Annotated in this window: 216 protein-coding genes, 20 pseudogenes and 1 riboswitch (1 of these 237 cut by a window edge); of the genes and pseudogenes, 115 read left to right on the top strand and 121 right to left on the bottom strand. The window is 53.2% G+C overall.

What is annotated here, in order from left to right:
* The first annotated feature begins 29 nt into the window (after positions 1-29).
* The 3 genes and pseudogenes from JMJ16_RS49005 to JMJ16_RS48995 all read left to right on the top strand — a co-directional run bounded on the left by JMJ16_RS49005 (position 30) and on the right by JMJ16_RS48995 (position 2,625).
* Positions 30-746: pseudogene (locus JMJ16_RS49005) on the top strand (IS6 family transposase).
* Positions 747-920: 174 nt separating this feature from the next.
* Positions 921-1,166: a transposase gene (locus JMJ16_RS55400; protein ID WP_307813443.1), complete on the top strand. Its 246-nt coding sequence runs from the start codon at positions 921-923 to the stop codon at positions 1,164-1,166.
* A gap of 118 nt (positions 1,167-1,284) precedes the next feature.
* Positions 1,285-2,625 carry an ISKra4 family transposase gene (locus tag JMJ16_RS48995; RefSeq protein ID WP_201381530.1) on the top strand — a complete coding sequence of 447 codons (1,341 nt, stop codon included), beginning with the start codon at positions 1,285-1,287 and terminating at the stop codon, positions 2,623-2,625.
* Positions 2,626-2,853: 228 nt separating this feature from the next.
* On the opposite strand, the pseudogene JMJ16_RS55395 reads toward JMJ16_RS48995, so the two are convergent.
* A pseudogene (locus JMJ16_RS55395) lies at positions 2,854-3,418 on the bottom strand (transposase); the annotation flags it as partial.
* Positions 3,419-3,550: 132 nt separating this feature from the next.
* On the opposite strand from JMJ16_RS55395, the gene JMJ16_RS48980 reads away from it, so the two are divergent.
* From JMJ16_RS48980 to JMJ16_RS48965, 4 genes and pseudogenes are all read left to right on the top strand, one after another.
* The gene (locus JMJ16_RS48980) at positions 3,551-4,291 is read left to right on the top strand and encodes a 2OG-Fe(II) oxygenase (protein ID WP_236602066.1); all 741 of its coding nucleotides are present in this window, start codon (positions 3,551-3,553) and stop codon (positions 4,289-4,291) included.
* 868 nt (positions 4,292-5,159) lie between these two features.
* Positions 5,160-5,549, top strand: coding sequence for a methionine-R-sulfoxide reductase (locus JMJ16_RS48975; protein ID WP_007913519.1), 390 nt, complete (start codon positions 5,160-5,162; stop codon positions 5,547-5,549).
* A 441-nt stretch (positions 5,550-5,990) separates the two neighbouring features.
* On the top strand, positions 5,991-6,116 hold the full coding sequence (locus JMJ16_RS55390) for a helix-turn-helix domain-containing protein (protein ID WP_236602065.1): 126 nt from the start codon (positions 5,991-5,993) through the stop codon (positions 6,114-6,116).
* Between the two features lie 50 nt (positions 6,117-6,166).
* A pseudogene (locus tag JMJ16_RS48965) lies at positions 6,167-6,829 on the top strand (IS6 family transposase).
* 56 nt (positions 6,830-6,885) lie between these two features.
* Here the strand turns inward: JMJ16_RS48965 and JMJ16_RS48960 are convergent.
* Both JMJ16_RS48960 and msrA read right to left on the bottom strand, forming a co-directional pair.
* The gene (locus tag JMJ16_RS48960) at positions 6,886-7,110 is read right to left on the bottom strand and encodes a DUF4277 domain-containing protein (RefSeq protein WP_201393503.1); all 225 of its coding nucleotides are present in this window, start codon (positions 7,108-7,110) and stop codon (positions 6,886-6,888) included.
* A 180-nt stretch (positions 7,111-7,290) separates the two neighbouring features.
* Positions 7,291-7,773 (bottom strand): peptide-methionine (S)-S-oxide reductase MsrA, encoded by a 483-nt coding sequence (msrA, locus tag JMJ16_RS48955; RefSeq protein ID WP_201390280.1) that lies wholly within the window; start codon positions 7,771-7,773, stop codon positions 7,291-7,293.
* Positions 7,774-8,352: 579 nt separating this feature from the next.
* Here msrA and JMJ16_RS55385 point away from each other — a divergent pair.
* From JMJ16_RS55385 to JMJ16_RS48945, 3 genes are all read left to right on the top strand, one after another.
* Positions 8,353-8,949, top strand: coding sequence for a transposase (locus JMJ16_RS55385; protein ID WP_236602064.1), 597 nt, complete (start codon positions 8,353-8,355; stop codon positions 8,947-8,949).
* Between the two features lie 2 nt (positions 8,950-8,951).
* Positions 8,952-9,713: a hypothetical protein gene (locus JMJ16_RS55380; protein WP_236602063.1), complete on the top strand. Its 762-nt coding sequence runs from the start codon at positions 8,952-8,954 to the stop codon at positions 9,711-9,713.
* Between the two features lie 229 nt (positions 9,714-9,942).
* The gene (locus JMJ16_RS48945) at positions 9,943-10,779 is read left to right on the top strand and encodes a cold shock domain-containing protein (RefSeq protein WP_201393500.1); all 837 of its coding nucleotides are present in this window, start codon (positions 9,943-9,945) and stop codon (positions 10,777-10,779) included.
* Positions 10,780-10,790: 11 nt separating this feature from the next.
* Here the strand turns inward: JMJ16_RS48945 and JMJ16_RS48940 are convergent, their stop codons facing one another.
* From JMJ16_RS48940 to JMJ16_RS55370, 3 genes are read right to left on the bottom strand one after another with little or no spacing between them, the layout of a single operon-like run.
* Positions 10,791-10,949, bottom strand: coding sequence for a hypothetical protein (locus JMJ16_RS48940; RefSeq protein WP_374229179.1), 159 nt, complete (start codon positions 10,947-10,949; stop codon positions 10,791-10,793).
* A gap of 21 nt (positions 10,950-10,970) precedes the next feature.
* Positions 10,971-11,339: a hypothetical protein gene (locus JMJ16_RS55375; RefSeq protein WP_236602062.1), complete on the bottom strand. Its 369-nt coding sequence runs from the start codon at positions 11,337-11,339 to the stop codon at positions 10,971-10,973.
* Positions 11,321-12,286, bottom strand: coding sequence for an integrase core domain-containing protein (locus JMJ16_RS55370; RefSeq protein WP_236602061.1), 966 nt, complete (start codon positions 12,284-12,286; stop codon positions 11,321-11,323). The genes JMJ16_RS55375 and JMJ16_RS55370 overlap by 19 nt, the downstream gene beginning before the upstream one ends.
* A gap of 149 nt (positions 12,287-12,435) precedes the next feature.
* On the opposite strand from JMJ16_RS55370, the gene JMJ16_RS48930 reads away from it, so the two are divergent.
* The gene (locus tag JMJ16_RS48930) at positions 12,436-13,254 is read left to right on the top strand and encodes an IS6 family transposase (RefSeq protein WP_201393498.1); all 819 of its coding nucleotides are present in this window, start codon (positions 12,436-12,438) and stop codon (positions 13,252-13,254) included.
* 51 nt (positions 13,255-13,305) lie between these two features.
* On the opposite strand, the gene JMJ16_RS48925 is transcribed toward JMJ16_RS48930, so the two are convergent.
* The 4 genes from JMJ16_RS48925 to JMJ16_RS48910 form a co-directional block, all read right to left on the bottom strand.
* Complete coding sequence (locus JMJ16_RS48925; RefSeq protein WP_236602060.1) at positions 13,306-13,560, bottom strand: hypothetical protein; 255 nt, start codon at positions 13,558-13,560, stop codon at positions 13,306-13,308.
* Positions 13,561-13,614: 54 nt separating this feature from the next.
* Positions 13,615-13,875, bottom strand: coding sequence for a phosphotransferase (locus JMJ16_RS48920; protein ID WP_201393496.1), 261 nt, complete (start codon positions 13,873-13,875; stop codon positions 13,615-13,617).
* A 352-nt stretch (positions 13,876-14,227) separates the two neighbouring features.
* Positions 14,228-14,608: a hypothetical protein gene (locus JMJ16_RS48915; RefSeq protein WP_201393494.1), complete on the bottom strand. Its 381-nt coding sequence runs from the start codon at positions 14,606-14,608 to the stop codon at positions 14,228-14,230.
* Between the two features lie 299 nt (positions 14,609-14,907).
* Positions 14,908-16,044 (bottom strand): ISAs1 family transposase, encoded by a 1,137-nt coding sequence (locus tag JMJ16_RS48910; RefSeq protein WP_201380589.1) that lies wholly within the window; start codon positions 16,042-16,044, stop codon positions 14,908-14,910.
* A 248-nt stretch (positions 16,045-16,292) separates the two neighbouring features.
* Between JMJ16_RS48910 and JMJ16_RS48905 the strand changes: the two genes are divergently transcribed.
* The 3 genes from JMJ16_RS48905 (at position 16,293) to JMJ16_RS48895 (ending at position 18,448) form a co-directional block, all read left to right on the top strand.
* Entirely contained in the window at positions 16,293-17,528 is a 1,236-nt protein-coding gene (locus JMJ16_RS48905; RefSeq protein ID WP_201393492.1) for an MraY family glycosyltransferase, read from the top strand.
* A 67-nt stretch (positions 17,529-17,595) separates the two neighbouring features.
* Complete coding sequence (locus JMJ16_RS48900) at positions 17,596-18,027, top strand: aminoglycoside 6-adenylyltransferase (RefSeq protein ID WP_201393490.1); 432 nt, start codon at positions 17,596-17,598, stop codon at positions 18,025-18,027.
* Positions 17,978-18,448 carry a hypothetical protein gene (locus tag JMJ16_RS48895; RefSeq protein ID WP_201393488.1) on the top strand — a complete coding sequence of 157 codons (471 nt, stop codon included), beginning with the start codon at positions 17,978-17,980 and terminating at the stop codon, positions 18,446-18,448. Before JMJ16_RS48900 ends, JMJ16_RS48895 begins: the two co-directional genes overlap by 50 nt.
* 322 nt (positions 18,449-18,770) lie before the next feature.
* Here JMJ16_RS48895 and JMJ16_RS48890 read toward each other — a convergent pair whose 3' ends face one another.
* Positions 18,771-19,709, bottom strand: coding sequence for an aminoglycoside phosphotransferase family protein (locus tag JMJ16_RS48890; RefSeq protein ID WP_201393486.1), 939 nt, complete (start codon positions 19,707-19,709; stop codon positions 18,771-18,773).
* Between the two features lie 209 nt (positions 19,710-19,918).
* On the opposite strand from JMJ16_RS48890, the gene JMJ16_RS57680 reads away from it, so the two are divergent.
* A complete protein-coding gene (locus tag JMJ16_RS57680; protein ID WP_374229178.1) occupies positions 19,919-20,587 on the top strand; it encodes a transposase family protein in 669 nt (222 codons plus the stop codon).
* A gap of 113 nt (positions 20,588-20,700) precedes the next feature.
* Here JMJ16_RS57680 and JMJ16_RS48880 read toward each other — a convergent pair.
* Both JMJ16_RS48880 and JMJ16_RS48875 read right to left on the bottom strand, forming a co-directional pair.
* Positions 20,701-20,913 (bottom strand): annotated as a pseudogene (locus JMJ16_RS48880) (IS3 family transposase); the annotation flags it as partial.
* 42 nt (positions 20,914-20,955) lie between these two features.
* Positions 20,956-22,621 (bottom strand): annotated as a pseudogene (locus JMJ16_RS48875) (IS1182 family transposase).
* Positions 22,622-22,762: 141 nt separating this feature from the next.
* Between JMJ16_RS48875 and JMJ16_RS48870 the strand changes: the two are divergent.
* Complete coding sequence (locus JMJ16_RS48870) at positions 22,763-23,953, top strand: hypothetical protein (protein WP_236602059.1); 1,191 nt, start codon at positions 22,763-22,765, stop codon at positions 23,951-23,953.
* 7 nt (positions 23,954-23,960) lie between these two features.
* On the opposite strand, the gene JMJ16_RS48865 is transcribed toward JMJ16_RS48870, so the two are convergent.
* Both JMJ16_RS48865 and JMJ16_RS48860 read right to left on the bottom strand, forming a co-directional pair.
* Positions 23,961-24,680 carry an IS3 family transposase gene (locus JMJ16_RS48865; RefSeq protein WP_236602088.1) on the bottom strand — a complete coding sequence of 240 codons (720 nt, stop codon included), beginning with the start codon at positions 24,678-24,680 and terminating at the stop codon, positions 23,961-23,963.
* Positions 24,638-24,934, bottom strand: a complete 297-nt coding sequence (locus JMJ16_RS48860; protein WP_201383004.1) for a transposase — start codon at positions 24,932-24,934, stop codon at positions 24,638-24,640. Before JMJ16_RS48860 ends, JMJ16_RS48865 begins: the two co-directional genes overlap by 43 nt.
* A 250-nt stretch (positions 24,935-25,184) precedes the next feature.
* Between JMJ16_RS48860 and JMJ16_RS48855 the strand changes: the two genes are divergently transcribed.
* From JMJ16_RS48855 to JMJ16_RS48845, 3 genes and pseudogenes are all read left to right on the top strand, one after another.
* Positions 25,185-25,613 (top strand): IS5 family transposase, encoded by a 429-nt coding sequence (locus tag JMJ16_RS48855; protein ID WP_201378915.1) that lies wholly within the window; start codon positions 25,185-25,187, stop codon positions 25,611-25,613.
* 554 nt (positions 25,614-26,167) lie between these two features.
* Positions 26,168-27,976 carry a group II intron reverse transcriptase/maturase gene (gene ltrA / locus JMJ16_RS48850; protein ID WP_201378913.1) on the top strand — a complete coding sequence of 603 codons (1,809 nt, stop codon included), beginning with the start codon at positions 26,168-26,170 and terminating at the stop codon, positions 27,974-27,976.
* 18 nt (positions 27,977-27,994) lie between these two features.
* A pseudogene (locus JMJ16_RS48845) lies at positions 27,995-28,285 on the top strand (transposase); the annotation flags it as partial.
* Between the two features lie 65 nt (positions 28,286-28,350).
* On the opposite strand, the gene JMJ16_RS55365 reads toward JMJ16_RS48845, so the two are convergent.
* The gene (locus JMJ16_RS55365; protein ID WP_236601198.1) at positions 28,351-28,527 is read right to left on the bottom strand and encodes a hypothetical protein; all 177 of its coding nucleotides are present in this window, start codon (positions 28,525-28,527) and stop codon (positions 28,351-28,353) included.
* Positions 28,528-28,579: 52 nt separating this feature from the next.
* Between JMJ16_RS55365 and JMJ16_RS48835 the strand changes: the two genes are divergently transcribed.
* From JMJ16_RS48835 to JMJ16_RS55355, 6 genes and pseudogenes are all read left to right on the top strand, one after another.
* Positions 28,580-28,939 (top strand): recombinase family protein, encoded by a 360-nt coding sequence (locus JMJ16_RS48835; protein ID WP_201378908.1) that lies wholly within the window; start codon positions 28,580-28,582, stop codon positions 28,937-28,939.
* On the top strand, positions 28,887-30,743 hold the full coding sequence (locus JMJ16_RS48830; RefSeq protein ID WP_201393478.1) for a recombinase family protein: 1,857 nt from the start codon (positions 28,887-28,889) through the stop codon (positions 30,741-30,743). Before JMJ16_RS48835 ends, JMJ16_RS48830 begins: the two co-directional genes overlap by 53 nt.
* 86 nt (positions 30,744-30,829) lie before the next feature.
* Positions 30,830-30,976, top strand: a pseudogene (locus tag JMJ16_RS48825) (IS5/IS1182 family transposase); the annotation flags it as partial.
* A gap of 159 nt (positions 30,977-31,135) precedes the next feature.
* Positions 31,136-32,128, top strand: coding sequence for a site-specific integrase (locus tag JMJ16_RS48820; RefSeq protein WP_201393476.1), 993 nt, complete (start codon positions 31,136-31,138; stop codon positions 32,126-32,128).
* A 32-nt stretch (positions 32,129-32,160) separates the two neighbouring features.
* Complete coding sequence (locus JMJ16_RS55360; RefSeq protein WP_236601227.1) at positions 32,161-32,661, top strand: winged helix-turn-helix domain-containing protein; 501 nt, start codon at positions 32,161-32,163, stop codon at positions 32,659-32,661.
* Complete coding sequence (locus tag JMJ16_RS55355) at positions 32,607-33,167, top strand: IS630 family transposase (RefSeq protein WP_236601089.1); 561 nt, start codon at positions 32,607-32,609, stop codon at positions 33,165-33,167. The genes JMJ16_RS55360 and JMJ16_RS55355 overlap by 55 nt, the downstream gene beginning before the upstream one ends.
* A gap of 4 nt (positions 33,168-33,171) precedes the next feature.
* On the opposite strand, the gene JMJ16_RS48810 is transcribed toward JMJ16_RS55355, so the two are convergent.
* Positions 33,172-33,414, bottom strand: a complete 243-nt coding sequence (locus JMJ16_RS48810; protein WP_236602058.1) for an alcohol dehydrogenase catalytic domain-containing protein — start codon at positions 33,412-33,414, stop codon at positions 33,172-33,174.
* A 730-nt stretch (positions 33,415-34,144) separates the two neighbouring features.
* On the opposite strand from JMJ16_RS48810, the gene JMJ16_RS48805 reads away from it, so the two are divergent.
* Complete coding sequence (locus tag JMJ16_RS48805; RefSeq protein ID WP_201393474.1) at positions 34,145-34,480, top strand: hypothetical protein; 336 nt, start codon at positions 34,145-34,147, stop codon at positions 34,478-34,480.
* A 187-nt stretch (positions 34,481-34,667) separates the two neighbouring features.
* Here the strand turns inward: JMJ16_RS48805 and JMJ16_RS48800 are convergent, their stop codons facing one another.
* Together JMJ16_RS48800 and JMJ16_RS48795 are read right to left on the bottom strand one after the other, a co-directional pair.
* On the bottom strand, positions 34,668-36,281 hold the full coding sequence (locus tag JMJ16_RS48800; RefSeq protein WP_201393472.1) for a multicopper oxidase family protein: 1,614 nt from the start codon (positions 36,279-36,281) through the stop codon (positions 34,668-34,670).
* Between the two features lie 13 nt (positions 36,282-36,294).
* Positions 36,295-36,942, bottom strand: a complete 648-nt coding sequence (locus JMJ16_RS48795; RefSeq protein WP_201393470.1) for a PadR family transcriptional regulator — start codon at positions 36,940-36,942, stop codon at positions 36,295-36,297.
* A 217-nt stretch (positions 36,943-37,159) separates the two neighbouring features.
* Between JMJ16_RS48795 and JMJ16_RS48790 the strand changes: the two genes are divergently transcribed.
* Positions 37,160-39,091 (top strand): hypothetical protein, encoded by a 1,932-nt coding sequence (locus tag JMJ16_RS48790; RefSeq protein WP_201393467.1) that lies wholly within the window; start codon positions 37,160-37,162, stop codon positions 39,089-39,091.
* Between the two features lie 211 nt (positions 39,092-39,302).
* On the top strand, positions 39,303-39,683 hold the full coding sequence (locus JMJ16_RS48785) for a cupin domain-containing protein (RefSeq protein ID WP_201393465.1): 381 nt from the start codon (positions 39,303-39,305) through the stop codon (positions 39,681-39,683).
* Positions 39,684-40,051: 368 nt separating this feature from the next.
* On the opposite strand, the gene JMJ16_RS48780 is transcribed toward JMJ16_RS48785, so the two are convergent.
* Together JMJ16_RS48780 and JMJ16_RS48775 are read right to left on the bottom strand one after the other, a co-directional pair.
* Positions 40,052-41,035, bottom strand: coding sequence for an SDR family NAD(P)-dependent oxidoreductase (locus JMJ16_RS48780; protein ID WP_201393463.1), 984 nt, complete (start codon positions 41,033-41,035; stop codon positions 40,052-40,054).
* A 322-nt stretch (positions 41,036-41,357) separates the two neighbouring features.
* Positions 41,358-41,930, bottom strand: coding sequence for a TetR/AcrR family transcriptional regulator (locus JMJ16_RS48775; RefSeq protein WP_201393461.1), 573 nt, complete (start codon positions 41,928-41,930; stop codon positions 41,358-41,360).
* A 450-nt stretch (positions 41,931-42,380) separates the two neighbouring features.
* Here JMJ16_RS48775 and JMJ16_RS55350 point away from each other — a divergent pair, with 450 nt between their 5' ends.
* Positions 42,381-42,821 (top strand): helix-turn-helix domain-containing protein, encoded by a 441-nt coding sequence (locus JMJ16_RS55350; RefSeq protein WP_236602057.1) that lies wholly within the window; start codon positions 42,381-42,383, stop codon positions 42,819-42,821.
* Between the two features lie 165 nt (positions 42,822-42,986).
* Complete coding sequence (locus tag JMJ16_RS55345) at positions 42,987-43,283, top strand: integrase core domain-containing protein (protein WP_307813397.1); 297 nt, start codon at positions 42,987-42,989, stop codon at positions 43,281-43,283.
* A gap of 595 nt (positions 43,284-43,878) precedes the next feature.
* On the opposite strand, the gene JMJ16_RS48765 is transcribed toward JMJ16_RS55345, so the two are convergent.
* Complete coding sequence (locus tag JMJ16_RS48765; RefSeq protein ID WP_201393661.1) at positions 43,879-44,757, bottom strand: haloalkane dehalogenase; 879 nt, start codon at positions 44,755-44,757, stop codon at positions 43,879-43,881.
* Positions 44,754-44,951, bottom strand: a complete 198-nt coding sequence (locus JMJ16_RS48760) for a hypothetical protein (RefSeq protein WP_201393459.1) — start codon at positions 44,949-44,951, stop codon at positions 44,754-44,756. The genes JMJ16_RS48765 and JMJ16_RS48760 overlap by 4 nt, the downstream gene beginning before the upstream one ends.
* A 489-nt stretch (positions 44,952-45,440) precedes the next feature.
* On the opposite strand from JMJ16_RS48760, the gene JMJ16_RS48755 reads away from it, so the two are divergent.
* On the top strand, positions 45,441-48,650 hold the full coding sequence (locus tag JMJ16_RS48755; protein ID WP_201393457.1) for a LuxR C-terminal-related transcriptional regulator: 3,210 nt from the start codon (positions 45,441-45,443) through the stop codon (positions 48,648-48,650).
* A 236-nt stretch (positions 48,651-48,886) separates the two neighbouring features.
* Here the strand turns inward: JMJ16_RS48755 and JMJ16_RS48750 are convergent, their stop codons facing one another.
* Positions 48,887-50,272 carry a cytochrome P450 gene (locus JMJ16_RS48750; protein ID WP_201393455.1) on the bottom strand — a complete coding sequence of 462 codons (1,386 nt, stop codon included), beginning with the start codon at positions 50,270-50,272 and terminating at the stop codon, positions 48,887-48,889.
* A gap of 744 nt (positions 50,273-51,016) precedes the next feature.
* Between JMJ16_RS48750 and JMJ16_RS48745 the strand changes: the two genes are divergently transcribed.
* From JMJ16_RS48745 to JMJ16_RS48735, 3 genes are all read left to right on the top strand, one after another.
* Positions 51,017-51,472, top strand: coding sequence for a PPOX class F420-dependent oxidoreductase (locus JMJ16_RS48745; RefSeq protein WP_201393453.1), 456 nt, complete (start codon positions 51,017-51,019; stop codon positions 51,470-51,472).
* A 54-nt stretch (positions 51,473-51,526) separates the two neighbouring features.
* The gene (locus JMJ16_RS48740) at positions 51,527-52,123 is read left to right on the top strand and encodes a hypothetical protein (RefSeq protein ID WP_201393451.1); all 597 of its coding nucleotides are present in this window, start codon (positions 51,527-51,529) and stop codon (positions 52,121-52,123) included.
* 172 nt (positions 52,124-52,295) lie between these two features.
* Positions 52,296-52,526, top strand: a complete 231-nt coding sequence (locus JMJ16_RS48735) for a hypothetical protein (protein ID WP_201393449.1) — start codon at positions 52,296-52,298, stop codon at positions 52,524-52,526.
* A gap of 204 nt (positions 52,527-52,730) precedes the next feature.
* Here the strand turns inward: JMJ16_RS48735 and JMJ16_RS48730 are convergent, their stop codons facing one another.
* Positions 52,731-52,886, bottom strand: a complete 156-nt coding sequence (locus JMJ16_RS48730; protein ID WP_201393447.1) for a hypothetical protein — start codon at positions 52,884-52,886, stop codon at positions 52,731-52,733.
* 201 nt (positions 52,887-53,087) lie between these two features.
* Here JMJ16_RS48730 and JMJ16_RS48725 point away from each other — a divergent pair, with 201 nt between their 5' ends.
* From JMJ16_RS48725 to JMJ16_RS48710, 4 genes are all read left to right on the top strand, one after another.
* Positions 53,088-53,498, top strand: a complete 411-nt coding sequence (locus JMJ16_RS48725; protein ID WP_201393445.1) for a hypothetical protein — start codon at positions 53,088-53,090, stop codon at positions 53,496-53,498.
* Position 53,499: 1 nt separating this feature from the next.
* Positions 53,500-53,961: a nitroreductase family deazaflavin-dependent oxidoreductase gene (locus JMJ16_RS48720; protein WP_201393443.1), complete on the top strand. Its 462-nt coding sequence runs from the start codon at positions 53,500-53,502 to the stop codon at positions 53,959-53,961.
* A 295-nt stretch (positions 53,962-54,256) separates the two neighbouring features.
* The gene (locus JMJ16_RS48715; protein WP_201393441.1) at positions 54,257-54,688 is read left to right on the top strand and encodes a DUF6640 family protein; all 432 of its coding nucleotides are present in this window, start codon (positions 54,257-54,259) and stop codon (positions 54,686-54,688) included.
* A gap of 510 nt (positions 54,689-55,198) precedes the next feature.
* Positions 55,199-55,834: a LysE family translocator gene (locus tag JMJ16_RS48710; RefSeq protein ID WP_201393439.1), complete on the top strand. Its 636-nt coding sequence runs from the start codon at positions 55,199-55,201 to the stop codon at positions 55,832-55,834.
* Between the two features lie 378 nt (positions 55,835-56,212).
* Here JMJ16_RS48710 and JMJ16_RS48705 read toward each other — a convergent pair whose 3' ends face one another.
* The gene (locus JMJ16_RS48705) at positions 56,213-56,452 is read right to left on the bottom strand and encodes a cupin domain-containing protein (RefSeq protein WP_201393437.1); all 240 of its coding nucleotides are present in this window, start codon (positions 56,450-56,452) and stop codon (positions 56,213-56,215) included.
* Between the two features lie 42 nt (positions 56,453-56,494).
* Positions 56,495-57,271, bottom strand: coding sequence for an SDR family oxidoreductase (locus tag JMJ16_RS48700; protein WP_201393435.1), 777 nt, complete (start codon positions 57,269-57,271; stop codon positions 56,495-56,497).
* Between the two features lie 86 nt (positions 57,272-57,357).
* On the opposite strand from JMJ16_RS48700, the gene JMJ16_RS48695 reads away from it, so the two are divergent.
* The 3 genes from JMJ16_RS48695 to JMJ16_RS48685 are packed head-to-tail and all read left to right on the top strand — an operon-like array spanning position 57,358 to position 59,331.
* Positions 57,358-58,332: a zinc-binding dehydrogenase gene (locus JMJ16_RS48695; RefSeq protein ID WP_201393433.1), complete on the top strand. Its 975-nt coding sequence runs from the start codon at positions 57,358-57,360 to the stop codon at positions 58,330-58,332.
* Between the two features lie 48 nt (positions 58,333-58,380).
* Positions 58,381-59,091 carry an SDR family NAD(P)-dependent oxidoreductase gene (locus JMJ16_RS48690; RefSeq protein WP_201393659.1) on the top strand — a complete coding sequence of 237 codons (711 nt, stop codon included), beginning with the start codon at positions 58,381-58,383 and terminating at the stop codon, positions 59,089-59,091.
* Between the two features lie 9 nt (positions 59,092-59,100).
* On the top strand, positions 59,101-59,331 hold the full coding sequence (locus JMJ16_RS48685) for a hypothetical protein (protein ID WP_201393431.1): 231 nt from the start codon (positions 59,101-59,103) through the stop codon (positions 59,329-59,331).
* Positions 59,332-59,878: 547 nt separating this feature from the next.
* On the opposite strand, the pseudogene JMJ16_RS48680 reads toward JMJ16_RS48685, so the two are convergent.
* Positions 59,879-60,435, bottom strand: a pseudogene (locus tag JMJ16_RS48680) (IS6 family transposase).
* A 91-nt stretch (positions 60,436-60,526) separates the two neighbouring features.
* On the opposite strand from JMJ16_RS48680, the gene JMJ16_RS48675 reads away from it, so the two are divergent.
* The gene (locus tag JMJ16_RS48675) at positions 60,527-60,691 is read left to right on the top strand and encodes an AraC family transcriptional regulator N-terminal domain-containing protein (RefSeq protein ID WP_201393429.1); all 165 of its coding nucleotides are present in this window, start codon (positions 60,527-60,529) and stop codon (positions 60,689-60,691) included.
* 91 nt (positions 60,692-60,782) lie between these two features.
* Here JMJ16_RS48675 and JMJ16_RS48670 read toward each other — a convergent pair whose 3' ends face one another.
* Positions 60,783-61,847: a LacI family DNA-binding transcriptional regulator gene (locus JMJ16_RS48670; RefSeq protein ID WP_201393427.1), complete on the bottom strand. Its 1,065-nt coding sequence runs from the start codon at positions 61,845-61,847 to the stop codon at positions 60,783-60,785.
* Positions 61,848-62,296: 449 nt separating this feature from the next.
* Here JMJ16_RS48670 and JMJ16_RS48665 point away from each other — a divergent pair, with 449 nt between their 5' ends.
* From JMJ16_RS48665 to JMJ16_RS48650, 4 genes are all read left to right on the top strand, one after another.
* Positions 62,297-62,620, top strand: a complete 324-nt coding sequence (locus tag JMJ16_RS48665) for an L-rhamnose mutarotase (protein ID WP_201393425.1) — start codon at positions 62,297-62,299, stop codon at positions 62,618-62,620.
* Between the two features lie 19 nt (positions 62,621-62,639).
* Positions 62,640-64,079, top strand: a complete 1,440-nt coding sequence (locus JMJ16_RS48660; protein ID WP_201393423.1) for an alpha-L-fucosidase — start codon at positions 62,640-62,642, stop codon at positions 64,077-64,079.
* 30 nt (positions 64,080-64,109) lie between these two features.
* Entirely contained in the window at positions 64,110-65,126 is a 1,017-nt protein-coding gene (locus JMJ16_RS48655) for a zinc-binding alcohol dehydrogenase family protein (RefSeq protein ID WP_201393421.1), read from the top strand.
* A 377-nt stretch (positions 65,127-65,503) separates the two neighbouring features.
* A complete protein-coding gene (locus JMJ16_RS48650) occupies positions 65,504-65,833 on the top strand; it encodes a transposase (protein WP_201393419.1) in 330 nt (109 codons plus the stop codon).
* A gap of 1,258 nt (positions 65,834-67,091) precedes the next feature.
* Here the strand turns inward: JMJ16_RS48650 and JMJ16_RS48645 are convergent.
* The 5 genes and pseudogenes from JMJ16_RS48645 to JMJ16_RS48625 form a co-directional block, all read right to left on the bottom strand.
* Positions 67,092-67,241, bottom strand: a pseudogene (locus tag JMJ16_RS48645) (transposase); the annotation flags it as partial.
* 7 nt (positions 67,242-67,248) lie between these two features.
* Positions 67,249-67,437 (bottom strand): hypothetical protein, encoded by a 189-nt coding sequence (locus tag JMJ16_RS57675; RefSeq protein WP_374229185.1) that lies wholly within the window; start codon positions 67,435-67,437, stop codon positions 67,249-67,251.
* 436 nt (positions 67,438-67,873) lie between these two features.
* A complete protein-coding gene (locus JMJ16_RS48635; protein WP_201393417.1) occupies positions 67,874-68,611 on the bottom strand; it encodes an SDR family NAD(P)-dependent oxidoreductase in 738 nt (245 codons plus the stop codon).
* A 169-nt stretch (positions 68,612-68,780) separates the two neighbouring features.
* The gene (locus JMJ16_RS48630; protein WP_201393415.1) at positions 68,781-69,527 is read right to left on the bottom strand and encodes an SDR family NAD(P)-dependent oxidoreductase; all 747 of its coding nucleotides are present in this window, start codon (positions 69,525-69,527) and stop codon (positions 68,781-68,783) included.
* Complete coding sequence (locus tag JMJ16_RS48625) at positions 69,524-69,973, bottom strand: MerR family transcriptional regulator (protein WP_236602054.1); 450 nt, start codon at positions 69,971-69,973, stop codon at positions 69,524-69,526. The genes JMJ16_RS48630 and JMJ16_RS48625 overlap by 4 nt, the downstream gene beginning before the upstream one ends.
* 276 nt (positions 69,974-70,249) lie before the next feature.
* On the opposite strand from JMJ16_RS48625, the pseudogene JMJ16_RS56560 reads away from it, so the two are divergent.
* Positions 70,250-70,468: pseudogene (locus JMJ16_RS56560) on the top strand (helix-turn-helix domain-containing protein); the annotation flags it as partial.
* A 267-nt stretch (positions 70,469-70,735) separates the two neighbouring features.
* Here the strand turns inward: JMJ16_RS56560 and JMJ16_RS57670 are convergent.
* Positions 70,736-71,727: pseudogene (locus JMJ16_RS57670) on the bottom strand (NADP-dependent oxidoreductase).
* Positions 71,728-71,907: 180 nt separating this feature from the next.
* Here JMJ16_RS57670 and JMJ16_RS48605 point away from each other — a divergent pair.
* The 4 genes from JMJ16_RS48605 to JMJ16_RS48590 all read left to right on the top strand — a co-directional run bounded on the left by JMJ16_RS48605 (position 71,908) and on the right by JMJ16_RS48590 (position 74,041).
* On the top strand, positions 71,908-72,309 hold the full coding sequence (locus JMJ16_RS48605) for a helix-turn-helix domain-containing protein (protein WP_201393411.1): 402 nt from the start codon (positions 71,908-71,910) through the stop codon (positions 72,307-72,309).
* A gap of 163 nt (positions 72,310-72,472) precedes the next feature.
* A complete protein-coding gene (locus JMJ16_RS48600) occupies positions 72,473-73,384 on the top strand; it encodes a DUF4158 domain-containing protein (protein ID WP_201393409.1) in 912 nt (303 codons plus the stop codon).
* 60 nt (positions 73,385-73,444) lie between these two features.
* Entirely contained in the window at positions 73,445-73,771 is a 327-nt protein-coding gene (locus JMJ16_RS48595) for a hypothetical protein (RefSeq protein WP_201393407.1), read from the top strand.
* 69 nt (positions 73,772-73,840) lie between these two features.
* The gene (locus JMJ16_RS48590) at positions 73,841-74,041 is read left to right on the top strand and encodes a hypothetical protein (protein WP_201393405.1); all 201 of its coding nucleotides are present in this window, start codon (positions 73,841-73,843) and stop codon (positions 74,039-74,041) included.
* 637 nt (positions 74,042-74,678) lie between these two features.
* On the opposite strand, the gene JMJ16_RS48585 is transcribed toward JMJ16_RS48590, so the two are convergent.
* The 3 genes from JMJ16_RS48585 to JMJ16_RS48575 all read right to left on the bottom strand — a co-directional run bounded on the left by JMJ16_RS48585 (position 74,679) and on the right by JMJ16_RS48575 (position 77,067).
* Positions 74,679-75,104 (bottom strand): nitroreductase family deazaflavin-dependent oxidoreductase, encoded by a 426-nt coding sequence (locus JMJ16_RS48585; protein WP_201393403.1) that lies wholly within the window; start codon positions 75,102-75,104, stop codon positions 74,679-74,681.
* Positions 75,105-75,211: 107 nt separating this feature from the next.
* Positions 75,212-76,108: an oxidoreductase gene (locus JMJ16_RS48580; RefSeq protein WP_201393401.1), complete on the bottom strand. Its 897-nt coding sequence runs from the start codon at positions 76,106-76,108 to the stop codon at positions 75,212-75,214.
* A 47-nt stretch (positions 76,109-76,155) separates the two neighbouring features.
* Positions 76,156-77,067: an SDR family oxidoreductase gene (locus tag JMJ16_RS48575; RefSeq protein ID WP_201393399.1), complete on the bottom strand. Its 912-nt coding sequence runs from the start codon at positions 77,065-77,067 to the stop codon at positions 76,156-76,158.
* A gap of 174 nt (positions 77,068-77,241) precedes the next feature.
* Between JMJ16_RS48575 and JMJ16_RS48570 the strand changes: the two genes are divergently transcribed.
* A complete protein-coding gene (locus tag JMJ16_RS48570; protein WP_201393397.1) occupies positions 77,242-77,883 on the top strand; it encodes a TetR/AcrR family transcriptional regulator in 642 nt (213 codons plus the stop codon).
* A gap of 494 nt (positions 77,884-78,377) precedes the next feature.
* Positions 78,378-78,821 (top strand): nitroreductase family deazaflavin-dependent oxidoreductase, encoded by a 444-nt coding sequence (locus JMJ16_RS48565; protein WP_201393395.1) that lies wholly within the window; start codon positions 78,378-78,380, stop codon positions 78,819-78,821.
* Between the two features lie 208 nt (positions 78,822-79,029).
* Here JMJ16_RS48565 and JMJ16_RS48560 read toward each other — a convergent pair whose 3' ends face one another.
* The 3 genes and pseudogenes from JMJ16_RS48560 to JMJ16_RS48550 all read right to left on the bottom strand — a co-directional run.
* Complete coding sequence (locus tag JMJ16_RS48560) at positions 79,030-79,422, bottom strand: hypothetical protein (RefSeq protein WP_201393393.1); 393 nt, start codon at positions 79,420-79,422, stop codon at positions 79,030-79,032.
* Positions 79,423-79,504: 82 nt separating this feature from the next.
* The gene (locus JMJ16_RS48555) at positions 79,505-79,687 is read right to left on the bottom strand and encodes a hypothetical protein (RefSeq protein ID WP_201393391.1); all 183 of its coding nucleotides are present in this window, start codon (positions 79,685-79,687) and stop codon (positions 79,505-79,507) included.
* A gap of 62 nt (positions 79,688-79,749) precedes the next feature.
* Positions 79,750-80,442, bottom strand: a pseudogene (locus JMJ16_RS48550) (IS6 family transposase); the annotation flags it as partial.
* A gap of 29 nt (positions 80,443-80,471) precedes the next feature.
* Here JMJ16_RS48550 and JMJ16_RS48545 point away from each other — a divergent pair.
* Both JMJ16_RS48545 and JMJ16_RS48540 read left to right on the top strand, forming a co-directional pair.
* Entirely contained in the window at positions 80,472-81,344 is an 873-nt protein-coding gene (locus JMJ16_RS48545; RefSeq protein WP_201393389.1) for a UvrD-helicase domain-containing protein, read from the top strand.
* Positions 81,298-81,885: a 3'-5' exonuclease gene (locus JMJ16_RS48540; protein ID WP_201393387.1), complete on the top strand. Its 588-nt coding sequence runs from the start codon at positions 81,298-81,300 to the stop codon at positions 81,883-81,885. Before JMJ16_RS48545 ends, JMJ16_RS48540 begins: the two co-directional genes overlap by 47 nt.
* Before the next feature lie 402 nt (positions 81,886-82,287).
* Here JMJ16_RS48540 and JMJ16_RS48535 read toward each other — a convergent pair whose 3' ends face one another.
* Together JMJ16_RS48535 and JMJ16_RS48530 are read right to left on the bottom strand one after the other, a co-directional pair.
* Positions 82,288-82,947 carry a nitroreductase family protein gene (locus tag JMJ16_RS48535; RefSeq protein WP_201393385.1) on the bottom strand — a complete coding sequence of 220 codons (660 nt, stop codon included), beginning with the start codon at positions 82,945-82,947 and terminating at the stop codon, positions 82,288-82,290.
* A 140-nt stretch (positions 82,948-83,087) separates the two neighbouring features.
* Positions 83,088-86,291, bottom strand: a complete 3,204-nt coding sequence (locus JMJ16_RS48530) for a LuxR C-terminal-related transcriptional regulator (protein WP_201393383.1) — start codon at positions 86,289-86,291, stop codon at positions 83,088-83,090.
* A 789-nt stretch (positions 86,292-87,080) separates the two neighbouring features.
* On the opposite strand from JMJ16_RS48530, the gene JMJ16_RS48525 reads away from it, so the two are divergent.
* Complete coding sequence (locus tag JMJ16_RS48525; RefSeq protein ID WP_201393651.1) at positions 87,081-87,479, top strand: transposase; 399 nt, start codon at positions 87,081-87,083, stop codon at positions 87,477-87,479.
* Between the two features lie 190 nt (positions 87,480-87,669).
* Here JMJ16_RS48525 and fxsT read toward each other — a convergent pair whose 3' ends face one another.
* Positions 87,670-90,186, bottom strand: a complete 2,517-nt coding sequence (gene fxsT / locus JMJ16_RS48520; RefSeq protein ID WP_201393381.1) for an FxSxx-COOH system tetratricopeptide repeat protein — start codon at positions 90,184-90,186, stop codon at positions 87,670-87,672.
* Positions 90,187-90,497: 311 nt separating this feature from the next.
* Between fxsT and JMJ16_RS55320 the strand changes: the two are divergent.
* Positions 90,498-90,677, top strand: a pseudogene (locus JMJ16_RS55320) (IS6 family transposase); the annotation flags it as partial.
* 10 nt (positions 90,678-90,687) lie between these two features.
* Complete coding sequence (locus JMJ16_RS48515; protein WP_201393379.1) at positions 90,688-91,158, top strand: hypothetical protein; 471 nt, start codon at positions 90,688-90,690, stop codon at positions 91,156-91,158.
* Between the two features lie 73 nt (positions 91,159-91,231).
* Here the strand turns inward: JMJ16_RS48515 and JMJ16_RS48510 are convergent, their stop codons facing one another.
* From JMJ16_RS48510 to JMJ16_RS48485, 6 genes are all read right to left on the bottom strand, one after another.
* Positions 91,232-91,375 carry a hypothetical protein gene (locus JMJ16_RS48510; RefSeq protein ID WP_201393377.1) on the bottom strand — a complete coding sequence of 48 codons (144 nt, stop codon included), beginning with the start codon at positions 91,373-91,375 and terminating at the stop codon, positions 91,232-91,234.
* A 224-nt stretch (positions 91,376-91,599) separates the two neighbouring features.
* Positions 91,600-92,370 (bottom strand): sugar isomerase domain-containing protein, encoded by a 771-nt coding sequence (locus tag JMJ16_RS48505; RefSeq protein ID WP_201393375.1) that lies wholly within the window; start codon positions 92,368-92,370, stop codon positions 91,600-91,602.
* A 28-nt stretch (positions 92,371-92,398) separates the two neighbouring features.
* Positions 92,399-93,289 (bottom strand): isoaspartyl peptidase/L-asparaginase family protein, encoded by an 891-nt coding sequence (locus JMJ16_RS48500; protein ID WP_201391596.1) that lies wholly within the window; start codon positions 93,287-93,289, stop codon positions 92,399-92,401.
* A 326-nt stretch (positions 93,290-93,615) separates the two neighbouring features.
* The gene (locus JMJ16_RS48495) at positions 93,616-94,374 is read right to left on the bottom strand and encodes a hypothetical protein (RefSeq protein ID WP_201393373.1); all 759 of its coding nucleotides are present in this window, start codon (positions 94,372-94,374) and stop codon (positions 93,616-93,618) included.
* Positions 94,344-94,853: a ClbS/DfsB family four-helix bundle protein gene (locus JMJ16_RS48490; protein WP_374229184.1), complete on the bottom strand. Its 510-nt coding sequence runs from the start codon at positions 94,851-94,853 to the stop codon at positions 94,344-94,346. Before JMJ16_RS48490 ends, JMJ16_RS48495 begins: the two co-directional genes overlap by 31 nt.
* Positions 94,854-95,229: 376 nt before the next feature.
* Positions 95,230-95,850, bottom strand: a complete 621-nt coding sequence (locus tag JMJ16_RS48485) for a TetR/AcrR family transcriptional regulator (RefSeq protein WP_201393369.1) — start codon at positions 95,848-95,850, stop codon at positions 95,230-95,232.
* Between the two features lie 295 nt (positions 95,851-96,145).
* Here JMJ16_RS48485 and JMJ16_RS48480 point away from each other — a divergent pair, with 295 nt between their 5' ends.
* The 5 genes from JMJ16_RS48480 to JMJ16_RS48465 all read left to right on the top strand — a co-directional run bounded on the left by JMJ16_RS48480 (position 96,146) and on the right by JMJ16_RS48465 (position 98,149).
* Positions 96,146-96,379, top strand: a complete 234-nt coding sequence (locus tag JMJ16_RS48480; RefSeq protein WP_201393367.1) for a hypothetical protein — start codon at positions 96,146-96,148, stop codon at positions 96,377-96,379.
* A 178-nt stretch (positions 96,380-96,557) separates the two neighbouring features.
* A complete protein-coding gene (locus JMJ16_RS48475; protein ID WP_201393365.1) occupies positions 96,558-96,695 on the top strand; it encodes a hypothetical protein in 138 nt (45 codons plus the stop codon).
* A 36-nt stretch (positions 96,696-96,731) separates the two neighbouring features.
* Positions 96,732-97,046 carry a hypothetical protein gene (locus tag JMJ16_RS48470; RefSeq protein WP_201393363.1) on the top strand — a complete coding sequence of 105 codons (315 nt, stop codon included), beginning with the start codon at positions 96,732-96,734 and terminating at the stop codon, positions 97,044-97,046.
* A gap of 443 nt (positions 97,047-97,489) precedes the next feature.
* Positions 97,490-97,621: a hypothetical protein gene (locus JMJ16_RS56315; protein WP_255553321.1), complete on the top strand. Its 132-nt coding sequence runs from the start codon at positions 97,490-97,492 to the stop codon at positions 97,619-97,621.
* 243 nt (positions 97,622-97,864) lie between these two features.
* Positions 97,865-98,149 carry a hypothetical protein gene (locus tag JMJ16_RS48465; protein ID WP_201393361.1) on the top strand — a complete coding sequence of 95 codons (285 nt, stop codon included), beginning with the start codon at positions 97,865-97,867 and terminating at the stop codon, positions 98,147-98,149.
* 129 nt (positions 98,150-98,278) lie between these two features.
* On the opposite strand, the gene JMJ16_RS48460 is transcribed toward JMJ16_RS48465, so the two are convergent.
* A complete protein-coding gene (locus JMJ16_RS48460; RefSeq protein ID WP_201393360.1) occupies positions 98,279-98,701 on the bottom strand; it encodes a TIGR03618 family F420-dependent PPOX class oxidoreductase in 423 nt (140 codons plus the stop codon).
* A 260-nt stretch (positions 98,702-98,961) separates the two neighbouring features.
* Between JMJ16_RS48460 and JMJ16_RS48455 the strand changes: the two genes are divergently transcribed.
* Entirely contained in the window at positions 98,962-99,558 is a 597-nt protein-coding gene (locus tag JMJ16_RS48455; protein WP_201393358.1) for a TetR/AcrR family transcriptional regulator, read from the top strand.
* 362 nt (positions 99,559-99,920) lie between these two features.
* Here JMJ16_RS48455 and JMJ16_RS48450 read toward each other — a convergent pair whose 3' ends face one another.
* The 3 genes from JMJ16_RS48450 to iscB all read right to left on the bottom strand — a co-directional run bounded on the left by JMJ16_RS48450 (position 99,921) and on the right by iscB (position 103,781).
* Positions 99,921-100,721, bottom strand: coding sequence for an HNH endonuclease (locus JMJ16_RS48450; protein WP_236602051.1), 801 nt, complete (start codon positions 100,719-100,721; stop codon positions 99,921-99,923).
* Between the two features lie 73 nt (positions 100,722-100,794).
* On the bottom strand, positions 100,795-102,414 hold the full coding sequence (ltrA, locus tag JMJ16_RS48445) for a group II intron reverse transcriptase/maturase (RefSeq protein ID WP_201393356.1): 1,620 nt from the start codon (positions 102,412-102,414) through the stop codon (positions 100,795-100,797).
* A gap of 701 nt (positions 102,415-103,115) precedes the next feature.
* Positions 103,116-103,781: an RNA-guided endonuclease IscB gene (gene iscB, locus JMJ16_RS48440; protein ID WP_236602050.1), complete on the bottom strand. Its 666-nt coding sequence runs from the start codon at positions 103,779-103,781 to the stop codon at positions 103,116-103,118.
* A 276-nt stretch (positions 103,782-104,057) separates the two neighbouring features.
* On the opposite strand from iscB, the gene JMJ16_RS48435 reads away from it, so the two are divergent.
* Both JMJ16_RS48435 and JMJ16_RS48430 read left to right on the top strand, forming a co-directional pair.
* A complete protein-coding gene (locus JMJ16_RS48435) occupies positions 104,058-104,447 on the top strand; it encodes a secondary thiamine-phosphate synthase enzyme YjbQ (RefSeq protein ID WP_201374815.1) in 390 nt (129 codons plus the stop codon).
* A 353-nt stretch (positions 104,448-104,800) separates the two neighbouring features.
* Positions 104,801-105,040, top strand: coding sequence for a hypothetical protein (locus JMJ16_RS48430; RefSeq protein ID WP_201393354.1), 240 nt, complete (start codon positions 104,801-104,803; stop codon positions 105,038-105,040).
* A 143-nt stretch (positions 105,041-105,183) separates the two neighbouring features.
* On the opposite strand, the pseudogene JMJ16_RS48425 reads toward JMJ16_RS48430, so the two are convergent.
* Positions 105,184-106,158, bottom strand: a pseudogene (locus tag JMJ16_RS48425) (AAA family ATPase); the annotation flags it as partial.
* Between the two features lie 159 nt (positions 106,159-106,317).
* On the bottom strand, positions 106,318-106,422 hold the full coding sequence (locus tag JMJ16_RS48420) for a helix-turn-helix domain-containing protein (protein WP_201393353.1): 105 nt from the start codon (positions 106,420-106,422) through the stop codon (positions 106,318-106,320).
* A gap of 432 nt (positions 106,423-106,854) precedes the next feature.
* On the opposite strand from JMJ16_RS48420, the gene JMJ16_RS48415 reads away from it, so the two are divergent.
* The 4 genes from JMJ16_RS48415 (at position 106,855) to JMJ16_RS48400 (ending at position 112,011) form a co-directional block, all read left to right on the top strand.
* The gene (locus tag JMJ16_RS48415; RefSeq protein WP_201393352.1) at positions 106,855-107,025 is read left to right on the top strand and encodes a hypothetical protein; all 171 of its coding nucleotides are present in this window, start codon (positions 106,855-106,857) and stop codon (positions 107,023-107,025) included.
* Between the two features lie 666 nt (positions 107,026-107,691).
* Entirely contained in the window at positions 107,692-108,222 is a 531-nt protein-coding gene (locus JMJ16_RS48410; RefSeq protein ID WP_201393351.1) for a hypothetical protein, read from the top strand.
* Between the two features lie 972 nt (positions 108,223-109,194).
* Entirely contained in the window at positions 109,195-110,916 is a 1,722-nt protein-coding gene (locus JMJ16_RS48405) for a M3 family oligoendopeptidase (RefSeq protein ID WP_201393350.1), read from the top strand.
* A 156-nt stretch (positions 110,917-111,072) separates the two neighbouring features.
* Complete coding sequence (locus tag JMJ16_RS48400; RefSeq protein WP_201393349.1) at positions 111,073-112,011, top strand: DMT family transporter; 939 nt, start codon at positions 111,073-111,075, stop codon at positions 112,009-112,011.
* Between the two features lie 140 nt (positions 112,012-112,151).
* On the opposite strand, the gene JMJ16_RS48395 is transcribed toward JMJ16_RS48400, so the two are convergent.
* Both JMJ16_RS48395 and JMJ16_RS48390 read right to left on the bottom strand, forming a co-directional pair.
* Positions 112,152-112,607, bottom strand: a complete 456-nt coding sequence (locus JMJ16_RS48395; RefSeq protein WP_201393348.1) for a DinB family protein — start codon at positions 112,605-112,607, stop codon at positions 112,152-112,154.
* 306 nt (positions 112,608-112,913) lie between these two features.
* On the bottom strand, positions 112,914-113,609 hold the full coding sequence (locus JMJ16_RS48390; protein WP_201393345.1) for an IclR family transcriptional regulator: 696 nt from the start codon (positions 113,607-113,609) through the stop codon (positions 112,914-112,916).
* 228 nt (positions 113,610-113,837) lie between these two features.
* Between JMJ16_RS48390 and hppD the strand changes: the two genes are divergently transcribed.
* Genes hppD through JMJ16_RS48375 form a run of 3 tightly spaced genes read left to right on the top strand, consistent with a single transcriptional unit; the run spans position 113,838 to position 117,040 of the window.
* Positions 113,838-114,941: a 4-hydroxyphenylpyruvate dioxygenase gene (gene hppD / locus JMJ16_RS48385; RefSeq protein WP_201393343.1), complete on the top strand. Its 1,104-nt coding sequence runs from the start codon at positions 113,838-113,840 to the stop codon at positions 114,939-114,941.
* 1 nt (position 114,942) lies between these two features.
* Positions 114,943-115,830 carry a fumarylacetoacetate hydrolase family protein gene (locus tag JMJ16_RS48380; protein WP_201393339.1) on the top strand — a complete coding sequence of 296 codons (888 nt, stop codon included), beginning with the start codon at positions 114,943-114,945 and terminating at the stop codon, positions 115,828-115,830.
* A gap of 52 nt (positions 115,831-115,882) precedes the next feature.
* Positions 115,883-117,040 (top strand): homogentisate 1,2-dioxygenase, encoded by a 1,158-nt coding sequence (locus JMJ16_RS48375; protein ID WP_201393337.1) that lies wholly within the window; start codon positions 115,883-115,885, stop codon positions 117,038-117,040.
* A 113-nt stretch (positions 117,041-117,153) separates the two neighbouring features.
* Here JMJ16_RS48375 and JMJ16_RS48370 read toward each other — a convergent pair whose 3' ends face one another.
* On the bottom strand, positions 117,154-117,534 hold the full coding sequence (locus tag JMJ16_RS48370; protein WP_201393336.1) for a hypothetical protein: 381 nt from the start codon (positions 117,532-117,534) through the stop codon (positions 117,154-117,156).
* A gap of 225 nt (positions 117,535-117,759) precedes the next feature.
* Here JMJ16_RS48370 and JMJ16_RS48365 point away from each other — a divergent pair, with 225 nt between their 5' ends.
* Entirely contained in the window at positions 117,760-119,382 is a 1,623-nt protein-coding gene (locus JMJ16_RS48365) for a trehalase family glycosidase (RefSeq protein WP_201393334.1), read from the top strand.
* On the opposite strand, the gene JMJ16_RS48360 is transcribed toward JMJ16_RS48365, so the two are convergent.
* The 4 genes from JMJ16_RS48360 to JMJ16_RS48345 all read right to left on the bottom strand — a co-directional run bounded on the left by JMJ16_RS48360 (position 119,367) and on the right by JMJ16_RS48345 (position 121,907).
* Positions 119,367-119,819 (bottom strand): hypothetical protein, encoded by a 453-nt coding sequence (locus JMJ16_RS48360; protein WP_201393333.1) that lies wholly within the window; start codon positions 119,817-119,819, stop codon positions 119,367-119,369. The genes JMJ16_RS48365 and JMJ16_RS48360 overlap by 16 nt on opposite strands.
* 183 nt (positions 119,820-120,002) lie before the next feature.
* Positions 120,003-120,392 carry a response regulator gene (locus tag JMJ16_RS48355; RefSeq protein WP_201393330.1) on the bottom strand — a complete coding sequence of 130 codons (390 nt, stop codon included), beginning with the start codon at positions 120,390-120,392 and terminating at the stop codon, positions 120,003-120,005.
* A gap of 144 nt (positions 120,393-120,536) precedes the next feature.
* Positions 120,537-121,184, bottom strand: coding sequence for a DUF4291 domain-containing protein (locus JMJ16_RS48350; RefSeq protein ID WP_201393328.1), 648 nt, complete (start codon positions 121,182-121,184; stop codon positions 120,537-120,539).
* Between the two features lie 150 nt (positions 121,185-121,334).
* On the bottom strand, positions 121,335-121,907 hold the full coding sequence (locus tag JMJ16_RS48345) for a hypothetical protein (protein ID WP_201393326.1): 573 nt from the start codon (positions 121,905-121,907) through the stop codon (positions 121,335-121,337).
* A gap of 310 nt (positions 121,908-122,217) precedes the next feature.
* Between JMJ16_RS48345 and JMJ16_RS48340 the strand changes: the two genes are divergently transcribed.
* Entirely contained in the window at positions 122,218-123,090 is an 873-nt protein-coding gene (locus tag JMJ16_RS48340; RefSeq protein ID WP_201393324.1) for a cytochrome c oxidase assembly protein, read from the top strand.
* Positions 123,091-123,162: 72 nt separating this feature from the next.
* On the opposite strand, the gene JMJ16_RS48335 is transcribed toward JMJ16_RS48340, so the two are convergent.
* From JMJ16_RS48335 to JMJ16_RS48325, 3 genes are all read right to left on the bottom strand, one after another.
* Positions 123,163-124,059, bottom strand: a complete 897-nt coding sequence (locus tag JMJ16_RS48335) for a carbohydrate ABC transporter permease (protein WP_201393322.1) — start codon at positions 124,057-124,059, stop codon at positions 123,163-123,165.
* A gap of 61 nt (positions 124,060-124,120) precedes the next feature.
* Positions 124,121-125,089: a carbohydrate ABC transporter permease gene (locus JMJ16_RS48330; RefSeq protein WP_201393320.1), complete on the bottom strand. Its 969-nt coding sequence runs from the start codon at positions 125,087-125,089 to the stop codon at positions 124,121-124,123.
* A gap of 273 nt (positions 125,090-125,362) precedes the next feature.
* The gene (locus JMJ16_RS48325) at positions 125,363-126,658 is read right to left on the bottom strand and encodes an ABC transporter substrate-binding protein (protein ID WP_201393318.1); all 1,296 of its coding nucleotides are present in this window, start codon (positions 126,656-126,658) and stop codon (positions 125,363-125,365) included.
* A gap of 602 nt (positions 126,659-127,260) precedes the next feature.
* Here JMJ16_RS48325 and JMJ16_RS48320 point away from each other — a divergent pair.
* Both JMJ16_RS48320 and JMJ16_RS48315 read left to right on the top strand, forming a co-directional pair.
* Complete coding sequence (locus tag JMJ16_RS48320) at positions 127,261-128,478, top strand: ROK family transcriptional regulator (RefSeq protein ID WP_201393316.1); 1,218 nt, start codon at positions 127,261-127,263, stop codon at positions 128,476-128,478.
* Positions 128,479-128,761: 283 nt separating this feature from the next.
* Positions 128,762-129,109, top strand: coding sequence for a hypothetical protein (locus tag JMJ16_RS48315; RefSeq protein ID WP_007920962.1), 348 nt, complete (start codon positions 128,762-128,764; stop codon positions 129,107-129,109).
* A 258-nt stretch (positions 129,110-129,367) separates the two neighbouring features.
* On the opposite strand, the gene JMJ16_RS48310 is transcribed toward JMJ16_RS48315, so the two are convergent.
* The 4 genes and pseudogenes from JMJ16_RS48310 to JMJ16_RS48295 all read right to left on the bottom strand — a co-directional run.
* On the bottom strand, positions 129,368-129,802 hold the full coding sequence (locus JMJ16_RS48310; protein ID WP_201393314.1) for a VOC family protein: 435 nt from the start codon (positions 129,800-129,802) through the stop codon (positions 129,368-129,370).
* 140 nt (positions 129,803-129,942) lie between these two features.
* Entirely contained in the window at positions 129,943-130,875 is a 933-nt protein-coding gene (locus JMJ16_RS48305; RefSeq protein WP_201393312.1) for an AraC family transcriptional regulator, read from the bottom strand.
* A 171-nt stretch (positions 130,876-131,046) separates the two neighbouring features.
* On the bottom strand, positions 131,047-131,271 hold the full coding sequence (locus JMJ16_RS55315) for a GH36 C-terminal domain-containing protein (protein ID WP_236601068.1): 225 nt from the start codon (positions 131,269-131,271) through the stop codon (positions 131,047-131,049).
* Between the two features lie 144 nt (positions 131,272-131,415).
* Positions 131,416-133,265, bottom strand: a pseudogene (locus tag JMJ16_RS48295) (alpha-galactosidase); the annotation flags it as partial.
* A gap of 283 nt (positions 133,266-133,548) precedes the next feature.
* Here JMJ16_RS48295 and JMJ16_RS48290 point away from each other — a divergent pair.
* The 3 genes from JMJ16_RS48290 (at position 133,549) to JMJ16_RS48280 (ending at position 136,698) form a co-directional block, all read left to right on the top strand.
* On the top strand, positions 133,549-134,442 hold the full coding sequence (locus tag JMJ16_RS48290; RefSeq protein ID WP_201393306.1) for an aldo/keto reductase: 894 nt from the start codon (positions 133,549-133,551) through the stop codon (positions 134,440-134,442).
* A 135-nt stretch (positions 134,443-134,577) separates the two neighbouring features.
* Positions 134,578-135,462 (top strand): nucleoside hydrolase, encoded by an 885-nt coding sequence (locus JMJ16_RS48285; RefSeq protein ID WP_201393304.1) that lies wholly within the window; start codon positions 134,578-134,580, stop codon positions 135,460-135,462.
* A gap of 255 nt (positions 135,463-135,717) precedes the next feature.
* Positions 135,718-136,698 carry a CHAP domain-containing protein gene (locus JMJ16_RS48280; protein ID WP_201393302.1) on the top strand — a complete coding sequence of 327 codons (981 nt, stop codon included), beginning with the start codon at positions 135,718-135,720 and terminating at the stop codon, positions 136,696-136,698.
* Positions 136,699-136,747: 49 nt separating this feature from the next.
* On the opposite strand, the gene JMJ16_RS48275 is transcribed toward JMJ16_RS48280, so the two are convergent.
* Entirely contained in the window at positions 136,748-137,368 is a 621-nt protein-coding gene (locus JMJ16_RS48275) for a TetR/AcrR family transcriptional regulator (RefSeq protein WP_201393300.1), read from the bottom strand.
* Between the two features lie 172 nt (positions 137,369-137,540).
* On the opposite strand from JMJ16_RS48275, the gene JMJ16_RS48270 reads away from it, so the two are divergent.
* Positions 137,541-138,905 carry a cytochrome P450 gene (locus JMJ16_RS48270; RefSeq protein ID WP_201393298.1) on the top strand — a complete coding sequence of 455 codons (1,365 nt, stop codon included), beginning with the start codon at positions 137,541-137,543 and terminating at the stop codon, positions 138,903-138,905.
* Here the strand turns inward: JMJ16_RS48270 and JMJ16_RS48265 are convergent.
* From JMJ16_RS48265 to JMJ16_RS48250, 4 genes are all read right to left on the bottom strand, one after another.
* Positions 138,893-139,222, bottom strand: a complete 330-nt coding sequence (locus JMJ16_RS48265; protein ID WP_201393296.1) for a DUF1622 domain-containing protein — start codon at positions 139,220-139,222, stop codon at positions 138,893-138,895. The two genes, JMJ16_RS48270 and JMJ16_RS48265, sit on opposite strands and share 13 nt — an antisense overlap.
* Complete coding sequence (locus JMJ16_RS48260; protein ID WP_201393294.1) at positions 139,219-139,650, bottom strand: DUF1622 domain-containing protein; 432 nt, start codon at positions 139,648-139,650, stop codon at positions 139,219-139,221. Before JMJ16_RS48260 ends, JMJ16_RS48265 begins: the two co-directional genes overlap by 4 nt.
* A gap of 340 nt (positions 139,651-139,990) precedes the next feature.
* Positions 139,991-141,307 (bottom strand): alpha-galactosidase, encoded by a 1,317-nt coding sequence (gene melA, locus JMJ16_RS48255; RefSeq protein ID WP_236602049.1) that lies wholly within the window; start codon positions 141,305-141,307, stop codon positions 139,991-139,993.
* Positions 141,308-141,429: 122 nt separating this feature from the next.
* Positions 141,430-142,467, bottom strand: a complete 1,038-nt coding sequence (locus tag JMJ16_RS48250; protein ID WP_201393291.1) for a LacI family DNA-binding transcriptional regulator — start codon at positions 142,465-142,467, stop codon at positions 141,430-141,432.
* A 223-nt stretch (positions 142,468-142,690) separates the two neighbouring features.
* On the opposite strand from JMJ16_RS48250, the gene JMJ16_RS48245 reads away from it, so the two are divergent.
* A complete protein-coding gene (locus JMJ16_RS48245) occupies positions 142,691-143,449 on the top strand; it encodes an SDR family NAD(P)-dependent oxidoreductase (protein WP_201393289.1) in 759 nt (252 codons plus the stop codon).
* Positions 143,450-143,568: 119 nt separating this feature from the next.
* Here JMJ16_RS48245 and JMJ16_RS48240 read toward each other — a convergent pair whose 3' ends face one another.
* The 3 genes and pseudogenes from JMJ16_RS48240 to JMJ16_RS55310 form a co-directional block, all read right to left on the bottom strand.
* Positions 143,569-144,477 (bottom strand): LLM class F420-dependent oxidoreductase, encoded by a 909-nt coding sequence (locus JMJ16_RS48240; protein WP_201393287.1) that lies wholly within the window; start codon positions 144,475-144,477, stop codon positions 143,569-143,571.
* A 349-nt stretch (positions 144,478-144,826) separates the two neighbouring features.
* Positions 144,827-146,116: pseudogene (locus JMJ16_RS48235) on the bottom strand (transposase).
* Positions 146,117-146,499: 383 nt separating this feature from the next.
* On the bottom strand, positions 146,500-146,859 hold the full coding sequence (locus JMJ16_RS55310; protein WP_236602048.1) for a hypothetical protein: 360 nt from the start codon (positions 146,857-146,859) through the stop codon (positions 146,500-146,502).
* Between the two features lie 250 nt (positions 146,860-147,109).
* Between JMJ16_RS55310 and JMJ16_RS48225 the strand changes: the two genes are divergently transcribed.
* The 7 genes from JMJ16_RS48225 to JMJ16_RS48195 all read left to right on the top strand — a co-directional run bounded on the left by JMJ16_RS48225 (position 147,110) and on the right by JMJ16_RS48195 (position 155,324).
* Entirely contained in the window at positions 147,110-148,099 is a 990-nt protein-coding gene (locus JMJ16_RS48225; RefSeq protein ID WP_201393285.1) for a phosphotransferase family protein, read from the top strand.
* A gap of 278 nt (positions 148,100-148,377) precedes the next feature.
* Positions 148,378-149,607, top strand: coding sequence for an NAD(P)/FAD-dependent oxidoreductase (locus JMJ16_RS48220; RefSeq protein WP_201393283.1), 1,230 nt, complete (start codon positions 148,378-148,380; stop codon positions 149,605-149,607).
* Positions 149,608-149,651: 44 nt separating this feature from the next.
* Positions 149,652-150,875 (top strand): macrolide family glycosyltransferase, encoded by a 1,224-nt coding sequence (locus tag JMJ16_RS48215; protein WP_201393281.1) that lies wholly within the window; start codon positions 149,652-149,654, stop codon positions 150,873-150,875.
* 135 nt (positions 150,876-151,010) lie between these two features.
* A complete protein-coding gene (locus JMJ16_RS48210) occupies positions 151,011-151,823 on the top strand; it encodes an ABC transporter ATP-binding protein (RefSeq protein WP_236602047.1) in 813 nt (270 codons plus the stop codon).
* Positions 151,824-151,844: 21 nt separating this feature from the next.
* Positions 151,845-153,107: an ABC transporter permease gene (locus tag JMJ16_RS48205; RefSeq protein WP_201393279.1), complete on the top strand. Its 1,263-nt coding sequence runs from the start codon at positions 151,845-151,847 to the stop codon at positions 153,105-153,107.
* A gap of 198 nt (positions 153,108-153,305) precedes the next feature.
* Positions 153,306-153,968 (top strand): response regulator transcription factor, encoded by a 663-nt coding sequence (locus tag JMJ16_RS48200; RefSeq protein WP_201393277.1) that lies wholly within the window; start codon positions 153,306-153,308, stop codon positions 153,966-153,968.
* 54 nt (positions 153,969-154,022) lie between these two features.
* On the top strand, positions 154,023-155,324 hold the full coding sequence (locus tag JMJ16_RS48195) for a sensor histidine kinase (RefSeq protein ID WP_201393275.1): 1,302 nt from the start codon (positions 154,023-154,025) through the stop codon (positions 155,322-155,324).
* 86 nt (positions 155,325-155,410) lie between these two features.
* Here the strand turns inward: JMJ16_RS48195 and JMJ16_RS48190 are convergent, their stop codons facing one another.
* Positions 155,411-157,165 (bottom strand): ABC transporter substrate-binding protein, encoded by a 1,755-nt coding sequence (locus JMJ16_RS48190; protein WP_201393273.1) that lies wholly within the window; start codon positions 157,163-157,165, stop codon positions 155,411-155,413.
* Between the two features lie 615 nt (positions 157,166-157,780).
* Here JMJ16_RS48190 and JMJ16_RS48185 point away from each other — a divergent pair.
* Entirely contained in the window at positions 157,781-158,944 is a 1,164-nt protein-coding gene (locus tag JMJ16_RS48185; protein WP_201393271.1) for an aminotransferase class V-fold PLP-dependent enzyme, read from the top strand.
* Between the two features lie 49 nt (positions 158,945-158,993).
* On the opposite strand, the gene JMJ16_RS48180 is transcribed toward JMJ16_RS48185, so the two are convergent.
* The 3 genes from JMJ16_RS48180 to JMJ16_RS48170 form a co-directional block, all read right to left on the bottom strand.
* The gene (locus JMJ16_RS48180) at positions 158,994-160,502 is read right to left on the bottom strand and encodes a glycine hydroxymethyltransferase (RefSeq protein ID WP_201393269.1); all 1,509 of its coding nucleotides are present in this window, start codon (positions 160,500-160,502) and stop codon (positions 158,994-158,996) included.
* Between the two features lie 41 nt (positions 160,503-160,543).
* A riboswitch (ZMP/ZTP riboswitch) is annotated at positions 160,544-160,632 on the bottom strand.
* A 76-nt stretch (positions 160,633-160,708) separates the two neighbouring features.
* On the bottom strand, positions 160,709-162,511 hold the full coding sequence (locus tag JMJ16_RS48175) for an ATP-binding protein (RefSeq protein ID WP_201393267.1): 1,803 nt from the start codon (positions 162,509-162,511) through the stop codon (positions 160,709-160,711).
* A 77-nt stretch (positions 162,512-162,588) separates the two neighbouring features.
* Positions 162,589-163,212 (bottom strand): TetR/AcrR family transcriptional regulator, encoded by a 624-nt coding sequence (locus JMJ16_RS48170; RefSeq protein ID WP_201393265.1) that lies wholly within the window; start codon positions 163,210-163,212, stop codon positions 162,589-162,591.
* A gap of 117 nt (positions 163,213-163,329) precedes the next feature.
* On the opposite strand from JMJ16_RS48170, the gene JMJ16_RS48165 reads away from it, so the two are divergent.
* Positions 163,330-164,217: a TIGR03621 family F420-dependent LLM class oxidoreductase gene (locus tag JMJ16_RS48165; protein ID WP_201393263.1), complete on the top strand. Its 888-nt coding sequence runs from the start codon at positions 163,330-163,332 to the stop codon at positions 164,215-164,217.
* 75 nt (positions 164,218-164,292) lie between these two features.
* On the opposite strand, the gene JMJ16_RS48160 is transcribed toward JMJ16_RS48165, so the two are convergent.
* From JMJ16_RS48160 to JMJ16_RS48115, 10 genes and pseudogenes are all read right to left on the bottom strand, one after another.
* Positions 164,293-164,874, bottom strand: a complete 582-nt coding sequence (locus tag JMJ16_RS48160) for a hypothetical protein (RefSeq protein WP_201393261.1) — start codon at positions 164,872-164,874, stop codon at positions 164,293-164,295.
* 141 nt (positions 164,875-165,015) lie between these two features.
* Positions 165,016-165,720 (bottom strand): HPP family protein, encoded by a 705-nt coding sequence (locus tag JMJ16_RS48155; RefSeq protein ID WP_201393259.1) that lies wholly within the window; start codon positions 165,718-165,720, stop codon positions 165,016-165,018.
* A 69-nt stretch (positions 165,721-165,789) separates the two neighbouring features.
* A complete protein-coding gene (locus JMJ16_RS48150; protein ID WP_201393257.1) occupies positions 165,790-166,116 on the bottom strand; it encodes a hypothetical protein in 327 nt (108 codons plus the stop codon).
* Entirely contained in the window at positions 166,113-166,712 is a 600-nt protein-coding gene (locus JMJ16_RS48145; RefSeq protein WP_201393256.1) for a ubiquinol-cytochrome c reductase iron-sulfur subunit, read from the bottom strand. Before JMJ16_RS48145 ends, JMJ16_RS48150 begins: the two co-directional genes overlap by 4 nt.
* Before the next feature lie 292 nt (positions 166,713-167,004).
* A pseudogene (locus tag JMJ16_RS57665) lies at positions 167,005-167,517 on the bottom strand (4Fe-4S dicluster domain-containing protein); the annotation flags it as partial.
* 22 nt (positions 167,518-167,539) lie between these two features.
* Entirely contained in the window at positions 167,540-169,834 is a 2,295-nt protein-coding gene (locus JMJ16_RS48135) for a molybdopterin oxidoreductase family protein (protein WP_201393254.1), read from the bottom strand.
* A 46-nt stretch (positions 169,835-169,880) separates the two neighbouring features.
* Positions 169,881-171,050, bottom strand: a complete 1,170-nt coding sequence (locus JMJ16_RS48130) for a hypothetical protein (RefSeq protein ID WP_201393252.1) — start codon at positions 171,048-171,050, stop codon at positions 169,881-169,883.
* Positions 171,051-171,318: 268 nt separating this feature from the next.
* Entirely contained in the window at positions 171,319-172,692 is a 1,374-nt protein-coding gene (locus tag JMJ16_RS48125; protein ID WP_201393250.1) for a cytochrome P450, read from the bottom strand.
* Between the two features lie 113 nt (positions 172,693-172,805).
* Positions 172,806-173,351, bottom strand: coding sequence for a histidine phosphatase family protein (locus JMJ16_RS48120; protein WP_201393248.1), 546 nt, complete (start codon positions 173,349-173,351; stop codon positions 172,806-172,808).
* A gap of 96 nt (positions 173,352-173,447) precedes the next feature.
* Positions 173,448-174,143, bottom strand: coding sequence for a hemolysin III family protein (locus JMJ16_RS48115; protein ID WP_201393247.1), 696 nt, complete (start codon positions 174,141-174,143; stop codon positions 173,448-173,450).
* Between the two features lie 277 nt (positions 174,144-174,420).
* On the opposite strand from JMJ16_RS48115, the gene JMJ16_RS48110 reads away from it, so the two are divergent.
* Positions 174,421-174,729 (top strand): alpha-amylase family glycosyl hydrolase, encoded by a 309-nt coding sequence (locus JMJ16_RS48110; RefSeq protein WP_201393245.1) that lies wholly within the window; start codon positions 174,421-174,423, stop codon positions 174,727-174,729.
* 220 nt (positions 174,730-174,949) lie between these two features.
* Here JMJ16_RS48110 and JMJ16_RS48105 read toward each other — a convergent pair whose 3' ends face one another.
* Positions 174,950-175,492, bottom strand: a complete 543-nt coding sequence (locus tag JMJ16_RS48105; RefSeq protein ID WP_201393243.1) for a hypothetical protein — start codon at positions 175,490-175,492, stop codon at positions 174,950-174,952.
* Between the two features lie 288 nt (positions 175,493-175,780).
* Between JMJ16_RS48105 and JMJ16_RS48100 the strand changes: the two genes are divergently transcribed.
* Complete coding sequence (locus JMJ16_RS48100) at positions 175,781-176,509, top strand: bacteriorhodopsin (RefSeq protein ID WP_201393241.1); 729 nt, start codon at positions 175,781-175,783, stop codon at positions 176,507-176,509.
* Between the two features lie 59 nt (positions 176,510-176,568).
* On the opposite strand, the gene JMJ16_RS48095 is transcribed toward JMJ16_RS48100, so the two are convergent.
* The gene (locus tag JMJ16_RS48095) at positions 176,569-177,297 is read right to left on the bottom strand and encodes an SDR family oxidoreductase (protein ID WP_201393239.1); all 729 of its coding nucleotides are present in this window, start codon (positions 177,295-177,297) and stop codon (positions 176,569-176,571) included.
* Between the two features lie 119 nt (positions 177,298-177,416).
* On the opposite strand from JMJ16_RS48095, the gene JMJ16_RS48090 reads away from it, so the two are divergent.
* A complete protein-coding gene (locus tag JMJ16_RS48090) occupies positions 177,417-178,316 on the top strand; it encodes a helix-turn-helix transcriptional regulator (RefSeq protein ID WP_201393237.1) in 900 nt (299 codons plus the stop codon).
* A 25-nt stretch (positions 178,317-178,341) separates the two neighbouring features.
* Here the strand turns inward: JMJ16_RS48090 and JMJ16_RS48085 are convergent, their stop codons facing one another.
* From JMJ16_RS48085 to JMJ16_RS48070, 4 genes are all read right to left on the bottom strand, one after another.
* Positions 178,342-179,184 carry a 1-acyl-sn-glycerol-3-phosphate acyltransferase gene (locus JMJ16_RS48085; protein ID WP_201393236.1) on the bottom strand — a complete coding sequence of 281 codons (843 nt, stop codon included), beginning with the start codon at positions 179,182-179,184 and terminating at the stop codon, positions 178,342-178,344.
* Positions 179,181-180,338, bottom strand: coding sequence for a glycosyltransferase family 2 protein (locus JMJ16_RS48080; protein ID WP_201393234.1), 1,158 nt, complete (start codon positions 180,336-180,338; stop codon positions 179,181-179,183). The genes JMJ16_RS48085 and JMJ16_RS48080 overlap by 4 nt, the downstream gene beginning before the upstream one ends.
* Positions 180,339-180,384: 46 nt before the next feature.
* The gene (locus JMJ16_RS48075) at positions 180,385-181,440 is read right to left on the bottom strand and encodes an NAD(P)/FAD-dependent oxidoreductase (RefSeq protein ID WP_201393232.1); all 1,056 of its coding nucleotides are present in this window, start codon (positions 181,438-181,440) and stop codon (positions 180,385-180,387) included.
* A 131-nt stretch (positions 181,441-181,571) separates the two neighbouring features.
* Positions 181,572-182,090, bottom strand: coding sequence for a DUF1269 domain-containing protein (locus JMJ16_RS48070; RefSeq protein ID WP_201393230.1), 519 nt, complete (start codon positions 182,088-182,090; stop codon positions 181,572-181,574).
* A gap of 239 nt (positions 182,091-182,329) precedes the next feature.
* Here JMJ16_RS48070 and JMJ16_RS48065 point away from each other — a divergent pair, with 239 nt between their 5' ends.
* On the top strand, positions 182,330-183,448 hold the full coding sequence (locus JMJ16_RS48065) for an AI-2E family transporter (protein WP_201393228.1): 1,119 nt from the start codon (positions 182,330-182,332) through the stop codon (positions 183,446-183,448).
* A gap of 8 nt (positions 183,449-183,456) precedes the next feature.
* Here JMJ16_RS48065 and JMJ16_RS48060 read toward each other — a convergent pair whose 3' ends face one another.
* Positions 183,457-183,666: a hypothetical protein gene (locus tag JMJ16_RS48060; protein WP_201393226.1), complete on the bottom strand. Its 210-nt coding sequence runs from the start codon at positions 183,664-183,666 to the stop codon at positions 183,457-183,459.
* Positions 183,667-184,214: 548 nt separating this feature from the next.
* On the opposite strand from JMJ16_RS48060, the gene JMJ16_RS48055 reads away from it, so the two are divergent.
* Positions 184,215-185,084, top strand: a complete 870-nt coding sequence (locus JMJ16_RS48055) for a GNAT family N-acetyltransferase (protein ID WP_201393224.1) — start codon at positions 184,215-184,217, stop codon at positions 185,082-185,084.
* A 125-nt stretch (positions 185,085-185,209) separates the two neighbouring features.
* On the top strand, positions 185,210-185,773 hold the full coding sequence (locus JMJ16_RS48050) for a GNAT family N-acetyltransferase (protein WP_201393222.1): 564 nt from the start codon (positions 185,210-185,212) through the stop codon (positions 185,771-185,773).
* Here the strand turns inward: JMJ16_RS48050 and JMJ16_RS48045 are convergent.
* Positions 185,770-186,279 (bottom strand): MaoC family dehydratase, encoded by a 510-nt coding sequence (locus JMJ16_RS48045; protein WP_201393220.1) that lies wholly within the window; start codon positions 186,277-186,279, stop codon positions 185,770-185,772. The genes JMJ16_RS48050 and JMJ16_RS48045 overlap by 4 nt on opposite strands.
* A 155-nt stretch (positions 186,280-186,434) precedes the next feature.
* A complete protein-coding gene (thrS, locus tag JMJ16_RS48040; RefSeq protein WP_201393218.1) occupies positions 186,435-188,309 on the bottom strand; it encodes a threonine--tRNA ligase in 1,875 nt (624 codons plus the stop codon).
* 666 nt (positions 188,310-188,975) lie between these two features.
* Here thrS and JMJ16_RS48035 point away from each other — a divergent pair.
* The 5 genes from JMJ16_RS48035 to JMJ16_RS48015 all read left to right on the top strand — a co-directional run bounded on the left by JMJ16_RS48035 (position 188,976) and on the right by JMJ16_RS48015 (position 192,942).
* Entirely contained in the window at positions 188,976-189,473 is a 498-nt protein-coding gene (locus JMJ16_RS48035; RefSeq protein ID WP_201393216.1) for a DUF4395 domain-containing protein, read from the top strand.
* Between the two features lie 6 nt (positions 189,474-189,479).
* Complete coding sequence (locus JMJ16_RS48030; RefSeq protein ID WP_201393214.1) at positions 189,480-189,932, top strand: thioredoxin family protein; 453 nt, start codon at positions 189,480-189,482, stop codon at positions 189,930-189,932.
* Between the two features lie 273 nt (positions 189,933-190,205).
* Positions 190,206-190,679 carry an FMN-binding protein gene (locus JMJ16_RS48025; RefSeq protein ID WP_201393212.1) on the top strand — a complete coding sequence of 158 codons (474 nt, stop codon included), beginning with the start codon at positions 190,206-190,208 and terminating at the stop codon, positions 190,677-190,679.
* A 2-nt stretch (positions 190,680-190,681) separates the two neighbouring features.
* Positions 190,682-191,425 (top strand): FAD:protein FMN transferase, encoded by a 744-nt coding sequence (locus JMJ16_RS48020; protein WP_201393210.1) that lies wholly within the window; start codon positions 190,682-190,684, stop codon positions 191,423-191,425.
* Entirely contained in the window at positions 191,422-192,942 is a 1,521-nt protein-coding gene (locus tag JMJ16_RS48015; RefSeq protein WP_201393208.1) for an FAD-dependent oxidoreductase, read from the top strand. Before JMJ16_RS48020 ends, JMJ16_RS48015 begins: the two co-directional genes overlap by 4 nt.
* Positions 192,943-193,026: 84 nt before the next feature.
* Here the strand turns inward: JMJ16_RS48015 and ilvA are convergent.
* Positions 193,027-194,375: pseudogene (ilvA, locus tag JMJ16_RS48010) on the bottom strand (threonine ammonia-lyase).
* 872 nt (positions 194,376-195,247) lie between these two features.
* On the opposite strand from ilvA, the gene JMJ16_RS48005 reads away from it, so the two are divergent.
* The 5 genes from JMJ16_RS48005 to JMJ16_RS47985 all read left to right on the top strand — a co-directional run bounded on the left by JMJ16_RS48005 (position 195,248) and on the right by JMJ16_RS47985 (position 201,096).
* The gene (locus tag JMJ16_RS48005) at positions 195,248-195,526 is read left to right on the top strand and encodes a MoaD/ThiS family protein (protein WP_201393206.1); all 279 of its coding nucleotides are present in this window, start codon (positions 195,248-195,250) and stop codon (positions 195,524-195,526) included.
* Positions 195,527-195,566: 40 nt separating this feature from the next.
* Positions 195,567-196,673, top strand: coding sequence for a sialidase family protein (locus tag JMJ16_RS48000; protein WP_201393204.1), 1,107 nt, complete (start codon positions 195,567-195,569; stop codon positions 196,671-196,673).
* Positions 196,674-196,985: 312 nt separating this feature from the next.
* Positions 196,986-197,489, top strand: a complete 504-nt coding sequence (locus JMJ16_RS47995; RefSeq protein ID WP_201393202.1) for a MarR family winged helix-turn-helix transcriptional regulator — start codon at positions 196,986-196,988, stop codon at positions 197,487-197,489.
* Positions 197,486-199,213 carry an ABC transporter ATP-binding protein gene (locus JMJ16_RS47990; RefSeq protein WP_201393200.1) on the top strand — a complete coding sequence of 576 codons (1,728 nt, stop codon included), beginning with the start codon at positions 197,486-197,488 and terminating at the stop codon, positions 199,211-199,213. Before JMJ16_RS47995 ends, JMJ16_RS47990 begins: the two co-directional genes overlap by 4 nt.
* Positions 199,210-201,096 carry an ABC transporter ATP-binding protein gene (locus JMJ16_RS47985; RefSeq protein ID WP_236602045.1) on the top strand — a complete coding sequence of 629 codons (1,887 nt, stop codon included), beginning with the start codon at positions 199,210-199,212 and terminating at the stop codon, positions 201,094-201,096. Before JMJ16_RS47990 ends, JMJ16_RS47985 begins: the two co-directional genes overlap by 4 nt.
* 121 nt (positions 201,097-201,217) lie before the next feature.
* Here the strand turns inward: JMJ16_RS47985 and JMJ16_RS56310 are convergent, their stop codons facing one another.
* The 4 genes and pseudogenes from JMJ16_RS56310 to JMJ16_RS47970 form a co-directional block, all read right to left on the bottom strand.
* Positions 201,218-201,691, bottom strand: a complete 474-nt coding sequence (locus JMJ16_RS56310) for a fatty acid desaturase (protein WP_255553320.1) — start codon at positions 201,689-201,691, stop codon at positions 201,218-201,220.
* Positions 201,692-201,858: 167 nt separating this feature from the next.
* Positions 201,859-202,038 (bottom strand): annotated as a pseudogene (locus tag JMJ16_RS56305) (fatty acid desaturase); the annotation flags it as partial.
* A 583-nt stretch (positions 202,039-202,621) separates the two neighbouring features.
* Complete coding sequence (locus JMJ16_RS47975; RefSeq protein ID WP_201393198.1) at positions 202,622-203,320, bottom strand: response regulator transcription factor; 699 nt, start codon at positions 203,318-203,320, stop codon at positions 202,622-202,624.
* Between the two features lie 19 nt (positions 203,321-203,339).
* Entirely contained in the window at positions 203,340-205,613 is a 2,274-nt protein-coding gene (locus JMJ16_RS47970; RefSeq protein WP_201393196.1) for an ATP-binding protein, read from the bottom strand.
* Between the two features lie 265 nt (positions 205,614-205,878).
* Here JMJ16_RS47970 and JMJ16_RS47965 point away from each other — a divergent pair, with 265 nt between their 5' ends.
* Positions 205,879-207,273: an MFS transporter gene (locus JMJ16_RS47965; protein ID WP_201393194.1), complete on the top strand. Its 1,395-nt coding sequence runs from the start codon at positions 205,879-205,881 to the stop codon at positions 207,271-207,273.
* A gap of 292 nt (positions 207,274-207,565) precedes the next feature.
* Positions 207,566-208,843 (top strand): MFS transporter, encoded by a 1,278-nt coding sequence (locus tag JMJ16_RS47960; RefSeq protein ID WP_307813442.1) that lies wholly within the window; start codon positions 207,566-207,568, stop codon positions 208,841-208,843.
* A gap of 32 nt (positions 208,844-208,875) precedes the next feature.
* On the opposite strand, the gene JMJ16_RS47955 is transcribed toward JMJ16_RS47960, so the two are convergent.
* The gene (locus tag JMJ16_RS47955) at positions 208,876-209,766 is read right to left on the bottom strand and encodes a LysR substrate-binding domain-containing protein (RefSeq protein ID WP_201393190.1); all 891 of its coding nucleotides are present in this window, start codon (positions 209,764-209,766) and stop codon (positions 208,876-208,878) included.
* 140 nt (positions 209,767-209,906) lie between these two features.
* Here JMJ16_RS47955 and JMJ16_RS47950 point away from each other — a divergent pair, with 140 nt between their 5' ends.
* Complete coding sequence (locus JMJ16_RS47950; RefSeq protein ID WP_236602044.1) at positions 209,907-211,457, top strand: MFS transporter; 1,551 nt, start codon at positions 209,907-209,909, stop codon at positions 211,455-211,457.
* 127 nt (positions 211,458-211,584) lie between these two features.
* On the opposite strand, the gene JMJ16_RS47945 is transcribed toward JMJ16_RS47950, so the two are convergent.
* The 4 genes from JMJ16_RS47945 to JMJ16_RS47930 all read right to left on the bottom strand — a co-directional run bounded on the left by JMJ16_RS47945 (position 211,585) and on the right by JMJ16_RS47930 (position 215,628).
* Positions 211,585-212,244: a nitroreductase family protein gene (locus tag JMJ16_RS47945; RefSeq protein ID WP_201393188.1), complete on the bottom strand. Its 660-nt coding sequence runs from the start codon at positions 212,242-212,244 to the stop codon at positions 211,585-211,587.
* Between the two features lie 20 nt (positions 212,245-212,264).
* A complete protein-coding gene (locus JMJ16_RS47940; RefSeq protein ID WP_201393186.1) occupies positions 212,265-213,713 on the bottom strand; it encodes an MFS transporter in 1,449 nt (482 codons plus the stop codon).
* 107 nt (positions 213,714-213,820) lie between these two features.
* A complete protein-coding gene (locus JMJ16_RS47935; RefSeq protein WP_201393184.1) occupies positions 213,821-214,402 on the bottom strand; it encodes a TetR/AcrR family transcriptional regulator in 582 nt (193 codons plus the stop codon).
* A 233-nt stretch (positions 214,403-214,635) separates the two neighbouring features.
* Positions 214,636-215,628, bottom strand: coding sequence for a TIGR03557 family F420-dependent LLM class oxidoreductase (locus JMJ16_RS47930; RefSeq protein ID WP_201393182.1), 993 nt, complete (start codon positions 215,626-215,628; stop codon positions 214,636-214,638).
* A gap of 295 nt (positions 215,629-215,923) precedes the next feature.
* On the opposite strand from JMJ16_RS47930, the gene JMJ16_RS47925 reads away from it, so the two are divergent.
* Together JMJ16_RS47925 and JMJ16_RS47920 are read left to right on the top strand one after the other, a co-directional pair.
* A complete protein-coding gene (locus tag JMJ16_RS47925; RefSeq protein ID WP_201393180.1) occupies positions 215,924-216,871 on the top strand; it encodes an LLM class F420-dependent oxidoreductase in 948 nt (315 codons plus the stop codon).
* A gap of 200 nt (positions 216,872-217,071) precedes the next feature.
* Complete coding sequence (locus JMJ16_RS47920) at positions 217,072-217,995, top strand: HAD family hydrolase (RefSeq protein ID WP_201393178.1); 924 nt, start codon at positions 217,072-217,074, stop codon at positions 217,993-217,995.
* 235 nt (positions 217,996-218,230) lie between these two features.
* Here JMJ16_RS47920 and JMJ16_RS47915 read toward each other — a convergent pair whose 3' ends face one another.
* The 9 genes and pseudogenes from JMJ16_RS47915 to JMJ16_RS47875 all read right to left on the bottom strand — a co-directional run bounded on the left by JMJ16_RS47915 (position 218,231) and on the right by JMJ16_RS47875 (position 225,568).
* Positions 218,231-218,782 carry a hypothetical protein gene (locus JMJ16_RS47915; protein WP_201393176.1) on the bottom strand — a complete coding sequence of 184 codons (552 nt, stop codon included), beginning with the start codon at positions 218,780-218,782 and terminating at the stop codon, positions 218,231-218,233.
* 89 nt (positions 218,783-218,871) lie between these two features.
* Positions 218,872-219,072, bottom strand: coding sequence for a hypothetical protein (locus JMJ16_RS57660; protein WP_201393174.1), 201 nt, complete (start codon positions 219,070-219,072; stop codon positions 218,872-218,874).
* Positions 219,073-219,479: 407 nt separating this feature from the next.
* Positions 219,480-220,208, bottom strand: a complete 729-nt coding sequence (locus JMJ16_RS47905; RefSeq protein WP_201393172.1) for an alpha/beta hydrolase — start codon at positions 220,206-220,208, stop codon at positions 219,480-219,482.
* A 68-nt stretch (positions 220,209-220,276) separates the two neighbouring features.
* Positions 220,277-220,441 (bottom strand): transposase, encoded by a 165-nt coding sequence (locus JMJ16_RS47900; RefSeq protein ID WP_201393170.1) that lies wholly within the window; start codon positions 220,439-220,441, stop codon positions 220,277-220,279.
* 34 nt (positions 220,442-220,475) lie between these two features.
* Positions 220,476-220,685, bottom strand: a pseudogene (locus JMJ16_RS47895) (transposase); the annotation flags it as partial.
* A 366-nt stretch (positions 220,686-221,051) separates the two neighbouring features.
* The gene (locus JMJ16_RS47890) at positions 221,052-222,326 is read right to left on the bottom strand and encodes an MFS transporter (RefSeq protein WP_201393169.1); all 1,275 of its coding nucleotides are present in this window, start codon (positions 222,324-222,326) and stop codon (positions 221,052-221,054) included.
* A 431-nt stretch (positions 222,327-222,757) separates the two neighbouring features.
* Positions 222,758-223,177, bottom strand: coding sequence for a nitroreductase family deazaflavin-dependent oxidoreductase (locus JMJ16_RS47885; RefSeq protein ID WP_201393167.1), 420 nt, complete (start codon positions 223,175-223,177; stop codon positions 222,758-222,760).
* Positions 223,178-223,372: 195 nt separating this feature from the next.
* Positions 223,373-223,894: a hypothetical protein gene (locus JMJ16_RS47880; protein ID WP_201393165.1), complete on the bottom strand. Its 522-nt coding sequence runs from the start codon at positions 223,892-223,894 to the stop codon at positions 223,373-223,375.
* Between the two features lie 210 nt (positions 223,895-224,104).
* Entirely contained in the window at positions 224,105-225,568 is a 1,464-nt protein-coding gene (locus JMJ16_RS47875) for a glucoamylase family protein (RefSeq protein ID WP_201393163.1), read from the bottom strand.
* Between the two features lie 241 nt (positions 225,569-225,809).
* Here JMJ16_RS47875 and JMJ16_RS47870 point away from each other — a divergent pair, with 241 nt between their 5' ends.
* The gene (locus JMJ16_RS47870) at positions 225,810-227,414 is read left to right on the top strand and encodes a hypothetical protein (protein WP_201393161.1); all 1,605 of its coding nucleotides are present in this window, start codon (positions 225,810-225,812) and stop codon (positions 227,412-227,414) included.
* Positions 227,415-227,424: 10 nt separating this feature from the next.
* Positions 227,425-227,853, top strand: a complete 429-nt coding sequence (locus JMJ16_RS47865; RefSeq protein ID WP_201393159.1) for a hypothetical protein — start codon at positions 227,425-227,427, stop codon at positions 227,851-227,853.
* Between the two features lie 421 nt (positions 227,854-228,274).
* Here the strand turns inward: JMJ16_RS47865 and JMJ16_RS47860 are convergent, their stop codons facing one another.
* Complete coding sequence (locus tag JMJ16_RS47860) at positions 228,275-229,222, bottom strand: AraC family transcriptional regulator (RefSeq protein WP_201393158.1); 948 nt, start codon at positions 229,220-229,222, stop codon at positions 228,275-228,277.
* Positions 229,223-229,441: 219 nt separating this feature from the next.
* Here JMJ16_RS47860 and JMJ16_RS47855 point away from each other — a divergent pair, with 219 nt between their 5' ends.
* Positions 229,442-229,466: the beginning of a carboxymuconolactone decarboxylase family protein gene (locus JMJ16_RS47855; protein ID WP_201393156.1), read on the top strand. Its footprint extends 302 nt past the window's final position; 25 of the gene's 327 nt are visible here — the first part of the coding sequence; it begins with the start codon at positions 229,442-229,444; its stop codon lies off the right edge, out of view.

Here is a 229,466-nt window from a genome sequence, read left to right as displayed (position 1 = left end):
GTAGCTGAACAATGTGCTAGAATAGCTTCATGAAAACACCTCCCACTGTTCCAAGCTACAAAGGCTTTCGATTCCCACCTGAAATTATCAGCCACGCAGTGTGGCTGTATTTCCGCTTCTCGCTCAGCTTTCGTGATGTAGAAGAGCTTCTGGCGCAGCGTGGAATCGTGGTGACGTAGGAAACAGTGCGTCAGTGGTGCCATCGATTTGGACACACGTATGCCAATGAACGGCGTCGTCTTCGCCCGAAGACGGGAGACACATGGCATATGGACGAGGTGTATATGAAAATCAATGGCAAAACCCATTATCTGTGGAGAGCTGTTGATCAGTATGGTAACGTCCTCGATATCCTGGTGCAGAGCCGACGCAACAAGAACGCGGCCAAAAGGTTCTTCCGCAAGCTCCTCAAAAGGTTGCGATATGTCCCACGAGTGATCATTACCGATACATTGAAGAGCTATAGTGCAGCGAAACACGAGCTCTTGCCTGGCGTGGAGCATCGGCAGCACAAAGGATTGAACAATCGAGCGGAAAATTCCCACCAACCGACACGGCTACGAGAGAAGAACATGCGGCGCTTCACATCGGCCAAGCAAGCCCAACGCTTTCTCTCAGCCTTCGGACCCATCGCTGGGCATTTCCAGCCACGCAGGCACCACCTGAGCTCCAGGGAATATCGTGCCATTTTACAGGGCAGATTCCTGGAGTGGAACGAGATAACCGCAGGGAAACGCATCGCATAACAGCCAAATCTTCCCTCTCTTTCACTGTCTTCGGTATCTCTCCTCTTTATAACTCAGCAATAATCTGCAATCCGACAAATAAGTTGACAATGTCGTCGCGACTGAACTGGGAGGGATCTGGAAGCAGGAGAAGAAAGAGGACGCGCTGCTCAATCTAACTGCTTTTAAAGCCAAATACCAGAAACGCTACCCAGAAGCCATACGAGCATCTGTGAATGCGAAGAGCATCTTCTGACATTTTACTCATTTCCGCCAGTGATGCATCGCTACATTCGCAGCACCAATGCGATTGAGAGCTTTTTCAGCAATGTTCGGCAACGCACTGACCAAATTGGCGCTTTTACAACAGAGACCAGTTGCCTCACGATTGTTTGGGCCACTATGCAGGACATTCATTTACCCCGCATTCCGGTTTCATAATAGCTAAGCACAAGAGAGGGGGGTTGTGCCCAAAACTGGGGGTTGAAGAAAAAATGAGGCCTTCTCCGTACTAGGAAACAGAACGATGAAATCCGGAAACCTAAAGGAGAAGACCCTCATGCATCTCCAAGTATCGCTCACGTTTGACCTTTCTGCAAGCAGCAGCCTTGCGGACCTGGAAGAAGCCATTGTGACTCAAGGACACGAAAGCATGTGTCAAGCCTTGCAACAAGCCATCAAAGAGTGGGAGCAGCATCAGCGACGGTGTCCCACATGTGGAAGAGACGAGGTGCGCGTGGAAGGAACGGTTGGTCGAACGCTGCTGCTCGTCTTTGGTCGGATCCGGCTGGCCTTACGGCGCTACCGCTGTCAACACTGTTTGCATCGCTGGTGCCCCGCTCGTCGTCTCTTGCGTGATCTGCGTGGGCAACAGGTGAGCCCTGGCTTGCGAGAAGCCGCCGTACTTGCAGGCTCCTCTTGGCCCTATCGACATGCCGCTCAGCTCATGGAGCGCTTGTGTGGGGCTCACATCAGCGCCGAAGAAGTACGTCAGCTCACCATGCAGCAAGGCAATCAGCAGGCTCACGCCCAACAGCAGCATGCTGAAGAGGTGGTAGCCTCGGCCCCCAAAGAAGAGAAGGGCGAAGCGGGCGTGGCTGGCATAGATGGGGGCTGGACGCACAGTTGCGAGCAAGCAGGAGGCATGGAAGGAAAAGTGGCTGTGCTCGCCTGCAACAAGCAGGTGCAAGAGCCCAAAGCGCAGCCCGATCCTTCCCAGTTGACCTGGTATGAGCTCGCCAAGCGCAGTGCGAAAGGCAAGCGACTGGGTCCTCCTCACAAGCGAGCTCGTTGGATGCAACGACGCTATGTGGCGACCTTTGCCCCTTCTCACGCCTTGGGCTCCTTGGCCGAGGCAGCGGCACGTGAGGTTGGATTGGATGAGGAGAGCAGCGTGGTGGTGGCTGATGGAGCCCAGTGGATCAAGCAGGAAGCGCAGCGGCATTTTGCCAGGGCCACGCATATTCTCGATTGGTTCCACCTCTGGCGCGTGGTACGCAAAGCCATCCGCGAGACACAACGTGAGCAGCAGCATCCCGAGACCTGGCTCACGCAAGAGAGGACACAGATCAAAGATTGGCTCTGGCATGGCGAGGTGGACCCAGCCATCAAGCGGCTGCAAAGTTGGCAAGAGAAGGGAGAAGGCAAAGCCTTGGAAGCAGCTCTGACCTATCTGGAACATCAACGCGATTGGATAGGGTCCTATGAGGCGTGGAGACAGGCAGGCTATCCGGTGGGCAGTGGTGTTATCGAGCGAGCGGTGTCTCTGGTCATCAATCGCCGCATGAAACGAGGAGGCATGAGATGGAAACGAACCAATGCCACGGCACTGGTGGCCTTGCGAACCACCTTTCTCAATACCGATTGGCCGCGCGAACCATCGCATCGAGCATTTGTGTAGCCAACAGCCCCCGGTTTTGGGCACTACCCAAGAGAGGGGTAAAGAAGCAAGCAGCTTGCTTATCTTGGCTGCTTGAGGGAGGTTTGTTGTGTTTTTCTGCTACTTTCCCTTCTTATTCCTTGAAAAATGCGTTTTCTCTCTTCTGAACGAGCCTTTTTCTCTCCTCGTCCTGGGCTTTTATTGCTGAGATTTCCCGCCTTTATCTTTACAAACAACCTGCATGGCCTCATAGATGGTCTCTAACTCCATCGTGCGCAAGAGCCGCCTCACCTGTTTACGCTCGACGGGATAGCCCTGAGTATGGAGCCAAGCTGTCATCTTTCGGGTTCCATAAAATGGCGTCCGCGTGTATTGCTCATCAAGCAGCCGCATGAGCAGCAGATTCTCCACGCTTTCTGGGAGGGGCTCGTAATAGTAGCTCGAACGAGCCAGATTCAAGAGTTCACACTGACGCACAATGCTGAGTGTCGGATGATCTGGTTCGATCAGTTGACGCTTCTGCTCAACGGAGCTGGCCTGATTTTTTTTTGAGAAAGTCAACCTCTACTTTAAGCTGACCGATTTGCTGATAGAGGTTGGCGATGAGTACTTCATCCTTCTTCTCTTGCCCAGAAGGTGGCTGTGCGAACAGGGAGGGGAGGTCATCGAGCACTTGCTTCTTCCACTGGGTAATTTGTGTCGGATGCACTCGATATTCTGAAGCAATCTCATTGGTGGTTTTCTGACCTCGAATAGCTTCCAATGCCACTTTCGCTTTGAAATCGGCGCTGTATCGTTTGCGTTGTCCAGTCATCTTATTTCCTCCTGAATCGCACTTCCTCGATACAGCTATTTTATCTTACTCCCTGTCCAGTTTTCTGGTACTAGTATACTGGTTCGTAAGAAATCTTATTTCGTCGTAAGCATATTTTTATTAGGAGGGTAGATGTCTATAGTTGCAGAGAAGCCTAAATTGCATACAAATTTTCTCAAACAGGGATACCTGATTCAAGAAAATTTTGTTTCTCCTGAACAATGCACTCATTTTCTTGATCTTGTCGCCCAGCTTCAGCAAAACCAGGATCTGGAGCTCATTCACCGTGCCGTGCGTGGTCATCCACTGCATTATAAAGTAATCAATGGGCAACAGATTGAAAGCGGTATCCCTGAGATTGACCAGTTTTACCGGCAACTGACTGACTTCGTGCGTAGAATCAGTAGCGACGACATGACACCATTGAAAGATAAGCTGGTGGGCGTCAACATCAACGTCACTCCCGCTGGTGGCACCTACCGCTGGCATTATGATCGCAATGCCGTAACGGTGCTGGTCTACCTCAATGAGGTAAGTGGGGGCGAGATCGAGGTCTATCCATTATTCAGGATCTATCTGAAAGGAAGAGGCCCGGCCTTTTTGCAACGCTGGCTGGACTGGTTCGTGCAATTGAATGTGGTACGCCAGCTTTTTGGCAAGAAGATCGTTGTGAAACCCGCTCAGGGGCGCATGGTGGCGCTTCGCGGCAATCGTTGCCTGCATAGTGTGCGACCAGTGCAGGGCGAACAGGAGCGTGTCAATATCGTTATGGCTTTTGACAATTATAAAGATCAGTATCTATCAAAGCAAGCGCTAGATCAGTATCTATACTCGCAAAAGCCTGTCTCATCAGACCCGAACTACACATCCTAGCTTGTAGTAATTGTCAGTTAATCAATGCGAGGGCTTTTTCTTCGGCGCTCTACAGTATCTTAAAATGATAACACATATGCCTATGAGTCATCCGTTCAGACGGCCAGCCGTCTGGGGAGAACTGCGGCTGCTGCTGCTCCTCCTCCTTGATTCGCTAGCGGTAGCAGACGCTTCGATCTGGCCGCGACAGGACCGCTGGACCGATGTTTTATTCTCACCCTCCAACCAACACGACACGCGGCCTCTCCTTGCCAGCAGAGAACACTCACGACCATCCCCTCTCGAAAACAGTGCGACACGCTCTCCACCACTACCATCAACATCTGGGGTATGACAATCAATACCATCTTTGGTTCTGTCTCCATACTCAACCAGTGTATAAGCAAACAATAATTAAATTCTTTATTAACGTGGGGCAAGCCATATATGGGTAGTGGTTGGGTCTGACTCAAGGTGTCTATCAAAACTTACAGAAGCCATCCTGGAATGGACACCCCGGCCATATGGCATCGATAATTATTCTGCCCCTTTCGCCTGACTCCCAATAATCACCCTGACACGTTCAGCCACATTCCGCCACGAATAATCACACCCGCGAGTATGATTTTGACTCTTTCTTGGCCTGCATGAAGACAAGCTGAGACAAGGCTCCAACCCCCTTCCTTCTGATGGGATGCTCAGAAGCATTGGCATATGTTCCCAGATGGAGTATGATGATTCGTGGCGGAACCAGAGGGTGGTTGGGAGGGCGCGTTCGCTAGAACCGCATTCACAAAAAGAGTGGTGTGGTCTGCATCTGTGGTATGCGCTGGTCTTGAGTGCTGACACCACGCTGTTCAGTTCGACACATCAATGAGAGGAATGAAATATGAATCCATTAACGCCTGAAGAGCAACGCGTGATTCTTGGCAAAGGGACAGAACCTCCCTTTAGCGGGGAGTATGATCATTTTTACGAAGAAGGAACCTTTGTGTGTCGCCAATGCAACGCGCCGCTTTTCTCCTCGAAAAGCAAATTTGATGCAGGCTGTGGATGGCCGAGCTTCGATGAGGATTACCCCCACACGGTCAAACGGGTTCCCGATCCCGATGGGAGAAGAACGGAAATCGAATGCGCCAACTGCGGTGCTCACCTGGGACATGTCTTTGTGGGAGAGCAGTTAACCTCAAAGAATACGCGCCATTGTGTCAATTCTCTGTCTATCCGTTTCTTTTCAAAAGATCATGCGTTGCCTGCAATGCTCTCGAAAGAGAAATAGGAGTATATTACCGGCGAATAACAGGCTCACGAAAAGGAAAGTGAGCCTGTTATTCAGTGCTTGCTCCCTCAAAAAAACAGGGACATTCACCCGGAAAAAGAACGGTTCTCATGTTTATTATTCTCCTTCTAGAAAGAGCACATTGAGTTGTTGCTCTCAGCCTTGACGCTCGTGCCACCTGATGATAGACCGTTCCTGTCGGAGCCGACCACAGGCCACTTGCCCACAAGCAAGTGGCGAGAGGCGAAGAAACAATTTGGATCTCCTTGGCGAACACATGAAAGCTACGCCTGTCCACGGAAAGAGAATGCAACTGTTCCCAAAAAAGTGGGAAAAAGGGACCAACCGTGGGCAAGACGCCACACTTTCGAGCTTCTTGACAGATGAGAACGTTCGTCCTATACTGAAGAAAATAGGAGGCAAGAGAAAGAGCAGAACCGCATGATTCGCGCCCATAAGGTCAGACTGCATCCCATCCCTGAGCAGGCCAACGCCCTTGCTCGTGCCGCAGGCGGGTATTGTCAACTTGGGAACGTAGCTGAGCAATGTGTTAGAATAGCTTTATGAAAACAACCCCCACTGTTCTAAGCTAGAAAGGCTTTCGATTCCCACCTGAAATTATCAGCCACGCAGTGTGGCTGTATTTCCGCTTCTCGCTCAGCTTTCGCGATGTAGAAGAGCTTCTGGCGCAGCGCGGAATCGTGGTGACGTAGGAAACAGTGCGTCAGTGGTGCCATCGATTTGGACACACGTATGCCAATGAACGGCGTCGTCTTCGGGCGAAGACGGGAGACACATGGCATATGGACGAGGTGTATATGAAAATCAATGGCAAAACCCATTATTTGTGGAGAGCTGTTGATCAGTACGGCAACGTGCTGGATATCCTTGTTCAGAGCCGACGCAACAAGCATGCGGTCAAAAAGTTCTTCCGCAAGCTCCTCAAAAGGCTGCACTACGTGCCACGCGTGATCATCACAGATAAACTGAAGAGTTATGGAGGAGCGAAACGTGAGATCCTGCCTGGCGTGGAGCATCGGCAGCACAAAGGATTGAACAATCGAGCGGAAAATTCGCATCAGCCCACACGGCTCCGTGAAAAGAAGATGCGGCGCTTCAAATCAGCCAAACACGCACAACGCTTTCTCTCGGCTTTCGGCCTCATCGCTGGCCATTTCCAACCACGAAGACACTGTCTGAGTGCTGAGGAATACCGTGCCATTTTACAGACCCGATTCCAGATCTGGAATGAGGTAACCGAAACAAAAACTACGGCATAACACTGCATCGTCCACTCCTCTTCTTCTCCCTCTTTTCTTTCCCTCATCCTTCTTTTTTACAAGCTCTTCCATTCTTTCAATAAGTTGACAATACCCTGACGATTGGCAAAGCCCAATCCATTGAGAAGCATGGCGACAGTGGAGGTCCCGTAACTGACCACGCGCTGTTGGTTGGGTTCCAAGGCATCCAACCACTGCGCCAGGCCCAATTCCTGGCACACGCCTGCCACAATGCCCAAATGGTCCAAACGTTCGTTCTGGTAATCCTCAGCTCTTTGCATGCTTTTTCTGCTCCTTTTCGTTCTGAGATTACCTTATCCAATTTCAGTTTTTCTGTCAATTACCCTGCGGAATGTGGGACACACGCATACGCATGAACATTAAGTGTCGGACGAGCTTAAATAACAGGCAAAAAAGGAGGTGGCGCGCATTTTTGCGCGCCACCTCCTTTTTTGCCTGTTTTATTCAATGTGGCAGTGTGAGAGGCCGCTCTTCGCCAGGTAGCGCTGGTGATACTCCTCCGCCCGGTAGAAGGTGGTGGCGGGAACGACCTGGGTCACAATAGGGCGCTTATAGCGGCCGGAGGCTTGCATATGCTCCTTAGATGCCTCTGCCTCCTTCTGTTGCTCGGGAGTGTGATAGAAGATGGCCGAGCGATACTGAGTGCCGACATCGGGACCCTGGCGGTTGAGTGTGGTCGGATTATGGTTCTCCCAGAAGACCTGCAAGAGCTGATCGTAGGAGACCTGTGCTGGATCGTACTCTACCTCTACAACCTCAGCGTGCCCCGTCTGGTCTGTACAGACATCGCGATAGGTTGGATTCGCGTAGGTGCCTCCCTCATAGCCAACGGCGGTATTGGTCACACCCTTAGTAGCACGGAAGGTCTCTTCAACTCCCCAGAAACAGCCCGCGCCAAAGGTGGCTTTCTCTAACTGTGTCATATTGTATGTGCTCCTTTCAGAGAAAACTGAAAATGCTATATGCTAATAAACTTCTACCTTTTAGAACAATCCCCATGGCCTTTAGTTCTCAGCAGGGGCTGTATATGCAACATTCTTGTTCATGCTTCTTATATACCTGCGGTGCTTCGTGTGGATTTATAGTGTGTGATGGCGGGCTGGTGCGCCAGCCCGCCATCACACACTATAAATCCGGCGAGCCACGTAGTGGCGAGTGGTCTCTTATAAGAACACGTTGCACGCAGCTTGTATTTGCAAGCAATGTTGGCTATTTCACAGACAAAAAGAGATTTTTCGTGTATAACTTATAGGGATCTCTTTTTCCAATGACCACTGGTCTACCACTATTATATCCCTGTGCTGGCTACTTAGCACATCTGTTCGTAAATTGGGTTATCGTGGATGATAGAGCCATTTTTCTTGTCAAAACGCATGAGATACGAGTACAATCAGCGACATATATTCTTCGTATACACTCAGGTAGACTTTATCCAATTACTAGACAAAAAACGAAAGGCAGAGTAAGCTTCTCTCAAAATTCTTACCAAGGAAAAAAGCGAGATGCAGACGCTGCCTAAAAGGATTATACACGTGTTGCGCCACTTTGAAACCGCTTTTAGCGAAAGGATTTGGGAATGGGCCAAAGTGCTGCTGATTGGGGCGATTTTGGCTCCTGGTGAGCGAACGGTTACCGCCATCTTGCGCGTGATGGGATGTGCCGAGGAAAAGCACTTCCAGAACTATCACCGTGTGCTTAGTCGTGCCATCTGGTCCTCGCGAGAACTCAGTCGCCGCCTGCTGGTGCTGCTGGTGTCTCTGTTTGTTGCCGCAACTGAGCCAGTGATCCTGGGGATCGACGAAACTATCGAGCGCCGACGAGGTCGCAAGATTGCGGCACGCGGGGTCTATCGTGATCCCGTTCGTTCGAGCAAAGAGTTCTTTGTGCGCAACAAATGGGTTGCGCTGGATCTCGATACTGCTGCTCACGCCAATTCCCTGGGCACAGCGGGTCTGGGCCTTGCCCTTTTTGACCGCGCTGGCTCCATCGGAGCGCTATCACGAAGAACGCAACATGCGACACAAAACCATTACGGATTGGGCCTGGCAGATGATCCTGCAAGTCACTCGCTGGCTGGCTGCCTGCACGACGCCTGGTGATCGTGGCTGATGGCACCTATGCTGTGCTCTCGTTGCTGCTGAACGTGAGTCGCTTGCCCAGCGCGAGCATCCTCACACGCTTGCGTCTGGATGCATGCTTGTACGAGCCCGCTGCCGCGCGTGAAGCCGGGAAACGAGGGAGGAATGCTCTCAAAGGCAAAGCCCAGCCCAAGCTTTCTGCTCGCCTCGCCGCTTCCACCACACAATGGAAGAAGCACACCCTTTGCTGGTATGGAGGAACCAAGCGAGAGATGGAGCTTGCCACGGGCACGGCTCTGTGGTATCAATCTCCCGTTCCTCCAGTTGCCATCCGCTGGGTGCTCATTCGCGATCCCCAAGGCCAATACGAGCCGATGGCTTTGCTGTGCACGGATCAAGAGGCACTGGCAGTCCAGATCGTCGAGTGGTTTGTCTTGCGTTGGACGCTGGAAGTGACGTTTCACGAGGTGCGTGCTCATTTGGGCGTGGAGACCCAACGCCAATGGTCGGATCTGGCGATTATGCGCACCACACCTGCTCTCCTGGGCCTCTTTTCGCTCGTGACCATTTTTGCGCAGCAGTTGTTGGGGAAGCCCCCCTTTCCCATTCGTCAGACGGCTTGGTACACCAAAGCCTTGCCCACCTTTTCCGATACGCTTGCCTTTGTCCGCCAGCATCTGTGGCCCTCCACCTTTTTTTCGGTGTCGTCAGATGAAGGCGACACCGTTCAAATTCCACGGGTGCTTTTTGATCACCTCGTGGACACACTCACTTTTGCAGCATAGCCAGATCTTGTTGTTTGAAAATTTGGATAAAGTCTACCTGAGCAGAGTCATTTTGACGCAATGCGTGTGTAACAGAAAAACACGCCGTCTTTTCAGATCGCTACAGGTTCAAACGCCCTGTCACCTTGCGTACGTCCGCAAGACCAGATAGGATGATAGGGAAGCTTTACGAGAGAGTGACCAAATCATCCCAACCGCTCCGGTATTGAGGGGAAAGGAGTAGACTGTTATGACCACCAATCTTCGGCTCGATGACCAGTTCCCCGATTTTGAACTGCCGAATCACCAGAACGAGCCCATGCGACTCTCCCACTTCACCAAGCCCAGTTTCCTCGACACCTACCTGGGGTTCCAGGACGGGTATCCGCTGATCCTGGTCTTCTTTCGCGGGTTCTTCTGCCCGCGTGACCAGCAGCAGATGCGGCAACTCGTGGAGTTCCAACGCGAACTGGCGGTGAATTATGGCAAGCTCGTGGCGGTAAGCGCGGATCCACCGCTCGTGCAGGCCGCGTTCCGAGCGGGCCTGGGGGCGCAGTGGACGTTCTTGTCGGATGAACAGCGGGTCGTCATCAAACAGATCAACATTCTCGACGAGACGGAAGGCGAGTATGCCTATCGTGCGCAGCCGTACACGTTTGTGCTGCGGCCAGACTTGCGCATCCACGCCATCTATAATGGCTGGTACTTCGTGGGCCGCCCCACGACTGAAGAGCTGCGACGGGATCTGCGCGCGATCATGGAAACCCGTTCCGATTATCGCTACGAGGCGTATGACACGCCAGAGGTGCGGCGGATTCGCATTCCCCAGCAGGAGTGGCTCAAGGGAAGTCCTGCATTGGGGGAGAACGGCTTGCCGATAGCCCAAGGAGTCGTCCGCTGGTTTGACCCCAACGCGGGGATCGGTATCATCGTGAGAGAAGAAGCAGGCGAGGAGATCTTCTTCCACTTCACGGCGCTTCCTGGACAGGGCTACCGCACGATCAGAGCCGGCGTTCCAGTGCAATTCGAAATTGTCGAGGGGAGGGCTGGCCTGGCCGCACGGAATATTCAGCAAATCAATCTATGAGGAGGTGCTTCTTAGGCTACCAGCAACATGTCTTTTAAGACATCCAAGCGTTGACAGAACAGACGGCGTTGGTCGGCAAGAGAAATGCATTGCTTCGTGGGAGCACGAAACCGGAAGAACTGGCGTCCCTCGTCGAACGCCCGGCAGAAGCGTGTATGAATTTGCGTCATCGAGACCCAGAAAGGGCTCCCTCATCGAGGCCAACTCAGCCAGAGCAAGGGAATGGTAGACGGCCCAGCCGAACCGTTTTTGGAGAGAGGAAGAGGCCTGCTCCTGCGGGCAGAGGGTGAGAGCGGGACCACGAGCAAGATGCGCGCCATCAGCAGTTCCCTGAGCAGGACGTAGGGAAGCCTCCTCACGCACTGACGATTGCTGATCCGCCAGGGGCTTGTACTCTCGTTCTCTCCCGTCCCCTCGCGACACCTAGGCCCATAACGTGTGCTGGACCAGCCGCTGCCGACGGAACGCAACTGCCGCTCTTCTGAGCGCGCTTGATCGAGCATCAGCTGGATGGAGCGCGAGAGGGGAAGTGGATGCCCGATCAGGCCTTTGAGCGGCAACTGCTTGATCGTCTGGTCTCCCAGCCAGACGTCCAGGGCCCGCTCGGGGCATTGAGCAACAGCGTCACCTGTTGCCCGCAGAGAGCCCGCGAGATGGAATAGGTCTCCCCATCCACCGTCACGCAGCCATCCGAACCGATCTTGCGTGCCAGGGCATGCCCATGCAATGCCTGGAGCCACGCGTCCGGATCGACCGGATCTGGCAAGGGTGGCAAGGTGGGGAGCGTCGGGAAGGCCACACGCGGAGGCTGATTGCGGCAGGAGAACCCCTGGTGTGGGCGCTTCTGGTTGTAATGGTGCTGATACTGCGCCGTGACCGTGCGCACCTCCTGCAGAGTGCCGGGATGATGGACCAGCAGACACTCCTCTTTGAGGCTGCGATGCAGCCGCTCTACAAACGCGTTCTTCTTCGGTTGATGGGGAGGACACAGATGTGGCTCAACTCCCACGCACCGCAAAAAGCGGCACAGCGCAGAGGGAAAATCGCGCCCGCTGCGGCTCCCCACCCATCTGGGATCATGGTCAAAGGTCATCATGGGAGGGCAGCCGTAGGTGAAGAGGAAGTTGATGACGGCCTGCAGTGCGGTTTCGGCGTGAAAGTCCGCATGGACCTGAGCATCGAGCCAGATCGAGGTGCCAGCATCCACGGCATTGCAGATCTCCACCACATGCTGCTGCTTGCTGCCGGGTTCGCTTGGATCGGGACGCACGGTGGAAGCGTCCTTGAAGTCGACCTGCACTTCCTGTAGTGGCCCGGGGCGTGGCAGGAGGTGATGCTCATGAGCTTCCTGCTCCACAAGCAGCCCCGTTTGATGCAAGAGGCGCCAAATAGTTCGTGGGGAACGGGGCAGGCGAGCCCCTTCTCGTCGCAGATCGGGATCACGGTGTAAGTAGTACAAGATCGTACGTGGTCCAGGGAGACGCTGCAAGCCCTCAGGGGGCTGCACACGAATCTCTATGATGCGCTGCACAACGCTGGGATCGTAGGCAGGAGGAGGTGTATGTCGGGATACGTCAGGACTGAGAACAAGGATTGTGGAAATCAGTCTTGTGATACACTGATAGTCCTAGAGGACATCATTATAAGGAGAGCATCATGAACTGCCCGCACTGCGCATCCCCAACCACGAAAGAACAGCGCAAGAAAACGACACTCGGCTATTCCACATTCTCCTGCATGAGATGTCACCGCACCTTCAACGAGCGAACTGGTACTCCCTTCAATTATCTCGAATATCCAACCGATATCGTGCTCCTCGTCGTCCTGTGGCGGCTTCGCTACAAGTTGAGCCTGCGTGATCTCGCTGAAATATTTTTGGAACGCGGTTTTGTGTTCACACATGAGACCGTTCGAGAATGGGAAGCTCGTTTTGCCCCTTTACTAGCGGAGAGACTGCGCACCAAGCGACGCGGACAAGCGGGTCGATCCTGGTATGTCGATGAAACGTACATCAACGTACGAGGAACGTGGTGTTATCTCTATCGCGCTCTCGATCGTGATGGGAATCTGGTCGATTCACGCCTGAGTGAGAAACGTGATATGGAGGCAGCAAAGCAGTTCTTCCGCCAAGCTATCGCAATGGTTGGTCACGCCCCGGAGCGGGTAACGACCGATGGACATGATTCCTATCCACGTGCGATTCGTGAGATTCTCGGCAGCGAGGTCATGCATCGCTGGAATGCCTATCTGAATAACCACCTGGAGCAAGATCATCGTGGGATCAAACAGCGCTATTATCCGATGCGTGGATTTGGGAACTTCACATCGGCCTCTCGCTTCTGCAGGGCATATGACGAGGGACGCCAGTTCTTTCGGTTTCGGACCACGAGAAAGCAATATGTTTCCCTCGCTGACCAACGTCATCTCTTCTGCCAACGATTGGATGCCTTGAAAACCATGTTGCTGGTTGCCTAAACAGATTCAGGTTGAAGGTGAAGCACGCCTTGTGATCTTCTGTGTTCTCAGTTATGACATATCCATCGAAAGCGCTGCCAGACCGTGCTCATTGAAGCGCTCGACCAGCTCGCGCACACTGCGTGCCTCTCTAAAGCCTGCCACCAATGCTGCCTGCGCAAAAGACTGCGGGGCCGCTACTGCCAGCAGCGCTTTGGCTCGCCGCGCCACGTCTATCCGTTCACTGCTGGCCTTGACGATACGCTGCAACTCTCGCTCTTCTTGTTTGCTGAAAGCACGCAGGGGATGTTTTTGGAAGTGAGCCATTGACTGTTCCTTCTTTCACCCCCTATTCTATCACCTCCGCTTCCCTCCTGGTGCTCAATTGCAAGTTGACCCACTAGTTGCTTTCAACGGAACAGGAAGGCGAAAGGGGAGATCTTCGTCTTCTAACGCTTGAAGAAGTTGGGCCTCATAGCGTATACGAGGAACACGGCCCAGATTGGTCGAGAGACGTAACACGTAGGATTGGCCATCGGCTGTATCTGCACGCCACATAGCATTGTTCATTCCACCGAGCAAAGGGGAGATATGCCAGGGACCAGAGACAGGCCAAGCTGCCCACAGGTTTGAGACATCCATTCTCTACCTCATCATCGTTCTTCGGAGTTTTTCTTGAGTATCGCATGAAACAACCTTCTGTGCAAGATGGATATCGCCCCAGGAAATGAGGGTGAAACCAATCAGATATTTCCTCTTCTCGGTTGCTCCACTGGTTGCATTCTTCCTTTGCACAGTACAGCCTGATGATTCTGACATCCTGTTCATGCGGTAAGTGGAAACAGACTTTGCTACTCAGATATTCTCCTCATCAACAACAGTGCGTTTGAAGCCCTATCTGGATCGCCCTCCTGCTCACCGGTTGTTGCTCAGTTTATTAGAATGGCAAGGCCCTGGCTGTGTTTCAGCTCCAGAGGATACCTCCTCTGAAACCTTATTCCGTACGCTCCTTGGACAAGGACTGGTCAACAGAGAGATGAATTTGAAGCGCGGAAGTATCGGCCTGTTCAAGCTCAACTTGCGCGTCAAGCATCAAATCTTCAAGTAAGCGCAGCCTGGTTTGAGCCTTTTCATACTCCTGACGGAGCCTCCTATGATACTTTGGATTGACCAGCAACGCTTCCCATCGGGGGATATTTGCGAGAATCGTTTCTACCTCTTCCGGTGTCAAAGGAGGAGTCAGAGCACAACAGTAAATGGCTTGATGCCCGCCGGGGAGAATCATCATTACACAGCCTGCCGGACCATGACAATGGAAACAGCATGGGTGCTTCAGCACACCAATTTCATGGAGATGACTGCAACGAATAATCATAGTGTGGTGCCTCGCGTTCGCGCTCTCTTTTTCTACGCAACCTTGTCGAGCTAAAACGAACGGGCGATTTATTATAGCACAGTTTCGTCAAACACACGCCCCTTCTCCATACAGCAGAGCTTTTCCATCTTCTAGAATTGGAAGTGTGATGGCTCTACGAGCCAGCCATGATAATGCAAGTCGCGCTCCATATTCTCTGCAATAGGAAACGACTTGTGTAGGAAAGCCCTGAAAACATGGGCAGGGCCTTGCAGTTTTCCACACAGACACTCCATGCTAGGTTTCCAGGGCAATCGCATCTAGTTAACCCCATCCAGAACGCGCAAAAGATACTGATTGTCCCATCCGGATTTGAGACGTTTGGCATGGATGCCAACACGGGAAGAGCGTTCCTGACGCAACAAATTCAAGCTGATATGGCGGAGTACCGCGAGATTTTCGTCGGCATGACCGAGCCTGACGCGCGATTCATCTTCCCGAAAGGCGATATCGAGGACCCAATGCAGGCTGTTTTCAATGCCCCAGTGGCTTCTGACCGCAGTGGCAAAGGTGTTGACTGACGAAAAACTGAGCAAGAAGTAGCGCGTTTCTTTTGTGGTCTTCTGTTCCATGCGCCGTTGCGCCCGAACGACCCCAATGCCTCGCAAGCCTTTCCACTGGTGTTGCGGGTCGAGATACGCCAGGATTTCCGGATCACTCAGGGTCCACTGTTCGCGAATTTCCAATCGACCGTGACCTTTCTCCACCTGTCGATCCAACTCCCAGTACGGGCTGGCAAAGCCGTCTTTTTCCGCGAGAGCAAACGTCGCTTTCACCTCGTCAAAGAGGTTCCCGTGATTGTCTTTGAGAGCCAGGGCGTAGTCGCCGTCTTGCTCAATAATCCGCTCGGCAATCTTCGTTTGCGTCCCCATCGCATCAATGGTCACAATGCAGCCTTTGAGCGCCAGTTGCTCTAAGAGCAGCGGGATGGCGGTAATCTCGTTGGACTTCCCTTCCGTCGCGAGTTGAGCCAACACCAGACGATTTTCGACCGCCCAGGCACTGACCAGATGCAGCGCTTTTTTGCCTCCTGCCTGATCATGCGAGCGGCGCAGCGTTTTGCCATCAATCGCGATCACTCCGTTGACTGTTTGGCTGATCCCTTGCACCCATCGGATGAAGCTGGCTTCAAACTGTTTGGGATCAATGAGCGCAAACACACGCCCGAACGTATCGTGAGACGGGATCCCATTGGGCAAGTCGAGCAAATCCGTAAAAAAGGCCTTTTTGGCGTTCCCAAATTCCTCGATCTCAACCCAGCCTTCTGCTCCACATAAGACTCCACAGATCGCCAGGATGATGATATCCCGTAATCGATGCAGTTTGGTTCGCTCCACCCGAGGGTCTTCTACTTGCGCAAACAGACGTTCAAGATCTCGTCGGCCATTCTCCTCCATCTCATAGCCTCCCGCTTTTTTGGCTTATTTTATCACCTCCTCTTCCTTTCCTTTATTGTTGCTGAGCTTATTTAGATGCGATTGCCCTGGCTAGGTTTCCCAGTTTCTTGACAGCTCCAGTTTTGCCTGTTAGACTAAATTCGATAGGCAATAAAGGAAAATATTGCTAGATCATTTTTTGTGCTGATCAGCATCTAAGTTCCTGTGTGCATCTGGAATTGAGAGAACCGGGGAGGCTCTAGACCGAAATGAGTTACGCTGCTCTACCTTCGCTTGATATCGCACATAGTGTCCAGCTGCTTCTCGCGGGCGCGCTGGCCTTTGCGCTCACGTATATTTTTACATTTGGGGTTATTGCCTGCTGCCGCAAAGTTAGCTGGCTCGATCGACCTGAAGCACGCAAAATCAAGACAAATGTGCGTCCCCGGCTGGGAGGTCTGGGAATATTCGCTGCCTTTGTACTGGTCTCGCTTGTGCTTTATCTCCCTACCCTGACGCGCGAACAGGGCCAGACGCAGGTTCTCTTTGGGCATATTTATCCTAAAGAAGTGGTCATCTATGGGCTTTTCCTGATTGCTTCGCTCTTAATCGTTATCATTCATGCTTATGATGATATCAGAGGACTGAAACCGCTGCCCAAATTGCTCGCTCAGACACTGGCGGCCTTGATTATGATGGGCCCTGGTCTACACTCTTTCCACGGCGTGCTCTTCTTTGGCGTCCACAACCCTTTCGCGAGTGGAGTCGCCTATGATCCAGCGTTGCCCTGGTATCAACAACCCGAACTGACATTATTTATTCGTGAACCACTTGTTTCATGGCTGGCTATTCCGGCGGTGATCTTTACCTGGTTCTGGTTTACAGGGATGATGAACGCAATCAATTTTATTGATGGGCTCGATGGCTTGGCAGCGGGAATTGTCGCTATTGCAGGGATATTTATTACGATCATTAGCTGGTCTCTCAGACAGTATAGTATTGCTCTGCTCGGGGCTATTTTTACCGGTGCAGTCGCTGGATTTCTTCCCCACAACTGGAATCCCGCTCGGATCATTATGGGTGATAGTGGCGCACACTTCATTGGTCTGGCCCTTGCAATGCTGGCAGTGATGGGGGGAGCAAAATTTGCCTTGATTTTGATGGTGCTGGGAATTCCCATTCTGGATATCGCCTGGGTAGCAATCAACCGCATTCGCCGCGGTCAGAATCCGATGAAGTTTGATATCCTCCATTTACACTATCGCCAGACCCATCTTCATTACCGGTTGCTCTTTGGCGGACTAGGGGCACGGCAGATCTGCATCATCCTCTATAGTGTCACATTTCTTTCAGGCCTTCTGGCCCTAACCCTTCCCAGCAGATATAAAATTCCCGGCTTCGTGCTCGTCGCTCTGACAATGGGTGTCCTGCTCTGGTGGAGTCGGCAGTTACAAGATAAACGTGAAACCCAACAGGGAGTAATAACTGGCGAGCAATCGAAATAGCTTGAAACTTCAACTCCGAAATAGTGATCTCCAGGATCATTGAAGGGAAGAGAATGGAGGCTCACACATGGCTGAAACATCAGTACGCAGGGAGATGGTACAACGTATTGTCAATAGAGGGCAGCATGATCATCGCATTGTCGGTCTCGTTGCCTATGGTTCTGCCGGTGGACATGAAGTTGATTCCTGGTCCGATATCGACGTCGCTGTCTTTCTCCATGATGAGCAATTTGAGACCTTTACATCGACACTCCCGGAGTGGCTTGATCAGTTGGGAGTACTTCTCCTCTTGATAAAGAATGAGACAATAGGGCATCCTCTCACACGTGCCGTCTATGATGTGGAGCCGCTCCCCTTGAGGGTAGATATGGTGTACTATCGTCTGGGAGAAATGAGGAATGCCTTGCGTTGGCCACAGATTCCAACAGCAGATACGGTAAGTGTCTGGTATGATGCAACGAATGGACAACCTGACTTCCTACATGCAGCAGCTAGCTAAACAGGATTTACACCCGTCGGATCTGCGAGAGGCTTTTGAGCAGACGGCACTGAGCTTTTGGTATTATCTCCTCGATAGCGTCTGCAAACTACAACGTGGCGATCAGTGGGGCACCCGCCAACTCTTCCATGTCACCGTTATTCCTCCACTCATCAGGCTCCTTAGACTGGAAGGAAACGCTATTTCCCGCTGGTATGGATATCCAACAGCCCAGGGAATAGAACGCGCACTCTCGCCTGAGCGTCTGGTCCAGCTCAACGCCTGCCTTCCTGATGCTGCTTCTCTGAAAGGCATGGCCGATGCACTCAAGAATACAACTCAGTTGGCCTCAGAGGTATGTAGCAACGTTACCACCCGGTATGGTTATGTCTGGCCTCAGGTACTGGCGAAGCGTGTAGAGATAGTGCTTACTCATTGTTAAATGGACTTCTCTACATACCCTCACGGTTACTCTCTTGAAGTGCCACTCAGGCCATGACCAAGTTCATGTGAGAAAAAACAGAGAAGCATGACACACCATCAATTGTTCATCCTAGCAAGCAGGCACACCGAAAGCGTCCTAGAACCTCGTTCTACTAACACTTATACGACCTCCAAATTGCTTTTTCGGGCGTTTTCTCCATTTGCCGCAATATGGTAAATGTCTTTTCATAACAAAATCGCCAAAAAACGCCGTTTTCGGCGTCTCATAGCCTGGCTTATATCTCCAATCGTACACAATCGCTTTTTCGCCCACTCAAATTTTAACTTTGACTATTTGTGTCTGCGTATTGAATACTTTCCTCTATCCAGCCGTCAATGTATTCTTCAATCTCCCGCACAGTGTCAGTTTGCGTGAATCCATCGAGGTATGCGGTGAGATAGAAAAAGAAAAAAAGATAGCAGTAATACGCCAGCCGTTCCAAACGCAGGGTGTGTCTAATGCCGTTCTGACACAGAGCATTATAAAAAGCGTCCCTTGCCCAATCCCGGCAGCACATGACCCATGCATCACGTTCCGGCGGCGCGAGGATGGGGGTGTCCCAATCCACGATGAAGTACCTGTCACCGTTCACAATCAGATTTCCTCCGGCATCGCCGTGGGTGATGAAGAAGTCCGCCGTGTCACCTCGGCACAGCTCGGCAAAGTATTTCAACCTCTTGGCTCTATGCTCCAGCTTGGCGCGATTTTTCTCAAGCAGTGAGTGAATCTGTATGTTATCCAGCGCGTTCCATTGCTCGAAGAACTTATCGGCGCTTTTGCCCGAAAAATCTTCACGGAGAATGGGAACGCCACAAGACGGAACTGCGTATACCTTCGCCAGCATTTGATATTCCGGGATTTTTGTAGCGTCTGTTTCTATGTTTTCACCGTCAATCCAGTCGAAAACGCCGAGTATTGCGCCGTCAAATCGTGTGGACAGGTCGTAGTCTTTTGTCTTTACGATTCGGCTGATGAAGTCAATGCCGTGGTCACATAGGTGCTGGATTATAGAAAAGCTGCGTTCATAGACGGCTTTATGCGCGGCGGGGTAAACCAGTTTTAGAAAATAGCTGCTATTCGTAGCGTCCAGCCGCCACGTTTCACCGTAATAGCCGCGTTTTGCGGGTGCTAGTACGGCGGCGCTTATTCCATATTTCTGCCTGATGAACTCAAGCAGACGATGTTGGTATTCCTCGGAACGGGGGGTGCTGCTGTACAATTATTCCTCACTCCTTTGATTGAAACTGGTGCTATTATAGCGCAAAATCAGGCTGACAGGCACACCGAATGTGTCCAAGAGCCCTCATTTATTTTCTCGCTTACTTGCTTAGAGTGACTTGTGAAGAGAGCTAAAGCCTGGTAACGGTTTAACAGTCCTGACACATAAATTGGTTCTCCGTCATCTTCCGTGCAGGGAAATGTGGTATAATGAGAGAAAGATTCCCCACGAACATCTCCAGCTATTCAAGAAAAGAGTCTATGTTCCTCATCACATTATTACCCGACCTTCCTGGTTGCTTAGTGGAGCAGGTGGGCCAAACTGAGGAAGCCATTGTGATCACGGCTTGTGCCACGACATCAAGCGCCTGTTGTCCCAATTGCCAACACATCTCGTTCCAAGTTCACAGCACATACACCCGTTCACCAAAGACACTGCCTTCGAATGGTCGACCGGTTCGTCTTCTGCTCCACGTCCGAAGGTTTCGCTGTTCTAACCCCATTTGTCGCCGAAAAACGTTTGCAGAATCCTTTCCTCTCCTGGTCGCTCCTCGTGCTCAGCGGACCTGCTCTGCACAAGAACTGTTACGCATCATTGGCGAAACGATGGGAGGGGAAGCAGGCGCGCGGTTGAGCCGACGACTGGCAATGATGTGCAGTCCCGCGACCCTCTTGCGGCTTGTCCGCCAAGCCCCACTCCCTTCTTCCTCCACCGTACGAGTCGTGGGAGTGGATGAGTGGGCATGGCGCAAAGGTCAACGGTTCTGTCAGAATTCAGAGAAAGGCTTGTCCTGGCGATCGTTTACAAGGTATGCTGAGAACAATAACTCATATGTGAGATTGACCCGGAATTGGAGAGGACTCGAACGTGGAAGTTGAGTCAGGGGAGAGACGTGAAAAACGTTAAAACGTTCTATTTATCTTAAAATAAGAAGCACCAACGTTAAAGCGTAACGTAACGTTTACACATAAACATCATGTGACAATTGATGTTATTTGTCAAGTGTGAGTTTCTTTGCTTCTTCCTGTTTTTCAAAGGTAACTGGGCTAAGATAGCCCAGAGCCGAGTGTCTTCGTTTTCGGTTATAATAGACCTCGATGTACTCAAAAATAGCGATCTTCGCCTCATATCGACTTAAAGAGGGAAAAGGAGCATCACATTCTTCCTTGAGTGTCCCGCAAAAACTTTCGATCATCGCGTTATCAGGTAGGACTCCATTAAGATATTGTTGGCGAATGAGCAGAAGCTATGCAACAGCTACTTGCTTGACAGAAGCGAGCAGCTCTGCAAAACGAGAGGTTGGCGTGGTTGCCAGCTTCGCTTCTGCAATCCAATGACAAGCCCGAAGCATGTTGATGGAGGTCGCTGTTAGAAACGCCTGGAGATTGAGTTTTTTCATGCCAATGTATCGGGATCTGCGTATCTCACAGGTACGTACACTTTGAGCAACGGTTCCTTCAATGCCTGCTCGCGCTGCATACAACGCCCGGAATTCAGCGGTTTTCTGACGTTTTCGAGCCTGCTGAAGTGCCACATAGCTGGCTTCATCTGGTCGCAAAATGAGCACTTTGGCTGCGGTTGACGAGCACTTCTCATGAAGTGTGCAAACCCGACAAAGGGGAAGGGGAAACCGGATACGCAGACTTGGCTTTCCATGTCGATCAGGGATATGTCCCCAATCTCGGCTTGTCTGCCCAGCCGGACACAGGACCTGTTTGGCCTTCCAATCAATGTGGAAGTGGCTATGATCAAAACGCCCAGCTTCTTTTGAGGCCCAACTGGTATCAGGAAGAACCGGCCCAACCAGATCAACCTGGTGGCGATGCTGACTCGTGGCAAGCAGTTCGGCGTCCACATAGCCTTTATCGACCAGGTGCTGGCTGGGGAGAAGTTGCTTGCCAGCCAAGCGTTCATGAAGATTTTCCATGACGTCTCCATCTGGGAGCGTGGATGCTGTCGTGGTAACTTCGAGCACAAAATGAGGCTGATCAGCGTCACATCCTTCGGTAAAATGCACTTTGTAGCCAACCCATCCTGTCTGCTTCTTCTTGCTGTATCGCGCCTCCACATCATATGGCGATTGGATCAAGAGCGCTGCTGGGGGAAGCTCCTGATCTTTTCTCCAAGGCGTTCCCTGCTCACTCGCGTGATACTGCTGGATCCAAATCCTTCGCAGAATCTCTACTGCTGGGAGTTCTTGTAACCAGGCATGGGTTGTGCTGCCCCAGATGCTCTCCAGGAGCATTCGGCCGTCAGCTCCAATCTGCTCTGCGAGCTCTTGACGCGCTTTCTCGTCCTTTGGTAAACGAAAGTCGCTAAAGCGCGATCTGTATCGTTTTTCCCATTCAGGTTGAACACGCTCAAGAAGCCAATCGGGAGCTACTTCTGCCAGGATATTGAGGACATGGCGCATGGCTTCTCCAACACCTTCAAGACGGTTCACAGCTCGAATAGCTGCCAGAACATGCGTTGAATCCGTGCGTTGTTTGCCTCGCGCTTTGATCCAGCCTCGTTCTCGGAATTGAGATAACATGAGATCAAAAAGACGGCGCTCAGCTTGATTAGCCAGGAGACGACCACGAAATTCACTCAACACGGAAAAATCAAATCCTGGATCCTTGATTTCCAAGCGGAAGCGCGTATTTCCAATCAATGCGCGTTTTCACTGCATCCGCTGCTTGCCGATCCGTTAACCCCTCTGCGTATTGCATCACCATCGCCAAAGCGAGCCGCCAAGGGGATTCCGCTGGTTGTCCTTTTGCTGGAAACAGGTCCAAGAAATCTTCATCCTGAAAAAACGTTCCTAATGCATCTCGCATATGAATACATGTATTTCCCTTGGGCAAAATGGCGCGTGCTATCTGTACGGTTTCTTCTGGGATTGGCGGGATCGCTTGTGGATGTAGTGACATGGGTTCTCTCCTGAATGCTTGTCTTTTTTGTGCTCCTTTAGTATCTCATATTTTGCTCCATATCAATTCGCCAACAATATCATTAACCGGTGAAAGTGAGAGGGACTTGCAAAAATCAGGCTCCATTGACAAGATATGGATATGCAAACCACCACATCTGACCCAATGGAGCCGTCGAGAGTATTTTGCCCGAATGTGGCGTGCTCCGCAAGAGGGCAAATAGGAGCGGGCAACATCGTCATTCATGAACGCAAGCGGCAGCGCTATCGTTGTACATGCTGCCGCAAGACCTTCAGTGCTCGCCGAGGAACCATGTTGGAAGGGCTGCGCAAGCCAACCGAGCTCATTGTCATCGTCGTGACGCTCCTGTCGTATGGGTGTCCACTTCAAGCCATCGTGCATGCCTTTGGTCTGGATGAACGCACCGTGGCCAGTTGGCGTGATCGAGCCGGAGCTCATTGTCAACAGGTGCATCAAGACATCGTCGAAATCGCTCAATTGGACGTGCAGCATGTGCAAGCCGATGAGATTCGCGTCAAAGGCTGCAAGCTGGTGGCATGGATGGGCCTAGCCATCATGGTCAAGACTCGCCTCTGGCTGGCTGGAGCTGTCTCGCTCACGCGAGATCGAGCGCTGGCTGATCGGCTTCTCCAGCAGGTTCGACGCTGTGCAGAGCCTTTGAAAGCGCTGTTGGTCTTGACCGATGGCTGGGCGGCATACCCAGGCAGTATCAAGCGAGCCTTCCGTGAAAAGGTCAAAGAGAAGCCAGGACGAGGGCGCGCCCGCTTGTGCCTCTGGCCAGAGCTCCACATTGGAACGGTGATCAAGCGCACACAGAAGAAACGGGTGGTCGAGGTCACGCGCACCATGTCCTACGGCTCGCAAGAGGAGGCTGAGCGGCTCTTGCAGCAATCGAAAGGAGGCAACGTCCTCAATACCGCTTTCATTGAACGCTTGAATGCCACCATGCGTCAGCGGCTTGCCACCTTGACGCGCAAATGTCGTCAGAGCGCTCGCCGCCTGCGTTCATTGGAAACGGGCATGTACCTGCTCGGCACGACGTACAACCTGTGTTGGCCACATCACGAGCTCTGCAAGCCGACCCATGAGGGCAGAGCCTGTACGCCTGCGATGGCGGCGGGGCTCACAGACTATATCTGGACGATGAGCGAACTCTTGCACTACAAAATCGCTCCCCTGCCATGGGTTGAGCCCAAGCGGCGAGGGCGGCGAAAGAAACAGGCTCAAACTCCTGCTCCAGTAGTCCAGTCCGCTCGTCTTCGGCCGCTGGTTCGTCTGCGCAAGGGCGTCTTATGCTCAGCCACCGGTTAGTGGGGTTCTACCCGTTATCATAACAATCTCCTTTTTTACTCATGCTGATCTGAATATGATGCTGGCACAGCAAGGCTTGATACGCCAGGCTCGCATATTCGCTGCCACGGTCGGAGTGATGGATCAGGTCAGCTTCAGGCTGGCGTCGGGAAAGCGCGAGATGAAGTGCGGCTTTTGCTAACTCTGCATCATGATGCTCACCCATCGACCATCCGACAATTTTTCGTAAAAATGCATCTATTACCCCTGCAAGATAGAGCCATCCCTCGCGTGTCTCGATAGAGGTAATATCTGACATCCACTTCTTATTCGGTGCAGAAGCTGCAAAATCACGTTGGAGGAGATTGGGTGCAATCGGCAACGCATGATCGCTGTCCGTTGTTCGGACTTTTCGCTTCTTTTTCCTAGCACTCAGCTCCTTCTCTCGCATAATTCGTGCAACTCGTTTTCTTCCACAAGAAATCCCGTCCTCCTTCAAATCAGCATGGATGCGAGGACTTCCATAATGGCCCCTATGAGAATGATACGCATCTTCAATGCGCTCCGCAAGTCGTTCATCTTCTCGCTTTCTTTGGCACTTTCCTCTTTTACGCCAGTTAGAGTATCCATTTTCTGATACTTCTAATACATGACACATGCGAACAATAGGAAAGAGATAGCGATGCTCATCAATGAACTGAAATTTTACGGATGGGGTTGCGCAAAGATGCTTACCGCTTTTTTTAATATATCCCTTTCTTGCCGTAATATTTCTAGTTCACGCTTTAGATTTCTAATTTCCTCTTCTGGTGGTGTTTGATGCCCCTTTCCAGGAAAAGCTTCCTCACCTCGTTCACCAAATTCTTTACACCATTTGCTTAAAGCACTGTCAGATATGCCGAGATCTCTCGCTATTTGTGTTTTACTTTTTCCACTGGTTTGAACAAACTGAACAGCCTGCTGCTTGAATTCTCTCGTATAAGTCGGTTGAGATTTGCCCATGAAACCCTCCTGGTTGTATTGTAGCAATTTTCTCTTCCCCGACTCCCCAATTCCGGGTCAATCTCAGCATGATGAAAAGTTGCTCATCTCAACGTAAATCCTCTCTGTGAAGCATATCGTGCCTTTCTCTTTGTGAAGCATATTTCGCCCGATTTTTTCTTTAGAAACTGTTTGCTAATGGGAAAGTTGTCGAGAAAGAAAAGAAAGGAGATCGTTGCGACCAACTGAACTAGAAGAAGGAGTCAGAGTGATGCTTCCCCACCGGAATCGACCGGCGTACCCAAGTGATGTTACTGACGCCCAATGGGCCATTCTTGAGCCCTTGGTGCCCAAGCCTTCGACCGAAGGCCGGCCAGCCGAAATTGAGCGGCGGGAGATCATCAATGGCATCCTGTATATTCTGCGCAGCGGAGAGCCGTGGCGCATGATGCCCCACGATTTGCCCAACTGGCAGACGGTGTATCAGTACTTCCGTGACTGGAAGCTCGATGGCACCTGGGAACGCATCCACAGTCACTTGCGCAAACGTCTGCGCCAAGAGTTGGGGCGTGAGGAAGACCCTTCTGCTGGAAGCATCGATAGCCAAACCATCCAGACCAGCGCGGTGCGCGGTGGAGAGCGCGGCTACGATGCGGGGAAAAGTGCGGCCCGTTTCGCCGAAATCAGCATATGCTGCTGAGGGATGGCGAGCAAGGAATGAATCTTGATAACTGAATATCCGACGTGAGGTGCAATCCCTCTCCCGCCCGGTGAAGGCGGAAATGGCCATGCCTTACGGTAGCGACTGGACCTCAATCCGTAAAGCAGGCATGTGAAAGTAGACTCTGAGCCTGACGAGAGTCGAAATCTTTGCCAGGTTGCTATGGTGAGAAGCTCGTCTAACAAGATGAGTAAATCGAATGTGCGTGACCAACCATCATGAGCGTCAACAAGTCAAACAGGCTGAGAGACTTGACCAAAAGGTAGTGATATGATCGCGATGCAGACGCGTCTTTTTCCCCGCCTCTGTTCACTCATCCCCATATCTGGTGGATAGCACACACCTACGGCAACGACAAACGGATATTCGGAACGGGATAACTCTCAAGTGGCTCTTGGCGATGGTCGATACGCCAAGCCGGTTCCAACCAATGCCCTTGAGAGTGGGATTGCCTAAGAAGCAAAAGCCAGGAGGAAAGCTCCTGGATACGCTGACGTAGGCACGATGATATGGAAGGAAGAGGCACCAGTCGTATGCCAAAGACAAAGGCACCCAGGATGAAGCGGCAAACGCCTCTTGATCCTGAGAGTGAGCGTTGGCGCGCACTGCCCTGGCGCAAGTTCGAGCAGCACGTGTACAGGCTACAAAAGCGCATCTTCCAAGCCCAACAACGTGGCAACACACAGGCAGTCCACTCACTCCAAAAATTGTTGATGAAGTCGAGGGCAGCCCGACTGCTGGCGGTACGACGGGTCACGCAGGATAACCAGGGAAAGAAAACTGCTGGGGTGGATGGAGTCAAATCGGTTCCCCCAGCCCAACGCTTTGAACTGGCCGAACGCATTCACCCCAAGCACTGGAAACGCGCGAAGAGCCTCCCGGTCCGACGCGTGTATATTCCGAAGCCAGGAAAACTCGAAATGCGCCCATTGGGCATTCCCGTCATGGAGACGAGATCCCAGCAAGCTCTGGTAAAATTCGCATTGGAACCGGAATGGGAAAGCAAATTCGAGCCGAACAGTTATGGATTTCGCCCTGGACGCTCCTGTCAGGATGCGATGGCTGCGATCTTCGTGATCATTGCGCATAAGGCCAAATATGTCTTAGACGCTGATCTGAAAGGCGCATTCGACAACATCCGCCACGAAGCACTCCTTGAGAAACTGAATACCTTCCCAACCATGCGCCGTGTCATCAAGACATGGCTCAAAGCTGGGGTTGTCGATCACGGAGTCTTTGAAGAGACAACCCGAGGAACTCCACAAGGAGGAGTCGCCTCACCGTTATTGATGAATATAGCCCTTTATGGCATGGAGACCGCCCTCATGAACGCCTATCGAACCAAAACGGATCGACCCCAACTGGTTCGATATGCGGATGACCTGGTGGTGTTCCATCCCACAGAAGAAGGTGTAAAGAAAGCTCAAGAAGTATTAGCGACATGGTTAGCCGACATGGGACTGGAACTCAAGCCAAGTAAAACCAGGATTGCTCATACGCTCCGAGAATACCAGGGCCGGATTGGCTTCGACTTTCTCGGCTTCACCGTCCGCCAATTCCCGGTAGGAAAAACCCACTCGGGAAAAGCGAACCAATATGGGCCTCCACTTGGCTTTAAAACCATCATCACACCGAGCAAAGAAGCCGTTCAACGACACGTTGCCGAGATGAGGACGATCATTAAAAAGAACAGAAGCGCATCTCAGGATAAGCTCATCAGAGAGCTCAATCCAGTGATACGCGGATGGACCAACTACTACCGGGCTGTGGCTGCAAAGCGGACGTTCAGCCATTGTGGACATGTTCTCTATCTGCAACTCAGGTCATGGGCGAATTCCAGACACCCCAACAAAAACAAGCATTGGATAGCACAGAAATACTGGCACGTAGATGACGGCAATGGCTGGATATTTACTGACCAGCAGGGAACGACCTTGCGAGAACACCCGCAAACGCCTATCCAACGACATGTGAAAGTACGGGGAACAGCCAGCCCATACGACGGTGATTTGCTCTATTGGAGTAAGCGGCTACGAACCCATTCGATGTTCAACGGGATGTTAGCAAAACTCCTTCAGAAACAACAGGGCAAGTGCCGATGGTGTGGACTCTTGTTCCAAAATGGGGATCTCCTTGAGGTGGATCACATCACTCCCAAAAGCGAAGGCGGAGGAAATGAGATCAGCAACCGATTTGCGCTCCATCGACATTGCCATGACCAACGACACGCTCGGAAGGTCGTGGGTACCTCTGACAAAGGCTATATCATTGAGGAGCTGGATGATGCGAAAGTATCATGTCCAGTTTTGAAGCCGAGTAAAGGAGGCGACTCCTCTGCTTAGGTTAACAAAAGGTTCGGCAGAAAACGCCATCTGCTCGTTGATACCGAAGGCTTCGCGCAGACAGTGCGCGTGCATGCTGCCGACATCCAGGATCGTGATGGCGGCAGGCTCTTGCTTGCCGATGGGCCTGACCGATATCCTCGCATGAAACATGTGTGGGTCGATAGCGCATACGCTGGCACGTTTGCCGATTGGATCCAAGAGCAGTTTGGCTGGAGCGTGCAGGTCATCAAACTGCGCACGCCCCATCGCTTCCAGGTCCAACCCCGTCGATGGGTGGTGGAGAACACCCAATCACAATGCCCCTGAAACACTTTGGTTGACAGAACCCACGCCACGTCCTATGCTTGGTATCAGTGGGCTGCTGCAGTTGCTTACCTGGGTTGAGCAGAGACGGGTGGCCCAAGCCTCACAGCATGAGGAAGGTGGTGTTCCATGTCCAGTCTCTTACCCAACACAGCTCCCCCCCGCCCAATTCCAGGCAAGTAATCAACCTGTGGGCGGATCTGCCTCAGACCAGTCGTCAGCGACTCCTCTGGCTGTTGAGCCACCTCCTCGAACGCCAACTGGAGCCAAGCCTCGTACCAAGCAAGGGGGACGACGATGAGCTCGACGACAGTGCTGAATAAATCCGGCCTTACCGCGCTCGAGGACCTGCGCACAGAGAAACTCCATGCTTGGCACCGTGAGCGTTTAGCGGTTGTCTATGTGCGTCAATCTACCGTTCAACAAGTCCTTGACCATCAGGAGTCCACACGACTCCAATATGGGTTGGTTGGTTGGGCTCAGACACTGGGGTGGGGCGTTGACCGCGTCCTGGTGATCGATGATGACTTGGGCAAGTCGGGAGCCAGTGCGCAAGGGCGAACCGGGTTCCAACGGCTGGTCTCGGAAGTGAGCCTGGACCACGTTGGGATTATCTTCGGGGTCGAGATGTCGCGTCTGGCGCGCTCCGTACCCTGACTGGCATCAACTCTTAGAGCTCTGCGCGCTCTTTCATACCTTGATTGCTGACCTGGATGGAATTTATGACCCGACGCAGTACAATGATCGCCTGCTCCTTGGGTTGAAAGGAACGATGTCAGAAGCTGAACTCCATGTTTTGAAGCAACGTATGCATCAGGGACGTTTGAGCAAAGCTCAGCGCGGAGAACTGCAGTTTGCGCTGCCAGTTGGCTATGTCTGGAGCCCTACAGGAGAGATCCAGTTCGATCCCGATGAACAAGTGCAACAGGTCGTACGGTTCCTCTTCCGGAAATTTGAAGAGCTAGGCACACTCGGCGGACTCGTCCGCTACCTGGCTCATCACCAGATCCAGTTGGGTATTCGCGTTCGAGAGGGACCAGGCAAAGGGGAACTCGTCTGGCGCCGCCCCAATCGGGCCACGATCCAGATGATGCTCAGACATCCTCTCTATGCTGGTTCCTACGTTTATGGACGCCGACAGGAAGATCCACGTCGCAAACAGCCAGAGCGACCACGCACAGGCCGTGTGGTGATGACCACCGACGAGTGGCTAGTTCTGCTGCCCAACCGCTGTCCGGCCTACATTTCTCCTGAGCAATACGAGCACAACCAAGCGCGACTGCAGGCAAACCGCGCCCGTGCTGATGCCATGGGAGTTGCACGGGGTGGGCCAGCTCTCTTAGCTGGTTTGGTCGTGTGTGCCCGCTGTGGCTGTCGCTTGAATGTCCATTACGATAATGGTGGGGACCATCTTCACACCTATGAATGTATCGAGCGCTGGACGCACTACGGGGAACCAAAATGTCAACATCTCGCGGGACCATGCCTCGATACCTTCGTGAGCCAGCAGGTTCTTGCCGCCTTGGAGCCAGCCGCCTTAGAGTTATCGCTCACAGTCACCGAACGAGTGGAGCAGGAGCGCGCTGAGTTGGATCGGCTTTGGCAGCAACGGCGAGAACGGGCGGCCTACGAAGCCGAGCGGGCAGCTCGTCAGTATCATGCGGTCGAACCTGAGCACCGGCTCGTCGCCCGAACCCTGGAACATGCATGGGAAGAGAAACTGGCAGATCAGCAACAGCTGGAGGAGGAATATCATCGATTTGTCCAACAGAAGCCTCGTGTGCTTTCGGATTCCGAACGGGAGGCCATTCGTCGCCTGGCGACCGATATTCCCGCGATCTGGGCGGCTCCAACGACCATGGATGCCGATCGCAAAGAGATCCTGCGGCAGGTCATCGAGCGAGTCATTGTCGATGTGCAGGGCACCAGCGAGCAGGTGAAAGTACGGATCGAGTGGATCGGTGGTAGTCACACCGAAGGCGTTGTGATTCGACCCATTGGCAAGCTAAGCGAGCTGAGTACGTATCCGCAGATCTGTCACCAGGTCCAGGTGTTCACCGAGGCGGGCTGGGCGGCGGTAGCAATTGCTCAGGCGTTGAATGATGCAGGCTTTCGCCCTCCTCGTTCCACCACCGGCTTTCGCACAGAGATGATCTCGCAACTGCAACGCCAATTAGGCGTGAAAGCGCCACGCCCGCGGGTTCGACACCATGAGTGGTTCCTGTCCGACGAATGGTGGCCCGCTGAACTGGCTCGCCACCTCCACATTCCACGGGGGACGCTCTTGCACTGGATTCGTCAGGGAGTGATCCGAGCACGCCAACTTGATGAGCCCTTGCATCGCTGGGTCGTGTGGGCTGATGAAGCGGAACAGGAACGGCTTCGAGCGTACCATCAGCGTGCGATTGGAGATGATTTCCGCCACCGCTGGACAGATGCACCACTTGCTGAACAACCTTGACGAGGATATCATACCAGCAAATGAAGAAAGGATTGCACAATGGCAAGCTCTCAGAAACAGAAAACAGCTTTTGGGGGTAGTATGACTGGGTCGTGGAGCGAACGTTCTCCTGGATCTCTCGCTGTCGACGCCTCTCACGCGACTTTGAGGGTCGCTGCGATACGAGCGAGGCATTCATCCATGTGGCTCTCAGTCGACTCATGCTGGCTCGGCTCTCCAAATTGACTGGCTAGATTCCCTTTAGCAAACACATTCTTAGAGAGAAAATACTCCTAAGAAAAACGATAACAACGTGTCCCCTTACGAGGAATTTGGTGTCGTCAGTATCATGTTCTTTAGAAGCGCCAACAATGGCGAAACAACGAAAAGAGCGGAGATGGAGGGAGGAAGGTGTGAGTGAAGCGCCCAGGATGATCGTTGCTGATAGACCAGATCGGGGGCGAATGTATTACCTCGTCGATGACGAATATGATTTCATCATTGAGGCCAAAGAATTTTTGGACTGGAAAGCAGCGACGAACTGTGCTCCAGCCACGGTGAAGGCATATTGCTCCCGACTGTTGTGGTATTACCGCTTTCTTGCCCAGCGAAACCTTGGCGCCCCCGAAGTAACACCAGCGGACCTGACTGAATTTGTCATATGGCTCTGCAATCCGTATCGCGACGTAGAGGCTGTTTCCGCCATTCATCAACCTGGCCCATTGACGGCATCCAGTGTCAATCTCATTCTCCAGGCGGTCGGTGCCTTTTACCACTTCCTTGTGCGTCGGGGCAAACTTGTCGAATCCCCCGTTCGTTATGTGGATGTGCCCAGAGGCAAATGGCTGACAGAGCGCGATTTGTTAGCTCATACTCGACGAGGACCGGCGGTTATTCAAAGAATGGAGTTGAAGCTGAAAGAGCCTGACCGGCTTCCTCCTACGGTATCAGAGCAAGACTTCCGGACCTTCATCGATTGTATTCATATCGGGAAGAACCCAAACAGTGATCCAACAGGTTTTCGTGACCGCCTGTTGTGTCTCATGCTCAAAGAGGGGGGATTCCGCATTGGAGAGGCCCTTGGCATGAGGATGGAAGATCTCGAATTCGGAAAGCAGGGCGTGCACGTTCGCTTTCGCCCTGACAATGAGAACGGAGCAAGAGCCAAGGCTGGATATGGCCGTGATCGCTTTGTCCACTTGCCCACCGATATCCTCGGCCTGCTTGATATCTATCTTACAGAGGTCTGGATCGAAGCCAATCTCCGCACAGATCACCTCTGGCTTGTACTCAAAAAAGAGGCGAGAAGCCGAGAAGGACAGCCAACGTATGGAACGGCACTGACCGTCGCCGCTGTGGACAAAATCTTCCAGCACTACTCTACTGACCTCGACAGAGAGAGGTAAAGAATGAGGAGGGAAAGCCGATAGAAGGAGGAATGGGAGCACCAAGAAAAGCCGATTGGCGAGAAGAAAGACGCAAACGCGCCTGGGTCCTCAAACATGAGGGATGGAAACAAAAAGATATTGCCGTGGCATTGGGAGTGAGCGAAGGAGCCGTGAGCCAATGGATCAAACAAGGAAGAGAAGGGGGAGAAAAAGCCCTCAAAGCGCATCCTGCAAAAGGAGCGACACCTCGCTTGACGGCTGAACAGAAGGCGCACATTCCGACGTTGTTGGCGAAAGGAGCATCAGCCTATGGGTTTGTCGGGGAGGTCTGGAATAGTCGAAGACTAGCCCAAGTGATCAAACGAGAGTTCAAGGTGAGCTATCATCCCGACCATTGTGGTCGCCTTGTCCGCGAGATGGGGTACAGTATCCAAAAACCGGTGGAACGAGCGACACAACGTAATGAGGAGGCAATTGAAGACTGGAAAGAACATGAGTGGCCCGCTCTAAAAAAAAAGCCGCACAAGAAAGGCGAACGATCGTTTTTGTAGACGAATCAGGCTTTTATCTTCTGCCGATGATGGTGAGAACCTACTCCCCGAGAGGACAGACCCCGATAGTGCGTGTCAAGTTGACCCGCGATCATCTCTCGGCAATTGGAGGCATCACCCAAGAAGGGCGAATCTTCATGCAAACACAAGAGCACGCCTATAGAGCCGAAGACGTCGTACGATTTTTACGAGCCTTACTCCGCAAGATCTCAGGCAAGTTGCTCATTATTTGGGATGGCTCGCCAATCCATCGCGCGAATGTGATCAAAACCTTTCTCTCCAGTCCAATAGGGAAACGGGTGCATCTCGAGCGGTTGCCTGGCTATGCTCCTGACCTCAATCCTCAGGAATACGTGTGGAATCTCCTCAAACGCCGCGAACTCAAAAACCTGTGTTGCCAGGATCTCACTCACCTCAACCAAGAGCTTGTGCGTGCCAAAGAGCGCCTGCGTCATCGACGCGATATCCTTCAACGTTGTTTTTCTTATGCACTTGGTGAAGTTTAGTTGTTTATGACGAGGTCAGTAAGTCAACAACTGAGCCAGAAATCTCATGACCCATGATGATTGGCTTCGCACGCTCTTGCCCATCGGCAGTCTTCCACGTTGGAACCCATTCGAGCTCCTGCGGAGAAATACCAACAGCATGCACTTGAAGTAAAATCTCACCGACTCCAACGTGAGGTTGCTCCACATCCCCATACTCGATCACTTCTGGACCACCTTGCTGAACAGTAATATAGGCTGCTTTCATTCTCTCTCGGCTCCTTTACCTGAACATATCAAACACATACGAGCTTGCTGGATATTCATTCTAATCATAGAAGTATCCTGGATATCAAGGTCTAGAATTAGACCTTCATGGATAAATATGATCACGAAGTGCATTAGCATGAGGTAAGCTCCTGAGGATAAACGGTGCGCCGGCGGGAGAGACAAAAGATGGCGACCATGCGGGTTCGCAAAACCGCTATCTGGGAATCTTCTTTTTGAAAGAAGAGCAGGAGAGGAAGATGAGGGCGGGACCACACACAGAAACGCAGCCACCAAAAAGGGAGCAGTGGCACCTCTTTTTGAGCACAAAAGCGCACCTTTCTTTGCCATCGCGATTTGGCAGAAAAAACGCAGGAAGATCACCGATCCGGGCTCCGCGCAGACACAGGAAAAACATGGGAAAAACACAACCAGGGAAACGAGATCTGCCACACAGAGGCCAGCACACAGACCTGGAGAAGAAAAACAGGCTTTAAGTAGCTGCTGGAGCCTGTCACACGCCGAAAAATGCTTTCACCTATCACAGCATAGGGGACACTTGAAGCCAGATCATCGAGAAGACAAGGAGACACCCATCAGCGTAGGCTTCCCGAGAGCGTGCCACCACCCGCACCGATCGAGGCTCTGATCTCTTTCTTGCAACATCTCGAAGATCACTACATTAAGATTGGCACGCGCTGTCCATCTCCGGACCAGGCTTGCCCCATTGCGTGAAGAGTACGCAGAGCAGCTCCAGCTCCTGGGCGTCATGGACGGCACGCGCGACACCGAGCGCCGCCTTCACCATCAGGCAGGACCATCTCAGGCGCTTTTCCGAGTGGTTCCGACCAGGGCCAGAGTTCCTCGCCTGTATCGAGCACCATGCGCGCCCTCTCCCCTTCCCCACCTCAGAACGCAGGCCCCTTCCGGCCCATACCTATGAGAAACAACAGCGTGCCCGCCGCCTGTACGACGCGCCCCCGATGGACTCACAGACATCGAACTCGCAGGCCTGCTCCAGCGCCACGCGCGGCAATATTCCTGTCAAACTCACTTTTGAGGAGTAATCGCTGGCTACTCTCTCATAAACTCTTGAATACGAATGGAGGGGAAGACAACACGAAGCCTTCGTGTTGTCTTCCCCTCCGTTCGTACAGAAAGTGGCCTTGCTTGTCTTATGGAAGCAAGAGAGTTGGGAGAGCTGCATTCAAGCCAAGGTACTGATGAGCTACATCTCGTTGCGCATCCAATGGGTTAATCGGGAAAATTTCCTGATGCATTGCCAATCGTATAAGGAGTAGAGATATTCGGATACACGATCATCATGTCCATGCCATGATTGGCGTGATACAGATTATGACAATGCAACATCCATAACCCAGGGTTATCCGCGTAAAAAGCCACGTCATAGCTCTCATGTGGTCGTATACTGATGGTATCGAGGTGTACAGGACTGTCGGTCAGCGCCCGACCATTCTTTGTGAGTACCGTGAAAGTATGTCCATGCAGATGCATCGGATGAATACCACTATCTGCATTATTCTCAAAATGGAGTCGAATGAGCTGCCCCGGCTTGACCACAATTTCAGGACTATCCGGGAAGGTTTTGCCATTCAAGGTAAAGACCGGCCCAGGCCGACCATTGGAAAAGCCAATCGTGAAGCCAAGCGAGATCGAATAGGTCGCATCAAAGTGACTCTGGAGGGTAATGGGGTCTGTTCGCGGCTGCCCGTAGGTCGCCAAGTTAAACTCGTTCTGGCTGAGAGATGGAAGAGCACTGGAAACGAATTGCCCCTGCCCAACAAGCACCGCAGGCGTCTTTGCATACTCTTGGTCACCATCTTTGGCAATGAGCAGCGCGACTGGACCACTCTCAGGCATACGAAAGCGCAGGTCATAGCGCTGCCCCCCATCAATTGAGAGGGGAACCGCTGTCAGCGGCGTTGGTCCGTTGAGATCATGCCCATCGAGCGCAGCAACCAGGAAAGGCGTTCCAACCAGGGTCAAGTGATAGGGATAATTATCGGTATTGACAAGGCGCAGGCGAACCCACTGACCAGGCTGCGCCGAGACATGCACCGCTCCCATGGCCCCATTGAGCGTCGGAATGCTATTCCAGATATGGAGAGCGAGAGCCGTATCTACATCATCATGTACTGTCAGCATGACTGGATCAACAATGACCATACCATAAAGGCCATGGCCTGTTTGCTCAAAGCTTTCCTGATGCGAGTGATACCAGTACGTCCCAGCATCTTTCGCCAGAAACCGATAGGTATAGGTCTGTCCTGGTTTGACGGCGTCTTGAGTGACGCCTGCGACCCCATCGGCAATGTTAGGAACGGTAATGCCATGCCAATGAATGGTGACACCAAAGGAGAGGTGGTTGACAAGATGTACGATGACCAGGTCTCCCTGTCGCACATGGAGTGTGGGCCCGGGTGAGGTACCATTGAAGGTCCAGGCGTCGCTGGCATTACCCGAACCAAAGGAAAGATGAGCAGGTTGAGCTGTCAGAGTAAATGTATCGATATGAGCGGCTGTCTGCGGTGCTTGTAGCGTGTCTATGGGCGTACCTGAACCGGATGAGGCGGACCTGTTCCCAGTCTGGCACATGCTTCCCATATCGCTCATATTCATATCTTTCATATCTCCCATATTACAGGCGGTCCCCATATTGATCCTATCAGGGTAGCGAGAAGACCACATGCCCCATCCAATACCGCCGCCAGCTACGAGCAGAAAACAAAGTGCACCCAGAAGAATACGCCTCACCATTTTCTTTCGCGCCCGCTTTTTCGCTACCGGCTTCCCCTCTTGGGGAGCGATGACGCTTTCCTGTTGTTCTGTTTCCCTCTGTTTCTTCATACTATCTTATTCCTCAATTTTCAGGTTTCTTCTGCTGTTCTATCAGATTAACAATCTTTGTATCAAGCCACGCTAATGTAGCATCATACGAGTGAATGTGGTACTCGGCCAACTGTAGGATGAAAGAGCGCTCCTGATCACGAATTTCAGGGTTGGACATAACCCTGCTGATCCCATGAGCGTAATGTTCGCGCAAAACGCTGAGGTACTCGCGATAGTGCTGTAACACAGCAAGTTGTACGGAAGAGTCCACCAGACCGAACTTGGAGAGCTTGACCGCAAACAGGTCTGGATAGTCTGGACTATATTCGCCCGGGTCACGCATGAGGGCAAAGAAACGGTCCCGACCAGCATCAGTGAGACGATAGAGCTTGCGTGTCTGTCTATGCCCCTCGTGAGAAACTGCAGTGTCGTCTTGTTCACTCTCGGACGTAATCAGACCTTGTTGTTCAAGTCGACGAATAAGGGGATAGAGTGTTCCCCAGCTAAGCCGATGAAATGGACCCAAAATGCGCTGTATGATCGCGTGGAGTTTATAGCCATGTTGAGGTCCATTCATGAGTTCGCCCACCACAAACAATTCATAGGCGGGGTGGGGACTACGCCCACCGCTGACTCGTCCAACATCCCTTTTCTCTGGTAGATTCTGCTTCTCTGTCAATGCTCTGCCTGCTTTTCTATATCGATTCGATACTACCGTCATTAGTATACCGAATCGATATAGAAAAAGCAAGAGAGGAACAAGGGCAATTCTTTCTCGATACAGTGATGTTCGTAATCCCACGGATTGCGCAACGAGTTGACCAGTAGCGAACATCTGCTCCAAAATGGTCTCCTTGAAAGGAAAGAAACACCCTTTTTCCAACAAGGAGATCGTCATGACAAGTATCGTCGATTCTTCCATTCAGATCCACACCACAGCCTCTTCCTCCCCTTGTCCGCCTCCTTGGTTCGGGGAAGTCGTACTGGTCGTGACACATCTCAAGAAGCAAGGAGTGCTCACCAAGCTCTGTGAGCGTGTCCGCTTTGCCCGGAAGCGTTTTGGTCGCTACGACGTGGTCGATTTTCTGGCAGTCCTCTTCGGCTATGCGATCAGTGGCGAGCGCACGTTGGAGGAGTTCTACGAGAGCCTCCAGCCGTTCGCTGCCCCATTCATGGCCTTGTTTGATCGTGACCGGCTCCCCGCCCGCTCAACGCTCTCGCGGTTTTTAGCAGCGTTGACAGAGGAACCGGTCGAAGCGCTCCGCACGCTCTTTCTCGATGATCTGCTCGCTCGCTCACTCACACCCGACCAGCAAACCGGAGGGCTGGTGGATCGAAAAGGCGACACCTGGATGGTCTTTGATATCGATGCCACGCGAGAAGCCGCCCGTCAGCGCGCACTTCCCCAGACCGACGACCTGCCTCCCGCATTTCGTCGATTGGATGAGGTCTGTGCGCCTGGCTACCGGGGCCGCAAGCGTGGGGAGGTGGTCAGAACACGGACCACGGTCTCGCAGGCGCACAGTTCTCAGTGGCTCGACAGTTTCGGGAACCGAGGGAACGGGCGATATCGAGAGGAACTGCGCAAGGCCCTTTCAGCCATTGGTCGGTATCTGGCTACCCACCAGCTCTCACCAGAACGCACGCTGCTGAGGCTCGATGGGCAATATGGCAACGGGGCCGTACTCGCCGATGTGGCTGGCTTCACGTTTGTGACGCGTGGCAAAGACTATCACCTGCTTGATCATCCGCTGCTTCAGGCGCGTCTGCACTTGCCTCCCGACCAATTTCAACAACGCCCGGAAAGCCAGATGGTGCGCAGCCTCTACGATTGCCCACAGATTCCGGTGGGACCCGAGGGAACACCCTGCCGTGTGATCGTGGCAACCCATCCGGCGGGCAAAAAGAAGAGCCCAGTGGGCGTCACGCGAGCAGGAGTGGTCTACGAACTGTTCTTCACGAACCTGCCGCAGCACACCTTCACGACCTGCGATGTGGTTGCGTTGTACCTGCATCGTGGGGCCTTTGAGCCGATATTAGCAGACGAAGACATCGAGCAAGATCCTGACCGGTGGTGCTCTCATTCGGCCTGGGGACAAGAGTGCTGGCAACTGGTGGCTCAATGGGTCTGGAACCTGAGGCTGGAACTGGGACATCAAATCCATCCTGACCCGATACGTATCACCGAGTTCGCTCCTGCTATTTCACCGCAGAGCGAGCAGGCTGCCATGCGTCCAGCTTCGTCAGCTCCTCCCTCCGGGTATGCTCCACCCGCCACTGCCACTTCCTGGAAAGCTGGCCGTTTTACGGGTTCAGACTTCTCTCTCCAGCCGGATGGGACCCTGCGGTGCCCTGCTGGGAGCGCGCTGATCGCGCATGAGCAGCGCAGAGAAGCCGATGGCAGCCTGCGTGTGGTCTATGGAGCCAGCATTCGCAGTTGCCGTCCCTGTCCGTTGCGCGACCAGTGTCAATGGAACGGCAGCGCCACAGCCAAACCGCGCCAGGTCAGCGTGCTACTTCATCCGCTCGTGGTTGGGAGTGAACCCATCCGATGGAATGACTGGAGTCGCAGGGTTCATCGACATGCCTGCATCCATCTCCTTCGCCACCAACGCGTGGAGGTGCAGATGGATGCGGATGGATCGTCCTCCGCTCCTTCCGTCGTTTCGCCTCCGCCTCTTTTCCGTGCACAGCGGGCGCATACTCGTCTCTCGTGGCACGAGCGGCTGGCTCGCAATACTCGCGCTTCATCATCTGAGCAGGTAACGATCAGGCTATTCGGCGTTCCAGAAGCCATTGCCGCCTCGCTCGGTAGGACCACAGCTTGACCTTCGCTCCCAACTGCCACCATCGACCCCCTACTCGGACAAGCACGCTTCTCCGAGTGGAGCCGACGTTCCCTCTCTTCGGCCAACACTCCCTCCCCAAAGGTCGCAGGGGAGTGACACAACCCTTGTCGGGCACGTTTGAATACACAAGAGGTTCCTGACTTCGCTGAAGCCAGCAGAACCTGACGATTTCGAGCTATGGAGAGCACCGATGACGCATTTTCACCACCGGAAGTTACCGAACTATTCCACCTTACTCGCAGGACGTCTTCCCCCTGACGAGATTGGCTTTCAATCGGATCGGCTTCAAATTTGGTACAATCACACCGAAGAAGCATGGGTTGATCCTCTGCCTCATGCCCATCGAGAAAGCGACGAATGCTTCATCATTTTACAGGGAAGCGTGGTTGTTGAGGTAGAAGGAGAACGCTTCCTCATTGGCCCCCGCGAGTTCTGTTGCTTTCCTGCGGGCGTGTTTCATCAGGTGGTTGAAGTTCACCCTCCAGTGGAAACGTTGATGCTGCGAGCTCCTTCCGTGGATGACAAAATCTATTGGCAAGAAGCAAACACACCGCCTTCTCTGCTGGAATGACAATCATTGAGCAGAGCTTTTTTCTCTCATCCTCCAAACATCCTACGATTCGCTGAAAATCCAGGATGATCTCCTTGCGAAGCCGATTGTAGCTCCCAAAAACTTGTAGCAATCAGCTCGTTGCGCAACCCGTGGGATGACCCGGTAAATTGGCGCGTTTCTCTCAGATAATTTGCCGACGATTGGCCTGAAGAATGCATTGAGACGATTTTTGAGAAAAACTTCTCTCTCATAATATGGCGGTGCAATTTCATCTCATCTCTTTGATGCTTTTCGGAAAATGCAACGGCTCATTTTGTAAGCATAAAATGGCGTCCTTTTCGGGCTGTTGCAAACGGTGACGAGAAGCAAATCGGATTCGATTCGCCTTACGCGGCGGGTTGGCCGATGAGTTCGAGCGAGACCGCCCACAGTTTCTGTGCGGTGTCCGGGTCAATCGCCCACTGCTTGACGCCGTCGCCATTTTTGAACAAGTCGGCGTCGTTGGGCACCGTGTGGGCCTCCTGGCCGTCGGTAAGATAGTGCCCGCCGGTGTGGGCGAATTCGGGGGCAACTGCCGCGACGAGGGTAGTTGCGGCGCCTTGCTCGACAGTCTTGTAGGCGAAGACCCCGGCGGCCTCGGCGTCGGCCAAGTAATCTTTTTGTTTCTGTGTGAAGTCTCTTTGCAGCCCGGTGGCGACGCCGCCGGGGTTGACAGCGTTGGCGACGATGCCGTCAGCCGCCCAGCGGCGCGTGGCTTCGACCGCGAATAACGAGTCGGCGGTCTTGGACTGCGCGTAGGCCGCCTGCGGGTCGTACTCGCGTCGTTCAAAGTGGATGTCGTCGAACACGACTGGTGATCTCATATGTGCCGTGGAGCTGACTGAGACGATGCGTGCTTCGCCCCGTTCGCGGGCGCCAACGGCGAGGGCGTCATGCAATCCGAGGCTCAGGGTGAAGTGGCCAAGGTAATTGGTGGCGAACTGCAGTTCCCAGCCTTCCGCGGTTCGGGACAGAGTGCTCGGAATGACCCCTGCATTGTTGATCAGCAGATGCAGCGGGCCGTTCCAGTTCTGGACAAAGTTGGCTACTGAGGCTTGATTGGCGAGGTCCAGAGCGGTGACGCGCACACGCTCATTCCTGGTTGACTTCGCAATGTCCTCAGCGGCCTTCGTGCCAGCGTCGGTATTGCGGACTGCGAGGGTGACTTCCGCGCCAGCACCGGCGAGTGCGCGAGCGGTCTCAAGGCCGATGCCAGACGAGGCTCCGGTGACGATGGCACGGACACTGGAGAGGTCGAGACCAGCCACGACGTCCTCAGCGGTGCTTGTGGCGTTGAATCGGGTTGTGATGAGTGAATTGTGTGCTGTCATGAAAACCTCTTGAAAGAAGCATGAGTGTTTGTGATTGTACCGGAAGTGTGGAGAGCCGTGATTGATGACACATACGTCCTATTTGCCCTGGCACGATCTCATCTACACGTAACGAAGAGAACCAAAAAGTCAGGGGCATCTTACCCGAACAGGCGAATGGCATGATCATGATAGTTGGAGTCAGATCAGTAGACCAAACCGTGTGACAATGAGTGCCATACTCTACCTTCCTTTCTCAAACTCAGAACCGATAGTCAGACAACGTCTGGCAATCATTTGTTTCCTAAATGAGCGCTTACATACTCATTTAACAGGAAAATTTTTAGGGCCCTGTCACTGCATTCCAGAAAGCGGTAAAGCCAGCATTCCAAAAACGGTCGGCCTCTGAAGGATGGAGTGCAATGAACTCAATCGTCATATTCATGAGAGAGAGGAGCAAGGCTGTGCCAAATGCATAGGGCTGATCCTTGAGAGCACCATAGGCAAACATCTCTTGAACCATTGCATGAAGAGCTTCGTATCCTTCCATACTCAGGCATTTGGTCTGTTCCCAGATGGAATCCGAAACGCTCAATTGAGTTATGACTTTGTATTTATCAGGATGGGCAATGCCGAATCTCACATACATGTCCCAAATGTAACGAGCACGGACCTCTAAGCTTGCATGGGCGGGATAGGTGTCGAGCATGTTTGTTCGCACTTCGGCCTTCAATTCCAAATACAATTCATTGAGCAGTGTCTCCTTGGTCTCAAAGTAGGTGAAGAGTGATCCTTCTGAGACTCCGGCTACTTTGGCGATTTTGGAGGTAGGGACACTCAAACCTTGCTCGGCGATCACCTGAACTGCTGCCGCAAGGAGAGCGTCGCGTTTCTCTGGACTTTTGGGTCTTGCCATACACTCTCACCAATCGAATAATGACTGAGTACATACTCATTGTAGCAGGCGTGTCAAGGCCGACGCTCTCTCTTGTGCCGGCTACTTGGGACATCTGTTCGATAAATCGGACTGTGATGTATGATGGAGTGAGCTTTCTTGTCAAAGCACGTGGGATGCGTGTACAATCAACGGGGGCCATTCTACGTATGCCCTCCGACCATACGCCGTTCTCACAAAGAAGAGGTTTCTATTTGTGCTGCGTCTCTTTTCCTCGATCACGCAACGTGTCTCTTTTTGCTTTCATACGCTTCAAGAACATGTTTTGCATTGGATTAAACCGTCGACAACTTCCTTTGTACTCGGCACGTTCGCCGATCTGACGCGCAGCAAAGCCGAACTTTTGGCTGAAAATGCGCTCTTGCGACAACAACTGATCATTCTGCATCAACAGGTCAAGCGACCAACCTATTGGAAGACGGATCGGCTTCTTTTCGTGCTCCTTGCCAGGATGGTCCGAACCTGGAACAGGCGCTTTTCCTTGTCCAGCCAGAGACGCTCCTCCGCTGGCACCGCGAGCTTTTCCGTCTGTTCTGGAAGCGCACATCGAAGGGGCATGAGAGAAAGCCGAAGCTCTCGTCCGAGACGATCAGCTTGATCAAGGAGATGGCCGCAAACAATCGGCTCTGGGGAGCGGAACGTATTCACAGTGAGCTTCTCAAGCTCGATATTCGGGTGAGTAAACGCACGATTCAGAACTATATGAGACCTATCCGCCGCAAAAGGCTGAGTGGACAGACCTGGAAAACGTTCCTGCGCAACCATGCGGCAGAAGTATGGGCTTGCGATTTCCTTCAGGTCCCCGACCTCTTCTTCCGCCCGCTTTTTGCGTTCTTCATCATCGAGTTGTAATCGCGAAAGGTCATTCATGTCAATGTGACGCGCTCTCCCAGCGATCCCTGGGTAGCGCAACAGTTGCGAGAAGCGACTCCCTATGGACACGCGCCAAAATATCTGATCCGGGAGAATGATCGCAAATTCGGGCCGGAATTCGCATGAGTAGCAACCACAAGCCGCATCAAAGTCCTTCGAACGCCGTACCGAACCCCACAAGCGAATGCCATCTGTGAACGCTTTCTGGAAAGTGTGAGACGAGAATGCCTGGATCACTTCCTGATCTTCCAGGAAAAGCAGCTGTACCGCCTTCTCAAAGCGTATGTCGTGTACTTCAACCAGGCTCGACCGCATCAAGGGCTGGGGCAGCGAATTCCTGATCCATCGATTCCATCTACTCCTCTGCCGAACCCACCGAACCAGGTGAGCGCCATTCCTGTGTTGAGTGGCTTACACCACAACTACCGCAGAGCAGCTTAAACAATGGCAAGCATATACCCCCAAGAAGCAGGTGCAACCCGTAAAATATCAGATGGAGTATCTGAACGTTCCTTGCCCGTTTTCCCTCACCGGACAAAAGAACAGGTTATTTCTCCGCTTCATTACCGAGATCGGTGCTTCTCTGCTCATAAAGCAAAGGCCTCCCCTTGCTTGGCGGTGCGCCTCTTTGTGAAAGCAATGTGGAAGACGAGAGCGTATCCTGCACCAATTTTCCGATCTTATGAACAGATATTCCAAGTAGCCAACACAGGTGTCGAGGCCTTTGGTGAAATAGTGCTGATCACGTGTGTTCATGGGCGTTTCTTTCCTTTCCCTCCTGCATCGTGATGGCTCATGGGGAGAGTAGATCTTTTTGCAATTTGCAGGTACATTTATTCTACTGGCAGAGAAAGAAAAAAACTTCTCCTATCTTGCTCAAATATCCTCGGTCCGCCGCCGAAAGCCTGGCCCAGAGATACGGAATTCCAAAATTTACAGCAAGACGGTCGATGTCGAGATAGCTTTATTGATCTCCAGTGATCGCCTGCTCGGAACTCTCGACACATATTGAGAGAACTCCGAGCAGAACGTACGTCTATGCCAGGGTTTGCAGCCAGGTCGCAATGGCAGCACCTATCGCTCCAGGAGAATCTTCTTGCAGATAGTGGCTACCTTTGACGGTCACTTCTGCCTGCGACCGCCACGTGCGGCAGAACTCCCGCATCGCCTGCGTCGCCGTTCCCGGATCGTTGTTGATATACAACTTGGGAACATCACTCTGAGCGAGCCACCCCCCATACGCCGTGACCAACTCGATCATGTCCGCACGCTCATCATCAATGGGTGCCTGACGAGGCCAACTCAGCATGGGACGGCGCCCTTCACCCGCTTCAATGAAGGGGCGGCGATATGCCGCCAGTTCTTCCTCGCTCAGTGTCCGTAACACCACGCGCGGCATCAGGCGTTCGATGAACACATTGTCTTCAAGCACCAGACGCTCGCCCGCATTGGTACGCAAGGCCCTCCAGAGATCACGCGTGGCCTCCGGCCAGGTTGCCCAACTCCAGGGTCTCGCGATTGGTTCCATATACGCTAGGCCCTTCACCGCCTGGCGATGCCGATTCGCCCAGTCAAAGCCAAGGGCCGATCCCCAATCGTGTACAACAAACGTAACGCGCTCGCTCACCCCAAGCATCTCAAGCAACCTATCCAGATAGCTACGGTGCTCAAAGAACCCATAAGAGCCAGGACCGCTGTTATGCAACTTGTCGGAATCGCCCATTCCAATCAGGTCTGGAGCAATGCAGCGCCCCAGCCCTTGCAGGTGCGGAATGATATTGCGCCAGACATAGGAAGAGGCGGGATTGCCATGCAAGAAGACAATAGGATCGCCTTCACCAACGTCAATATAGGCCATCTGGTGTCCTAGCACCGTTTGGTGCTGTTTCTCATATGGAAAACCTGCACTCATTATGAAAGCGTCTCCTTCTTTTCTAAAGAAGCCGCTTCCAAGCCTGCAATAGTAGGCTTCATCATCGTTGAGATGGTATTGCGGTTCATTCGCATCATTTCCTCTCCTTGTTTCCAGTATTCGTCGAGCGCAAAAGGACTCGCATCAGCCGTATATGTCATATGTTCGTCATGTTGACCAGCTGAATGTGTGTCCATATTGTATAAGACCCCCTTTCATTCCCGTCTCAGAGCGGCTGGGGGCTGGCCCGTAGCCCATGTATCAGTTCCTCAGCAAACTGCCGCTCCGTTTTTTTGGAATAGATTGAAGTCCATGGCAAGAAAAACAACTTTTTAGCGGCCTCCAAAATACGTTGTTGGCACACTCATACGCTTCTCCTTTCAATGTGTGTGAATGCTCACTAACATAATAAGTGAGTAATGAGGTTCTTGTCAAGAGTACCAGAACATATTAAAAACCACAATTTGATGTCTTGAGCGAAACTATGGCCGACTCTTCCAAGCCCATGCTACTGGGTAAACTTTGAGCTTTTCTCTCTTCACTAGCCCATGCCCTTACTGGTACTCGCCTGCCTGTGCCGCCTGCCTGCCTATCTCACCCCATTTCTTGCGTTTTTGCTACCCAAACGATATACTTCATCCAAATGTGCAATTGGGTAGCACCATCGAGCAGGAGGTCCATCTGTAATGCCAAAGGCTGCACTCTACCGTCTCACCTGGGTTCCCGAACATCGATTCTACACGCTTTCTGAAGCTCACAACCATGAACACATGCTCCCTTTCGCTCCGGGCAGCTCAGAGTGGTTCTCCTGGCTGAGAAGCATCCCATCTTTCACCTTTATCGGCCAGCATGGGCAACTCACCGTACGTCAGGAAATTAGAGGAGGTACAGGAGCATATTGGTATGCCTATCGTCGTCATGGAGACAAAATGCTCAAACGCTATCTGGGTCAGACCACTGTTCTCACTCCTGCTTCTCTCGAGGAGGCCGCTCTTCAACTCAACACTCAGTCTGTTTCCTCTTCCAAACCAGAAGGGTCCGCCATCGATCCATCGCAGGGCAGATGCCAGGCCCCAACATCGAAAGCTGAGGGTACCTCTCCCGAAGCCCTCCCTTCCCCTGAACGCACCTCCACGAGACATTCAGCCAGCCACGCTGGCACTGCACCACTTGCCTTGCACAACACTCATCATAAAGCCCTTGACCTCCTGCTCGCAACCAAGCTACACATGCCCCGCCCTCGCACGCAGCTTGTGCCCCGTGCTCATCTTGTCGAACACCTCCAGCGGGGAGCCTCCAGTCCACTCACCCTTATTTCTGCACCTGCTGGTTTCGGGAAAACAACCCTGCTGGCTCAATGGCAAGCTTCTACCCACGCTCCTGTTGCCTGGCTCTCGCTTGAGCCAGAGGACAATGAACCTATTCGATTCTTCACCTACCTCCTGGCCGCCTTGCAAACGCTTGATCCTCACTTTGGAGGGCGCACGCGCGCGCTACTCAGCCTTCCGCAGCCTGTGGAACCAGAAACCGTGCTCGCCTGGTTCACCCATGATCTCATCACGTGGCAAAGAGAGGACGTTGTACTCGTGCTCGATGACTATCATGTCATCACCACTCAGCCCATTCACCACATGCTGGCCCATCTCGTCGAGCATCTCTCGCATCAACTACACCTCTTTCTCGTGACTCGGAGTGATCCCCCGCTACCGCTGGCACGCTTGCGGGCGCGTGGGCAACTGGCCGAGATACGCGCTGCCGAGTTACGGTTCGGAGTTGATGAGGCTGGCATATTTCTCACGGAAGTGATGGGATTGCATCTCTCGCAAGAAGAGGTGACAATCTTACAAACTCGTACGGAGGGCTGGATTGCTGGCTTACAACTGACTGCGCTCTCGCTGCAGGGCAGAGCCGATATCTCCAGCTTTCTCCCCACCTTTACTGGCAATCATCGCTTTGTGCTAGATTACCTCTCTGAGGAGGTGCTTTCCCAGCAATCCGACGAGGTACAAACGTTTCTGCTCCAAACCTCCATTCTGGAGCGTCTCACTGCCTCGCTCTGTGACGCGGTCACCGGATACGAGGAAAGCCAGACAATACTGGAAACCCTTGATCGAGCCAATCTGTTTGTGGTCGCTCTTGACGATGTGCGAGGATGGTACCGTTACCATCATCTGTTCGCCAACCTGCTGCGCAGCCGTCTCCAGCAGAGCGAGCCACACCTTCTTCCTGAACTGCATCGCCGTGCTAGCAGATGGTATGAGGAGCATGATGTGATCCTCGAAGCAGTCCATCATGCGATTCTTGCACTCGATCTCGATCGTACTATTCGCCTCATTGAGGAGCACAGACATTCCCTAGCCCTCCATGATCAGGCACGCACGGTGATGAACTGGCTGCATACCTTTCCAGATGAACTCATACGGCGGCACCCAAGCCTGTGTTTGTCCCAGGGACTCTTGCTGATGCTCACGGGCCAACTGCCGGAAGCCCTCATACGCCTGCAGGTGGCTGAACAGGCCGCCTCCTCCATCCCAGAGGAGCATGCGGCACAGACGTTCCTGCATCAGGTCGCCGCTCTGCAAGCATACATCCTCTTCATCCAGGGAGATCTGGAGAGCAGCGTCGCGCTGGCTGAACAGGCGTTGGATCACCTCGATCATTGTCCTGTGGAAGTGCAAGCATCCACACGCCTGATTGCTGCTCATCGTGTACTGCTCAGTGGGCAAGTCAGACAGGTAGAGGAGCAGCACATAGCCCATCTCGTCTCTGCGCTTTCCACTGGAAACGATCAATCTGCAATAGAGGTGCTTTGGAACCTGACACGCATTTTGCTACATGCTCGCCAGCTTCGGCTCCTGGGACGCTTACGACAAGCAGCAACGGTCTATGAGCAGTTGGATCAGGTCCAGGGAGAATACGAGGAAGCGCTCATCTCTCCCGGCTCCAGCTTTGGTCTGGGAGAACTCTACTATGAGTGGAATGACCTCGACATGGCTGAACGCCTCCTGGAGCGGGGAAAAGAGGCATTGAACAAGCTACAGACGCTTGAGGCCTCCGCCATCACCCAGGGCTACGCTACTCTGGCTCTCCTGCACCAGGCACGCAACAAGCCAACTCACGCCCTTGCATGCGTAGAGGAGTTAGTGAGGCTTGCTGAGGCCCGGCAATTTGCCTCTGCGCAACTGAATTCTGCCGCAGCAGTTCGCGCGCGACTCGCTCTAATGCAGGGCAATCTCACAGAGGCTGTGCGCTGGGCAGAAGCTAGTGGTCTCCCGGACTCAGACGATCTTCGCTATTCGCGTGAGCAGGAATACCTGACCTTTGCCCGGGTACGTATCGCTCAAGGGCGTCTTGACCCGGCAGGGCCGTTTCTGGCTGAGGCGTTACGCCTGCTAGAGCGACTGCGAGCGGACGCCGAAGCGAAAGCCCGAGTGGGCAGTCTCCTGCAAATCCTCGTGTTGCAAGCGCTCGCTCTGTTCACAAGATCAGCGCACAAAACTCAGGCATTGGCCATGCTCGAACGTGCTCTCGCGCTCGTAGGGCAGGAAGGATACATCCGCCTGTTCGTCGATGAGGGGGAACTTATGGTAGCATTGCTGCATCAAGCATACGTACGCGGTATCGCTCCTGGCACTGTCGAGACCATCCTCTTGGCATGCGGTGAACAGGCGCAGGCCTCTCCCTCGCACACCTTCCAGCTCGTCGAACCACTGACCGAGCGCGAACTCACGGTCTTCCGACTCCTGGTGAGGGGTTTATCCAATGCCGAAATCGCACAGGAGCTCATCATCGCTGTCGGCACGGTGAAGCGACACATCAATAGTATCTACGGCAAACTGGGCGTCCAGAGCCGCACTCAGGCAATCGCCCAAGCCCACGCATGGCACGTACTTTAACTGCACCTCTCCACTCCACACAAACTATCGCGGCACACAAGTCTTTTTAATGTGGATCGAGGTTACAGGATATGCCGCTGAAGGCCTAGCGATTGCTTGGAGCGCATTACTCATCTTGCGGAACAGCAAACTCGTTACGCATGTTGGAGCTGTGGCATAAAGAAGCCAGCAATTCATCAAAATTCCGCCTCTGGATGCCCCTACCCTTCTAGGCCCCTTCCTTCAACGATGTGCGCTCACGGCTCTTCACGTGGATAAATCGTCATCAACAGCTTGCCACGTGGTCGCAGGGTGATCAGCGGCTCTGAGGCCACAGAGGCTCCGGGCGGGAGACGGAACTGATACCGGGACAGGATGGTCGCCAGAATGAGTTGCGCTTCGGTGAGGGCAAATTGATTGCCAATACACACGCGCGGGCCTCCTCCAAAGGGGATGTAGGCAAAGCGGTGACGCCCGGCAGCCTGCACTGGCGCGAAGCGCTCGGGATCGAAGACATCAGGCCGCTCCCAGAAATCAGGATGCCGGTGGGTTGCAGACGGAAACATCAGGACATACGCCCCTTTGGAGATGGTATAGCCGCCAATTTTATCCTCGGCGAGGGCAGAACGGGCAAAGGTCCATGCTGGTGGATAGAGGCGCATAGACTCCTCAAGTACCATCCGTGTGAATGTGAGCTGCGGCAGATCCTCTATCTGTGGAGTTCTCCCGCCGAGAATGTAGGTATATTCCTCAATGAGTCTGGCTTCAATATCTGGGTGTTGTGCCAGCAGCATCAAGGTCCAGCAGAGCGCGCCGGATGTGGTTTCATGACCTGCTATCATGAGCGTGATGACCTCATCACGCACCTGCTGATTGCTCATGCCAAGACCCGTTTCTTCATCCCGCGCCTCCAGGAGCATAGTCAACAGGTCATTCTTGCTCTCTGTCGCTTTGTTCCGACGCTCAGCAATCAACTCGTCAACGACGGCATAGAGGGTATCTCTCGCCTGATACAGGTGACGGCGCTGGGGGGTGGGCAGCGAGAGCAGCCCCGGCACATAAAAGGATTGCGCCTCCAGGCGAATGGCGGTGCCCAACGCCTGAAACACGCGCTGCTTGTGGAGGTGTATGTCGGTGCCAAAAAGTGCTTTACACACAATGATCAAGGTCAGGCCACTCATCTGCTGGAACAGATCGATGGGTTCTCGCGAGTCGATGTTGACTTCCTCGATCCAGGAAGCCACACTCTCGGCCATCAGTTGGCCGAAGCTCGCGATTCGGCTTCGATGAAATGCTGGTTGGATCAGGCGGCGCTGCGTGAGCCAGGAATCTCCATTGTTGGTGAGCAAGCCGTTGCCCAGCGTCAGTTTGAGCACCTGATTAGAAATGCCCCCTTTGTGGTAGTTGAAGTGATTCTCCTGCACGACATGGCGCACGCCATCAGGATGAAAGACCAGGGTCCAGGGACCCAGGACCGTTGGCAGCGTCACGAGATCTCCGTAGTGCTCGCGCAGCTCCTGCACGAAGTTCAGAGGCTGGCGCGCAAATCTGACGGTATTCCAGGCTGCGGTAGGCCACGGTGGCCCAGGGGGCTGACGTCTGCGGTATTTTAACGGGAGTAGCGCAGGTGCAACATGAGGCATAAGTTCTTCTCCATTCTCACATGAAATGCCACTTCTGGTGGCTGTTCCCGACATGCTTAACCAGATGATTCCCAGATTGCAGAATCATTTAGCAGCGTTCATATTGATGATAAGACGAGTTGATGACATACCCCATCTATTTCTCACACGAGATCGCATCGGCCCCACGATCTCAATCTATCTGGTTCAAGATCAGAGAAGGCTGTGTTCTTGCTCCAGCACAAGCTGGCTTCGCCTATTATCCCCTCCATTTCCTGATGCAATGAAAATACAAGAAAAGAATGAAAGAAACAAGTACGCAAAAGAATGTGCGATAGTCTAGAAAACCATACTATAAAAAGCGTATATTGTGCAATAGAGACAGTAAGCATCATATGCCCAATCGAAGCGATCTTTCGATCGTGAGAGGAGATTAAGCCCCTCCTTGACAAGCTCCTCGTCGCTGGCTATACTATGTTAGTGAGTGTTCACACACATTAGAGGGGGAGAAGATCTATGGGAACAACGCGAGAAAAAATATGAGATACATTGATGTGACTTTCACTCCCCTTTTTGCTCAGAGGGCATGTGATACTGAACAATCCTCGCTTCCTCATCCACTCTCTGCAAGAAGATGCTCCTGGAGGGATCGGTGCTGCTATTGCGACCTGGCTGCACCCCTGACATAGACACACGTTTAGCTCGAAGTTTGCCTTCAAGCGAATAACAAGCTCCGAGCTGACCATCACAAGAAAGAGAGCGATTATGAGCGAAAAAACACCTCATACCACGCGAACGTACCTGACCACTCCTGGGAAAGCTCATATGGCCCTGCTGACCAGTTTTCGCCGCAACGGCGCGGGCGTCGGCACCCCAGTGGGTACGGTCGCCTCGCACGGCAAACTCTACTTTATGACACCAGCCGATACCTGGAAGGCCAAGCGCCTCACCCACAATCCGCGCGTCACGCTCGCGCCCGGCAACCGCAAAGGGGATGCGCTCGGCCCGGCGATTGAAGGCACCGCACGTCGCCTGTATGCTAATGAGGCCAAGCGAGCACGAAAACTGCTGCGTATAGGCATCGTGGGCCGCTTCTTCGGGATCGTCTTCGACCGCAAATACCCTGGCGAGAAAACAGCGGTGTATGAAATTGTGTTGGATGAGAGAGATGCTTCTCTGGGCAATGAAGAACCTAAGAGCACACGCTCGATACACTCATAAGTTGGATCAGCGAACGCATGTTCGCACATCAGAGAAGAGAGAAAGGGACAACCCATGTCGGTTTCACCGCGCCTTCGCCTGCTCGGAGTGCTCTGCCTGATCGGTGGCATCCTTCAGCTCGCAGATACGCCACTTGACCTGTGGTGGTCAGATCCCGTGAGTCCGGTCCACACAGTTGCTCGCTTGATCTGGGCCATCGCGATGCTCGCGCTCATTGGCGGACCCATAGGGATCATCGCCTACCGCTTCGCCTCGCCTAGATGGCTTGCAATGGTCGGAGCAAGCATCACCATCCTTGGTCTTCTTCTCCAGACTAGCGGAATGATCTTCTATCTGCTTCTCCCCACCTCTGGTGGAGGGCAAATATTGACGCCACCGGGTGGCGTCCTGATCGCGCTCGGCATGGTCACCCTGGGAATAGCGACACGGTTGGGGAAGAAGCTGGCTGGCTGGCGAGCATGGACACCTCTCCTCGTCGGACTGTACTTCATCGCACAGCTGGTCCTTATCCAGATTCCTTTCTTTCTCGGAAAGGGACTGCCGATCTTCGCTCCCTTCGTCGATCTCTGCGGTCTTTTCTGGATACTGCTGGGGGCAGTACTTGCCATGTCAGAAGCCGTACCGGCACAGCTTCTACTTGCGCGGACGTGATCTGATATGTTGGTCGGAGAGCTGCCGAAAACAAGGCAAGATGACCTGTAGTCATAAAGCTATTTCAGTGCTTGTCAGAGGCAAGCACTGAAACATGACATTCTCCGCTCACACATTTCCTGGACAGGGCAGCATACACGTAAGCAGAAAACCAAGAAAGAATGGAGTACCCATGGCAAAACGCTTTCGCTCCACGCTTTTCTTCCGGGTGGGGTACATCATCAACACGTTTCTGTTTCTCAAAAAAAGCCTGATCGGAGCTCGATCTTTTGTCCTGGCGTACTTCAACGTCACAGCAGACGCCTCACTGACCGCATTTGAGCGCGAAGCGCTGAATCATCCTGTCTTCCTAGTAAAAAGTCATTCAGAGCACCTTCAGGCAAACAAAAGCAGGCTTGAATGAAAGACGTGTTATTTAATACCAAGTTAGCACTCCCCTTTTCTCCTACATTTTTGCTACCCAAATGATATACTTCACCCAGATGAGCGATTGGGTAGCACTCGCATGAGTCAGTTGGAGCAACGGCGAGTGGATGCCGAAGCGGAAGCCCAAGTGGGCAGTCTCCTGGAAATCTTGGTGTTGCCAGCACTCGCTCCGTCCACGAGTTCAGCGCACAATACCCAGGCCTTGATCACGCTCGAACGTACCTCGCGCTCGCAGGATAGGAAGAGTATATCTGCCTGCCCCCTTTTCTTTTGTCGAGAAGGCAGCCTCCTGACCAATAGCCATCTCACCAGCGTTGATGCTCTTGGTGATAATCAACCCTATAACACATCCTTTGATACAGGTCTCCTCACCTGGTTGAGTTCCATACTGAGAACAGCGCTCAAAGGTAAAAGATACACGACTAGGGATAGGACAATGCACATTAATGCATTCATTGATATCCTCAGATCCATAGAGGATTTCTCTTGTGTTCTTCTACCAAAGCTCACCAAAACGAGAAGGCAAAAGGAGTGTTTCATGAAAGCGATACGTCTCATCTCATTGGTCGTACGAATAGCTTTGATGGCTACCATGGGGCTGGGATTGGTATTCTGGATAACCCAGATATTTCTTTGGAGCGAGCTTCTGGCTCTCCTTGCTCAAATAGATTTTACAAGCGTTCATGAGGGATTGGGCATCATTGGAGTCCTCGGCCTGTTCATCCTTGGAAGTGTGGCAGCTTTCACCAAAGGAAGCAGGTTGCTTGGCTTGGGGAGCATGATCTATGCGCTTCTGGTGCCTGTCTTTGGAATATCACAAACCCGAATTTTTCCAGGCAATCTGCACTGGCTTATCCAGACTGCCCACTTGCTGGTAGGAATCGGAGCTATGATACTGGTTTACAGAATCCCAAAAACGCTACCAGTACCTCAAGCAGAAAGGAAATAGAATGAATTCTGAAAAATTTCCCGGAAAGCCTTACTCTCCAATCATGGCCAGGCTCGCTCGCCTCGCCACGGCCGTGCATGTTTCTCTCTATCGTCTCAGCGGTGGCAAGATTGCGGGGCGGGCACAAAATATGCCAGTCCTACTCCTAACCACCACTGGACGCAAGAGTGGAAAGCAACATACAACACCTTTGATATACCTTACGGATGGGAATAGTATCTTCATTGTTGCTTCAAATGGAGGTCAGGGAAAACTTCCGAACTGGTGGCTCAATATGCGCAAGAGCAAAGAGGCATGCATAGAAATTGGAAGCAAACAATTCCAAGTGCGTGTCCAGGAAGCGGTTTCAGACGAGCGTCAGCGACTCTGGTCACTCGCAGTTGCCAGTTTCCCTGGATATGCGAAGTACCAGCAACGAACGCCCTATCCCATTCCCCTGGTCATCTTACGTCCCCTAGCATAGCGTAGACATGGGCATGCTGATCCCTCACATATGCCAGAAATACAGTCAACTTGAGGAGAGCCAAATATCACGGGCCTACTGAGTAGGCGCACATCATCTCTATGTTTGCGTTAGTTCGTGTAGCTACGCGAAAAGAGAATGCAGAAAGCAAGTTTTCCCATATCACGTCAAGATAGAAGGACGACCTGTCGCTCTAATGAAGAGCTAGATGACCGGCGCGAAAAGTAGGACAAGATGTTAATGGCATTGGTGTCAAAGAAACACCAATCATCTCTACACAAGGAAGGAAAACACGATGGATCTTTGGATGTTGATAGCAAAAGCGCTGGTGAGCCTGGTGGCAATTGCAACAGTGCTAGGAGGGGCATTAGCTGATCTGGTGATTCCTGCGACAGCGAAGCAGCATATGTCCAATCCCCACTGGCCGCCACATGCCAAGTTTCATAACGGCCAAACGATCTGGCTGGGCATCTTTCTGGGGCTACTCGCGCTCTGGTTGCTCTGGTATCCTGGGGAGGCTTCGCAGATTCAATTTCATATGGGAGTTCTTGTCGCAGCGCTCTACTGGCTTTCCATGCTAGGAGCAAGCCTGCTTCCAGGAACCCGATGGATCGACCCGGAATTTGAAAAGGGATCGCCCTCTGCTATGAAGGTGGCTCCGCAAATGCGCCTCATGTTTGCTCTGCTGGCAATCTTGCTGGCGAGTGAGATTCTCCAACTTCTCTAGTGCAGGATTACGAAACCTTTTCGGAAAGGGTTAAATGTGGTTCTTCGTCGCACCCATAATATGCACAGACGCGGCAGGCCAATTGATGGGCCGAAAGCACATCATCGCGCGTTTCCAACTGGTTCCCAAGCGTTTGAGGGCGCGGCACACGCTGGTGGCGCCGCTCTCTGTCGGAATGATTCCTTGGTTGAGTCCAAAGTCGCGAGGGCCGCGGTACAAGAGATCTTGCAACGCCTCGCACGCGTCGTCGGCGATGGATCATCTGTCCCTTATTATTACTTTGTAAGAACGCATGTGTGAGGTCAACAACAGCCACCACATTCAGCATTGCATGCGCATGATCTCGCGAGGTTGAAAGCCTATCAAAATATCCATGAGTGGCGAAGCCTGAAACGTCTGATATACAGCAGAAACCTTTCTTTCCTCCCCGAACAACTAGACAACGGGATCATTCTTCTGGTAAAGTAGGAGAAAACAACATGTACCGCTCACGCGGTTAAGGAGGTTTGGATGCCTACCTGGACGACCTTTTCACTCTTCCTGCTAGCAGCCCTGGGACTGCTCTTCATTCCTGGTCCCGCTGTCTTGTTTGTCATGACGCGCAGCGTGGATCAAGGAAGGCGAGTCGGAGTCATCTCTTCACTGGGCGTCGGGGCAGCGGATCTCATCCAGACCACAGCGGCAGCCTTTGGACTCTCTGCGCTCCTGCTGACCTCTGCCCTCGCGTTTAGCGTCGTGAAATATCTTGGGGCTGCCTATCTGATCTATCTTGGCATTCGCACCCTCTTGAGACGAGATGAACCTCACCTGACGGAGAGAGCTGAGCCAAAGAGCCTTCCTCGTATGTTTTTGCAGGGCATGATGGTCGAACTGCTCAATCCCAAGACGGCTCTGTTCTTTTTAGCTTTCTTGCCACAATTTGTTGACCCGGCTCGTGGGACAATCGCCTTGCAATTTCTCCTGTTCGGGAGCCTGTACACGATCCTGGGTTTCTGTAGCCTGACGTTGTATGGGCTGGTAGCCGGAACAACAGCCACGTTGATCAAAAGGAGTACACGCTTCCAACGTATCCAACGGTATGTGACGGGAAGTATCTACATTGCTCTCGGTCTGACAGCAGCATTTGCCGGCTCAGAGAAAAAATAGCTGGCTCTGTCTCGAGCGTTTTGTCGCAGAACCGTGAGATGAAGCTAGATGCTGGTCTTGCTTACAGATCCCCGCCATGAAGCGCGAGAGCTTCAACATGAGAATCCTCGGACACAATCAAAGCACGTAAAGATCTTGATGCGCTCGTGCGTCGCCTGCCTCGGGGAGGTGGTAACGCACGATGCCAGTGTAAATTCAGGAGCAGGAACCGTGACAACCGTCTACAGGGTCATTGGTACCTGCCTGCAACTGTACGGGTGTCAGGATAGGCTGACCGGGCTCACCGAGTAGAACCGCGACAAGTACAGCCTTGCCAGACGGGCTGGGATTGTTGGCGAGCAGATGAATGCATCTATCCGGCTCATAGAAGGTATCCCCCTACCGATAGATCGTGGGCGTGTGCCCACGCATCTCAAAGAGGACGCTGCCTTCTACGACATAACCAAAGGTAGGCCCTGGATGACGATGAGGTGGGGTAGTGTATGCGCCGGGCTCCATCGCCACCTCGATTACACTTACCTGTACTGGATCGTGGACCTGCACCGTCTTCTCTAGCAGCACTGGATTTTGTGTCTTCGGGACAGGGTAGCCATCCCTCTCATGACACCAGTAACGCATGAACTCCTCCCAGGTCTGTTTACCCACAGCGGGGGCAGAATGCTAACGCTCGCTGGAGCTAAAAGTTGCAAACAGGGAGTTGGGCAGGTCTACAGCGCGCATGCGTACCTCCCTGCCTTGCACGTGGAGATAGGTCTGGATCATCTCTTCGAGGGTGAGAACCTGTGGGCCTCCCATATCCTCGACCTGCCCCGTCTCGCCTCCTTCGGCCAGAGCAAGCAGGCGCTCTGCAACTTCGCCAGTTGCGATGGTCTGCAAACGCACATTGGGCGGAACAGGGATCACGTTCAGCTTCTCAATGCCAAGCGACTGGATGAGGTGCAGAGCGAAGCTATGAAACTGGGTTGCACGCACGATAGACCAGGGAAGCTGCGATTGCATCACAATGCGTTCAGCTTCATACTTCGCCTGGTAGTAACCAGATTGTGCACGATCAATACCGACGATGGAGACATAGATGAAATGAGGCGATCCGGCCTCGCGGGCGGCATAAACGAGCATACGCGTTCCACCAATATCAGTCGCCAGCGCTCCTTGAGGCGAACTGGCACAGTGAATGATGGCATCTACGCCTTCAACTGCCTCGCGTAGCCCGGTTCCCGATGTGAGCTCGCCATAGACGGACTCGGCCCCCTCCGGAAGATCGAGATGCGTCTGACGGCTCAAAACCCGAGGCGTATGTTGATGGGCCAATAACTCGTATGGGCTTTCCAGGACGGCCATCTCTCTGCTCTTCTCTCCTTCACTCCAACCGGGACCCTGGAAATCAGGACAATGCTGCTGACCTTTTGTCTCTCCTTTGGCCTGTCGATGGAGCACGATAAAGTTGTGTCTCTCTGATGAGCCTACTTCTCTCTTCTATGTATCAACCCTTCAAACGACAGATGAAGAGGAGATAATTTCATATGAGTACAATGCAGGCGATCATTACCGATCATGAGGAAGCTTCTGGGCTGGCTATACGCGAGGTTAAGGTACCTTCTCCGGCCCCATCAGAGGCGCTGGTCCGTGTCTACTCCGTTTCGCTCAATCCGGGCGAGGTGCGAACTCTGGCTTTCCAAAAAGTCGGTTCGCGCATTGGCTGGGATCTGGCCGGAGTCGTTGAGCGAGCGGCTGCCGATGGATCGGGGCCATCAGTCGGCACTAGGGTCCTGGGTCTTGTCAATACCGGTGCCTGGGCGGAACTGGTTGCGGTTCCAACGGCAGTGTTAGTCGAAATTCCTAAGACAGTTACCTTTGCCCAGGCGGCGACCTTGCCCGTCGCCGCCTTGACGGCGCTCTATGCCCTGGAGAAAGGAGGGTTTCTCCTCAATCGTAAGGTCCTAGTCACTGGAGCCTCTGGTGGGGTCGGTCACTTTGCCTGCCAACTGGCTCGTTTGGCCGGAGCGACTGTTACGGCCTGCGTGCGCAGAGCAGAACGCGCAGCAGATTTCAAGGAACGAGGCGTTGACGAGGTAATCATTGGAGAAGACCTCTCGCTGGCTCGAAGCCCTAGCCCGTACCAACTGATCATCGATGTCCTTGGTGGACCATCTTTAGCAACAGCGTTAACGCTCCTCGCCCCTGGAGGTCTCTGTGTCAACGTTGGGGCGTCGGCCAATCCTGAAGTGACGTTGCAGATCAGGTATCACGCAGGCTTTACAGGGGGATTCACCTTCTATGGGCTCTTTCTCCTCGCTGAAATTCGACAAAGAACTGACCCTGCCCGGGACCTGAAATACCTGACCCAAATGGTTTCTCAGGGGAGATTGCGTCCACAGATCACAGTAGAGGCGTGCTGGACGGAAGTGGCCGAAGTGGTCGAGCGGCTCCTGAAGCGTGACATCGTTGGCAAGGCAGCTCTGCATATCCGCCAGGAAGTGGAAACAAATGAAGAGTGATCTACGTACTCAAGGGCACACAGTTGTGCTCACTGGGGGACTTCTGGCCTGGGTACTTCTTGCGCTAGAACGATCGCCTCAGCCCACGCCGATTGGCACCTTGCGCTTGCTGGTCGCCACGAGCCATCAGCCATGCAGACGATCAACAGGTTAAAGCGCGAAACAGGAAACCAACGGATTGAGTGGATACCACTTGATCTGGCCTTTTTGGAATCGATACGCGCGTTTGCCAGCACGTTTGCCGCCAGATCACTACCACCCTTGCATGCCATCAACTGTAATGCTGGTCTGCAAGCAGTTTCGGGGACGAGGTATACCGCAGATGGCTTTGAAATGACGTTTGGCGTCAATTGCCTCGGGCATTTTTTGCTCACGAACCTGTTGCTGCGTTCCTTGGTCACCCCAGCGCGCATCGTGTTTGTGAGCAGTACGAGCCACGACCCTGACAGACCGAAAACGCTCATGACCCGATTAATGGGCCTGATTCCACCCCGCTACTCTGACGTGAGCGCATTGGCCTGGCCGGAGCGTTCTTCCCAGGGCAATGGACAGAACGAGTCGCCTCGCGTGGTGGGCATGCGCCGCTACGCCACGTCCAAGCTGTGTGTGGTGCTCTATGCCTATGAATTCGCTCGTCGGCTCCAGGCACAGGGATACAGCATTCCAGAGCATCCCATCACAGTCAATGTTTACAATCCTGGAACTACTCCAGACACCGGGCTAGCACGCGATGCTTCTATCATCAATTTTTTCTCTTGAACTATCATATTGCCACTGTTGCTTCCTCTCTTTCCAGGCCTGACAAGTCAACAAGCCGCAGGGTCTGCACTCGCGCGGCTTGTGCTCGATCCTGGCCTGCAAAACGTGACAGGAAAGTATTTCGAGCGCATGCAGGAACGAGCTTCTTCTCAGGAGTCCTATGATCAAAGCAAGGCAGCACAACTCTGGGAGGCAAGTGCCAGCCTGGGAAATTTGCAATCAGATGAGGCACTCTTATGAGCGTTCCATCCACAGAACGCACTCCATGAGTTGCTCCGAAATTAAAATTTAAGAACGGACGTCACGAGCAGGCGCAGGTCCAGCTGGACCTGGACACAGAAGAGGTGTCCGCCTTGATCGCCATAACCAAAAGCTTGCTCGCGCTCTCTGAGGAGAAACCGGATGCGGTGGATCAAACACAGACAATCACGGATCTTGGGTCGCTGTATGCCTACCTGAAGCGGTTTTATGGATGAGCCATGGATCGAGGGGAACCAGACGCTCCTGCGCCTCTCGAAAAGAAAAGCTCGATCCCTGCATAATCCGTTTCCCTGGCTGAAGGGCAACTGCTATGTTGCAGAAGAATGTTGCAACATAGCAGCTTTATCAGACTGCCATGAGGTGACCATCGGCGCTGGGTAGCACTCACACACGCACAACATGGCTGGCCTTTTGAAACAGGAGCCATTCAGAGGTATTGTCAACTTGAAGAAGAAGCTGAAGAGCTTTTTGAGAGAAATGGAGAAGAGGAAGAAGGAAGCGGAAGATTGGAGAGGATCGTGTGGCGTTAGGCGGCAACTTCCTCGCCAGCCACCTCGCTCCACACCTGGAAGTGATCCTGCATGAGGGCGCGATAATCTCTGGCAGTGAGACGATGCCTTTTTGGTCGAAAGTGATCCAAGATCGGCCCAAAAGCGGAGAGAAAGCCTTGGGCTTGGCCAGGGGGTTTGAAGCGCCGCATGGTGCGCTCGCGTTGCCGCGTTGGTTGATGCGAACGTTCCGCTTGATCGTTTAAACCCTTGTGTTGGCGATGATCAACCTGCGATAGGATTTCCTTCTTTGCGGCGGCGTAGCTGGCCAGCTTGTCCGTGATAATCACACGTGGGACGTATTGGAGCTCTTTGAGGAGCTTGCGGAAGAAGCGTTTCGCCGCATGTTGGTTCCGTCGGCTCTGCACCACAATATCCAGCACGCTGCCATCCTGATCCACTGCCCACCAGAGAGAATGCGTTTTCCCGTTGAGCTTCAGGTACACTTCATCCATGTGCCACAGGCTGCATGGCTGATAATTTCCGGAGGAAAGCGAAAGCCTTTGTAATCGGGAGCAAGAGCGTTTGTTTTCATAAAGCTCTTCTAACATATGGTTCAGTTTCATTGCCAAGTTGACAATACCCTCTCGTTCCCACTCCTGACCTCTACAGGGAAGGTGATTCTTTTGAAAGCCGAGGCGCAGGTAGACGCGAATAGCTTGAGCATTGTGGTAGAGCCGTCAGTGTGTGTGGTTACCCAGGGCAGCAAAGAGTTCCTGCTGGGCCAGATTCATTACCACGATGATCCCTTCTATTATCTTCAGAGGACCGTTCACTTACGCCTTTTTTAGACAGAGATTACAGCTTGCTCTTACGTTCAGTCTACAAGCCTTCTTCCAACTCAAATTTAGGTTTCTACGCTGAGGTCAATTACTCCCCTATTCAAGTTGGGTCAGTCAGGATGTCACGCACTGGGTGTGCTTGCGAGGAGGCACGCACCAGAAGTTGATGTTGCAAAACAATTTCTTGTCTTGAGAGATTGGGCTGTCGCAAATTTTGCAACAAACGCAGAGCCGCTGTTCTCCCCAGTTCGTAGGCAGGCTGAGTCACTGTTGTAATGGAGATGAGATCAGGAATAGCCCAGCGCACCTCGTCGAAACCTACAACGGCAATATCTGCTGGTACACGCTTCTGGCTGGCATGGAGCGCACGTAACGCTCCCACCGTGATACGATTGTTTGCGGTCAACACCGCATCTATTGGAGGATTCACTTGCAACAAGCGCTGTATACCACGCTCACCAGTCTCTTCTCTAAATGGCCCCCGGTACTTCAGCGAGTCATCGTAAGCAATACCAGCTTCCTGCAATGCTTGCCGATACCCAAGCAGGCGCTCGTTAGCAGTTGTAACGGAACCTGGGCCTGTAATGATGCCGATGCGACGATAGCCATTCCCAATCAGGTGGGCTATAGCCTCTTTCGCCGCCAAAGCATTATTGACGAGAACAGCATCCACTGAAGAATCGCGAACACGCCTATCGACGGTCACAATAGGAATATTATGTCCTTGAAGAATGGCAAGTGCATCTAGTCGCTCCCTTGAAGGCACAATGATTGCACCCGCTACTGACTCGGCTGCCAGGATCTTCATATATTGCGCCTCTTTCTGGGGATCTTCAGTGGTATTACAAATAACAAGTAGATAGCCATTTTCCTGTGAAACCTCCTCCACACCACGCATGAGATCTATAAAATAGGGATTCTGGATATCGGAAACAAGCAAACCAAGAAGCGCAGAACGGCTACCAGCCAGCGCACGAGCCGCCCTATTGGGTTCATAATTGAGCATCTGCATGGCAGATTGTACCCGTTCTGCAAGTTGAGGATCAACCGTAGTGGAGCCATTAAGGACACGAGAAACTGTTGCCATAGAAACACGTGCCAATTGCGCCACTTCGCGGATGGTGACAGGCTTCTTGAATTGAGAATGTTGCGTCGAATCTGCCATAAATGTTAGAGACTCCTCCCCAGGTATGCCATACGCTACTATCTGGCCAACACAAATGTATTTTCCGTCCTTTTCAAGAAGAGTAAAAGTAAACGCTTTCTTATAAAGCCCTTCTTAGAAAGACAGCCGCTCATCACCAACAGGCATAGTATAGCTTATCTCTAGTGTTTAAGCAAGTTTGATCATATTTTTACGGTAGAACTAGTGAAATCTTGACAAATCCATAAAAGTGATTTACGCTAGTGTGAGAAAGCGCTTTCTTGATCTGGCCATCTTTAGCAACGTGACACATCCCCTCACGATAGGGAATTGGTGTTTTATAACGGTATAGTAGATATCCTAGTAGGCCCTGCCGATTGTCATAACATTCTTCTTCGCGCAGAGGTACTTTATTCGTGGAGTCGCATTGACTGGTATGGATCGCTAGCCACCAGAGGGAGAGATAACCAATGCGCCACTATGGGCAAGTCATACGCATTAAACCTGATTGTATAGAAGAGTACGAGCGCATGCATGCATCGGTCTGGCCCGAGGTCTTAGCGACCATTCATGCCTGTAACATGCGCAACTATACCATTTTCCGCTACAAAACATGGCTTTTTGCTTACTTCGAATATGTTGGCGATGATTTCGCCGTGGACATGAAACGGATGGCGCAAGACCCCATGACACAGCAATGGTGGTCCCATACCGATCCTATGCAAGAGCCTGTGGAAGGGAATACCGAGGGATCCTGGTGGACTATTATGAAGGATGTTTTTCACACAGATTAGCGAGAAAAGGAGAGCTAATATGTATCGAACAGAAGCGAAGAAAGACATTCAGCAGGGTATACAAGCTGGCCCATTTGACGCAAATTGGGAATCGCTCAAAGGCTATACGATCCCGCCCTGGTATGAGGATGCTAAGTTTGGAATTTTTATTCATTGGGGCGTATATGCTGTTCCCGGTTTTGGGAACGAGTGGTACCCACGGAACATGTACCTGCAAGATTCACCCGAATTCAAGCATCATCTGGCGACGTATGGTTCACAGAAGCAATCTGGCTACAAGGATCTCATTGCTCAGTTTAGCGCGGATAAGTTCGATCCCGATGCCTGGGCGAATTTATTCAGACAGGCAGGGGCACAGTTTGTGGTTCCTGTGGCTGAACACCACGATGGTTTTGCGCTCTACGATTGTAGCTTTTCAGAGTGGAACGCGGTCAAAATGGGACCAAAGCGCGACATCATCGGAGAACTGGCTGAAGCCGTACGCAAACAATGGCTTGTCTTCGGCCTCTCCAGTCACCGAGCTGAACACTGGTGGTTCTTCAATGGTGGTATGGCCTTTGACTCCGATGTGCAAGACCCTCGCTTTATCGGCTTGTATGGCCCGGCACAACCCGAAACACTCCCCCCAAACGAGGAATTTCTTGATGACTGGCTGGCTCGAACATGTGAACTCGTGGATAAGTATCAACCGCAGATCGTCTGGTTCGACTGGTGGATTGAGCAGCCAGCCTTCAGCCCATACTTACAGCAATTTGCCGCCTACTACTACAATCGCGCAGCACAGTGGCAGCGAGGCGTAGCTGTTAACTATAAGCACCAGGCATTTCCTGAAGAGGCTGCTGTTTATGATATTGAGCGTGGACAGCTCTCTACTATTCGACGGCGGTTCTGGCAGACAGATACATCGCTCTCCAAGAATTCCTGGGGGTACGTTAAAAACCAGGAGTATAAAACGGTTGAAGCGGTCATTGGCGATCTGGTTGACATTGTGAGCAAGAACGGGGCTTTACTCCTCAATATTGGTCCTCGTCCTGATGGAACAATTCCCGACGCGGAAGAAAAGATGTTGTTAGAGATCGGACGCTGGCTCAGAGTGAATGGTGAGGCAATCTATGGCACGCGTCCCTGGACAATCTTTGGGGAGGGGCCAACTCATATTGAAAACGGCAGCTTTACCGATACACATAGAACAAGCTTTACCAACCAGGACATTCGCTTTACAGTGAGGGGAGAAGTCCTATATGCTATTATTCTCGCATGGCCGGACAATGGCCGCGTGACCATCAAATCGCTGGCGAATGACAACAATATATTCGGCAAACAGATCGGGAAGGTCGCATTGTTGGGGCAGCAAGAGGAAGTTCAGTGGAAGCATGATGCAGGTGGGCTAACTGTTGAGATGCCTTCCCAAAAGCCCTGCGAGCATGCCTTTGTGCTAAAAATCTCCGCCCAAAATTAAAGTATTGAAGGATGGCAAGATAAAAGAGATATGAAAGCTATTCTTTTAGAGAAACCCGGTCAATTCAATCTCCTTGAGCAGGAAGAGCCAGAAGCCCCCGGCCCAGGTTATACCCTTGTACGTGTTCGTCATGTGGGGATCTGTGGCACAGACCTGCATGCCTTTCGCGGGGAGCAGCCCTTCTTCACTTATCCGCGTATTCTAGGACACGAGTTGAGCGTTGAGGTGATGGCAACTGAACAAGGGGATATCGCCCTAACAGGTGGGGCTCTCTGTGCTGTTGAACCTTACTTCAATTGCGGGTATTGTCCAGCCTGTTTGCGTGGAAAACCAAACTGCTGCATCAATCTCAATGTCTTTGGGGTCCATATCGACGGAGGTATGCGCGAATTTGCATACATCCCAACGGCAAAATTACATCCATCCACCACTCTCGCCTCAGAACAATTGGCCCTGGTGGAACCCCTGGCTATAGGCGCCCATGCCGTCAGCCGCGCACAGCTGTCTTCACATGAGCGCGTGCTTGTCGTAGGAGCAGGACCAATTGGATTGGCTGTTACTCAATGTGCATTGCTTGCCGGCGCACAGGTGATAGTAATGGATATGAGTGAGCAAAGATTGGCATTTTGTCAGGGTCTCTGGCCTCAAGTGATCTGCCTTCATACTCAGAGTAATGCACTGGCTCTTCTCCAACGAGAGGTCGGAGATGATCTCCCCCCAGTGGTCTTCGATGCGACCGGAAATTCGCAATCTATGCATGCTGCCTTTTCCTATGTTGGTTATGCAGGGCGCCTGATCTTCGTTGGCCTCTTTCAAGGCGATATTAGTTTCCACGATCCTGATTTTCACCGCCGCGAATTGACGGTGCTGAGTAGTCGCAATGCTACCTTCAAGGATTTCCGTTTCGTGATTCATGCTCTTGAAAAGGGGCATATCAATATCGCTCCCTGGATTACCCATCGAACCACGTCAGATAATGTCCTTGAATCCTTGCCTCTCTGGTTCGGTGGTAGGAGTGACTTGCTTAAGGGAGTAATAGCATTTTAGCAACGTCGACAGCTAGAACCATGAGAAAAGTTCTGACAGGAGAGACTTTATGCCACAGCCCCCTCACTCCCTCGTCATCCATTGGGAAAAACGGGCTTACAAGTGACCTCGCTTTGCCCACGAGATGCTCATGTAGGGTTACACCACGCGGGAGGAAAAAGAGAAGAATAGAGATGGAGGCTTCGATCTAGAAATCGCGCGCAAATTGTGCCTATGAGCCAGACCATGAGACTGATCCGGGTGAGTGCAGGAACCACCCATTGTTGCGCTGGCGAGAAGACTATTTTTGGCCAGCAGCACGCAGAAGAGAATCTTTGTTTCTCCTCACCCATTTCGAAGGCTCCTTTTTGAAGAGAGAGGAGAACAGGAGCATTGAGATGGATATCATCTCTACAAATTGTGCAGGTCTGGATGTACACAAGAAGACCGTGAAAGCCTGTCTCTTGACACAAACGTCCAACGACCAACCTCACAAAGAGTTTCGTACCTATTTTACGACCACAGAGGAGTTGTTAAAGCTCTGCGACTGGCTCAAAGACCAAGGATGTACACACGTCGCCTTCGAGGCAACTGGTGTCTATTGGAAGCCGGTGTTCAACCTGCTGGAAAGCAGTTTTGCAGTCCTCGTCGTCAATGCACAGCATATGCGCATCCGTCCCTGGACGCAAAACGGATGTGAAGGACGCCGAGTGGGCACGCCCGTATAGCGCTCTGTACATTGCTCCATAAGGAGTCACGGGTAGAGAGATCCCGTGTGGTCAACGAACTGACCGGAGATGGAAACGTTACAAGGGAACAAAGCATGTTCGCAAAGCGCCAGACCTGGAAGTCAGCAGACAGGCTGTGATGCAAGACCAAAGAGTGGTATGGCTAAAGCCAGATTGCCTTAAACCCAGTCTCTTGGCCTTAAGCGTCAGGGTGGCTGAAGCGCACGCAGAAGAGGTTTACGGGAGCTTATCCATTCGGTTCCTGTACTCTCTATCCACCTCTCAGCGGGGAAGAAGCCCCGTAAAAGAGACGAACGGGAGCCTAAACCACTCATACGATGCAGAGAGAAGACGAAACGGGGATGTCCTACGTCAGGAAGCCGATAAGGCTATGAGCGCAGGCTCTGAAAATCTGATAAGGACACGGAGCTTTCGTAGTAGTGCGCCCATGTGGCACAAGAATCTCTCTCACCCGTCGGGGTGGGTCCACTGAAGCAGAGTGGATAAACCAGCAACTTACTTTCGCTCGAAAGAGTCGAGGGGACCGTAGCATGGTGTATCAAAGGCGAGTGAAGCCCTAGTACCAGGGGCCAGAGGCTCGTCAGGTAAGTCGTGTATGGTGAAGACTGATTATCTCAAGCCCAGTCAAGGCGGAATTGGAGCAGCCCACAGGACACGGTACTAACGCCTGTGTTCGACATTGCAGAGAACGGTACTATTTCCCGACAAAGCTTCCGTCGAAGCCTACCCGTACGGAACGGGAAAAGACGTAAAGGACACCTGGAGCACGAACTGAGATTCTTGGAGGCAACTTGGGGTTTACCCTAACCACCGCAAGGTGTATGGGTACAGAGGGACCGAAGTAGTCGCGGAAGTCACGCTCCGCCGGGGTCTGTGAGAAAGACATAGACAGGGCGAAGGGTCCCAGGAACTCGTCTCAGCGGCAGAGGTTGGCCTGGATGGGCCACAAGATCTTTGCGCAACGAGGCAAAGAGTTCTGGAGAGCTACAGTGCCATGAAAGTGGCCCGTCACGTTCGGGAAGGGGCCGTTGGAAAAGGGCTGAGTTCAAGAACCATCTGGTATTCTAGGCAGGTCAGGATAGCATCTATCCCAGAACGGCGTCAGGTCATCGATCTGCCTGCCTAGCGGCTCTGGGTGAGAGAGCATCGCGTGGAAGAAATGCACTGTCCAGCGTGTTGCTGGATCACCACCTCCATACATGGAGCAAGCACCACCAGAATGCTTGGAACCCCATCAGCCAGAAACCTTTTGCTGCACCTTTATCATCCTGAGATTACGCTCGGCCTGGTTGTTGCCAAAAGGCAGGGCAAAATCATGGAGGAATCGGAGCACTTCCCACTTCCTCTGAGAGAAACGGTCCAGCAAATTGCGTGCTGGGCTTTGTCTGGCGATCTCAATGGTTCGTTCGATCAAGCTGCCGGTCCATCTGAGCGTTAATGAGTCGCTTCCGAAAGGCCACGAGCGTGCCTTTGCTAAATGGTGCTTGATCGGCGTCTAGATAATCCAGTACGACCTGCCACCAACGATCCATCAGCGTCACCTCAAGCACTTCATCATCTGAGACACTCGTGTAGACTTGCAGAAGAGGGGCCAGAGCCAGTTACACTGGTGGAATGGGTGGTTGCCCAAACGGGCTATTTGGATACATGGCTGCCAATTCTTCCTGAAACTCCTTACTGAAGAGGACGTTCCGAGAATGGCGGAGAAACACAAACAGTCTGGCTCGGCGAATGCACTGAATGATCGCCAGCTCTCTCGCTAAGAGAGCTACGGGAGGTGCCAGAACCAAGGTCACGTCATCACGCACCTTTCTTTCGGCTTGGGGAAAAGATCAGAAATGGAAAGGGCGGTTGATAAAGTAGTATATGTTTTTCAGGGGTAATTTCAGGAAAAGAGGGAATAGTGAGGAGAGACTCCATATTCCCCCCTCTGTCAAAAATGATCAGCAGGCGAATTTGTGGTATATGAGCATAGTGGTATTGTACAAGTATGAAGGAGTGTAATGCTCACAGATGTGCTCACGCGCTGCCTCCAAGGGACCGACCTCCGTCGAGAAGCAGCACCTGCCCAGTGATAAAGCGAGTCGCGGGATCAGCAAAGAAGGCCACGGCCTGAGCGATGTCCTCAGCTTCAGGCATTTGCCCGCCGGGATAGCTGGCTGCGAGCTGCGCCAGGTTCTCTTGAGACCGTCCTGCCAGCAGCGGTGTCATGACCGGACCCGGCGCGACCACGTTGACCGCTATTTGCCGGCTGGTGAGCTCAAGCGCCATGGTGCGCGTCAGGCCAACCACGGCTGCTTTGGAGGCGACGTAATGGGCATGGTGGCGCGACCCAAGATAGGCACGTGAGCCGATATTGATGATTCTCCCGCCCTCCGACATTCGGGCGAGAGCGGCCTGGGACACGCTGAAGAGGCCAACGACGTTCACCTCGTACATGCGGCGCATATCTTCTGGAGCGATGCCTTCGAGCGTCTTTTCATCTTCCACCCCAGCGCTATTGACGAGCACATGAACTGAGCCGAGAGAGGCGAAGGCATTGACAATGGCTTCGCGCTGGGTGATGTCGCATTCCACCGCGGCCCCTTGGAATCCCCCCTTTTCGATCAAGGCTACCGTTTCCCTGGCCGAGTCTCGATTGCGGTCGAGAACTACTATATTCACGTCTGGTCCGGCAAGCCGCTGAGCGCAGGCACGCCCAATGCCACTGCCCGCTCCGGTCACAACAATGATCCGTTTGCCTGATTCCTGCGTCATTGTTCTTTCCCTCTTCTCTCATTGAGCATCAAGAGCTTTCACACGCACATGTATTTCTGAATTCTTTTGACTCTATCCGCCCGGATGAATACAACTGTAAAGGCACCGGCTGCACATCCGGCAGTACTCTTACATGGCCCATACTGACGTTGCGCCCCTGTTCAGGAGATTAGAAATGAGAGGTATCCTGGTCTTCCTGATCGATCCACCCAAGCGCTAGCAGGTCTGTTGACAACAAGTGTTGTTGCAGTTCGGTAAGTGTCCCACCCAGATTCACTGCATTGGCGGTAATGCCTCTGTCTCCAAAATATTGGGTCAGGCCGACAGCAAACAAGGCATTCGCTGTTTTCGACTGCCCATACGCTTTCCATTTGTCATAGGGGCAATTCTGATACTGGCGATCCTCGAAGTGAATGTCAGAACGATGATGGGCGCTGGATGAGAGCACCACGACACGAGGTGGTGCTGCAGCGAGGAGGGCAGGAAGGAGCAGGCACGTTAACAGATAATGCCCCAGATAGTTCATTCTCAATTGCAGTCCAAAGCCATCCAAGGTCACGCCCTGTGGGGGAGCCATGACCCCTGCGTTATTCACGAGGACATGCAAGGTGGCCCACCGAGCAAGAAACTGCGATGCTGCCTGGCGGATCGAGGCAAGCAAACCGAGATCCACTTCCAGAACATGTGCCTCTTGATTAGTCGTGGTTTCGCGCAACTGCTGAGCAGCGTGCTCTCCTTTTGCGAGGACGCATACAGAGAGTATCACTTCAGCATGCGCTGAGAGCAATGCACGGGTGGTCTCAATACCTAAACCCGATGAGGCATCAGCGACCAGCACCGTTTTCCCGCTCAGGTCATGTCCAGCAACCACGTCAGTAGCTGTCGCCTGGGCTATGAATGGAGAAGCGATGGTCATCGTATTCCCTCCTCTTCTTCTGTCGTCGTCGCAGGAAAAGGGATGGCAGGAGACGAGGCAGCCAGGATCTCTTCCTGCTCATTGTAACAGACAATTTCTTCGGTTAACGCCTCCATATACTGCATCAGCTGTTGTATCTGTTGTGCTAGAAGGCGCTGGTGGTCTTCCAGGATGAGACGACGTTCCGTGGTCGTCTGTGGACCCTGGCGGCGCAACTGAGCAAAGTAGCTGATTTGCGTGAGAGGCATACCAGTCTCACGTAAGCGTATGATCAAATTGATCCAATCGAGATCTGCCTGCCTGTACTGACGCTGGCCGTTTGCCGCTCGTCTCACCGGCCCAATCAGCCTGATACGCTCATAGTAACGCAACGTATCGATGGAGAGGCCCGCCCGTTGAGCTACTTGTCGAATCGTACATAGTGCTTCCATGTCAGAACTATACACGCTGGAGTGGACTCCAGGTCAAGAGGAAAGCAACGTTTTCCAGAAATCCCAGGCAACTCTCTCTCCTCCACTATTTTACTGATGCTCTACTGCTGCGTTCCTCATTGGTATGAATAAAACGCTGAATCAAGGTTTAGAACCAATGCAGGCATGTTTTATCCATAGACTCTGCCTGGCAGTAATGATAGCGCCAATGAGGAATAAAGCATTAGTGCTCTATTCCTCATTGGTGCTACGATAAAAAAGAAGGCAAGTTACCAAGAGAGGAGCAGAACCATGCCGAAACACCTCCAAGCCCGAGTAGCGCAAGATGAAGAGGAAGAACGCCAGGTGCGAAAACTTGCCAGGAGCCTTCATACCCCAGCTGATTGGAAGTTTCATGCCCACATGGTGGTGGAGAGCTGGGCAGGCAAGACGCCTCAAGAGATCGCCACCACGCTCTCATGTCATCCCAGGACCGTGTGCATCCACCTGAACCGCTTTAATGCGCAAGGGATCAACGGCCTGGGAATACGGGAAGGAGCAGGACGCAAACCGCGTTTGACTGAGCAGGAGCGCAGCCGGATTCTCGCCCTGGCGAAGCAACCACCCCCTGGGAAATTGGAAAGATATGCGGATGGAACCCTGGATGCCCAAGATGAGGAAGGGTCAGCCCAATGGAGCCTGGATGCCCTCACCTTGAGCAAAGGCTGCCACTTCTCCCATCCAGGAAGGAGAGGAGGGAATGGATTGCGGCGTAATCTGGATAGTTACCACAGAACGTTACTCCATGACGCGCAAGACGATTTTCCCGCGCAGGTGCTGGCTCTCACCGCGCTCATGCGCCTGGCGCGCTTCCCAAAGAGGCATCACCATATCGAGAGCCACACGCACGCGCCCAGCGTCGATCAGTCTGCCAATTTCGATCAGTTGTGCTGCATCAGCACGCATCCGACAGAGCGAAATGGTGACGGAAACCTCGGCTGCGTGTTCGGCGGAGTAATGGCCCAGGAAAATCGGAACCAGCCTGCCACCTTGCTTGAGGACGTTCAGCAGGCGATCACCCTCCTTGGCACCCACCGTATCCAGGACCAGATCGACCTCATGGGCTGCATGTTCCAGGAGCGTGGTCGTGTAGTCGATGAAGTGATCGACGCCGATTTCGCGCAGAAACGCCTCGTGACGTCCCGATGCCACCCCGATGACCCGGGCCCCCTGGCCTTTGCCAATTGCACTGCCAGGTGGCCGACCCCACCAGCCGCGCCGTTGATCAGAACGCTCTGCTCAGCTTCTAGCATCCCGTATTCAAAGAGCGCTTGCCAGGCCGTCAGTGCTGCTGTCGGGACGGCTGCCGCTTGGAGATGATCGATGGTTGCCGGTTTGGGGGCCAGATTTGAGGCTCTCGTCGTCGTATATTCCGCATACGCCCCAACATAGGTGCCGGTCCCTCCCGCAAGAGCCTCTCCAAGGCGCGTCTGGCCATACACCGCATCGCCTTGCTGAAACGTGGTGACATCTGGTCCGACCGCCTCGACGATCCCTGAGGCGTCATGGCCCAGAATAAGAGGTAGGGATGGGCGAGGAGGCCGACGGCTCTCGGGGAAGTCTGCGAAGCCGCTACGGGTCTTCCAATCACTGGGGTTGACCCCCGCAGCAGCGACACGAAGCAGAACCTCGCCCGGTCCGGCTGTGGGACGCGACACCTCCTCGTATGTCAAGACCTCCGGGCCTCCATAGGTATGAATCTGTATCACTTTCATCGTTGCAGTGCTCATGATGCTGTCCTTTCTTGTGCATGAGCGTCAGCAGCAGAAGCCAGCTGACGCGAGCCTTTTTCTTCATCATCTTCATCTGCTTGTCATTGTAGGATGAGTAGGATAGAATGTGAAGTAGGCACTCTTTTTTCACCTTGTTTCAAAAAAGAAACTTGCTCTCTTCTTGAAAGGAGAAACTGGATGGAGGCTCCATTAGAAGAAAAAACATGCCTGTCGCTGGCTCGCGAAGCGCTGGACATCCTGGGGGGAAAATGGTCTTTTCTCGTTCTTGCGAAACTGTCTCTTGGCCCACGACGCTTTAATGCGTTGCGAAAGGCGTTAGATCCCATCAGCACGAAAGCGTTAACAGATACTTTGCGTCACTTAGAACACAGCCAGGTTATCCAGCGTCAGGCGTTTCCGACGGTACCTGTCACGGTCGAGTATTCCTTAACCGAAAAGGGGAAAGATTTTCAAGCCGTCCTCTTTGAGATGTACTCCTGGGCCCAGAAGTGGGGAAGCTCTCAGGATGAGAACCATCGAAGTAGTCGAGCTTCTCAAGAGGTCAACAAGGTTTCGCTACAGGAGGCGTCTCTCGAGTGAGACACTGGAAATCGCAAGAGGCACAGGAAAGAAAGTGATATGACTTTTCGCCGCTCTGAAGGAGTGGCATTTCTTTTGCATTCTGCCAGTTTCCCTCTTATTGTTCAGCTATGAAATCTCGTTGCGCATCCCATGGGGAACAAAGACACAAGAAGGAAAAGGGATGAAGCGAACATGGACATCGGAGGAGTTACTCGAACACTTTACGCTCCTGCCTGACGAGTTAACCGCAGTCGGCAATAAATCGGGGGCAACGCGCCTGGGGTTTGCCGTCTTATTCAAGTGCTTCCAATATGAGGGCCGTTTCTTGCGTTCCAGGCAAGAGGCGGCCCCCGAGGTAGTACGTTTTCTCGCCACCCAGGTTGGAGTTGATGCTGCCATCTTTGCTCAGTATGCCTGGGAAGGGCGCGCCATCGAAGTACATCGAGCACAGATTCGTGAGATAGCGAAGGTACATGAGTTCCATCGTGCCGATGAAGAAGCCCTGCTTGACTGGCTTTGCACGGAAATTTTCGATCATGAACACCATCCTGAGCGGCTCCGTGATCTGATTCGCGCCGAGTGCCGAACCCGTGCGATCGAAGCCCCAGATGACATCCCAGCGCTGATTGAAACTGGGTTGCTAGCATACGAAGCGCAGATTTATACGGTCATTATGGCACTCCTCGCGCCAGAGGTGCAGGATCGCCTGGATGCCCTTCTCGTGGCTCCTCCTGTTGCGGAGGGAGAAGAGGAGGAAGAATTACCATTGAGCTTGCTGCGCCTCGACCCTCGTCCGGTCGGCGTTGAGAGCGCGCTCTCGGAGATTGCCAAGTTGCGTGCGTTGCGTGCTATTGGCTTGCCCATCGATCTGTTTCAACGATATGCACCCAAGCTAGTTGAACACCTGCGACGACGCATTGCAGCCAAATCTCCTTCCCATATTCGTCAGCATCCCCCGGCTATTCGCATGACTCTGCTGGCTGCCCTGATCTTTCAGTGCACGCAGGAAGTCACCGATGCCTTAGTCACCTTATTGATACAGATCGTCCATCGAATCGGCAAACGAGCCGAACGCCGCGTTGAATCTGCGTAGATCAACGATCTCAAACGAGTTGCTGGAAAAACACGCATCCTGTATCGGATCGCTGATGCCGTGCTGGAACACCCCGATGAACCCGTCCGAGAGGTGGTTTTTCCCGTTGAGAACGAGCAGATCTTACGCGATCTGGTTGCCGAATACAAAGCGCAGGGGGGTGCCTACCGTCAGAAAGTGCAAGAGGTGATGCGTTCCTCCTATCGCAATCACTATCGCCAGATCCTCCCAGCCCTGTTGGATGCGCTCGACTTTCATTCCAACAACACAGCCTATCAACCAGTGATCGAGGCGCTTGCCGTGGTTCGTGAGTATGTGAGCAGCCGGGTCGCGTGGTATCCAGTCGAGATTAGCCCCCCTCTTGAGGGAGTCATTCCCTCCTCGTAGGAAAATATTGTCACCGAAAAAGATAGCACAGGTGAAGAACGGGTCAATCGCTTAACGTATGAACTGAGCGTGTTGCAAACCTTACGTGAGCGCGTCCGGAGCAAGGAGATTTGGGTATCCGGGGCCGCCCAGTTCCGTAATCCTGAAGACGACCTCCCGCGTGATTTTGACCAGCATCGGGCCACGTATTACACGGATCTCAACCTGCCGCTTTCGGCGGACGAGTTTGTTGCTTCGTTGAAGACCCAATTGGAGGTAGGGCTAGGATGACTGCAAAAATCGTAACTATTCAGATGGGTGGCGTAAAAGATTCGTTTTCTGCAATAGTCGCCGCATTTTTGACTATGCCGAGCTCAAAAATGCAAGAGGATGTATGATTTGCCTTTTCTACGCCACTGAAATTTTACCCATACCCTGGCAATTCTGGTCGATAATATGCTTCAAAATGGATTCGGCATAATTTGCTTCACAGAGGGATTTGAGTTGAGGGACAATCTCTCGCATCAGTTCCATCGGCCTGAGAAGAACAGTCATAGCCACAAAGCTTTTTTGACTTCACCGATTTTCTGATAGTAGCACTGGCACAAACTTTCCTGGAAAAACCGCTCTCTATCAAGCTTCTTCCATCAATATCTTGTAAATTGGAAGGAGAATTGGAGTGAGCTGGAGATCAGACCTCGGCTGGAAATGATTATGGTACGTTTACCGAGCGGTTCATGAAACAGTGACCCAAGCCTCGAGTCAATTTGCGTGTGGAGGCTTCCTCGTCTCTCCGTGCCCATATGGCTGGAGGCTACCGAATGAAGGGAATGTATCCTTACTTATAAAAGATTGACTCACGGCAGGCCCTTTCACACGTATGGTCAGCGTGGGGAAGGGCCTTTCCTTTCTCTGTTATGCGCTCTCTTTACTTTTTGCGTTCCAGCAGAACGACGGGGACCTGGCGTGTGATCGTCGCGGCAAGCGAAGCGAGAGCCGGTATCTTCTGTACCTGGATGCGCCCGAGGCGCTCCCCCTCCGCGCTGTCGACGACGATGGCTCTGGCTTCGAACTTCTCAGGGCCAAGCTCAACAATTACATAGGGGTGTGCGACCAGGTTGTGATACCAGGCGGGATTGGTTGGGGCGCCCCTATTCCCGGCGAACACGTAGATGCGACCGCCTTCGGACAAGTATACCAGTGGGCGGGTACGAGGTTCGCCACTTTTTGCTCCCGTCGTTGTCAGCAGCAGTAAGGGGGCATTAGCGAATTGACCACCAACGTTGCCCCCGCTGGCACGGAACTCTTCGATGATCTGGCGATCCCAGTCATTTAAGTCTTGTATCTCAGTCATGCGCATCCTCCTTGCGATAGCATTGTATACCTATCCTGGGCCTCCCTCATGAGAGGTGAATATACCAGTCTTTTGACTCGTGTTTTTAGCATCGGCCCGCTACAGGGTCAGACCCGCTCAGGGATAGGTTGGAGCGGGAAGCAGACCCCGGTGAGTTGCTCGGAAACAGCCCAGAGACGGCGCGCCACATCGGCGTCCTGCGCGGTGGCGGAACGTCCGATGAGCATAGGTGCGCCGCGCATGTGTGCGAAATGGCGGGGCCCGGCGAAGCTGCTGCCAGGGATGTCGGCGACAGCGGCGTATAGGGTAGGCAGCGCGCCCATATTGGCGTCCTGCGCCAGCAGCCGTATCATGATCGCTGACAGACCGGATGGGGGGCGACCAGCATGGTTGTAGATGTTCGTTGCGACGAAGCCGGGATGCGCCGCAGTTGCCAGCACTCCCGACCCTGCGGCGCTCAGCCGACGCTGCAGCTCCGCAGTGAACAGCAGGTTTGCTAGTTTCGATTGCGCATAGGCACCAGACGATCGGTAGGGCTTGTGCTCCCAGTTGAGGTCGTCGAAGTCGATGCGACCGAGCCGCTCGGCCTGCGAGGCAACGGTCACGACCCGTCCGGTGATGTGCTCAAGGAGCAGGTTCGTCAGGGCAAAGTGGCCAAGATGGTTGGTACCGAACTGCATCTCGAATCCATCGGCGGTGCGGGCCAGCTCCGGTCCCCCCACACCCGCGTTGTTGATCAGCAAGTCGATCCGACCATCCCAACCGGCGGCGAACGCCCGCACGGAATCCAGGCTGGCGAGGTCGAGTTCGCGGACCTCGGTCACGCCAGTTGTGGCAGTCGCAGCCGCCCTGCCCTTTTCGATATTGCGCACTGCGAACACGACGCGCGCGCCGGCCCCTGCCAGCGCATGTGCAGTAGCCAGCCCGATACCGCTGCTGGCGCCGGTCACGATCACCGTCTTGCCGGTCATATCAGGAATGTCAGCGACACTGAAAGTACTCATAAGAAATTCCTCCAAAAGATGTAGAGTAGGGCCAACCAGCCTGGGCATCACCTCTCGTTGTCGAAGAAGTGCCCTTCTTCGAGATCCTGGATCAGCGTGGGATGTACTGGCTGCCACCGAAGCCTCTCGCGGGTCAGCGCGCTCGACGTTACGTTGTCCACTGAGGAGAAGAGTCCGAGCCAGCTGAAGTGCTTGCCCGCATCCTCAGGAGAGATGGAGACCGCTGGGAGATCGAGATGCCGACCGATCACCTCGGCGATGGTGCGGGTCGGCACGCCCTCCTCCGCGACCCCGTGCAGCACTGATCCCACCGGGGCTTTCTCCAACGCTAGGCGGAACAGGCGCGCGGCATCGAGCTGGTGTACAGCAGGCCAGCGGTTAGAGCCGTTGCCGACGTAGCCAGAGACGCCCTTCTCACGGGCGATAGCGATCAGGACCTCCGCGAAGCCGCCTCTTCTTCTGTCGTGAACCGAGGGAGACAGTCGCACGACCGATGAGCGCACGCCGCGCTCAGCCAGCGCGAGCACTGCGTTCTCCGATGCGACCCTGGGCGCGACCGACCCCGCGTCGGCCACGTCCTTCTCTGTCCCGAGACGCCCCTGTGGGAGGAAGAATGCGAGCATCAATGTTCCCGAGGTGATCACGAACGGCTTGCCGGAGCCTTCGAGCACTGCTCCGATTGTCTGGACGGCGCGCAGATCCGTTCGCGCGGAGCCCTCGTAGTCCGAGAAGTCGTGGACAAACGCGAGGTGGATGACACCGTCGGACGAGGCCGCTCCGCTGCGCAGGCTGTCAAGGTCATCGAGGGAACCGCGATGCACCTCCGCACCTGCAGAGGCGATTTTTGCAGCGGCAGCATCGGAACGAGCCAGACCGAGGACCTGGTGCCCTGACTCGATCAACTCGCGGACGACGGCGGAGCCGATGAATCCTGACGCGCCAGTCACGAAAACTTTCATGAGAAATTCCTCCAGTAAATGTAGGGGATTCTATGGTGTAGCCCCCCTGTTCTCTCGTAGCGACAAGTTGATGCCTTTGCATCAACTTGTTACAATAGACAGTGTAGTCTGGACGGGACCACGGGGCAAGCATCAATAATGGTCTTTTGTTACGTATGCAACACGGAGAGGAAAATGTCGCACGAAGAACAGACAGACTTGCGTATCCAGCGCACCCATAAATTCTTGCAAGAAGCGATGATTGAATTGATTACCGAGAAGGGGTTCGATGCCATCACGGTGGGCGATATTGCCGAACGGGCCATGATCAACCGAGCCACGTTCTACCGCCATTATCAGGATAAATACGATCTGGTGGTCAAGATCTTTGAAGAAGCAGCCAATCACCTGGTGGAGGATATGAAACCCTTCCACAAAGACATTGATCCTGGTGAGAAGGAGGAGAATGTAGTAGGGATCTGGAGCCAGTTCTTTGAGCATGTCGCTGAACATGCCAGGCTGTACCGAGCGATGCTGGGGAAAAACGGCAGTCCGTGGTTTGCCGCCAGGATGCGTGAGCACACCATCAAGCTCATGCTTGAGAAGGAGAGACGGTGGAAACACCAGGTGGAACCCAGTCAACCGATTGATCCAGCCATGCCCCTTGAGCTGCCTGTCATGCAACTTTCACATGTTCTGATTGGTACTATCGTCTGGTGGTTGGAGAGCGAAAAGCGCTACACTCCCAGACAAGTGGCAACCTGGTTTTATCGCTTTGCGTTTTATGGCTATCTCTCTGCACGCGGGTATGAGGCGCCTACACCAGGGAAAGAATGAGGCTCATTCTTTTGTTGCAAGAACAGCCATTTCATCCTGTACTCACAAGAAGTTTGCGGCTCTCGCATGGGATCGGACCTGATCGAGCGCTTTGAACACGGAGGGCTCGATCGCGCGTGGTGCATGTACACCATTCCTGACTTCTATCTAAGACTGGGGAGCGGCTTCTCACATGGTGGATGGTTGTGCTATGCACTCTTCGCGTTGATGGCTCTCTTGTCACCTTCTTTCCCACCAATTTACAAGATATCGATGGAAGAAGCGAGATGAGGAGCGGTTTTTCCTGATAAGTTTGTGCCAGTGCTCACGATTGAGGGCAAATTCTCACGTTTGGGGGCCAAACCTGCTCACATTCCAGGTCATTTACCAGCTGGGGGATTACCAGCACTCACAAAACTGGAGCAAGGTCATGAAACTGAGGGAGACAGAGCAATGTTCACCTTTTCTCCAGCAGTTTCAGACGAGTTTACAAGATAGACAAGGAGATAAAGTGCATGAAAGATGCTGAGTTTATTGAGAACAACGTGAAAATGGTCGAGGAGTTTCGCGCCAATGGGGGGAAGATCGAAGGCGGAGCGCCACTGATCCTCATTACAACGAAGGGGGCGAAGACAGGGCAGGAGCGGGTTTATCCCCTGATGGCGCTCCCTTATGACGATTCGTACCTGGCGGTGGCCTCTAAGGGAGGTGCGCCAAAGCATCCTCAATGGTATCACAACCTCATGGCTCATCCTGATATCACAGTCGAGGTGGGCATCGAGAAGTTCCCTGCCCGGGCCAAGCTGCTAGGCGGCGAGGAGCGGGCGAAGGCTTTCGCGAAGGCAGCCCAGGTCTTTCCACCTACAGCGAGTTCCAGCAGAAGACGGCCCGCGAGATGCCCGTTTTCTTGCTCAACGCATGAAAGAAGATGCATGAGCGGGTGTATGAACTGGTTGTAGGTAGTAATTGCCTGGATGATCGAACGAAAATCCTGGGCTAGGGCCATTGTGTCGAAGATCGGCTCAAATTTGTTGCGCTGAATCTTCGATAGCATTTCGGATTGTCTTCTGAAGATGGCCCCTCCTTCTTGTCATCTGCATCAATGATACAAACGACGAAAGAGAAAAGAAGTAAAACGCGTGTGGGGGCTTCGTCGTCCTGTGGCTCTCATGAGGCACCTTGCTCTGTGCCTTGTTCACCAACAGGATACCGCTTCGGCTTTGGTTCCCCAACTCGTCTAGTTCGTTTCGGTTTGGCTGGCGTAACCACGGTTTCAGAAGAAGTCGGCGTGGATGGTACATTCCCATTCGATGCTTCCTGTGAGCTAGCCACCTCTTGGGCTAGCTCGGCAGTCTTCTTCCGCCGTGAGCGTGCAGGTTTTGGCGCGACTTCTGCTTCTGGGGTGGGGTCAGATGCCTGGATCGCAAGTGAGCGTTCCTGTTCAGGCACTGTTGCTTCCACCTTTTGCCGCAAAATGTCCGTTGGCAGGATGTGATCGTGCAGACAGTCTAGCGTCAGGCGCTCCTCTCCGTCATCGAGGGCAGCAGAGACCGCACGCACCAGTCAGTCCTTCAAGACGCCGATACAGCCAATACAACCCTCATAGAAATACACCCAATATGATCCAACCAGTGTTTCCACATCACAGCGCAATGGACGGGCAAACAGCGCCTGCCGATCTGCCCATTGAGTTTTGCCACGCTGCTTTCTGTTCAGGCAGATCGTTGGACTCCGCCGCTTTGCCGCGCAAGGGTCGCCGTTTGACTGGCTGCGCCTCACCATGAATATCCATATGCAGGCGCTGCTGATAGGTTGGCTCTCCCATGGGTTGTGTTGCACAAACTATGACGAAGGCGAGATGGATGTGAAGAGGTCCTCCTCGTTCAGTTAGGCGATCACTCCAAACAGTGTGGCGACCGGCGCGACCTGCTCTCCCACATCTCCTTTTGCCACTCCTTGTCCTTGCCCTTTCCTCAGGATGTTCATTATCTCGTCTCCTTGGAGGGTTCGCCAGGCCGTCTCGAAGGAGAAAAAGCCCATCCCTGGCTTCGTCAACCGTTGGATGAAGCGATGATCTTGTTCAATGAGGTTATGAAGATATTTGACTTGCCGCAATACACACTCTTCGGGGAAACAGCCTTCCGCTTTCAATTCCGCGAACGCTTTGGGAGAGGCAGCGTTTTTGTCTACGTTGATGACCCGTGGTCCCCTGGTATGGGAAGCGGCGAGCGTTTTCAGAAAGAACTGCTTGGCGGCTTGTGCCTCTCGCGTCGAGCTGAAGAAGAAATCGAGCGTCTTTCCGTGCGAATCAACCGCTCGATACAAATATACCCACTCTTTTTTGACCTTGATGTACGTTTCATCGACCCGCCAGGAGTGCGACGTGGTCGTCAAGTGCGCTCGACAACGCCGTTCGAGTTCGGGCGCATAGTGCTCAACCCAGCGATAGATCGTTGTATGGTCGACAGGCAATCCTCGCTCCAACAGTATTTCCTCAAGATCGCGATAGCTCAAAGCATAACGGAGGTAGCATCGTACGCACAAGCGAATGATATCGGCTTGGAAGTGGCGCCCTTTGAACGGGGGTTGCTCAGTCCGGGATTGCGCATGTGATTGTCGATGAGTACCAGGACAGGAATCCGCTGCAGGCCGCTATCTATCGTGCGCTTGCGGCAGATCCCCCACATCAGGTGTGCGTGGTCGGCGATGACGATCAGAGTCTATTCAGATTTCGTGGCGGGACTGTTGGCTGCATGGTCCGCTTTGCCGAGGAATGTCACGCTCAGTGGCCCGGCTGTGAGGTGAAGCGCGTCGTGCTGCGCGAAACGTATCGTTCGCATCCCGCCATTGTCCACTGGATCAACGAGTACATTACGATTCACCCCCAGATGGCGCTGCCCAATGCGAGAGTTCATGAGAAAGCGCGTCTGCTGCCCCAGCTCCCGAACGAGCCAACGACTCCCGTGATTTGGGCCATCCAAGGAAAGACGAAACAAGACGTCGCAACCAACTTTGTGGACGTGCTCTGCGCGCTCAAGGAGCACGATGTCATCGAGTCCTATGGCCAATGTGCGCTCCTGGGGCATAGCTTTAAAGCCAAATTCGTCGCCTCGCTGTACGTGAACGAGCTGATCGAGCAAGGGATCCCGCTTACCTCCTCCACCTCTGCAAAAGATCACCCAGTCTACCAGCAGATCCTGGGTACGCTGCTCCTCGCGCTGGATCGCTCGCAAAACCTTATGCCAGCAACTTATGCGGTCAACAACACGTCCCTGGCCCGTTATGTAGAGGCCTGTCGGCAAGCCGCACAAACGAACCCTCTGCTTGCGACGATGGCACGTCAGATCGCGACCTGGTTGACTACGGACCCGGGCGCTGGTCGACGCATGTCCCTGACGGCACTCGCCCAACTGATCCTCAATGCGGAACCGTGTATTGTCAGCATCCAGGAGGACCCAGTGGCGGAACTGGCTGCCCCGTAGCCTGATGCAGACCCTGGATGCCTATGATCGCGTTGTTGAGCATGGGAGAGGCTTTTTTTGGGAGGAGGCGCAGGGGAAGTGGCGTATCAAACCGGGGCGGATGACGCAGGTTTACCGCGCGCTGCTGGAAGGCGTCATGCAGGAGCATCTGGAACGCGGAGAAGAGTCGAAGGATCTCTCATCCCCAGAGGCCGTGTCAGTCCTGACGATTCACAAGGCGAAAGGTTTAGAGTTTCCGGTGGTGGCCGTGGTGGTAGACGAAGAAAACAGTGCTCATGCCACAGCAACGCATCGGCTCGAACACGATGTGTTCCCGTTTCGCCAGGATCTGCCCGAACAGGCAGACCTCCCGCCAGCGTTGCTTCTGGGAGGTGATGGCGGTGCGCGGGCGCTCCAAGATAGTGTACGTCATTATAAAACGGGGAAGCAGCCCCAACCGGGAAGCCCCGAACTTCGCTCCTACCAGCGGCAGATGAAATTGTATGCCTTTCTCTATCGCCGCTGTTTCAAGATCACACCGCAGGAGACAGTAGTGCAATAAGTGCGATAATAGTATATATGCGGGCTGGACGTTTGGAGAAACGCACCACCAGCGCATAGACGAGGACACCGATTCCTACATAGACAACGGTACTGATACTTAATTGTCCTATCTGTAATTGGTGGAAATGTCGGTGCAATAGGGAAACTCATAAATGCCAGTGCCCGCACCACGAGATTCACTACCACGGTTGCCGCAATCGTGAGAATTCCTACGATGAAGAATCGTAATGCTCCTCCCATCTTCTTTTCAGTGTTTCTCAGAGTACCTTGCATATTGCTTCTCCTTTAACTGTGCGTAATATTGTCGAGCCACCTTACCACGAGAACTCGATGTGCTTTGGAAATCTTTGATGGTCATATATGCGCAAGCAGACGTTCCTCACGGCGTTCAAGCTTCTCTTTACCACCGATCCCAGTGCAAAACATCTTCTAACGGTTTACGAGCAGCAGGTTTGAATGCGCTTCCCAGTGTATAGGCGACAGGGATAAGCGCAACTTGCCTCACTTGCTCATACGGGATCCCCAGTACCTCCGCCGCCTCCTGCTCAAAATCGAGATGGAGCGTGGTCAGGACCGTGCCCAGACCACGTGAGCGCGCTGCTAGCATAAAACTCCAGGTCGCTGGCCAGATCCCACCCCAGTAGCCAGCTAGCGCAGCTCCAGAGAGCTTTTCACCACGCCCCTCAAGGCAGGGAATGACATGGAGAGGAACCTCGTGGAGGTGTTCGTTCAGATGCCGCGCAGGAGCAAACATGCGCGTGAGGTCTGCAATCTCCTGCTCAGAGGTCGCCGCTGCGATCATGCGCTCGAATATCTCCTCCTGACCGCCAGGAGCGTGGATGCTTTTGCGATAGATTGCGGCTAAAGCTGCGCGTTGAGCTGGATCGCTGACGATCAGAAAATGCCAGTTCTGCATACTGCCTGGAGTCGGAGCCTGCACAGCGAGCGAGAAACATTCTCGGATCACCTCTGGCTCCACCGCTCGGGTGAGATCCAGGCGTTTGCGCACCGCGCGCGTCGTACTCAGTAGGACATCAGTGGAAAGATTAAATGTAGGCATACTCCTCTTCCTTCTCCTCTTTCAGCATTTGTTGCACTTTGCCGCCTCTTGGCTGCTGTGCAACTACGAGTAGTCTACCGTAGTAGAGAGGGTTTGTCATACCTCGAAAGGAGTAGCGAAAGGGGTATTCTTCTTGCGCTCTAGAGCAATTGAAGTTCGCGGGCACGCACTACTGCCTGCGTCCGATTCGTCACGCTCAGTTTGGCAAGGATATGTTTGACATGGAGTTTGACCGTGTGCAGGCTGATGACAAATTGCTCCGCAATGGACTGATTCGAGAACCCCTGAGCCAACAGCTGCAAGACTTCTTGTTCACGTCTACTCAGCGGATCGAGGAGTAGCTGACGTGGAACTGAGGATTCAGCGGTGTCTAACAGCGCCTTCTGAGGGAGAAGAACTGCCTCTTGGAGTGTCTGAATATAGCCCGAAGAGGCCGTTGTATAGGCTGCAATGTGAGCAAGTAAGTGCGCCATTGGTTGGCCCTCATCGGCAAAGAGACGTATATATCCCTCTGGTTCAGCCTGCGCGAGAAGAGGACCCAGCATCTTCAAGGCAAGTTTCGTCTTGCCCTGTGCTTGCAACATCAAGGCTGTCAACATCTGGGTCTCAATATTCCAACGCTGGTAGCTCAGACCTTCAATAGCGTGACCCAAATGGTCCAGAAGAAGCAACGCCTGTGAAAAAAATACTGGGTTGCGTTGCCTGCGTCCGCGTGCGAGCAGGATGCGTGCGAGCATCACGTAATCAACATAGGTGCTGCTCACAAGTGGGAGGCTGAAGCGATCATCAAAGCGCAATCCTCGTGCCTTCTCCCAATGCTCGGCCTGCTCAAACTGATCACATGCCAGCGCAAGACGCGCGGCTATAGACTGTGCAGGAAGAGCACAGAGGAGGTTCGCAGGCTCGAAATCCTGCAATTGTCGCAAGTCAGGTTCTGCCCTTTCAAGCAAATACCTGGCCCGCTCATCATCGCCCAAAACCCTGACAATGCGCACGAGAACCCAAAGGCAGAACAACGAAACGTGAGCAGTAGGCAAATGCAGGCGTTGTGCAAGCTCCAGCGCCTGTTGCGCAACGCTCTCAGCTTCCTTGAGCCGATTCCATTCATACAATAGAGAGGCTGAGCGTGCCTGTGCCTGGGCAAGGAAGAGGAGTGCCGCTTCACCAAGTTGGTCGAGTATGAGAAACATCTCCTGGTAGAGCCGATCCTGTTTGTGCAGCTGACCCCAGGGCTCATACAGATCGGCGAGACTCACTTGAGCACGTAGAGCAAGAAGGCGATTTGCGCTCGTTGCCTCTCTGTTCGTTGCTTCCAGAAGGACCTGCTCAGCGGCCTCCAGATCTCCATTGGCACGATAGGCCGTGCTGAGAACGATGCTCTGATGGACTGCTATCAGATGGCTTAATCTCCCTTCAGGTCTGGGTTGAGCGTGGAGCGCTTCCTGCACAAGAGCGATCGTCTGTGGAAGATCGCCCTGATACAGCGCCGCCCATGCCTGAAAGAGGCTGAGTTCAACTGGGGCGTCTGTTCGGGAGAGGTCTGTATTCTGAATCTTTCCCCTGCCTTGCTGTTCAAGTTGCTTGATCAGCTGTACAGCCCCTCCACCACCACACTGTGTCCAAAGCGAAGCGAACCAGAGCTGCGAAGAGGCAACAATCACTTCGGGCGAAAGTTGAGAAAGCCATCGGCGCATCTGGATATCTTGCTCCTGCACAATCAGCTCTGGCACCAGATCCGCAAGCAAGGTCGCCGCGCGAGGCAGATCGCCAGCCTGAAAGGCTGCGTCACATGCCTCCTCATACCAGCCCTGCTCTTCATACCAGAAGCTTGCCCGACGATACAACTCTGGCACCAGTTCTGGCTCCTGCTTCAAGAGATGAACGCGTAGGCTCTCGGCAAACAGAGGATGGTACTGATACCAGGCTCCTGCGTCATCTAACATCTGCAGCAAGAGATTGCTCCGGTACAGGCTTGCCAGTTGATCCTGGCCACCTGATACACCTGTGACCGCCTCACAGAGTGAGCCAGTCAGGCGCTTAAGGATACTGGTACAAAGCAAAAAATGGCGGATCTGGTCTGACTGGTGTTCCAGGATCTCTTCGCTGACGTACTCCAAGAAGAAACGATGGACCGAAGGCAGGGGCTGGAGCAGGGTAGTGGGGTTCCTCTGGCTACGGAGTGCCAGAGCCAGCAAGTGGACGCCAACTACCCATCCACGAGTTTGCTGTTCGAGATTATGCTGCGTCTCAAGAGAAAGGTTTAATCCCATCGTGCGGAGAAATGCCTGCATCTCGGCACGAGAAAAGCGCAATTGCTCGGCTCCCAATTCCCGGAGTTGGTCTCGCGCACGCAGATGTACCAAAGGTAGTGGCGGCTCACTTCGTGTTCCGATCAGAAGATGCAGCCGCTCAGGTGCGTGATCGATCAAAAAACGGAGCAGAGCATGGATCGGTTCGCTCGAGATAAGTTGGTAGTCATCCAGAATGAGCACCGTATCTCTCATAAGCATCCGGTCAAGATCGTTCACGAGATGAGTTAGCTCCTCCTCCCAGGAGTCCTGTTGCGGCATCTGCAACGGAACAGCATCGGGCTTGTTGACTGATGTATTGAGAGACGAGAGGGCAGCAAGAACATAGGAAAGAAAACGCTGTAGGTCATCATCCGCCGCCTCCAATGAGAGCCAGGCAACTGGGACAGTGGTTGTTCTCGCCCATGCAGCCAACAGTGTGGTTTTCCCTGATCCCGCAGGAGCAGAAACAAGGGTCAGCCGAGCTTCTACCACCTCATCAAGTGTGCCCTGGAGGTGTGAACGAGCGATGTGATGAACAGGTAGGCGGGGAATGTGAAATTTCGTGGCCAGCAAAGCGCTCTGTGCGTATTCTGACAGAGAATATGGTAAGGAAACTGGCTCTTGCTCTGTATGCGGTTGTAAACGCCACTCTTGTCTAAAGGATACTGCTCGCGTCTGGCTCTCTAAGCGCGTGCGTGATCTTGCGGAAGTTGATGAATTGTGACCGCGTGCCGAACTTTGGGAAGCGAACTGCCGAAGCGTATCACGCATGCGTTCAAGTGTGAGTTTCTTGGAAGCACCTAGATAAGAGCGGAAGAAATGACCGTCTCGATGACAATAGGCATACCAATACCATCCACCGCGTTGGTTACTTGCGCGAGCCTTGTGGGCGGTGAAGGTCCCCTCGTCGCCCCGGAAAGAGAAAGAATGTGCCTTTTCTAACCAGGCGTACCAGGCAGGAGAATCAACCGAGATACTCATCTCCTGGGTATCCAGTTGATAGAACAGGGTCGAACCAGTGACGACCCCTCCACTCTTCGTTGGTCGTTCCAACGCTCTTCTTCTCCTCGTGCGATGAATTAAGAGAAAGGGATGACAGTAAAGGCATCCTCCTTGTTGTTCCAGAACACTGCTGGTGATGAAAAACATTCCCACAGCTGTTCCAGAACGGAGTATAACATTGCTGAAAGCAATGCTCAAGAGGATGCATACCCAGAAAATACATAACATGGTTTTAAATCATCTTGCAAGAGCTTCCCATAAATGGCGAGAAGAAAATCTCACAATCGACCGGTTAAATGACATACACGGTTCGGTTTACTGGATGGCGGACCAGGCTGGAAGCGTGAGGAGGATATAGATTGATGAGCCATCTCAAAAATCGTGCCAAAATCAACGTCTCATATTTTGATGTGTGAAATGAGTAAGTGAGACAAAATGAAGAGGTTATTTGCACCCTATTGGTCATCGTCACTGCCGGGATTTGTAAACCATCCGGGGTCTTCCGCGAAGTTGATGAAATGGGGATAAGGAGCCATGAGAGGATTTTTGGCCGTTTTTGCAAACTTGTCTGTTTTTGCTGAAGCAGCTTCTCAAGCATATTCAAAGGCTCTCCATTTGTCAACAAACAAACGGTGTTTTCTCTGAATCATCAACTTAGCGGAAGACCCACCATCCGTGGCGAGGTTTCTACGACCCTGCGTGCACAAGTCCATGTCAAGCAGGGTCGTGAGCCAACTCCTAGCGCGGCGATCATCGACAGTCAATCGGTGAAAACCAGCCAAAAAGGGGGGCTCGCGGATATGACGGTGGGAAGAAAGTGAAAGGGCGCAAGCGGCATGTATTCAGGATCACGAGGGTGGAAAACGCCTCCTGAAGCCGCTCAAATGCCGCTTTCCTCGACTCAAGCTGATCTGGGTCGACAGCGCCTACAAGAAAGGCGGTTTCGTCGCGTGGGTCAAGGAGACGTTGGGCTGGGAGGTAGAGGTGGTGGAACACCCCTGGAGCGGCCAGCGTGGCGTCTGGGCACCAAAGGACACGGTCATCGATGGGGAGAAGATCCGCCCCAGTGGCTTCCACGTGTTGAAATGGCACTGGATTGTCGAGCGAACGTTCGCCTGGCTCTCCACGTGGCGCAGACTTGCCAAGGACTCCGAGGTGCTCCCGAGCAATGAGGAAGCCTGGATCTACCTTGCCATGGTTCGGCTCATGGTCAGACGTATGGCACAAAACAGCTCCTGAAGCCTTTACACACAGTCTCTCATATCATTTTGCGTTCGAACTGACCACACTCAAAGGTCGCGGTGGCCGAGAGCACTGAGTGTGGAATGGATGTGCAGATCGTTCTCGGGTGAAGCATAGTGGCTCTCCTCTTGCTGGGCGCTATGCTGACAACGTCGGGGAATTCTTCTCCATCGTGAGGAAAAGGCCCTCAATCCTGCATAATGTCTCGTGCTTCTTCTAACTGAGCAGCAAGTTCGCGTGAGGCAATCGTTTTGGGGTGTGAGTCTCCCAAAGACCGCAAACGGATCTGGAGAGCACGTTTGGCCCGAGGATATGCCTCGCTCATTGTCCCCTGAAGCTGGTGGAGCACAGCCAGGTCGTGGAGCGTTTGGGCTGTCTCCGGATGATCCTGGCCCAGACGCTGTTCGCGGATCTGCAATGCGCGCTGGAACAGTGCCTCGGATTGTTCATAATGGCCCTGTTCTCGGAAGAGAAGAGCCAGACCCTGAAGGGGATACGCTATGATATGGTGCTCAGAGCCAAGCGCCTGCTCAAAAATAGCAAAGGCTCTCCGATACAATTGATCAGCTTCCTTGCATTTGCCCCACTCGCGGTAGAGGTCAGCCAGGCTCACAAGCGTAAAAGCCACATCCAGATGGTCCGGGCCTAAGGTCTGTTCCTCGATGCGCGCTGCACGCTGGAAAAGCGATTCCGCCAGTTCATACTGGCCCTGCTTCCGATAGAGGTCGCCCAGATTGCTGAGTGGGCCCGCCAACCGAAAATGCTCCTGTCCCCATGCCCGTTCGCGGATCTGCAGCGATCGTTGATACACTCCCTCGGCCAGCTCGTACTTGCCTTGCTCAAAGTAGACATTTCCCAGGCGGATGAGCGACAAAGCGACCTCAGGATGCTCTAAACCCCTTGCCTGCTCTCGGATCTGCAGCGCTCGTTGCTGCAACGGCTCTGCCAGCTTGTATTGGCCCTGCTCATAATAGACCATCGCGAGCCCTTCGAGGGGGTACGCGACTTCTGGATGCTCCAGCCCCAACGCCTGTTCCAGCACGCGCTCAGCAGACTGGAAAAGCGGTTCTGCCTGTTCATAGTCGCCCAAGAGTCGATAGAGATAGGCAAGTTTGCTCTGCAAAGAGGCAACGTTGGGATGTTCCAGACCGAACAGCTGGATCTGGATCTGAAGCGCTTGTTGATACAGCGATTTCGCTCGTTCGTACTGGGACCTTTGATCCAAATAGTCCGCCGCTTTCAGGAGCAGATGAGCGAATTCCTGGTTCTGGAGGCAAGCCGGAAGAGCTGCGACGCAGGTCATCACATGGGGAAGCAGTCGCTCACATGGTTGCCATATTTCTGTCCCGCTGTCACTCGTGATTGGCGGAAAGGCCGCATTGAGCAGGTGGACCACGCGCTGCTGCCACTGCGTGTGGTCCCGTTCGCTCATCTGATCCTGCAGGATCACCTGGACCAGGCGGTGCAGCGAGAGCGTTTGCGTCTCGGACTGCCGTTGCACCAGCGAGAAGTTCCGCAACGCAACGATTGCCTGATCGAATTGGTAGAGATCTGTGACAAAGGGATCAGCAGTTCCTTCGGAAGCGGCGGTTCCATCAAGAAAGATTTCCTCAGGAATACCTTCCGGTGCAAGAAAAGCGCACAAACACAGCAGATCAGCCGCGAGGGAATGTTGTTGCCTCACCTGCTCGTAGGCCAAACGAAAGGTGGTGGTGACGGGGTGAGGATGATCGCGCCCCAAGGTTCCTCGCCGTCCCAGCAGCGGGGCCCGTTGTTGCTGATACCGTTGCAAGTAGTCGCTCAGACCGCATCCCGCTTCTTCGATATAGGCACCAGCCTGGTCGAGGGCCAGGGGTAATCCTCCCATCACCTTGACAAGTTCCTGGGCAGTCCCCCACTCAGAAGGGTGTGGTTTGCTCTCGTCAGACCTCATTTCTTTGTTGAGATGAGCACGCCGCAAAACAAACGCTGCCCCCTCATCGAGCGTCATGGGTGACAACTCAAGGCTATGAGCCAGGGTTCCCAGGGAGGAGCGGCATGTGGTGATGAGAGTGGCTCCCTGACGGGCCGGAGGGAGAAAGTGTTGGAGTAGCTCCGGGTCCTCAACGTTATCCCAGATCAACAGCCACGTACCATTCGTGGTTAGCCAGTGCTGCACTGCCGCCACCATCCGTTGCCGATCGCTGTCTCCACGCTCCGGGAGCTGGAGGTGTCCGGCAATGCGACCCAGACTCGCCAGAATGCTCTCAACCGTTTCCCCCTCAATCCAGAAGATCGCGCTATACTCCAGCGCGTAACGATACGCATACTCCAGGGCGATCTGGGTTTTACCAATCCCACCAAGCCCATATAATGCATAGGATTGGGTGAGAGCCACCGCCTGGTCCGTATGCAGGTGCTGATGCAACTGGTCAAGCAAGGCACCTCGTCCGGTAAAGAACACATTGCGTTGATAGGGCACAGACCAGTGAGGCGAAAGCGCGGTCAGACTGGCTTCGAGAAGCTGTCGTGTTTCTGCTTCGCTCAGTTCAAGCAAACGCCCCAGTTCCAGGACGATACTTTTCCCCTCAGGGAGATAGTTGCCCTGTTCCCAGGACCAGATGGTATTACGATGCACGCCCAACAGATCAGCCAACGCCCTTTGACTGAGACGTTTGCGCTTGCGAAACGCCTTGAGTATATCTCCGAATGGTGAGATGAGCATAAACGGTGTCCTCTTTCTCTCCTCACAAGAACGGTCACACAAAGTCATAGTGAATCACAGCCGCACTGTGATGCTGCTATCGTAGCATAGAACAGGTAACTATTCCATGGCAGCACACGCCTTTTCCTGGCTTGTATGCCTGGAGCCATTCTCTTTGGAGTCACAACCTTTCATGCATCTTCTGTTAAAAAAAGCTCACCGGAGGGGTTGTGTTGCAAAAATGCTGGCGAGTGTGGTAAGCTCTGCATTTATTTGACAAGGAAGAGGAGTTCCTTCCATGAATCAGCAGCATCCATTCAAATGGCGTCATTTTCATCAAACGGCTGACAAAGCCGGGGATGGGCTTTTTCTCCTTCGAGACAGCATGGCGAACCTTACAAGGATACGAGATCATGAACATGTTACGGAAAGGACAAGGACAAGGGATAGAAAGAGGAGATGTGGGTGGTCTGGTTGCGTTGGTTGCCAAGCTATTTGGAATAGCTGCCTAAACTCATCAAAATGAACCACTCTTTCACCCAGCTTCTTTCCTTTATCATTCTTGCAACACAACCGGTCAGAGAACTGTTCGTCTATCAGCATACCCCTGGCATAATCACACACATCCGCCACACCATCGATGCCCATCAAAGTTGTGGCGAGGTGTCTGGATGCCCAACCAGCTACAAACCGGTCATCCACTACCAGGTTCGTTTTCTGACCACGCAGGGCAGGCTGATAGAGACAGACATGCAGGCCGATCGCACCTACAAGCTCAAGGAAAAGGTCTCCATTGCCTATGATCCTGATGACACACACCAGGCCTATGATGTCCCCCTCGTGCAAAGTGCAGGGCGCATCGCAGGCCATCCCCTCTTCTTCATCGTATGTTTTCTCGCTACCCTCCTTTGCTCCTTGGTTCCCTTTCTTGAGTTCTTTCCTTTCTTGCTTTCAAAGAAAGCTCACTCTGACCCGCGCTCTCCCACAGGATGACCCGTAGGCGCCACACTTCCCCAAAGGGGCATACCATGTGGTGCTCTCCGTTCACCACCAGACCAGCTCCAGATCACACACATACCAGATACCTACCAAAGCAAGAATCAGCAGCAGCCACGACCACAGCCTCCACCAGCACGCCAGCATTGGGAGGGAGATCTGGCTCACCCACTACTTCTCCTTCCGATTGTTGTGGCTGCCTCGTCTTGCTCATCCTCATCAACCTTTTCGTGTCCAAGCAAGAATGCGGTATACTCAATGATAGGAGGATGACACACATCCCTGACCACGCTCTTACACACGCTGGGAGACACGAATGAGCATGGACAACACCTGGCACAGCGCATGTTCACGTTGCGGAGCCTCTTCCGTCATCAGCATCAGATACCGAGCTACAAACACCCATTCATTATCACTTCCATAAAACAGGAGCAGCTGCTAGCCTTTGTAGCGTACACGCTTTTCATAGCGCCGTTGGAGTGAAAGGTTACGCTCGATTCCCCCTTCAATATTGTCTGAAACAAAGGCCGGAACATCTTTGCCACGCGATTGCAATACGTTGACTATTTCGCTATTCAAAAGCTGAGCAACCAGGACACCTATCAACGACGAGGCCGAACAGATCTGCTCAGATGAAGGCAACGCCAGCAGCGTATCGCCACAGCTCGTACAATTATCGATCACAATGTCAGCAAGTTCATAGAGCTTCTGACCGCCAGGATGGCGTGAAGGGGTCTCCCTTGTATGCTTCAGCGATGTGAGGACAATGAGCCGGTGCTGGCGCTGTTTTATCTGAAGAGCATATTCAACAACAGCGGCATTAACCCCCGATTGCGAGGCAATCAAAAAGACATCGTGCGGTTCGATCCGGTGGTAGGAGAGTAATGCAGCTCCCGCCGTCAGGTCACGCTCACATTCCAGGCTACGAACACGTTTCAATGACCAGTCACCATAAAGTGCGAGATCTTCAAAATCGATGCGATTAATCGGCGCGAGACCACCGGCACGATGGACCAGTTCGGCAGCGAAGGCGCGTGAGTGCCCTGATCCAAAGGTGTGAATGACACCTCCATATTCAATGCATTCGGCACAGACCTGCGCCGCTTGCTGAATGGCTTCGGTCTGTGTTGTGAGAAGTTCTTCCTGTATGTGGAGGAGTTGTAGCCAGCACGCTTGTAGCGAAACAGGTTGATCGTGATGTTCGTTCATATTTTTCCTTTTTTGCAACACAACCCTTTTATGACGCGACGGTCGGCTCCTGCATACCTTCCTGCATAGAGGCCCTGGACATATTGGGGGTATTGTGGGCAAAGCCGATATTGCCACGGTGATCGACCATGATCAGGCCACCGGTTCCACTGGCCCTGGCGCCCAGCACTTTGATCGCAGCCTCGGCTGCCTCCTGAGCATTCATACCACCAGCTACAAAATCACTGGCACGTTTGGCAATGAGCAGACGGATGAAATCCTCACCATAGCCGGTACAGGAGACAGCGGCATCTTCGTCGGCGTAGTAGCCGCAACCAACCAGCGGTGAATCGCCGACGCGTCCGGGATATTTGTTGAAGATGCCACCAGTTGAGGTGGCGGCGGCTAAATGCCCCTGGCTGTCGATGGCGACCGCGCCGACCGTGCCATGCTTCTCCCCTTCCTGGAGCTTGCCCTCGTCGAGCGCCTTACGTGCCGCTTTCCAGCGTTCGTGCTGGTCCTCGGTGAGCAGGTCTTTTAGCTCACACAGAGAGATGCCCCTTTCCTGCGCAAATTGTTGTGCCCCTTTGCCGACCAGCAATACATGCGGGCTTTCCAGCACCTGGCGCGCCAGCGAAATGGGATTTTTGATCAGCTCGACGCCCGCGATTGACCCAACCTGCAAGGTGTGCCCTTCCATCATGCCGGCGTCCATTTCGATCTTGCCGTCCAGGGAGAGGTAGGAACCGGTGCCCGCGTCGTAGAGTGGGTTATCTTCCAGAGATCTCACAGCGGCTTCGACGGCTGCGAGCGCGGTCCCGCCGCTCTGTAGCACGTTCCAGCCAATGGCGGAGGCTTCTTTGCAGCCCTTGCGCGCGCCCTCTATTCTTTCAGGAGCAATGGTTCCCGCTCCTCCGTGAACAATGATAGCGATAGGCATAAATAATGTATGTACTCCTGGTGTTTGATATGGTTGGGTCCATTGTATCATGCAACCTGGCTGTATTGCTAAACGGGGCGCGCCGCCCGCATGAAGCCGGCCACCCGCAAGGGGTGGCCGGCTTCATGCGGAACATGAGTGAGATGTATGACATCGACTCTTGTGAGGCTTGACATATATGTGCAGTAATGCCTGGAATTTTGCCCTACCTCACCAGGGGCAGGACATCGGGCATAACGGGCAATGTTTCCCTCACGTTTCCAGTTGTATCTGATAGGGGTTTCCTTAGGACAACGATCAGCAACCCCTCTCAAGCCTCTACCAGACTAAGTGCAGGTAGCCAGAAGAAGTGCAAAAAACCTAACCAGGCGCCGTAGAGCAGGAGAATTATTCCTGACAGAAGAGTACTTGCGACAGCTAGCGTCAGACCATTGTCGTTGCGTTTCCACCCCCAAATGCGTCCGCACTTCATGGAAGGTCAGCTCCACCTGCCACCGCAAGACAAACCACTCGATGATTTGGGTGGGGCTGATCGCCTGATCGATACAGAGCAGTGCCTGGGGAGAAAAATGGGACTGCGGATCACGGAGCAAAACCCAACAGATGGGAACGGGCGGCAAGCCGTTGTGATACCAAATGGCCGTGCCGCTCGCCACTTCCACCAAGTGTTGCTGCCCGCCATACCAGGCCACCGGGAGTGCCTCCCAGTTCGTCTTAGGATCTACCAGTCTGGCTTGCAGTGTCGGTTGGCAAGCCCCTTTCTTGCGCGGACGCCCGTTGGTCCCGGGTTTACGAACAGGAGCAGGGTCGTATAAAGCGGCATCCAGCCGCAAACGCGTAATTACCGTAACTGGTGCGAGCAAACCAGCCGCACAAGCCAGCAATTCTAAGACCGCATAACTGCTCCTGCCGGTAGACCGCCTTCTCGCTGGTTGGCTGGCTGCTTGTTCATGGGTATTCCTCCCCGATGGTTGTTGTTTCGGTATCGAGTATAGTAACCTGGCATTGGAAAAATCTTCTCCTCGTTTGCTCTCATTGCCAGCCCTTACCTGCTTTATCCTGCCTGCTTCACCTTTGCCAGCCACGCTCGCATGTCGGGCTCGTGCTCTTCGTGGAAGTGGCCGAAGATGAGGGCGCCGGTGAGCCGCTCGCCCTCTAGCCAGGGGAAGCGTTGGGGATCGTTGAGCTGTTCATCGCTCAAGGCGTTGACGGCGGTGACCAGTTGCTGGAAGATCTCGCGCGAATCGTTGAGGACGTCAGCGAGAGGGCGATCCCGGTTGGTCTTGTAAATCCAGGCGTTGATCTCGTCAACGTCGTCGTCCTCATCCAATTCCCCCATTTCTGCTGGCCAGGGTGGTGTCATGTCTATAGTGGGATCGAGCGCTGCTCGGAAGCGCAACACCGTTCGCCTGCGCCACCCGCTTATGTGGGCAACGATATCCTTGATCGACCAGCCTCCTGCGACCTCCGGCTGCGTCATGTTCTCCTCGCCAATCTCGTCGAGCAATGCCAGCCATGCCGCCTGCTCGCTCTGCATCTCAGCGAGAAGCTGCTTTTTGCTGATGGGTGCGGATAAAGGGCGCCCTGATAATGGAGATTTCTCACCGACTTATTGATCTCGTGAGAAAGCCCGTGACAGGCGCCCTGCGGAGGTTTTCCGTCGCCTACCTTTACCTGTCTCTCACGAGGTCAATAAGAGAAGTATTTTTAGAAAGGAATACCCAATGATCCAGATAAACAAGCCTTTAATACTGCTTTGAACAAACACTACAGGTGCCCAAAAGGCATAATGGGACGTATTCCGGGGAAGTGATGGTGCGCCAGCATAGGCCAGAAACTGCCTGGACTCTTCATCTGCTGGATATCCAGCCAACAGATACAATGCTAGAGAACCGGTCGAGAAATCACGCAGCCTCCTGAAGCTCAGGAGAGAGATGCACTCACTTGAGCGGGAAAGCAGGCAGTGCTTGGGCTAAGCCACTCATCAGCACCCGTGTCACCTGGCTCGCCAACTCTCCTGGGGGCGAAACCACCTTCTGCTCGTCCCATTGGTGGAAACATTGGAAGCCGGTCCCAAAAATTGCCCAGCTCGTGACCATGGCAACGGTTTCCAGATCGATCTGCTGGTCCAATCCAGAACCGGCAACTGATTTGAATCCTTGCCAGAGCAGTTCAAAGAGGGCTTCTTGCAGGGTGGTCACCACCAGAGGGATCAGCGACCGCTCAGCTGATCTGGTCGACTGGTGTAACTGCGTGAGCCATTCAACGACGCGCTGAATGAGCAAGCGGAAGGTGCTTAGGCTCCAGGGACCTGAGCTGAGCACTGGATTCGCGACGCGCTGCTGAAATTGCTCACGCAGCCAGCCTTCCAGGATTGCAGACTTGTCCTCAAAATGGCTATAAAAGGTGCCTCGATTGACCCTCGCCCGGTCAGTAATATCCTGCACCGTCATCGCGTGAAAGCCCTTTTCTGAGTAGAGGTCAGAAAAGGCTTGCAGCAAGAGGTGCCGCGTGCGCAGCACGCGTGGGTCTTCTCTCTCGTTGATCTTCCTCTGCTCCATATGTTCCTTTCGCCGCTCAGTATGTTTTCAACAGTTTGCTTCATGTGTGGTCTAACCGACAGAAACGCCTCTTTGTCCAGTATCTAGATGGGATCATCCAGTAGCATTGTATCCAACAGGAGGTTGTTCAACAACTATTCCCAACTTCCTGTGTTGACAGACTTCAGGAAGCGCCATCTGGATCGGAGAGATGAGTACGTGATCAGGACGGTTTCAGGAAAAAACCCGATGGACAGGAGCGCTTTCGCCTTATTAAGGGGTGTTTTCACCCAACGTTGAGATTGGAGAAGAAGTGATGTTTCAATTTAACGCTCCCCTGGTTCAACTAGAATTGGCCCGGGAAATTACCCCAGGGGTCATCGTGCTTCCTGACCCGCACATCAACCTGGTTCCTAATATTGGGATCGTGATTGGCACGGATGCTGTGCTGGTCGTTGATTGCGGCCTGGGGAGAGAAAATGGCAAACGAGTGTTCCAGAAAGCAGTAGAGGTGGCCAGAGGAAAGACTCTCTTGCGTGTACGAGGATGAAGCACATAACACGTTCGTGGACCTATGACAACTTTGCCTCATTGCTCGCTCAGTACCAAAGCGCGGAGATAGACAAGGTTGCGCAAATGGTGGAGCAAAAGCTGGAAGCGCTCATCACAGAAGTGACACAGGGAGATAGTTTTCGCACGGTACACTCTTATAGAAAGAGGAGAGTGCAATGACACAGATGCTCCTTCCCGATCCCGAAGAGTTACCACTTAAAATGCGCACTCACCCAACGGTTCAGCATGCGTACCAGCAGCAGACACAGGAGACACAGGCATCTGGATCGTCCGGTCCTCTCGATGTGACCTGACTACGGCAGATGTGCATTGAGGCAGGTGCGGACGACGTGAGCTTTGTCTCGCTTGCCAGACCCGAACTTGACGATCAACGCGCCAACATTCTTGCGCATGCTCCTTTTGCTCGCACACTCATCAGTTTTGTGTGCAAGATGAATCGCGAACCTATCCGCTCGCCCGCTCGCTCCGTTGCCAATACTGAGTTTCATGAAGTAAATGACCAGGTAAAAACGGTCAGCCATACTATCACTGCTCGGCTCCAGGAGCAAGGGATTCGCGCCATGAATGAAGCGGCTGGCTTCCCGATGGAGGTGGGACGTCCTCTGGAACAGCGGAAAAGTGGGTGGTCTCCCACAAACCCGTAGCTGTTGCTGCTGGCCTGGGTATGATGGGGCTTCATCGGATCGTTATTCACCCGACCTTTGGCAACTTTATCTTGCTGGGGACAGTGGTCATTGACACTGATGTCAGCGAAGAAAGCCGTCCCGTGGCGTATAATCCCTGCCTTGAGTGCAAATTATGCGTGGGGCCTGTCCCGTGGGGGCGATCAGCCCTGATGGCAACTTCGATTTCGCGGCCTGTTCAACACACAACTTCTAGAGTTCCTTGGCGGCTTCAATGAGTGGGTGGAAACCATCGCCGAGAGTCCCAGTGCAAACGCCTATCGCGAGTACTTCACGCCAGCAGAAACACTGTCCATGTGGCAGAGCCTGGCCTTTCAGCCCAATTATAAAGCGGCATATTGCATGGCGGTCTGCCCGGTAGGAGAGGACGTGATTGGCCGTATCTCAGAAATCGCAAAGAGCATGTGCAAACGGTCGTCAAACCGCTTCAGGAGAAGGTGGAACTGGTCTATGTCAAAGCAGGATCTCAAGCGGAAGCGCATGTACGCCGCCGGTTTCCCCACAAAATCGTGCGCCAGGTGAAACGAGGAAAATAAGTGGCTCAGAGACAAACATAACATTGTCGCACAGCCTGATGAGTCGGCACTGTCATGAATCCAGCCGAGAGCAAAGTTGCCATCATCTCATACCAATCCTCGCTTGGAGCAGCGAGTGCTCCCCAGCGTCCAGGATATGCCAGGTACGACCAAACGCACAGGCGTCGCAGTAGTCGCGGACTATGCCCGCGCAAACGGGACATTGCTCCCCATTAAACCCGGCAGTGAGCCCTACCTCTACTTGTGCTGCGTCATGATACGCTCAAACTCATTGATGGCGCTGGTCCTGACGCTCTGCGCACGGATCAGAACAAAGCAGAGAAAACTGGTGCGAATGAAAAAGAGCCCGAACGGCAAACCGTCCCGGAAAGTGAGCATCGCGATCTGTCCCAAACGGTGGAAATGGCGAAAGAACAGGCGCAAACCAGCACATCACCCAAATGCACGTTTTCTCGAATGGTGGTTTCCATCGACCTCAAACGATTTACGGACAGTGGCGTCACCGTGGTAGAATGTCCTGGCTGTTGATGAAAAGAGCCAGGGGTGGCAGCGATGCATGCATGCATGCGTACTCGCCAGTTGAGGCTTGCACGCATGCATGTTGAGATGGCTGGGGCTGGTTCCATCAGCCATTCCCTGCTGCTCGCTTGCTCAGTGCTAAAGAGCAGTCCAGACCCGACCAACCACCTTTTCCGGCTTGAGCACAATGACCACGCGAGAAGCCCGCTGGGTGGCCTGGGTCCAGGATGCCGCTGAGAATTGCTGACGTTGATCTGCTGGGATATATTTCTCCATAATCGCGTTCCAAAGCTCAGGATAACGCTCAAGCCCAACAATCTCAGCGCGTCCGTAGGCCACCACATAGGTATATGTGACTGGATCATTGACAATCACCGAGATGTTGGGACCACGCACGATATTGGCGTATTTGACGCTCGCTTTTTGGGTGCTAAAGAGGAACGATTCACCATCCCATACAAACCAGACGGGATTGAGTTGAGAGCCTTTCCCCACCCGGTTCGTTGAAATGATGGCATCATGAGGTTGTGCGAGAAATGCTTGTAATGCATCTCGATCCATATTGAATGCGCCTCCTTTTTTGCTAGTTTGACCAGGAAGAGCTGCTGCACCCGAACCTCACCCGGCTCATGGAGAGGTTTGTCAGCGCACAACAGCGTTGTGTAAGCAACGTTTTAGTGTATACTACACAATTGGAAGGATAAGGCACGCTCACGCGTTCGCGCAATCAGCAAAGAGCGCGGATCGTTGTATAGACAACAGGAAGGGGAACGTGTTGGTTTTCTGGGGGCGTGCACGATTGAACGATTGCGAGGAAAAAGATGTCCAGAGTTGGAAATTCCAGCGACCCACGAGTGCAGCGGACCCGCCAGTTGCTGCTAAAGGCGTTCATGGCCCTGGTCCAGGAAAAGCGCAATATCCACTCCATTTCCATCCAGGAGATCGCCATGCGCGCCACCGTCAACCGGGCCACGTTTTATGCACACTTTGAAGACAAATATGCGCTTATGGCGGACTGGTCACGCGAGAAGTTTCAACGGGCCCTCGCGAACGAACTCCCTCCCTCTTCCAGCTTGCAGAAGGAGACCTTGCACCTCCTGATCTTGGCCGTATTCGACTTTATGGCGCTCTCGCGTCGGTATTACAGGCCATCCAATAGGCAGTTTGAGCTACTTTATGAGATGACGATCCAGCAGGAACTCTATGATCTCCTTTTGCGCTGGCTCCAGCAGGTTCCATCAGAGATTCCCTTGCCAGAGGAGACCATCGAAACCACGGCGCAGGCCCTCAGTTGGGCGATCTTCGGTCCCGCAGCGCAATGGAGCGGTGGGGACCAAAGCATCTCGAAAGAGGTCATGGCCCATCATGTGTTGGCCATCGTCGTTGCTGGCTTGTCTCCTGTCGTCACAGTGACGTAACGGAATGCGTCGCACCAAAGGCAGAGCCTATCCAGACGACAAGGATGCGGCAACTACCAACAGTATTCGGGGTATTTACAACTTTTTCTGATGATATCCCAGATGTGAAGCGGTTTGCTCAAGTAAATTGGTTGAAGTCGCTCACATTGGAGGGCAAGTGCTTATGTCCAAGGGCTAAACCTGCTCATATCGGAGGACATTTACCAGTAGGCCCCTCCTGGGCCTACCTCATTCTTCCTTGTTATGATTTGGCGTGCTGGAACGCTGGTTTCTCTCCTGATGGCTCGTTTGCTTGCGGTTCGTGGCTTTGACGCCATTGAGGTGAGTCCGCGCTGAAGGCCACATGCGATCTCTCGAAAAATTCACCGAGAGCAAGGTAGGGAGTCGTTTGCGGTGCTGGACGGAGCATCGAGAGGAAGCGCCGCCTCTCCCTGCGAATAGGCATAGCCGTCTTTTTGGTGTAACGGCGTACAATAACGGGCGTGAATGCCCTCGACCATGCCGAACGGACGATTCGTGAGCTTGAAGTATCCATCGGTTTTGATGGCAACCCGCCCTACATACACCCCGACCTTCTTCCCTCTCGTGACACGGGCGCGGACCAGGTCTCCGGTGCGAAAGCCCTGCACCCGGCTCGGCCCCTTGGCTCGTCCGACTGGGAACCCCTGCTCATCAACGTTCACCATGCGCCTGGCCTGCCGACCCCTCGCCTCGATATTCCAGGGGCGCACGTGCTGGATCCGCAGGCGTTCGGGCGTGGAGCGTCCGCAGCAGGCCGCATCGATCCAGTGCCTCTTGGGGAGATTCCGGCTCGTCCTGTTCCACTTGGTGAGCCCGCCAGAGCCGGTTTCCAGCGGCATCCCCAGCCTCTTGAGACTCTCGTACAGCGCCCACCTCGTACTGTTCACCGCGGCGGCGTCCCTCAGGGGCGTTTTGCGCTGTGCCTGCACCCGCGCAAGCACCTCCGGCCGATCGGCCAGGAACGCTTCGAGCGTTTGATCGGCTTTGCATTGGTTACATGTATGGCATGTGATCACCAGGTTGGCGATCTGGTCGCTTCCCCCTCGACTCTGGGGCACCGCGTGATCGATCTCGAGCGCGACGCCGGTGACCTGGCAGTAGGCGCACCGATATTCCCATTTGAAGGATAGGGGAATTAGCATCTCATCCGGGGATGAGAGGGTTTTCTCCCTCCACCGAACTGAACGTGCCCGTTTCCGAGCATTCAGCTCTCCCTCATATCTTCTGGCTTGTCCCATAGCTCTCTGTGGTGGTGTGACAGGCATGGCAGAGCAGTTGGAGATTGCTCGTTCCATGTTTGCCTCCTCCTTTCTGAGGTTGGATATGATGTGCCTGTAACTGCTCCGGTTGGAACGTTTGCTTACACATCTGACAGATCGGCCCAAGACGAACCAGCAAGTCTTGTCTTGCGATGGCGTATTTGTTTTGTGCCGAGGTGCCATTCCATGTTTCCTGTGCAATCGGATTTTCTTCTGCAATTGCGAGATCAACGTCCTCCGCCAAGTATGGGTTGGGTATTCCGCCTTTTGGTGAATAATATTGCTTGAATGAGATATCATTCATTCGAGCCAGAAACACCTGCCCGTATCCCAACGTTTTCTGTCCCTTGTGATTTCTCTGCGTGAGATATAGGTCATACAGTTCCTTCTTTCCCATATATCCCCCGTGTTTCTTCCGATGGAGCCATTTCCAGAATGCTTCATATGTCCAGTGATCAAGCCTCTGCCTGACCCAGGATGATTGCACATACTGGTAGTAGCGTGCCCATCCTCGTATGACCCGGTTGACCGCTTGCAGTTTGTTGACCACATTGATGTTTGGTTCTGCGAGCAGATCGCGGATCTTCTCCTTGTATCGCTCGACACTCTTTTCTGTCGGCGTCACATACAGCACTTTCCGTTCTGGCTCCGAGAGCTTTGGTCGCCGCTGGATGTGAAAACCGAGAAAATCGAAACCATCATTCACATGGGTAATCACTGTTTTCTCTGGCGAGAGCGTTAATTCGAGATGTTGGAGAAACTCTCCAAATTCCTCTTTGAGCGCTTCCGCTTCGGCCTTTGGGCCGTTGGTGAGCACCAGAAAATCATCGGCATATCTCAGCAGTTGGACATTTCCTTTGCCTTCTTTCCTTCGGCGTTCTCTTCGTCGCGTTGACATCGAGTTGTACTGCTCCTGCCAGTGAAGGTCCATTTCATGAAGATAGACGTTTGCCAGCAGGGGCGATGCTATTCCACCTTGTGGCGTTCCGACTTTGGGAGTGTGAAGAATCCCTTCTTCCATGTATCCCGCTTTGAGAAAGGCCCAAATCAGGGATAACAGACGTTCATCTGCAATTCGTTTTCTGAGCACCTGCATCAACTTTTCGTGCGAAATATTATCAAAACATCCTTTTATGTCTCCTTCAACGATCCAGAAATATTTTCCCTTCTCGTTGCAGAGTCGTTGGAGATGGTCGATAGCCGTCATGGTTGAGCGTCCGGGTCGGAAACCGTTGGAACACGGCAGAAAATGACTCTCGTAAATTGGCTCCATAACCATTCTCAGGGCTTCTTGTACCATTCTGTCTCGAATGGCGGGAATACCAAGCGGCCTCTGTTTTCCGTTGGCTTTCGGTATATAGATTCTCCTGGCTGGCATGGGACAATACGTTCCTTCTCGTAACTCTTCTATGGTCTGGTTGAGCATGGCAAGCCATTCCGAGACAGGGAGTTCCTGCCCGTTGATGCCATCCACCCCTGGAGTTTTCGCTCCGTTGTTGGACATGATGGCGCTGCGTGCGCTTTCTAACCAGTTGATATCTCGCACGTACCGATACAGATTGTCAAACCGATGCATCGGTTGGTACAAAGCCTTTGTTGCAAGACTTTTCTGAACTCTGGCTATTTCCATTACAAATCCCTGGACGAGGCCAGCGTTGCCTGGTCCCACAAACGATATGACTATGCTCCTTCGCCCTGTACGCGGCTTGTTCCGCGCTCCGTGAGAGGATCGTGATTTCCTCCGACTACTACGAGCATTCCGCCCTGTCTCTATCACTTCAGTCTACCTACCCATCCCGTTGCCGGGCCGATAAAGACAGTTCCCAAGTTCACGACAATTGTTTCAAAGCAAGTTCTCCGTAGACGCCGCCTATACACCTTGACGCCATCTCCCCGATGACGCTAGAGAGAGTGACTGAAGGTTGTGCAGCCTACAGTCAGTTAGGGTCTAGAGGAACCCGTTCACGCCTTCTCGCCGTAGACGCTACCTCTCTCTGTCCCTGTCGTTTCATCCCGTTTCGCTCAGGTTGTACCTTCTAGGTGCCTCATCAGCGGTTCGTTTGCACTCATCATAGAGACTCTTTCCCTCGGCGCTAGCGGGGCATTTCGGGCTACACCCTTTCACGTCTTTGTCGGCGGGCTTCACACCGGAGATGTGGTAGTCATCCCCCGCGTGCCGCTTAGGGAAGAAGGAACTGCACTCCCTTCTGGCTTTCGCCTTTCAATTATCGCGCTTCTTGGCGCACGGCCAGCAGGTACTGGCGCACTTCGGTCCCCCTACAGGGTGCCGCGCTGGTAGTCCACCTCCTCGAGCGAAGGGGGTTGCAGCAGCGCCACGTCAAAGCGCACCAGTTCCAGGGAGAGCGCACCAACCAGACACCAGCGGGCAAGCCGCCTGGCCCAGCAGAGCAGATGCTGCACCCGGCTGAGCAACGAGGGGGCCAGCCAGCCTTTGGGGCGGCGGCGATTGGCAAAGCGGGCCGCGCGGTACCGGGTGTGGCGGCTGCGCCGGGAACGGCGGGCTGCCCAGCGCTTGGAGAGGGCTTCATGAACGGCCTGGCTGCGGTGCGTGAGTTCCGCTGCCCACACCACTTTCCCAGAACGCTCGTTGACCACCGCGATCCCGCTGGTCTGGGAGCCAGGGTCCAGTTTGACCCGCAGTGGCTCGACCACGGCTTCTGGGCTCGCCTCTTTCAGGATCAGGACCAGGGGGAAACGCCGCAGGATCGCGGCCTTGCGGCTCTTGAGCAGGAGGCGTGCCCGCGCTGGGGTCGTGGGCATCAAGGGCCTGCGCTGCTGATCGACGATCAAAATGCGTGACATGTGCTCGCGCCCTTTCTTTCCCTTGCGGGACCCTCGGTAATGAGGAATCGCTGCCCGGTTGCCCGGACAGGTAGAGTTTTCCTCGCCCCTGTATGTCTGGCGGTCATCTTCCCGATACACTGGCTTTGGACACCCCATCAACCTGTTTAACATCGGGATTGAAGAGCATACGGCTGGAAAAGCCACCGAATGGTCCGAACGGAGGTACCTCCAGACAACGGCTCCGCGGTGCGAACACCGCGGGGGCTGGTCAGCATCGGGGCTTGCCCCAGACCGCACGAGGCGGTTTCGAGCAAGCCCCCAGGTTCACCTATGGGTCGCTGACATAAAACCTTTCGCCTGGGATGGGCGTGCTATGACTAACCATAACACGTAATCATCTCCTGGAGGCATAGGATGAAGACCATTAGCGTAAGAACTCAGAAAAAAGATCAGGTAATTGATATTACTGACACTATTGAACGCTATCTGCGCCAGGAAGGCCCGGAGGATGGACTCTGCTCCATCTTTGTCGCCCATACGACCTGCGCGTTAACCACGGCCGACCTGGACCCGGGAACGGACCTGGACCTGCTCGATGCCCTACGCCATATGCTCCCCCATCTCTCGTATCGCCATCCACATGACCCACATCATACTCCCGATCACCTGCTCTCGTCGATTCTTGGCCCCGGTCTCGTGGTCCCTTTCTCAGATCGTCGGCTGATGCTCGGTACCTGGCAGAGCGTAATCCTGGTAGAGCTAGATGGTCCCCGCGAACGAACCCTCCATCTGCATGCCTTTTGAAAATGGCCACACTTGGAGCAATGTGAATACTCTGTTAAAAGTGTTTTAAAAGTGTGTACTATACACTTAGTGTGTGACCTCGACCCTGACGTGTTCGTTGAATAGAGTGAGTGGAGAAATATAGAGCCTCCACTGTGATTGAGGCTTGGTCCCTCGAACTCGCGTCCACGTACTGCCTCCTAAGATAAAAAAGAGAGCAAAGCCGGAAAGGGCCGGTTGAGAGCGGGGAAGGAAGTATCAAGTACAGGCTTAACAGTCAGGCCAGGAACATCAAGTAAGAGATCATTGTGGCTCAGCGATCAAGGACGTTCCTTGGTGTCACCTTCTCTTGTTTACAAGCGAAAGGAAACATCATGAGCCTACTTGCTCTCTTTCGACGTCAAATGACACAACCTCCGATGGAGGTCATCCAGGCGGCATGTGAGTTCTATGGGCACTCCCCTGAACGTGTGCCAGCGTTGCGTGCGGAGAAACTGCGTGCGCTCTCCGACGACGTATGGGTCGTTCGCCTCAGCGAGCGTGAAAGCGCAGTTGTCGCGTATACGCCCGGTGCGCGCGAAGGCGCGGCAATAGCTGCCCCATGGTATGAGTAAACCGCCTGGAGCAAATTGAGAGCATCGCAATGGGTCCCTCTCTGGCCATTGGGCCAGAGAGGGACCCATTTTCGTCCTTATCGCTATGATAGCGTGCTATTCTGTCTGATGTTGTATACTATGCATGATTGAGAGCTCCCGTGCTACAGCGGCGGGGGTTCCAGGTGTTCGTTCCACGCTTCCAGTCTTGCGTGCCGAAGCAGAAAGGCTGGCTCTTGTGTCGGTTCCCCTAGACTTTTGGGCAGACGCGCTCCGGCTCTGGGAATGCCAAAGCTTCGGGGCAGCGCCTGCCCCTCTTTCGCGCGTTGTACGAGACGCTCATGTGCTGCCCGCAGGCGCGCTTCCGCACCTTCCCAATACCCCTGGTATCGGGCACATGAGGGAGTGGGATCTGCTGGATCAAGGTAGGCAACAAGAAACGCCGAGTACAGGTCGCGTTGCACCGGACCGATACCACATTCGCACTGATGCCATCGCTGAGAGAGCGGCTTCTTTGCCCGCTTCCCACATCCATGACACCATTGGCTCAGAGCTGTCGTGCGTGTAGGTACTTCTACCAGGGTGCCGCCCGTGCTTGCAACGGTGCGCCTCAACAATTCAACAAACATCCCTGGAGCTCGCAGTCCCACACTCTTACCAAACTGCTTTTGCCATGCCTTGTAGAAAATCTTTTCGATGATGATCGTGTTGCCCAGCGCGAAGACTTCATGCACCTTGCGGCCATGCAGGCTCTTACGATGCGCTGCCAGCTTGCGCTCTTTGTTTGCTTTGCGTCGTCGCGTGGCCTGGTAGTGCTTGCTCTGTTTCCATCGCAGCTTCACTTTGCCCTGCTTCTTGATGCGCCCCTTCTCGTCGTAATGCTCAGGATTGGCCGCTCGCCTCTGCCGATCCATTTTCCGTTGCAAACGACGAATGGCTTTGGCATCGGAAGCCAGATCCCCGCAGAACACCTCCAGACTCGCCTCCCTTTCCTGGGGAACAAGGGCCAGGGTGGAGGGCCACAGATCCCCTCCAACGATGCCTGTGCCAACCGTGTGCTTGGGTTTATGATAAGGCTTGCCTTCCAGGGCCAATTGGACCACATAGCGGTAGCCTTGTGCATCAGCTCCTGTGGCTCTGGCTCCTGGTCAATGGGTGGGATACTTTCAACGGTGTTGGCTGGCTCCTCTGGCTCCGGCTCCTCTCTGGGGTACCGGAAACAATTCTCCTGGCTTCTTCTCATACAACGCCGCCAGCCTGCGCCGATAGTAGGCCTTGGGCTCAACATGCCCATTCTCTCAGCGACTGATCGTCGTCACCGCAACACCTAATGCATCCGCAACCTGCTGCTGCGAATAGCTATTCAAATCACGGACCCGCTTGAGCACATTCTTCATCCTCATCCCCTCACCCTACAGCCACTCTATCCGGGTCACCTGGCCAGGATAGATCGTCACCTGCACCCGCTCCGTCGTTCCCAGCGAGGTCACGGTATAGTTCTCGGGCGCTAATGCTGGAAACACCCCAGCCCACAGATCCTCTCCCTCCCACGTCTGCGATGAGTTTGGGGTCAACTTGCCGTCTTATGAGTGCAAGGAGATCGATACCTCTTGCAAATCAAGGTGAATAGGATAGGAAAGGACACCATATCATAAAGAGCTTCTCGAAAGGTATTGTGAAGCTCACCTATGAACCGCAGTTCTGATGGGTCATCGGTTCGCGCCTCACAACCTTTTCTCTGGCTCGCATGTCGTGAGACAAGCGTGCGGAGCCTTTGTCTGGAATGAAGAAGGAAAACCCGCTGGTATGTCAATGGCGAAATGAAAGATACAGCCATGTCCAAGCATATCGATCAAGATACCTATGGATATGGATATTTCTCGGAGCGTTTTTCTCCCTATGACATCACTTTTCAAGGAACTGTAGAAGTTTTCTGGTGCCAGGATGCTGACTGCATCCATGGCGGACTCGCGTGGGCGCGCCCATTTAGCGTGACCGCCAGCTAGCCAGGAGAGAATGCTTTCCGTAAACGAGAAGAAGCGCGCGGGCAGGTTGAGGCTTGCTCGCGCGCTTCTGGATCTGGATTGGGGATCGCTCTATCTGTGGATCCGGCGCGCCAGAACACCAGGAGCGCCAGACCTGGTCTTGGGTCAACAGTTCTTCAGAGAAGGCCTCCCCTTCACGGCCAACCGATATATAGATACAAGGAGAACAGATCCGGCTGTTGAACAGACCCAGTGCCAAGCTCACTCATCTTCCATGTCTGCATCTCCTAAAAATCAGCAAATCCAATTCCTTATCCGGACCAACCACACTGGCCCAACCTAGAATCTCGCAAAGACTCCCCTCTTCAACCACCACATGCCCTTGCACATACAGATAACAGTGCTCCACCTGAAATTGCCGCTTGAAGGCGACCGCAATCACGCTGGCAGTAAGAGGCGATTACCAGAAGGCACCGTCGTAAGAGCTCACATCTTTTTCTCACATTCTGGCAGATCAGCCTTCTTTCTGCAACACAGCTTGTTTTTTATACGACTTCAGAAATTGAGCAAACCAGTCGATCTCTCTTTTTGGAGAGGATGCTGATTGTATCAGTTTTTCTTCGTTCGAAAAAAATGGTTCCTGGCAGATGATAAGCGGAAGATACTGAGAGATAAGGAGCGAAACAGATGGCAGATATTCCCAACTTGCCACTTTTTGATGAAGTCGCAGCATCACTACGAGAAAAAAGGAGGTATCAGAAGGAACTATCGGAGCAGGAAGTTGCTCAGATTATGGAAAGCGTCGTTCGAAGTCTGCTGGCAGGACAAGCAAAAATCAAAGCAGTTGTTCCTAAACCAACAGTTCATATTGAGCATGAGGTCGGTACCGTTTCTGGGAATGTTCGTGTAGAAGCTCCAATCAAGGCCACTATTACCGTTGACTGTGCTTTAGAGAACGATGTAGTTCCGCAACACTTGAAATTAATAGGATCGACTATTAAAGAGGATGCGCCATTGCCAGCAAAGCTTGCCCTTAAAGCTCTCAATCTGAAACAGAGAGTGAGTGAGAAGCTGGCTGATCCTAATCAGGCTTTGGGCGCTGCGTTAGCACGTCAACTACAGTCAAGAGGGGTAAGGTTAACAGATACAGGGTTGCATTTTCATGAGCGTATGCTGATTATTGACTTAAAAGGTGAGCCGATGAGCACCAGTAGATAAGCCGGGTGAAAGACGCGAGCCACATGACTTTCAGGACGTCTTCGTAGGATGATGCATCGGCAATGCTGACAAGATATATGGCATCAATGGCGAGGGAACAAGCGGCGGGCGATCCCGACCGCTCGCTCATACTTTTCTTTTCCTCAACATCGGTGCGAAAGTACCCATTCCTTTGGAAGTGAAGCCGTTCACTCCGCTCCTCATCAACATTCACTGCCCCATTCTCTCTCACAATTTCATACACACGAAATGCGCACAGCAATCATCCCTGGGAAAGAGCGCAAGAAGAGTGACCCGCTTTTCCCTGGGGAAAAGCGCTCCGAGAAAAAAGAGCAAGTCACAAGAACTCACTCTTTCGCCTAAAATATGGATCAAGCCCAATATAGGCGTGGGGTTTGATCTGTAGTATCAAACGCTTCAACACACTTGTATACCGCACCAGGATCAATCAAGGACCTCCAGCACATCTCTCCCGAAACAACAGCACAACATTCCTGGCAGGTAGCTCCTCTGCTCCATCACATGGCAAGGCACCAGCTTCAATGGCTTGCATTTGTTCCTAACACACTGGTTCATTCCATACCTGGAATCGCTTCTGCTACACGAAAGAGATCAATCATGCTATACTTTCTGCATGATTGACCTCTTCTTGGTCGTCACCACACGGCCTCGCCGGTTCCGTTGCATAGTCCCGGCGGAAGCTATGTGTATACAAGAACAAGCATTCGAAACGGTTACTCGGAAACATGAGTTGATGGCTTCAGGCCATGTGTGCAAAGAGAGGCAGGAAGGAAGGTTGCTGAGTCATCCATGACCGGGGCATTCTCGCCACGATCTCTGTAAAAAGGGCAACATATAACAGGCAAAGACGCATATGCTGGCTGGAGAAAATGCATCGCATTTTTACGCTTATTGACCCTTCTTAAGGCTTGCTAACCTTCCCTGCATTTTAAAAGAGAAAGGTTATTTCTTATGTATACATCACTTCCCCAGACAAGCGAAGAATTTGAACAACGAAGTTGGGCAGAGATCGAGCCCTGGTATCAAGAATTATCCTCAACCACCCTCTCAGCGGAGACACTCTCTCCCTGGCTATTACAGTGGTCACACCTTGGCGCACTCGTTGACGAAACCATCACGCGCCATGAGATCGCCTGTACACAGAATACAGCCGACCAGGAGCGCCTTTTGCAGAAACAGCGCTTCCAGGATGAAGTCTATATCTATATCCAGACCTATGAGCAGCAATTGAAGCAGCAACTGTTAGCAAGCGGTCTGGAACCAGAGAATTTTGCGATACCACTGCGTAACCTCCATGCCGAGGCTAGCATTTATACCGAGGCGAATGTAGCCTTACTGAATGACGAGCGCAATGTGGGCACTGTCTATCAAAATATCATTGGTGAACAGACAGTACAGTGGGAGGGTGAGGAGAAGAGCCTTGGTTCTCTCTATCCTGTCCTGCGTGATCCTGAGCGCGCACGTCGCGAGCAGGTCTGGCGCACAATGAGTGAGCGCAAACTGGTTGACCGGGAGGAGTTGGGGAAATTATGGGCTCAGGGTATCCAGGTTCGTCAGCAAATTGCGCAAAACGCTGGCTACGACAGCTACCGCGAGTATCGCTGGCAACAATTGCACCGTTTTGACTATACTCCCGATGACTGTAAGCATTTCCATGAGGCGGTTGAGCAGGTATTTGTGCCCGCCGCCAGTAAGATCTGGGAGCAGCATCGCCAGCGCTTAGGGATTGAGAACCTGCGTCCCTGGGATCTCGCGGTCAACTCGCGCTCAAGTCAGGCACCGCGCACTGTCTCCGACGTACAGGGCTTCTTACAACAGTGCCAGGGACTATTTCAGCATATCGACCCTCAGCTTGGTGCCTATTTCCAGACCATGCTGCAAGAGGATCTCTTTGACCTGGATGATCGTCCCTCCAAGGCGCCTGGCGGCTATAACCTGGCGTTAGAGGTCAGGCATGTTCCCTTCATCTTTGGGCGTGTCACGCTGCTAAACGATGGCATAGGGCTCATCTCTCACGAGGCCGGGCACGCCTTCCACACCTTCGAGATGCGCCCGCTCTCGTACCTGCAACAGCGCAAAGAGTCTTTCGTGCCCATAGAGTTCGCTGAAGTGGCCTCGACGAGTATGGAGTTTATTGGCTCAATGCATTTCCACGAGGTTGGATTATGTGCGCCTGAAGAGGCTGCCCAACTTCGCATAGAGCACCTGGAGGGGATTATTACGCAACTCTTCCCCCTGGTCGCGTGCGGTGATGCCTTCCAGCACTGGGCCTATGAGTATCCTGAGCTAGCGACAGATCCCGCTCGCTGTGATGAGAAGTGGGTTGAACTCTCGCAACGCTTCTACCCCGACGTGGATTGGAGCGGCCTGGATGCGGTCTACCGCTCTGGTTGGCAGAACACGCTCCATTTCTATTGTGAACCGTTTTACTTTATTGAATATGCCTTCGCGGCACTGGGCGCTATCCAGATCTGGAGCAACTACCTGCATAATCCCCAGGATGGGCTACAAAAGTATCGCTATGCGCTCTCCCTTGGAGCGACCCGCACCCTCCCAGAGCTCTTTGAGGCCGCTGGCGCAAAATTTGCGTTTGATAGGGAGATGCTCCAATCGACGCTTACACTCTTGACGGACACACTTCATGAACTGGAAGTAGCGCAAAATCGCGTGTAAATTGGCCTTTTAAGGTCTAGAAGCCAGAGAGAGTGAGCGGGCCCATATGCGCAATTGCGCATATGGGCCCGCTCACTCTCTCTGGCTTGTTGCAATTTTGCTCAACTTCTGTTAATACTTAACCTCAGGCAATTACTAGTAAAGGATAGCGCACTTGTGACCACATCAACCCCACCACCAGTCATAGGGAATTTAGTTGCATCTACCCTCCTCCCCCTCACACCCAGACGAAAGTATCTGTATATCACGCTCATGGTGCTGGCAACCATTGTTTGGGGCAGCACTTTCCTCGTTGTGCAAGAGACCATCAAGCTGACAGGCGTCTTCACCTTTCTGACCCTGCGCTTCTCATTGGGAGCGCTAACCCTGATCCTGATCTTCCATAAGCGACTGCGCCACATGAATCGCTATGAACTGGGCGCGGGAAGCTGTATTGGCCTCTTTCTCTTTGCGGGCTTTGCGTTGCAAACATGGGGGTTGCGCTATACAACATCCAGCGAGGCCGCTTTCATCACAGGGCTCTATGTCCCCTTTGTGACAATCCTCTCGCTCTTTATCCTCAAACAGAAGCCGACCCGTATGGCGATTACTGGGGTCGTAATCTCCTTTGTGGGCTTAACATTGATCTCTTTCAATAAGAATCTCGTGTTGACCTTTGGTTTAGGTGAGCTACTTGTGCTGGGCTGTGCCGTTGCCAATGCGCTTCATATCGTAACGATTAGCAAATTTGCCCCGAAGGCCGATCCAATGAACCTCGCGATTGTGCAAATCGCGCTTACCGCTCTTCTGAGTGCTGTGGCGATTCCGCTAGCAGGAGAACCTCTGGTCCTGCCTCCCGCTCCTGTCTGGCTCTCCGTTCTCTTTATGGGGATGATTGCGACCTCCTTCTGCTTCGCGGTGATGAACTGGGTGCAGCAGTCAGTCAGTAGCACCCAGGCCACGCTTGTCTATGCGCTAGAACCAGTCTGGGCCGGCGTCTTTGGTTACACTGTCGGCGAGATGCTCACGCCTCTTGGTTGGTTCGGTTGCGCTTGCATCCTTCTGGGCATGGTCATCGGTGAACTCCGCCTCTGGCCACGACGCAGTCGCTCATAGAAGATCTTTCTCATCCCATCCACCGGAAAGCCTGATCAATAAGAGCATTGGACCTCATATTCCAGGCAAGGAAAAGGGTGCGCCAGTTTAACTAGCCCACCCTCGTCTACTTATGGTTACTACTTACTCTTCAAGGTAATCTACAGAGATAGCCAGTCTTCAATCATCTGCCTATGCTCGGCGTAATGACGCCCCGTATTGTTGGCGAGATGTTCAAAAAGTTCGTCATTTGCTAGTTCCACTTCTTCAAGGTTCTCTAGCATAGCTACTATTTGGCTGTAAGAGCTTGAGAACTCAGAGAGAATAGCAGCCAAAGGGGTGGAGCGCTTCGCTTCAACTGTAAGCGCATTAGCACGCTCGGTTGACCAGGGTTCGCCCTGGAGACCGGGATCCAACTCAATGCCATGGACAATTTCGCTAATCATGGCCTGCTCCCACCAGGTAAGATGAGCCAGGATATCCTTAATTGACCAGCTTCCCGCTACGCCGCTTTGTAGCATCTGCTGCTGGCTAAGCGGCTGGAGGAGAGCCTCTAGCCGGGCATGCTCGCTTTGTATCAGGCTCAAAAGGCGCGCTTTTCGTGTAAAGTCAAACATTCTCTATTCTCCAGTTATGGCAACAACAATTTGCTGAAGGCAAGATTTTCTCCTTCAGAAACAGCCTTTTTTCGATACCAACTCCCTTTCATGAAAAAGGAGAGCTTGCTCTATTTTGTTGATGCGTTGCTCACCACTGGAGCCACTGCCTGATAATGCATAACTGCTTCCCTCTTGACCATATGAATTCTTCCTGAGCATCGTGCTTTAAAGCAAATATATCATATTAATCCCATTGATATAAGTTTTAGAGCACGATACTCTTCTTGCAAGAATAGTAATAGAGTTAGCTGCTTAGGATCAACTTTAATGTAATTGTAGTGAGATAGCACGGGCTGCTGTGATAACGTGTGGAAAAACGATATCCTCATCAATGTCTCCCAGGACAATGATGCCAATGCTCGCTTCAGCAGGGCGGCCCGCGACGTGAATAGGGGCCGCGATCCCGCTCGCTCCCTGCTGGATCTCGCTGCGACTGACCGCGTAGCCTTTTTGGCGCGCCCGCGTCACTTGCGAACGCTCCCCACTTTGCGCCTCTCGCCCGGCAAGGATGGCGATGCCTGAGGCCGCCTGGTCAAGGGGATGGCGAAAGCCTGTGCGATATACGACATGCATATGGGTTCGACTGGGTTCTATAGTTGTAAGCACCACGGCTTCACTTCCGTCAGCGACGGTGAGGTGGGCGGTTGCTCCCAACTCTTCGGCGAGGCGGGTGAGTTCAGGTACGGCGGCGCTCTGTAACTGTGGCTGTACGCTACGCGCCAGGTAGATCAAGCCCGTTCCCAGGCGATAACGTCCGTCGTCCATCCGCTGAACCAGGCGATGCTCTAAGAGCGTGTTAAGCAAGCGATATGCTACTGTGCGATGCAGGGCAAGCCTGCCCGCCACCTCCTGGGAGAGGAGCCCTTCTGGCTCCTTCGCCAGTAATTCAAGCACTCGTAATCCCCGATCCAGGGTCTGGACCGTCTCTCCACGTGCTGCTGATGCTTGTGGTTCTAACATATCTCCTCACCTTTCGTGCCTGCAGCGCTCACAGGTATGTGTTATTAGCATAGAATATTGATATTTACCAATATTCTATGCTAATAACACATACCTGCAAAATCTTGACATTTTACGTTGTATGGGGTACACCTAATAGAGGATCTATTATCGGAAAGAGAGTTCGATTATCGAACGTTCTATAGTAGTATACAATGTTGTAGCCCTAAAAGGGAAGGAGCCACGCTCATGGTCGAGCAAGATTTCATGCCCATTCAGAACTTTGACTACATTGAAATGTATGTCGGCGATGCCCGACACACCTCGTATTATTTTAGCCAGGCCTGGGGCTTTGTGCCTGTGGCCTATGCCGGCCTGGAGACCGGCGTTCGAGACCACTCAAGCTATGTCCTGGAGCAAGGCAATATTCGCCTGGTGATTACCGCGCCCCTGAGTCCTGAAGGCGAGATTGCCGAGCATGTACATCTACATGGCGATGGCGTGAAGGATGTGGCTTTCCGCGTTGAGAACGCCGAGCAGGCCTATCGCGAAGCTACCAGCCGGGGCGCCCAGGGTGTTCTAGAACCTGCCGAGCGTCGCGACAGCTATGGTTCGGTCAAGCTAGCTGCAATCAAAACCTATGGCGATACCATTCATACCTTTGTCGAGCGCCAGGATTATAAAGGTGTCTTCCTGCCCGGCTTCAAGCCTCTGGAGAGCAAACAACCACGCCGCGCACGTCCCGCGGGCCTGGCTGGAATCGATCATGTTGTAGGCAACGTTGAATTGGGCAAGATGAATGAGTGGGTCTCTTTCTATGAGCGAATCATGGGCTTCACGCAGATGATCCACTTTGATGATCGCCAGATCAGTACCGAGTACTCCGCCCTGATGTCAAAGGTTATGCAGAATGGTAGCGGACGCATCAAGCTGCCCATCAATGAGCCTGCTCAGGGTCGCAAGAAATCCCAGATCGAGGAGTACCTGGACTTCTACCGCTCACCTGGCGTACAGCACCTGGCTCTGATCACCGACGATATCGTCTCAACCGTACGCAACCTGACGGAGCGCGGCGTTGAGTTCTTGCGCACACCGCAGAGCTATTATGAAGATGTGCTGGATCGTGTAGGTCATATCGATGAGGATCTCCAACAACTGGCAGAACTTGGCATTCTGATCGATCACGATGAGGAGGGCTACCTGCTCCAGATCTTCTCTAAGCCCGTCGTGACACGTCCAACCGTCTTCTTTGAGATCATCCAGCGTAAGGGCGCACGCGGCTTTGGCGAGGGCAACTTCAAGGCGCTCTTCGAAGCCCTTGAGCGTGAGCAGGAGCTGCGAGGCAATCTGTGATATGAAGCTTGTGACCTTTCGCGACAAGCAAATACAGGCAGGGGTGATACGCGACGAGCGTGTCATTCCCCTGCCCTATCCCTCCCTGCTGGAGTTATTGCAGAATCCGCACGGGATGACGAGGGCGCGAGAAGCGCTGGCAACCTCCACGCACGACCTGCCGATCGATGCGGTGAAACTCATGGCCCCAATTCCTGAGCCACCCACCCTGCGCGATTTCTACGCTTTCGAGCAGCATGTCAAGGCGGGTCGTGCCACACGCGGGCTGGAGATGATCCCCGAGTGGTATCAGGTGCCAACCTTCTACTTCTCCAATACCAGCGAGATCTATGGTCCCGACGAGCTGGTTCCCTATCCGACTGGAAGCCAGGAGCTGGACATCGAGCTGGAGATTGCCTGTGTGATTGGGCGCGAAGGCAAGAACATTTCCGTGGAAGAGGCCGAGAGTTATATCGCTGGCTACACAATCATGAACGACTGGAGCGCGCGTGATTTCCAGCGCCTGGATATGAAGCTCAACCTGGGGCCCGGCAAGGGCAAGGATTTCGCGACCTCGCTTGGTCCCTGGCTCGTGACGCCCGATGAACTGGCAGAGCGCCGCTCCGGCAGTGGGGAGAGCGAACGTTACGATATGACTATGCTGGCACGCGTCAACGGACAGGAGATCTCGCGCGGCAACTTTCAGCAGATCTACTATAGCTTCCCACAGATGATCGCCTATGCCTCGCGCAACGCTCGTCTACGCCCAGGCGACGTCATCGGCTCTGGCACTGTTGGCACAGGTTGCTTACTAGAGATTGGTACCTCAGTGCATCCCTGGTTTCAGCCTGGAGAGACAATCGAACTTGAAATTGAGGGTATCGGGATTCTACGCAACACCATTGTCTAGCGCGTTTGCAACGTGGCAGATGTGAATGGTCACACCTGCCAGGAGGACAATAATGCCACCTTATCATCGCCTGGGCAAGATTCCGCCCAAACGGCATACGCAATTTCGTAAGCCAGATGGAACGCTGTACTCAGAAGAGCTGTTTGGAATCGAGGGCTTCTCCAATAACTACTCGAACATCTACCACTACTATCCACCCACGCGAGTAAAGAAGATCGAGCACTTCAGCGAGCGTCACCTGGAGGAGTGGAAGGTCGATGTCCAGCGCCATCATCACCTGAAGACCGCCCAGTTACAGCCAGGCGGCGACGCTGTACTGGGCAATCAGATTCTGATGTATAACCAGGACCTCACCATTGGTATTGCGCTACCAAACGAGCAGATGAACTACTTTTATCGCGATGGTGGCGCGGACACCATGTACTTTGTCCACGAGGGGCGCGGCGTCCTGGAAACAACCTTTGGCCTGCTCCCCTACCATGAGGGCGACTACATCATTATCCCACGCGGCACGACCTATCGCTTTAACATAGGCGAGAACAGCCCACAGAGTCGCTTCCTCATTGTTGAAGCGTACGGAAGTATTCAGCCACCACGTCGCTATCTCAGCCCTAATGGTCAGTTGCTTGAGCACTCGCCCTACTGCGAGCGCGATATTCGCAGACCCGAGGAGCTGGTAACACACACGGAGCAGGGCGAGTTTGAAGTGCGCGTCAAAGTTGGAGATCTCATCTCCAGCTATTGGTACGATTTCCATCCCTTGAATGTTGTGGGCTGGGATGGCTACGAGTATCCCTGGATTTTCAACATTGACGACTTCGAGCCGATTACTGGGCGAGTCCATCAGCCTCCGCCAGTGCATCAGACCTTCCAGGGGCCAAACTTCGTGGTCTGCTCGTTTGTGCCACGCAAGCTCGATTACCACCCGCTCTCCATTCCCGTGCCCTACAACCATAGCAACATCGATAGCGACGAGATGCTCTACTATGTGAACGGCAACTTTGGCAGCCGGCGTGGCATCGAACGCTCTTCAATCTCACTGCACCCACGTGGCATCCCACACGGACCACATCCGGGAGCCGTCGAGAAGAGCCTGGGCGTCGAACGCACCGACGAGTTGGCAGTAATGGTTGATACCTTCAACCCTCTCAAATACACCTCTTCCGCCCATACTATCGATGACAGCAGCTATCCCTATAGCTGGCAGTAACAAGGATAAGATGAGGTGAGGCGCAGCGGCAGCCACAGGCTGCCGCTGCGCCTCACCTCATCTTATCCAGGCGAGCGCCGCAGATGGGAGAAGTCACGCCAACGATACATTGACTATACAATTGCCTTGCGTTGAAAGACTGGCTTCACCGAGCGATCCAGAAAGATATAGCCTAGCGTAATCGCACTCATCAAAATGCCAAAGAGAGGACCAAGCAAGTGTAACCCTTTATATTCAGGCTGCGTTACCAGGAAGAGTTCATATACAATCTCCACGGTCTCATATCCAGCAGTAAACCAGAAGGCCCAGAATTGCAGAGTCCAGAGACCATATACGACCACAAACCCAAGCAGCGCCCCCATGATCAAAGCGATAAAATCACGTGAACCAACAGCAGTAAAAACGAGTAAGCCAAGGCAACTCAGTGCACCACCAAGCTCGAATACAGCCATGGTGGTAATACCCGAGGGACGTTTATAGTGAGCCAGCCTCATTGAGACCTCATACCTTCGACTAGGGGCAACTTCCTCCCCAACCTCCACAGAACATCACATATATCCCTACAATTTATACGCTTTTTTAATCTTTTCGTCAAAACAGGTAGTACTATTATGGGAATGCCCACATATATAAAACCTCTGTATTTACGTCTTCCTGTTTCAATGCACTTTATCTTATGAATGTGTATATGTCTGAAGAATTACTAAAAGGGGCAAGACATGCGAGGCGACTGGTTTAAGAAAAAGGATACGCGACATCCATTCCTGGCACGCCTCTGTCTGCTTATGCTCTTGCTTTATCTACTTCCACTCTCCCCAGCCTTCTCACGCTCAACCCACCTCGCCGATGGTGGCAATCCCTATCACTATACGCTGGAACAACTCCAGGCGGCGCTCCCTCAGCCCATACTGGATAAGCACCCTCAGTGGATCACTATGTACTGGGGTGCCTGGCAAATCCTTACCAAGCATATCCTGGCGGGAACGCCCGAAAATGGCTTTGTGAGCTACTATATGGACCCGGCCTTCAATGGCGACATTTTCCTGTGGGACACCGTCTTCATGAGTATGTTCGCACGCTATGGACGCGACCTCTTTCCCGTCACCGCCTCCTTCGATAACTTCTACCGCAAACAGGATGCCGATGGCTTTATCGCCCGCCAGTTTAAGGGTACTAGCGGGCTGCCCTATCAGGGGAAAAACGATCCCAACTCAATCAATCCACCCATTCTCTCCTGGGGCGAGTGGGAATACTACCAGCTCAGCGGAGACAGCAGCCGCCTCAAGACTGTCCTGCCCAGGCTGATAAAGTTCTATACCTGGGTCAAGACGCATCGCACCAATAGCGACGGCCTCTACTGGAACACAGGCGTGGGCAGCGGCATGGATAATTCTCCTGAGCATACCGTCTGCGACACCTGCTTTGAGCCTGGCCTGGACTGGATCGATATGTCCGCGCAGCAGACCCTCAACGCCCTCTCTATCTCGCGTATCGCCCAGGCGGTTGGCAACACCCAGCTTGCCAGCCAGTTTCAGCAGGAGTACGCCCACTTAAAGAATCTCATCAATCAGCGCATGTGGAGCAAGCAGGATGGCATGTACTATCCCATCAAGGATGGCCAACAACGCCCGGTGAAGACCATTGGCTCATTCTGGCCTCTGCTGGCGCAACTCGCCGACACCAACCAGGTCTCCCGGCTCATTAAAGAGCATCTGCTTAACCCAAACGAGTTCTACCGTGAGCACCCCTTTGCCTCGCTGGCCGCGACCGATCCTCACTATAACGCGGCGACAGGAAACTACTGGAATGGAGGAGTATGGGCGCCAACAAACTATATGGTCGAGCGGGGGCTAAAGCTCTATGGTGAGGAAGATGCTGCCTACCAGGCTGCACTACAAGACATAGACAACGTTTACCGGGTCTACCAGCACACTGGTACCCTCTGGGAGAACTACGCGCCCGACTCGGCATCACAGGGGATTCCTGCTCGCCCCAACTTTGTCGGCTGGTCCGGCAACTTCGCGATCAGCGAACTGCTTGAAGACGTCATCGGCCTGCGCGTCGATGCCCCTACCCATACCCTCAACTGGCGACTGAACCTGACCGAGCGCAATGGTATCACCAACCTACGCTTTGGTCAGAATGTGGTATCACTCGTGGCAGAACAGCGCCAAAACGCCAGCGATACGCCCCACCTGACCGTTCAGGCGCTACAACCCTTCACACTCAACCTCTCGCTCCCCGGGGGAAGACATTCACGCAGACCTTCGCCGCAGGAAAATGGCGCTGGATTCCGGATTCAAAGGAGCTTAAAGGGAGCTAATCCTTATTTGGTTCCTTGATATGAAGGAACAAGAGGATCAACATGTATAACCTTGGCCGCTAGATCTAGAAATTGGTCGTCTTCCTGACGATCGCCTTGTGCTGTTGTCAGAGTCAAGCATCCTGATGCCTGTAGATCCATCTCTTCGCTGTTTTGGGTATCCTGTATGAACTTCAAATGATAAACAATGCCAGTATTATTGAGGCATTGCTGTTTGCCCAGATCTGGGCTTGGCAACTTATATGCTGCTTGATAGAGTTGCTGCACAGCTTTTGCATCAGTCACCGTAATACGCAACTCAGATAGAGAACGAAGGGGAGATGAACGTGTCACATCAAGCGTCGTGGGAACGAGACTTCCAGGAGATGCACATGAATTGACACTACAGAGTAGCAATACACAGAAAAAAGCATATGCCGACAAGCTAACAAAAGCATATCTTCTTTTGCTCAACATATCCTACGCCTTTTTAACCTTTCTAGATATAAATTTTTATAATAATACAAGCTTAACATTAGATATGCAGCAAGACAATAGCTGACAGGGAAAATAGGGTGCATAAAGATGGGAATACGAGCAGTTTGCTCGTATTCCCATCTTTATGCACCCTATCTCGTAGGCACCATAGGCACCCTACCCTTAAAGCAGCTCTTGCAAGAGATAAAGAAACTCATCGAGCTCGATTGGTTTCTTCATGCGCAGAAGCTTTTTGTGCTGTACAGAGATAGCCATGAGATCCGGCATGGCGCTGATCAGGATGACAGGTGTATCATCGTAGCTCTCCATAGAGCGAATGACCTGGTAAAGTGTATAGCCGTCCATATCAGGGAGACGATAATCGCAGACAAACAGATCTAGCTGCGTGCGCTTAATGTGATTTAAGGCATCTTTTCCGGTGGTCGCGAGTGTTGCAGTATGTGGCGTCTCCTGCTTAATGGCCTCGGTCAAAAACAGGCCAATTTCTGTATCATCTTCCACAACCAGAATATTTTTTGCGGTTTTACCGGGCTGTTCTGCATAGTTAAACATGGGCTAGTCCTCTTCTGATGTTGGATAAATCAGGTTATGCTAATCTCACGCGCCTTCTCCGTAAATCGTCTCAAACCTACACCAGAAGTCCTCCCTATTAACCTTTTTCAATTTAAAGCTTCTTATGCAATAAATTATTATCTATTACATTGTCATTCCCAGTCTCGCAGCTACATGGGAATCTGCGGTTGGATAGACCCGTTCAGCGGGCATAATCAACTGATCAAGGGTTCCTGACTCGACATAGCGATGTTGCTCACGCACAAATTGCGAGATATCCTCGATATCAAGAACCCATTCGCGTGCATACTGAGCCAGAACGGGTCCACGTAAACCCAATTGAATGGCCCGACGTTCGAGCTTCGCGCCCCTGGGATCATGATCAGGGTCCCATTGCAAGCGCACATGAGAGGTCTCCAGGGCCTGCTTCCAGGCCTCATGATTTCCATACAACGCTTCCTTATAGGTCGAATGCACAGCCTGCGCCAATATTTCGTCAAAGGCGGCGCGCTTAAGGCATACTGCCAGCACAACCTCCTGGTGCTCTTTCTGCGCCCAACCACTTCGGTACATCATCCACAAAAAATTGGGCTTCACCCAGCTCATGCGCTCCAGCGAGAAGCCTCCGCCAAAATAGCCGCGCCTGGCGGCAAAACGCCCGATGGCTGGCCTGTATGCCTGGTACACTACAACTGATGTCTCGTCATACTGCGCAAGAATGTGCTTGCCCCGCCGAGGCCATACTTTAAGCTGATCTTCGTAACGCTCGGTGAGGAGATGGGTTTCACTCATAAATTGCTCTCCATAAGTATATATTCGCATCAAATATGTTCAATATTTTAATACACTATGAGAAAAAGCGCATCCACATGCACAAAAAATGTCACGAGAGGAACCTCTCGTGACACAGCTGGCGGAAAGTCAAACATGGTAAGAGAATTTTTATGCTTTGTTTTGCCCCAGGTCAACGGTCGCGACAAACCACTTGCCGCCAATCCCCTGACCATTGGTCTGTCCCGCAGCCGAATCGCCGCTATATGTATACAAAGGGTGGCCATTATAGACGACTTGCTTACCGCCATTGGCATTCAGTGTCGCCAGCTGACCCGCTAGCTTGCTACTGGCTTGAGGCGTGTCAGAACCTGAATAGAGGAGTGGTGGCCAGCTCTGCGCGCAGCCATCCGTGCAAGCAACCTTCGATGCTGTGTCAGGCGTGAAATAGTAGAGCGTCATGCCCTTCGCGTCTGTCAGGATGGTTGCGGCCTTGCTCTCAATCGTGGCTGAGGCCGTCTTGATCACGACACCGCTTGTTCCACCACTATTCCCTCCATTACCATTGCCATAGCCATACCCATCCCCTCCAGTCGTAGGCGTGGGAGTCACAGCGTTCGATTGAGGAGTAGTAGTATACGCGTTAGAACCGTTATCGCCGTTGGCTGTACCACTACATCCCGCCAGGAAGAGTAGCAACACAAACACCATACTATAAAGAAGAGTATGTCTTCGTAAGCTCATAAAATGTATCCTCCAAAAAATACGGGCCTTTAAGCCTTGAATGCAGGGACTGTCGACATATAGAAGCGAATCACTTCACATTGAATGAATACATCAGCTTCCTGAATTACACCTGAAAGGGGAGTGATAATATGGTCAGGGGTGGTCAAGTTGACAGAAGTGCTCTATGATATAAGCAGAAATTTTCAGCGACAAAGGGAGAAGGCTAGAGCCGTGTGTAGCACGGTGTGAGCCATTGTATGTAGACACGTACGCCAGTAGTGTCGGTCAGCTCCCCAGCTCCGTTGCAACTATAGAGGACATAGACAAGATGCTTGAACACATGCGGGAAATGGGCCTGGATTTCTCTAAGCCCTGGTACATTCAATGGACATGGGACCCCATCTTCCTGGTCTTCCTCCTGGTCATTATCGGTCTCTACCTGTACGCCATCGGTCCCTATCGGACAATGGTCCATCCCCAGGCGCAACTCAAGCGCGGTCAGACCATTGCTTTTTTCCTGGGTGTCTTTGTGCTCTTCGTGGCACTAATTTCGCCTCTCGATACCTTTGCGATGGTCTCCTTCACGGGTCATATGACGCAACACCTGCTAGTATCGCTCATCGTCTCGCCTCTCCTCGTGGTCGGTATCCCCGAGTGGCTGGCACAGGTGATCTTAAAAGGCAAGTTTGCGCAGATGACCTGGAAATGGCTTACATTCCCGTTTATCGCGCCTGTGCTCTTCAACGCCAATATCTGGCTCTGGCATGCACCACCCATTCTCAATGCCATGATGTCCAACCATAACCTGCACGCACTGGCCCAGGTCTGCTACCTGGTTACCGGCATTATCTTCTGGTGGCCGCTCTTTGGCGCCAGAGTCGAGCGTGCCTATGAGCTCAATCTGCTGGAGAAGATGCTCTACATCCTGCTCAGTGATATGCCCATGGTGGTCATTGGCGCTGGCCTGACCTTTATGCAGCCCCTTTACGACATCTACAAGCATAATCTAATCGGACTCTCGCCCGTCACAGACCAGCAACTGGGCGGCTCTATCATGTGGATTCCTGGCGCTATCTTCATGATCGTGATGGCCAGTATCCTCTTCCTGCGCTGGATGCTCCAACTAGAGGCCAGGCAGAAAGAGACCGACGCGGCGCTCGCCTTAGCCCTGGAACAAGGCATGGAAGACGAAGAGGAATAGATACCACTTAATCACAACTGTAAAGAGGCCGGGTGCCCAGGCACCCGGCCTCTTTACAGTTGTGATTATAATCTACCCCTTCAGGCCGCTTTGTCTGTAACCCTCAACGATGTAACGCTGGAGCACGAAGAAGACGATCACCAGGGGCAGAATCGCAATGGCCGCACCGATAAACAACTCATGCAGATTGAGTACCTGCGCATTCAGGAAGTTCGAGAGCACGACCTGCACGGTATAGGCTGTAGGGTCCTGACCAATCACCAGGGGCCAGAGGAAGGAGTTCCAGCTGGCAATAAAGGTAATCACGCTTAAGGCCGCAATGATGCCATAGGAGTTAGGCACCACAATACGCCAGAAGACGCCCCAATACCCCAGACCATCCACACGACCCGCCTCCTCCAATTCATGCGGAAAACTCAGGAAGAACTGGCGAAACAGGAAGGCCGTAAAGCCGCTAAAGACGCCGGGCACCACCAGGCCCTGCAAGGTGCTGACCCAGTTGAGATACGATACGACAACGTATACTTCAACGAAGATGACCGCGAAAGGAATCATCAGCGTGAGCAGGACAGCGTAGAGAATCGCGTTTGACCAGCGATAGGGGATACGCGCCAGGCCATAGCCAGCCAGGGCGGAAATCAGAATCTGCCCCGCCGTCTGCAAGATAGCAATCGAGGCCGAGTTTTCCAGCCCGCTGATGAAAGGCACATCGGGATCACTGAACAACTCTTGAATATTCTCGAAATGAAGGGCGGAGGGAAAGAAAGTCCAGTGGGGCGAGGTAATTTCAAGATCCGTCGCCAGGCCATTTCTTACAATCAGATAGAACGGCAACAGGAAGATGAGCGCCAGGATCACAAGCGCCGCATAGCGTATGATGGTCCAGATGACTTTACCAGGAGAAACACTCGTTCTCTGGCGTGCGCCAACGGATGGAGATTGTACGGTCTCTGAGGTGGATGCTGCCATACCCTTTTCCTTTATTCTCTGCTAGGATTACTACTGCTGATGAGAAATTTCAGTTGCGCACTTAATCACGTGTGCCAAAGCCCAGTAAACGTCCCTGGACCAGGCTAAAGATGATGATAATCAGCGTGAGGATAATGCCGCCCGCGCTACCGGTACCGTAGTTTTGCCCGGTCAAAGCCACATTATAGAGGTAGACCAGCGGAGGACGCGCCAGAATCGAGTTTCCACCCGTCATAATGTTGAAAAACTCATCAAAGGCCTGGAAAGCGGCGATCACGTTGAGCAAGAGCACGGAGATAGAGGCATTACGTAGTAAAGGGAAGGTGATGGACCAGAAGGACTGCCAGCCTTTCTTCGCACCATCGACATATGCCGCCTCGTAAAGCTCGCGCGGAATGTCCTGCAACCCGGCAATAAAAATGATCATGTAAATGCCGATTTGCAGCCAGAGACGCACCGTCGTCAGCACCAACCAGTACCAGGGGGGATTCGGACTGGAGATCCAGAGAATAATATCGAGGCCAAAGGCATGACGAATAGCGTTCGCCAGGCCGTAGGTCGAGCCATTAAAGATGCTCATCTTCCAGATAATCGAGGCCAGGACATAAGAGCAGGCCGTGGGCAAAAAGAAGACTGAGCGGAAGAAGCTCTGGGCAAATTTTATACTATTGACCAGGAGCGCTAGGCCAAGCGAGCAGGCAAAGGTCGCTGGCACAATGAAAAAGGCGAAAATGGTAAAGACCAGCAGGGCATGCGTAAAGTCAGGATCCGTGAGCATCGTAATATAGTTTTGTAAGCCCACAAACTTGGTCGGGGTGATGGTCGCGCGCGCATCGGCGAAGCTGAGGATAACGCCCCAGATAATGGGAATATAGAAAAAGATTACTAGCCCAAGAATCAAAGGGCCAACAAAGCTCCAAAAGACCAGTGTCGTCCGGCGTGAGTGTCGCCGTATACGCTTCTGGGCACTCAGTTCCATCTCACGCGCGAGCTGCGCCTCGGGGGCCGAAGAAGTAGTAAGAGACTTCATAAGTTCATCCTTCCATAAGCAGAGCTTTCCAATTCTTGGAAGCATGGGGAGGCTCCACTTTCTCAGGAGAGCCTTCGCGCCTGCGGCGCTCAAGGGTAAGGGGTGTGCGCGGAAAATGACTTTGCCATTTTCCGCGCACACCCCTTACCCCGAAGACTCGCTACGCGAGCCGAGGCAAGAGCCGGAAGAGATTTGGAAGACCCCGCTTCCATAAGGGCCTGGAATTGACAAGTTGAATTACCCAGTTAGAGAGGGCTTTCCAGGCTCTTAGAACTAGCTGAGCTCTTTCTGCAACTCGCTGTTGCACTTCTCAGCCGCGGCATCCAGGGTCGCCTTGGCGTTCTGGCCAGTCTTGACGATCTGACTGACCGCGTTCTGCAAGGCTGTATCCATAGCAGCGTTCCAAAGAGGGGAGACCGCGTGTCCATACTTATTCAGGATGTCCACGGCGTCCGCGGCCTGGCCTTGCGTCAGTTTGTCGGTCTGGGCGGAGGTGCTAATGCGCGGAGGCACATGGAAACCATAGCCCACATTCCAGTCCTTCTGGATCGTGCTATTGGTAACCCATAGCCACTTCACATAGGCCTTAGCCGCGTCAAGATTCTTGCTCTTGGCGCTGACCATCTGCGCCCAGCCACCATTGATGGTCGCGGGCTGGCTCTGAGCGTCAAGCGCAGGGAAGGGGAAGACGCCAAAGTCATCGCCAACCGCGCTCTTCTTGATAAGCGGCATCGCCCAGAGGCCACACCACTGCATCGCTACCTGGCCTTGCTGGAAGGTCGAGGAGTCCCACCAGAAGGTAGGCGCATCCGGCAAAATGCCACCAGAGGTACTCAGCTCATGCAATTTCTGATAGGCTGCGGCCATACGATCCGTATTAAACGCGATTTTATTATCCGAAGAGAGGTAATCGCCACCAGAGGCCCAACCAGCAATGAGGTAGAGCGCGTTTACGCCTCCATCGGGACCAACATAAATACCCTTGCGATCCGACGTCGTCAGCTTTTTGGCCGCGGCAATCAGATCATCTATCGTTTTAGGAATGTCCAGGCCAGCCTGCTGGAACATACTCTTGCGATAGTAGACAAAGGTGGGATCATTGATCATCTTGATGCCGTAGACCTTGCCATTGACAGTAAAGGGTGCCAGCGAGGCAGGCTTGAAGTCGCTCTTCACATCGGCAATGATATCATCCAGCGGGGCCAGCAGACCAGCTTTGACCTGGTCAAGGGAGAGAGATGAATTCTCAAATACGTCTGGGGGATTAGAACCGAGCAAAGCCGAACGCACCTTGTCCGGATATTCATTGCCCGTGCCAGGCAGCCAGCTCACCGACACCTTAGCTTTGTCATATTGCTTGGCATATTTGAGGACGGCATCGTGAGTGCCAGGCTCTCCATACTGGTGATACCACTGCGTCAAGGCAGGAAGATCGCTGCTACCACCACTACTACCACTGCCACCGGTACCGGCGCAGGCCGCCAGCAGAGAGCCGCCCAGCATCATAGAACCAGAATATTGCAGGAATCGACGGCGAGAGAGATCCGCGCGGATACGCATGTGAGACATAGGTTAAGCTCCTTGTCACTATTTCAGTACGACAATGTAACCGAAAGCTATTCCCTCAACCTTGCAAATACTGAAGGAATAACCAACAAGCTTATAAGTATTCCGTGCTCTCACATAAATAAACAAATGCACATATGCTTATACACATCTGGTAGAAAGAAAATGTGCATTATTGTTCGGTAAGAACAACATCCAGATCACATGCCTTTCTACTAATCATATGATTAATAGCACACGTGAAATGCTATGTGAGAGATGGAGAGAAAGTATTACCTTTTCACAAAACTTTGTAGCGCTGCGCTACATTGAACAGCTAGAACTTAAAGTTTATCATTTTCGATGCAAGCCGTCGAAAAATACTCGTATTCCTGGCAGAAAAACCGTGTCGCATACTGACGTCTATCAGGCAATCCTGATACTGCTGCCTGTATTCCAAATCGGCTATAATTAAGCTATAATGTTCTGGCCAGGAAGTATAACCACCACCTTCTATTGACGCATCTCAATTCTTAATTCCCACTTGTAAGATTAATAATAGCATTTTCTTCTGACTTTTGTCAATGAATGATAATAGTTTTTTGCAGGAAAAGAGGTGCAGGGAAATGCAACTACAACCTATCGGACGTAAAAAGATTCGTGCGATCAATCAAAACATGCTGCTTAATCTTATTCGCATGCATGCGCCCATCTCGCGCACACAGTTGCAAAAAATCTCTGGCTTAAGTCAGGGGACGGTGGTGAGCTTAATTACACAACTCATTGAGCGCGAGCTAGTCATCGAAACGGGTATGGCTGCCTCAACGGGTGGTAGAAAAGCAGGCCTGCTAGAACTCTCTCCCCAGGGAGCCTATGCCATTGGCGTTCACCTTATGGAGCATCATATAATTGCTGCTCTCCTGGATCTACAGGGAGAGATCCATACCATTGAGGCTATTCCGCTGCACCTGCGCGATCACGGAGAAGAGGCGGTCGCCCTGATCGCCTCATGCGTAGAGCAATTTATCGCAAAGAGTGGTGTTCCCCGGCAAAAAATTATTGGTCTCGGCTGTGGAATTTCGGGTCCCGTGAATCGCCTGACGGGCATAAACGTCGATAGCTGGATTCTCAATTGGCATCAAATTTCTATCCGCCAACCTCTATCAGAGCGCCTGGGCATACCCATATTTGTTGAGAACTCAGTGAACTGCCTGGCAAGCTATGAGAAGCTCTATGGGCGAGGAGAAACATGTAGCGATTTCCTCGTTATCTCCCTGGGGCGAGGACTGGGGCTGGCGACCGTCCTGAATCACGGTATTTACAGGGGCACAAAAGGCATCGGGGCCGAATTTGGTCATATTCCTCTCTTCAACAATGGCCGCCTTTGTGAATGCGGCAACCAGGGCTGCCTGGAAGCATATGTGGCGGACTACGGCATTGTCGAAACCTACCGTGAACTGGGAGGAAGTATCGAACCTCTCCAGCGTGAACAGGTGGACGAGCGTATCATCGATATCCTCTACAAGCGCGCACAAAATGGTGATGCCGCAGCCATTCTTGCCTTCCATCGCACCGGCAGATTTCTCGGGCTGGGAATCGCCTCACTCGTCAATCTCTATAATCCCGCCTGTATCATGATAGACGGAGGAGCTGGCCATCGAATCGAACTCATGCGCGACACGATGCACGCCACTCTGGAGAAACATATTTTCTCTCAGCTAGGACAGGGTCTAACTATGCTCATCGATACAGATACAAACATGGACAACTGGGCGCGTGGCGCGGGCTGCCTCGTCTTGCAAGATTTTTTTGCCTTGACGATCCAGGTTCAGCCTTTCCTTTAAACCACATCCATAGAAGACATTCTTGCGCGACCTCGATTTCTGTGCTATTTCATGCTACACTGCTATAGTAGGATGGTTAAACATCCAGAGCGAGCTTACAAATTACATAGCGCATGTTTTGTGGCAAATGGTGGATTGATAATAGCACAACACCTATGCTAGAGAGGATATGCCCTCCTTATACACACTCCCCATAGAAGACCAATGTCCCGATATTCTTCATTCAGATAGGCTGACCTTCCATGATGCTATCTGAATGCGGAAAGGAAAGAGAGGCAACGTCATGACTTGGACTGTACAGGCTATTGAACGAGCGCAGAGAACTGTTCAGGCAACCGAAGTCCTTCGCCAACATGCGGCAACCATTGCCAATGTCTGTAGCGAGACAGAAGGAAATCAGATTATCGTAGCAATGGTCGAGGTGGATGGCTCCTTCGCTGGCACACAGGTTATTCCCCGCGCTGAACTACAAAATCAACTTGAAATTCTTGAGATACAGGAACACAAGTGGGTGCTTGCGCTCTCCCCCAGTTCTTCCATTCATGACATTGAACGGCGCTGTGCTGATATAGGCTACTTCGCCAATCGCAGGCGCTCCGCCATCCAGCGTCGTCTGGATCAACAGCACTAGCACTCACTCCTACACTCCTACACAATTGCGGCACAGCTAATAGTCATAACAAGAGAGAGCTATCTCAGGCGAGATAGTTCTCTCCTGTGACCTCTGTTTACCAGGTTATCCCCTTACGCCATGATACGGCTTGTATCCTTAAACCTACCTCACCAATGGATATCTCCATGTTCGCCGGCTTTGGTGAAGAGGCCCACGTGGCCGAACTGGCCGCCAGGGGAGGCGAAGAACTACTGGCCTATCCCGCTGGGATGATCCTCAACCTTCTTCCGAGGTCCCGTTTGCTGCCAGATCACCGGAGAGCAGGATGGTGTTTCCGTCGGGGTCGTCGATCAGTGCAAAGTACATCCCGAAGGAGGTCTTGTAGGGAGCACGGCGGCCCTGGTAGCCAAAACCGGTAAGTTCGGCGTACTTTGTATCCACCGCTTCCTGTGTCTCCAGGTAGAATTCCAGAACGGAGCGGTAGCTATCGGCTGCTTCCAGGTGTCCTTGCTCATCCCCGCTGACAAACCCGGGGTCCCAACGAGAAGGATTAGAGTCCAGGAAGAAGGTCAGCCCGCTTCCCATTTTAACTCCAACATGCGTCTGTTTTTCGCTCCCCTCGGGAATGGCCAGACCAAGCCGCCGATAAAATTCCAGTGCTTTGCTCATATCCTGGGTGATTAGGCCGAGCATGTAGAGTTCAAGTGCCATGATGCGTATTCCTTTCGCTTCATATGAATGACATGAGAGTTCATCTCGCTTTATCATCAACTTCGTGCTTCTATGATAGAGCAAAAGGAAGAAGGGAATCTTGCCTATTCTTGCGCATCCTGGTACAAATATGCGCGGATTTACTCCTGCTGCCGAAAGCCTCGTGGAGTGAGGCCGAGATAACGCTTGAAGATCCGGGTCAAATGGCTCTGGTTGGCGAATCCACTCTCTAATGCAATGTGCGCAAGGGGGTCATCAGTCTTTTTGAGCAGGTGTTGTGCTCTCTCAACCCGCTGGCGCAGCACAAATTGGTGTGGGCTCTCCCCTATGGTCTGCCGGAATAAGCGGGCAAAATGGTAGGAGCTGAAGCCAGCCTGTTGGGCCAGGGCCTCCAGCGTGAGATCCTGGCTAAGGTGAGCCTGAATGAAGTCGGTCACACGTTGCACTTGCTGGCGTGTCAGTCCCTGTGACCTCTCTTGTATGTGTATTGGCGCGCATGTATAATACTGCAAAAGGTGTACTGCGAGCATCTGGGCCGCGGTTTGGGCATAGAGTTTTCCCGCAGGGGCCGGCTGCTCCAGCTCTCGCCACAGCGCAAACCCAATTTGTGTCAGCAAGGGATCCTGGAAGCCTGAGCGCCCAATCAGCGTCAGGCGGGCGGGATCATAGTCAGCCACCTCCTTCGCAGTTCGCGCAAACAGATCTTTACTCAAATGGAGATGGAGGGTCTGCGTTGGTTCGGAGGTCAGGCCGTTCCAGCGCAACTCGCTGGGCACGCTCCCATCGGGAGCCAGCATCAGATCTTCCGCACGCATGACCCCTCCCTTCCAGGAGCCATTCACAGGGCGACGCTCCATATACATCGCCCCACCAGCGAACAGCACCAGGGGAATATGGGGCATGTCAGGGTCAGACTCAATAAACCCCTCAAACTGCATTGGCTCATGATATGCACGCGCGACCAGTCCATCCCAACCCATCTCCTCGCTAGAGAGAAAAAGTATTGGAGGAGTTGACTCATCCGAATGTGCTGGTAGAGATGTGCGCCGAGAAACCGCAAACTTTTCAGCCAAAGTAGTCCCTCACTTCTTTTACTCCATACACATTAAGTTAAGAGTTTCCCCGTCCATGCAAGAGTGGATTACGCGAGAAGCTCGCCGTCCATACAGGTGTGAAAGATATGTTTGCCCTTCAGAAGCATTTCCTTTCGCACCTGCATGGGCGTGGGAATTAAGCAACTACTCTCAGGCTTCAGCGCGTATATGGAGGAGGCAGCTCGCGTATGAACCGCGACGCAGTGGCAGCTCCAGTCCTCGCCCCATGAGCGCGGCCCCCGAGAGGACGATCTCTGGTGCAGAGGCATTGCCCAACTCTCGCACGCGATACTGCGTCGCTGGCTGTAGGCCCTGTAAGCGCAGGAAAGGGAGTGGCTCCCAGAAAGGGTTGCTGCGCCGGAAGGCAAAGAGCACCGCTTCACTGCCGTCGGGCGCGACACTCGTGACCGCCGCAAGATCGCCTTTGCTGGTCGTCGGCGAAAGGAGCCAGTACTGATCGCCATCCTGTACCAGGTGGCGAATCGATTTGTAGACGGCGATCCAGCGGGCAGCTTCCGCGAGGTCATCATCGCTCCAATGCAGCAGGTGACCACCGATCCCAAGCGCACCCATCATGGCGACATGAAAACGGTACTGTACGGGGATCTCATTTACCATGCGGTCATGCGGCATATCAGTCACCCAGGCCCCCATCACGCGACCAGGCAGAATATGCGAGATGCCTTCTTGAATAAAGAGGCGTGCGTCAGGATGTGTATTATCGCTCGTCCAGACCTGGTCTGTACGCCGGAGCACGCCCAGGTCGGCCCGCCCCCCCCCGAGGAACAGGACTCGATGCTTAGCTCTGGATGGCGAGCCCGTAAGGCATCCAGAATAGCATAAATGCCCTGTGTATGGCGCACCCATATCTCACGCGCGTCCCCGCCTTGCGCGACGTATTCAGGCCAACCCGGCTCCGCAAGGGGACGGTTCATATCCCACTTGATAAAATCTATCGCATTTTCGGTGAGCAATTGATCCAGCACCGTGAGCAGGTACGCCTGCACGTCCTGGCGGCCCACATTCAAGACTAACTGGTTACGCGCCTCGCTACGTGGGCGCTGCGGGAAATGATAGATCCAATCTGGGTGTAAGCGGTACAGGTCGCTATCAGCGTTCACCATCTCCGGCTCTACCCACAAGCCAAACTGCATGCCCAATGCCTTCACGCGCTCGATAAGCGGACGCAGACCATGGGGAAACTTCTGCGGATCGACGCGCCAATCGCCCAGACCAGCTCGATCATGCACACGCCCTGGGAACCAGCCATCATCGACGACGAAGAGCTCCACACCCAGCCCTGCAGCACGTTCGGCCAGCAAGCGTTGTCCCTCTTCAGTCACATCGAAGGTCGTGGCCTCCCAGGAGTTATACAACACAGGACGCGGCTGGCTAGCCTGCTTTTGCGGCAAAACCTGCTCACGAACATAGCGATGCAGGCGACGGCGTACTCCATTCATGCCATCAAGCGTAAAGCCCGCTACAAAATCGGGCGTGGTAAAACTTGTTTGCGCGGCCAGTGTCCAGGCAAAATCATGCTCGTGAATGCCGCCCCCAATCGCGGTGGCCCCAGTGATCGTTGTTGCTATGCGCAAGGCCCAGTTACCACTCCAGGCCAGCGTACCAAAGTAGACCTCTCCTTGCTGCTCATTGGCCTGGGTATCCAGCGCGAACCAGGGATAGGCATGCGAGCCCGTTACCCCTTTACGCGACTCCAGCAGCGTCGTACCAGTCACAACCTGCTGCTGCTGGAGGCGGCTCTCACCTGCCCAATGTCCCCCTAATGTGCTCAGCCGACGTGGCACGACCTGGCGTGGCAGATGCCAGACTGCGGAGAACACGCGCTCAAGCACAATGGGATCCGCGCTCTGATTGGTAAAGCGCGCGGAACGAATGATGACATCGTTCGCGACATCTACCTGGTACAGCAGAGCAACCTGCAAAGGATAGACCGCATCCTGTAAGAGAATGCGCAATGCAGGCAAACCGTCTTGCTCACCAATCTCGGCATCATGAAAGCGGAGGTCAGCATCGCGTGTCTGGTCAGCGAAAGTGATCTTCGCGGCCAGTTCGCCAAAGCGTAGCCCACCAAACGCGGGATATTCTTCAGGTGCGAGCGCCAGACTGACATCCTGCGATGATCTGTCAGGCGGCATAGATGCTGCGGGGATATCGGAGAAGAAGGCGAGGCGCGCCCCCCAGTAGAGATTGAGCACATACTCCTCCTCTGTAACCCCCAGCGCGTATGTACTATTCTCCGTCACCAGCAGCCAGCTCCGCTGCGTTGGTTGTTGGTGAATACCGGTCGTTAAAATATCTGAAGCGCCAGGTGTCTTCTGGTGCCATGATGTGGCTGATTGCTCTAGCATGCTATATCGTCTTCCTCATTTGCTTTTTTATCGAACCAGATGCCGGTGGTTGGCGAATGGAATAAGGCCTGGGACCTCAGTATATCACGGATATTGGAGTGCTGGGGCGCTTGACGAGCTTCCCATCAATACAAGGCCCATTCTTTATTGAGACATTATGTTTCTATAAAGCGTGTAATCACCGGTAGATTTATAGGATCGCTAGGATCACGAACGATTGTGCCAATCATACATACCTGCGCTTGTAGAAGGTCCATTTTGAAAAAATGAAAGAATACAAGCTATGAGTAGTAATGCAGCAGCCAGCGGGCAGTTCGCAATTGGTGGAGACCTTACTGTCAATCGCCTGGGATATGGCGCCATGCGTATCACAGGAGAAGGCATCTGGGGTGAGCCCGCTGACCGTGAAGAAGCCCTCCGCACACTGAAACGGATTCCCGAGCTGGGCATAAACTTTATCGATACGGCAGATAGCTACGGTCCCGAGGTCAGCGAGAACCTGATTCATGAGGCGCTCTATCCTTACAAAGGTCTCGTGATCGCGACCAAAGGCGGTCTAACCCGGCATGGACCGGATATCTGGCTCCCGCTTGGGCGTCCCGAATATCTGCGCCAGTGTGTGCTGATGAGCATGAGGCGCCTGGGTATCGAGCGCATCGATCTATGGCAGCTCCACCGGATCGATCCCAAGGTCCCACGCGATGAACAGTTCGATGTGATCAAGCAGATGCAGCAAGAAGGTCTGATCCGGCATGCAGGTCTTAGTGAGGTCAATACGGAGGAGATTCAGGCTGCTCAGAAGTTCTTCCAGGTCGTCACCGTACAGAACCTGTACAACCTGGTGAACCGCCAGAGCGAGGAGGTCCTTGATTACTGCACGCGCACCAATATCGGCTTTATCCCCTGGTTTCCACTGGCATCGGGCAACCTGGCGCAGCCCGGCTCGCTGCTCGACGAGATCGCCCACAAGCACAATACCACGCCCAGCGGAGTCGCACTCGCATGGATCCTCAAACGCAGCCCGGTGGCATTGCCGATTCCCGGTACCAGCCGAGTCAAGCACCTGGAGGAGAATGTGGTCGCGACGAGCGTCACCCTTAGCGACGATGAGTTCAAGGCCCTCGACAAGCAAGGGAAGCGCGAGTGGCAAAACCAGGCGCAAAGTCAGACAGGTTAGGGAGGGATTGATGGTTAGATAAAGAAGGATTGCAGAGGGCTCACTTGGCAAAAGGCTGAGCATGGCTTACAATAGCTTGTGTCCTCTCTATACCAGGACACATACTATTCACAGCGAGGAGGCCTTCGCGCCGCAATGACTTCACAGCCTTCTACGAGCATAAAAATTCTGCTTGATACCGATATTGGCAGCGACATTGATGATGCTGTCTGCCTGGCCTATCTACTGGCTCAGCCCAGGTGCGATCTCCTGGGCATCACTACCGTGACTGGTGAGGCAGAGAAGCGCGCGAAGATGGCAAGCGCCCTCTGCACCATTGCGGGCCAGGATATTCCCATCTATCCTGGCGTGGAACAGCCCCTCCTCACCCCCATTCAACAACCGCTGTCCCCGCAGGCAGCCACGCTCGACCGCTGGGCACACACGCACGACTTCCCCCAGGGCGAGGCGATCACCTTTATGGAGCAAACCATTCGCTCTCATCCGGGCGAGGTTGTTCTGCTCGGCATTGGTCCAATGACTAATATCGCTCTGCTCTTTGCGACCTATCCCGATATCCCTCAACTTCTCAAGGGCCTGGTGCTGATGTGCGGACAGTTCGCTCCATCTGGACGCGAATGGAACGCCCTCAATGATCCCTATGCGGCTGAAATCGTCTATCGCGCAGCTGCGCCCATCCATCGCTCTATTGGCCTAGATGTGACGATGCAGGTCCGTATGGCGGCCTCGGAGTTCCGCCAGCGCTGCACACATCCCCTGCTACGCCCGGTCCTGGACTTCGCGGAGGTCTGGTTCGAGCGCGCCGATATGGTGACTTTCCACGATCCCCTGGCGGCGGCAACCATTTTTGAGAGCGCGCTCTGCACCTTCTCACCTGGCACTGTCTCGGTCGAGATTAAGGATGAGGCTAAATCCGGGCAGACCTACTGGCAGCCCGGTGGCGTTCGCGCGCGCCACGAGGTAGCCCTCTCCGTCAATGCCGAACGCTTTCTTGAACACTACTTCCACGTCTTTCAATAGGATGATGGTGTTGGTGGGTTGCCATAGGCAACCCACCAACACCATCATCCTATTGCTGAAGATGCCCCTTGCGCAGTACATATTCTTCCCTCTAACAGCCTGATCTTCCTATTCTATTATATAGAACTTGACCAATATAAGGGTTCTCAAGTACATTGAGGCATAAGGATACAGTGCGCTGATCTCATATATCTACATTGACCAACTCCACCAAATTATTTGCAAAAAATTTCATGAAATTAAAGGACTTATGGCATGCCGATGATGGATCTCAACCCAAACAAGCCGGGAGGCCAGGGCCACACACCTCTCCCAGAGAGTATGGGCCAATTCCCTTCAGAATCCGCCAGCTTCTCTCATAATCCTATTTCTGAGCATGGAATGTTCCCAAATACAACAGGTTCCGGGACCAATCCTCAACGCTTCAATCCCGTCACTGACCCAGGGGTAAACCCGTTATTTCCTTCGCCCGAGCAGCCCAAAGCCACCCGTCAACTGGTGCCAACATACAGAGAGACTAATGCCAGTGACAACAAAATGACAGTTCAGCGCGAGCCTGTGGTCATCAAACCGGCTGGGATTAAGGGTGGGATTCCCCGTCCACCCCAGGGACGCAGGATGGTCATTCAGATCGCGGTGGCCTCGCTCCTGCTCGTCATTCTGGCTGGAACATTGCTCGCCACCATTCCCCTGGGGTTCGCCAATGGAAAGACTGGCCTCACCACCATTCTTTCGAGTAGCGGCCTCTACGATACGAAAAACGATAATTCCACACTCCTAGCACAACAGGCCGCAACCGCGACCGCGGTGACGCAGGATGGCTTTGATGCCGGCAATCAGGCCTATGTCGGTGTCAACCCTGGGCCCGCCCTCGGCGGCTCGGGCAATCGTTTCTTCCAGGGACAGTGTACCTACTGGGCGGCCTATCGCTTCCACCAGCTGCATGGCATATGGGTACCCTGGCTTGGCAATGCCTGGGAATGGCTGGGGCAGGCCCAGAGCTACGGCTGGAAAGTCTCTGCGCAACCAACAGTGGGCGCAATCGTTGTGCTCCAACCAGGTGTACAGGGCGCGGGCGGCTACGGACACGTAGCCATCGTTGAATCGATTAACTCCAATGGAACGGTCCATACCAGCAACTATAACTGGTATATGGGCGGAGGTGGCTTTGGCGTGCTCTCCTACTGGGACTTCTCCTATCCTGGCTATCCCGGCATCGCCTTTATTACTAACTAACCATTATCTCCTAAAAAGAGGTGTAGGAGCTCGACTCTCACCTCTTTTTTTATGCATGGACCAGGGGCATCAAATAGGCCAGGAGCACCGCCTTCAACTCCTCAAGCAGGCGCACACGCTCCTCCCCTTCAACTGCCATAGCCAGGGCCATCAAGGCCTGGAAAATAGCGACGCAGACATGGGCGCAACGCAGGCACTGCTCCTCATCCAATTGGGGTGCGCGCACCGCAAGCAGGGCCACAATACGCTCAATGACCTCCTGGCGCAGCTCCTGAGTCGCCTGCTCAACGTCAGAGAAAGACTGCGATCCAAAGAAGAGCGGGCGAAAACCAGCGTGCGCCTCCCGCAGCTTCGCCAGACCCTGAATCAGGTGATCGAGAAAACTTGCGAGTGGTAGCTTATCCGCATCCACCGAGAGCGTTTGTGCGAAGAAGGCCCGCAACTCCTCGACATAACGTGCCACAATCGCGCGCAAGATGGCCTCTTTATTGGGAAAAAACTGGTAGAGCGAGCCAATTGACGTCTGCGCCCGTGCGGCTATCAGGTTCGTCGTCGCATCCCCATACCCTTTCTCTGAAAATACCTGTTCCGCCGCGTCTAGCAACTTATCGATTCGGCGCTGCCCCCGCGCCTGCTGGGGCATACGACGCAGAGAGAGTTCCTTAGCCACGTGAGACTCTGCCTCCTATTAACGCTTCCTGCATACCTCTTGACAATATGAGTAAATGCTCATATTCTTAAGGGAGAAGAAGTGAGCTTCTACTCATATTTTAGCGCTCCTATTGTAGACCAGATATGGGTAGCTTGTCTACGTTATAGGCAAGGAGAAGAGGATTATTCTTATGCAGCAGTTCAATGCGCTTCCAGGCCCCAGGGGGCTTCCTCTCGTGGGCAATGCCCCTCAGCTTCAACGCAATCCACTCGCTTTTATGCGCTCTACGCGTGCGCAGCATGGGCACCTTGTGCGCCTCTCCCTGGCTGGCACACCTGTCGTCTGCGCCTATGCGCCAGAGCATGTGCTCTACTGCCTGACAGAACATCCACGCGACTTTACTTCGCTCCAAAGCCAGCAACGCAGCAATATGCGCGAGGTCCTGGGCGAGGGCTTGCTGACGACTGAGGGCGAGATCCATCGCCAGCAGCGTCGCCTGGTCCAGCCAGCCTTTCATCGCCAGCGCATCGATCAATATGCCGATGTGATGGTGCGCTATACCGAGCAGATGCTCGAGACCTGGCAACCGGGACAGGAGCTTGAGCTGGCCTCCGCCATGCAGCACCTGACCCTGCGTATCATCGTGCACACCCTTTTCAGTGTTGAAGAGCTCTCCCAGGCCAATCAGCTCAGCGAGGCCTTTACAGCGGTTATTGGGCGTCCGCCTCAGAGTCTGGGCAGGCCACGCGTGCTCTCACGCTTCTCAGCCCAGACACGCGACTTCAATCGCGGCAAGAAGGCATTGGACGACTTTGTGTACGGGCTTATTCAGCAGCGGCGCGCAACGGGTGGCGATAGGGGAGACATCCTCGATATGCTGCTCACTGCCCAGGAGGAGGGCCAGGGCATGAGCGATTCCCAGGTCCATGACCAGGTGATGACACTGGTGGCCGCAGGCCATGAGACGACCCAGAATAGCCTCTGCTGGACATTCTATCTCCTGGCTCAACACCCAGAGATTCGCCAGAAGCTCCTGCTGGAACTCCACACGGTACTCGCTGGACACACCCCAACCGTCGCCGACCTGGCACGCCTCCCTTACCTGGAATGGGTCATGAACGAGTCCTGGCGCGTGCTACCTCCCGTCTGGCGCATGGGACGACGCGCCATCCGCGACTTCACGCTCGGAGACTACCACCTGCCTGCAGGGACTATCGTCCTCTTGAGCCAGTGGGTCACCCATAACGACGCGGAGATCTGGCACGATCCCCAGGAGTTCCGACCCGAGCGCTGGGACCCTATCCAGGGTGAGAAGGTGCCACGTGGCGCCTACTTCCCCTTCGGCCTGGGACCACGCATCTGTATCGGCATGCCCTTCGCGCAGATGGAGACCAAACTCTTGCTGGCCACGATCCTGCAACGCTACACGCCCGAACCTGTGCCAGACCACCCCATCGAACTGCTGCCACGCGTCACCCTCCGCCCAAAGCATGGCATGCGCGTGACGCTCAATCCGACCAGTATCCAGGAGCAGATGGTAAATTACAGGTTATGAGGTTGCAGGTACTGTTGCAGATGGCTGCGTTCCCACGCGAACCAGCGTTTGAGCACTGTCCGTAGCGCAAAAATTGCTGCGAACATGGCTATCTGTCTCCATGACCGTAGCTCAATAGTTTTGAGCAGCGTTCCAGCCAGCTTAAAACTTAAGCCAGTAATGATACCATCGGCCACTATCAGCCGCGCTACGGTCACCTGCCCGGTCTTGAAGAGAACCACAAGACTCTTAAGCAGATACGCGATGATGAGCAAAGCGCCAATAAATTCAATCATAGCTGCCCAGAGGCTAAACGTTACAAGATGGGTCAGGTTCATTGGGGCTTTCTCACCTCCGTTTGGAGCGGCACTGGCGGCTGTATATGAGTTGGCGGGCGGTGCCCCGGTGCTTGCGGATAGCGTTGCGCCGCTCGATCTATTTCCTGCTGTAAGAAGTAGTTCAGGAGCGTACGTATCGTCGCGATGGCGGCGAGCTGACCAATTTCGGTCCAGGAAGGGGCAATGGCGGTACGCAGAATATCAGCACCCAATTCAAACTCCAGCGCCAGCGCCAGCCAGCGGCCCAATCCCAGGCGAATATACTCTGTGTATGGCTCCTGAACTCCTATCTGCTGGCCTGGTTTGTGTAAAACCAGGCGCAGGGCATGAAAGGTGGCTTGTAGAGCGGCAAAGGCAACAAGGAGGCCAGCGATGGCCTCAACGCCTGAAGCAAGATACCCCGTCCAGATTTTAAACAGTTCTTCCATACACAAACACTACATTCTACAATAAGCAAGTCAGCCCAGGCCTGGCTGCTACGCTCCTGGGCTCCGTTTAGCCAAAGCCAGGAACCCAGGACCAACTCTTCGATATTTAATGTGCGATCACCAGGTCGCTATGACTTACACGATGACGGAAGGCCCAGTAGTTCCAGATCTGGTAGGCCAGGATAAAGGGGAGCAGCCCCAGGGCAATTCAGCTCATCAGCATCAAGGTATAGAGGCTGGAAGGTCGATTCCAGAAAGAAGAAAGGCTCATTGCCAATATAAGAAAGCGTGTGGCTGGTTCGCGATGCGAACCAGCCACACGCCTTTTTTTACATCTCATCTATTTTTCGAAGGGCTGAAGGTACTCTCTCTCTGCCTCCCACATCTCATCAAAGAGCTCGCTCAACTCAGCAGGCGAGCAGACAGCGGCGCTCAGTGGATCGAGCATCAGCGCATAGCGGGCCGCCTCCTTGTTCTTGCTGAGCAGGGCCTCACACATTAAGGAGTGAACGGCCATGTGGCTGCGGTTCAGAGCCGCGAGCTGCTCTGGCAGTGCACCAAAGTGGGTGGGCTGGACACCATTGCGGTCGACGAGACACGCGACCTCAACACTACCATCCGGCAGGTTATCAATGAGACCCGTATTGCGCACGTTTCCATAGATCACCTGGGGCCGATTCAATGTCACACCCTCAATGATGTATGAGCCATATTCATGACTGCGATGGAAAGGTAGCTCGGCGCTACCATCAAGCATCTTCTGAATGCTTTCATCGTTCTTACGCCGCCACTCAGGCCAGTTGTTGGCATAGAAGCCGGTCTCGCCCAGATAGCCCGCGCGGCCATAGCGCTCAATCAGCTCTGGCCGCTTGCGGAAGTAGGGCACATACTCAGAGAAATGACCGCTGCTCTCCGTGACAAAGGCGCCAAAGTAGCGCGTCATCTCGAAGCGCACGGGATCCTTCTCATAGATCTCGCTCTGTTGAATGCGCTCCAGCAGCAATGGATAAGCATCCTTCCCCTGGTAACGCAGCTCGGTAAACCAGGCATTATGGTTGATGCCCGCACACTTCCATTCCAGGTCCTCATATGGCACGTCCAGATAGTTCGCGAGCTGTTTGGAGCTTCCCTGTACGCTATGGCAGAGGCCCACTGTACGCATGGAGGTGCCTTTGAGAGCCGCGTAGGTCAGGATCGACATTGGATTGGTATAGTTCAATACCCAGGCCTCGGGACACAGCTCTTCCGCGTCCTGCAGAATATCCAACCAGGCAGGACCAGTGCGCAACGCTTTGAAGATGCCGCCGGGTCCGATGGTATCGCCAATGCACTGGTTGATCCCATACTTCATGGGAATATCGAAGTCATGGCGTACATTCGCCAGACCTGCCACTTCAATTGTATTGACGATAAAATGGCTGCCGGGCAGCATTTCGCGCCGCTCGGTAGAGCTCTGCACACGCCAGTGCTTGCCACTATGTGCCACCAGTTTCTCTGCGATATTGTGAGCCAGTTGCAAGCGCGTAGCATCGATATCAACCAGCGCAATCACACCCTCGTCCAGTCCCTCAATATGAAGAACATCTGTTATCAACTGGCGCGCAAAAACGGCACTGCCCGCGCCAATAAAAGTAATCTTTGGTGAACGTATAGGCATAATTATTGCCATCTCCTTCCTTGGGAAAGCGTAGTGAACATTCATTGTCCCCACCTGTACAAGAGCGGCCTCCCCACTCCGTTAAAGCGCACACGTGTGCGCAAATCACTAAAAAAGAGAGCCTAGACTGACAGGGCCGGACCCGTCGATTGGCGCGCAATGAGCTGGGTTGGCAGGATGAGCGGAGCAAGATGCTGCTCGCCCTGAATCAGGCGCAACAGCAATTGAATCGCGCCGCGCCCCATCGCGACGCGGTCCTGGCGCACCGTCGTCAAGCCAGGATCAGTGTAGGACGCAAGCTCCAGGTCATCAAAACCGCTCAGGGAGACGTCTTCTGGCACATGCAAGCCCCACTCACGCAGCGCTCGCAAGATCCCAATGGCCATCAGATCACTCCCCGCGATTATCGCGGTAAAGTCACGCCGCTCAGAGAGCAGCTGTGCTGCCGCTTCGTAGGCTTGCTGCATGTTCCAGCCCGACTGGCGTACCAGGCCAGGATCGAGGCTGTGGCCCGCTGAGGCAAGAGCCTGTTGCGCACCAAAGAGGCGCTCCATACCAAACATATTGCTCGACGGACCAACAAAGAAGGCCACACGCTTATGGCCCAACGCAAGCAAGTGTTCTGTCACCTGGCGCGCTCCGCTGACATGATCACCCTTTACATAGGTCGCGCCTGGTCCCTGACCCACAGCATCGATAAACACCGTTGGGATGTGAGCTTGAACCAGGGCTGGAATACGCGGGTCCGTGGAGCTAAGCGCTAGCATAACTGCACCCGCAACCTGCCGTGTTTGCAGCGCACGCACATAGCTCTCCGGAGTACGCCCCAGCGGACGCGAGGGCTGAAGCAGGTCATAACCGGCGTTCGCCGCTTCCTCTTCGATATACTTCAGTACATCGAGGTAGAAGTAGTGCTTGGTTTCGCCCAGGCGCGAGAACGAAAGCCCTTCTTCTACGTGAAACAGACCTAACGCAATCGTACGTGAGCGCTGGCGCACCATACTCTGCGCCACCACGTTTGGTTCGTAGCCCAACGAGGCCGCAGCCTCTAACACGCGCTGGCGCACCTCTTCACTGATACGACCCGACCCACTGAGCACGCGTGAGACCGTTGTTCGCGATACACCAGCCAGGCGCGCGACCTCCTCACTGGTCACCATGCTCAACTCCTCCTACTAATTGCGCACACGTGTGCATAGATATATAGCAATTATGCACTTTGAGAAGCTTGCTTGTCAAGGTATCGGAACATCTTTTAGCGAGCTTCTCAAAGCCCCCCGTCAGCGCCTACTTTTCCGCCTTCAACACGCTTTATTATATGTTAATATATATTATTAATTGTTTTAGATACTGGTATTTCCTATTTCACAGAAGGAGTTAAAAATGCGAGGGCTTAACAACAAAGTTGCTGTGGTAGCAGGAGGGGGTGGCGGCATTGGTGCTGCAACGGCTATCAGACTTGCGGAAGAGGGTGCAACTGTGGTAGTTGGCGACCTGGATGGAGGGGCAGCGCAGGCAATTGCCACTCGTATCCAGGAAAATGGCGGACGCGCTATCAGTGTTCAATTCGATATGAGCGATGATGCGTCTGTCGGCTCACTCGTGAAGGTCGCCATTGACACCTATGGTGGTCTGGACTTAATGCACGCAAACGCAGCAGATTTCTCGCAAATTTATCTAGATACTGATGTTCTGACAGTGCCCCTTGAAATTTTTGACCGCACACTTGCAGTCAACCTCCGTGGTTACGTGCTCTGTACCCGTCATGCCCTACCAGAATTGCTCAAACGCAGAGGAGCTATCGTCTATACGACATCAGCCGCTGCATATATTGGAGAGCCAGAGCGTGTCTCTTACGGTGTGAGTAAAAGCGGAATTAATGCGCTTATGCGCCATGTTGCTTCTCGCTGGGGTAAGGAGGGCATTCGTGCCAATGCTGTCGCACCTGGTCTCGTTCTGACAGAAAAAACGCGGGACACAATACCAGACGAATTTAAGGCTTATGCGATTAACTTAACCAGAAGCACTCGCCTCGGTGAACCTGCGGATATCGCGGCCATGGTAACCTTCCTCTTCTCCGATGACGGTGCCTGGATCAATGGACAAGTCATCAGCGTCGATGGTGGGGCGACACTTCGCTGACATCTCACTTCTGAGACCTCTAAAATGGCTAGACCCTTCATCCTTTTCTTTCTCAAAAGGACGGAGGGTCTAGCCATTACCCTATGCATTCCTAATAAGGCAAAGACCAGAGGCAACGATTACCGGCCTGCGACCTGAATCTTGTCGACAACGGGAACGATATCGTTCGCCAGGATCTCGAAGGTCTCGGGCTCATGAACATTGCCCAGGCTGAAAATGGCGTGGTCAATGCCCAACTCGGCCAGTTTGCCAAATTGGTCGATGGCGGCCTGTGGACTCAATGTGCCATCGCGTCCATCTTTAGTGAGCACCATCTGGTCGAGCGTTGTCTTCTCAATCTGCTCATAGGGGCGCTTGAGGTTGGCACAATGCTCGCGCAGCACATTCAGCTTATGCTTGAGCGCCTCATCCCCCATACGCGCGAAGAAATTGCAGGCATCGCCGTATTGGGCGATCATGCGCAGGGTCTTCTTCTCGCCGGTTCCGCCAATCAAAATGGGTGGATGTGGCTTCTGCACTGACTGCGGTGAGTTCAGCGGACGCGTAAGTTGATTATATTTGCCTTCAAATGGCCTTTGATCGCCCGTCCACATCTGGTGCGCGATCTGCAACGTCTCTTCCAGGCGCTCAAAACGCTCCTTTAACGGTGGGAAGGGAACGCCCAATCCCAGGTGCTCCTCTTCATTCCAGGCCGCGCCAATGCCTAAATAGGCTCGTCCCTGAGAGAGGACATCCAGGGTCGTCGCAGTCTTCACCAGAATGCCGGGATACCTGTAGGTGACACCAGTCACCATCGTTCCAAGCTTGATCCGCTTGGTGCGTCCAGCCGCGAAGGCCAGAGCGCTCCAACCTTCCAGCATTTCGTTCTCTGCCGGGCCAACGAAACCAATCTGGAAAAAGTGGTCCATGACCCAGAAACTATAGAGGCCCGCCGCGTCAGCGCGCTCCGCGATCTGACCAAAGGTCGCACCAAGCTCATTCTGCCCATTGGGCCATGTAAAATTAGGAACCTGTAAACCCAGGCGCATGTTATCTTCTCCTTAGTTTTATGTGTAACACTCTAGATTCTTCATAGTGAGAAATCTAAAGCACCTGCGGCGCTCTGCGCGATTGAGGAGATATACGCTGCCTGCTGTGTTCGTAGCAGGCAGCGTATATCTCCTCAGCCAGACAAGATACCCCAGGCAGGCTACACACTCTCAGCACATAGCCATATGAATTGCCATAATATAACTATAATCGGTGCGCAGGCAAAACACACTGGCAAAATCAACAGCATTAAACTGGGAAAATGGGATGCCTGCATACCTGTCTATTTCTACAGGCAAGCTCTCATCATCTACTATAATGAAACGCCTAACCTGAGAGCTCCCCGTGCTACAGCGGTGGGGGTTCCAGAGGTTCGTTCCACGCTTCCAGTCTTGCATGCCGAAGCCGAAAGGCTGGCTCTAGTGGTGGTTCCCCTGGACTTTCGGGCAGACGCGCTCCAGCTCTGGAAATGCCAAAGCTTCGGGGCAGAGCCTGCCCTTCTTTCGCGCGTTGTGCGGTGCGCTCGTGTGCTGCCATCAGGCGCGCTTGCGCACCTTCCCAATACCCCTGGTATCGGGCACACGAGAAATAGGAATTCTTTTCGATGATGATGGTGCTGCCCAGCGCGACCACTTGATGCACCTTGCGACCATGCAGACTCTTGCGGTAGGCTGCCAGCTTGCGCTCTTTGGTGGCCTTGTGCCGTCGCGTGACCTGATAGCGCTTACTCTGCTTCCATCGCAGCTTCTTTCGACCCTGTTTCTTGATGCGCCCCTTTTCGTCGTAATGCTCAGGATTGGCCGCTCGCCTCTGCCGATCCATCTGCCGCTGCAAGCGGCGAATGGCCCTGGCATCGGGAGCGAGATCCGCACAGAACACCTCCAGGCTCGCCTCTCCTTCCTGGGGAACGAGCGCCAAGGCCGAGGGCCCCAGATCCCCTCCAACGGTACCCGTGCCAACCATGTGCTTGGGTTTGTGGTGGGGCTTGCCTTCCAGTGCCAATTGGACCACGTAGCGATAGCCCTGTGCATCAGTTCCGGCGGCTCTAGGGCTACTGGTGGGACGTTGGATGAGGCGAGCGTACTTGATGCGGTGCTTGAGGCCATGGGTCACCACCTCATCCTTCCAGTCGATGAGGGTGGGCACCTGGTCTCCGTTCCAGAGGAGAAAGCCTGCGTTTCCGGCTTCGGGTGGTTGCAGGACAAAGCGCAGGCTGGTATCGTTGCGCTTGTTCTCGATGCTGGAGAAGCCGCGTCCTCGGCTTTTGAAACGCACGCGTGTGGCCTTACCCAGGCAGACGCGGTTGAGTGCACGATAGGCACGGGTGACCAGCGTTTACGCCAGCACCGCCTCGATATGCTCGGCAATCCAGCCCACGCGCAAGCCTTTGACAGCTTCGTGCAAGGCCGCTTCCGTGAAGCCATAGGTCTTGCGCAAGGTGGAGAAGGCGGCGGCTCGTTCGGCTTTCTGGGTGCGAGGAATGCTACGAGCCATGTGCCAGGCAGGATCAGCCCGCATGCAGCGCAGGCGCTGTTGCCCCTGGGAGAGGATGGCATTGTAGAGCTGGCGAGCGGCTTCCAGATGGGCACGCAAGCGGGAGGCTTGCCCTGCATCGACGACCAGGGGCAGTTCGAGCAGAAAGGTGGGGGTCGCAGGGCGCTTCTCCTGCTGCTTTCTCTTCTTCTTATGCTCTCATGGTTGCATTGGCATTTTCTTCCTCTCACACCTGTATATCCATGCTGATACGCCTATTCTAGCAGAAGATCAGAAAGAACACAAGTTCTTTTAACTCTGCTTCTATCTCTAGTGAAAACTGTTTCCAAGTCTGATTCATGGTTGCCATTACTTTGTTTTGTGCCTCTCGCCTTTCTTTCTCTTGCTTCACCCTGGTAACAATGGCTCTACATCTGCCAAAGCAATAAAGAAGCCTCTCAGTAGGTAATGAACACGAAGCGGATATGTTGAACGTCTGGAAGTGCCGCAGTGTTGGAGAATGAAACAGACTGTAATTCCTGGTCGGACTAATAAGAGGTTCTTGGCCTCGGCTTGGTTCTTCCCTGCATATTTACCTTTAAGGGCTCCTGCTCGGCCTTGGAAAACTGATACACCCACATACTTGTGCCAATCGTCTGTATGGTCGTTATTCCAGCCAATAACGTTCGTTCTCCACTCATTGCATACCCGAACAGGAGCGCGAGAAAATCAATCGGTTCATAGCTGCCGAAGCGTCCACGTACGAATTGGATGTGATGCGCAAAGGCTTCTAGGAGTCCTTTCGTGGTAAGGTGCTGGGACAGCATGACGACTTCGGCGAACCATGCAGGGATAGAAGGGCGATCCCGAGGTGTGGTTTGAACTTCTATGCTCGCGTTCGGTATCATACCCAAAGAGACCTTCTCATCAGAGCGTGTTTTGTTGTTTTCTCATGAAAAGGTCTCTTCCTCGTTCCACTGCTAGCTTGCTGCCAGTTCGTTGCGCATCCGTGGGGAGAACCAAGATATGCGAGAGAAACTTGTATGTTTCAATACTCTCAGGTACACTTCCTCTCGGAGGGACAAACCCACATAGTAGGCAAGAGAAACAGTGTTTGATATGTTATGTGTGTTGTTTCTTTTTTGTTAGGATGAGAAAATGGCAGACACCCCTACATTGTACGATTGGCTCCAGGCAAGGCACAATCAATGGAATACACCGGCCGGCTTGATAAATAAATACGTACGCCAGGCAACAGGGAGTGCCATTGCGCAAGCAAGCCGCGTTGTTCTTGGCCTGGACAACGAAGTTTATGATGTAACAACTGTCAACCATCACCAGCTTATTGTCAGAATTTCGCGCAAAGAGAATCATCGTTTCGAGGCTGAACACTGGGCGCTGAATGCCGCACGTCTTGCCGGTGTACCAACCCCCCACGTGCTGTTAATCGAGCAGGCAGAATATGACGATATGACCGTCATGTTCTGCATCGAAGAAAAGGTTCCAGGCAAACCACTTGACGTCCTTCTCAAAGAAGAGATCACGAGCGACGTGAGCAAGGCTATTAACCAAATCGGGGAGATCCTCGGCAGGTTGCATAGCGTAAGAATCGACGGCTTCGGCTACCTCCAGCCTGACACAAAAGGCCAGCAAACATCTTTTGCTGAAATCATGCTGATGGCAAATGAACGAGAGGCTGAGCTATATGAGGCGGCTTCGCTCTTCTGGAATGTCCCGGCACAGAAGATCATGACTTCCCTGGAGGTGTTGGACACGCATCGCGAATTGTACGAGTTTCATACGCCGGTCCTCGTGCATGGCGATTTTGGGCCGCAACATATCCTCGTAGAAGACGATCACATCAGCGGCGTCATCGACATGCAGGATTGTTCCGGGAACCACCCAGTCATCGATTTTGTCAACTGGGATGCGTATTACAGCAAACTCGTACCAACAAGCAAGCTTGTAGCCTCATACGGGAACCAGGGGGTATTTACAGAGAGCTATGACACCCTTTTTCACCTTGTCTTGCTCCGAGAAGCGCTGATTATGCTCATGGTGAATGCTGCGCGTCAGAACCCACATGGAGTCCAAGGCTTTATCACTGAGATGGAACGTGCTTTGAAGTATTTCGCCAATTCTCGTTAACACTGCTAGGACGAGTCACTAATGTTCCACTTCTCAAGTGACCTGTAACATGTAAGCGGAAGCGAAAAGAATTGCTCGGTGTGGCTATTTCACATTTTTTTACAGGCTCTAAGAAGTTGTTCGTCAGGGTCATCTTCGGTGAACGTTGGCGTCATTGAATCAATGTGTTAAGCTACATCTGCCATATATTGGCGTATGAGACTGTCCTGATCTGAGCGGTTTGATTCAATAGCAATCCGAGCTCGATCCGCTTGTGAGAAAGGTTGCAGGAGTGGGAAATGGTGTACGATGCAATCATTGTTGGCGCTCGCTGCGCGGGATCATCTCTGGCCCTTCTGCTAGCACGCAAAGGGTATCGCGTCTTGCTGCTCGATAAAGCCAGTTTTCCTAGCGACACCCTTTCCAGCCACTTTATTCATCCACGTGGACTCGTCTATCTTCAACGTTGGGGAGTTTTGGATACACTACTTGCTACGGGTTGTCCTCCAGTACATGAAATCTCTCTCGACACGGGGCGCTTCACCCTCTCTTCGACGGTTCTGCCTCTAGAGGGCATTAACTTTGGCCTTGCTCCTCGTAGATACATTCTTGACACATTGTTAGCCCAAAAGGCGTTTGAGGCAGGTGCTGAGCTACGAGAGGCGTTTAGAGTTCAGGACGTGACGAGAAATGGAACCCATATCACCGGCATAAAGGGTCGCACAACAACAGGCACACCTGTGACCGAGAAGGCCAGGCTTGTCATCGGTGCCGACGGGCTACACTCCCTGATTGCACGCGTGGTTGAGGCACCAATCTATCATAGATATCCAGCGTTGACATGTATCTATTATGCTTACTGGAGTGGGATAGAGGCCGATGCCACCTCTCTCCACTCGCGCCCGCAGTGCGTATTTTTGTCCTTTCCCACACATGATGGGCTTGCGCTCATAAGTGTCACCTGGCCACGTCGCCATTTCCCCAAAGTGCGTGCCTCGATTGAGAGCCACTTTCTTGAAGCACTTGCGCTTGCTCCAGCTTTTGCGGACTGCGTCCATCAAGGAAAACAAGAACAACGCTTTATGGGTACTGGCAACACGGCCAACTTCTTTAGAAAGCCCTATGGCCCGGGCTGGGCATTATTGGGAGATGCTGGCTATCATAAAGATCCACTTCTTGGGCATGGCATAGCCGATGCCTTCGCGGACGCGGAACGGCTAGCCCAGGCCATTGAGAGCAGTTATACAGGTCAACAACCTCTAGAAGGGGCTTTAGCTGAGTATGAGCAGCAACGCAACAGGGAGGCCCTTCCCCTCTATGAGCTAACCGTTCAACTTGCAACCCTGAATCTCACACCCGAAATACAACAGATACAGGAGGCACTACAGGGAAATCCAGAAGCAACTCAGCTCTTCTTTGCAGTCCTGGAAGGCACTATTCCTGCTGCAACCTTCTTCGCACCCGAACACATCCAGGCTCTTCTTACCGGGACACAAACGAAATTGAGCAGGCCTGAAGTAGTCAGCTAGCGTCAAAGCAAGCACACCAGTGTCCTCACGGGAGGAAATGAAAAATGGCAACCGTAGTATTTTTAAATTTGCCTGCGCAGGGACATATCAATCCTACTCTTCCACTCGTTACTGAACTGGTCCATCATGGTGAACAGGTCATCTACTATACAAGTGATGAGTTTCAAGCAGCAATTGAGCAGACTGGAGCGATATACCGTTCTTATGGCAAAACTTTTCCACTCGACCTGGTACACAATCAGTATAAGTTTGAACATCATCCCTTGCTAGCAGTTGAAACGCTTTTGGAGACAAGTCTCTGGGTGCTGGCGCACTTGCAAGCAGAGATACAAGCCTCTTGCCCAGATTACCTCATTTATGACGCGTGCTGCCTCTGGGGCAACTTCCTGGCACAACTTTTACATCTACCAGCCATCTCCTCGCTTTCAACCATGGCGGCCAATCAACGTATCCTGAACGAAATACTCGCTTCCATTCATGAGAACATCACGCAGGCGCCGTCCAGAGAATATGAATATCTTCAGCGATGCCTGATCCTACTCACTATCCTATGCGAACGCTATCACCTCAAGCCTCCTCAAGACATTTTTGCCATATTCCACAATTATGGAGACCTGACCCTTGTCTATACCTCCAGAGCATTTCAACTCGACGCAGACTCCTTCGACGAAGGCCACTTTAAATTCGTTGGGCCCCTCATTACATCACGCTCTCAGGCTCCCCTATTCCCTTTCACAAGGCTAAGCAGGCAGCCACTCATCTATATTTCGCTAGGAACCATGTACAGTGACCGTGCCGCCTTCTTTCACACATGCCTCGAGGCTTTAGCTGAGAGCCCCTGGCAAATAGTCATGGCCACTGGTCATAACCTTGATCCTGCCTCATTAGAACCACTGCCTTCTAATATCATTGTGGAGAAATTTGTGCCACAACTCGATGTACTCCTACGGAGTGCGCTATTTATTACCCACGGTGGCATGAACAGTATTAGCGAGGCGTTGTATTATCATGTGCCGATGGTAGTTATCCCCCAAAGTATGGACCAGCCATGGAACGCGGCACGTGTCGCTGAACTGGGAGCTGGCACGATGCTTACCAATGCCCAGGTCACACCCGAGAGCTTACACCGCAACGTCGAAGAAATTCTAGCTAATCCCAGCTTCACAAGAGCAGCCACATCTATAGGAGAATCGCTTCGCCAGGCAGGAGGCGTGCAAAGAGCCATAACTGAGATTCTGGCCTTTAAACGTGCAAGGAACATTCCCTAACAAACTTTTGAGACCATGACTTTCGACATACTGCGAAATATGTCTTTCCATCCTTCCTCTCAATCACTGTATAAAGCTATACTTATCTCGATCCCGACAATACAAAAATCTTCAATGTGCAAGGAGCACTCATATATGGAAGAAGCACTCAAAACGTCATTAGAGACCTGGACTGGGAGCTCATCACAAAATGGTATAGAGGTTGAGGCGCAGCATCTAGACAAGACCTTTGGCAAGCATCACGCGGTCAAAGATGTCTCGTTCACCATCGGCAAAGGTGAGATCTTCGGCCTGCTGGGTCCCAACGGAGCAGGCAAAAGCACCACCATCAATATGCTCTGTGGCTACCTCGAGCCAACCTCTGGCGAGGTTCTTATCGACGGCCACGCTATTACCAAAGAAACACGAAAAGTAAAGCGTATGCTTGGTGTCGTGCCTCAAGAGATAGCTCTCTATAAAGACCTCACAGCCTTAGAGAATCTGCATTTCTTCGGCGAGATTTACGGTCTCTCCTCACAGCAATGCCGACAGCGTGCCGATGATCTACTGCGCTTCGTCGAACTCTACGAGAGGCGCAAAGACCCGGTAAAGACCTTCTCCGGCGGCATGCAACGCCGAATCAATATCGCCATCTCGCTCATGCACACACCAGCCTTCTTGATGCTGGATGAACCAACCGTGGGCGTTGATCCCCAATCTCGGGAACACATCTTCGCCCTCATTGAACACCTGCGCGACCAGGGAACAACTATTCTCTATACCACCCACTATATGGAAGAGGCCGAGCGGCTCTGTAACCGCATCGCCATTATAGATGAAGGCCAGATCATCGCCCTGGGCACACTAGAAGAACTCCTGGCCTTGCGCCAGCAGAACCGCGAGATACAGCGGCCCCATGGACTCCAGGAATTGTTCATCCAGCTCACAGGAAAAACTCTGCGCGACTAAACATTATGGAAGAGGGAAAGCATGAAAACGCTCTGGTCCATTGCCAAAAAAGACCTCTTACAGGTCATGAAAGATAAAGGTTCTCTGGTGCTCCTGCTCCTGGTCCCCCTGGTCCTCATCACGGCGGTCGGGCTTGCATTTGGCAATCTCTATGGTAATAGCTCTACCCAGACTACGATTAGAGTAGCCGTAAGCAACCAGGAGACTACCTCTGACGCCTATCTTGGTAAAACGATTGCAAACGCGCTCAAAATCAATACATCTCAACTCCAGATCACTGTCAATGAGTATCACACTTCAGCTCAAGTTATTGACCAGGTCAAGGCCTCAAGTGATGCAGCAGATGTTGGTATCGTCATTCCAGCCGGGGCGAGCCAGGCCTTGCTGAGCACCACACCTCAGCATATCGATGCTACAAAGCAAGTCCAATTCTATACTCTGCCCAACAACAACGATGCGCGTATTACGCTAGTACGTAACATCGTCAATGAGGTTGTACAGGCTCAACTCACAGGAAATGCAGCTGTAAGCCAGGTCTACACAGTATGCAATCAGCCTGGCAACCACTGCGCACCAGGCACTATTCATCCCACGAGCATCGCTGCAACGGTTGTCCAGGCAAGCCAGGGAAGCGATCAGGCTGTTCAAACGCTCTCAGCGGGTGAAGCCATCAAAGTGAGCGCATTCGATCAGTTGGTACCTGGATATGCCGTCTTCTTCGCGCTCTTTGGCCTCAATGCTGTGGCGGCAACCATCTTGCAGGAGAAAGAGGATGGCACCTTCCGCCGCCTGCTGGTCGCTCCAATTCAGAAGTATGCTCTGCTGGGCGGCAAGTTGCTGGCACAGTTTCTCCTGACTCTGGCCCAGCTCGTGGTGCTCTTTGCGATTGGCTACTTTGTATTCAAAATGCATATTGGCTCCTGGCCTTCGGTCATCCTCTTACTAATCAGTACCAGTTTCGCGATGACGGGCCTGGGAACACTGCTCGTATCACTGGTACGTACCCGCCGCCAGATCAACCCGATTGTCAGCCTGGTAACTCTGGTAACCTCCGCGATTGGCGGTGCCTGGTGGCCCCTCTTCATCGAACCCAGATGGATGCAGCAAATCGCCAAGCTCGGCATTACGGCCTGGGCCATGGAGGGGCTGAACGGGACCATGATCTTCGGCAAAGGCTTTATGGACATCCTTCCAGATATTCTGGGCCTGCTCGCCTATGGCGCGATATGCTTTATTATCGCTTTGCGCTTCTTCCGCTTCCAGGAGAAGGCCGCAACTGCTTAGGGCAGAAGGTTTCGCGCCTGCAGCGCTCATAAGGTAGTGGGTGTGTGCGTGGAAAAATGGCGTTGCCATTTTTCCACGCACACACCCACTACCCCGAAGGCGAACTTGTGAGCCGAGGCAGGATCATTTGACAAGGGCTGGGTTTGCGCCATAATAAAGGAAAAACCACAACATTGGATTGCCGGGAGGAGAGCAGGCATGACTGAGACGATTCGTATCTTGCTTTGTGAAGACCAGACGCTCATGCGCCAGGGACTACGCACTATTCTTGAGTTGGAGCCTGGCATACAGGTCGTCGGAGAGGCCCGTGATGGCGAAGAAGCGGTCAGACAATATGCGTCACTACGCCAGCAGGACAAGGAGCCTGACGTGGTCTTGATGGATATTGAGATGCCACGCATGAATGGGGTCCTGGCAACCGCCGCCATCGTCCAGAGTAATCCCCAGGCCCGCATCATCATCCTGACAACCTTTGACTACGAGGACTATGTCTTCGATGCCGTCAAAGCCGGGGCCATGGGCTACCTCCTCAAGGATGTTCCCGCCAACGAACTGATGGCTACGATTCGCCAGGTCTATGCAGGTATGCCCTCGATTCAGCCCAAGATCGCTAGCAAGCTCCTCGTTGAGTTCGGGCGCAAAGAGCGCAATCCACGCCCGGTACAAGAAGAGGCGCTGAGTCCGCGCGAGATAGAGATCCTCAAACTCCTGGCCGAAGGAGCCAGCAACCGCAAGATCGCGGAGCAGCTTGTCCTGGCCGAGGGGACCGTCAAAAATCATGTCTCGAATATCCTGAGCAAGCTCCACACCAGGAACCGCACCCAGGCCGCTCACCTTGCACGTGAACGCAAATTGCTCTAACTCGGTTAAAACATCAAAAAGGGGTGAGGTATACAAATGCAAAGGAAAACAACATTGAGCATTGATATAGCCAGGGATGACGCGCGTTTTCAACGGAACTTCAGCCGTGTGCTGATTGGTTTTGCGATCTTCACATTTTTCTTCCTCACCACACTCACCTATACTATTTTGAAGGCCACGCCAATCTACATGCACGATTGGCGTGGCATAACCTGCATCCTACTCATGATACTCGCTTTCTCGCTTTACATCTTTCCAATTCTGGCGTCACTCGGTATACTTCCATTCGATTGGGACTGGCCACCACCTTTATCGTATACTGTGCTCATTTGGGGAAGCTTTTATCTCGTTGTGTTTCTACTCACCCGGATCGATCAAAGCTTTTTTCTGAGCTTATATATTCTTTTTGGGCTAAGCTTCAGCCTGTTTACGTCGCGACGCTTGTTTCTCGCCATTGGTATTATGGCTCTCACGAGCTTTACGTATGAGGGATTGCTCACTTGGCCGCTCAAGCAAATTGCGCTCTTCAGTATCACAAGCCAGTGTTTGGCCTTCTTTAGCGTCACAGGCTTTAGCATCCTTATTCAGAATCTTATCGCCGAACGCTTTGAACGTAATCATCTTTTTCAACAACTGCAACTTGCAAATACCGATTTAGAGGAGGCGCATCGCCAGTTAGCGCAGTCAGTAGAGCAGGAACAGGAGCTGGCTATCCTGCGCGAGCGCACACGGCTGGCACGCGAGATGCATGATACGCTGGGCCATGCCCTCGTGCTTATCACAGTCAAGCTGGAGGCGGCCCAACGGCTCCGCGAGCGTGATCCCGAGCGCTGCGACCAGGAATTAGAGTCTACCAAAGAGATCACGCGTGAGAGCATGGCCGCGCTGCGAGCCTCCATCGCGAACCTGCGCACGCCTGCCTTACAGCATAAGGGCATCCAGCAACCACTCATCCGCTCACTCGATGAACTGGGGCAACGCGCTGGCCTGGATGTTAGCCACATCTATCAGGGAGAACTTGAGAATCTGGCAGATCCATTGAAAGAGACACTCTGGAAAGTAAGCCAGGAGGCATTCGCCAATATTGAGAAGCACGCCCACGCCCAGCACGTGACGCTCTCCCTCAGACAAGAAGAAGGGAACCTCATCTTGACCATCCAGGATGACGGCATCGGGCTACCAACGGCCTCTTGCCAGCATCAAGAGGATGGTAGTCTGGCATGCCACAGTCCAGAAGGCCACTATGGCCTACGGGGCATGCTCGAACGCGTCGAGGGCATCGGAGGCCGCCTCTCACTCCGCTCTGGCGAGAAACAGGGCACAACCATTGAAGTCACACTCCCACTTTTAAATTAGCAGCGTCGGTCCACAAAAAGAGGCATCCCGGATGGTATATCCGAGATGCCTCTTTGCCTGTCCTCTGTGAGGACTAGCGTTCCGACTTACTTGTACGAATTGGTGTTGGCACAAGAAGAATCGTTGGTCTTGTAGATGTTCGCCCAGTCATCTGGTGGGGTCATGTTCTGCGCGTTGTCTACCCAACCCTTCACGCAGGGCTTGAGCACATAGCTGACCGCTGACTGGTAAGTCGGCGCCCAGGCAACATCATTGATGAGCTTCTGCTCAATCTGGTTGTACTGTGCCATGCGGCTGGTCTGGTCGACAATGGTATTGGCTTTGACCATCGCGTCCTGGTTAGCCTGCTGCTCCACAGCGGTTTTGTTGCTGCCCAGGCCATAGTTGACCTGGTTGTTGGCCGAACCCTTGCCAAAGAGCAAGTCGGTCCAGTCCTGGGGATCGGGATAGTCCGCAACCCAGCCCGCACTCCAGATCTGGAGGCCTTTGGCGCTGCCAACGGTCTGCGCCTCGTCGTCGAGAAGCTTGTTAAAGTCCTCGTCGTTGATGGTGACATTGACACCCAGGGCATCTTTCCACTGCTGCTGCACATACTGGAACTCGTTTTTGGCGGCGGCTGAACCACTGGTGGCAACCGTCAGAGAGACCTGCGGGAAGTTAGCGGTGGTGTAACCCTCTTCCTGCATACCTTCCTGGAACAGCTGCTTCGCTAGCGTCTTATCGCCCTTGGTGCTTGACACACCAGCAGGGCCAGTCAGATTCTGGTTATAACCCGGCATGCCCTGAGGAACGATATGGTTGGTTGGCGCCACGCGATCTTTGTAGATGCTATGGGCAAGCGTATCGCGGTCGATAGAAAGCGCGAAGGCCTGGCGGATCTTGATATTATTGAAGGGTTTGGCCAGGTAATTCATGCCATAGTAGTAGATGGCCAGGATGGGCGACTGGTGGTACTGCTGATTAGGCATGGCGCGTGCCTCATCCAGGTTGGGTCCGGGAACACCCGAGAGATCGACCTGGTTGGATTTATACGCCTTGTAGACCGTCTGGGCGTCTTTATAGAAGGGGAAGACAACCTTCTTCAGCTGTGGCTTGGCATTATAATAGTTCTCATTAGGTACAAAGCTGATCTGCTGACCGCTAATATGCTTCTCCAGCTTGAAGGGGCCAGAGGCGCCACCTTCGCTCAGGTGATCAGTCCATTTCTGATCGCCATATTTCTCGACGAAGCTCTTCTCCACAACGTAGGAGGTTGGATAAGTCAGCGCGTCCAGGAAATACTGAGCCTTCTGGTTGGTCACGATCTTCACAGTTGTGGGATCGGGAGCAAAGAGGCTATCGCCGATCAGGGTAGGCACCTTGCCAGCAAAGCGCTTATCCGAATCTTTGACCAGGGCCAGATACGAAGGCGCAACCGTCGACTTCAGCTCAGGCTTGAGCGCGCGGTCAATGCTATAGACCACGTCGTCAGCGGTGATGGGATTACCATCGCTAAATTTAGTGCCCTGGCGCAGCTTGAAGGTCCAGGTCACGCCATCGGAGGCAACGGAATAGGACTCAGCCAGCTGAGGCTTGACCTTGAGGTTATCGTCCAACTGTACAAGGCCCGTGAACATCATCTGAATAGCTTGTGCAGATGCAGTATCGGTAGAGAGACCCGGGTCCAGGGTTGCGACATCAGATATGCCTCTTTGTGGATAGACAAAGATCTGCTTATCATCAGAGAGTTTAGTGCCTGCACTCGAACTACCTGTACTACCGCCACAGGCAGAGATGAGCAGCGCAAGCAAAACAAACAGAGCGGGTAGGAAGCGGCCATCCACTCGCTTGCGAGAAAACATAAGTCATTACTCCTTGTTTTAGAAACGCGAAAAACCTTTGCTCACTTATATTTTATAAATAGAAGCAGAACAAAAAAACTATAAAGCACAATGAGCAATTATGCTCGATGGAAGGTGTCATAGTTTGATAGCGTCGGAGCTAAGAAGACTATGCTTATGTCTATCTTCGATGAATTGACAGCAAGCATCAATCAACATATATAGATATCTCAAAGAAGTTTGCCCTGACAAATCTATAGCCTGATAAGCGATAGAAATAGAGCGCCTTCTTGTGACCTCTGTAATATACTACGTAACCTCAATAAAAAATCTCACAGTGAATTGCTGTATTTTAAAAAACTCGCAAATTCTTGCAAATCCACTCAACAATAATGCAAAAATAAAGCGTGTCTGATCGTTAACTTTCTTAATTAAATCGACTAAACGTACTCATTCTTCAGGGAAGCCTTCTCGCCTGCGGCGCACATCACCCCTTACTCTCATAAGGGAGTGGAAAATTAGTGTGAGTGGCGGTATGATGAAAGAAGTAACCTCGCTTAAAGACGCAATGTGCAAGAGAGAGCGCCGCAGACGCGAGGTATCACAAAAATCCCAGGCGAAAGGAACCCTCTATTTATGAGCGTTAAGCAACTTCTTCTCCCGGTGGCCGCTGAACACTTTCAGGTGCGACCCGATATTACCTTCTTGAACCATGGCAGCTTTGGCGCATGTCCTCGCCCCGTCTTCGCGACCTATCAGCAGTGGCAAAGCGCTTTGGAGGCAGACCCCGTTGAGTTTCTGGGTCGGCGCATAGATGATCTATTGCGCGAAGCCCGCCTACCCCTGGCTGCTTACCTGGGAACACAGGCCGATCACCTGGTCTTTGTGCCCAATACAACGGCAGGCGTCAATATCGTCGCGCGCTCGCTTCAGCTTGGACCTGGAGATGAGGTGCTGGCCACCGATCACGAGTATGGAGCTTCAGACCGTACCTGGCGCTTTCTCTGCACCCAGAGAGGAATGAGTTATATCAATCAGCCAATCCCCCTCCCGCTCGAGAGCGAAGAGGAGATGGTTGAGCAGTTCTGGCAGAGAGTAACACCTCGTACAAAGGTGATCTTCATCAGCCACATCACCTCGCCCACGGCGCTGATCTTCCCCGTGGCAAAGATCTGTCAGCGCGCCCGTGAGGCTGGTATCCTTACCGTCATTGATGGAGCACACGCGCCGGGACAGATTCCCCTGAACCTCGAAGAGATCGGCGCGGACTTCTACATTGGCAACTGCCATAAATGGCTCTGCGCGCCCAAGGGGTCCGCGTTCCTCTATGCCTCGCCCGAGCACCAGTCCCTCCTGCAACCTCTAATCGTCAGCTGGGGCTACGAAAGCCTGAAACCTGGCATCTCAAGCTTTCAGGATTATTTTGGCTGGGTTGGCACGGATGATCCTGCGGCCTTCCTTAGCGTTCCCGCCGCCATCGCCTTTCAGCAAGAGCACAACTGGGACGCCGTACGCGCCGCCTGTCATGAGCTAGCGGCCTCGGCGCGCAAGGAGATTGCTTCCCTGCTTGGCACCCAGCTTATCTGTTCTGAGAACTGGTTGGGTCAGATGTGTACCATCCAGGTGCCCGATGGCGATCCCCTGGCGCTACAACGCACCCTGCGCGAGACATGGCACATCGAGATGCCCGTCGTCATCTGGAATAACCATCGCTATATTCGCCTCTCCATCCAGGGCTACAACAGCCACGCCGATGTCGAGCGCCTCCTGACTGCCCTCCACACCATTTTTGTGCAGTAAATTGTAGGGTCCAGGCTAGCCTGGACCCTACAATTGTTCAGGCCTACGCTTAAGCGAGCAGGGTGGTATCCAGTTCGGGATAGAGGGGATACTGTGAGAGCAGTTCATCGACACGCTTGCGCGCCACGGCCTGCACATTCTCATCCAGGACGTACTTGGCGAGGCTGGCCTTGCCACTGGCGGTCACACTGGGCTTGGTGTGTGACAGCACATATTTGATAATGCTCGCGATCTCGCGCATCTCTGTACCCCCCATGCCCAGCGTGGTCAGGGCTGGCGTACCTAGACGCAAACCACTGGTATACCAGGGGCCATTGACATCAAAGGGCAGCGAGTTGCGATTGAGCGTGATCTGGCAATCCCGGAGTGCCGCCTCAGCCTGGCGGCCCGTAATACCAAAGCTCTGCGCCACATTGAGGAGCAGCAGGTGATTGTCGGTGCCACCGGTAGGTACCTGGAGACCCTCATCGATGCATGCCTGGGCCAGGGCCTGGGAGTTCTCGACAATGGCATGCGCATAAGTCTCAAACTCTGGCTGGCTTGCCTCGCGGAAGGCGACTGCCTTGGCGGCCAGTACATGCGGGAGCGGACCGCCCAGGATCGCGGGGCAGCCCTTGTCGACCCACTCGGCGAACTCTTGCTTACACAGCACCAGGCCACCACGCGGGCCACGCAAGGTCTTATGCGTGGTACTGGTCACAACATGCGCGTAGGGAATGGGATTGTACTCGCCGGTAAAGACCTTGCCCGCCACCAGGCCCGCGAAGTGTGCCATGTCTACCATCAGGATCGCGCCCACCTCGTCGGCCATCTCGCGCATCTTGGCGAAGTTCAACTTGCGTGGATAAGCGCTGTAGCCTGCCAGCAGGATCAGTGGACGCACCTCGTGTAGCTGCTTGCGCAACTGGTCCAGGTCAATCAGGCCGCTATCTTGATCGACGGTGTAAGAATAGACATCGAAGAGCGTGCTGGAGACGTTATGCCGGTAGCCATGCGTCAGGTGCCCTCCAGAGTAGTAATCGAGCGCGAGCAGGCGCTGATTCTGCACGGTAGCTCGCACCTTATTCCAGTCCTCGCGGGAGACCGTGGAGATATTCTCGATATTCAGGCTTTCAAGCAAGGGCTTCTGGGCTTTGCTTGAGAGGATGGCCAGGAAGGCCACCAGGTTGGCGTCAGCACCCGAATGAGGCTGGACATAGGCATGCTCAGCACCAAAGAGCGAACACGCCAGTTCTACCGCCTCGGCCTCAATGGCGTCGACATTATCACAGCCAGCATAGAAACGATGGTAAGGGTGCCCTTCAGCATACTTATCGGTCAAGAGGTTGCCCATAGCAAACTGCGTCGCCAGAGAGCTATAGTTCTCACTAGCGATTAACTTCAGGTTCTGGCGCTGATCCTGTAGCTCCTTTATGATGGATGCTGCGATGGTCGGCGAGACACTGTTGACCTGGTCGAGCGAGGCATAAAAAGCCGCGGCAGCTGAGTTGGGGATGGCTCCATTGAGCGCTTGCAGGTAGCGGACAAGAAACGTGGTGGGCGTTGCATTGATCGTCATAAATAGGTGCTCCTCCCTTTGCTATCGAGACATAACATAGGTGAAGCAGCCCAGGCGAGCGACTGTCTACTGCTTATTCCCAGGCTCCCTTGTGGTTCTTCCACTCTTATCGCCAGTTACCAGGGAACAGGAGATATTCTCCGTGCCTAACTATACCAGTCTGCATCATCTGCGTCAAGAATTTCTCGGAAAACGACCATACTCTCTTAAAGCATGGCTAATGGTAGGGTGAACCAGAACGTCGAACACTCTCCTGGCTGGCTATAGACTCCTACCTGTCCCTCATGACTCTCAATGATCTCTCGGCAGATAAAGAGGCCCAGTCCCAGGCCTGTGCCAGAACCATACTGCACCTCGACGCCGGGCACGCGATAAAAGCGTTTCCAAACCTGCGCCTGCGCCTCTGGGGTAAGACCCGGCCCATGATCACGTACAGATACTCTCGCGCATGTCTCCTCTTTGGCTAGCGTCACAAACACAGGCTGATGAGCCTCTGAGTATTTAAGCGCATTGGTCAGATAGTTGAGCAGCACCTGGCCAATACGATCGGCATCAGCCTCAACGAGTAGTGTGTCCTCATCTGGAAGAGTAAGCTGTATACTCCGATCAGGTGCGGCCTGTCTCGAATCTGCAACAGCATTGCGAACTATTTCCACCAGGTTACAGGGTTTCTTTACAATGATTAACTTCCTGGCCTGTATGCGTGAGGCATCCAATAGTTCACTAATCATTCGCTCCTGCACCTGCGAGCGTTGGAGCGCATAATCAAGCGGGATCTGGATACGTTCAAGCGAGGTCTGGAGTTCTCGGGAGTCTTCCTGCTGCATAAACTTCTTCAGGCGCCGCAGCGCCAACTCCACATTGCCTTTAATCGTGGTCAACGGCGTTCTCAGCTCATGGCTGGCAATAGAGATAAACTCATCATAGTGCTTATTCAGCTCTTGTAGCGCCTGTTTTTTGGCGTTCTCTGTCGCCCACGATTCGAGTAAACGCACCTGCTCGATTACCAGGGCCGTTAATTTAGCTACAGCCTTGGCCAGGGCGATCTCTTCCTCTGTGTAGGCACACTCAACGCAGGAAAATTCCTCTTCCATCTTTGCGATGATAAAAAGACCTATCAAGCGATCATGAAGCACCATGGGCGCCACCAAACGATAGCGAGCACCAAAGCTCGAGTGCGGTTTAACATACGGCTGCTTTTCCAGGTCAAGTAGAACCACTTCGTTTGCACGCAAACGAGCGATGTTTTCTGCGTTAACGTAGTCGGCAAGAGGCACCTGCTCGGTTTCTGACCGTAAGCGTTGCGTCTGCTCAAACGTCAAATTGCCTGTACCTAGTAGATGCTGTCGCTCATCAGGACCTGATAGAGCAAAGACATCTACATACCTGCAATTCACAACCTGGGCAATGACATCGGCCAGGGCCTGGCCTGCAATATGAATAGGCGAAAGGCCCTCAGCTACCTCTGTGCATGTTTTTTGCTCCTGTCCTGGGATGGAGGCCAGCCTCTCGATTAGCATCAGCAATGAGGTAAAGGCCTGGAGTGTGCGACACTCTTTCTGATGCTTTTCACTTATATCATGAAGGAGCATATACCCACCTATTAAATTCCCCTGTTGATCATAGAGTGGCGCACTGGTAAGGTAAACATGAATCTCCCCTTTAGCATATGTCTGGATTGCGGTATCGCCCTGCTGAGCGGCCAGGAACGGTTCATTTTTGAAGGCACAAGTTGGTTTATCCTGGCCTACAACAGGAAGTTGACACTCTGGCTCATGCATTTTTAATTCGTCGATAAACTGCTGATAGGTCTTTCCCAGCACCATTTCTGCTTGCACTCCAAAGAGCTGTAATGCGGCGACATTGGCATGTACGATTACACCTTGCAGTGTGTAGATCAGAACACCTTCATTCAAGGATACGAATGCCGCATTAAACAATGTATTGAGTTCCGCCTGTTCATGGCTGCTTATCAAGTCAATCACCTTCACATTCTTTGTGCCAAGCACTTTGGCCTCTTTGAAGGAAGCAAGCTTTCCAGAAAAAGTATCCCCCTTTATGGTATGCAACTATAAAAAACTGTGCTCTACATTGCCTTGCCAGATGCTAACGCAGCACGCGCCAAGCGCTGTATCGCAGGTACAACCTCCTCTATAGAGCGCGCTGGCCCGGCCAGAGTGTCAAAACACTCAAAACTAAGCAATGTGTAGAGCATATTGACGATATCCTCGTGGGTCTGAAGAGCAGGAGGACTCTGCCGCTCTTCAAAACGCTGGACGAGTACATGCAAACCCTTGCGTCGCCGCTCGTCGCGCGCCCGGATAACTTGTTCAAATTCAGGGTCGAGTGCGGCCAATCCTCGCAACCTACGCGTCACCAGGCGATCCGCCTGCCAGAAACGAGCAAAAACGACAATATATGTATCCAGGGCATCGAAGGGGTCCGCCTGGCGAAAGGCAGAGGCTAATTGCTCCATGCCACCAGAGGTCGCAAGCGAGTCACAAAGCGCTTCAAGCAGGCCCGTTTTAGAGCCAAACTGATGATAGACTGTCATCCTGGCGACGTCTGCCTGGCGCGCAACGGCGTCAATGGAGAAACCAGATATGCCTTCATCTAACATCAGTAGCTTACGCGCAGCGATGAGAATACGGTTTCGCGTCTGCTCAGTTGCGACCTGCCTCTGACCAAGACGATAAGGGCGCGGACTCATAGTTGTCTTGACACCTCTCATGTTTTCATTGTATAGTCTGCCTATCTAAATTAATTAAGCAGTCCGCCTATATAATATTCTTCACGCAAGAGAGAGTAAAGGGAGGAGTTTATCAGCATGCCACGTCCATTTCGTTTCGGTGTCGTTGCCGCATATGCTCAGTCGCATCGTGCCTGGATTGAAACTGCCCGCAAGGCCGAGACATTGGGATATGCCACGTTGCTCATACCAGACCGCGCCAATATTGGCAGTCTCGCGCCTCTCACGGCCCTGGCCACGGCCGCTGAGGCCACCACATCTCTGCATGTGGGGAGCTATGTCTTCTCCAATGAATATCGCCATCCCGTTATCCTCGCCCGAGAGGCGGCAACACTCGCCCTCCTCTCTGAGGGCCGCTTTGAGTTGGGGCTGGGAGCTGGCGTCGGAGAAGCCGAGGCCCGGCAACTAGGCATAGATTTTCCCAAGGCAGGCACACGGGTCGCGCGCCTTGAAGAGACGCTTCAGATTACCAGGCGCCTCTTTGCAGAAGAGGTCGTCAATTTTACAGGCAAGCACTATACCCTGCGTGACGTTAAGGGCTTTACCGGCCCCATGCAGCAGGGACGCCCACCCCTTCTCGTCGCGGGAGCAGGCGAACGCATGCTCAAACTGGCCGCCAGGGAGGCCGATATTATCGCCATTGGATCCAAATTTACCGGGCGTGGGCCTGATCCATCTGATGCGACCCTGGAGCAAAAATTGGCCTGGATTCGCGAGGCCGCGGGAGAGCGTTTCTCCGAGCTTGAGTTGAGCCAAACCATCTATCATATGCAGATTAGCGATAGTGTCAGCGAGCTTGCTCCATTGGCTGGAGGACCGCCCATACCTAAACAGGCGTTTACGACAGAGCAGGCTGTCGCACATCTTCTTGAGCAGCGCGAGCGCTTTGGCTTCTCGTATCTCCAGGTCTACGAAGGTCAGATGGAGAACTTCGCGCCCGTCATGGCCCTCCTCGCCGGAAAATAATGGTATAGGATGGTGTGTGCTGGCAACCTGCGGTTGCCAGCACACACCATCCTGTACCATGACCAGAAATAAAGCCTATGCCTCGGCTGGGTGCATCGTCTTGATCATGGTCGAGCGCTTTTTCACAGTGAGTATGCATCCTGCGCTCATACCCAGGAGGACACTCCCAACCATCACCAACCAGGTCGCGAGTAGGCCTGGCTTGAGCACCATCAGGTAGATACTACCTACAGCCATAGCATTCATGCCCAGAACCGAGGACCAGAGGATAGGGTCCTGTATCCTCCGTCGCAGGCTGGTGGGTACAGACCCCTCCGGCAGGGCCAGGGCCTCACGATGCAGAATCTTCAGTCGGCGCGTGTTAATCAGCGGCCCCAGGCCAGTCAGGATCAGCAATCCCGCCAACGAGGCATTGATCCAGGCTGTAGACCAGCCCCAGATCGTAAAGGTCATATGCATCCCCGCGCCCAGTGTGAGCACAAAAGAGAGGGCAAAGATGCGTAGGAGAACGGTGTGCATTCCACACCACACGCGTACCTGTTCAACGGTTCGCGAGCGCAGAATACCAATCATACTTGCTAATTGCAGGCTCATCGCGATAAACAGGCCAGTTACCCCCAGAATATGCGCAAACAAAGCATATGAATATGTGGCCATCAGTACGGTATACTCCTTCTCTAGAAGCAGTTTTTTGGCAGGGAGAGCGTACACAAAAACCCTACCCTCTCTTTAGCATAGCTAATGCACCTATAGCCGCATAGAAATGCTAAGATCACACATCAAAATATCGGCCAGGGATTATGATTCACCGGGAGTATGGCTGACCTTGTTTGCTTCCACGTGCCTGGGAGGCAGAGTCGCCCGCCAGGCTGGATAGGGGAGGCCTGCCAGGCGATTGATGACGAAGGCCTGCACCGTAAGCAGGATGACAGCTACCATCAGCAAGACAAGCTGCCAGGGCTTCGTCAAAATCCCCAGAGAGACAATCAGCGTCGTCGCCCCAGCAGGCGGGTGAGCCGTGTTACAGAGCACCATGAAGCCCGCCGTCAGGCCAAGCGAGAGGGCAGCGGCGATCACACGTGGCCACGTCACCCCCGTCGCCAGGGCCGGGCCCGCGGAGACCAGGCCTGTAATCAGCAGGCTAAAGTAGCCTGCCAGCGTTCCAATCAAATGTCCAATGATCGTATTGCGAGGAGAGGCGCTTGCCGCAGTTGGTGTATAGAAGAAGAGAAAGGCCGTGGGGCCAAGTGAGGGAAAAATAAAGGGAGAGCCTGTAAGTACCGCCAGGGCTGCCATCAGGCCAATGCTGACACACCCATTCACAAAACTAAAGAGCGCGAGCACAGCACGGTTCGAATGGTGCTGCAAGAGTACAGGGAGACGTACACGTGTAAGCAAGCCTGCGACGATATCCGCCATCTCATGGCCCGCTGGCGGCCTGGGATGCAAATGAAAGGCTGGCCGCTCCTGAGAGCGTTTCTGCTCGTTTGTCTTACGTGGCATAACATCTCCCGCGCGCTTCACGCTATTGTCTGATGGCAAAATCCTGCCTGCCGCTTAACAGGAGGTGCTTTATGGCTCTTCGATACGGCGGCGCGGCCAGAAAACGACGATCAGGGCCAGCGCGAAACCCAGCACACTCGCCAGGGCCAGCCAGGCCAGGCTCGCAACACGGCCAGAGAGCAATTCATATAACGCATCAGTCACAAGCCAGAGCTGGGCAATGACAATGATAGCAACGATAAAAACCTGACCCTGCACTATGGCGATACGCCCCTGTAAGCCAGAATAGTTAGGTCCCGGCACCCATCCGCGCGCGCCTCGTGGTGGACGCTTGACCTGGGGATCATCCGGATTTGCGACCCTGCGCGGAATATCTCGTGTATCGCGCTTACTCATCTTGCCACCTGCCTGACCGCGTAAATAGTCCCGTTTTCTATGGCGAGCTGGATAAAGGGGAGCGGGCGCGTCGGAGGGCCGGCAAGCACATTGCCAGTCACAGCGTCAAAACGGCCCTCGTGGCATGGGCAATGCAAGGTCCCATCTCCTTTATAGAGCACGGCACATGAGAGATGGGTGCAGACATCGCTATAGGCCACCAGCCCTTTACCTGGCAGGTTGATCAGGATACCTTGCTCATACTGATCAGGGAAATTGAAAACCTTCCACTGGTGCTCTTTCAGCTCACCGACCTTAGCGATTGCTACATGCTGAACGCCCGGGCCTGACGGGAGATTTCCCAGGATGGCAAGCGCGCCCGTGGCAAGGCAAAGCGCACCCGAGCCCGCCAGGAGAAAGCGCAGTGTATCGCGCCGCGTCACAATTTCATCCTCATCCCAGGGATAGGGAAACTCCTGGCGCCATTCTTCCTGCTCTTGATGAGGCTGCGGTTGCGGCTCGCTATTCGCCTCACGCACAATGTCAGGATTCAATGCTGGCGCGGTAATATTGCTCACCTTGCCCTTTTTCTCGGTCGGATCAATTTTTCGTACCATACACTTAGTCTCCCCCTGGTGGTGCTTGCTTTGCGTCAACGCCTGGCGTTACGGGAGCACGCTCAGGCTGAGGATGAGTGGATGGCCCCGGCTCAAGCGGCTGGCGAGGTGTCCAGGGCTGCGCGGGGACGGCTCGCTCTGGAATACCTGCTATCTCTGCCGGCATCCAGGACTCGGCGTTATTCTGCGCCGTTGGCGCGGGCAGGTTCGCCGATTTGCCAAAGTCGGCGGTCTCCACAAGCGCCAGAATATCCAGCTCCTGATCCTGCTCCGTCATAGTGACATAGTTGCGCGTCTGTACACGCTGATTGCCAAAGAAGAATGTGTTGATCGGTTTGGCCCCCTGCTGCGCTCGCCCTGCCGTGACCCACTCCTCATAGGTGCCATAGAAAATAGCCTGCGTCGGGCAGACCGTTGCGCACATCGGCCCCTTCCCCTGACTGGTCCGGTCGTAACAGAGATTACATTTCTGCATGTAATGGCCCGCGATATTAAATTTGGGGACGCCAAAGGGACAGGCATAACCACAGTTTTCACAATAAATGCAGCGCGTCTCGTCAGCCGACTGCACAACCCCATCGGGGCTCACCAGGATGGCCTGGGCTGGGCACACCTGAGCACAAGGCGCCAGCGGGTCTTCACAGTGCATACACAGCGTGGGTGAGGAGGCTACCGTGTTGTGCCGCTCCAGAAAATCTATGTAGATCATGCTCTCGCCCTTGTGCGTATCGCACTCACGGCAGGCCGCGACACATGAACGGCAACCGATGCAGCGTGAGGGATCAAGGAAGATTCTTTTGACCATTTCGGGCATGGCTCTCTCCTTATTAGCGCAGTGTCGGGGTCGGTCGTACTTGTGCTATGGGCAGTTCTTGGCGACGCTTGCGAGCCGCGACAAGGGCCTCGACATCCACATCGCGTGCCCAGGCGGGTTTCTCCGCGGCCCGTATCGCGCTGGCCGCGCATACTTTGTATTCAGGAATTTTCATCATCGGCTCTAGAACCGGGTTAGTGAGCTGATTCACGGCCTCTGTATGCCCATAGTGGTAAGGGATAAACAACGTATCCGGGCGAATTGAACGTATCACCAGCGCGGGGGCCGTCATCTCGCCCCGCCTGGTACGTACCGTTACCCAGTCCCCTTCTCTAATCTCCAGGCGCTGCGCCGTCTGCTCATGCATCTCTACCCAGGGGAAGGGGGCTTGCTCCTTTAAGAAGGGGGTCCGTCGCGTCTGGTTACCGGAGAGATAGTGATAGATCACGCGTCCAGTGGTGAGCACCAGGGGATACTCAGCGTCTGGCTCTTCGGCGGGCGGAATGTAGGGGATAGGATGCAGGCGCGCCTTGCCATCGGGGAAGCCAAAACTCTCCTCGTAGAGGCGGGGCGTCCCCGAATGCTCCTCTGTAGGGCATGGCCAGAATACCCCATTTTGCTCCTCAATCTTCTCATAGGTAATACCCCAGTAATCGGACTTCGCGCCTTTCGTGCAGAGGCGATACTCGTCGAAGATCTGGCGTGGGGACGTAAAGTTGAAGTACTGGCCCTTCCCCAGGCGCTGCGCCAGTTCACAGACAATCTCCCAATCCCGCTTGGCCTCGCCAGGAGGCTCAACCGCCTTATTGTATTTGATAACACGTCCCTCCAGGCTCGTGGTCGTCCCCTCGTCCTCGGCCCACACGGTACCAGGCAGTACAATATCCGCTAGCTCCGCTGTCTCCGAGAGGAAAAAATCAGCCACCACAAACAGGTCCAGCCCGCGCAGGGCCCGTTCAACGGTATGCTGGTCGGGCAGAGAAACCATGGGATTGGTACAGACCATAAAGCAGGCACGAATCTCCTGGCGCAGCATGGCAGGGATCATCAGAGTCGCGGGATAGCCAGAGTGGGGGAGCTCTTTTTCATCGATGCCCCAGACCGAACTGATGTACTCGCGGTCCTCAGGATTCTCGATATCGCGGCAACCGGGAAGCTGCGTCGCCTTCTGCCCGACTTCGCGGCCCCCCTGGCCATTCCCCTGGCCAGTCAGTGTGCCGCAGCCCGCGCCGGGACGCCCAAAGTTCCCCGTGGCCAGGGCCAGGTTCATGGCCGCGACACCATTATCGACGCCTTTGCTCTGATGCTCCAGGCCACGCGCGGTATAGGTCAGCGCAGCTTGCGCGCGACCATAGAGGCGCGCCGCCTCGATGATGGCCTCAGGTTTCAGCCCACACACCCGCGCTACGCCCTCGGGTGGATACTGCTCAATCAGAGCCTTTGTCTCCTCCCAACCAACCGTGCGTTCGCGTAGAAACTTCTCATCGACCAGGCCCTCTTTGAGAATGACATGCAGCATACCATTGAGCAGGGCAGAATCCGTGCCTGAGCGCAGAGGGAGATAGATATCAGCGGTGCGCGCAATGGGTGTCTGCCGTGGATCGGCAACGATAAGCTTACAGCCTCGATCTCGTGCCTGCCAGAGATAACTGGTAATGATGGGGAAACACTCCCCCACGTTGGCCCCGATCACGAAAATGCAATCAGCATGCAGCATATCGCTGATAGGATTGGCGGCACGATCAATACCAAGTGAGCGCTCATTGGCGCCTGTGGCCGAGGACATACACAGGCGGCCATTATAATCGCAATGGCGCGTGCCAAGCGCCACACGGGCAAACTTGCCCATGATATAGCACTTCTCGTTGGTCATGGACGACCCGCTAAAGACTGAGACGCAGTCTCTACCATGCTCGACCTGCAAGGCTTGAAAACGCTGGACAATGGTATCTAGCGCTTCATCCCAGCTTGCTGGCTCCAGGGGGCTATTTTTGCCATGGCGACGCATCAAAGGCCTGGTTAAGCGATCAGGATGGTGGACTGTCTGATAGGCTGTCGAGCCTTTGGGGCAAAGCATCCCGTGATTCAGGGGAAAATCTTCGCGTGGCTCCACGCCAACAACCCGCCCACGAGCAACCTTGAGGTACATGCCACATTGGACGCCACAATAGCAACAATGCGTGGGCACATAGCGATCAATAACCTCGTCCGAACGCCAGTGGTTCGGCGCATGGTCTCCGGTGTGGAAATCAAAGGTTTCGGGTTGATTCCTGCGCAAATGGCGAAAAATATTCTTGTCAACGCTCATATGCTTCCCTCATTTCAAGACCCTCTCTGGCAAGCAGAATCAGCCATTACAAAAAGCGGTTCCCCTCATGGCCCAACGCCGCGAGATTGGCCTGCGCGCGCAGGACGCGTTTGCAGGTGGGGCAGAGGTCCTGCCACCAGAGCGTATCCGTGGCCTGCTCCTCTACTGCCGGTGCATCTGGATGAGTCGCTCGCTTCTCCGGACTATCCACACGCAAGGTATAGTTCTCGCCAACTTCATACAGTGTCTTCTTTAAGTCCTGCACAAAGCGCACTGGGGCAAATTCTTCCTGGCAGCGCGCGCACTTCTGCATCGCGGTCCCTTCGCCTGTACGCCAGTACAGCTCGATCCCAACAGTAGCCGGGCGCTCAATAAGGTGGAAAAATTTGCCAAACGGGAGCGAGATCAGCCATAGCACCACAACCGCTTCATGGACCAGGGAGATATACCAATAATATGCGCCTCCCAGCCAGGTACTATCAGCGGTAAGCGCCAGGCCAGTAACAGCGATAGCCAGCAGCAAGGCCAGGGGCATAATATCGAAGCGGAAGCGCTGCACTGCGATCAAGGCCAGATCATGGAAGCGACGATGAAAGGCTAGTACCAGGCCGACCAGCAAGATCAGTGCCGTAATATCCAGCGCATGAAAAATGAGAAAGGCCAGAAACGTATCGGCTGGTAAGGAGAAGAAAGGAAAACCAAAGACCCAGATCTGATAGAGGCCAGAGGCAGTCTGGGTAAAACGCAGCCAGCCAAAGGTCAAGGGGAAGGTAATCGCGCAGGAGAGGATAACTCCCCAGAAGATACACTGATGTGTCAGCCAGCGATAGAAGCCACGCCTACGAATAAATTGCTGCGCGAACAGGTCGAACAGGGCGCCTGGAATCAGCATCGTATAACGCCGAAAATTGGCATAGGAGAGAAATAATTTCCAGCTACGCTTCCAGTAGCGGCCCGTCGGCGGGCGAAATAGCCAGAACGAATATTTATACGTCACTGCCGCGACCGCGAAAATAGTTGCTACAGCATAACCAATGAGCGCGGCATCAAACCAGTGGAAGCCTCGCGAGCCAAAGGCGATAAGAAGCCCCAGGACGACAGCCGCCAACACACCAAAGCAGACCGAACGCATTCGCAGGCTGATCGTCTTGCGTCGTCGCCGAAGATCCACGGATTTCCGCACTGGCCCAGGAGAAGGGATGGAGGTCTGAGCCATACAAGCATATCCTTTCGCCCAACGAGAAAGAGCTACTCTCATATGTAGCAAACAGAACAATATACATCGCTTAGCGATACAATATTGACACGCATGATATCTCCTTCAGGGTGACAATATGCCCCCAAAGTCATGCTTCTTGCCTGAGCGAACAGGCACCAAATGATCTCACCATGTAGAGTCCAAGCTAGCTTGGACTGGAGGCCCGCAGGCCGATACTCAATCGCAGGGGAGATCGCTGCGCTCGCAGTCCATGCCAGCATGGACCCTACATATGGCGGCGTACCACCATTTGCACATGCCTATCTGGTCGCAAGGTAAGCGACTTGCCTGGATCAGGCGTAATCTGTTGTCCTGGCACCAGTTCGAAGGTGACGTGTTGGGCGAGGGTTGAAAGAAGAAGTTGTCCCTCCATCATAGCAAAGTAGTTGCCAATACAAATGCGCGGACCCGCACCAAAGGGGAGATAAGCATAGCGCGGAAGCTGCTTCTCACGCTCAGGTGTAAAGCGCTCAGGATCAAACTCAAAGGGGCGCGGGAAGTAGTCGGGACGATTATGCATGACATAGGGCGCGATGAGAACCAGATCACCCTTATGCACCTGGTAGCCATCAATCACGATATCCTTCAACGCGGCACGCCCCATAGCATACGCCGGTGGATACATACGCAACGTTTCTTTGAAGACTTGCTGGCTGTATGGCAGCTTTGCGAGATCAGCATAGGTGGCCGCCCGCCCTCCCAACACACTCCGTGCCTCCTCCTGAAGCTTGCGGTATTGCTCAGGATGCTGGGCCAGCAGGTACCACGCCCAGGTCAGGGCCACAGCGGTCGTCTCATGCCCCGCGCCAAAAAGCGTCAGGCACTCGTCGATCAACTGCTCATTATCCATGGGCTTGCCCTCGTCGTCACGCGCCCGCAACAGGATCGAGAGAAAGTCGTTGCCCTCCTCCGCGCTGGAACGCCGTTCCTCAATCATCTGTTGAATACGGCTTCGCAACAGCGCAATCGCCTGGTGCGCCCGCTTATTCTGTGGCGTCGGCCAGTTATATGGAGTTGGAAGCAGGCGCGCCAGGCGGTGACCTACAAAATTGAGGGTCGTCGCCATCGCCGCACCAAGCTCATCGGTCTCTGTAAACACATCCACATTGAAGAGCACCTTGCCAATAATGCTCATGGTGATGGTGGTCATCTCTTCGTCGATATTGATCCGTGCGCTATCCTGCCAGCGCTGCTGTACCTGCTCGCCATAGTACACCATATTATCGGCATAGCTAGCGATGTGACGTGGCTGGAAGGGCGGTGCCATAATCTTACGCTGACGACGGTGGAAATCACCCTCGCTGGTAAAAATACCATTACCAATCACCGGGCGAAAGACATTATGAATGGATTCACCTTTATCGAAGTCGTAGGCATGCTCCACCAGGATACTATGCACATGCTCAGCGGAGAAAAAGGCTGGCAAGGCGAAGGGACCCATATGGAAGCCACTCACCGGACCCTGCTCACGCCACATACTCATCAACAGATTCAGGCGATCCTGCTGATACTTGAAGAGGCTTCCCACGACAGGCGATTCTTTAATATAGGGAATAGGCTTTACGGTAGTTTTCTCTTGCGTTTCCAGTTCTGTGACCATAGTCTCTCTGCCTCACTTCCTGGGCATCTATCTATTTGCTTTTCCCCAGGATACTTATTTCATTCATACAATTTTTTCTACCTCTATTTAATCACAGAACGGCCGCATATGCTTTAGCGAGGATTAATTTCAAAGCGCCAGATTGGTATGTCTCGCCATTCCCAGGGTGTATTCACAATCTCCTCGAGGGTGGAGGTGCCGCACCAATAGCGAATTCCATACATGGTCGCCCGGTGGCCAATTACGACGATTGTTTTCCCGTCATACTCACGCGCTACATCCTGGAGAAAAGTCCCCACTCGTTGGGCGGCCATAGAGGCGCTCTCGCCACCTGGGAAAGGCTCTGTGATACGCTGCGGAAATTCCCCTTCCACCTGCTCCCTGGGATACTGCGTCATCTCGCCATAATCAAACTCGCGCAGGCGTGCATCTGGTGTCACAGGCAAGCCACGCTCGCCAAAGAGAAGCTTTGCCGTCACAACCGCGCGTTGCAGATCGGAACAGAAAACAGCGTCGATCTTCTCACTCGCATAGTGCTTCCTCAGTTCCGCAGCTTGCTGCCTCCCCAATGCAGAGAGCGGCACATCCGCGTGTCCCGAGGCCCGTCCCGCCTCGTTGTCCACGCTCGTCGAATGAGGTGAATAAAAGAGCGTCAACATTTATGCTTCCTTCCTTGCCTTTTACAATTCTTTTGTATGCACGTTATAGCACAAATTGTAGGAGGCATGCGGGGTTTCCTCCTTTAGCGGATATTTTTACTGGCGCGGGAAAGGGAGCGCCCATTTCCAGACGCAGAAGACAAAGATTGCGCTTCCCAGGATGACAAACAGGTGGAAGATCTCGTGGAAGCCAAAGACGCGTGGGAAGGGGTTGGGCCAGCGCAGAGCATAGACAATTGCACCCAGCGTGTAGGAGACCCCGCCAAGAATCATGGTTACCACAAACGTCCAGGAGAGCGCGCTTAGAAAGGCGGGAAAGGCCAGGAGCGCGACCCAGCCCATGATAATGTAGAGCACGGTCCCAATCCAGCGTGGCAGACGCAGGGTATAGGGCACTACCGTAAAGGCCAGACCCAGAAACGCGAGTGTCCAGATCGTCACAAGCAGGGCGATACGTACCCAACCGCTGAGAATATTGAAGCAGAGTGGAGTATAGGTACCCGCGATCAGGACAAAGATATTGGAGTGGTCGATAGCACGAAGCACATGGCGTGTACCAGGCTTCCAGGTTCCGATATGATAAAAGGCGCTTACGGTGTACAATTCCATCATACTCAAACCAAAGACGAGCAGCGAAATGAGGCGTGGCACATCCGAACGGCTGAGCCAGCAAAAGAGAAACGTTAAAACAAGGGCCGCAAAGGCTGCCAGCGCGTGTGACCAGCCTCGCAACAATGGTTTGATGACCTTTTGCACCTCTTGCTCCAACGATGATACTTGTTCCTGAACCATGTTATATCCTCTACTTATAGAACCAAATGTGCAACTTTGGGGTGCGACTCCTCGCACCTGCGGCGCTCGGCTGAGTGCGTGGGATGCTGGGAGTGATGGGTGCTGGCAGCCTACGGCTGTCAGTGCGCACCTTTCCACATAACCACTTGTCTTATTAGAGCAACTTCTCATGGTGAGAGTTTCACGAGCGCGCGCAGGAGGAATAGGAGACCCGCACAAACACGCGGTTTTGGGTTGACATTCCCACGTTTCTTGTATATAGTTTGACTGTCAATCGTTGGATGATCAACAAATACATGTTGTTAATACCGTCGATCCCAGGCTGGGGACAAATGAGGATGTCAAAGAGCTGACGCAACGCGCCCATGCTCAGGGGATGCGTGTTATCCTAGATTTTGTTCCCAGCCACGTCTCCTGGCATCATCCCGCCTTCCTTGAGGCTCAGCAGAATCAGGATGCGGAATCAGCCGACTGGTTTACCTTCTACGCCTGGCCTGACAACTATCGTAGCTTCCTCGACATAGTTCCCTCGCTTCCCTCATTTAGCACCGATAGCCGCGGAGCGGCTTTCACCCCTGTCGTGTAGAGTCCAAGCTAGCTTAGACTCCGAGCGAAGCGACCTTCCCGCACCTAAGTATCGGCCTGCGGGCTGGGCGAGTCCAAGCCCGCCTGGACCCTACATGTCATTACAACTCATTTACTACTTATCCGAAAACCCTGAGCGCGAAGCGCTAGACACGCCAGTGAAGGCTTGCCGTGCCACCTTTAGGTGGTCCCCGAATGGGGATGGGTTTCGGAATAAGATCTTAGTATGTTGGAGGTTTGACAGCGACGTGCCCGGTCAGTACCGCTACCTGGTTGACATGGAGCAGTAGAGTAGGGTCCATTGCCCCACTTATCTGTAAGACTGCGCCCTGATGGATATCTTTGAGGCCACCTAACGCGATGGGCGTCGATGTGGGAAGCCATTGCATGCGAATGATTTGTCCTGTGCGCATGTAGGAGAGGTCGTTCTGGCGTATAAGCAGGGTCGCATAGATAAAATAGTCAAAATTATCGTACTTTGGCCTGCGGTCGATGACCTGGGTCTTCGTCACCTCGCAATAGATTTTGACAGGCATATCAGGAGTGACGCTGGCGGTAGGGGTAGGCGTCGTCTTCATCTGGGTTGGTGTGGCGGTCGGCGTAACAAAGGTTGCCAGGGGACCCATCTGGGTTGTACCATCGATGAGTGCTTGCTGCGTGCGATTCCAGGGTACATACAGTACCCAGGCAAGCAGCGCAACCATCCCAATCAGGATGCAAATACTCACTAGCGGTTGCCACCACCTATGTTGCGGACTTTTCACGCTATTTACTTCCTCTCAATACCTCTGGCAAGTAGATTTCGTCTCCCCATATATTCGCCCTTTGACTACTCTCTCTGGTGCCGGAATATAACACAGGCAGGGCGAAAATGCAACCAGGTTAAGAGAAGAGGCAGCGTTGTGCAGCTTTTTTGTCGCTTTATAATGCAAGTGATCACCGCTTTCGAGCTAGCCAGACTCATCATAGGTATCTAGAGTCGCGTATATGCGCTTCATAAGTACATCGTTTTGTACGATACGTAACGCGTCTATGCGCAAAGGAGAAGATCTATGAATTCTGCTACAGTGACCGTCTTATGGGTCACGTCGCTCCTCATGATCCTTTGTACACTCGTCTTTACCTACCGCTCATTTCGCGCGCGTACCGAAATCAAACACTTTTACTACCTCACCGCCCTGATTACGTTGATCGCGGCCACCCTATATATGACCATGGCCAGCGGTTATGGTGGCATCGGACTGAATGGGAAGGTCATCCTCTTTGGCCGCTACATTGACTGGGCAATTACTACGCCGCTCCTGCTCATGGACCTGGCCTTGATTGCCCTACCACGTAATTTTCCCAGCCGCTTTGCTGTCATCGGCACCATGATTGCTGCCGATGTATATATGATTGTTTCAGGACTGGGTGCCTCACTTATCCGCAGCAACTTCCGCTGGGCATTCTTTGCTGTAAGCTGTGCGGGCTTCCTGGCCGTACTCTACTTTATTGTAGTCAAACTTACTCCAGAAGCAAATGTACGCAGCGGACCAGTGCAGCGCCACTATAGCACACTGGCGATCATGCTCATCGCGCTCTGGGTCTGCTACCCCATCGTCTGGATCCTGGGTACCGAGGGCTTCGGCGTCATCTCTCTCTTGCCTGAGGTCATTCTCTACGCGATTCTCGACGTCCTGGCCAAAGGTGCCTTCGGCTTCGTACTTCTGAGCAAACCTGGAGTCCTCCTCGAAGCAGAGCGCGAGACTGCTCCTATTAACAGCGTAGCCGCGCAATGGTAACAAACATATTGTGCGCAGGCGCCAGGCGCCTGCGGTGCTCAAAGATATGCGAAGAAACTTCACACCAGTCGATGGCCGCCGTCTACAGGCAAAACAGTCGCAGTTGTAAACTCGTTCTCCATCAGGAAGATGGCTGCATGACCGATGTCCGAGGGGCGGCCAATACGGCCTGCTGGCAGACGCTGCGCCATCTGCTCAAAATTGGCTGATTTGTTGGCTGCCAGGGCCGATGTCTCCCAGATCGGTGTATCGATCCAGCCGGGGGAGATGGTGTTGACGCGTACTGGTGCCAGGCCAATGGCCAGGGCATAGGTAAACGAGAAGAGACCACCATTGACAGCTGCCACAAGTGCAGCTGTTGCCATTGGGCGCTCAGCAGCGATTCCAGCCGTAAAGGTAATCGAGCCGTGCCCGTTGATCTGCCGCGAGGCATATTTCGAGAGCAGTAGCGCCGCAATAAGCTTCGCATCGATAGTCTTGCACGCAGCCTCCAGGTCAAAGTCGCGAATTGGCTGGTAAGCGAGATGAGAGGCAGCCGAGACAAAAAGATGATCGAATCTCCCAGCAGTCTCAAACAGGTGGCGCACCTCGTCTTCACGCGTGACATCGGCGGAGATCGACTTTACACGCTCTCCGCCCGCCAGGTTCTCAGTAGCCTGGGCCAGTCGCTCCGAAGAACGTCCCACAATGACTACTTTAGCCCCTTTCGCCAGGGCAGCCTGAGCGACGCCAAATCCCATGCCAGAACTCCCCCCCACCACAATGATTGTATTTCCGCTGATATCCATATGTTGTCTCCTTGATATATCGTCTTGGGCCAGTAAAACCTCGTCCCCAATCCAGCGAAAGTGTATAATGAAAAGTATTCTTGAACCAGACGAGCGTTTATCATAGGAGTGGGACTCCTATGGAACATCAACAGCTAAAGGGAGCAGTCATGGCAAGCCAGCAGGAGCAATTACGCGTACAGGAACTCGGAGATTTTTTGCGCACCAGAAGGGGACGGATTGCTCCTGAATCGGTTGGCTTGCCACGTGGGGAGAGGCGGAGGACGCCCGGATTGAGACGCGCAGAGGTGGCGCAACTGGCGGGCGTAAGCGTGGATTGGTATACCTGGCTGGAACAGGGACGCCCAATCAGCGTTTCAATTCAGGTGCTCGAAAGTCTGGTTCAAGCCCTCCAACTGGATGCTAACGAGCGCGAGCATCTCTTCTTCCTGGCTCATCAGCAGCCACCTCCAGAAGGAACTTCACTGCGCGAGACGGTCAGCGCGACCTTGCAGCATTTTCTTGATCATCTTGACCTCAGCCCAGCCTTCGCTATCGGACCACGCTGGGATATTGTTGCCTGGAATGATGCTGCGCGCGTCGTGTTGTATGATTTTCCTCATATGACGCCACGCGAGCGCAACGTTCTCTGGCTCACCTTTGCCTCTGCCTCTCATCGCCAACGAATAATAGATTGGGACAAGCACGCGCGCCGTATTCTAGCACAATTTCGGACGAGCTATGGACGTTTTCCCGGCGATCCATGGATGACGGAGTTAATTGCCGATTTGCAAACCATTAGCCCCGAATTTCGCGCGTGGTGGTCCGATCACGAGGTGCTACGTGGGCCAGAGGGTCAAAAGGTGCTCAAACACCCTCAGGCGGGTATCCTGGCCTTTGAGCATCTCATGTTTCAGATGTACGATGAGCCAGATTTGAAGGTGGTTGTGTATACGCCCATCAAAGAAGGGGAGACAGGGGAGAAAATTCGTCAGCTACTGGTGCAAGGATACGGTCCCGTGGAAACGGTGCGCCCCTAAACCAGTAGCAAGACTGGTCCTCTTTTTAGTGGGAAAGTTCCTGTACACGCTCCTCAATCACGCTTGCAAGGACGGTGGCGTCTTCATAGTCCTGCCGATAGAGCGGCGTACCCAGGCGCAGTGTCACCTGCCAGCGCCGCTTGCCAGGTGTATAGCAAAAGCCTGTAGGGACAATGGCAACCCGCGTCTGCTTGTCCCGCTCTGCCAGTGCCACCAGGCGCACAAAGCCCGCCCGGAAGGGGAGAAAAGCGGCGCCACAATCTTTAGGATTAGGATCGGGATCGACATTTGGGTAGGCCTCGGGGAAGATTACCAGTCCCTCCCCCCAGCGCAGGAGTAGCGTCGCGTCCTTGACTGCGTTTCTCAGATATTTCTTCACCTCGTCAACTCGGAAAATACGCTCTCCTTCCTGACCATCCGTGGTTAAGAAGAGTCGTTCAGTACGTAAGACCGTTGGCCAGGCGAGGGTGGTACATGCCCACTCCATGAGCGCGCGTTGCCAACGCGTGCGTATCCAATCCAGCGCCACAAAAATATGCATGCGCCTGGGGATGCAGCGCAAGAGAATGCAGCCATCATACAGGTGATGGTAGTGCCTGGCTGCGATCAGGAGTGGCCCCTTCTCTGGAAGGTTCTCAAGCCCCTCCACCGTTATCCTGGTTCCTGCGGTGGTGATAAACCAGCAACCAATCTGAAGCACACACTGAGAGATAGCCCGAATGACACGCACAACAAATGGGGGTCGGCCAGGAGCGTGCCCGCTCTGTTTCTCTTTCTCAGAACGCTGACGCACAAGCATAACAGGGGTCAGGCCAAGCACAACTCCTAACTCGGGAGACGCGGTTATTGAGTGCCACAATAAACTCATAGAGAACCTCTGCGTATGACGGTGCGACCACGCCAGGTATGCTTACGCCTCAAAGCCATTCTGCCCAGTTGCATGGCTACCGGCAGGTCACACAACGGCGAGAACCAGTATGACCATGGGCGCCTGGGATAGGCACGCGCCGTTCCCACCAGGACTCCCAGGCGCATCGCTATCAGGACTCCATTTACCGTTAGTATACGCCAATTACGTGTGTGGAGGAAGAGGAGGAGGAAAAGCAAGAGTGGGAGAGGTAGGGCCTGCACCAGGAGAATCTCCAACCAGCCAAGAGCTGTCTGCATCCCCGAGAAATGATCGTGCAGGGGAAGCGAGCGTGTCCAATTCTGCCAGGCCTCACGCCAGCTCGCATACATCTTTACTGATACCAGGTCGTCTGCTTCATAGAAGCCAACGCGATACCCATCGCGTACCAGCATCCGCGCCATAGTAACATCTTCACTGACCGAAAAACGAGTGCTGGCAAATCCATCATTGCGCGCCAGCGCTGTGCGTCTGAAGAGAAAGCACTGGCCATTCACCTGAACGTCTTGTACACGTTGAAATTCTCTCCCGGGGACGCCAAAACGATAGACCAGCGTTGTAAGCAAAGAGGGATGTACAAAGCCTTCGCCAATGCTTCCCAATTCCTGTTGCGTCGCCACGCTCAGCCCATCAAGCTGAACCGTCCTGGCGTACTCCAGTAACGTTGAGGCAAGTAGCGGCTTTGTGTGTACATCCGCATCTATGATTAATATCCAGTTGGCTGTAGGAGCGACAGCTTTCCAACCTGTTTGCAGCCCCCAGACCTTGCCGTTCCAATCCTCGGGAACGGGACTGGCATCCATAAGGTGGATACGCGTGTCGCGCTGGGCATAGGTAGTCACGAGTTGTTGTGTACCATCAGTCGAACCTCCATCGACAACCAGGATCTCGCAGACCTCGCTTCCCTGCGCCATTAACCCTTCCAGGCAAGGTGCCAGACGTGTATATTCATTCAGGACAGGCACAATAACAGCTACCTGTTCTCCGGCTGCCTGCACTGTCTCCCGCGCCTGGAGACGTTTCCCACCGCCTCCCTTTGCTATACGCCATGCCACACGAGCCGCAAAAAATAGTTGCACACACGTTATCAGTTGAAGGGGATATCCTTTACCCAACGTTGGTTTCCTCTATTTCTCATGACGCCGCTACTGGCGTACGCGGCTACTGTTGATCTGGCGGAGTAGTCGCGTACGCCAGTAGCGAGGCAATCTGTATTCCGTGTTCGAGCGCGCGATGGACGCGACCACCGACGAAGCCATCACCGCAGAAAGCCAGTCCGGATGGCAGGGTAAGCGTGTGCAACTGCTCGCTATCGGCCTTCTGGTCAGGCAGAGCATAGCGCCAGCGCTGGACATCGCTAAAGATGGGGGTTGCCAGTTCCTCTTCCTGCACCAGTTGCGCCACCATGTCTGCGCCCTCTCGCACAAGCTCCGAGTCTTCTCTCTCCCATTGTGCACGGCTATAATCAGGGGCCATCTGGGCGATAAGGAGTCCCGCACCCGAGGAAACGCGCTCTGGCGCTTTCTCGTGTTCCCAGGCCAGCCAGGAAATGGGGTGAGCCTTGTCGATATTGACCAGGGCATAATATGGACGCCGCTGTGGCGTAGGGCGATACCCAAGCATGATGGAGAGCAATGGCCGGTAGGTTGCCACACTCAACTGGGTATCTATCGCCTCCTGTAAGCCAGGCTCTAATTGGCTTCTCTGGAGTAATTCTCGGGCCTGGGGAAGGGGAAACGTTATAAGAAGCCTGGAGAAAGGACCTTGCTCTACTCCATGTTCAGGTGTGAGCCACCAGCCTTGAGGAGTCTGTTGGACATGATCGATACGTGTTTCCAGATGAATGTCGAGTCCCCTGGCCATCTGTTTGGCCAACGTGGTCAGACCGCTGCGATAGGTCCACTTCTCCTCGGCGTTTTGCTCGGCGTCGCCCTCCTGGATCTCTCCCTGGCCGTTGAAGACCCAGACTGGTTTCTCGATATCGATAAGATCAGGGGTACGAAAGCGCCCCGTAATCCAGGAGATCGAGGCAGGTGCTCCCGGCTTGATGTACTGTGCACCATGATCGTAGATAAAGCCCTCGCGGCTGCGTGTCGCAACACGCCCACCCACGTCCCGGCTCTTCTCAAAGAGCGCCACCTGCCAACCCGCATCTTGCAAGACATGGGCTGCCGCCAGCCCGCTACATCCCGCCCCCAGAATGGCAATCGCTGTCATAAGCTTCTCCCTTCAATGCTCACCTACCTGGCTTAACAAAATATGCACATATAACTCTATTGTATCGCACACTCAGGTGCAACAAGAAGCGCGAGGCAAGTGGCCTCGCGCTTCTTGTTGCACCTGACCCTTTACTGAGCGCGGGCTGAACCGAGCATCTCGCGCAACTGGGCCTCGTCCTGACTTGAAAGTGAGGTCTGGATGACCTGGAACTGGATATCTTTAATTTGAGGCATGATCTTATCCATAACCGCCTCGCGTGTCAACAAGAAGAGCGCGGCCTCTCCTGGCTGAATTGAATTTGCAACTTGCTTGATAAAATTATCGTCAATGCCGATATCGGTCATTTTTCCGGAGAGGGCACCCGCCCCGGCTCCTATCGCCATACCAGCCAATGGATTAAGAAAGAGCATGCCAATCAGCAGTCCCCAGAAGGCGCCTCCCATCGCACCAGCGCCCACCAGGTTGTGCGCCTGGCGGATCTTGGGACGCCCATCGGCTCTACGCGTGACCAGCGCGGCATCATCACATTTAATTAACTTCTGGGTCTGTAGCTGGGTTATGACATCGAGCATACGTTGGGCTGTTGCTTCATCAATAAACTTGAGCACGAAAAGATTTTCCTTGGAACCTCCTGCTGGGGCTTGCATAGCGCTTTATCTCCTTGTGTGTCGCTTTTTAAAGTAGAGGATATTCCCTCTACTTTCTCCACTATAATGAGCATCTCCTCATATGCCATCACATATTAGGAGTATTTCTCCTGCCCCTTTAGAGTGATCTCTTCAACACAAGTAGGGAGCGTGTTTGGGAAGGCAGTACAATAGAAGTATCCCAACATAAACATTTGCCATAAAGCCTGGAACTTTCCTCAGTAAGGAGCGATTCCGCAATGCCTATGCGTGTTTCTTCAGAGGGCGAGGCATCAACTATCGATCTCTGGCGCAAACGATTCTTCGTTTCATTGACGCTCTTAACCTGGCTGGTTATAGTTGGTATTCTCGCGCGCTTTATTGGCCTTATCGCGGGTCCCATCATCCTGCTCACGCTTGCGGGGCTTATCGCCTATATCATTCATCCCCTGGTGAAAATCCTGGAGCGTATGTTGCCCCGACCCCTGGCGATTGCCGTGGTCTTTCTGGCGCTGCTGCTACTCCTGGTTTATCTCCTGTATTTTGTGATACTCGCAGCCATCCAGCAGCTCGCCTCCCTTATAACCTCGTTGCAGACCTTTGTGCAGCATCCCACCTTTCAGAAACAACTCCAGCCGATCTTTCACTTTCTGACCCAGATCGGCTCCTCTCCACAGCAATTAGTGGGCGCGCTCCAGCAGGTCGCAGGCTATCTACAGGGCGCCGTCTTTAATATTCTTCCCTTTATCAGCAACCTGTTCGCGATCATCATCAACGCCATTATCTTAACCTCATTCTGTCTGTACTTCTTAATCGATGGATCACGGGCAGTACACTGGTTCAGGCAAAACACGCCACAGCGCTTCAAAGCAAAGATAAACTTCTTTATCGATACGCTTGAACGCTCGTTTGGAGGTTATGTCCGGGGGCAGATCATATTGGCCGTCATTATTACGCTGATTACTGCGGTTGGGGCCTCGTTTATTGGTGTCCCCTTTATCATCCTGTTGTCAATCATCGTCTTTGTCTTTGAGTTCGTACCTATTATTGGCGCGTACATTTCGGGTACGATTGGCGTGCTTTTTGCCCTCGCAAACGGCTGGCATACGGCACTGATCATGGCTATCTTTGTGACGATTATCAACGGCGTTCTGGAGGGACAAATCCTGGCTCCTCGTATCCTGGGGCATGCTATCGGCCTCCACCCTATCATCTCTATCTTTGCCTTGCTCATAGGTAGCAGCCTCTTCGGAATTATCGGCGCGGTTCTCGCGGCGCCCGTAGCCGGTCTCTGCCAAGCCCTGGTCCAGGCCTACTGGACAAACTGGCGCACCACCCATCCCGAAGAATTTTCTCCTAAAACCCCAGAGGAGACTTAAATGGGAGGCTACTTTCTCTCGGCCTCTATACGTGCAATCTCTATATGCGCTCGCTGTACCTCGCGCACAATAAAGTATGTTGCCGTAGCCCAGGCTATTGATGCGACCACTGATGCCAGGGGAACCGTAAGCGCCAGCAGTTCGCCCACACTGTATCTTTGCGGATCCCGAATATATGCCTCTCTTGAGGAGTTGCTATCAACACTGCTATTTTTCATGCTCGTTTGCTTTCTTTCTTAGTATTATCTTGTTCAGAGCGGCTTCTCGCCTAAACTGATCACGCCTGACGTCTCCAAGCACAACCTTATCGTACCTGATCGATATCGGGTCTGGCAAGACATCCTTTGAGGCAAGCTTATAAGCCAAAATCTGCTACAATTTTGTTGTGAAAAGCCCGACAATATGCTATTATGAGCAAGTTCAAGGCGTTTCTAGATAAAAGAAAGGGACACAATTCATGAAAAATACATTCTGCTATACGAGGTTGTGCAACCTTTCCGCGACAAGAGCCTGAGTAATACCCACCTAACAGACATTCCTAATATTCGTTTATCCACATCTAATAACTCGGTATGTCTCATCGCCTTTATTCCTCGCGGAAAGTACTTCTATAAAAGGCATTCAGCTATTTTTGCTATGCAGCTTTAGCCTTATTCAGCACATCCTCTCTACACAAACCTTCTTCCTGGCATTTCTCCGGGTTGCTGCATGCCCGAAAATACTTGAAAGTAAAAGATCAACTTTTGCGAAGAGGAAACATACTTTTATGACACAGCACCAAGCACAAGATGTAATTAAAGCTGAGATCACTCCAGCAGATCATACCGACGTTAAGGCTTTGCTGGATCTCTGTGCTCAGCATGATGGCCTGGCTTTGGCAGTCAATGTAGATAACCTGACGCATGAACCTGGCAATGGCTTTCTCTACTACAGAGGAGGGCAGCTTATTGGGGTCGCTTTTCTCTTTGGCGAGTGGACCATTGAGGTTATTGGCGCGATCCATCCTGCATATCGTCGCCAGGGTGTAGGGCGACGCCTGTTAGACGCGATCAAAAGCTACTGTCGGAAACAGGGCAAAGAAGGATTGACCATTATTGGCGTGGGTGGATGGGAGGCTGGCAAGGCCTTTATTCATGCTGCTGGAGGAACCTATACCCTTTCAGAGTACCATATGGAACTGGCTACTACTGACATTAAGCGACCAGCGGTGTGGCGTGATGACCTCACCCTGCGCCAGGCGACTCCTGCTCAAGCCGCACAGGTAAGTGGGATTGCCATTCAGGCCTTTGGCGATGCCGAAGAGGAGGTTGCTCCGTGGGTGGCAAAAGCCATTCTTAAACCCGCGCGCCGTTTCTTTCTAGTTACCCTAGGCTCCGGTGAGGCGGTAGGCTGTATCAGCACGATCGCAGTGGGAGATGGACAGGTAGATATTACTGCCTTTGGTATCCTTCCATCGTTCCAGGGAAAGGGCCTGGGGCGCCAGGTTCTCACTATGACGGTCGAGATGCTACTGGCTGAAGGCTGGCAACGTATCGGCCTCGATGTGGAAACAGAGAATAGCCACGCCCTTAGTCTCTACCAATCCTGCAGCTTCCAACAAACACGCGTTGATCACTACTACCAACTGCAGTTATGATTTTAATCAACAAAATTTTTCATATCTTATGTGTTTAGTTTCTAGCTGCCCCTAAGTTCTTTAGGCTATAGGAAGTTTCCTCCTATGATCAAGTTCAAGTTTGCTAATTGAAAGGATTTTGTCTAATGTCTTCTCAGCCCACACTACACATCGCTGTAGATAACGATATCCAACTCCGCTTGCTTGAGCTTCATCATGCGCAGGTCTACAACGACCTGGCCAACCGCAACAGAGAGGCTCTGGCAGTCTGGATGCCCTGGGCAACATATGAAAATTCCCTTGAGCAGACGCAGAGCTTTCTCCAATACAAATTGCGCCAGTTTGCTGATGGCAAAGGCGCTCAGTTCGGTCTCTGGTATCAGGATCAGCTTGTAGGTGCGCTGGGTCTCAATGATCTTGATAGAGAGGATAGCAAGGTTGAGATCGGGTACTGGGTCGATACCTCTATGCAGGGCAAGGGGCTTGTGACCAGGGCCAGCCGTGCTCTTATCGCCTATGCCTTCCATGAGTATGGCTTAAACAAGGTCGAGATTCACTGCGCGACTGCTAATAAGCGCAGTCGCGCAGTTGCGGAGCGCCTGGGGTTTCTCCACGAAGGCACAATTCGTCAGGCCCAGCGACTAGGTGACCACTTCGTTGATATGGCTATTTATGGCATGCTAGCAAGCGATTGGAGAGAGGAGCATTAAGCATCTCCACTTTCGGGCGCCAGGCGTGGTATCTCTGGCGCCCGTCCACGTTTGTAGACCATCAGGGTGCGCTTAAAGATAATTACAACCTTACTATCCTGGTTATAGCCCGTGGTCTTTACGGCGATAATCCCAACATCCGGACGTGAGCGCGATTCACGCTTCTCCAGCACCTCTGACTGTGAGTAGATGGTATCGCCCTCAAATACAGGATGTGGAAGGCGAACTTCATCCCAGCCCAGGTTGGCAAAGACGTTCTGCGAGATATCCGTCACGCTCTGGCCTGTCACAAGTGCCAGGGTAAAAGTCGAATCCACAAGCGGCTTGCCAAATGTTGTCTGTGCCGCATAGTGGTGATCAAAGTGAATGGGAGCCGTGTTCTGAGTCAGCAAGGAGAACCACATGTTGTCCGTCGTGGTCACGGTTCTTCCAAGCGGATGTTGGTAGATATCGCCTATCTCAAAGTCCTCAAAAAAGCGACCACGCCAGCCTCCTTTTGTTGCCATGAGTAGTCCTTTCTTCAAAGAGCCTTCGCGCCTGTGGCGCTCAGGCAGTAAGGGTGTATAGGTGAAAAACGGCTTTGCCGTTTTTCACCTATACACCCTTACCCAGTTTGACTATTTGTGTGTTTTATCCCTTACACGGTTTGGGACCTGGCGAGCTACTCGCGTGGGAGATCGCTGCGCGTAAGAATTTCCTGCTTGATACGCTCGGCGAGAGCGCTTACCGAGAGCGTGCCCAGGTTGACGCCGCTACGATGGCGTACGTTGACCTCGCCGTTCTCGGCCTCTTTATCACCGAGGACGAGCATATACGGGACCTTCTGGAGCTGCGCATTGCGGATCTTCTTCTGCATGGATTCACGCGCCTCATCAACCTCTACGCGAATCGACTCGCGCGCTGAAGAGAGATGTACATCCAGCAGGGACTGTTTCACCTGGTAGGCGTAGTCGAGATGGCGATCCGCGATGGGAATGATCATGGCCTGCACTGGTGAGAGCCACGTGGGGAAGGCACCCGCGTAATGCTCGATCAAGACCGACATGAAACGCTCAACGGAACCCAGCACGGCGCGGTGCAGCATGACCGGGCGCGCGGCATGACCATCAGGTCCCATGTACTCCAGGTTGAAACGCTCAGGCAGGTTAAAGTCAAGCTGGATCGTTGCGAGCTGCCACGTGCGCTCAAGGGCGTCCAGGGCCGTGAAGTCGATCTTAGGACCATAGAACGCGGCCTCGCCCACCTCTTCTACCCATTCGATGCCCTTCATGCGCAGAACGGCGCGCAACTGCTCCTGGGCGCTATTCCAGAGTTCGGGCGTGCCCAGGTATTTCTCAGGATGCTCCTCGTCCCAGAGCGAGAGGCGCACCGCGAGCGTCATACCAAAAGGTTTGTAGAAGTTCTCGATGATTGAGTAGATGCGCAGCACCTCTTCCTGCACCTGGTCAGGCCTACAGAAGACATGTGCGTCGTCCTGCGTGATCGCGCGTACACGCGAGAGACCATGCAGCGTTCCCGGCAACTCGTCGCGATAGACCGTCGTGACCTCGCTCAGGCGAATGGGCAGCTCGCGATAGCTGCGCATGCGGCTGGCATAGATCTGCGTATGGTGCGGGCAGTTCATGGGCTTCATGCAGAAGTCTTCGCCGCTCTTGCCGCTCACATGGAAGATGTCCTCCTGGAACTTCTCCCAGTGCCCCGACGTTTTGTAAAGGTCGTTCTTCGTGATGTGCGGGATATGCACACGCTGATAACCCAGGGGTTCCTGCAAGGACTGCACAAACTCTTCCAGCAGGTCGCGCACCAGCGTCCCCTTGGGCGTAAAGAGGGGCAGGCCGCCACCCACCAGGTCAGAGAACGTAAACAGATCTAGCTCCTGACCCAGTCTGCGATGATCGCGCTTCTTCGACTCTTCGAGCAGCCAGAGGTAGTGATCTAGTTCCTCTTTCGTATTGAAGGCCGTGCCATAGAGGCGCTGGAGCTGCGGATTATTCTCATTGCCACGCCAGTACGCGCCCGCAATGCTCATGAGCTTAAAGACGCCGATGTGCGTCGTATCCTCGACATGCGGTCCACGGCAGAGATCCAGGAAGTGGCCCGTCTGATAGAAGGAGACGACCGTGCTTCCCTCCTGGCCCTCGCTCAAGCCTATGGCCTCGGCGTCGCCCGTTTCCTGCACAACCGCCGTGCTACCGCGCTCTTTGAGTAAATTCAAGAGTTCTACTTTGTAGGGCTGATTGCGTTTGCTCATCTCTTCGATGGCTTCATCGATGCCAACCTCGATACGGTCATAGCCCAGCTTTTTATTCTTGAGCTCGCGCATCTTCTGCTCGATGCGTCCCAGGTCCTTGGGCGTCAAAGCCTCGGGAAGCTCGATATCGTAGTAGAAACCATTCTTAATTGCGGGGCCCACGCCAAATTTGGCCTCGGGCCAGAGCAACTGGACGGCGGCAGCCATCAAGTGCGCCGTTGAGTGGCGCATACGATCCAGATCCTGCTGCGCCTGCTCTTTCTCTGCTGCAAGAGACGTGCTCATTCTCTATTCCTCTATCTTTGCTATGTTTATTGTCTGCCCATGAATGCGTTACTTATTGCAATCGTCAACTCTCTGCTTTTATATACCAGCGTGAGAGGACTATCAAAAACGTGTGGCTATAGATAAGTCCCACTGCCGACGGTGAGTCGGCAGTTTCGATCCTCCTGCTGCTGAGAGCCCTGTCTCATAGCGCGTTCCTTCCAACAAAAAAACTCTTTCTCCCTCAATACAGGGACGAAAGAGTCACTCTTCCGTGGTTCCACCCACGTTCACTGGTTCGCTATACAATCTTTCAAATGGAACCAGCCTTAAAGCCCGCTAACGGGGGCCTCCCGCTCTTCACTTTACAGGGAGAGATGGCTTCTTGAGTGGTATCCATCGTGTGCGCATAGGACAAATTACAGCCAGGATTGTCCCTCTCTGAAAACGCGGGAAGACGATGACATTGTCTCAAGCAGTGCCTGCCTTACGGCTACGATTATACCATAGTCGCGAGAAAATGCAAGAGTACGCAGGCGCCCTTAAGCTTGACATTCTTCCTTACAAAACTCTATAATACAGCAAATACTTTATATTGTTGATCTATTTAGTATACATTTTTCACAGCCCACATATATAGGCTCGTACGGCTTCGTCGAAGCCGTTGTCCTTCAGGAGGATGCGTTCATGGCTACTCTTCCTTCGGCGCCGACATCCACAAGCGCTCCACGTGTTGACACCAATTTTGGCAAATTTTCTCAGGGCGGCACAGTACTCCTTACAGCTCTGGCCTTCCTCTTTAATCTTCCTGTGCTAGTGCTGATTGCAACCATCATCATGGCCTGGAGTGCGATCTCGCCCTCTACCAGCCCTTATCGCCTGCTCTACCAGGGAGCAGTTATACCGCTGGGCCTGCTCAAGCCGCGCGTCGTCGAGGACGATCCTGCCCCTCATCGTTTTGCCCAGGGCATTGGCGCGGTGTTCCTCTTGCTCTCAAGCGTCTTTCTCTTCTTAACACACCTGAGTCTGCTTGGCTGGATTTTTGATTTGATCGTCCTGGTCCTGGCTGGCATCAATCTAACGGTCGGCTTCTGTATGGGATGCTTCGTTTATTATCATCTTGGCCGCTGGGGCATCCTCCCCCGCGTGCGCTATGAAGGTAGCTTCCACTGGCGAGGGGTATAGAGAAATATGTCTGACATTACACTACGCCTGATTATCCTCTTGCTTGTAGGCATCGGTGCCTGGCTCCTGGTCTGGGTAGGTAAACGCTTTGTAGCAACACAGCGGGAGAGAGCGCTGCATGCGGCACCTCTCCTTCCGCAAACACTGGTTGGTGAAAAGAGCCTGACCCCTATCCGTATTCTGGCCTTTAGTAGTCCTGATTGCCACCAGTGCCATCAACTCCAGGCCCCAGCCCTCCAGCGTCTCCTGGCAGCACGGGGAGAACATGTCTCGGTGGTAGAAGTAGACGCCACCAGCGAGCATGAGCTTACCCAAACCTATCATGTATTGACCGTCCCCAGTACCGTCGTTCTAGATGCAAACGGAAAAGCTCACGCCGTAAATTATGGCTTTACACCTACACCACGCCTGCTCAAGCAAGTTGATGATCTTTTGGCTATAGGAATGTCTATTGCCTGATCACCTCTACCAGGATGAGAGCAGGCTCGCTTGTATAATAGTAATAAGCACACCTCTCTCATCCTATTCTACATACACCTCTTCGCATTTATGCCTCGCCAGAACGCCAGCCCCAGTCTTGAGGGATTTTTTACAAATCTCTACCGCTTTTTTCATACTTTTACGATACTATAGTCTCGGCGATTTGAAGCTATACTATTATCATCAGCATTCTCATAATATCCATGCTTCTCTATATAAATTTACAATTTCGCTGGAAGGAAACGACAGACAATGAAGAAGCTTACGATTGCGGTCTTTATTATCGGGATCTTTATTTTGTACAGTTTCACGTATAATCAGGCCATAGCTCTGTTACCCAATCAGACGAGATATTCGATAGGTATGGCTGGAAATGATAGCCCTTCCTCTACCGGGACGACACCTGCATCTACCACGACAAGCACAAACACAAATGGTGCGCAGTATAAAGATGGCTCTTTTACAGGCGATGTTGAAGACGCACACTGGGGCAATATCCAGGTCAAAGCCATCATTCAAAATGGCAAGATTACGGATGTGCAGTTTCTCCAGTTTCCCAATGAGCGGAATCGCTCTGTAATCATCAACAACTATGCCGATCCCATTCTTACTAACGAGGCCATCCAGGCCCAGAACGCCAATGTTGATATCGTCAGCGGAGCAACTGATTCCAGCGAGGCGTTTATGCAATCGCTCACAACGGCCCTCTCTCAGGCGAAGGCATAACTATGGAAGAAACACGTCTGATTATGGGCATGCCCATTACGATCGCCATACTAGATACAAGTGCCACACAGGCTGACCTGAATACAGTGTTCACCTACTTTGTGGCCGTAGATAACATCTTTAGCACCTATAAGCCTGAGAGCGAGATCTCTAAGATTAACCGGGGCGAGCTTCTTCTGACACACGCTAGCGAGGAGATGCGCGAGATTTTCGCTTTAAGCGCGCAGACAAAACAAGAGACTGGTGGCTACTTCGATATTCAGCATAACGGAGCGTATGATCCCTCTGGCATTGTCAAAGGCTGGGCAATTCGTAATGCCGCCGACATGCTTAAAATGTGGGGCTTTCGGAATTTCTATATCGATGCTGGCGGCGATATTCAGGTAGCTGGGGGGAAAAATGGTCAATCATGGCGCGTCGGGATTCGCAATCCCTTCAATCGGTATGAGCATGTCAAAGTACTGGTCCTCACAAATCAGGGAATCGCGACCTCAGGAACCGCCATTCGCGGACAACACATTTATAATCCGCACAATGCCGATGAGCCACTGTCAGATATCGTAAGTATGACTGTTATCGGACCAGATGTGTATGAGGCTGACCGCTTCGCGACTGCTGCATTTGCCATGGGTAGGAAGGGCATTCAGTTTATTGAGAAATTGGCAGGTTTTGAAGGCTATATGATCGATGCACACAAGCAAGCAACCCTTACAAGCGGCCTTGAAAGGTATGTACTCCACCAATGATGAATAAAATAGATTACTACTTAGATCGCATAACCATGTATCGCCTGGTGTTGTATGTCCTACTGGGCTTTATTGGCCTGGCAACCATTCTGGCCTATATCAAGGTTCTGCCATTCTCTCCCCTGGCGCTACTTGCCTCAACCGCGTTCTTGCTCATCATCTGCTGGGCGATGAATGTCATTATGGAACACGTTTTTAACGTTCCAGCAAACATCGAATCCTCAGCTATCACAGCACTTATTCTGGCTATCATCATTGATCCCGCGCAGTCACCAACTGCCTATGCGTTCCTTGGCTGGGCAGCGATTATAGCGATATGCTCAAAATATATCCTGGCTATACGCAAAAACCATCTCTTCAATCCCGCTGCCATCGCGGTTGTGATCACATCGCTGGTACTCGGACAGTCCGCTAGCTGGTGGGTCGGCACAGCCAGTATGACGCCATTGGTGCTCATAGGTGGACTACTGATAGCCAGGAAAATACGCCAGGTAGACATGGTAGTGAGCTTTTGTGCCACTGTGATTGTAAGTACGCTGGCTATTACTCTGGTCCAGAGGCAGCTGGTCTTTGTAGAACTCAGCCACTTGCTGCTGCAATCACCGCTCTTTTTCTTCGCGTGTATCATGTTCACGGAACCGCTGACCGCGCCCCCGACAAAGCAATTGCGAAGGCTCTATGCTGTGCTTACCGGTATCCTCTTTATCCCTCAGATTCACATCGGCCCCATTTATTCAACACCCGAACTGGCGCTCGTCCTGGGCAACGTCTTCTCTTACCTGGTCAGCCCCAAACAGAAAGTCATTTTACGCATAAAAAAGAAGCTTAAGCTCGCACCGAACACAATTGATTTTGTCTTCAAGCCTTCGCAACGACTTGTCTTTCTCCCTGGACAATACATGGAGTTCACGCTCGCGCATTCTCACGCCGACAGCCGAGGCAATCGCCGCTACTTTACCCTGGCTTCATCTCCCACCGAGGGTGAGGTTCACCTGGGCGTGCGCTTTTATGAGCAGGGAAGCAGCTTCAAACAGGCGATGGCAGGCATAGATGGAAGCGCAAAGCTGATCGGCGCCCAGGTGGCCGGCGATTTTACCCTGCCACCACAGCCCCAGCAGAAACTTGTTTTTATCGCGGGTGGCATCGGCATCACGCCTTTTCGAAGTATGCTAAAGTACCTGCTCGATACACAACAGAGGCGCGATATCATCCTGTTCTATATCAACAAGAGAACAGACGAAATTGTCTACAAGGATGTCCTAAGCGCAGCGGCAGCAAAGCTGGGTGTCAAAATCTTCTACACATTGACCGACATCACCGCCGTTCCACCCAACTGGCCGGGATTAGTTGGCAGAATCAATGAAGAGACCCTGGCGAGAGCGGTCCCTGATTTTCAAGAACGCCTCTTCTACCTGTCTGGGCCACCCGATATGGTGAGAGCACAGGAGCACATCCTGAAAAATATGCAGGTTAAAAGTGGTCACATCAAAAAAGATTTCTTTCCTGGCCTCGTATAGTTCCTTTATGAGAAGCAGAGAACCCGTTCACACTATAGCGCGAACGGGTTCTCTGCTTCTCATAACATTGAAGGAATATTTTAGCTAGCTGTTTGGCGGAGCTACCGGCTGAATGGCCTGGGCCTCTTCTACGGCAAACCCCGCAGCGCGCAAGACCTGCAATAGCTCTTCGCACTGGGCGCGGTTCCTCGTCTCCAGCGTGATCATCGCCTCGTGCTGCATAAAAGGCAACTGGGCAGAGACATGCTGGTAATGGACATCGATAATATTGACGCGCATGGCCGCGATAATGTTCAGCATGCGCGCCAGTTCTCCCGGCCGATCAGGGAAGCTGGCACGAATGGCAAAATGGCGGTTGGCATTGATGAGCCCATGTTCAGCGAAACGTCCCAGCAGATTAGTGTCGATATTTCCTCCCGTCAAGGGAATGAGCACTTCTTTGCCTGGCAGTTGCAGCGTACCACTCATAAGGGCCGCAACGGCGGAGGCACCCGCGCCCTCTACCAGAATCTTGTGCTTCTCCATCAGAAACAGGGCAGCATGAATAATCTGCTCATCTGTAACCAACACAATATCATCCACAAGATGCTGAATGATGGGGAAGGTCACTTTGCCAGGCTGCTTGATGGCAATACCATCGGCAATGGTCGCCAGGGCGGGCAGGGTTGTCAGCTTGCCCGCGCGAATTGAGGCGCGCATGCTGGCAGCGCCATCAGCTTCAACGCCGATAATCTTGATCGAGGGCTTCATGGCGCGCGCCGCGATGGCGATACCAGCGATCAGGCCACCCCCCCAATGGGAACGACGATGGCATCCGCGCTGGGCACCTCGTTCAGCATCTCCAGACCCAGTGTACCCTGGCCCGTAACCACGTCGATGTCGTCAAAGGCGGGTATATAGGTAGGGCCGGTCGCGCCAAGCTCTTTCTGCATCTCCACACAGTGCTGGACGGCGTCATCATAGGTCGCTCCAGCCAGGACAACCTTCGCGCCATAACTCTGGGTCGCCGTGACCTTGGTTAGTGAGGCATTCTCGGGGACGACAATCGTGCAAGGAATACCGTATGAGGCGGCGGCGATAGCCACTCCCTGCGCGTGGTTTCCCGCCGAGGCCGTGATCACACCCGCCTTGCGCTGTTCCTCCGAGAGTCGCGACATCTTATATGTCGCGCCACGAACCTTAAACGATCCACCACGCTGCATCTGTTCAAATTTCAGGTGTATCTTCGCGCCAGTCAGGGCGCTTAAGTCCCGCGAATAGACCAGGGGAGTGTGCTCGATAAGGGGGAAGAGATACTGGTTCGCCTGCCAGATATCGGCGAAGGCGACAGGCGCCCGATAGGCTTCACGCGTTTCTTCAGAGACTGGCGCTATTTGGGCATTGAGAGATAAAGCATTTGTATCTTTCGATGTTGAGTTTTCCGTAGCAGACATAGATGTTGATAACTCCTCCATGGAGATTATACTTGTGGAGAGCGTGATGGGTAGAATCTTTTCTTCCAGGCTTCCTCTCGCTCTTCCTTGAGGACGAGATAGACAATGAAGAGGCCTATACGCTCTTACGAGGCCTGGCTGCCTCTTCCTCTGATGTATTCTAGCAGTATTGGACCTTCTACGCCAGAATTTAGTGGCTATACTTTTCCAGGATTTACTTCGTATTTATCTAAAACAAACATATGCAGAACACGTGAATGGTATACTCTCGTACATCATCACACAACTATCATCAATGGCGAGTAATTTCAAGAGATACGTGAGAGGTAAGCTTTTGCCTCTTATCATTTGGTATTGCCAACTTGGTGAGGCCATTCTCAAAAAATGAGCAAGATAGGAGAAGTTTTTTTGTTGGTAAGAGGTGATACTTATTATGGACATCTTTAGTGGTGAACTACCACTGAGCTGAAGACGCAGTGGCTTCTTCGGAAGTCACTGAAGACTTGGTTCAGTAACTTCTTCGGAAGTCTGAGTTCACCAGACTCAGCCCCAGAAATGGGAGCTCCGTTCGATAGGTCATGACACCTGCGGTTGACGCATCAGACCGCTGCTCTGTCGCTGAGAGTTAAGTAGGCTTGAGGTAAGGGCCGGTGCTCTCGGCGTAAAAAGCCTTTTGAACCTTGTCGAGATGAAGCCGGATTCCCTTCGTGGTCAGAGCGAAGGGATACGCACCACCTGCCTTCGGGCAGAGCTTTTTGAGTCAATGGATCGTCTTTTGTTCAAAAGAACAGGGGGCGGTCCGGCGATTCATCCACCAGGCTGAAGACCTCGTGGTTTTCTTGCCACGCGCCTATAAAGAGAGGTGAGCAGATATGTCTTCCGTCACAGTCATCTTCCCGTCTGTGCTTCGTGCAAAAATCAACAACCATTCCTCCATAACGGTTATAGGTCACACGATTCGCGAGGTCATCGAAGCGCTAGAGCAGCGTGCTCCCGGGATGCAGTTCAACCTCTGTTATGAAACAGGTGAGCTACGCCCCTATGTCAATATCTTTCTGGAAAAAGAAAATATTCGCTTCTTACAAGGTCTTGATACACCGGTACCCGCTGGAGCACGTATCCGCATTTTACAATCGGTAGCGGGTGGTTAATACGAACATTCAAACAACCTTTCTCAAAAAGGAGCTATTCATGGCGCATCATCACAAGTACCCCGCAGGGACTGTTATTGTCGGACTGGGCACGAAGTGTGGATTATTTCTGCTGACCTCCCAGGATCGCGTGACGTGGAATATTGAAGCAACCTCCCTGAGCAAAGGGCGCATCTTTTCGGCTATCTTCGATCAACGTAACGGTTGTCGTCTCTTTGCCGCCGAGAATGGCGATTTTTTCGGCTCGTTCATACGTTACAGTGATGATTTTGGCCAGAGCTGGCAAGAGCCCAGGCAAGGTATCCAGTTTCCACCTCAGAGCGATTTAAAACTGCAGAATATATGGACTATTGTACCCGGTCGTGCAACGGAGCCTGATGTGGTCTATGCTGGCGTAGATCCAGCCAGCCTTTGGATGAGTACTGATCGAGGTGAAACCTGGGAACCAAATCCCGCTCTCTTGTCTCATCCCAGCCGCTCACAATGGGGACCTGGTGCTGGCGGGCTCTGCCTGCATACCATTATTGCCGACCCCACACAGCCCTCGCGTATGTGGATAGGGATCTCCGCTGTTGGCTGCATGCGCACAGATGACGGTGGAAGAAGCTGGGTCTTCGCAAATAAAAATACGCGTGCTGGTTTCCTTCCTGACCCTTATCCTGAGTTTGGGCAATGCATTCACCGCCTAGTCCAGCATCCTACCCAACCAGATGTCCTCTATCAGCAGAATCACTGTGGTATCTATAAAAGCCTTAATGCTGGGGAAGATTGGATCGATATCCAGCACAACTTACCATCGGAGTTTGGCTTCCCTATTGCTCTTGATCCACACCATCCCGAAACTCTCTTCGTCGTTGTGGAAGACCCCCAGGGCCGACATAACAGTGGAACACATTTCACGGTGTATCGCACAGAGAATGCTGGAGAGCAGTGGACTCCTCAGACCCATGGTTTGCCTGAGGGGCAAGGCGTGCGAATGGGAGTCCTGCGACATGCCCTCTGCACTGATAGCCTGAATCCATGCGGCGTCTACGCTGGCACCAAAACGGGTCAGTTATTTGCCAGCAATGACCGTGGAGACAACTGGCAGTTGATCGCTGATTTTCTGCCCCCCATCTATTCTGTCACAGCCACAGTCTTGCAATAACAAGAGAAGCCCTGCTACTTACCCCATAGGCAGAGGTGGGATTGCCCCGGTTTTAGTGGAGCGTGAGAAGAAATAAGAGTAGCGTTGCGTGCAGCCTGCTGCGGGCGCATGTCCGCAGCAGGCTGCACGCAACTTTACCCCCTGAGTACCGCAGGTGCGAAGATGCAAAGAGAGGGGACACGCCTCCTATATCCTGCCTTCGGCTATGCACGTATTGACAATACGATATATCTATATTAAACTAATACATAGGTTTCTTAATAAATTAGTTTCCAATCTTTTAGCAGCACCTTCAAAGGCGGATAACCTCTTATGAATTCAGACACCAATGCGACAGCAAGGAAGCTTGCGCAGTCACTGATGCAGTTCAACAAGACCTTTATGCAATTTCATCGTAGCGAACTGCATCAAAACTTTTCCGGGTGCAAACCCAGCGAGGTGGGAGTGTTATTCGCGATCCGGCATGGAGTGCAGGGCAATGGTCGCCCAATTAAGGTCTCAGAGATCAGTAAGCATATGCATGTGACCTCTCCAACGATCACGCAATTGCTGAATAGCCTCGAAGCCAATGGCCTGGTTGAACGCCATACTGACCCGACAGATAGGCGTGCCGTAGGTATCGCGTTAACAGAACATGGAGAGCAACTTGCGCAGAAGGCCGAAAATGTCTTGTTCGAGACTTTTCAAAACCTGAGCGAGTACCTGGGAGATCAACAGAGTAATCAACTTGCGGACTTATTAATAAAAGCATTCCAATACTTTAATGAGAGGGACACTAATGGTTACTTCTTTCCATGGAAGGGAGAAGAGGCATGATTAAATTGCTACGGTTTATGAAACCGTTTAGATTGGCCATCGTTCTCATCCTGATCCTTGCTTTTGCCCAATCTATGGCTAACCTGTATCTGCCAACACTTATGGCGGATATCGTGGACAATGGTATCGCCAAGGGCGATACAGACTACATCTGGAGAATCGGCGGCCTGATGCTGCTGATCACGCTTGGTGGCACAATCTGTGCCATTATCGGTAGCTTTTTCTCCTCCAGGGTCGCGACCGGCTATGGAAAAATCGTTCGCAGCAACATTTTTACGCGTGCGGCCAAGTTCTCGCTGCATGAGTTCGATACCGTCAGCACGGCGTCGCTGATTACACGCACCACCAACGATACAACCCAGGTGCAGCAGGTCTATGTCATGATCCTGGGTATGATGGTGACGGCTCCGATGATGGCCATCGGTGGCGTTATCCTGGCCCTACAACAGGACGCGGGCCTTTCCTGGATTCTCCTGGTCGTGATTCCGATTCTGGTTGGAACCATTCTCCTGATCATGACGCGGGCCATTCCACTCTTCCAGATGGTGCAGAAGAAGCTGGATAAAATCAACCTGGTCGTTGATGAGGGGCTGACCGGCGTGCGTGTCATTCGCGCCTTTGACCGTGTGAAGTACGAGGAGAAGCGCTTCGATGATGCCAACCTTGACCTGATGGACGTCTCGATCAGGGTCAACCGGATCATGGCCTTCTTGATGCCTGTCATGATGCTGGTGCTAAACGTCTCCAGCGTGGCTATTCTCTGGTTCGGCGCCATTCGTATCGATAATGGCCAGATGCAGGTCGGCGCGCTTATCGCCTTCTTGCAGTATGCGATGCAGATTCTCTTCGCCATGCTGATGGTCTCGATGATGTTCGTCATGGTGCCACGCGCCGCGGCCTCGGCTGACCGCATCAATGAGGTCCTGGCTATCAAGCCGGAGATCAACGATGCCGAGCAGGTGCGCCTGGCGAACGAGCAGAAGGGCTACGTCGAGTTCCAGGATGTGACCTTCAGCTATCCTGGCGCAGAAGAGCCTGCGCTCTCTCACATCTCCTTTAGCGCCCGGCCAGGCCAGGTCACGGCGATTATTGGCGGTACCGGCTCTGGTAAGTCAACCCTGGTCAACCTGGTTCCGCGCTTCTACGATATTGATAGCGGTAACCTGCTTGTAGATGGTGTCGATGTGCGCGAAATGCCTCAGGAACACCTGCGCGAGAAGATCGGCTTTGTGCCACAGAAGGCCATCCTCTTCTCCGGTACTATTAACGAGAATATTCGCTTTGGCAAGCGCGATGCCACCGATGATGAGATTCGCCATGCCGCCGAGGTAGCCCAGGCCAGCGACTTCATTGGCGAGATGAAGGATGGCTTCGATTCAGCCATCGCCCAGGGTGGTACCAACGTCTCCGGTGGTCAAAAGCAGCGCCTCTCAATCGCCCGCGCCCTGGTGCGCCGACCCGAGATCTACATCTTTGATGATAGCTTCTCAGCCCTGGACTTCAAGACCGATGCCCGGCTGCGCGCCGCGCTCAAACAGGAGACCCAGGAGTCAACGGTCATCATCGTGGCCCAGCGCGTCAGCACCGTCATGGACGCCGATCAGATCATAGTCCTGGATGAGGGTCACATGGTTGGTATTGGAACCCATAAAGAGCTGATGGAGAGCTCTGAGGTCTATCGCGAAATCGTCACTTCCCAGCTCGCTCTGGAGGAAATAGCATGAGCCAGGTACGCAACGGACAGCGCCCCGGTGGAGGCATGGGTGGCGGCCCAATGGGAGCCATGGGCCGTCCTGTAGAGAAACCTAAGGACTTTAAAAAGACATTTAACCGCCTGCTCGGTTACTTCGCACCCTATAAAATCCGCTTACTGGTGATCCTGGGCGCAGCCATCATCGGTACGGTCTTCAATATTGTCGGACCAAAAATTCTGGGTCTGGCCACAACCAAGCTCTTTGATGGCCTGATCGCCAAATATCAGGCCTTTATGCGGCACCAGCCCGCGCCCAGCATCGACTTTACGTATATCGCGCAGGTGCTCTTGCTGCTGCTCGGTCTCTATGTGGTCAGCGCCATCTTTACCTATATTCAGCAGTACATCATGGCCACGGTCGCGCAGAAGACCGTCTATAACCTGCGCCGCGATGTGGAAGAGAAACTCTCACGCCTGCCCTTGAAATTCTTTGATGGTCGTACGCATGGCGAGATTCTCAGCCGCGCCGTCAACGACATGGATAATATCAGCACAACGCTCCAGCAGAGTGTGACGCAGGTCATCACCTCCTCAGTTACCCTGGTAGGCGTCATCATTCTGATGTTCTCCATTAGCTGGCTGCTGAGCCTGATTGTCCTGGTCACGCTTCCCTTGAGCCTGCTCGTGACAGTGGGCATAGCCAAGCGCTCGCAAACATACTTCCGCAATCAACAGCGCTCGCTGGGGCACCTCAACGGTCACGTCGAGGAGATGTATTCAGGCCATAAAATCGTCAAGGCCTTTGGTTACGAGAACGAGTCTCTGAACCAGTTCACCAAGCTGAACGAAGAGCTCTACGAGGCTGGCTGGAAGGCGCAGTTTATGTCAGGCATGATCATGCCTCTCATGCGCTCGATTGGCAACCTCGGTTACGCCTTTGTAGCCGTGATTGGCGGCATTATGGTCACACAGAAGGGTATCACCATCGGTGACGTCCAGGCCTTTATCCAGTATGCCCAGCAGTTTACCATGCCTATCACCCAACTCGCGAACTTTGCCAACGTGATTCAGTCCACTATGGCCTCAGCCGAACGCATCTTTGAGCTTCTGGATGAGCCAGAGGAAATTCCTGAAGCCGTGCCTGCCGCGACTATCGAAGAGCGCCAGGGCGCGGTCGAGTTCCAGCATGTACGCTTTGGCTACAAAGAAGATGCGATCCTGATGGAGGACATGAATATCCATGTCGAGCCTGGACAGATGATCGCCATCGTTGGTCCCACGGGCGCAGGCAAGACGACCCTTGTCAACCTGCTGATGCGCTTCTACGAGGTCAACGGCGGTAGTATCCTGGTCGATGGCGTGGATATCACGCAGTTGAAGCGCGGCGACCTGCGCCGTACCTTCGGTATGGTGCTCCAGGATACCTGGCTCTTCAATGGTACCATTCGCGACAATATCGCCTATGGACATGAGGGAGCCACGGAGGAAGAGATTGTGCGCTCGGCCAGAGCGGCCTACGCCGACCACTTTATCCGCACTCTGCCCGAGGGCTATAGCACGATCCTTAATGAAGAAGCCAGCAACATCTCGCAGGGTCAGAAGCAGTTGCTTACCATCGCACGCGCCTTCCTAGCCGATCCCGAGATCCTGATCCTGGACGAGGCCACCAGTAGCGTTGATACGCGTACCGAGATCCAGATTCAGCGAGCCATGGGCGAGCTGATGAAGGGCCGCACCAGCTTCGTCATCGCGCACCGCCTCTCGACGATTCGCGATGCCGACCTGATCCTGGTCATGAATCACGGCACAATCATTGAGCAGGGTACCCACGAGGAACTGCTGGCGAAGAAAGGCTTCTACGCCGATCTCCACAACAGCCAGTTCAGTCAGGCACCTATCAGCGAAGCAGTGTAGTTATAAACAGAAAAGAGGGAGAGGAGGGCAAGCTTGCCCTCCTCTCCCTCTTTTCTGTTTGTCATGTTGTATATTTGAGGCGGCACCCATTTCTGCTCTGTTGTGCTGCTATCTTCTTTACTCAGGCTCGTCGCAATGGCGCACCAATCAGGTGTAAGTGTTGAAGAATCTCTTTGAAAGACTGGGTGATATTCGTTTCATGATAGGGGATAGCACGCTCCTGGCAGAAGGTTTTCACGATACCCTGTGCTTCCTTCAACTTATTGCGCGGCATGGCAGGGAACAGGTGATGCTCAATCTGATAATTTAAGCCACCATACACAAAATCGGTAAGTGGGTGCGCATAGATGTTACGCGAGGTCATTATCTGGCGCTGCAAGAAGCTGACTTTACTCTCTTTCTCAAGCACAGGCATGCCTTTATGGTTGGGAGCGAAAATCGATCCCAGGTAAAATCCGGTGGCAGCCTGGTGGATGGCAATGAAGAGGATACCCGCCCAGAATGGTACATGCGAGAAAACAAATGCGAAGTAGAGAATGTAGTGGGCAACCAGAAGAAGCCACTCGAGGCCCTTGTATCTGGCCTTCTGATGCAACAGAAACTCAATGCTATTATATTGCAGGCCCCCGCGACCGTCATCAAGGCTGGAAAGAAGAGCAAGGCCTGGTGTTTGACCAGAAATTGTCTAAACTTGCCCATCTGCTGCACATCTTCCATGCCTGTAAATTCAAGAAAAGGGATTTCAATATCTGGATCCATATCCACTTGATTGGGATGGCTATGGTGCTTATTATGCTTATCAAGCCACCAGCCATAACTCATGCCGATCAAGAGGTTTCCTCCCACCAGGCCCAGAAGATCATGTTTCCATGAACGAGCAAACATCTGGCGATGGCCTGCCTCATGGCTTACTAAGCCAACCTGAGCAAAAACAAAGGCCATGTAGACCGCGTCAAGAAGTTGTAACCAGAGCACATTAACGAGCAGGAAAAACACAATGCCAATGAGAAGGAGCCCCAGAAGCAGGGCAACTCTATATGTATAGTAGGCAGGCTGCTTTTCTAGAAGCCCTCTCTGCTTCATCAGATTTTTAAGCTCGGCATATTCATTGCCGGCTTCCTTTGGCGTAGTAGGGCGCTTGACAGGGGACGGCTTAAAGTCATCGCGTGATAACACCATCGTGGTGAATCGGTTCGCTGTCATAAAATGCGTTTCCTTACGGAGAAGTAATACCTTCTCCTTATTTCTTTTTACCTGCGCCTCAGTGGCACATGGAATATAAGAGTGAAGTCAGGTGGAGTTTGTTTCAGAGTGGTACTTTGTCTTCTAGCAGTACTAGCGAACGGTCCATCACTACCAGATGAGGAGTATCTTTCTCTCTATTTTCTCTCTATTTCCATATGTTATCGACGTAGACAGAACTTGGCTTGAAGCGGGTAGTACTTCTCACGCCTGCGGCGCTCGCCTGGTTGGGATATGATACGTGCCGGTAGCCAGTGGCTACCGGCACGTATCATATCCCATATTAGTTGGTCATATAGTACCCGATGCCTGGCTCGGTCATGATATGCGTTGGGCGAGAGGGGTTAGCCTCCAGTTTGCGCCGCAGGCGTCCAATATAGACGCGCAAATACTCGGACTCGCTGCGATACTCTACTCCCCACACCCGGCGTAATAGCGCTTCATGGGTAAAGATTTTTCCTGGATGCAGAGCCAGTTCCTGGAGCAAGTGAAACTCGGTCGGCGAGAGCTTGACGGGATCGCCGTCGCGCCAGACTTGCTTCTGCTCAAAGTCGATCTCCAGGCCGCCAAAGCGCTTCACGCCAGCCGAGACAGGCACTTCATCAAACGCCCAGTGACTTCGTCTGAGCACAGCCTTCACTCGCGCCATCAATTCGCCCACACTAAAGGGCTTCGTCAAATAATCATCTGCGCCCTGGTCCAGGGCCGCGATTTTATCGGCGTCCTCCCCCAACGCAGTCAACATAATAATGGGAACAGTGCTCTTCTGCCTGATACGGCGGCATACCTCTAAGCCATCCATGTTGGGTAGCATGATATCCAGGATCACCAGGGCCACGTTAGCCTGGTCAAAGTGCGCCAGGGCCTCCAATCCATCGCTGGCAAGCAAGACTTTGAAGGCACGCAATTCCAGGTTACGCCGGATAAAATTGCGAATCCCCGGCTCGTCATCAACGACGAGAATATATTTCTCCTGTGGCATATAGTAACACCTCTCTGGGTTACAAAATATTGAGCAAGGCAAACATGTCTGGCTGCGCGTCAGGTGGGTAAAGCACACGAGGCGGGAGCCAGATATGAAAGGCAGCACCTGTTGCTCCATCGACCCGGTTCTCGGCCCAGATTCGCCCTCCATGTGCCTCGATAAAGCCACGGCAAATGGCCAACCCCAGCCCCACACCACTGCTGCTACGTCTACGTCCACTATCAACCTGGTAGAAACGCTCAAAAATACGCTCAGTCAGATCCGCCGGAATACCGGCGCCATTATCGATCACACTCAGATAGAGTCCCCCCTTTACCTCGCCATCTTCCTGTTCATACCTGACCACGATCTCGATGAGCGCATCGGCGCCAGCATAACGCCGGGCATTCTGGAGCAGGTTGCGCAAAACCATCTCAATCCTCTTCCCATCTACGTTAATCAGCGAAGGTTTCACTGGCAGACTGATCCGTACCTTTTCGCTTTCCTGTTCTGGCAGAGCTTGCTTGATTAATACATCGAGGGGATAGAGACCGGGTGAGAGCTTGAGCGTCCCAGCCTCGATTTGCGACATATCCAACAGGCTCGTTACCAGCTCCGCCATGCGATCAGTCTCAATCACAATCCCGCGCAGAAAATCCTCCTGTATAGCGCTCTCCATCTCAACATCGGTTTCAAGCAAGCTCGTAGCATAGCCTTTGATAGATGTTAATGGCGTTCGCAACTCGTGCGAAACGATGGCAAGCAGGTTCTTCTTGATTAGCTCCGCCTCGTTGGTACGCGTCACATCTTGAAAGACCTTTCCGCGTCCAATAAGCTCGCCTGCCTGATCGCGCACCTGGAACACGCGCAGGCGAACAACCCTACGCACAGGTATATGCTGTCCAACCGGATTATGGTAGCCGCGTACATAAAATTCAATCACATCGGGTCCGCTCCCGGTCTCGGCTGCGTGCACAGCTTGTTGGTACACATCGGGGTCTTCAATGAGCGAGAGCAGCGCGTCCTGCGCCTTATGCTCATCGAAAATAGGGGGTAGGAGATCATTGGGCGAGAGGCCCACAAACTGGGTAAAGCGCTGATTGGCATAGATGATATGTCCATTGGGAGCTTCGAGGAGCAGGCCTTCATTCATGCTATGCATAATGGCATCCAGGGTGTACAGGCGCGCCTGGCTTGTCGCATCGCTTTTGCGAAAGAGGTCATGCACCTCGTCCTCCATGGCGGAGAAGGCTGCGATGACCTGCCCAATCTCGTCGATACGCTCCCGCTCCCTGGCAAGAAGCCTGCCATCCATGACCTTCGTCTCCTGATCTGGCTTGATCATGATGACCGCCTGCGCCAGCTTCTTCAGCGGCGCGACCACTCCCCCATGCATCGCGAACCAAAAAAAGCTGGCCCCGATAAGCACCATAAAGAGCGCGATGCCCAGACTATTCCGAAAACTCACGACTGTGGCAAATGTGCTGTCAGTTGGCCTCTGGATCACCACGCCCCAGTAGCCACCGTCCAGGCTGACAGGCATATAGCTATAGAGCCAATCGCGGTTAGACTCCTGCGCGATCAGGCTCCCCTGCCTCCCCTGTAAAGCCTCCTTCACTCCAGGCAATGACACACGCGAATCGACCGCGAAAGACCCCTGTCCAGGCTGTACTATGGGACGACCTTCGTGGTCAACCACCCAGGTACGCAGTTCACCATTCGTATTCCATTGCTTCTCCATCGAGAGCAGGCGCGCAGCCAGCTGCTCAAGCTGGAGAGTTACCAACATGGTCCCGACTACCTTTCCTCGATCATCGCTAATGCGCCGCGCAAGCACGACCAGAGACCCACCTGAATTGAGACTAATACGACTGATAGAGATAAGCGATCTATTTGTCTGCACCGAAGGCAGAAAGTGGCGGCACAACTGGCTTTCACTCAAGTTGCGGGCCTGGCTCTCTGGCGAGGCAAGCAGCAGATTTCCAGATACATCGCAGACCGCATAGAGATTGCTGGCGGGCTGGACAAGTGCTGCCAGGGAGAAGGCGGTAGTGAGTTGCTGTCGATCAAGCTTCTTAGCTTCCTGGCTATAAGACAGAGTAGTATCGATATTTATCGCGGGGCCAATAATCGATTCGACATCAAGGGCAACTGCCTGGGCGAGACTCAAATCCGCGCGCGTGGCATTCTGTTGGAGCGCGTTGCGCTGAAAGAGATACAACTCGACACCGCCCAACAGCAAGGGCAGCAGAAATAAGCAGTAGAAGACAAGCAGTTGCAATGTGATGCTTCGCTCAAGTAATCGCAGCATAATCATCCTCGCCAGGATCAGGCCCTAAACATCGCGCCTCGGTATGTTTAAGTATGCCGGAAAGATCTTCTTATTGCAAGTAAAGTGCATGAGGTAGCGAGCGGGCTGCGCCCGTCACCTCACGCACTTTACTTGCAATATTTATATTTTTGTTTACACTCTCTCGCCTTTGTTTACGTGATATTTACTCTCCAGCCTCTACACTTAGCTGTAATCAAGTACAGCGTAGTACAGCAGAGCTTATTTATTCGCACTGGAGGGAAATATGGCGACGACCAATGACAACATCACACGTTCACGCATGGGACCTGTTATCTTTTCAAGCACTCTGGGCACGGCTATTGAATGGTATGATTTCTTCCTCTATGGAACGATGGCGACCCTCGTCTTCCCCAAGCTTTTCTTTCCTGGCTCGAACCAGGTAGTTGGTACCCTCCTCTCATTGTTCACCTTCCTGGTTGGCTTTATCGCACGCCCCTTTGGAGGTGCGCTCTTTGGTCACCTGGGTGACCGCATCGGTCGCAAATCCACACTTATCGCGACACTCTTGTTGATGGGTATCTCGACGCTACTCATCGGTTTCTTGCCCGGCTATACAGCGATAGGCATGGCCGCACCCTTGATCCTTGTGCTGCTACGCCTCGGCCAGGGCCTGGGTGTAGGCGGCGAGTGGGGTGGCTCAGTCCTGCTGGCACTTGAGTATGGTCATAAAGAACGCAGAGGCTTCTGGGCTAGCTGGCCACAGATGGGCGCGCCCCTCGGCCTGGTGCTCTCCACTATCGTGGCCAATGTTGTGCAGTCCTCTACGGGAGCCAGTTTCCTCGACTGGGGTTGGCGCATCCCCTTCTTTGTCAGTGCGCTCCTGATCGTTGTTGGCCTCTACATCCGCTTAAGCGTGCTGGAAACCCCGCTTTTCGCGCAGCTCAAAGAGCAGAAGCGTGAAGCCAAGGCTCCGCTCGTTGAGGCCTTCCGCCACAGCACACCCGAGATCCTGCTCAGTGCTGGCTCCCGCTTCATCGAGCAGGCGCCTTTCTATCTCTTCACAACCTTTGTCATCACCTATGGCCTGGAGAAGCTGGCCCTGGATAAGACGCTTATCCTGAACGCCATCACGGTCGGCTCAATTCTGGAGATGATCACCATTCCGCTCTTTGGGCACCTCTCCGACCGCTTCGGACGCCGCACCTGGTATCTGATTGGCTGCGTGCTTATGGCAATTTTTGCCTTCCCATACTTCCTATTGATGAACGCGGGAACGGTAGCTTTCTTCATCGCGGTCGTTCTCTCTCTCGCTATCTTCCACTCCTGGGTCTATGGTCCACAGGCGGCACTCATCGCCGAACGCTTTGGCACCCGTTCTCGCTATAGCGGCGCCTCACTTGGCTACCAGCTAGCCGCTCCCTTCGCTGGTGGCCTGGCTCCGATCATCGCCCTCTTGCTCCTGACCGGTAAGAGCAGCCTCTCTGCCCTTGGTCTGAGCAAAGTCGTAGTCAACATCGGAGCGGGTTCCTGGCAGGCGGTCGCAATCTACATGGTCGTACTTGCCGTCATCTCCTTTGCCTCGGTTCTGGGCCTTAAGGAAATGACAAAATCAGATATCTCAGGTGCCGAGGCGCCTACAGCCAATGAGCCTGAGATAAGCCTGGCTCCCGCCGATTAACATTACCACGCCCGACGTAAGTTTTCGCGCCTGCGGCGCTCATAGGTAAGCGATGGTAGTGTGATGGATGGGCATTTGCTCATCCATCACACTACCATCGCTTACCCAGAGGCGAGCTTGCGAGCCGAGATGCCCAATTGATGCAGACACAAGTATTGACGAAATGCACGTATCTCTGGTATGAATGTCAGCAAGAAGACGTATACGAACTATTTCTAGCCGGAGGGAGGTGCAGTACAGTGGCATTACCTGCGAAAAACGCGACGCCTATCACCTTTCGTGAGATGCTGCCCTGATCAGCGCCAGCACTATTGGCGCTTCTATCGAGTGGTTTAATTTCTTTCTGTATGGCTTCCTGGCAGTGACGGTCTTTCCTCAGCTTTTCTTTCCCACACTCGATCCCTCTGCCGGCGCCATCGCGGCCTTCACGACCAACTTTGTGGGCTTTGCCGCCCGCCCCATTGGCGGAGCCTTCTTCGGCTGGTTTGGCGACCGCATTGGTCGCAAGTCTACCCTGGTCGCGACCCTCTTGCTCATGGGCACAGCTACGATCTTGATGGGCATTTTGCCAGGTTACGCGGAAATTGGGATCGCGGCCCCCATCCTGCTCTCGCTGCTCCGCTTCCTTCAAGGTATGGCCCTTGGTGGAGAATGGAGCGGCTCAATCCTCCTGTGTATGGAACATGGTGATGATCAGCGGCGCGGCTTCTGGACAAGCTGGCCACAGACAAGCGTGCCTATTGGCCTGGCCCTCTCCGCGCTGGCTGTGCTGCTCTTTCAGCAGCTCTATCCAGGTGAGGCCTTCACCAGCATCGGCTGGCGCATCCCCTGCCTCATGAGTTCTGCGCTGATAATCATTGGTCTGTACATCCGCTTGCATATCCCAGAGACTCCAGCCTTTCAGCGTATTAAAGGGGCGCAGCAGATCGCTAAGGCGCCCCCACTTGAGGTTCTTTATTCTCACTGGCGCGAGGTTTGCCTGTGCGCCCTGCTCCGTTCAGCCGAGAATGCCCCCTTCTACCTTTTTACCGTGTTTGTGCTCTCTTATGGGGCCACCGTCATCCAGCTAGATCCCAGCCTTCTCTATACCGGGATCTTCTTTTCAGCAATCATCACCTTCGTCACCATACCTATTTTTGCCCTCATCTCTGACCACATTGGACGCAAGCGCTGGTTCATGTTGGGCGTGGTTCTTATGGCGCTCTTCGCTGTTCCTTATTTTGCCTTGCTTCAATCTAGAAATCCGCTCCTGGTGGTCTTCGCCATCGTTTTCTCCATCGGCATCTGCATTAGCTGGCTCTATGGGCCGGAGGCAAGCTTGATCGCGGAGCACTTTGGCCCCCGTTTGCGCTACAGTGGCGCCTCACTGGGTTATCAACTGGCTTCTATCACAGCAGGAGGGCCAGCGCCTATCATCGCTACCTACCTCCTCTCACTCCACAGCCCGCTTACTACTGGCCTTCCACCTTATATATTCATTGCCTTCTATATAGTGAGTATGGCAGTCATCTCCCTTCTGGCCGCCCTCCCACTCAAAGAGTATGCTGGCCAACAACCTGCGGATGACTGAGACACGAAACAAGCTTCTAGCCCACAGGCTACCTAGTGGAGATCTGGTGTCGCCTCACGCGCCACCGAGAGAAAATTTTGGATAAGCCTGGAATGAGCATCGCTCCGCCAGGCCACACCCATCTCCGTTATAGGCGCTTCACCCTCCAGTTCGCGATAGACCACGCCCTGGCTACGAATATTTTGCGTCGAGAGGGGCACCAGGGAAACGCCAATGCAAGCAGCAACCATACCCACAATGGCATGCATCTGCGTGACCTCCTGCACAACATTGGGCGTAAAACCATAGCCCAGGCATAGCTTCATGAGATACACATGATAGCCCGACCCCTGTTGACGCGATTGCAAGACAAAGGGCTCCTGTGCCAGCAAAGCTCCTGGAATTCGCTCATAGGCTGCCAACAGATGCTGCTCTGGCAGGACACAGACAATGGGTTCGCGCCGCACAACCTGTACGCTTACCCATGGTGCGTTAATAGGCAGGCGAATAAGTCCAATCTGGATGGCACCCTCCTCTAAAGCACGCAATTGCTCATGCGTCGTCAATTCACGCAGGGCTACCTCAACCTGCGGGAAGCGCTCACGAAACAGATGCAACATCAAGGGCAAGACATCATACGTACTAGAGCTAATATAGCCAATAACAAGCCGCCCTGCCTCGCCTCGGTGCGCCCTCTGGGCAGCCTGCTTTGCCTCCTGCACCTGGATAAGTACCTGCCGGGCCGCATCAAGAAAGACGCTACCCGCATCCGTTAATTCTACAGAGCGCTTCGTCCTCCGGAAAAGAGGGAAGCCCAGCTCCTCCTCCAACTGCTGAATCTGCTGACTCAATGATGGCTGCATAATTGCTAAGCGCGCTGCGGCCCGCCCAAAGTGCAGTTCCTCAGCAACAGCCACAAAATAGCGTAAATGCCGTAGTTCCATTCTCGTACCCCCCCTCTCATAGATTTTACCTATTGATCTTACCAGATTTATCTATTGGACGCATATACATTGAGAATTTTATACTTAAATAACCACAGCGTATGCAAAAGCACTTATTAAAACACACATGGGAGATCTCTATGCCCTATAGCTATGAACAAGATACTGGATCACATATGCATGTTAAAGCATCTTCGCCTGCGGCCCCAGTCCAGGAACCGCATTATACAGCCGTCGAGACCAATAAAGACCTTGAGACATCATCCCCTTCAGTCAATAAATGGATCATTCTGGCTCTGGCCGCATCGTCCAGCTTTATGACGACGCTTGATGGTTCTATTATCAATATTGGTCTGCCTACTATCGCACGTACCTTTCATACCGGTATCAGTGGATCTACTGAGTGGATCATCATTGGTTATCTCGTTATCATTGCCGCGACCCTGCTTACCTTTGGCCGGCTGGCTGATATCCTTGGGCGCAAGCCTATTTTCCTGGCGGGATTGGCTATTTTTGTCCTGGGATCAGCGCTCTGCGGACTGGCGCCCTCGCTGCTCTTTCTGATTATTGCGCGGCTCTTCCAGGGCATTGGGGGTGCGCTGATATTCTCCGTCAATATCGCTATGATTACCAGTACCTTTCCTGGTAACAAGCGGGGACTGGCCCTGGGGCTGAACGCAGTTGTGGTCTCGCTGGGAGTCGCCCTGGGCCCTACCCTTGGGGGTATTATTACGCAGTACCTGACCTGGCGCTGGATCTTCTATGTCAACGTTCCCGTTAGCCTGCTCATTATCCTTGCTGGCTGGCGCTTTTTTTATGAGCCACACCCCGAGAGCAAGCGACACGAGCGTTTCGATCCCCTGGGCGCACTGGTACTGGCTATTGCTCTTGCTTCACTGACCCTGGGCCTCTCCTTTGGCCAGGAGTGGGGCTGGACCTCTACCGCTACCTTTCTCGCCTTTGGCACAGGCGTTGTTATGCTGGGCCTGGCTATCCTGGTCGAGTCACACGTGGCTCATCCCATCTTAAACCTGGAACTGCTGACCAATCGCACTTTTGTCTTCGCCAACATTAGCTTCATGCTCTGTATGATGGCCCTCTTCGCGCCTGGCTTCCTGCTCCCCTTTTACTTTGAGCAGTTGCGCGACTTCTCGACGATCCAGACTGGCCTCTTGCTTACGCCACTGCCACTCACCTTCGCCTTCGCGGCTCCCCTCAGTGGCACATTGGCGGACCGCCTGGGATCACGCTGGCTCTCGCCCATTGGCCTGACTATCGCCTGCTTTGGCCTCTTCTTGCTCAGCCAGATGAACGCGCAGAGCCCCCTCTGGGATATTCTCTGGCGCCTCGCCGTGACCGGCATTGGCCAGGGCATCTTTCAGTCGCCTAACACACGCACCATGATGAGCGCGGCTCCCCTCCACGCGCAGGGTGAGGCATCTGGCCTGCTGGCGACTGCACGCGTGATCGGCCAGAGCCTGAGCGTTGCCCTGACTGGCACGGTCTTTGCCGCCCTGGGTGGTACGCTTGCGGGCACACTGCTCTCCTCGCCCCAGGCCCACAACTTCTCGCCAGCCCACATCGAGGGCCTACAACACACCTTTGAGCAGGGCTTTCACGCGGCCTTTCTCGTCTGCGCTGGCTGCGCCGCTATTGGCATCTTCACTGCCCTGGCCCGTGGCAGCCAGTAAACATTTTGCTGATCATAGTCTACAGTGTCCAGTTGGTAAATGTCCTGAAATGCGAGCAGACGTGAGGGAAGGCTCCCGCATCCACTTCCTGGGAAAGCAGGAGCCCTCGGGCGGTATTACGACCGTGTTACCATCGGTTCCAATGCACTACTTGTTCTAGTGACACGCGTGGACCGGGACGAAAGTTGGTGCCTAGCGTATAGGCTACCGGAATGAGTGCTGCCTGCATGATCTCATGGTGAGGAATACCCAGCAATTGTGCTACCTCGTGCTCACAATAGGGACTGAGCGTGGTCCAGCACGTCCCTAGACCACGCGAACGGGCGGCAAGCATGAAGCTCCAAACGGCAGGCAGAATCGATCCCCAGGTATTTGCCTGCTCAAGAATTGAGGCTCCTTCAGTTCGACCATGGATACAGGGGATGACGAGCGCAGGTACCTTGTCTAAGTGCTCTATCAGGGCGTTCAGCCCCTCAAAGGTTTTGTCGGTGATGTGTTCACCGCGCCTGGCCCTGGTGAAATTCGCACCAGGCAGATGTGCGGTAAGCATTGGCTGGGGCAGTTCCGGTCCACGCCAGTATACTTCGGCCAGGGCCCGGCGCTGCTCGGCATCCGTCACAACAATGAAGTCCCAGCGCTGGCGATTACGGCCTGTGGGAGCCTGTACTGCTAGTTCCAGGCACTCCCGAAGCACCTCTGGTTCTACTGGTCGCGTCAGATCCAGGCGTTTACGAACTGCGCGGGTGGTAGAAAGCAAGGCATCTGGTAGAAGATCGAGTTGTGGCATACACTTGTTCTCCTTCAATATTACTTATGGGAATTTCCAGACATGTTAGGGAAGAGCATGACGGTCAAGAAGAGACCCACACTCGCAAGACCGATGATCAGAAATGAGATATTCGCGGCATTGATGTACCCTGTTCCTTTCGCGATTGATGCGAAGAGTACCCCAAGTACGGCAACTCCAAGCGCATTAGCAATTTGCTGCGTCGTCGAGAATACGCCCGAAGCTGCACCAACGTGCTTGTGGTCAATCCCCTCCAGCGTCTTCGTCAATAATTGGGACATGAGGACGCCATTTCCGCTACCGACAACGACAGAAGCTAGCAGCAATGGCACGATACCATACAGCGACACCAGGAAACGCACAACTAGGAAGACACAGAGATAACCAACCAGAATCAGGATTGCGCCAAGGGGAAGTGTTCGATTCCCCAGGCGACGGATGATTCCGGCAGAAGCTAGAGAAGTGAGTAGAAATGCGATTCCCATGACCATCACAACGAGACCTGATTGTACAGGTGTATAGTGCAAGCCATCCTGTAAGTAAAAGGGGAGCACGAGCAGGATACCGCCAAAGAGTGTGTTACTGAGCAGGATTGAAAGAAGGCCCGCAAGGAAGGCACGCTCGCGAAAGAGCGAAAGTGGTACGAGCGGAGATTTGCCACGCCTGGTTAGCTGCTGCTCATAGAGCGCAAAGACGACAAGGAGGAGCAGGCTCAGTGCCAGACACACAAAGCTCCAGAGCGGCCAGCTTTCATTCCCACCTTCGATAAGTGGATACACAAGGAGAAAGAGCGCCAGAAAGAGAGTGGCAACTCCTCCTATGTCAATCTGAAGTGCTGATGATGGATGGGACTCTCGGACGAGAAGCAACGCAGCCAGGAGGGCGAGAATCCCGATTGGCACATTGACCAGGAAGATGCTGCGCCAACCCAGGTCCAGTATATTTGTCGCCAGGAGAAAGCCTCCAATAACTTGTCCCAGAACTGAGGCCAGGCCAATGGTAATGCTGAAAGCGCTAAAGGCGAGCGCTCGCTCATATCCTTGGAAGTTGATTTGGATGAGTGCTAGCACCTGTGGAGTCATCAGTGCCGCCAGGATGCCCTGGAGCAGCCGAAAGAAAATCAAGAGTGCAGGGGTGGGTGCAAAACCACAGAGAGCAGAACTGAGCGTGAAACCTGCTACGCCAATCAGAAACAGGCGCTTGCGCCCATAGATATCACCTAATCTCCCTCCGGTTACCAGAACCACGGCATACCCCAGCGTATAGCCAGCGATGATGAACTGTACCTCCGCAAAGGTCGCATGAATATTGCTCTTAATTGAAGGAACAGCAATATTAACGATAAATGTGTCAAGCGCGTTCATAAATGTCGCGAGTAGTACCACAGCGAGCATCAGCCAGCGGCGCATGCTCTTCTTTTGTACTCTTCCTTCCACCTGAAGTGGTTGATCTTGTATTTGTTGTGTCATGAAAATGAGCACCATCTCTTTCCTTTTTCATGCAAATGGTATTCGCATTATTCTTTATTTTGGACTGATCGATCAGTCCAAAATAAAGAATAAAAAAAATTGAGAGGCTAAGAGAGCACTGAAAGCGCTACAGAGGCAACATCGCGCACCTGTGCAGCATCCCGAGTAGCCTTGGCAGTAATATTCAAGCTTTGCAGCGATGCCGTGAGAAAGCGAGCCAGGGTGATCAGGTCGCGTTGCGTCTGGAGGTCCCCTTGCTCGTTAGCACGGAGTAAGGCCCGGTAGAACGCCTCTTGCGTGCGGGCGACGCTCGCTGCAACAAACTGGGCCACTTCGGGATCATGGGGAGCCAACTCAATCGCGGTGTTGACGATGAGACAGCCTCGTGGAGGTATCGTCTGCCCAAGCTGTTGCACCGTAGCGCGAAAAACACGGATAATGGCTTCTTTCCCTGATCCAGGTTCCTCCAGAACTCCAATGGTAGACGCGCTAGCTCGTTCCTCGTACCGCTTGAGAGCCTCAAGGAAGAGCGTATGCTTATCCCCGAAGGTGTCATATAAGCTCTGGCGCTTGATACCAAGATATGCCAGTAAATCATTGATAGAAGTCGCTTCATAGCCACGACTCCAGAAAAGCTCTATCGCCTTGTCAAGCATCTGCGTACGATTAAAGGTTTTAGGTCTCGCCATTGTGTGTTTGCCTCCCTGCAAATACTATACTCGTTTTGGACCGATAAGTCAAGTATAGAGAAAGTTGGCCACGAGTGTTGGTATGCATGCACAACAGGCAAAGAAACAGCGCGCAGAGTCGATCAACATCACGAGTGCTCTCGCTCGGCTTTGCGAAAGCACTCCAGCATCATCCCCTGACGGCAGTGTACGAGTCTGCATGGACCTATGGGCAACAGCCTTCTGCCCTGCAGCTACAAATTATGCAGCTTGGGCAACACATCGCGGGCGTAGCTCTCGATAAAGGCGAGTTGATCTGGGCCGCCAGAGTGGAAGATGATGTGATCAAAGCCCAGTTCGATGTACTGTTTGACAAACTTCACGTGGTCCTCGGGATTGGAGGAGAAGCAGCCCATCTTCTTGAGCGTATCCGCGCCAACCACCTCGCCATTCTCCTGCGACATCTTAGGCGTATAGATCTTCTGATCGAAGAGTGCCGGGACATGTGCGCCCGCCCAGTATTTCAAGCGCGACTGAATCTCCGCCTCGGGGTTGTTGGAATAGCCTATTGTTAGCTCAAGCCAGCGCGGCATACGCTTGGGGTCTTTTCCAGCCTCACGAGCGCTCTCTTCAAAGCTTTTGATGATCTCCTGATAGATCTCCGGCTGCTTGCCTCCTACAGACCAAAGGCCATCGCCATATTTGCCCGCGAATTGCGCGCTATGGGGCACCAGGGCTGAAACGATAATGGGAATTGGACCGGTCGGCGGCGTGTATAGCCTGGCCTTATTTGTGTGATAGTATTTCCCCTTATAGGTTACAGGCTCGCCGGTCCAGAGAGCGCGGATCAATTCGATGGCCTCGGCCAGGCGGTCACGACGTTCCGTGTACTCGGGCCACTGCCCGGTCGCGGCAAATTCGTTAAGCGCCTCGCCAGTGCCTACGCCAAGAGCGAAACGCCTGGGGGCGAAATGGGTGACGGTGGCGGAGGCCTGGGCGATAATCGACGGATGATAGCGTAGAATGGGGCAGGTCACACCTGAACTAAGGGTAATGCGCTGCGTTTGGGTCGCGACCGCGCCAAACCAGGTCCAGGTAAAGCAGGCCTGGCCCTCCTCGCTCCAGGGGTGAAAGTGATCACTGGCGTCTAACATATCAAAACCCGCTTTGTCAGCGGCGATGGCATACTTCATAAGCTCAACAGGTGGATACTGCTCAGGGCCTGCCTTCCAACCAAACTGTACCATGATGCTTCCTCTTTCCAGATGGTCTTCTTAGCGCCGATAGACGCACCAAAGGGGACTTCTCCTTAAAGAGACACGAAGCAAATTTTTCTTGCGTATACACTTCTGCCATAGAAATCTACAATTGCACTATTTAAAATGTTAGATCCATATAGATGTTGAGCTTCTATCAGCATAGTCGCCTTCATCGATGCTATAATGCTTCTGAAAAATACTATTGCGGCATGCAGAAAGCTAGATAGCCGACGCTGCTAAAGCACGCGTCGGGTCACTCACGAAAGAAGAGGTATTGTTTTTCATGGCTCTAAAATTTGGCGTCTCCCTCCCTCAAGGATGGACAATGGACCTGGCAGGTATCAAAGATCCCGTTGAGGCATACGAGACAATGACCCGAGTCGCGCAGATCGCCGACGAAACTGGCTTTGACTCAGTCTGGCTCGTCGATCACTTTCATACCATTCCTCGCCCCTCACAGGAGGTCACCTTTGAGTGCTGGACAAGCACGGCCGCCCTGGCGCGTGATACTAAACGCGTGCGCATCGGCCAGATGGTGACGTGCAATGGCTATCGCAATCCAGCCATTCTCGCCAAGATGGCAAGCACGGTAGATGTACTCAGCCATGGGCGCCTGAACTTCGGCATCGGCGCGGGCTGGTATGAGCATGAGTATCGCGCCTACGGCTATGAGTATCCCGACGCCCCCGAACGCCTGCGCATGCTGCGCGAGGCCGTCCAGGTCATCAAGAATATGTGGACGCAGGAGGAGGCTGTCTTCGAGGGAAAATACTATCAGGTGCGCGGCGCAATCAACCAGCCTAAGGGCGTACAGAAGCCTCACATTCCTCTGCTGATTGGTGGCGGTGGAGAAAAGGTCACGCTAAAGCTGGTCGCTCAGTATGGCGATGCCTGCAATGTCGGCGGCGATATAGCAACCATTAAGCATAAATTCGACGTCATTAAAGACCACTGCGCAAATGTGGGACGCGACTACGAGAGCATCCATCGCACTACAACCACGTTCTGTTCCCTCGCCGAGACCGATGCGGTTGCTCTCGCCCAGGTTCCCGATTTTGTGAAGAACCAGTTCGGAGATCGCATCAATAACGCCCTTATTGGCAGTCCTGCCACCATTCGTCAGCGCTTGATGGAATATGAGGAGGCTGGCGTCCAGGAGCTCATTATCGGCTTCCTGGATCGCACCAACCTCAATTCTATCCGTAACTTCGCTCAGGAGTTCATCTCCTAACTTTCCTTCTCCTGAAAGCTTCTCAGCGCCGGAGGCGCTGTACAGAGTAAGGGGAGGATGGGCAGGGCAATTGCCCTGCCCATCCTCCCCTTACTCTGTACAGCCAAAATCCTCCTACAAACCACAACAGGTGGCGAAGTGTCCCGAAAAATCATAAACTACAACTGAAGCATTCTAAATCTAAAAAAGGAGTTAGCATAGTGACAGATAGCATCTCAGGGCTCACCAATAGTCGTATTCATTGCTTGCTCTTTGACCTTGGCAATACCCTTTGGCAGCGCACCTCCTACGATCAGATCGCTCCACTGGAATTTGCCGCAGATCAACATGCGATACACCTGCTCCGCCAGGCATATCCCTCGTTCTCCATTCTTAAAGAAAACGATGAGGAGTCAGCCCTCGTGCTCCGGCGCACACTCCTGACGCAATTTGCGCTCACCATAGAAAAAGATCCATTGACCGAGCCCGAGGGAGCCACTATAGTACAACAAGCCCTTAAAGCTTTAGGAGTTCCAGAGGCTGACCTGGCCTTCTGTCAGACCATCTTTGACACTATGCAAATCAACCTTGCGCAAGCACGTGTGCTCTTCGAAGACGCTCTCGCAACACTGGATGAACTGCAGCAGCGCCACTTCCAGTTCGGCGTGGTCACTAATCGCTATTGGGGAGGCAAATCATTCCACGAAGATATGCGCACCATGGGCCTGCTTAAATATTTCGATCTCGATACCGTTATGGCCTCCGCTGATTTACATATACGCAAGCCCAATCCCGCTATTTTCCAGCTTGCTCTCCAGGCATGTAACACGACAGCAGAGACAAGCATCATGATCGGCGATTCGCTCGTCTCTGATGTCGCAGGTGCGCAGCAGCTCGGCATCGTTGCCGTCTGGAAACCCTATAACTACGCGGAAATCGCAAGCTACCTGGCTGAGAACGAAGGGATCTCTGTCGCCGAATACAACCGTGCTCAACTTCTCTTACTCAGAGAGCAGGGCATTGTCGCGCCCTCAAGCGACTACCTGCGCAGAGACGGGGTCACTTACCTGGAGCACTTCAGCAAGAAGCATATCCGCCCGCAACTCATCATTAATCACCTGAGCGAACTACTGGAATGGATATAAAGAAGGTCATGGCACACTTACACCTCCTCAACTTGAAATTAGTATAAATTATGTAGTTAATCCCATGTGCAAGTTCTTTCTGGTAGGAGGTGTGGTGTGTGCTGGTGGCTGGCGGCCACCAGCACACACCACACCTCCTACCCCAACGAGCACCGCAGGCACGAGTGGTCACGCTAAGAACATGCACATCGCGTTAGCTATTGTCAATAGCTTTTTGCTTTTCGGTAGAGCCACATTAAATGGTGACGGCCTCCTTGTTCGAGTTCATTTTCACAAGTTTTTCTGCGTTCTTCACCAGATCGTGTGGCTCTACCGCTTTTTCTTCCCCTGAGTTTGTGAATGTCAGTGCGTCTACCTCAAACCATCGAAATGGTATCCCCAACCAATAATCAGCTCTCTCTTTAATTCCTCCATTAATTCCTCGGTAATTCTGAATGATAGTTCGTAGGGTATGTGAAAATAACTTACCAGGCATTTGTGGATGTACTACGATGAAACGATCAGCTGGCCCTTCTCCTTCTGGTTTTCCAGCAAAATTATAGTCTTCACATACACGATCTAATAATCCTAAACCGGAATCAACTCTCTCAACATGAGAAGCAGTAGAAAGAGCTCTAATAGCATCTTCTTCTTCTATTTCCCAGGTCTTGAAATACCACTTTGAATTGTCAACCTCGAGTTGATAGTCATCAAGAACAGATAAGAAGGTTTCATACAAGATAACCCTGTCTGTAGCTGTTTTCTGTTGACCCTTCTTATTTGCAATTTCTGTTTGTTGTAAAGTCATAATGTCCTCCTGGTTTTTTTCTAGTATAACTTATATATGAGCCTAATAGAAGCGACAATTTTCTATAAATCCATGGTTTCTTGTGTGGTCTAATCCTCTATTAATTGATATAAGATTTCACTAGTACTGAGAGGGACAACCTGCTCCACGTGGGCGAGCAGCCGCTGCACCTTTTCCTGATTCGTCTTTTGCGTCCGTGTGGCGATGGCATGCTCGACCTGTTCGGCCTGCCGAAGCATGTGCTCCGTTGTGGTCAAGAGGCGGTGGTAGAGCTCTTTCTGCTGTACCAATTTCTCTTCTCCTTTACGACGCAAGAGCCGATGGAGCGATTGAGCCACTCGTCGTGCTGAACGGAGCCGACTGCGACACATCTGTTTGACCTGTTTGATTTCTCCTTCGACTGGTCATCCTGTGCTTCCTTCTTTCTAGACCCCCTGAATGGTTACGAAAATAAATTAAAATTGCTGGGAGAGAATGGACCCTGACAACCAGAGGCTGTCAGGGTCCATTCTCTCCCAGCAATAGTTTACAGGCTGTGCGAGGGCTGGGGCAAGGTGGGGGAATACAAGGATTCCTGCAAAAATGGATCATTTCGACAAGAGCTGTTTTTCCTTGGATGCTATCGCAGCTAACTGCGCATTAAGTGCGATAAATGGCCAATGGAGAACAAAAACACTTCTCTGAGATCCTGCCAAAATCAGCATTTTTTACACATTAGGTGCGATAAACAATGCGAGGAGGTGGAACTTCTGCCAAATGGCCCAATTTTGTAGAAATCCTTGTACTCCCCCAAGGTGGTAACAAAATTTGCGATGATGGCCTGCACCTCGTCTAACCTGCCCTGGAAGAAGTGGTCGGCATCCTGCACGGTGACGATGCGTTTGGGGGCTGGCACTTGCTCAAACCACTGCATCGCGGCCTCATAAGGCGCCTGGTCATCCCTGGTCCCGTGGATAAACAGCTTGGGTTTGTGACAACCGGCCAGGGGATTGGTAGCGCCGAACCAGCGCGCGGGTACGCCCAGGCCCATCATGGCCTGGACACGGTCGTCAATAGACGCGACCTTGAGTCCAACAAATGCACCAAACGAGAAACCAGCCAGGATCACTGGCACCCCAGGATACTTGCGGCTCATAAAATCGAGAGCATAGCGCACATCATCCATCTCGCCGCGTCCCTCGTCATATGTCCCACTGCTATGGCCAACGCCACGGAAATTGAAACGGAGTGAAGGGATGTCGTTGGTCTGCATGACTTGTGCTACTTTGAAAACGACTTTGTTATGCATCGTGCCGCCAAATAGAGGATGACGATGGCAAACAATGCTGGCATAAGCTGGCTTCTGGCCATCATCTACGGGCTTGAGTATGCTTTCAAGATACCCACTAGGTGTCTGTATATTGATATGCAAAATCTGGTTTACCATAGACATTATCCTTTTAAGGCTACGTGTATCGCTTCATCTTTTCCGACTTATCAGCTGCATAGAAAGTGTTATGAACGGAAAGAGCAGTGACTCATCAAGAGAGTAAAGCGATGAAGCATGAGAACGGTAAAGGCCAGCAGGTGAAGACTGGCCAGCATCTCAGGCAAGCGTTCATAATCGCGTGCCAGGCGACGAAAACGAGTCATCCAGGCAAATACGCAGATCGTTGACAATGGCCTCAAAGACGCCATTTCTGAGCCAGCGTTACATCTGTTGATAGACCTCAGCCCAAGGCGGCAAGTTGTGAGGCATCATGCGCCATTGCGCTCCGGTGTGCACAATCTAGCGCAAGCCGTTGAACACCTCACGCAGGTCGTGCTCTCGTTGTGGCGCTTCTTTGGTCATCAAGGTCAGGTAAGGAGCCACAAAACTCCATTCTTCATCGTTTACATCGCTGGGGTATGCTTTTCTTTCCATACTCCTAGTCTAACTATTGTTCATAACAACCTCTAGTACTACAGCCTCACTTAGCGAGGTATGTATGTTACGAAGTGGCTTCGTAGGCTTCTTCTTTGTAGAAGGCTTGTAACGTGGTAGTGAGCTTGTGGAGCCACCCCACGTTTTAAGTGGGACTGTAGTACTAGGCATCCTTGACACAGTCATAAAGACAAAAAAGCCACAGATAGTTTCTATCCTCATTGGTATGAATAAAACGCTGAATCAAGGTTTAGAACCAATGCAGGCATGTTTTATCCATAGACTCTGCCTGGCAGTAATGATAGCGCCAATGAGGAACGTAGCAGTATGGGCTTCGGGCATTCGCCCAAAGCCCATACATACTCTCTATTTCTGCCTCCACAAGACAACTGCCAGCCAGGCAGCATTGAGCATCATGGCACACACCCCACACAACAACGTATAGCGTACACCTATAACTTCGGCAAGCAGACCCGCTAGCAGGGCGCCCAGTGGCCCAATCCCGTTGACGAGAAAGTTAATGGCAGCATTAACACGTCCCAACTGGTGCGCGGGAATCTGCTGCTGGCGCAGACTAATCTCATTGATCGAGAAGAACACATACCCAATGTCGCCCATCTGCGCCAGCGCCAGCAACGCGAAGGCCAGCGAGGGACCACCAAAGGCCAGCGGGGTCGCAAGAGCGGTCAGTTTACCCACAATCAAGCCATAGAGCAGGGCTCGCCGCGCGCCATAGCGCCGAATAAGCGCAGGGGCAAGAAACGAGCCTATCAGCGCGCTGACGCCTCCCACGGCAATCAGAAGCCCATAGAGTACAGGACTCAAATGCAGATCACGCAGCACAAAGATGGTGTACAGCGCGAAAACGCCAGCACAAAAAGCCTTGAGCGTGTCATAGATCGCCAGGGTGCGCAGAAGCGGATAGGCGAAAAGTATTCTCAGTCCACTCCGCATATCTTCCCACAGCGAGACGCGCTCCTCAACGACTGGCACCGACTCTATCTCTCTAGAGCGAATCAGGCCAATGCTCAAAGCAGAGAAGAGAAAGCTCAGCGCGTCAAAGAATACCGCCAGGGGCGCGCTTAACCACTGAATCAGCACGCCAGCCAGGGGTGGCCCGGCCACCTCGGCCAGAGAGTCACTGGTCCCAAGCTTACTGTTCCCCTCAACCAATTGCGCATGGAGCACGACCTGAGGGAGAAAGGCTTGATAGGCCGTATCAAAGCAGATCGTGAGCGTGCTTGTAAGAAAGGCAACCAGCAACAATTGGAACAGCGAAATCTGCCCAAACAACACCGCTATAGGCAAGCTAAGCAACAATAGCGCCCGGCCCATATCGGCCAGCACTAGCATGGGACGGCGTGGCAGGCGATCAACCCAGGCACCTATTGGTAGACTAAAAAGCAAGGTAGGCAGGCTGGCGAATAGAGAGAGCAACCCAACTTGTAAAGGCGTGGCCCCCAGAAGCATGATAGCGATAAATGGGATGGCCGAACCAGTAATGTGTGAACCAAGCAAGGAGACAGTCTGGCCACTCCAGAGCAAACCAAAAGCCCGGTTGAGCCAGAAAGAACGGGGCGCGACCACCTCAGGAACCTGTTCGTCTGTTTGTGGTACAGCGGGAATATCATGTGAAGCCATACAGCGGCTACCTCCATAATTTGTGGTGAAACATTGAGAAATGAATAGGAGGTATGGAGGTGTAGCCAGAAAATAAGGATACGGCGCGCTCGGATAGTGAGACAGGGGGAAGATGGATCTAGAGGAATGACTCCACCTCAGATCCAGAAGGTGAAACATAGAAAACAAACACACAATCAAACCAACGATTGTGCAACCCAAACAAAACACCTGTTAGCTGCTAAAAATGCTTCCCTCACGCCGCGGCTACACCCGGGCGCGAGTGATGAAGATGGTACCCATCGGGGCACCTCGCTTTCGTCTAGAATATCGCTATTATAGTGACACACAAGCACATCTGTCAACATATACAGTGAGCTGATTGGGCGATTTGCCCAATCAGCTCACTGTATATGTTTCTTCAGTAGCCTCGTACGCCAGTAGCAAGCCCGCTACTGGCGCTCCAGGGCGATCACAGGAATCTTGCGTGTGGTCTTCTTCTCGTAGTCACCAAAGCCAGGCATACGCTCCACGATTCCTGCATAGAGCCGGTCGCGCTCTTCGCCAGTGACTTCAATGGCCGTCGCCTCAAACTCTTCGGTGCCTACCTCAAGCTTCACCTGGGGATGAGCCACAAGGTTATAATACCAGTCAGGATTGGTAGGGGCACCAGCCTTGGAGGCAAAGATAATGTAACGTTCCCCATCAGGCAGATACGCCAGGGGATTCACGCGCTGCTTGCCGCTCTTCGCTCCAGTTGTGGTCAACAAAAGCAGTGTGCCACCCGCAAAAGGGCCACCCACCTTCCCGCCATTCGCACGGAACTCCTCAATGATCTTGCTATTCCAGTCATTTGCTCTTACTTCAGCCATCTGAACTCCTACTATTATTTCGATGCGTGTATAACTCTGTGATAAAGAGCGCTAACACCATTCTATCGACAATATGCACAACATATGGGAATCGCTTTGCCCCTCCACAAACACTGGGGCTTATGTGGGCAAAAATACATTTACCAATAAAGAAACACTGTATTCCTTCAAATAATTCCCAAATGGTCTTTTGGGTCAGCTAAAGAGTATGAGTAGTTTACGTTCCTCTTCTGAGATCCGCAGACGTGTATTCCTGGGAATAGGGTAAATCTCTGCGCGCTCCCATAATGGGCCAGTGACGCTGGTACCACTTCCTAGTTGGACGCCACGCTCACGTAAGGCATTGAGTAATTCGGCCGCATGGAAGAGAAAGATAGAATCAATCAGCCAGGGATTCGCAAAGCTCGGCGTGGTAGTCTCTGGTCCCGTAAACACCAGATAATAGTCTGGAAGAGCATCCACCTTGATGTTCATTTGCCCATCGCGCCTGGGATGCCACTGGACATCGACCGTCTGGCCCGCGAGCGGACCCGAGGTAAAGCGTCCATCATAGCCCCGACGTTTCCCCGATTCATCAAGTTCTATATGAAAGATAGTCGCAGCGATATATTCGGCCACATTCCCAACCTGGGCCGCGTGTCCAATCAATGTGGCAATCTTACCATCAATAGTATTTCTCGATTTCAGCAGGCTTGCAAGCCATGGTAGGTCACTCAACAAGATACCTCCCTTTGAGTTCACTTAGATATGGGACATAGTCACTCTTATTGTACGCACAAGCCACGTTCAACTACTACAAGCTGCTTTAAGTAGTGCTTCGCCTCGGCAAATCGCATACTATGTTCACATGTTAGCCTGCGAGAATACAAGAAAGAGTGATATTACTATTCTGGTAATATCACTCTTTCTGTTATGAGCAAAAGTGCTCTATATGGAGAAGCGCTCGCCCTCCAGGTAAGGACGGGCCGCGGCGATAACGGGATCCTGCATAAAATGCTGTTGCATTTTCTCTCCGCGTAATGCATTATCCAGCGCGGCGATGATCATGGTCTCGTCGAGTACCAGGTAGCGATGTCCAACTGTACCTGTTGTTGGATTAACGGCATCATAAAATCCATATGGACCGTACAGCGAGGGATAGCGCACGAGCAGCTCCTCAAGATTTTTAAAGGCATCCTGGGGTGCCACCTTCAACGCAAGGAAGGAAGCATGCGGCGTCACTGCTGTTTCGTCATAGGGACAACAATTGCTATTGGATGCCAGGGCGTGTGCTCCATATGCCAGGTAATTCCCGGTATCATCAGGCGTGCTGGCTGGCGAGAGACCCCAGACGGGATAATGCAACGTCTGCTTAGCGTAGGCGATCTGCGCCTGGGCATAGCGCTGATCATTCAAGCCAAAGCTGTGCTTTCCCCAGGTAGTCTCGGGGATGATCAGATTATTCATCAGGCCTTCGAACATGCTCCCGCCCCAACTGGGAACAAAGTTGATGTTATTGGAGCTGTAGTGGCCCTCGAAGATGGTGAATGGCTTGCCTGACTGGGGATCGGTATACGTCTCATTGGAGCCCTGCGGAGGCTGACCCTGCCAGGTGAAATCAGCGGGTAACGTGCGCCAGGTGCGCCACCAGACATCGCCGGGCATCTTATGGGTGCCAATACCAATGTATGCAGCAATACGCGTTTCGGCATTGAGCATACCATAATGGAAGGTAGCGGGTCCCTGGTCAGCATTATACCCTCCATACATCTGGCCAGCGGTAATATTCGTACTCTGGTCACCATTGTCGTAGAAGATGCCAAAGTCCATTGCGTCAAACAGCGCTGTGGCCCGCTGCGCCAGCTCGGGGAAGGCCTGGCGAACCAGAATTAGGCCCGTTGCATACCAGCCATTGTCAACTGTAGAGATAAAGGCGCCCTGTACTGGCTGCCCCTCCTGGTCGCTTCCGCCAGGTCCAGATATCCTATGACCAGTACCAGTGTCGTACCAGCTAAAAAGGAAGCCTTGCCATTTACTCAGCTTCTCAACCTCGCTCAAGGTCGCGTTAGCCCTCTGAAGGGCCTGCTTATGTGAGATAAAGCCGAGATCCTCGCCCGCGACAACGCTCCAGAAGTAAACCCCTATATTGGTTGGCGAGGTATAGGCACCCCGCGCGGGTGCTCCATTAAAGCCAATGTTGTCGAGTGGCAAATGCGTATTGGGGTCAAGATCAGCATCGAAGAAGCGCCATGTCTGAGCCGCTATAGCGTAGAGGGCCGCGCGCTGCGCGCCATTTAACTCTCCAGAAGACGCCGCATCGCGCGTAGCAGCATGAGCCACAGGCGCCAATAAGCTCCCCATGGCAAGAATGAACGCTAAGAGCATACCAGAAGTCAAACGCAGTGATTTCAAGTTCCTTCTCTCCTCTCATCTTTGAGACGATTCCGTTCTTTGCTATTACCAAGTATAGATATATGCATCTAACACGTCAATGGCTGCATGCTATTTATCTCGGCTCGCAAGCTCGCCTCAGGATAAGGGTCATGGGCGTGTAATGCGGGTACTGCCCGCATTACACGCCCATGACCCTTATCCTGAGTGTCGCAGGCGCGAAGGTTCTCTCGCAATGAAGACTACAGCTAAGGGACTTCGGATGGCTCGTGCAATTACTGAGAACACTGAGAATACCTTATTCTATGGCGACAACTTTGATATCCTCCGTGAATATTTTATTGATGAATGTGTTTTGGGCCCGTGGGGTATCTTGAAAAGAGAACTGTATGAGATGCTTATGGCACGCATGACCCTGACAAAGGTGAGTTGCATGCCAGCAAGAAAAAGAGAAATAATAAAGAAAGTAGTACAAGAGGAATATTTCATGGCAACTTTTGTAGAAGTCCAGACACAACATCCACACCCTGACAGTCTTCTGGCTAAAGTGGTATCTGGTACTCCCTTGCTGAACAACAAGGACCAGGGGTTAATAGCAGAGGTCCCTTCCCAGCGTTGGAATCGCGAGACATTCTCTTGGTCGCCAGTCATCGCGAAGATGGCCTGTATTGACAATGGCAATGAAGCGTTAAAAGGTGTCATGCCAATAGCGAACGCTCCCTATCTCGCCAGATTGCGAGTGCCTACCGCATATACTCCGGCGAAGAAACTACGGGGCGGTGATGGCCGGATCACATGGCGAGTGAACGGATCAGAGGATTTTTGGATGGGTGACGATGCCCTGGAGACCAAAAAAGCAGAGAGCTTACCGGTCGGTTTCTCTCCTGAACGGTTTCCAGATCACCGTTTTCAGCGGTTCATAGCCGCATTCCAGGTAGAACTGCTGGTCAGGGCGGGACATGGCAAGCGCGATGCATCAGGAAAGCTTATGGAGGGCGGTCAGGGTGAGTTCAATATTTTTCTCTCCATTGGCTTGCCCCCGGAGGAAGTTGATCGAAATGGTGCAACCCCCGAAGCACGCGAAGCACTCAAGTACATCTTCAACAAGCCGTTTGAGGTTGTGCGTGTTGACGAGCAAGGACAGGAAACTACCTGGCATCTTTGCTTTGTCGAGTTTGTTCCCTATGGACAAACATTCGGGTCCTTCTGTGCCTGGTACTACACGCTGGAAGGAACACCTATTGCGACCAATATCGATCGCCATATTACACTCGACATCGGGGGGGGACAGTTCCACATATGTGAAGTGGAAATTGTACCCCGCAGTGGCGAGTCTCGTCCCAAACTGAGGATGAGTGCAGAGCAAATCGGGGAGGGCACCATTCTTATTGCGCGCGGCGTTAGCGAGGCTATTCGTCAACAATACAGAACCATTCAACTCTCCGATGCAGAAGCTCAGCATGTTCTATTGAACCGTATGATTTCCGTTGGCGGACGCAGACAACCTGTTAACGACATAGTGAGTCAGGTCATCGCAAGTCGTGCAGATAATCTGAACAGCCTGATAGTGAAATACTTACAATATGGTCAGTCGTTCTTGATGTTTACTGGCGGGGGAAGTGTTCTTCTTCATGATACCCTCCTTCACCTGGTAAACACACATCGCAAAGCGGATTCCTTCTACTTTGTCCCGCCTGAAATCGCGCCTTTCCTCAACGCTATTGGCGGACTAGTGCTCGCCCAGGCGTCAGCACAGCGGGCGATATCGCGCCGCGAGGCACAGCAGGCGATATTGCGTCGCGAGGCACAGCAGGCGATATCGCACCACGATACACAGCAAGCAGCAGCCGCGGCAGGCGAGAGGTAAAGAGATGAAGATGAGTAGCAAGTGCCCAATCAGCATCGAAAATATCCCAGGGGAAGCCTGGGAAATGGTCCAGGCAATCAGCGCAAAAAGTGGGTCGGATACGACTGAGGTTTTACGCCAGTGTGTAGTGGCAGGGTCACTGATCGAACTAATCAAGGCGGGTCCAGACAATGAGGTAGGCGAGTATGGGGAATTCTCCTCAACGTACCTTGCACGCTTGGCGCGACGTGTTCTGGGAGCACCCATTGATTTTTTGTTAGAAACAGGCCAGCACCCCTACCTGGCGCTCACTGCGGATGCCAATGGTCCCGCGCCTGCGACAAAAAAGGGGGCATCTGACGCTCCTGCTCCAAGCTTCCTCCTCGATCAAGAGATAATCGAGGAGTTGCAAGGGTTAGGCGTGGGAGAGAGCTTTTCCGCTGGTTGGCAACCAGACTAAGTTGTGCATCCATCAGGTTTGTACCTCTAAATCAGGCAACAAAAGCGGCTGGCGTTTTCTTTCGCCAGCCGCTTTTTGCTCAGTCATCTACGCTACTCCCGGGGGATAGGGAAGTGTCAGAGCTCAGAAGAAGACCTGGCTTGGAGATCGTTAGTAAGGTATGCGGATTGATTGCTTGCTCTCCCATTTAATTATCAAAATTTTTAACAATCCGCCCACTTAATGGCTACGTAAGCTGTCACCAGGGGCAGAATAGCAGGTAATACGAGTATTTCCAGCATTACCCTTTCTTTTTCAGAAGAATCCTGCCCATCGTTTAGGAGACATCACGAGGACAACCAGGCCAACACTGCCAGCACAGCAGGGGGAGTGGCCCGTTGCGTAAAGCACATCATACCTTGTATGAAGCGTGTCGTCTTTCTCATTGTCCAGAGAAAGCGAGCGTTTCGCCTCGCAGACGCTGCACATCGCGCATGGGAGGGACGCCAAAGAGGCTTTTATATTCGCGATTGAAGTAAGCGGCGTCCTGGTATCCGACACGATAGGCCGCACTCGTGGCGTCGAGGTCTTCGCTCAGCATAAGACGACGCGCCTCCTGGAGCCGCAACTGCTTCTGGAACTGTAAGGGACTCAGCGCCGTGACCGCTTTGAAGTGGTGGTGGAAGCCTGAGACACTCATACCCAGATCCTGTGCGAGCTCCTCAATGCGTAAGGGTTGGTCGAAGTGTTGCCGGAGTCGCTTGACCGCCTGGATGATGTCGGGAGTGTACCCCCCTTGCAGAGCCAGGTGACAGAGCCGACTCCCCTGCTCTCCGATGAGGAGCCAGTAGAGAATTTCTCGTGCGATCAAGGGGCCAAGCACCCGTGCGTGAGCCGGAGAATCCACCAGTCTCACCAGTCGCACGAAGGCTTCCAGCAGATTCCCATCTAGGAGGCTCACCGTGATCGCCGAGACCGCTGCATCCTGTTTCGACCAGGTATGGTCTGCCTCGACGGCGACGGAGCTGACCAGAGAGGGAGCCAATTCCAAGCGGAGACTGAGGTAAGGATGTTCCTTCGAGGCAGAGAGTACCTGACTCACACGGGGCAACGCGGCGGTGGTCAGTAGATAGTGTGAAGGGTCGTAGCAGTAGCGGCTCTCTCCGAGTAAGACCTCTTTGCTCCCCTGAGCAATCACGCAGATGGATGGCTCAACCACGCTATGAACCGGTTGGAGAGATACGGAACTGCGGGCCAGATGCAACCCTGGGAGTGGCTCTTCTACCCCATCTTCACGCACTGCTCGCCCGATGCGCTCCACCAGTTCCTCACGATAGGCGTGCTGCATTACGGCCTGACGTTCTCGCTGCTGGTCATCTCGTCCATCCATTGCTCTGTCCTCTCCTGTTGTTCTCATCTCTCTGGAAAGATTTGCAGAATCCTCCAATCATTCTCGACAATCATTCTATCACCCGGGGCTTTGGCGGGTCTATACTATCCTCAGATAGGACACCTGCCGCTTTGCCTTTGCAGAGAAGCTGGACTTTTCTTCAAGCACAGAGCCGGTGGCGAACCTGCATGGTGGACAGTCAATGAATGAGGAGAAAAGATGTCTGAATCGCAAGAACAAACCC

This window comes from Ktedonobacter sp. SOSP1-52, assembly GCF_016587395.1.
This window is presented reverse-complemented; position numbering and strand designations above follow the sequence as displayed.

Bases quoted from the DNA above. Each gene is read 5' to 3' on its own strand.
- JMJ16_RS48995 (WP_201381530.1), top strand. From the start codon at position 1,285: ATGCATCTCCAAGTATCGCTCACGTTTGACCTTTCTGCAAGCAGCAGC.
- JMJ16_RS48980 (WP_236602066.1), top strand. From the start codon at position 3,551: ATGTCTATAGTTGCAGAGAAGCCTAAATTGCATACAAATTTTCTCAAA.
- JMJ16_RS48975 (WP_007913519.1), top strand. From the start codon at position 5,160: ATGAATCCATTAACGCCTGAAGAGCAACGCGTGATTCTTGGCAAAGGG.
- JMJ16_RS55390 (WP_236602065.1), top strand. From the start codon at position 5,991: ATGATTCGCGCCCATAAGGTCAGACTGCATCCCATCCCTGAGCAGGCC.
- JMJ16_RS48960 (WP_201393503.1), bottom strand. From the start codon at position 7,110: ATGCAAAGAGCTGAGGATTACCAGAACGAACGTTTGGACCATTTGGGC.
- msrA (WP_201390280.1), bottom strand. From the start codon at position 7,773: ATGACACAGTTAGAGAAAGCCACCTTTGGCGCGGGCTGTTTCTGGGGA.
- JMJ16_RS55385 (WP_236602064.1), top strand. From the start codon at position 8,353: ATGCAGACGCTGCCTAAAAGGATTATACACGTGTTGCGCCACTTTGAA.
- JMJ16_RS48945 (WP_201393500.1), top strand. From the start codon at position 9,943: ATGACCACCAATCTTCGGCTCGATGACCAGTTCCCCGATTTTGAACTG.
- JMJ16_RS48940 (WP_374229179.1), bottom strand. From the start codon at position 10,949: ATGACGCAAATTCATACACGCTTCTGCCGGGCGTTCGACGAGGGACGC.
- JMJ16_RS48930 (WP_201393498.1), top strand. From the start codon at position 12,436: ATGAACTGCCCGCACTGCGCATCCCCAACCACGAAAGAACAGCGCAAG.
- JMJ16_RS48925 (WP_236602060.1), bottom strand. From the start codon at position 13,560: ATGGCTCACTTCCAAAAACATCCCCTGCGTGCTTTCAGCAAACAAGAA.
- JMJ16_RS48920 (WP_201393496.1), bottom strand. From the start codon at position 13,875: ATGGATGTCTCAAACCTGTGGGCAGCTTGGCCTGTCTCTGGTCCCTGG.
- JMJ16_RS48915 (WP_201393494.1), bottom strand. From the start codon at position 14,608: ATGATTATTCGTTGCAGTCATCTCCATGAAATTGGTGTGCTGAAGCAC.
- JMJ16_RS48910 (WP_201380589.1), bottom strand. From the start codon at position 16,044: ATGGAGGAGAATGGCCGACGAGATCTTGAACGTCTGTTTGCGCAAGTA.
- JMJ16_RS48905 (WP_201393492.1), top strand. From the start codon at position 16,293: ATGAGTTACGCTGCTCTACCTTCGCTTGATATCGCACATAGTGTCCAG.
- JMJ16_RS48900 (WP_201393490.1), top strand. From the start codon at position 17,596: ATGGCTGAAACATCAGTACGCAGGGAGATGGTACAACGTATTGTCAAT.
- JMJ16_RS48895 (WP_201393488.1), top strand. From the start codon at position 17,978: ATGATGCAACGAATGGACAACCTGACTTCCTACATGCAGCAGCTAGCT.
- JMJ16_RS57680 (WP_374229178.1), top strand. From the start codon at position 19,919: ATGAGAGAAAGATTCCCCACGAACATCTCCAGCTATTCAAGAAAAGAG.
- JMJ16_RS48870 (WP_236602059.1), top strand. From the start codon at position 22,763: ATGCAAACCACCACATCTGACCCAATGGAGCCGTCGAGAGTATTTTGC.
- JMJ16_RS48860 (WP_201383004.1), bottom strand. From the start codon at position 24,934: ATGGGCAAATCTCAACCGACTTATACGAGAGAATTCAAGCAGCAGGCT.
- JMJ16_RS48855 (WP_201378915.1), top strand. From the start codon at position 25,185: ATGCTTCCCCACCGGAATCGACCGGCGTACCCAAGTGATGTTACTGAC.
- ltrA (WP_201378913.1), top strand. From the start codon at position 26,168: ATGCCAAAGACAAAGGCACCCAGGATGAAGCGGCAAACGCCTCTTGAT.
- JMJ16_RS48835 (WP_201378908.1), top strand. From the start codon at position 28,580: ATGAGCTCGACGACAGTGCTGAATAAATCCGGCCTTACCGCGCTCGAG.
- JMJ16_RS55360 (WP_236601227.1), top strand. From the start codon at position 32,161: ATGGGAGCACCAAGAAAAGCCGATTGGCGAGAAGAAAGACGCAAACGC.
- JMJ16_RS48810 (WP_236602058.1), bottom strand. From the start codon at position 33,414: ATGAAAGCAGCCTATATTACTGTTCAGCAAGGTGGTCCAGAAGTGATC.
- JMJ16_RS48800 (WP_201393472.1), bottom strand. From the start codon at position 36,281: ATGAAGAAACAGAGGGAAACAGAACAACAGGAAAGCGTCATCGCTCCC.
- JMJ16_RS48790 (WP_201393467.1), top strand. From the start codon at position 37,160: ATGACAAGTATCGTCGATTCTTCCATTCAGATCCACACCACAGCCTCT.
- JMJ16_RS48785 (WP_201393465.1), top strand. From the start codon at position 39,303: ATGACGCATTTTCACCACCGGAAGTTACCGAACTATTCCACCTTACTC.
- JMJ16_RS48780 (WP_201393463.1), bottom strand. From the start codon at position 41,035: ATGACAGCACACAATTCACTCATCACAACCCGATTCAACGCCACAAGC.
- JMJ16_RS48775 (WP_201393461.1), bottom strand. From the start codon at position 41,930: ATGGCAAGACCCAAAAGTCCAGAGAAACGCGACGCTCTCCTTGCGGCA.
- JMJ16_RS48760 (WP_201393459.1), bottom strand. From the start codon at position 44,951: ATGGACACACATTCAGCTGGTCAACATGACGAACATATGACATATACG.
- JMJ16_RS48755 (WP_201393457.1), top strand. From the start codon at position 45,441: ATGCCAAAGGCTGCACTCTACCGTCTCACCTGGGTTCCCGAACATCGA.
- JMJ16_RS48750 (WP_201393455.1), bottom strand. From the start codon at position 50,272: ATGCCTCATGTTGCACCTGCGCTACTCCCGTTAAAATACCGCAGACGT.
- JMJ16_RS48745 (WP_201393453.1), top strand. From the start codon at position 51,017: ATGAGCGAAAAAACACCTCATACCACGCGAACGTACCTGACCACTCCT.
- JMJ16_RS48740 (WP_201393451.1), top strand. From the start codon at position 51,527: ATGTCGGTTTCACCGCGCCTTCGCCTGCTCGGAGTGCTCTGCCTGATC.
- JMJ16_RS48735 (WP_201393449.1), top strand. From the start codon at position 52,296: ATGGCAAAACGCTTTCGCTCCACGCTTTTCTTCCGGGTGGGGTACATC.
- JMJ16_RS48725 (WP_201393445.1), top strand. From the start codon at position 53,088: ATGAAAGCGATACGTCTCATCTCATTGGTCGTACGAATAGCTTTGATG.
- JMJ16_RS48720 (WP_201393443.1), top strand. From the start codon at position 53,500: ATGAATTCTGAAAAATTTCCCGGAAAGCCTTACTCTCCAATCATGGCC.
- JMJ16_RS48715 (WP_201393441.1), top strand. From the start codon at position 54,257: ATGGATCTTTGGATGTTGATAGCAAAAGCGCTGGTGAGCCTGGTGGCA.
- JMJ16_RS48710 (WP_201393439.1), top strand. From the start codon at position 55,199: ATGCCTACCTGGACGACCTTTTCACTCTTCCTGCTAGCAGCCCTGGGA.
- JMJ16_RS48705 (WP_201393437.1), bottom strand. From the start codon at position 56,452: ATGCGTTACTGGTGTCATGAGAGGGATGGCTACCCTGTCCCGAAGACA.
- JMJ16_RS48695 (WP_201393433.1), top strand. From the start codon at position 57,358: ATGAGTACAATGCAGGCGATCATTACCGATCATGAGGAAGCTTCTGGG.
- JMJ16_RS48670 (WP_201393427.1), bottom strand. From the start codon at position 61,847: ATGGCAGATTCGACGCAACATTCTCAATTCAAGAAGCCTGTCACCATC.
- JMJ16_RS48665 (WP_201393425.1), top strand. From the start codon at position 62,297: ATGCGCCACTATGGGCAAGTCATACGCATTAAACCTGATTGTATAGAA.
- JMJ16_RS48660 (WP_201393423.1), top strand. From the start codon at position 62,640: ATGTATCGAACAGAAGCGAAGAAAGACATTCAGCAGGGTATACAAGCT.
- JMJ16_RS48655 (WP_201393421.1), top strand. From the start codon at position 64,110: ATGAAAGCTATTCTTTTAGAGAAACCCGGTCAATTCAATCTCCTTGAG.
- JMJ16_RS48650 (WP_201393419.1), top strand. From the start codon at position 65,504: ATGGATATCATCTCTACAAATTGTGCAGGTCTGGATGTACACAAGAAG.
- JMJ16_RS48635 (WP_201393417.1), bottom strand. From the start codon at position 68,611: ATGACGCAGGAATCAGGCAAACGGATCATTGTTGTGACCGGAGCGGGC.
- JMJ16_RS48630 (WP_201393415.1), bottom strand. From the start codon at position 69,527: ATGACCATCGCTTCTCCATTCATAGCCCAGGCGACAGCTACTGACGTG.
- JMJ16_RS48605 (WP_201393411.1), top strand. From the start codon at position 71,908: ATGGAGGCTCCATTAGAAGAAAAAACATGCCTGTCGCTGGCTCGCGAA.
- JMJ16_RS48600 (WP_201393409.1), top strand. From the start codon at position 72,473: ATGAAGCGAACATGGACATCGGAGGAGTTACTCGAACACTTTACGCTC.
- JMJ16_RS48585 (WP_201393403.1), bottom strand. From the start codon at position 75,104: ATGACTGAGATACAAGACTTAAATGACTGGGATCGCCAGATCATCGAA.
- JMJ16_RS48580 (WP_201393401.1), bottom strand. From the start codon at position 76,108: ATGAGTACTTTCAGTGTCGCTGACATTCCTGATATGACCGGCAAGACG.
- JMJ16_RS48575 (WP_201393399.1), bottom strand. From the start codon at position 77,067: ATGAAAGTTTTCGTGACTGGCGCGTCAGGATTCATCGGCTCCGCCGTC.
- JMJ16_RS48570 (WP_201393397.1), top strand. From the start codon at position 77,242: ATGTCGCACGAAGAACAGACAGACTTGCGTATCCAGCGCACCCATAAA.
- JMJ16_RS48565 (WP_201393395.1), top strand. From the start codon at position 78,378: ATGAAAGATGCTGAGTTTATTGAGAACAACGTGAAAATGGTCGAGGAG.
- JMJ16_RS48555 (WP_201393391.1), bottom strand. From the start codon at position 79,687: ATGGGAGAGCCAACCTATCAGCAGCGCCTGCATATGGATATTCATGGT.
- JMJ16_RS48535 (WP_201393385.1), bottom strand. From the start codon at position 82,947: ATGCCTACATTTAATCTTTCCACTGATGTCCTACTGAGTACGACGCGC.
- fxsT (WP_201393381.1), bottom strand. From the start codon at position 90,186: ATGCTCATCTCACCATTCGGAGATATACTCAAGGCGTTTCGCAAGCGC.
- JMJ16_RS48515 (WP_201393379.1), top strand. From the start codon at position 90,688: ATGAACCACTCTTTCACCCAGCTTCTTTCCTTTATCATTCTTGCAACA.
- JMJ16_RS48510 (WP_201393377.1), bottom strand. From the start codon at position 91,375: ATGAGCAAGACGAGGCAGCCACAACAATCGGAAGGAGAAGTAGTGGGT.
- JMJ16_RS48505 (WP_201393375.1), bottom strand. From the start codon at position 92,370: ATGAACGAACATCACGATCAACCTGTTTCGCTACAAGCGTGCTGGCTA.
- JMJ16_RS48500 (WP_201391596.1), bottom strand. From the start codon at position 93,289: ATGCCTATCGCTATCATTGTTCACGGAGGAGCGGGAACCATTGCTCCT.
- JMJ16_RS48485 (WP_201393369.1), bottom strand. From the start codon at position 95,850: ATGGAGCAGAGGAAGATCAACGAGAGAGAAGACCCACGCGTGCTGCGC.
- JMJ16_RS48480 (WP_201393367.1), top strand. From the start codon at position 96,146: ATGTTTCAATTTAACGCTCCCCTGGTTCAACTAGAATTGGCCCGGGAA.
- JMJ16_RS48475 (WP_201393365.1), top strand. From the start codon at position 96,558: ATGACACAGATGCTCCTTCCCGATCCCGAAGAGTTACCACTTAAAATG.
- JMJ16_RS48460 (WP_201393360.1), bottom strand. From the start codon at position 98,701: ATGGATCGAGATGCATTACAAGCATTTCTCGCACAACCTCATGATGCC.
- JMJ16_RS48455 (WP_201393358.1), top strand. From the start codon at position 98,962: ATGTCCAGAGTTGGAAATTCCAGCGACCCACGAGTGCAGCGGACCCGC.
- JMJ16_RS48450 (WP_236602051.1), bottom strand. From the start codon at position 100,721: ATGCTAATTCCCCTATCCTTCAAATGGGAATATCGGTGCGCCTACTGC.
- ltrA (WP_201393356.1), bottom strand. From the start codon at position 102,414: ATGCATCGGTTTGACAATCTGTATCGGTACGTGCGAGATATCAACTGG.
- JMJ16_RS48435 (WP_201374815.1), top strand. From the start codon at position 104,058: ATGAAGACCATTAGCGTAAGAACTCAGAAAAAAGATCAGGTAATTGAT.
- JMJ16_RS48430 (WP_201393354.1), top strand. From the start codon at position 104,801: ATGAGCCTACTTGCTCTCTTTCGACGTCAAATGACACAACCTCCGATG.
- JMJ16_RS48420 (WP_201393353.1), bottom strand. From the start codon at position 106,422: ATGAGGATGAAGAATGTGCTCAAGCGGGTCCGTGATTTGAATAGCTAT.
- JMJ16_RS48415 (WP_201393352.1), top strand. From the start codon at position 106,855: ATGTCCAAGCATATCGATCAAGATACCTATGGATATGGATATTTCTCG.
- JMJ16_RS48410 (WP_201393351.1), top strand. From the start codon at position 107,692: ATGGCAGATATTCCCAACTTGCCACTTTTTGATGAAGTCGCAGCATCA.
- JMJ16_RS48405 (WP_201393350.1), top strand. From the start codon at position 109,195: ATGTATACATCACTTCCCCAGACAAGCGAAGAATTTGAACAACGAAGT.
- JMJ16_RS48395 (WP_201393348.1), bottom strand. From the start codon at position 112,607: ATGTTTGACTTTACACGAAAAGCGCGCCTTTTGAGCCTGATACAAAGC.
- JMJ16_RS48390 (WP_201393345.1), bottom strand. From the start codon at position 113,609: ATGTTAGAACCACAAGCATCAGCAGCACGTGGAGAGACGGTCCAGACC.
- hppD (WP_201393343.1), top strand. From the start codon at position 113,838: ATGGTCGAGCAAGATTTCATGCCCATTCAGAACTTTGACTACATTGAA.
- JMJ16_RS48380 (WP_201393339.1), top strand. From the start codon at position 114,943: ATGAAGCTTGTGACCTTTCGCGACAAGCAAATACAGGCAGGGGTGATA.
- JMJ16_RS48375 (WP_201393337.1), top strand. From the start codon at position 115,883: ATGCCACCTTATCATCGCCTGGGCAAGATTCCGCCCAAACGGCATACG.
- JMJ16_RS48370 (WP_201393336.1), bottom strand. From the start codon at position 117,534: ATGAGGCTGGCTCACTATAAACGTCCCTCGGGTATTACCACCATGGCT.
- JMJ16_RS48365 (WP_201393334.1), top strand. From the start codon at position 117,760: ATGCGAGGCGACTGGTTTAAGAAAAAGGATACGCGACATCCATTCCTG.
- JMJ16_RS48360 (WP_201393333.1), bottom strand. From the start codon at position 119,819: ATGTTGAGCAAAAGAAGATATGCTTTTGTTAGCTTGTCGGCATATGCT.
- JMJ16_RS48355 (WP_201393330.1), bottom strand. From the start codon at position 120,392: ATGTTTAACTATGCAGAACAGCCCGGTAAAACCGCAAAAAATATTCTG.
- JMJ16_RS48350 (WP_201393328.1), bottom strand. From the start codon at position 121,184: ATGAGTGAAACCCATCTCCTCACCGAGCGTTACGAAGATCAGCTTAAA.
- JMJ16_RS48345 (WP_201393326.1), bottom strand. From the start codon at position 121,907: ATGAGCTTACGAAGACATACTCTTCTTTATAGTATGGTGTTTGTGTTG.
- JMJ16_RS48340 (WP_201393324.1), top strand. From the start codon at position 122,218: ATGCTTGAACACATGCGGGAAATGGGCCTGGATTTCTCTAAGCCCTGG.
- JMJ16_RS48335 (WP_201393322.1), bottom strand. From the start codon at position 124,059: ATGGCAGCATCCACCTCAGAGACCGTACAATCTCCATCCGTTGGCGCA.
- JMJ16_RS48330 (WP_201393320.1), bottom strand. From the start codon at position 125,089: ATGAAGTCTCTTACTACTTCTTCGGCCCCCGAGGCGCAGCTCGCGCGT.
- JMJ16_RS48325 (WP_201393318.1), bottom strand. From the start codon at position 126,658: ATGTCTCACATGCGTATCCGCGCGGATCTCTCTCGCCGTCGATTCCTG.
- JMJ16_RS48320 (WP_201393316.1), top strand. From the start codon at position 127,261: ATGCAACTACAACCTATCGGACGTAAAAAGATTCGTGCGATCAATCAA.
- JMJ16_RS48315 (WP_007920962.1), top strand. From the start codon at position 128,762: ATGACTTGGACTGTACAGGCTATTGAACGAGCGCAGAGAACTGTTCAG.
- JMJ16_RS48310 (WP_201393314.1), bottom strand. From the start codon at position 129,802: ATGGCACTTGAACTCTACATGCTCGGCCTAATCACCCAGGATATGAGC.
- JMJ16_RS48290 (WP_201393306.1), top strand. From the start codon at position 133,549: ATGAGTAGTAATGCAGCAGCCAGCGGGCAGTTCGCAATTGGTGGAGAC.
- JMJ16_RS48285 (WP_201393304.1), top strand. From the start codon at position 134,578: ATGACTTCACAGCCTTCTACGAGCATAAAAATTCTGCTTGATACCGAT.
- JMJ16_RS48280 (WP_201393302.1), top strand. From the start codon at position 135,718: ATGCCGATGATGGATCTCAACCCAAACAAGCCGGGAGGCCAGGGCCAC.
- JMJ16_RS48270 (WP_201393298.1), top strand. From the start codon at position 137,541: ATGCAGCAGTTCAATGCGCTTCCAGGCCCCAGGGGGCTTCCTCTCGTG.
- JMJ16_RS48265 (WP_201393296.1), bottom strand. From the start codon at position 139,222: ATGAACCTGACCCATCTTGTAACGTTTAGCCTCTGGGCAGCTATGATT.
- JMJ16_RS48260 (WP_201393294.1), bottom strand. From the start codon at position 139,650: ATGGAAGAACTGTTTAAAATCTGGACGGGGTATCTTGCTTCAGGCGTT.
- melA (WP_236602049.1), bottom strand. From the start codon at position 141,307: ATGCCTATACGTTCACCAAAGATTACTTTTATTGGCGCGGGCAGTGCC.
- JMJ16_RS48250 (WP_201393291.1), bottom strand. From the start codon at position 142,467: ATGGTGACCAGTGAGGAGGTCGCGCGCCTGGCTGGTGTATCGCGAACA.
- JMJ16_RS48245 (WP_201393289.1), top strand. From the start codon at position 142,691: ATGCGAGGGCTTAACAACAAAGTTGCTGTGGTAGCAGGAGGGGGTGGC.
- JMJ16_RS48240 (WP_201393287.1), bottom strand. From the start codon at position 144,477: ATGCGCCTGGGTTTACAGGTTCCTAATTTTACATGGCCCAATGGGCAG.
- JMJ16_RS55310 (WP_236602048.1), bottom strand. From the start codon at position 146,859: ATGATACCGAACGCGAGCATAGAAGTTCAAACCACACCTCGGGATCGC.
- JMJ16_RS48225 (WP_201393285.1), top strand. From the start codon at position 147,110: ATGGCAGACACCCCTACATTGTACGATTGGCTCCAGGCAAGGCACAAT.
- JMJ16_RS48220 (WP_201393283.1), top strand. From the start codon at position 148,378: ATGGTGTACGATGCAATCATTGTTGGCGCTCGCTGCGCGGGATCATCT.
- JMJ16_RS48215 (WP_201393281.1), top strand. From the start codon at position 149,652: ATGGCAACCGTAGTATTTTTAAATTTGCCTGCGCAGGGACATATCAAT.
- JMJ16_RS48210 (WP_236602047.1), top strand. From the start codon at position 151,011: ATGGAAGAAGCACTCAAAACGTCATTAGAGACCTGGACTGGGAGCTCA.
- JMJ16_RS48205 (WP_201393279.1), top strand. From the start codon at position 151,845: ATGAAAACGCTCTGGTCCATTGCCAAAAAAGACCTCTTACAGGTCATG.
- JMJ16_RS48200 (WP_201393277.1), top strand. From the start codon at position 153,306: ATGACTGAGACGATTCGTATCTTGCTTTGTGAAGACCAGACGCTCATG.
- JMJ16_RS48190 (WP_201393273.1), bottom strand. From the start codon at position 157,165: ATGTTTTCTCGCAAGCGAGTGGATGGCCGCTTCCTACCCGCTCTGTTT.
- JMJ16_RS48185 (WP_201393271.1), top strand. From the start codon at position 157,781: ATGAGCGTTAAGCAACTTCTTCTCCCGGTGGCCGCTGAACACTTTCAG.
- JMJ16_RS48180 (WP_201393269.1), bottom strand. From the start codon at position 160,502: ATGACGATCAATGCAACGCCCACCACGTTTCTTGTCCGCTACCTGCAA.
- JMJ16_RS48170 (WP_201393265.1), bottom strand. From the start codon at position 163,212: ATGAGTCCGCGCCCTTATCGTCTTGGTCAGAGGCAGGTCGCAACTGAG.
- JMJ16_RS48165 (WP_201393263.1), top strand. From the start codon at position 163,330: ATGCCACGTCCATTTCGTTTCGGTGTCGTTGCCGCATATGCTCAGTCG.
- JMJ16_RS48160 (WP_201393261.1), bottom strand. From the start codon at position 164,874: ATGGCCACATATTCATATGCTTTGTTTGCGCATATTCTGGGGGTAACT.
- JMJ16_RS48155 (WP_201393259.1), bottom strand. From the start codon at position 165,720: ATGCCACGTAAGACAAACGAGCAGAAACGCTCTCAGGAGCGGCCAGCC.
- JMJ16_RS48150 (WP_201393257.1), bottom strand. From the start codon at position 166,116: ATGAGTAAGCGCGATACACGAGATATTCCGCGCAGGGTCGCAAATCCG.
- JMJ16_RS48145 (WP_201393256.1), bottom strand. From the start codon at position 166,712: ATGGTACGAAAAATTGATCCGACCGAGAAAAAGGGCAAGGTGAGCAAT.
- JMJ16_RS48135 (WP_201393254.1), bottom strand. From the start codon at position 169,834: ATGAGCGTTGACAAGAATATTTTTCGCCATTTGCGCAGGAATCAACCC.
- JMJ16_RS48130 (WP_201393252.1), bottom strand. From the start codon at position 171,050: ATGGCTCAGACCTCCATCCCTTCTCCTGGGCCAGTGCGGAAATCCGTG.
- JMJ16_RS48125 (WP_201393250.1), bottom strand. From the start codon at position 172,692: ATGGTCACAGAACTGGAAACGCAAGAGAAAACTACCGTAAAGCCTATT.
- JMJ16_RS48120 (WP_201393248.1), bottom strand. From the start codon at position 173,351: ATGTTGACGCTCTTTTATTCACCTCATTCGACGAGCGTGGACAACGAG.
- JMJ16_RS48115 (WP_201393247.1), bottom strand. From the start codon at position 174,143: ATGGTTCAGGAACAAGTATCATCGTTGGAGCAAGAGGTGCAAAAGGTC.
- JMJ16_RS48100 (WP_201393241.1), top strand. From the start codon at position 175,781: ATGAATTCTGCTACAGTGACCGTCTTATGGGTCACGTCGCTCCTCATG.
- JMJ16_RS48095 (WP_201393239.1), bottom strand. From the start codon at position 177,297: ATGGATATCAGCGGAAATACAATCATTGTGGTGGGGGGGAGTTCTGGC.
- JMJ16_RS48090 (WP_201393237.1), top strand. From the start codon at position 177,417: ATGGAACATCAACAGCTAAAGGGAGCAGTCATGGCAAGCCAGCAGGAG.
- JMJ16_RS48085 (WP_201393236.1), bottom strand. From the start codon at position 179,184: ATGAGTTTATTGTGGCACTCAATAACCGCGTCTCCCGAGTTAGGAGTT.
- JMJ16_RS48075 (WP_201393232.1), bottom strand. From the start codon at position 181,440: ATGACAGCGATTGCCATTCTGGGGGCGGGATGTAGCGGGCTGGCGGCA.
- JMJ16_RS48070 (WP_201393230.1), bottom strand. From the start codon at position 182,090: ATGCAAGCCCCAGCAGGAGGTTCCAAGGAAAATCTTTTCGTGCTCAAG.
- JMJ16_RS48065 (WP_201393228.1), top strand. From the start codon at position 182,330: ATGCCTATGCGTGTTTCTTCAGAGGGCGAGGCATCAACTATCGATCTC.
- JMJ16_RS48060 (WP_201393226.1), bottom strand. From the start codon at position 183,666: ATGAAAAATAGCAGTGTTGATAGCAACTCCTCAAGAGAGGCATATATT.
- JMJ16_RS48055 (WP_201393224.1), top strand. From the start codon at position 184,215: ATGACACAGCACCAAGCACAAGATGTAATTAAAGCTGAGATCACTCCA.
- JMJ16_RS48050 (WP_201393222.1), top strand. From the start codon at position 185,210: ATGTCTTCTCAGCCCACACTACACATCGCTGTAGATAACGATATCCAA.
- JMJ16_RS48045 (WP_201393220.1), bottom strand. From the start codon at position 186,279: ATGGCAACAAAAGGAGGCTGGCGTGGTCGCTTTTTTGAGGACTTTGAG.
- thrS (WP_201393218.1), bottom strand. From the start codon at position 188,309: ATGAGCACGTCTCTTGCAGCAGAGAAAGAGCAGGCGCAGCAGGATCTG.
- JMJ16_RS48035 (WP_201393216.1), top strand. From the start codon at position 188,976: ATGGCTACTCTTCCTTCGGCGCCGACATCCACAAGCGCTCCACGTGTT.
- JMJ16_RS48030 (WP_201393214.1), top strand. From the start codon at position 189,480: ATGTCTGACATTACACTACGCCTGATTATCCTCTTGCTTGTAGGCATC.
- JMJ16_RS48025 (WP_201393212.1), top strand. From the start codon at position 190,206: ATGAAGAAGCTTACGATTGCGGTCTTTATTATCGGGATCTTTATTTTG.
- JMJ16_RS48020 (WP_201393210.1), top strand. From the start codon at position 190,682: ATGGAAGAAACACGTCTGATTATGGGCATGCCCATTACGATCGCCATA.
- JMJ16_RS48015 (WP_201393208.1), top strand. From the start codon at position 191,422: ATGATGAATAAAATAGATTACTACTTAGATCGCATAACCATGTATCGC.
- JMJ16_RS48005 (WP_201393206.1), top strand. From the start codon at position 195,248: ATGTCTTCCGTCACAGTCATCTTCCCGTCTGTGCTTCGTGCAAAAATC.
- JMJ16_RS48000 (WP_201393204.1), top strand. From the start codon at position 195,567: ATGGCGCATCATCACAAGTACCCCGCAGGGACTGTTATTGTCGGACTG.
- JMJ16_RS47995 (WP_201393202.1), top strand. From the start codon at position 196,986: ATGAATTCAGACACCAATGCGACAGCAAGGAAGCTTGCGCAGTCACTG.
- JMJ16_RS47990 (WP_201393200.1), top strand. From the start codon at position 197,486: ATGATTAAATTGCTACGGTTTATGAAACCGTTTAGATTGGCCATCGTT.
- JMJ16_RS47985 (WP_236602045.1), top strand. From the start codon at position 199,210: ATGAGCCAGGTACGCAACGGACAGCGCCCCGGTGGAGGCATGGGTGGC.
- JMJ16_RS47975 (WP_201393198.1), bottom strand. From the start codon at position 203,320: ATGCCACAGGAGAAATATATTCTCGTCGTTGATGACGAGCCGGGGATT.
- JMJ16_RS47970 (WP_201393196.1), bottom strand. From the start codon at position 205,613: ATGCTGCGATTACTTGAGCGAAGCATCACATTGCAACTGCTTGTCTTC.
- JMJ16_RS47965 (WP_201393194.1), top strand. From the start codon at position 205,879: ATGGCGACGACCAATGACAACATCACACGTTCACGCATGGGACCTGTT.
- JMJ16_RS47955 (WP_201393190.1), bottom strand. From the start codon at position 209,766: ATGGAACTACGGCATTTACGCTATTTTGTGGCTGTTGCTGAGGAACTG.
- JMJ16_RS47950 (WP_236602044.1), top strand. From the start codon at position 209,907: ATGCCCTATAGCTATGAACAAGATACTGGATCACATATGCATGTTAAA.
- JMJ16_RS47945 (WP_201393188.1), bottom strand. From the start codon at position 212,244: ATGCCACAACTCGATCTTCTACCAGATGCCTTGCTTTCTACCACCCGC.
- JMJ16_RS47940 (WP_201393186.1), bottom strand. From the start codon at position 213,713: ATGACACAACAAATACAAGATCAACCACTTCAGGTGGAAGGAAGAGTA.
- JMJ16_RS47935 (WP_201393184.1), bottom strand. From the start codon at position 214,402: ATGGCGAGACCTAAAACCTTTAATCGTACGCAGATGCTTGACAAGGCG.
- JMJ16_RS47930 (WP_201393182.1), bottom strand. From the start codon at position 215,628: ATGGTACAGTTTGGTTGGAAGGCAGGCCCTGAGCAGTATCCACCTGTT.
- JMJ16_RS47925 (WP_201393180.1), top strand. From the start codon at position 215,924: ATGGCTCTAAAATTTGGCGTCTCCCTCCCTCAAGGATGGACAATGGAC.
- JMJ16_RS47915 (WP_201393176.1), bottom strand. From the start codon at position 218,782: ATGACTTTACAACAAACAGAAATTGCAAATAAGAAGGGTCAACAGAAA.
- JMJ16_RS47905 (WP_201393172.1), bottom strand. From the start codon at position 220,208: ATGGTAAACCAGATTTTGCATATCAATATACAGACACCTAGTGGGTAT.
- JMJ16_RS47890 (WP_201393169.1), bottom strand. From the start codon at position 222,326: ATGGCTTCACATGATATTCCCGCTGTACCACAAACAGACGAACAGGTT.
- JMJ16_RS47885 (WP_201393167.1), bottom strand. From the start codon at position 223,177: ATGGCTGAAGTAAGAGCAAATGACTGGAATAGCAAGATCATTGAGGAG.
- JMJ16_RS47870 (WP_201393161.1), top strand. From the start codon at position 225,810: ATGGCTCGTGCAATTACTGAGAACACTGAGAATACCTTATTCTATGGC.
- JMJ16_RS47865 (WP_201393159.1), top strand. From the start codon at position 227,425: ATGAGTAGCAAGTGCCCAATCAGCATCGAAAATATCCCAGGGGAAGCC.
- JMJ16_RS47860 (WP_201393158.1), bottom strand. From the start codon at position 229,222: ATGGATGGACGAGATGACCAGCAGCGAGAACGTCAGGCCGTAATGCAG.